Below are 230,686 nucleotides of genomic sequence, written 5' to 3'. Positions count from 1 at the left end.
ATGACGGCATCGGGATGAACGAGGAGACGCTGGCAACAATCCTAACCAAGACGGCCAGCAAGAGAACCGGCGGCTTCGGTATACGGAACATTCAAGAGCGGCTTCAGCTCAACTATGGACCGCTGTACGGTTTGTCTTTTGTAAGCCGGCCGGGTGAAGGGACCTGTGTGCGCATCAGGCTTCCCAAATCCAGTGATAAGTAAGCGTTGACACAGATTTTCGAAGAAGATCGAAACTTTGCCCCGTAGGTGCGTGTTCCCGAACATTTTACAATAAAAGAGGAGGAAGAGAAACCAAACTGAGGGGGCTGCTTATGGGTACCAAGGTGGAACAAATTGCTGTAAAGAAAAAAAAGACAGCCAAAAACCGGTCGCCGCTGCGGGAGCTGCGAAAAAACTGGGTGCTGTATGCGATGTTTTTGCCGATTGCGATTTTCTTTATCATTTTTGCCTACATCCCGATGACAGGCGTGATCATGGCGTTCAAGGAATTCAACTACAGGGACGGCATCTTTATGAGTCCTTGGAACGGCTGGGAGAACTTCGATTATTTCTTTCAGTCCGGCAAAGCCTGGCTGGTAACGAAGAATACGATGATGTACAATCTCGTGTTTCTGGGAGCGTATACATTTTTCTCGATTCTGGCCGCTGTGCTGATCTCGGAGACGTATAACAAATTTTTCAAAAAAGCTGCACAGACGTTTATGTTTCTGCCCTACTTTATCTCATGGGTTACCGTATCCGCATTCGTCTACAATTTTCTGAATTATGAGTTCGGGATTGTCAACGTGTTCCTGCGGAATATCGGGCTTGAGGCGATTGATATTTATTCGAACACCGGATACTGGTATTTGCTGCTGCCGTTCCTCTATATCTGGAAATGGGTCGGCTTCGGGAGTGTCTTGTATCTGGCGGCGATTGTCGGCATTGACCAGGAGATTTACGAAGCGGCGACCATCGACGGTGCAACACGGTTCCAGAAAATCATGAGAATCACCCTGCCCTTGCTCAAGCCGACAGTGGTGGTATTGGTTCTGCTCGGTCTTGGACGGATCATGCGCGGCGAGTTCGATATGTTCTATCAGCTCATCGGCAACAACGGTGCGCTGATGAATGCCACGGATATCATTGATACGCTGGTGTTCCGGTCACTTGTGGGTACGCAGGACTTCGGAATGGCTTCCTCTGTGGGTCTGTACCAATCCGTGCTGACGCTGATCATTATCCTGATCGCCAACTATCTGGTGCGCCGCTATGACAAGGATAATGCGCTGTTCTAATTAAATCGCAAGTAAGGGGTGAATAATCATGGAGAAAAATAAACTCAATTCCGCGCCTGTCTTTCAGGCCTTCTCGTACACGGTTGTCTCGTTGATTGCGCTGGTGTGTCTGTTGCCCTTCATCGTTCTGATTTCCGGTTCCATCTCCGATGAGAGCCAGGTGCTTGCCAAGGGGTATTCCTTTCTGCCGCGCGGCTTCTCGCTTGATGCCTACGCATTTATCTTCCGCAATCCCGGCGATGTGCTCTCCGGCTACCGGGTGTCGCTGATCGTAGCTATTGTCGGGACGATACTGTCACTGCTCATTTCCTCGATGGCTGCCTATGTGATGTACCGCAAGGAAGTGAAGTACCGCAATCAGCTGGCGTTCTTCCTGTTCTTTACGACCCTGTTCAACGGGGGCCTGGCCCCATACTTCATCTGGATTACCAGCTATCTGCATCTGAAAAATACGCTCGCGGTGCTGATTCTGGTCCCAATGTTCAACGTCATGTACGTCCTCATTCTGCGCAGCTTCATTCAAGGCTCCATACCGGAGCCGCTGGTGGAATCCGCCAAAATTGACGGCGCAGGGGACTTCCGCATCTTCTGGCAAATGGTGCTGCCGCTCTGCAAGCCCGCGCTTGCTTCAATCGGTCTATTCACCATTCTGGCTTATTGGAATGACTGGTGGACCCCGATGATGTTCACCGACAAGGACCAATACGTTCCGCTGCAATACCTGCTCTATAAAATGCTGTCCTCGATAAACATGTCGGCGGCGATGGCCCAGCATGTGTCGAGCATCGACACGCCGAAGGAAACGTTCAAGCTGGCCATGACGGTAATTGCCACCGGACCCATCGTCATCCTGTTCCCGTTCCTTCAGCAGTATTTCGTTAAAGGCATCACCATCGGCGCTGTAAAAGGCTGATGACCGGACGGGCCGGTGCTGCTTGGTTATGAATCCTGCAAGCCCGGGGATTTATATAGAATTGCCATCACTTAAGGGGGTATAAGAGTGAGAAAAGCAAAGAAAAATGTCATGTTCATCCTGACGATGCTGTTGTCGCTGACGATGCTGTTATCCGCTTGTTCCGGCAGCAGCAACAAGGCGAACACCGGAGCCGAAAGCACTGCGAATACAGGCAGCAACAGTGCTCAGACAGATTCGGCATCGGATCAGAAAGAGGTTGTGCTGAAGGGCTATCTGCTCGGTGAAGCTCCGAAGGGTATGCCGGAGGTGCTCGCTGCACTCAACGAAAAGCTGAAGAAAGACATCAATGCCACCATCGAGCTGAACTATATCGGCTGGGGCGACGTGCAATCGAAATATCCGCTGGTGCTGGCCTCCGGCGAAGATGTGGACTTTATTTTCTCAGCGGATTGGAACTATTATGTTCAGCAGGCGACCAAAGGTGCTTTCTATGAGCTGAAGCCGGAGGATATCGCGAAATATATGCCGAAGAAATCGGCTGCCATCAATCCGGCTGCCTGGGATGCCGCCAAGATTGAAGGCAAAATCTTCATGATTCCAACGTCTACCCCGGACCGCAAGGTCAGTGTGGCTGTACTGCGCAAGGATATTATGAAAGAAGCGGGTCTCACCGAGGTGAAGCGGTTCTCCGAGCTTGGACCTTATCTGGAAGCGGTGAAGAAAAATCACCCGGATATGATCGGTCTGAACCTGGATTCGCAATTCGACCTTCCGACTCCTTATCAATACCTGCTTCGTGACAAAATTGGTTATCCGGGCGCTCCAATTGATTCCGGCAACCCTATGGCCCAAGGCGTAGCTTATGACTTCGAAGATCCTACGGGCAAGCTCTACAGCATGGTGGAGGAGCCTTACCTGAGCGCACAGAAATATGCTGCCGGCATTATGAAAGACTGGTACGACAAAGGATATGTCAACAAAAACCCGTATTCGAACAAAATCCGCTCCAAGGATAATTTTGTGGAAGGCAAATCTGCGGTGGCGCTTGGCAATACCATTGACGTAGCGTCCATTATGGAAGCTGCTCAAGCCAAAGGCATCGAAACCTATGTGGTATCGTCATTGACCGCTGACGGTAAAGCGCCGCAAAACTCGTGGACCAACAACGGCATTTCCATCGCCGCCAATTCCAAAAATCCAGAGCGCGTAATGCAGGCCTTCGACCTCATTATGGAAGATCCGTCCTATGTCTATCTCACATATTTCGGTCTGGAAGGCAAGAACTATGCTATGACGGCAGACGGTAAAATCGGCTTGCCTGAAGGCGTCACTTCCGAGAACAATACGTATCCTCCGGACGCTGCCGGCTTCTGGTTCGTGAACAAGGACCTGTTCAAGCCAATGCAGAACTGGCCGCAAGCCTATATTGACCATCAGGAGAAGGTGAAGAGTTTCCTGACCGACTTTACGTATAACGGCTTTACCTTTAACTCGGACAAAGTGAAGACACAGATTTCGAACCTGGCGAATGCCTCGACACAGTACGCCAATCCGATCTATATCGGTGCGGTGAAGGATGTCAACAAAGCCTTTGACGATCTGGCCAAAAACTTGAATAGCGCCGGTCTGGACAAGGTGAAGGCAGAGGTACAGGCTCAGGCGGATGTCTATCTGGCCGGCAAGAAAAAATAAGCTCTGTCAATACAGGTTAATAGAGGTTGAAAAAACCGCCAAAGCAACGCTGGATAAGCTGCGCTTTGGCGGTTTTTTATGGACCTAATAGACATTTTTACAATGAATTAGTTGACCTCGTAATTATGGCCATAGTTATTATCCCAATACGTTTGCCCGCCAACTGTATACGAAATCGAATATTTAACATCTGTAGCACCAGGAACATTGAAGCTGTAGCTCCATCTTTCAACACTATTAAAATTATTCAAGGAGCCATTGTAAGTAGCGTAGCCCTCATGAGTCGTTGCCCAATTGTCCGTTGAGTACACTACTTTTACAGTTTTCGTCGGACTCAGGTTTTTAACATAGATGGTTCCGCTGAATTCACCATTGCTCAGAGTGCTATTGGCGTTAAGCACATTTGGATATCCCAAAATAACGGAACTCAGGGGAACTGTACTATTGACTTCATTGTAATAATTCACTCCCCCGTTGTTATCCCAATAGATCTGGTTATTCACTTCGTATTTAATTGCGAATTTTATGGAGCTCAGATTCTTGAGCTCGGAATGATCTGTTGTAGAACCATTTGTGGACACGATAAAATGCCATTTCTCATGGTTTACTTCTGTCGGCCCTACATAACTCGCACTCGTATCATACCAATTTGTGTTATCTGTCGTGTAATGGACAGTGACATTTTTCACCGGTCCCAGATTAGCTACATCAATATTTCCGCTGAATCCGACATATCCGGGTTTATAAATAACACTGACATCCGAGTCAATAAGCTTGACCTCATCACCGCTGGCAAATGCCGATCCCACAAAGGATACACCAAAAATCAGAGTAAACATCATCAATCCGGCAAATAGTTTTTTCATTGCTTTCATTGTACTCTCTCCTCTAATTTTAAATTTTTTCACCTGGGTCCTGAGCCGACAAGGATAAAATTCATACGTTTGCACACTTTTTGTGTTTTCATCCCTCCTTAACTTTGAAACCAAGCTGTAATTTGCGGAATGTTAATAATTTCCTATAAACAGGATAACTTTAACAAAACATTATGTATATAGTAAATAAGTAACATTTATATACATTGATATATGGGATAATTTGTCATAAAAGGTCAAAAAAACAGGAAGGAAGTACAAAAAAGTCCCCTAGAGGCTGCCGACATTCGCCCCTGGGGATTCTATTAATTATGAACCAGTTAAGCAAATCCAGTTAAACGAATGGCTATTCCGGCGCTCCGGCGGGTTTTAAAGCGGGGGCACTAGGATTCATGCATCCGTTTGCGCATCATTCCCGGTGTACAGCCGTAGGCCGCCCGGAAGACGCGGATGAAATAGTTGGTCTCCATGCCCAGATGCAGTGCGATATCCTGAACCGGAGTATTGCCATTCTCCCTCATCATCTGCAGCGCCCGTTCCAGACGCAGATTCTGCAAATATTTGTGCGGCGTAATGCCATACTCCTGAACGAACAGACGCTGGAAATGCTGTACGGAGTAACCTACGGCAGCCGCAAGATTCGAAACCAGCAGCGGTTCGGTAAAATGCTCGTTGATCAGGCCGACTGCCTTCTGCAGCGCCTCGTTGCGCACAGCTTCGAATTCGAGCCGGTTAGCGGAACCGGCTGTCTGAGCCGTGTGGCGCACCAGGAGCAGCAGCCGATAGAGCGTAGCGGACAGCTCCAGCATGGTCCGTTCATCCTGGCGGCTTGCCTGCTGGTTCACCGTATGCCAGATGCTGCCGATCTGCTCCCAGCATTCGTCGAAGTTTTCCGGGTGAAACGGGGCGGAAGGGAGGTAGCCGATGCCTTCCAGCAGGTCATGAGACAGCTCGCCGTGGAAGCCAATGAACCCTACATGCCAAGGATCGTGCGACAGCGGATAATATTCATGCCCTCTGTCCGGCGGATAGGCGAAGGCCATTCCCGGTTCCAGAATCGTTTCATTGCCGGTGACAAGGTCCCGGAACAGGCCTCTGCCGCTGCGGATCAGAAAGACCTGGTATACGGGAAAGCCGCCGGGGCGCACATGATGGTATTGGATATGCCGTCCAACGGAATAAGGGTACAGCGGGTACCTGTTCAGGTCCCGCGGCAGTTCAATCAGAGAGAAAGGAAGAATGATGCTTCACCTCATATTCATTTTGTGCTAGTAAATCGAGAGTATATTCCTACTGCCTGAATCGAATTCTCCTATATGATAAACAGTATAAAGGATGATTCATGAAATGGACAGGGCTAGACCAAAGGTTTCATCAGAGAATAGTCCCATCCGGACATGAACAATATACCGAAAGGATGAATCTGCCAATGAATATGAAATTACCCCCGGTCAGCAGCAAAATTCCAGTGATGCTGCACGGTGCCGATTATAATCCCGAGCAATGGCTCAAATACCCCGAGGTGCTCCGCGAGGATATCCGCATGATGAAGCTGGCGAATGCGAATGTAATGTCCATCGGCATCTTCTCCTGGGTGTCGCTTGAGCCGGAGGAAGGCGTCTTCACCTTCGATTGGCTCGACAGCATCCTGGATACGTTCGCTGAGAATGGCATTTACGCTTTCCTGGCTACTCCAAGCGGCTCGCGCCCGGCCTGGATGTCGGAGAAATATCCCGAGGTGCTGCGTGTAGAACGGAACCGGGTACGCAATCTGCACGGCGTCCGCCACAATCACTGCTATACCTCGCCGGTCTACCGGGAGAAGACAGCCATCATTAACGGCAAGCTGGCTGAACGGTATGCGCATCATCCGGCGGTTATCGGCTGGCATATCTCGAACGAATACGGCGGCGAATGCCACTGCGATCTTTGCCAGGCGAGCTTCCGGGAATGGCTCAAGGTGAAGTACAACAACAGCCTGGATGAGCTGAACCATGCCTGGTGGGCGACCTTCTGGAGCCATACGTACACCTCCTGGGAGCAGGTGGAATCGCCTGCACCGCACGGTGAAACACAGGTTCACGGACTTAATCTGGACTGGCGCCGTTTTGTCAGCGAATCGACGATTGATTTCTGCCAGCATGAAATTGACTCTGTGCGCGATTACAATACAGAGCTGCCTGTAACGACTAATATGCACAATATTGACGGCGTGGATTACCGCAAGCTGGCCAAAATTCTCGATGTCGTCTCCTGGGATGCCTATCCGGATTGGCATTATACCGAAGACAATGACGATGCCCGCCTCGCGGCCTGGACGGCGATGCATCACGATATGTACCGCACCTTCAAGCATAAGCCGTTCCTGCTGATGGAGAGCACGCCTTCGCTCACGAACTGGCAGTCGGTCAGCAAGCTGAAGCGCCCGGGTATGCACAAGCTGTCCTCCCTGCAGGCGATTGCCCACGGCTCGGATTCTGTGCAGTACTTCCAGTGGCGCAAGAGCCGCGGCTCCAGCGAGAAGTTCCACGGCGCTGTAATCGACCACAGCGGCCATGCAGAGACCCGCGTCTTCCGCGACGTTGCGGAAGTCGGCCGGACGCTGGCGGAGCTTCAAGAGGTTGTAGGTACTACTACACCTGTGCAGACAGCAATTATCTATGACTGGGACAACCGCTGGGCGATTAAGGATGCGCAAGGTATCCGCAACTCCGGGCTGAAATACGAAGAAACTGTGGGTCAGCATCACCGTGCTCTGTGGGAGCTGGGCATTCCTGTTGATATCATTGGACCGGAAGAGGATCTGTCAGCCTACAAGCTGGTGATTGCCCCAATGCTGTACCTGATCAGCGAAGAGAATGGCAAACAGATTGAGAAATATGTAGAGCAGGGCGGAACCTTCTTAGGCACCTACTGGTCGGGTGTGGTTGGAGAGACGGACCTGTGCCATCTGGGCGGATTCCCTGGCCCGCTGCGCCGTACGCTTGGCATTTGGGCTGAGGAGACGGAAGGCTTGCACAGCCGCGATCTGAACGGTCTGGTTATGGAAGCCGGCAATGCACTGAACCTTAGCGGCGATTATGATGCCCATGAGATTGCCGAACTGATCCATCTGGAAGGCGCGGAAACGCTAGGCACGTACCGTACGGATTTCTACGCAGGCCAGCCTGCTCTGACGGTGAACCGTCTGGGCGAAGGACGGGCGTACCATCTGGCAACACGCGTGAAGGATGCCGCATTCTACGTGGAGCTGTACGCGGCGATTGCCAAGAAAGCAGGCATCACCCGCACGCTCGATACCGAGCTGCCGGCAGGTGTTACTGCCCAGCTTCGGACGGATGGCGAAAGCGATTATGTATTTGTGCAGAATTTCAGCGGAGTGGAGCAGTCCGTTGTCATGGATGGCAGAAATTATACCGTTCTGGAGTCGGGAGAGGCCGTTCCGGCGGTGCTCACACTTCCGGTTCATGGCCTGGCTATTCTGAAGCGGGCACACTAGAGCAGGATTCATAATACTCAAAAAGGCAGGACCCGGTAGTTCAGGGCTCCTGCCTTTTTGCTATAGCTCTAGCTGAACGCCGCCTCGACTCCAGCAATAACCTGCTGGTAATAGTCCGTATCATGCGGCACAAAATGAGTGATGTCCACCGTTTCGTGAATGGTAATGCGCTCACCGCTGTCGGTTACACGAAAGCCCGATACATCAAGCTGCTCCAGCTCTCCCTGCCAGAATTTGCGGAAGTCGCTGAACTCAGCCAGGACGATTCCGGCAACCTCCTCCCGCTGGAGCCGGAATTGCTCCAGGGTAAACGGGCTGCTGTACAGAAACACATTCGCCCGTTCGTTGTCAATCAGCCCTTCCTTCGTCATGGAGTAGGGGATGATCCCTAGTGGAATCAGCTCATCATAAGAAATACGCAGCCCCAGCTCCTCCTCCACCTCACGGATGCCGTCCATCGCGGTCTCATCCGCCAGCAGATGCCCTGCGGCGGTAATATCGAGCAGGCCGGCATAATCCCGCTTGTCCTTGCTGCGAAGCTGAAGATAGATATAGAGATCATCGCCACGCTGCTGGACGAACCAGCAGTGAAAGGTCTCATGCCAGAGTCCCTTCCGGTGCACTTCAGCGCGCGGGGCGGTGCCCGTCACGTTGCCTTGTGCATCGAATGTAGTGAGAATTTCCTCGTTCATGCTGATCGCTCCTTAATGTCTCATTCTAATAGTCTAACGCTAGAGTAAATATTTTTTGTGCCGGAGCAGATGATGATCGGCCAGTGTCTTCCTGTATTTTAGTGGAGTGATGCCGTACAGCTCCTTGAAGCAGTTGATCAAAGAGCGGCTGTCGGTAAACCCCGCCTTCATAGCGATCTCCAGCAGGGAGAAATCGGTGTAGACCAGCAGTTGATACACGTAGAACAGACGGACGCGAGTCAGATGCTTTTTGAAGGTGGTTCCCATATATTCCTTGAAGGTTCTGGACAGATGCTCCTTGGAGATGCCGTACTCCCGCGATACCGAGTCAAGCGTTAACTGCTCATTATAATGATCGTCAATGTACTGGATGATCGTCTGGCAGCGGTCCCAGTATTTTTGGGATTTGACCGTCAGTGTCGGCTTTTTCTCTACCATGAAGCTGAACATCAGAATATACAGGATTTCGTAGAACATGCTGTTAAGCTTTAGCTGATAGAAGGGCTGGGAGCTCCGCCTTTTGAACAAGGGGTGGATTTCCTTGAATAAGGAAATGAGTTTGGCATAATCGGGCGAGGCGGTGTCTAAGCTATAGGCATATTTTTCAATGTCCGGGTTGGCAGCTTTCAGCAGTTCAAATGGAAAAATGATCGTCAAGGCATCATAGGGCATCTCTTCGTTCACCTGGCAGCTATGCAGCACCCCGCTGTTGATCAGAATCATCTCATCTTCCCTGAAGATAGTTTTGTTGCCATCAACATGGTATATACTCTCACCTTTGAGCATTAAGGTTAGCTCGAGGCTGCGGTGCCAATGCTCTTCGACCGAGGTGATTTCATTTTCAGAATGCAGGTAAATCCAGGCTAGAAACCCATCGGGAACCATAATATTCTCATGCACATAATTCATAGCTCTTCTCCCCTTGAAAAATATCAATTTTCCGCTATAAATCAGCTAAAAAAAGCGAAGAATTATGAATCATATTTTATATAATTAATAATAACAAGTAAAGTATATGTCAATAAACATTACATTTAATTGGATTGAAGGGATCTGAACATGGCAGACACGGATTTTAGGAAGAGGAAAAAATACAGCATGCTTTCGGGCCATCTGCTGTTCCTGGGACCCTCCATACTGATTTTTATCATTGTGGTGATCATTCCCTTTGCAATCAGCCTGATCTATTCCTTCAGTAACTGGAACGGCATTTCCGGGGAGATTCAATTCATCGGCCTGGACAATTTCCGCGATATTTTCTCTGGAAAAGCCAGATTTCTGGACTCGCTCTGGTTCACCCTGCGGATGACCGCGGTCTGCGTGATATTTATCAATCTGCTGGGCCTCGTCCTTGCCGTCGCCTTGACCTCACGCATTCCGCTCCGCAGCCCGCTGCGCGCCGCTTATTATTTGCCGCAGACGATGGGCGGGCTTATTCTCGGATTCATTTGGCAGTTCATCTTCGTGTCGGGTTTGCCGGCGATAGGTGAAAGACTGAATCTGGATTTTCTTGCACAGCAATGGCTCGGGACAGAAAATACGGCTTTCGCAGCTTTGGTCATCGTCAATGTATGGCAGAACGCGGGGTATGTGATGGTCATTATGATTGCCGGCCTGGCCGGAATTTCCTCGGAGCTGATCGAATCCGCCAGGGTGGAGGGCTCGGGTGCGCTTCATACCCTGCTCAGGATCAAGCTGCCCCTATGCATTCCGTATATTACTGTCGCTTTATTCTGGACCTTGTCCAGCGCACTGAAGATGTTCGAAATTAATCTGGCGTTGACCAAGGGCGGACCTTACGGCTCGACCACCTCGATGACACTCAATATCTATACCGATGCTTTTGCCAATAATAAATACGGGCTGGCTACAGCCGAAGCACTGGTGTTCTTCGTCATTATCATGGTGATTACCTCCATTCAGATGTATCTCGGCAAGCGAAAGGAGAATCAGCTCTTATGAAAAAGATCCGCTTGGACGTCCTAGCCGGCTTCATCCTTGCACTTGCCGGGGCGCTCCTCTTTATCGCTCCGCTGTGGATTATGTTCATGAACTCCTTCAAGCCGCTCAGCGATATTCTCGCCGACCCGCTCCGGCTTCCGGCCACCTGGAGCTTGGATAACTACCAGGAAGCCTGGAAGGTGCTGGATATTCCAGGAGTTGTGAGGAATACGGCGATCCTCTCTCTGGGGGCAGTCAGCGGCATTATCCTGCTTGCCACGATGACTGCGTATTGGTCGGAGCGGTATCCTACGCTAACCTCCCGCATCTTCGGCAATCTGATTATGCTGTCGGTGCTCATTCCCTTCGCCACGATCATGCTCCCCCTGGTGAGAGTGATGAAGTTCCTGCACCTCAATAATACCATTGGCGGAGCAGTGTTGGCCTATTGGGGAATTGGCTTCGCCTTTGCTTTCTTTCTAATCCGCAGCGGGGTGAAGACTCTTCCATATGAGCTTGAAGAAGCTGCGCAAATTGACGGCTGCGGCAAGGTATACATCTTTTTCAGAATTGTTTTCCCGCTTCTTGGTCCGACGGTGTTCAGTGTGTTTATCATGGACATGTTCTGGGTCTGGAATGATTTTATGATTCCGCTGGTGCTGCTGAACAATGAGACGCTCAGCACCGTTCAATTGGCAGTTAACCGCTTGTTCGGCATGTACAACAGCCGTTGGGATGTGGCCTTGCCTGCTCTAACCATGAGCATGCTTCCAATAATTATTGTGTTTATTCTGTTCCAAAGAATGATTGTCGGCGGCGTATTGGCGGGTTCTGTGAAAGGTTAAGCTGTAAAAAAATTGCACCAGAGTGAACAGGGAGGAACTGGAATGATGGAGAGAAACCTAAAGGCAAGTACGCTTGTATCAGCAATTGTGGGAATGTCGGTGCTGCTCACAGCATGCGGCGGCGGGGCGAAGGAAGCGAAAGAGAATACAGAGAAAAGCGCTTCTGCAAACAACGTCAAAACGATTCATATTTATCAGATGAAGATTGAGATTGACGAGGCTCTGAAAAAAACCGCTGCTGCTTATACAGCGCTTCATCCTGACGTTCAGTTTGTCATTGATTCCGTCAGCGACAATTACAGCACCGGGCTTAAGACGAAGCAGGCGAGCGGGGAAATGCCCGATATTTTTACAGTGATGGGCAATCAGGATTTGAAGCTGTGGCAGTCCCAGCTGGAGGATTTGTCGGACCAGGCGTGGACCAAGGACATGATTGATCTTGCGAAGCAAGGCATTACCGGTGACGATGGTAAAGTGTACGGATGGCCGGTATCTGTTGAGGGGTACGGGTATGTGTACAATAAGAAGCTTTTTGATCAGGCCGGGATTTCCGAAGTGCCTACCACGCTTACAGCACTCAAGGAAGATGTCGAGAAGCTGAAGTCTGCCGGAATACAGCCGCTGACCGGTGCGTATATGGACTGGTACCAGTCAGGGAACTTCCTTGTCAATATGGGAATTGCCCGCCAGCCGGACCCGCAGGCATTTATTAAAGGTTTGTATGACGGCACATCCACCTTCGTAGGCAATGATATTTTCAAGCAGGTAGCCGAATTCATCAAATATGATTTCAGTCAGGGCAAAAACGGGCTCAGCACTAACTTCAACTCCCAGACCACCGCTCTGTTCGGCGGGCAGGTTGCTATGACTCTCGGCGGTAACTGGCTGCAGCCAAGCATCAGCGCGAACCCGGACCTCAGCATGGGGCTGATGCCGCTGCCTGTCAATGACAACCCGGAAGAGAACGACAAGCTCTATATGGGTGTCACCGGTTACTGGGGGGTCAGCAAGGATTCTGAAGTGAAGCAGGAGGCCAAGGACTTCCTGAACTGGCTCGCCACTACGCCTGAGGGACAGGCACATGTCACCAAGGATATGCAGATGATCCCGGCATTTAGCAGCTTTTCTGCGGATGATGCGGATATTGGAGCGCTGGGAGCGGATCTGTCCAGTTATGTGAAGGCAGGCAAAATCTACGGCTCCTTCAATTCCTATTACCCGGATGGCGTTGCCCAGGCCTTCGGAGAAGCTGTCCAGAAGCTTGTCGGCGGCAAGGTGGATACAGACGGCTTCCTGCAGGAGCTGCAGAATGAGTGGGACCGGCTGGCGAACTAATACGATATTATAGCGGAGATGAGGGTAATCATGGTTAACGATATAGATAAGCTTGTCAGTCAAATGACCTTGCATGAAAAGATTATGTTATGCACCGGAGATAACATGTGGAGGACTAAAGCCTATGAGCATCTGGGCATCCCTTCCATTCTGATGAGCGACGGTTCAAGCGGCGTCCGCTTTCAGAAAAACTCCGATGCGGGCGGAAGCACGTCCTTCTATGAATCCATCAGCGGGAGCTTCGATAGTGCGGAGGCGGTGGCTAATACCCACGAGGCGACCTGCTTTCCATCCAATTCTGCCGTCTCATGCTCATGGAACCCGGAACTGGTCTATGAGATTGGTCAGGCGATTGCCAGGGAATGCCGGCGCCTCGGCATCCATCTGCTGCTGGGCCCGGGCATGAACATCCGCAGGCATCCACTGACTGCCCGGAATTTTGAATATTACTCCGAAGATCCATGTCTGACGGGCGATATGGCAGCAGCGATGGTAAAGGGCGTACAGGATGGCGGGGTAGGGACGTCTCCGAAGCATTTTGCCTGCCATAACTCGGATACGAAAAGAACCCGGGTGAATGTGACCGTAGAGGAAAGAGCGCTGCGGGAGATTTATTTGGCCGGCTTCGAACGCGTGGTCCGCAAAGCGCGTCCAACAACTATAATGAGCGCGTACAATAAGATCAACGGGGTGCAGACCAGCGAGGACCCGGAGCTGCTGAACGGGATTTTGCGCGAAGAGTGGGGATTTGACGGCGCTGTGATCAGCGACTGGGGGGCAGTCAAGGATGCTGCCGCTGCCACACGGGCGGGGCTTGACCTGCAGATGCCCTTGTCCTTAAGCTCATCAGCCTATCTGGAGAAAGCTGTGCAGAAGGGTGAGCTGGACGAGGGGCTGATTGACCTTAGGGTTAAGAATATTCTGCGGTTAATCTTCAAATTGACGGAGGAGTATAAACCGCTCGCGGAAGTGGGTTTCAGGGAGCATCACCAACTTGCCCGCGAGGCAGCGGCGGAGTCCATCGTTCTGCTCAAGAATGAGCAGGGGGTGCTGCCGCTTGCACTGGGTAAGGCCAAGAAGCTCGCGGTCGTCGGCCGGTTGGCTGCCGAGCCTTTGTACCAGGGGACAGGCTGCGCCATCGTTAACGCCAAGGAGGTGGACATTCCTCTGGAGCACATCCGTGAGCTGTGCCCGGAGGGAATGGAGGTGCAGTATGCTCCCGGCTACCATGCGGACGGCAGCACCGATGCGGCATTGCTGGAGGAAGCCGGACTACTTGCCCGCGAGGCGGATGTGGTTCTGGTTTTTGCCGGGGCATTCCTGCCGGAGGAGAGCGACGATTACAACCGGAAGGATATGAATATCGAGCCGGGGCATGAACAGCTAATTACTGCCGTGTGCGCTGCCAATCCGAATACAGTGCTGCTTCTAGCTACCGGTGAATCGGTGGTTATGCCTTGGGCTGATCAGGCGAAGGCTGTGCTTGAGACCTGGTTCGGCGGGGAAGGCATGGGAGAAGCGCTCGCCAAAATTCTCTTCGGCCATGTGAATCCTTCCGGCAAACTGTCCGCGACCATTCCGGAGAAATTGAGCGATACGCCAGCCTTTCTTAGCTTCCCTTGCAATCTGACCGAGCTGCATTACAGCGAAGGAATCTATGTCGGCTACCGTTATTATGACAAGAAAGAGATCGCTCCCCGGTATCCGTTCGGCTACGGGCTCTCCTATACGCAATTTGCGTATAGCAATCTGACGCTGTCCGAACCTGAGGTCCATCTGCCCTCAGTCCTTAAGCTTAGTGTGGACATTACCAACACTGGCGAGGTGTACGGCAAAGAGGTTGTCCAGTTATATCTTGCGCAGCCCGATTCGAAGCAGCCCCGGCCGCCCCAGGAGCTAAAAGGGTTCGCGAAAATAGCCCTGCACCCGGGCGAGACCAAATCTGTGGAATTACTGCTGGAGGCACGGGATTTCGCCTGCTACAATCCCGAATATGGCGTGTGGAGTGCAGAGAGCGGAAGCTATACCATCCGCATTGGAGCTTCCAGCAGGGACATTCGGCTAACGGCTGATGTGCGGGTGAGCAATCCGGCGGAGCCAGCAGCGAGGTTCAGAACCGACAGCGGGTTCCCGGAATTGTTCGAGAATGAGACGGCGAAGCAAATTTTCTATCAATTTATGATCGAGAACGGGCTGGTTGCTCCCGAGCAGGCCGATGACAAGCTGGGAGAGATATTAACGGGCTCATTCTGGGGCATCCTGTCCTTCATGGATATGCACTCGGCGGGCGTGATCACTTATGAGAAGATGAATGACGTAATTAGCCGAATCAATGCCGTACTGGAGGAAGCTGCTCCCGGCAGGCAATAGTGAACTTTTGTTGTATGAAAAAAGGAAGGACCTCATTCCCGGGCGGAGTAGCGGGTTTGAGGTCCTTTTTGTCATAGACTGGGGCTGTCCGGAGCCATTAGGCGGCTGGGACAGCTTTTTGTTGCAGGCCGTAAGGCCGGCTTGCCCCGGAACAACGGCAAAAATGCCGTTGTTGAAGGCCCTGCGGTCGGTTTGCTCGGGAACAACGGCAGAAATGCCGTTGTTGAAGGCGCGCAGGCCGGTTTGCCTCGGAACAACGGCAAAAATGCCGTTGTTAAAGGCCCCGCAGGCCGGATTACCCCTAGCAATTACCCCGCAATGTTAAGATTGCCGGGAGTGGACTTTGTCGCCTTGGACCCAGACCTCCCGGATGTTCTCAGGGCGGCTGAGATACATGATTTTCTGAAAAATATCATGGAGGGGCTCGTCCCCGTAGATGGGCAGCTTCGCAGTCGGGACGGCTGTGTCGATGAGCTGGACGTCCCAGGCATAGCCCTCGGCCAGACGGCCGATCGGCAGGCTCAGGCTCTCGCCGCCGCCCGCTGTGGCCAGGTAGAAGGCCTCGTCAATTGTAATCCGCGACTTGGGTACCCCGCGTTCCTCGGCCGGAAGCTCTATGTTCACGCCGTCCTCCAGCATCCGGGAAGAGATGACGGCTTGCCGGGCGTTGTCGAACAGGCTCGGCGAGAATCCGCCGGAAATGTCAGAGCCAAGGCCGATCTCGACGCCCTTGTCCATCCAGCGGGCAATCGGGATCACGCTGTTCGCGAAGTAGGCATTGGAGATCGGGCAATGGCTAATCGCCGTTCCTGTCTTCGCAAACAGAGCCGCATCCTCTTCGCTGAGGAAATTGCAATGCGCCATGACGGATTTGTCCCCGAGCAGACCGAAGTCATGGAGTGCGAACGCATCGTGCTTGCCGAACCTCTCCTTAACATGTCCGTGAGCCCAATCGCTCTCGCTGCAATGCGACTGAACATGAACATCATGCTTCATGGCAAGCTCGCCCAGTCCCTTGAGCGCCCCGTCGGTGCAGCTTGGAATGAACCGGGGGGTAACAACCGGGTATACTCCTTGCTTGACGGATGGCGCGAGCTGTTTGACGGCGAGAATGAATTCCTCCGTATCCTCCAGTGCCGTACGGGTATCTTCATCCCGGTAAGTGTCCGGGTTCTGATCCGGATCATCCATGACGACCTTGCCGACGAGGCCCCGCTGCCCCTTTTTCGCACAAATCTCAGCCAGCAGCAGACTCGCTTCCTTGTGAATAGTCGCAAAATAAAGCGCCGTGGTCGTTCCGTTCGCAAGCAGTGTGCCGACCATGTCATTGTATATCTCTGCTGCAAAGTCTGTGTCCGCAAACCTGGATTCCAGTGGAAAGGTATAGGTATGCAGCCAATCGTATAACGGGACATCAAGCGCGCCTCCGGCCTGCGCCCATTGCGGCGCATGAACATGGAGGTCAATAAATCCCGGGAGCAAATATTGTCCCGGAGACAGGCGGTTAACGCGATAGGCGGTCAGGATATCGTCATAGCCCTCTTCCCCCGGAGCGGCCACCCGTTCAATGATCCCATCTTCATTAATGCAAAACAGATGATCCTTGAGAATTTGCAGTTCCTTGGGTGTGTGGCTTGTAAAAGCGGTTCCCTGAAACACATGCGCATATGTCTTCAACTCGTATCACCGCACCATTCTTTTTATCCAAATTATAAAAAATCACTAAAGTTAAGTCTATATAGAAGGGCTTTCTGCCGCTGTGGGATAGAGAGTTTTGTGCCCTGCGCTGATTTTCCTTTGTTATTGTTGTAATTAAGCCCATCACTAGTAAGACAGCTCTCGGCATGCATTGCTCGAACTAGTATAATATGGGAGAGGGGTGAGAGGATGCTTGTGGCAATCGAAAGGGAAACCTTCTATTCGTTAAGTGATGAAAGACTCGGGTGGGCTTGCATGGAGCCGACCTTCATGCTGATCCGCGGGAAATCTCCGGCGGTAAAAGCGGCGGCAATCTCAAAGCTGGGCAAGGGACAGACCGCACTTTGCATGTTCCGTATCATGTATGACCATAGCTATAAGTCAGCGGCGGAATATTACGCTTGGATCTCTTATCTGCTGGACCAGCCGGGTTATTGGAGCGGGGTGCTGGAGGGTGTGCGTTTTTTTGCAGACACTGCCATGTTGGAGCTGCTTGAACAGACGCGGGAGAGACTGGATGCCAGAAACCGCAGGCTCCGCTTGGGCTGGGGTGATGCTGGCTTGAAGGATATCGAGGCTGATCAAAAGCTGATGGAGACGGTCAACGGCTTGTACGCGCATTTTCAGCAGATTGCACCGCATAGCCTGAGTCTTATTGCTGATTATATCCGTGCTCACCCGTATGAGTTCGTGGAATTTAGCAGATGAATTGGAGAAAGTGATAAGGAGCAGGAAAGTGAAAAAACAGAGTGATTGGTGTCCAAAGAATAGTTACATCTCACATTGAAAAGGGGGTTATAAATTGACAGCTATTTCTTCGATCCGTATAGCATATGGAGACCACCCCTCACAATTCGGTGTATTGCGTTTGCCCGAGTTGTCTGGCCTTCCTTGTCCTGTAGTTGTTACTATCCATGGGGGGTTTTGGAAATCGGAATATGGACTTGAAGAATTTGACCCACTTGACGAAGATTTGACACGTCGTGGTTACGCCGCTTGGAATATTGAGTACCGCCGAACAGGAGACGATGGAGGAGGTTGGCCAAGGACATTTCATGATGTTATAGATGCGGTAAATCACCTGTCTCAGCTTGAGGATCGCTATCAGCTAGACCTCTCTAGTGTGATAATCCTGGGGCACTCAGCCGGTGGACATTTGGCTCTCTGGTTGGCATCCCAAATTAGCAAAGATCAAACAGACGAGATGGGTAATCCTCTGCTTATACCTATTAAGGGGGTAATATGCTTGGCAGGGATTTCAGATTTGCGGAAAATGTGGGAGATCCATGTCGAAAAGGGGATTAGCAGTCCCGTGGCATCATTTATTGGCGGAACACCTCAAGAAGTATCTGACCGTTATTGCTTGGCTTCACCGATTGAACTGTTGCCCTTGATGAGCGTCGAGCAAATATTGATTCATGGTGAGCTAGACCGCCATGTTCCAGTAGAGATGAGTATTGAGTATCATCTTAGAGCTAACGAAATGGGTAACAAAGTTAGTTTGGTAGTGCTCCCAGAAGTCGAGCATTTTCAAATAATCGATCCGTCGTCATCGGCATGGAATACAGTGACCGATTCACTGGAGACTTTGTTAAGGCACATGAGAATATAGTCGGGCTGCAAAAGAAAAGGCTGCACCATCCTTTGTTGAGGAAGTGCAGCCTATTTGTATGTGTATGCCTAGGAGGAAGCTAGCCGATTATTATCTGGCCATCCATCCGCCGTCTACATTCAGGATGTGACCGTTCAGGTAGTCGGAAGCAGCGGATGCCAGGAACACAGCAGGTCCTTTAACATCTTCGGCAGTTCCCCAGCGTCCTGCTGGAATGCGGTCGAGGATGGAGTCGGAACGGTTCTGATCGGCGCGGATAGGCGCAGTGTTCTCAGTAGCCATGTAACCAGGAGCGATGGCGTTGATGTTCAGACCGGAGCCAGCCCATTCATTGGCAAAAGCTTTGGTCAGACCCGCTACGCCGTGCTTGCTCGCAGTGTATCCAGGTACGTTGATGCCGCCCTGGTAGGAGAGCATGGAGCAGATGTTGATGATTTTGCCGTTTCCTCTTTCCAGGAAGTGGCGGCCGGCGATTTGCGACAGCAGGAACACCGTATTCAGGTTCAGGTTGATAACGTCGAACCAGTCTTTTTCGCTGTGGTCTTTGGCTGGAGTGCGGCGGATCATGCCTGCGCAGTTTACAAGAATATCTACTTTGCCAGTGAAGGCAACCGCTTCGTCGAACATACCTTGCAGCTTGCTGTGATCTCCCAGATCGCCTGCGATGCTCAGTGCTTTTACGCCAAAGGCCTCGGCAGCCGCTACAGTTTCAGTACTTGGATTGAGGGAAGCGGAGATGACGTCTGCGCCTGCTTCAGCAAATGCAAGAGCGATCCCTTGTCCAAGACCTTGGGCAGCGCCCGTTACGATTGCTGTTTTACCTGCCAAACTGAATAAAGATGACATATGATATTCTCTCCTTTTAATTGTTCATTTGAATTCCGCATTCGATATTTACGCCAGCACTCCGGAACTGCTCCACGGTCTCGGACGCAAGCCCGCTGTCAGTCAGCAGCACGTCAACCTCCTGCAGTGAAGCGAACGTGCGCAGCGCGGTGTGCCCGAATTTGTGATGGTCTATTGTGGCGAATACGGTACGGGCGGTGGATACCAGAGCTTGCTTGTATTCAATGAAGTCACCGGTGTAAATTGACAGCCCATGTTCGATATGAACGGCTGTAGCCGACAGAAAAGCTTTCTCTATATTTAGCTTTTGGACATAGGAGACGGCTTCGGGACCGGCCAGCATATTGCGGACACGGTAACCCCCGGGAACGACGAGACGGATGTTGTCTCTCTGAACCAGTTCGCTGATGATGTACACGTCGTTGGTGATGACCGTCAGCGGCATGTTGTCCAGCCTCCGGGCAATTTCGAGCGTGGTGCTGCCGCCGTCCAGCGCAATGATGTCATCCTCTGCGATATGGGCCAGCGCAAGCTGCGCAATCTCCGTTTTTTCATCGGAATATTTAACCAGCGGGTTTTTGGATGGCAAAATACCGAACTGATCGCTTTGTGCCAGCACGGCTCCACCGTGGACACGCATAATAAGTCCCTGCTCCTCCAGCTTGCTTAAGTCCTCGCGGATTGTTTTTCCTGTCACCTGGAGCTTGTCGCTCAGCTCATTCACCGTTACATCCTTCTGGTTGAGTAAAACTTCCATAATCATCTCGTGCCGCCGTATCGGGTTCATCCGCCTGCCTCATCTTTCCGTAGTTGTTTTTGTTCTATTGTAATTCCTTCATACCTACGGGGTCCATATCATCATAGCGTTTGTTGTCTCCGGCCATGCTCCAGATGAAGGTATAGTTGTGCGTACCTACACCGCTGTGGATGGACCAGCTTGGAGAAATGACCGCTTGCTCGTTGTGCATAACGATGTGGCGGGTTTCGGTAGGCTCACCCATCAGGTGGAACACAATGGAATCGTCCGGCAGATCGAAATAGAAGTAGGCTTCCATCCGGCGCGGGTGAGTATGGGAAGGCATTGTATTCCACATGCTGCCCGGCTTGAGCTGGGTCATCCCCATTACTAACTGCGCGCTTTGCACGCCGTTCGTATGGATGAAGCGGTGAATAGTGCGTTCGTTGGAGTTTTCCAGGCCGCCCATTGCGCCGGATTCGGATTCAGCCAACGTAGTCTTCGTAGTAGGGTAGGATTGATGTGCAGGAGCCGAATTCAGGTAGAATTTCGCCGGCTTGGCGCTGTCCGCGCTTTTGAAAACAACATCCTTGGCGCCTTGGCCTACGTACAGACATTCTTTGAAATCTATTTCATATTCTGTTCCGTCAACAACAACCGAGCCTTTGCCTCCAACATTGATAACACCCAGCTCACGGCGTTCCAGGAAGTAAGTGACTCCAAGCTCTTTCAGGTCAGTGGTGAGCACGACGTCTTCTTTTACCGGATTGGCACCACCGACGATCATGCGGTCTTCATGGGTCAGGACAAGCTTCAATTCATCCGGAGCAAAAATGACAGGAATGTGAAACTCCTTGCGCAAACGTGCGGTGTCAAATTGCTTCACTTCATTGGGATGGGATGCGAAACGTCTTTCCATCGAATGTTCAATCTCCTTCGCAAACATATTTTCGTTCGTATAGGTACAATTTAATTCATATTCGTTCATTTTACAAGAGATAATCTTTTTTAGTGCGTTTATTTTAGTTTATTTATTGAAGTTGTACGTTGCCATATGAACCGAAAGCGTGCACAATAGAGGTGAAATGAGGATGAATTACCAGCTTACTGGAATCTGGCAAATGGTGGAGGGTGAACGAAAGTGGGAGAAAGGAAGTCTGCTGTGAGTGCCTATCAGGCTCGCCAAAATGAAATCATCTATTATATAGCTGTTGAAGCGGAACGCCTCCCGCTGCTGGACAGCGGCTTGTGGTTCCACGATGATGTGCGCAATAATTTTTATTATGCTTCCTATCTGTTTGCGGCTGCTGTTGATCCGGCTTTTGAGCTGCCTTTTGAGCGGGAGGCGGCCCGGCGCAAAGCAGAGGCAGTATTGCTGGAAACAGTGCTGCTGCAGAATAGGCAGCCCGGCACCGAATTATACGGCCACTGGCCGCTGGGGCTGAATCCTGTGCCGCGCGAGGCGGCTCCGCACGAGCTGCCGGTGGAGATCATGGGCAGCCTGATGGTCTGGTTCAGCAGGCAGTACGGAAGCAGGCTGAATGCGGGACTTCGGATTGCTTTTCATACTGCGCTCGGGCATATCTACCGCAGTGGCTTCTACCGTAAGCCTGTAGTTAACTATGGGCATCATGAAGCCAAATATACGGCAGCCAAGCTGATCTTCGGCAAGCTCTTCGATGACGCGGAGCTGCTTGCGGACGGGCAGCAAAGCCTGGAGAACACACTTGCGTATATCCGCGAGAAGGGAATGCCGGAGTACGGCAGCCTGCCGTGGTTCTGGCATTGGGTGCAGGCGTTCACCTGTGCCTGGGAGCTGGAGGAGGACAGCGGTCTGAAAGCGACGCTCGCGGAAATGCTGGACTACCTGTGGACCGAACGGGGACAGTGGTATCTTCGAGGGGCTTGGGCCGGAGCGCATTCCCGGGGCTGGCCGCATGATGTTCCGGCTGACGCCAATGTCCTGCACGACTATGTGCAGTTTGGGGATTTCCAGCTTCCGCAAGGCATGCCGCGCACCGAATATGCCGGATTTCTGTTCTATGAAGCCCCTGAACAGGTGCGGACAGCCGCTCTGAACCGGCAATCGCCGGTGGAAGTCACAAGAATTACGCAAAAGGTTGTTCCTGAAGCTCCACAGACTCAGCCTCTGCTTCATACCTATGCATATTTGACTGAGAGTTTTGCGGCAGGCGGCATCTGGGAGCGGGTCGAGGAGTTTGACAATGAACAGCTCCGCTGGGCTTTTTCACTGCCGGTGTCCGCTGAGTATGCTGTGAACCGGCTGTACTTTTTTCACCCCGGTGAAGGCTATCGGGAAGGTGATCCCCGCCACCAGAGCCGGTATATGGAAGTGCTTTACCACAAGAACACGATTCTTGCTTTATTCCCTGTGCCTCAAGGGGAGAAGGATACAATCATCGGTGTGCTGCCCAAAGGGAAATGGATCAAGCAGCCTTCCGCACTGTTCGGCCAGGTGGGCGGCGTTTATTTTGCAGTATACCTGTCGCATTCCTACCAACTGCTCGAACGGGAAGGTTACCTGGAGGTCTCCGTGAAAGGGATGCCGGGTGGCGTCGCAGTAGAGGCGGTCAGTGTCAAAGATGCTGCGGAGCGGGGAATCGTCGGCGGACTTACGGGTTTTGCTGAGGAATGGGCGACGAACGCCCCGTCTTTTGAAGTGGGGGTCGGGTTGAGGATCAACTACCGTACCATTAGAGGAGAACTGTTGGAATTGCTGGTGGGCAATACTTCTACAGAAGCTCATCTGAACGGGAATCCGTTCTCTTTGGAGCATTATTCTGTTAGCGGAAAATAATATTGATTGAACAAAAAAAGTACATCCCCCAGCGGTCATTTCTTTAGATGCCTATGGGGGTTCTTTGTGCCGGCAAGTCTGGACGTGAGGAAAGGGCTTTTGAATGGAAATCTTGGAATGGCTCTCTTATTTGCTATTCGGTCGGTTATCCTTTACAGTCTATCTAACGCGGGTCTGGTGCAGGATGCTGCGGATTGCCGTCATTTTATGAGTCCAGGACAAGGAGGAAATTCAATTGATTGCAACACTGCAGACCGCCCGGAAGGGCGTAACGGCTACATTTGAACGTCATTTTAAGCATCCGGTGGACAAGGTTTGGGCGATGCTGACTGAGAATGCGCTGCTGGCTAAATGGTTTCCCGAGCTGAGCATTCAGGAGTTGTCTGCTGGCGGAGTCATTAAATTTGACATGCAGGACGGGAACTTTATTGAGCTGGAGATTACGGATGTGAAAACGAACTCCATATTGGAATATACCTGGGGCAATGACTTGGTCCGTTTTGAGTTGGATGCTGAGCCGGAGGGCAGCCGTCTGCTGCTGGTTGAGTCGATAATGGAGATTACTGATCATACGGCAAAAGACCTTTCCGGCTGGCACGTGTGCCTGGATGTCATATCCGTACTGCTGGACGGAGAGGAGCTGCAGAACCGCAGGCAGGCATGGGAGCAGCAGTTCGTGGAATATACCCGGCTTGTGGAGGACTTTCGCAAAGCCATGTTATAACATTTGGGAGCATTCATACGTAGTTGTGATAATCCCTGTAATGACTTATTGGATACTAACAGCAATACAATGGCAGATCAACCCCTTACCGTGACCAAAAACGAGAAGGGGTTTTTGATTGCATTTGAATTTGCTCAGCCTGAACGCCCATAGAGGCGTTTTTATTTTGCCCTCTGATTGTGTTTTGCGGTCCGGGGACTACTTACTTATAGGGGGGGATTATGTGGAGCTTACAACGGATGGTATTGATGATGTGCGGTTCGGGCTTAAAGACCAAGCGCACAACAGAATTGATGAAAAAATGAAGGAAAAAGAATAAGGGAGCTGATTTGAATGGAGTGGAGTGCTGTAGCTAATTTTATTAAGCCGGAATTGTTGATTGTGGTGGCTGTGTGCTGGGTGATTGGGTACGTATTGAAGCAGACACCGCGAGTTCCGGACTGGACTATCGTTTATGCTGTTACAGTGGTCGCAATCATCGTTGTATGCATTATGCAGGGCTTTACAGCTGACAGCATCCTGCAGGGCGTCCTGTGCGGAGCTGTAGCGGTCTACGGTAATCAACTGGTGAAACAGGCGATAAAAAAGAGCGGTGATGAATAATGGCGCTCACATTGGAGCAAGTAAAAGCCAAATCCGCAAAACGCCTGGATGGGCTGCAGCCAGTTGTTCGGGCTGCTACCGTGGCGCTGATCGAGCGCTGTTACGCCCGGGGAGTAAATATAGTCATTACCCAGGGATTGCGCACAATCGCCGAGCAGGACGCGCTGTATGCACAGGGCCGTACCAAGCCGGGGGCCAAAGTCACCAATGCCAAAGGTGGTTATAGTTATCACAATTTCGGCCTGGCGATTGATTTCGCACTGCTGTTGCCGGACGGCTCCAGCGTTTCTTGGGATATGAAGCGGGACGGTGACGGCGATAGGGTGGCGGACTGGGTGGAGGTTGTTCAAGAGGCCAAGGCTCTGGGCTTTGGCTGGGGCGGCGATTGGTCCAGTTTTAAGGATTATCCGCACTTGGACATGACGTATGGACTGAGCACGGCCGATCTGCGAGCAGGCCAGCAGCCAACAGCAGATCAGGTACAAGCGGCATATGCCGTTATTAATAAATTTCAAGAGGAGGCGGACGAATTGTCGGTAGAGGATAAAAAACGGATTGAAGACCTGGAGGCCGCAGTTAAAGCGTTGACTAATAGCAGAGATACACTAAAGGATCAGGCGCTGCAGCAGGCCGTGGAGATTAAAGAGTTAAAGACGGCGGTACTAGAACTGACGGACACCACGCCGCCAGCATGGTCCTTGGAGGCTATTCAAGCGCTCCATGATACGCCATCTGTTATTAACGGCACGCCGGTTATTGATACGCCAGACAAAGCCACAAAGACGGAGGCTCGAATATTTACGGTACTGCACCGGTTGGGTCTGACAGCTCGACTGAAAGGAAATAAGTAAAATCCCCAAACGTTTGAGAATATGAGAAGCCCTGCTGGCCGTTGTGGTCTACAGGGCTATTTTTAACTAAGATTGTCTTTCGTATAATCGTGCGGTGTATTGTTCAATTTTAGACATTCTATCTGAAATAGACTCTACATATTGCAATAGAGCGGCGAATGCAAGAGTGAAGATAGCGGACGCCCCGCCAGCAACCCAAAACATCAGCAAATAACCCCATGCAAACTCTTTGTCCTCAAAAGAATACTCAGGTTCCGGTCCGTAAGTATTTCCCGCAACATCCCACCAATAAAGGCTAATACTAGCACAGTATAGGCCACCCATTTTAAAGCTTTAGTCATGTTTTTTCATCCCCTAAATCTGATAATAATTTCAATTTATTCTACCAGATTAAGGGATGGCAATCTATGTATTTTACAAAGAACATTAATATGTAAAGACCAGCCATGCACGGCCAGTTCGTAGCATGTTCCCACGACTCACCCCCAAAAAAATTGGGGAGTTTCCTAAATGCTCGGGAATTCGGTTAAAGCCCTGCCGGCCGTAATGGTCTGCAGGGCTTTCTTTATTTTTAATTATTAATTCTTCGTATATTTTTTTAACATCGTCAATATTTTTTGCTCTATGCGTTCAACAACTTATTAAAATGTGCATAACTTAAATTACGCCCGCTCCTCCAATAGCAGTTGCTGTGAATGCTATGGGTCCAAATAGATTTATAGGCAAGTTGCTATCATTTTGAATTACCAATTCATAGTTGTGGATTCCAAGATAAGGACCATCAACCCACAGAACATTTAATTGAATATCAGTAATTGTAGTAAAACGATAAAAGGATCTATAAATATCGACTCCAGCACGCCGAATTATAACAAAGAATTGACTATTAGCAAGTGCAGTAAGACTAAAACTACCATTTAACTCGACTCTACTGGAGAAAGAGTCAGGATTAGCCGGACTAATATTTACTTGCGCTGTGGCTAGCTCCGCTCCAGCTCCAGGAATGCCCGCAACCGTTAAAACAGTAGCAAACGGGTCTAACGGGATTTTTGCCTGAGAACCATAACTTATAATTGTTGCCATTATCATCACTCCATTTCAAGGTTATATATTATTATTATGTGAATCCGCAATTATAGATTGGACTTAATTCCTGATGATAATATACATTTAAGTTGTACTTTACTTGATCATATAAACCTAGATACTAGCGAGGGAATGATATGACGAATCTGACGCGACTTATTGCGGCTATCCCGGAAAGATTTGAAATTAGAGTATACATAAAATAACCCGCCGGGCTTAATAAGCCTGACGGGTTTGTTTTTGTTTATTGAGCTGTATACTCATTTACTTCAAAGGTTAAGATTTTATCGAACACAACATAGTCCTTGCGTTTGCTGAAGGGGCCTTTGTTATTCGTGTGCTTGTCAATCGCATACATACCAGGGCCTCTACCTGCATCGCGGGAATCATACCAGTTTACGAATGCTTCAATTTCACCGATTGGAAGGTCGTATTCTTTTTCAGTTCCGTTAATCAACGTTACGGTAAGAATAGCCCGATCTCCTGAGGGTTGCTCTGGAGTTGCTGTTGGTTTCGGAGTCGATGTCGATGACGGTGTTGGAGTTGCAGTTGGCACTGGAGTCGTTGTTGGTGTTGCTGTTGGTACCGGTGTAGCGCTTGGAGTTGGCGTAGGTGTTGGTGTCGCTGTAGCAGTCGGTGAAGGAGTTGGCGTTGGCTCGATTGTAGGTTCTGGTGTTGTTATCGGAGCAAAAACGTCAAATTCCTGCACGTTAGATAAAGATTCAAAGGAATACAAGCTAACACGCTTAACACCTGAGATTTTTGGTATCTGAACAATGTTGTCATTGATCGAAATCATTTCATTGTACAAGATTTTATTTCCAGCGCTATATAGATACAGCGAAAATTTAGTCCCATTATTCGCTTTTAAGTAATATCCCGCTATATCTTTTTCCTTTTCAAAATCATACCAGATTGAAGTATTGGGGTAGTTGGTGTTAACTTGGGTATTAAGATTATTATCAGTTAAAAGAGAAGTAATGCTCTGCGCGACATAAGAGCTTGGTCCGAAATAAAGAGATTTTCCATTCAAAAGACCACTAGGATATGCAAAAGCACTTTTAATAGGTAAAGCGGCGAGAATCATCACCAATATTAGCACTGACAGCAGATTTAACTTTATTAATCTCCGCATTTAAAACACTCCTCATTATGTATTATAGATATTCACTTTACAAAAATTAACAAGGGATGTCTAAACATTTATGTCTATATCTGCAATTAAGTGAGTGAACACGACGAAATTATTTTTTTAAGAGGATATTGAATTGTGAGTTCTTATTAGGAATAAAAACGCCCCGTAAACCATATTCGGTTCACGGGGCGAAAGTAATCTATTTTGTAGTGTATTCACTTACTTCAAAGGTGAGGATCTTATCATGTAGTACGTATTCAGTCCTCTTGCTGAATGGTCCCTTGTTGTTGTCGTGTTTGTCTATTCCGTAACGGTCAGATCCAGACGTTGTATCGTACCAATTCAAAAAGGCGTTGATTTCAGACATGGAAAGATCAAATTCTTTCTCCATACCAGCCGAAAGAGTAATGGTAAGTATTGCTCGTTCACCAGAGTGCTGTTCTGAAGTTGGACTAGGTGTAGGGTCAGGAGTAGATGTTGGCGAAGGTTTCGGAATCATATTGGTTGTTGTCCACCAAAAAGGAAAGGTACCACTGCTATATTGAATTGAACTACCAATCCACATCATTACGTTTGTAACATTAGAATTAGCGGGAGTATAAGCACTGACATAAAAAGTACCAGGAGGCAAAGAGTATTTTATATCATACTGACTGGTTGTAGATTCAAGTAAGTTACCTTTTTCGTCATAGAAGCTTAGAATAACTTGATCGCCGTTGCCAACAATCTTGATGTCAGAATAATAGTCTACTTTTGAGAATTGCTTGTAGTAGGTTTTTCCATCAGTAGATCCTTCGGCAACCGTATAACTTATTGATGTTAATATAAATATTGCGATGAATAATAAGATAAATATTAATCTTGATTTTTTGAGCATGATACACAACTCCTCAAAGATAAAGTATGAATGTGATTAAGAATAATCGGACTAGTAATATTTGTCCAAACAAAAATCCCTATATATGTAATTTAGTAATCTAAACATGACGAAATTCTTTTTTATCCCAGTAAGTGAATAAGTTACTTGTTGTATATAGAACATATGTAGTTATAATTCAAATAAATGTTCTTGTTTATGGGGGGATGAATCATGCTTGAGGGTACATATCGGTGTTCGGTTAGTATACATAAAATAACCCGCCGGGCCTATGCCTGACGGGTTATTTTTTTAGGTATTAGGCAAATAATCTGGATTGTTTAAAATCTGATTGACGATAAAAAGCAAGTCGTCATCATTTACGTATTCATCACCGGCTTGCTGTGCGTTGTACTTAACCGGGTCGACATCGGGAGCAAAATACTTGAAGTATCTGGCATCAATCGCGAGATCGACGAGAGTGTACTTTCCCGATTTGTTCACGTCCGTCGCCTCTATAACAATGCTGTCTTCCAAGCAGTTATCCTTATCTAAGTCATATTCATCTTCGGTATCTGCAATTCTTGCCTTAGTGGAATCTACTACCGCCGTGCCTATAGCCTTAGCCTTAAACTTAAGTTTTATAACTACAGTATCTTTGCTAATACCATATTCTTCGCCTTGGCTGGCAACTACAAAGCGAACAGCACCATTTAAGTCGGTTGGCGTGTTATATACTTTATAGCCGGTTACTTCTTCGAATCCAAGGTATTGCAGGTGTTCCTTGTCATATTTTATTTCGAAGTCTTCAGCGTAGATATCCTTCACGTTTTTAAGGGATACATCTGCCGTGAATTCTTTTCCTAAACCAATCTTCTCTGGTGAGATGGCTACATCAAGAGTAGGCTCCAGCACAGGTGTTGGGCTTGGTGTCGGAGTTGGTGTTGGCGTCGGAGTTGGCGTTGCTGTTGGCGTTGCTGTCGGCGTTGCTGTTGGCGTTGGTGTTGATATCGGCCCGGCATATACGTTGAACTCTTTAACGTCCCATGGAGTGGTCGCATCCGCCTTATACAAAACAATGTAAGCAGCGTCGCTAGACTCGAAACCATTAAGTGATTGCAATGAACCATCTTTCACAGTACTTGATGATGCTATCCGTGTTACACCGTCAAGCGCATAAAGTTGTACGTCCACAACGTTGGTTGTCAGTAGGCGGTAACCTGATAGATTAATAGGTCCAGTGAGCTTAAACGCCATATAATGGTATCCCGCATTACTATTATTGTTTTTAGTGTTAACGTTGTTATCCGTAACTCCAGTCGCTGTCATTCCAATATTTCCTGGGTTCGTACCATTGATATAAAATTGCATAACTTTATTATCCAATAGCCCCCCGCTAAAATTTGGCGGTGTAACATCAATAAATTGAGCATCGGTGAAGCTCGCTAGTGGAGTGAAGCCTCCATTAAACAGTTCAACTTTACTGAGAGACGATTTAGCAGCTAATGTTATCTCCATATAGTTAGCAGTAATGGCAACGCTAGTGCTTGCACTTAGAGGCAAAGCATTTCCACTCGGAAACTCAAATACCGGATTTCCACTTGCACTAAAAAGTTTGAAGGTATTAAATCTACCAGACCCACTAATATGCCATTCAGCCGAGGTGTAACTCTTATCAAAATTTATTCTTATTACCTTCGGAGTGTCACCCGACGATATAGCAGCAAAAGACTCCTGCACTGGCAGTGCCAAAAATAGTAAAACAATGATCAATAGTAACTTTTTCATATTACACACCTCACAATAATATTATTTTCTAAATTCATTCAAAAAAATTATGTATCTGATTAGTTAATAGTTTTATTTCCCCTTTCGTTGAATAATTTGTATTCATGTTGCCTGACTATCCTAAGACAATAATTGAAATGCGTCTAAACAAAAATTCTTATATTTGGAATAAATAGAACCAAGTCAAAAAATGTACATAAACATACAATCTTATGAAGATTGATGAGTCAGGCTGTTATCGAAAGAAGGAAGCCCAAAGAATAGTAATAGGCCCACCAAGATCTCGCTGGTGGGCCTATTGTTTTATTCAGTTGCGGAGTAGTCACTTACTTCAAAGGTGAGGATCTTATCATGTATTACGTATTCGGTGCGTTTGCTGAATGGGCCTTTATTGTTGTCATGCTTATTAATCCCATATTTTGCTGTTCCGTTTGCGCTGTCGTACCAATTAAGGAATGCATTAACTTCTGAAATTGGAAGATCATATTCTTTCTCATCACCCGTTGTCAGAGTAACGCTTAGAAATGCACGATCACCCGATGGTATTTCTGGAGTTGGAGTTGATGTAGGTATCGGCGTCGCTGTTGGCGTTGGTGTTGGTTGTGTGGATAAGTATCCATATGCATTAATCTCATAAACTTTTAAATCATTATTAGCTTTACCAAAAAAATATAGGCGACATTGTCAATATCCACAGTTAGCTCTTGTTCAGTTAATATTTCACTACCAATGACACGTTCCCCTATTTTAGAACCTTGATCATTATAGAAAATAGCGGAAAACTTGATTTCCAGTGTTTTCAAATTTCACTTTAAGTTTAGAAATGTAGTTCTCTTCAGATAACTTTATCCAAAATCCTGTAAGGGAATCTTTATAATTTCCAACTTTTTCGAATGTAACCAGATCACCATCTGTTAATTTATAAGTTGTTGTGTTTCCTGTATTAATATCATTTCCAATTGTCAATTAAGTGAGTGAATCCGATGAAATTCTTTTTTATTCCAGTAAGTGAATAAGTTACTTGTTGTACATAGAACGTGTGTAGTTATAATTCAAATAAATGTTCTTGTTTATGGGGGGATGAATCATGCCTGAGGGTGCATATCGGTGTTCGGTTAGTATACATAAAATAACCCGCCGGGCCTATGCCTGACGGGTTATTTTATGTGACTTCCACAGCATGCTATAGATTTTAATCATGATAGCAGTTAGCTATCCAATAAAGACAACGGCATCTTTACGCTGAAATGCAGTGGGTAGTTCTTCCACAAGCGGATCGACATTTTCAAAGAAGTACTCTTTATCTGTATTCTTTAAATTAATGGCTGCCCACTTCTTTAATTGATTTAGCTCCTCAAGAATGATTGGCAATTCCTTTTCAGTTACATTAACACCTGATTCAAAAAGTTCTATCCATCTTAAACCTAAGACTTGAATTCCGGGTATCCAACATTTTCTGAAGAAAGGTAAATAAGCAACTTGAATGTAGAACCGACTTTCAAAGTCATTTTGTGGATTATCAATTTGCACACTAATTGCCATATATTACTTCCCTCCTCCGAAGGTGGCGCTAAATTTATAATCAGGAAATTCCTGTCTAAGATCATTGAGTGCGTTCTCAGTGCCTTGCCTTAATTCTAAAGAATCTGCATCCAGTCTGAAAACAAATTCCCGAAAATTTCTGATAAGTTCAATATCCGGTACTATTTTTAGAAATGCAATTTTTTCATTCCTTTCTATTCATTATGAGAATGAGTATTCCCTGAAGGGAAGCTAGCCCTTACGTAATTATCTTGCGCGGCGGTCAACTCCAAATAAAGTAATAAACTAAAGTGTTCTTTAAGGATCTTACACACTCGCCTTAATAAAAATACAAATATTTACTATACGTGTCCAGACAATAATACCTATATGTGTAATAAATATAACGTATAACATTAAATGCTTTTTATCCCAGTAAGTGAATAAGTTACTTGTTGTATATAGAACGTGGTCATAATACAACAAATGTTCTTATTTTGCGGGAGATCAATTATGCAAATAGCTATTGGTCAAACCGTCGGGATTTTATATCAAGCAAAGAGTGAGGAGATTACTCAGTGAAAGATTGAGGGGTTCGGGATACGTGACGGCTGCATTCGGGCGACCTATCTGAGCACAGACGTGCCACGTGTGTTTTTGACCGCCAATATACTCGCATGGCAACAAGTACGTAAATGAGCCACGGCATGAGCACTGTTAACAACAAGCTTTTATCATCGCCATAGAGGAGCGCACCATGCTTCGCGACTACATTCTCCTGTCGTACATGGTACTAAGGTTGAGAAGAGTCTTGCAGATATAGAGTACTCCACAAATATCCTCAAGCGGTTGCACTCAATGGCTGGGGATGCTGTTCTAACCCGGATCATTCAGTATTAATACCGGCTTCAAAGGGAATTTAAGCAACGCAACATTAAAATTTAACGAGGAACATACTGATTTTTTCGTCTACCAACACATTTATCGGAGTATGAGGAGCGGTTTCCGATGACACATCGGAGGTTGGCGTGCTGCTAAAAGAGCATTCCAGACAGTCAAGATGATGGACTCTATAATCAAGCCCTGCTGGCCATAATGGTCTGCAGGGCTGTTTATCGTTTTTTAGTTGTCTTTTAATTCATTGTAAATTTTTTCGACATCCGTAATGTTCTTCTCCTTGATAAGTCTCAGTGCTTCTTTATATTTGTCTTTGTCGTCACCAGTATAGAGTTCAATTGAATCTTCCAATGTACCCTCGACAAACAGCCCATTTATAGGCTGTATCTGCCGGTTTCCTTCCAGCCATCGTCTGGCTATTATGGATAGCATTAGCGCCGCCTGCGTGTTTTGACCAGTGCAGCACAGGGATAACCTGGAAGGCTATTTTTATCTTCTATATTTTGCGCACATGATTTTTGATAGTGTAAGTTTAGTAAAGTATGAAGCTAAGACCAAAACTGTTAATATCACCAACTAAATAACTTGTTTGATCCTGTGCAAAATGTTAAGCTCATGAGAGTCATGCTCCTGATATACATCAGAGCAACAATATGAAATCACAAAATAATCACTAGGTTAACACATGGAAACATCTTTAACTTAATGGAGGAACAGCGTGGCAAAAGCGAAGGTGGCCAAACGGCCGACAAGAGATGAATTTGTGCTGGAGGAAATTGGCAATCAACTGACAGAAGCCATGCAGGAAGCCTCCGAGATATTATTGACGGTATGGGGCAAAGAAGAGGAGGTGCGGGGGACTATTGTCGGTATGGACCCGCGGACCGGCAAGGTGCATGTAAGCTATAATGAGGAGCTGATCAAAGTTCCTTTTATGGATATTATGGCTATGAATTATCCCAGAGATTGAAGAATGGAAGCCTAGGGCTGCAGGAAAGGTCGATGAGGGATGTCAATCACCAAAACCAATGCGATGCGGATTCTGGATACCCGGAACATCGCCTATGAGGTTCATCAGTACGACAACGAGGACGGCCAGATTCACGGGACGGCGGTAGCGGAGAAGATTAATCTGCCCCCGGAAACGGTCTATAAGACGCTGGTCGCGCACAGCGGTGCGAATCTGTATGTATTTGTAATCCCTGTTGCTGAAGAGCTGGATCTGAAAAAAGCCGCCAAAGCGGCGGGCGAGAAGAAGATCGAGATGCTTCCGGTAAAAGAGCTGCTGAAATGGACGGGCTACGTACGCGGTGGCTGTTCACCGGTAGGGATGAAAAAGCTCTATCCGACCTTTATCGACAGCAGCGCCGTGGAGCTGGCAACGATAGCCGTCAGCGCCGGGAAGATCGGCATGCAGATGGAGCTTCAGCCGAACCAGCTTGCCGGGGCCCTGGACGCCCGGTTCAGTGAATTAATTAAATAGCAGTAGAGCGAGTATACTTTCTGTACTAAAAAAAGCAGTGGCCGATGCAACCGTGCATCCGGCTCACTGCTTTTTTTGCTGCTTCGCTGTCCGCTTAGAAATGGGCCGCGAGCAGGCCCAAATATTCCTTGAGCGCCGTTCCGGTATTGCTCATCGCTCCGGGAGAAGGCGAGAATTTGGCAGGATACAGGGAGCCTCCCCGGCTTGCGGCATAATCTGTAGGATAGGCAAGCGGAGATAGTCCGGCATTCTTGAACAGAACCATAGCGCGCGGCATGTGAAAGCCCGAGGTGACCAGCACGGGCCGGCTGAGCCCTTTAGCCTTCATGAGTGCCGCTGTATTTATGGCATTCTGTTCGGTGTTGAGCGACTGGTTCTCGGCCAGAATGTCGCCCTCCGGTATCCCGAGGGCGATTAGCTGCCGCTTGGCGATATCCGCTTCATTGCCGGAGTCGGCAAACACCTGGCCTCCAGAGAACAGGATTGGCAGTCCAGTCTGGCGGTACAGCCGGACTGCGGTCAGCAGCCGGTTCGCCGCCGAACCGTACAGATTACCTTCCCCGTCCATATCCGGCGTGCCGGAGGAGGCTCCTCCGCCCAGGACAACAATGACATCACCCGCGGGTTTTTTCGGCTGATCATATTGCCGTTCCAGACTGCCGATCAGCAGGTCGCCAATGAGAGGCGTCATGGAGAGGTAGAGCAGCAGGGTAACGCCAAGCAGCACCAGCGCCGGACGGCGGCGGCTCCGCCACAGCCAGACCGTAAGGCCGAGCAGCAGCACGACGAAGAGGCCCGGCGGCAGCACGAAGCTGTAGAGAAATTTTATAACATAGATCATCTGGTTCACCCGCCCTTATGTATAATTGCTGGTTGTATTGTAACATGATCAGGGAAAGACTCCCAAGCAGCAGGGATACTATGAAAGGTATAGTGCTTCATTGCAAGGAAAATTCTAGGCCTGAAAGCCGCAAAAATCTTAAAACTTTGCTGCTTTGGGACGATGAATATAATATAACAAAATATTCCTTTGGAGGGTTGATAGATGAATCTGATAACAGCAGCATTAAATTCCTCTCCTGCATCGCGTTCAGTACAAACGAGAAGCAACGCTATTCCCGGTTCGTACTCAGTTGCTTTTAAAGATACACTCGCTGCTGCCAGCAGATATGAATCCAATGAGGCCAAAGTAATCTCCGAAAAGTACGGGCTTTCTGTTGGAGTCGAGGCTATTGCAAAGAATGAAAACGACATTGTAAGACGTGGAACATCAGGAAATCTGCAGGATGTGGTGATTGCGCCGGATATTTTGCAGCAAATGAAGACTGATCCCGCATTGAAAGAGAAGATATACGGGTATATCAACTATTACACCACTGAGGATCGGCAAGCTTTTGACCAATTGGAGCAAATAGGAGGCGTGAAAATCGTTGGCCGCAGTCTGATTGTCCATGAGGACGGGACCTACACGATCTGGTCTGCAGGTGTAACATCGCCTGAAGAGGTGGGAAAAGGAAAGAAAATAGAAGCGGAGAAGCAAAAAGAAAAAGCACAAAAAGCTCGTCAAGCTGCTGAGGAGCTTCAAGAAGCTGAAGCAGTGAGCTCAAGCTATTCTATGTATCCTTTTCAGAGGATCACTACCGCTCCTATTTACTCTCCAGGAGTTATGTCTGCTCAGGAATGGGGGCAGCAGTACGTTCCGCTTAAAGGGAGAAAGTTCACGGATATGATTTGATTGCTGGGCAGGGTAAAGGCAGTCTGCAGGATCTGAATGAGATCCGGGCGGACTGCCTTTTAATCCCACTTATTCATTAATAGGGAGGGATGGCAGGTGCGGAAGATGCAGGCGCATCAGCAGTACAGTGTTTTTATGGGCATCATTCTGTCCGGCTACAATTTAGCAGACAAGCTCTACGGTGGAGTATACATTGTGCTGATGAGTCTGAAGGGGCTTGATCCTTTTCAGATCAGTGTGATTTTTGCTGTGTCATCCCTGTCACTTGCGGTCTTTGATTACCCTAGCGGCAATCTGTCCGACATTTATGGAAGGAAGCGGATCACTGCCATCGGATTTGTGGCTTGGGGTGTGGGGCTGGGGCTGTTTGCGGCGGCGGGCAGCCTTGTTCTGTTTGTGGTCTCGGCGGTCATGATGTCCCTCGGCATCGCGCTGATTTCTGGTTCTCCGCAGGCGTGGTATATAGATAAGCTTGAGGATCTGGGCATGCCGGATTATAAAAATATAGCCCTGCCCAGGCTGAACGGCTACGTCTCATCTTTCGGAGTGGCTGGCGCATTGCTGGCGGCGCTTTTAAGCGGCTTTCACCTTTATTTCCCGGTGGCTGTTGCCGGAGTGTTTGCAGTGGGCATTGGGGTCTATGTCTGGCTCCGCTTTACCGATAATTACGGGACCCGGAGCGAGAGCAATATTGTCCGTGAGGTCTATGCCACAACGGCCGCTTTCGTCAAAGATTCCAGCATGCGGCGGATTTTGCTCCGCAGTATCTTTACGCATGGGGCGCTGCTTGCTTTTCTGCTCACCTGGCAGGTGTATGGGGTGAACAAGCTGCAGCTTCCGGTCAGCACTTTGGGTGTTCTGCTGGTGCTTTTTATGGCGGTGATCAGTGTGGCGAGCTTTTTTGTAGCTTTTTTGGCGAAAAGACAGGTGCCGGCAGTCAAAATCATTGTCAGCGGAACCGTGGTATCCGCTCTGGGACTGCTGCTTGTAGCCATATTCCCAAATCCAGCGGTGTTCATCGGCGGTCTGATCCTGTTCGAGTTCGGACTCGGCATGGAATTCTCATCGTTCAGCGCCTGGGTGCAGGACTTCATTCCCCGCTCCAAAAGAGCGGCCTTCTCCTCCGGTTTATCAGCCTTGAAATCTCTTGCAGGCGGCGTCATTACCCTGCTGCTGGGGGTTCTGACCGGGAAGCTGGGTTATACCTTCATCTGGTGTCTGGCCGCAGCAAGTCTGCTGTTATCGAATGTGGCACTGGTCTATTTCCTTGCCGGTGCCCGGAAGGACAGCCGCTCTATATAATGAATATCGACTTGAGTTCAAGCAAGCCAGGAGGCCTCCCATGGGATGTCTTCTGGTTTTTTGTGTTAATTGATCCCCCATTACAGCCATTTCATCGCCCAAGCCTCCACGTGACACAGCGCCTCGCCAAGCTCCTGACCTTTGGTTGTCAATGAATATTCGGTCCTTACCGGCCGGTCAGGTATTACCTTGCGATTCAGCAAACCGCACTCTTCAAGCTCCTTCAGCCGTTCATTCAGCACGCGTTTGCTTAGATCGGGAATGAAGGCATGAAGCTCGCTGAACCGCTTCGGACCTTCATTCAGCACGTGGATGATCAGGTTGACCCATTTCTTCCCGATGATTTGATGGACATGCTCCACCTTGGCAAGCAGCTTGAAATCCTGTGACATGCTTGTTCCTCTTCTCACACAGTTATTATTAATATCCCACTAACTATAACACAGTGAAAAGTTCGTGAAAATAAGTACTTTTTGTAATTGTCAAAATGATGTTGACGAATGAATTCTACAGTCGTATGATGTGTGATATAAAGTTTGTGAGTAATAATAAGTAACCTTATAAATAAAAGATAACAACGGGAGGAATGAAAGTGGAATCATCAACATTTGTACTTTTTGGCGCAACGGGGGATTTGGCAAAACGAAAAATCTATCCCGCTCTATATAATTTGTTCGCAGACGGCAAGCTTTCCGGTCCACTCTCGGTCATCGGTCTGGGCAGAAGAGCACTGACGAATGAAGCCTTCCAGGCAGGAGTGCTGGATTCGCTGCACACCTTCTCACGGCGCGCGGTAGAGGACTCGCCGGAGCTGCAGAGCTTTTTGCAGTCTTTTGAATATAGCGTGCTGGATGTTGGACATCCCGAGGATTACCGGAAGCTGCTTGAACATGTGCTCCGCCGTGAAGAGCAGCTCAGTCTGCCGCAGAACCGGATGTTTTATCTATCGGTAGGACCGGAGTTTTTCGGCGAAATTGCCGCTAATATTAATGCAAGCGGACTCGGCGACACGAAGGGCTGGAAACGCCTGGTCATCGAGAAGCCGTTCGGCACGGATCTGCAGTCGGCGCGGGTGTTGAATGACAGCCTGAGCGCTGCTTTTGCAGAAGAGGAAATTTTCCGCATCGACCATTTCCTGGGCAAACCGATGGTGCAGAACCTGGAAGTGCTGAAATATTCCAATCCTGTGCTGAGAGCTTTGTGGCAGAACCGCTATATCGCCAATGTACAGATTACCGCCAGTGAGACGGTTGGTGTTGAGGAACGCGCAGGTTATTACGACAAAGCAGGTGCTTTGCGCGATATGTTCCAGAACCATATGCTTCAACTGGTAATGATGATGGCGATGCAGCTGCCAAAAGGCAGTACGCCGGAGGATGTCCGCAGCAAGAAACGGCATGTCATCCGTTCTGTCCGTCCGCTGCTTACGGAGGAGCTGGCGCAGAATGTGATCCGCGGGCAATATGCCGAAGGTGAAATCAAAGGCCGCCCTGCTGCTGCCTATACTTCCGAGCCGGGGATTAAGCCGTCTTCGCAGAATGAGACCTATATTGCGGCACGCCTCTTTATTGATGATCCGATGTGGGATGAGGTGCCTTTCTATATCCGTACCGGGAAACGCATGAAAGAGAAATCGACACGGATCGTAATTGAGTTCAAGGAACCGTTCAATGACTTGCACAACCTGAACAGACTGAATCTGGACCCGAACCTGCTGGTAATTGAAATTGGTCCCGGCGAAGGCATCTCGCTGCAGCTCAATACAAAAAATCCGCGCCAGCACGGTGAGCTCGCACCGGTCAGCATCAAGCATGATTCGGCAAATCCGGATTTGCCGGAGGCTTACGAGAACCTGATTTACGATGCGCTGCTGGGAGACGCCACTTTTTTTGCCCATTGGGACGAAGTGGAGTTGTCATGGCAGTGGGTTCAGCCTATAATCGAAGCGACAACGGATGGGAAGCTTCCGCTTCATCTCTATCCGGCGGGCTCGAATGGCCCGCAAGCGGCGGATGAGCTGCTTGGAGATGCGCACTGGTGGCTGGATGACCCGGAACCTGATGCACTAAGCGCAGACGATGCCACGGATGAAGCGATGATTCGGCCCGGGGCATAACAGAAGAACTACTAATCACATTCGGAGGGGTTATCAATGAAGGTTGGATTAATCGGACTAGGAAAAATGGGGTATAATCTCGGACAAAATCTGCTGGAGCACGGTCATGAGGTTGTGGCCTTTGACGTGAACAGCGCAGCAGTAGCGGAGCTTGAAGCCAAAGGAGCAGCCGGAGCAGGGAGCCTGACTGAGCTTGCTGCGAAGCTGGATTCTCCGCGAATCGCCTGGATCATGGTTCCGCATACGTTTGTCGATTCTGTCATTGCCGAGCTGACACCGCTGCTGTCCAAGGGCGATATTATTATCGAAGCCGGAAATTCCCACTACAAGGAGTCGATTCGCCGTCATCAGGAGCTTGCGGAGCAGGGCATCTATTTCCTTGACGCCGGTACCTCCGGCGGGATGGAAGGCGCACGCAATGGGGCCTGCTATATGGTCGGCGGCGATGAGGAGGCTTGGGCAATTGCCGAGCCGCTTTTCCGGGATACGTCTGTAAAGGACGGATATTTATATGCCGGCAAATCCGGCAGCGGCCATTTTCTGAAGATGGTCCACAACGGAATTGAGTACGGGATGATGGCTGCCATTGGAGAAGGCTTTGAGGTGCTGGAAAAAAGCGGCTATGATTTTAATTTTGAAGAAGTGGCCCGGGTATGGAACAATGGCTCCGTCATCCGTTCTTGGCTGATGGAGCTGGTTGAACGCGCCTTTTCGAAGGATGCCAAGCTGGATGAAATCAAGGGTATTATGCATTCCTCCGGGGAAGGCAGATGGACGCTGGAGACCGCGTTTGACCTGCAGGCGGCTACGCCGGTTATTGCCATGTCGCTGCTGATGCGCTACCGGTCGCTGGAGACTGACACGTTTACCGGCAAGGTCGTTGCCGCCCTGCGCAATGAATTCGGCGGCCATGCCGTGGAATCGAAGCAGTAAGCAAGATAGCGGCGCCCCAAACAAGAAGACCAGCATTTCCCGGCTTTACGGAGATATGCTGGTTTTTTGGTGTGTCAGGTTCTTTTTTATATAGCGAAATTATCAATTGACAACATTTATGGATGGGTTTAACATATGAATTGCTCATAGTAAATCCCAAAAAAAGGCATAATCGGGTGAGGGAATTTGAATGTCTGAAGCTGATTTTGAGTACCAGGAGAAGATTAGAAAGCTCGCCGTGAAGATCGTGAAGCATTATCGGGGGAAAGGGCCGGAGAATGTGAAGGTGAAGCTGGACAACGAGTCGCAGATCACAATTGAGATCAGGGGCATCCTCTCCAGTCTGTCGGAAATTCTGGTGAAGGAAGGCGCTCTCGATCTCGTCGCAGAATATTGGAAAGTGCTTAAGCCTTATTTGGAACGGGGTTTTATGGAGGAAATGATAGAGACGATAGGCTGCCGGTTTACATATTCCTGGAGGCTGTGCGATCTGTCTCAGGAAGACCGGACCGTTATCATACAACTTAATAAATCGGTTTGATTAGAGAGAAAGAGCTTGGTTTCTTCGCTTTTTAATAAGCCAGTACACGGTGTACCCGAGAGTACGCTTTGTATTGGCTTATTTTTTTGTTTGCATAGATTGTGTGATAAATCACAAGGAGAGGTGCTATCGGATGGAAAACAAAGTATTAACGGTGTGCCCGTATTGCGGAAGCGGGTGCCAGATGTATTTGCTTGTGGAGGATGGGCAGGTCGTAGGCGCAGAGCCTGCAAATGGCAGAACCAATGAGGGGAACCTGTGTCTGAAGGGGCATTATGGATGGGATTTCTTAAATGATCCGCAATTGCTGACCGCACGTCTCCGTAAGCCGATGATCCGCAAAGAGGGGGTTCTGGAAGAGGTATCTTGGGACGAGGCCATTCAGTTCACGGCGGAGAAACTTACGGCAATAAAGGAGAAATATGGCCCGGATGCAATTATGGGAACGGGTTCGGCCCGGGGCCCCGGCAATGAAGCCAATTATGTGATGCAAAAGTTCATGCGGGCGGTCATTGGCACGAACAATATCGACCACTGTGCCAGGGTCTGTCATGGGCCTTCTGTTGCCGGTTTGACCTATTCACTCGGCGATGGGGCGATGTCGAATTCCATTCCTGAAATTGAAGACACCGACCTGCTGCTGATCTTTGGATATAACGCCGCTGTTACCCATCCGATTGTCGCCAGAAGAATTGTAAAAGCGAAGCAGAAGGGGGCGGCGCTGATCGTGGCCGATCCAAGGAAGACCGAATCGGCCAGAATTGCCGATACCTGGCTGCCGCTTAAGGGCGGAACGAACATGGCGCTGGTGAACGCTTTTGGGCATGTGCTTATTGAAGAGGAGCTGTATGACAAGGATTATGTCTCTAAATTTGTGGAGGGCTTCGCCGATTACAAGGCCGGTGTGCAGAAGTATACGCCTGAATATGCAGAGCGGATTACCGGGGTAAAAGCGGCGGAAATCCGCAAGGTCATGCGTCAATACGCCAAGTCTCCCAAGGCGATGATCCTTTACGGTATGGGCGTATGCCAATTCTCCCAGGCGGTGGATGTGGTCAAGGGATTGGCCTCGCTGGCTTTGCTGACCGGTAATTTCGGCAGACCGGGCGTCGGAATCGGTCCCGTGCGCGGCCAGAATAATGTGCAGGGCTCTTGTGACATGGGTGCACTGCCGAATGTCTATCCCGGCTACCAGCCGGTTACGGATGCCAAAGTCCGTAAGAAATTCGAGAAAGCCTGGGGCGTTCAACTGCCGGGCAAGGTTGGATACCGTCTGACAGAGGTGCCTCATCTCATCCTGAAGGAGAATAAGGTGAAGGCTTATTACATCTTTGGTGAAGATCCGGTGCAGAGCGATCCGAATGCCGCCGAGCTGCGGGAAGCGCTGGATAAGCTGGAACTTGTGATTGTGCAGGATATCTTTATGAACAAAACGGCCCTCCATGCCGACGTGATCCTGCCCGCCACTTCCTGGGGCGAGCATGACGGGGTCTATTCCTCGGCTGACCGGGGCTTCCAGCGCATCCGCAAAGCCATTGAGCCGCCGGGTGAGGTGAAGCCGGACTGGCAAATTATCAGCGAGGTATCCACGGCGATGGGGTATCCGATGGCCTACAGGAATTCGGAGGAAATCTGGGATGAGATGCGCAGCCTGGCCCCAAGCTTCACCGGAGCCAGCTACAGCAAGATGGAAGCTCTCGGGGGTGTTCAGTGGCCCTGTCCTTCCGAGGACCATCCAGGAACACCGTATTTGTATAAAGGCAATCAGTTTACTACGCCGAGCGGCAAGGGGCAATTGTTTGCGTGTGAATGGAGGGCCCCGCTGGAGCAGCCGGACGCTGAATATCCGCTGACCCTCTCCACCGTCCGTGAGGTTGGACATTACTCAGTGCGCACGATGACCGGCAACTGCCGGGCGCTCAGCAGCCTGTCCGATGAACCGGGAAACATCCAGATCAGTCTGGAGGATGCCGCAGGGCTTGATATTGAGGACGGTGAGCTGGTCCGTGTCTGTTCGCGCCGGGGGCAAATTGTGGCCAGGGCACAAATAAGCAGCCGGATTAATCAAGGCGCAACCTATATGACCTATCATTTCTGGATTGGAGCCTGCAATGAGCTGACAGCCGACTCTCTTGATCCAGTCTCGAAAACGCCGGAATATAAATACTGCGCGGTCCGGGTCGAAGCAATCCGTGACCAGAAGCGGGCAGAAACGCAGGTCCGCGAGCAGTATGCGGCGCTTCGCAAGGAGATGGGGGTGGTACAGAAATGAACAACGTGCAGCTAGGTTCATTGGTCATTGCCGAGGCGGCCAAATGCATCGGCTGCAAGGCCTGCGAACTGGCCTGCTTCGCGGTGCACAACCGTGACAACGGAGTAGGTGCCGCAGTCGGAACGGTCACGATCCCGGTTCTGCCCAGGCTGTATGTAATCCGCACGGACAGCTTCACGATGCCGGTTCAATGCCGGCAATGTGAGAACGCTCCTTGCGCGGGGGCGTGTCCGGTCCAGGCGATCCGGCAGGAGGATGGGGTGATTAATATTGATACCGGTGCCTGTATCGGCTGCAAGGCCTGTGCACTCGCCTGCCCGTTCGGGGCGATCAGTCTCTACAAGGCTTACAGCGGCGGTGAAGAGCTTCCGCAGGCACGCTTAGAGGAACGGCAGAGTGGAAGGCTGCACCGCAAGACCAGGATTATTGCGTACAAATGTGACCTGTGCAGAAATACCGAATTGGGCGGAAATTCTGGTACCGGTGGATTGGCTGCTGCTGAAGATTCCATAACTCAGACGCTGCGCAGCGGGGACCCGCTTCCCGCCTGTGTCTCGAGCTGTCCGACAGGGGCGCTGGTGCTTGCAAGCCCGGGACCCGGGAAGCATAAACGGAGAAAAGAAGGGTTGATCTGCGATGCCATACAGTGATCCTATTATTAACATTGATGCGGACTTGTGCACGGGCTGCCGGAGATGCGCATCCGTTTGTCCTGTGGATGCTGTCATCGGCGAGCCGGGCAAGCCGCAAACCATTGACGTCCACCGCTGCGTCATCTGCGGCCAGTGTGTGCAGATTTGCACCGCTTATGCCGGGAGCAGCCTGGAGTCTGAAGACTTCCATGCGGCTAAAAGGCAGCAGCGTGGGCAATTGTCCACCGTACGCGAGCCCCTGTTCGCCGCCTACTCCGCCGGTCAAGTGCGGGAGGTCAAACTTGCGCTTGCCGATTCCAGGCTTCATAAGGTGGTGCAGTGCGCTCCGGCCATCCGCGTCTCCCTGGCTGAGGAATTTGGCTTGCCGCTGGGTACGCTGACTCCCGGGAAGATGGCTGCGGCGCTGCGGCGGCTGAATTTCGACCGGATTTATGATACGAATTTTGGCGCCGACGTAACGATTATGGAGGAAGGCTCGGAGCTGATTGGCAGGCTGTTATCCGGTGAACATCTGCCGATGTTCACCTCCTGCTGTCCGGCCTGGGTCAAGCATGCAGAGACAGTGGCGCCGGGGCTGCTTGAACACCTGTCAAGCTGCAAGTCGCCGATGCAAATGGCCGGGGCGCTCATCAAAACCTACGGAGCGAAGCAGGATGGGGTTGATCCGGCGGATATTTACAGTGTGGGGGTTATGCCTTGCACCTGCAAGGAGTTTGAATGCAGCCGGGAAGAAATGGAGGTAGACGGACACCGGGAGGTGGATGTTGTTATCACCACCAGAGAGCTGGCCCACTTAATCAAGGATGCGGGCATTGATTTCGTGAACCTGCCCGATGAGCCGTTTGATTCGCCGCTGGGCAAGTATTCCGGGGCAGGTTCGATCTTTGGTGTCACGGGAGGCGTCATGGAAGCGGCGATCCGCACGGGCTATGAACTGGTTACGCATGAGAAGATCCCGAGCCTGCAGCTCGATTTTGTCAGGGGTGAGGAAGGGATTCGGACGGCTGCGGTGCAGCTTGGCGACCTGGAGCTGAAGGTGGCTGTTGTGGCCGGGCTCCAGTATGTATCCGCCATTCTGAATCAAGTTAAGGCTGGCAGCTGCCCCTATCATTTTATTGAAGTCATGGCTTGTCCTGAAGGCTGCGTCAGCGGGGGCGGTCAACCCAAGCTGCTCCTGGAGAGCCTGCGCAAGGCGGCTTACCAGGCCAGAAAAAGCTCCGTCTATCGTCACGACACCCATCAGCAGGTGCGGAAATCACATGAGAATCCGGCCATTATTAAGCTATACAAGGACTTCCTGGGTGAGCCGCTGGGCCATACCTCCCATCACCTGCTGCACACCGCGTTTCATTCCAGGCAGAAGACTATGACCTTACCAAATGTAAGCGTGAAGGAGGAGTAAAATGAACAGCTTTGTTCTTGCCGATACTGGTCTGTGCATTGGCTGCCATACCTGTGAAGTCGCCTGTGTTACTGCCCATTCCCCCAAAGATATGTTCCTGCAGCAAGCGGACAGCCCGAACTTTTATCCGCGGCTGAGGGTAACGGAGAACAATGTGGTTACTGCCCCGTTGCAGTGCCGTCATTGCGAGGATGCGCCATGCGCGAATGTATGCCCGAACGGTTCAATAATAAATAAGGACAATAGTATTTCTATCAACCAGGATACTTGTATCGGTTGTAAAACCTGCATGCTGGTGTGTCCATATGGAGCCATTGCGATGGTTCCGGCCTACAAAGACGGGGATAAGCAATATCAGGCCGGTCTGCGTTCGAACGCAGGGGGGATCTGGGCGCGCAAGGAGCGGCTGGTTGCCAGTAAATGCGATTTGTGCGAGGAGAGAGAAAGTGGTCCCGAGTGTGTACGGGTTTGTCCTACCCATGCGCTTCAGCTTGTGGCGCCAAGCCAGGTGGCGGAGAGCATCTCTGCCAAGAGGCTCGCCAGTGCGCAGACGCTGCAGCAGTTCGGCGGATTGATCCGTTACTGATCGTAACTTTTTAGGAAGCAAGGTGAATTTTTTGTCCCAGACATTGACTGATTCCTTTGGCCGTTTACACAATTATGTGCGAATTTCGGTCACGGACCGCTGCAATCTTTCCTGCCAATACTGCATGCCTGATAAAATCATTAGAGCGGCTACGCAGTCCCCGCCGCTTACGTTTGACGAAATATCCTCAGTCGTGTCCGTACTTGCTGACATGGGCGTAACCAAGGTGCGGCTTACCGGCGGGGAACCGCTGCTGCGTCCCCGGCTGGAGGAGCTGGTGGCCAGGCTGCATGATATTTCCGGCATTCGCCGCATTGGGCTGACCACCAACGGACTGCTGCTGTCCTCCAAAGCAAGGGCGCTGCGCGAAGCCGGGCTGACTGATGTTAACATCAGTCTGGATTCCCTGCAGGCGGAACGGTTCGCGAGGATCACAGGGGGCGGCGATGTCAGCCGGGTGCTCCACGCCATCGGTGCCAGCCTGGAGGCCGGTGTGGAGTGGGTGAAGGTTAATGTCGTCGTCATGCAGGGGGTAAATGACGATGAGATTGAATCTTTTTTGCAGCTTACGCTAAGATATCCGCTGCAAATCCGTTTTATTGAGTACATGCCGATCGGTAGGAGTATTGAAGGATGGGAAGCCGGATATATGCCGCTTGCCGGAATTCTGGAGCGCTGTGCCAGAGCGGGGTGGGAGGTTGAACCGGTCCTGACAGATCAGGCTGGGACTAAATCCATCTATGCTCCCTATGATGCTGCGGATTCTGGTCCTGCCCGTTATTACCGTATCACCGGAGCGGTGGGGCAATTCGGACTGATTGATCCCGTCAGCAACCATTTCTGCAGGTCCTGCAATCGGCTGCGGATCACAGCGGGCGGACATATCAAGCCATGCCTCTACTGGAATGACGAATGGAATGTTAGGCCGTACATCGGGAAGGATGAGCTGCTTAAGCAATTGTTCCTTCGCTCACTGGAGGGGAAGCCTGTCCGGCATGAGATGGGGCAACGGGGCACGGGCTTCGGGCTTGAACAGACTCTTCTGAGCAGTACAATCCGCCAAATGTCGCAGATTGGCGGGTGAAGGGGGATGCCTGAATATCAAGCAGCCTTCCGCATGGAAAGGGATTCCCTTGGCAGTCTGCCCGTCCCTCTCGATGCTTATTATGGAATTCATACCGCACGGGCGAGGGATAATTTCGCAGCCGGCGGGCGTCCAGCTAACCTGAAGCTGATGTGGGCACTGGTTCTGGTCAAAAAAGCCGCGGCGAAGGTGAACGGACGAAACGGGAGCTTGCCTGAGCAAAAGGTGCAGGCGATTCTTGACGCTTGCGATGATATCCTGAAGGGTCATCTGGACGCTCATTTTGTGGTGGACGCCTATCAGGGCGGAGCGGGAACCAGCAGCAATATGAATGTGAACGAAGTGATTGCGAACCGGGCGATTGAGCGGCTGGGAGGGAGCAAGGGCGATTATAGCATCGTCCATCCGCTCGATGATGTGAACCTCTATCAATCGACGAACGATGTTTATCCGACTGCACTGCGTATCGCTGTAATAAAGCTGCTGCGGCAATTGGCCGGTGAGCTCGCTTCCCTTCAGGAGGCGTTCCAGGCGAAAGAACACCAGTATGCGGATCTGCTGAGACTCGGGCGGACTGAGCTGATGGATGCCTTGCCGATTCTCGCCGGACAATCCTTCGGCGCTTACGCCAAGGCGGTCGCCCGCGACCGCTGGCGGCTGTACAAGGCGGAGGAGCGGCTGCGGGAAATCAATCTTGGCGGTACGGCTGTTGGTACAGGAATGAACGCTCCGCTTGCCTATGTTTATGCTGTAGCCGACGAGCTGCGCGAAATGACCGGTCTCGGACTCAGCCGCAGTGATTTTCCAATGGATGTGACACAGAATATGGATGTATTTGTGGAAGTGTCGGGTCTGCTAAAAGCGGCGGCGGTGAATTTGCTGAAAATATCGGGTGACTTCCGGCTGCTGTCCTCCGGTCCTGCCGGGGGGATTGGCGAATACCTCCTGCCAGCCATGCAGGCCGGTTCCTCCATCATGCCCGGCAAAGTAAATCCTGTGATCGCCGAGATGCTAAGCTCTGTGGCGATGCGGGTCATTGCCAATGATACGCAGGTAACCCTGGCGGCAGCAAGCGGTCAGCTGGAGCTGAACGCATTTACGCCTGTGCTGGCCGAAGCGCTGTTGGAATCCCTTGAGCTGCTGCTGCGTGCGCTCCCGCAGTTTCGGGAACGCTGTGTCAGCGGCCTTACGCTGGATGAAGCCCGGTGCCGGGAGCATGTGGAGCATTCGGGGGTGATGGCTGCGGCTATAATATCCTATCTCGGATATGACACTGCAGCGGAGCTGGCCGGAGCCGCCGCGACTTCAGGGCGTTCACTGAATCAGCTTCTGCTGGAGCGGGGATTCATGACAGAGGAGCAGATTGCCAGAATTCTGCATCCGCTGGAGGTGACCAAGCCGGGCATCCCCGGCCATAGCGGGTGATCCGGCGTTTAACCATAAAGGAGGGTTTCAGTGAGATGGGCTTGAACGATACACCGCGCGGAGAAAGACCGCATATCGCCGTTTTCGGCCGTCGCAATGCCGGAAAGTCGAGTCTGATTAACATTTTTTGCGGACAAGGGGTTTCTATTGTATCCCCTGAAAGCGGCACAACGACGGACCCGGTTTATCAGCCTATGGAGCTGCTGCCGGCAGGTCCCGTTCTGCTGATAGACACCGCCGGACTTGACGACAATGGGGAATTGGGGCAGCAGCGTATCCGTAAAACAATGAATGTGCTGAATAAAACCGATCTGGCACTTTTAATCATTGACGCTGCCGCCGGAGCCGGTGATTTCGAGCAGGGACTGCTGCGGACGATTACAGCGGCAGGGCTTCAAGTGATGATTGTATTAAATAAAATAGATTTAATTGCTGCTGGTCCGCAAGCGCAGAACGACCTTTGCAATGAAACGGCCGCACGGCTGGAATCGGGACCTTCTGTTAAGGTGATGCCTGTCAGCACGGTCAGCGGTTACGGAATGGAAGCCTTGAAGCAAGCCGTGGCTGGAGCACTGGCGAAGGAGGAGGAACGTTTCCGTCTTGTCGGAGATCTGCTGGAGCCGGGGGATGTCGCTGTGCTGGTGGTTCCGATTGACAAGGCCGCCCCCAAGGGCCGGCTGATTCTGCCCCAGCAGCAGACGATCCGCGATATTATGGAGTGTGATGCAGTTGCTGTTGTAACCAAAGAACAAGAGCTAAGGCACACGCTTGAGCAGCTGGCCTGCAAGCCGCGTCTGGTCATTACGGATTCGCAGGTGTTTCTGAAGGTCCAGGCGGACACTCCAAGAGATGTGCCGCTTACGTCATTCTCGATCCTGTTCGCCCGCTATAAAGGCGATCTTCCCCGGCTGGTAAGCGGTGTGCGCTCAATCAGCAGGCTGAGGGATGGGGATCGGGTACTGATTGCCGAGGCCTGCACACATCATAGGCAGTCAGATGATATCGGTTCTGTGAAGATTCCACGCTGGCTGCGGGAGATCACGGGCAGGCAGCTCATTATCGAGCATGCTTCAGGCAGTGAGCTCCCGCCAGAGCTGGAAAGATACTCGCTGATCATTCACTGCGGCGCCTGCATGCTGAACCGCAGGGCCATGCTGCTCAGATTGGAGGAGGCTTGTGCTGCCGGGGTACCGATTGTGAATTACGGTGTGTTTATTGCTTTTGTCCAAGGTGTATTTCCCCGGGCGATTGAAATGTTCCCTTCAGCTATGCTGGCCTGGGAGAATACCATAAAATAACAGTTATCTAGTAACATTTGTAACAGACTTGGAAACTATAAATTGATAAATATAGTATGAAAGCGTTTTTAATAACATCAACTGGGGGAATGTTTGTGAAAAACGTAACAAAATTATTGCTGGTAGCTGGTATTTCATTGGCGGTTGTAGGGATTGGCAATAGCGGGGCACTGAACAATGTGTCTTCGGCAGCTAGTGCGCCGCTCAAGGTAGGACGGGTAGAAGCAGCAGCACATGGCAAGAAATGCTTCACGGTGGCTGTTGCAGTCGTTCAAAATGGAGTGATCGTCGCCGCTTCGCTGGATGATTATCAATTCCTGAGCTCAGATGTGGCAAAGGGAGTTCCGAACTCCGACTCGGATTTCGGCCAGAATTACAAAGATCCGAAGATGGTCCTGGCTTCGAAGAAGGCCAATGCCAAATATTACAGCGAGCACATGAAAGAAGAAGCCAAATCGACGGTTTCTTATGACAAGAACATGGCTGCCATTGAGAAATATGCGACCGGCAAAACGATAAAATCGCTTGAAGCTACGCTTAGCAATAAGAGCAAAGAGCAGATGGTTGACGCTGTCAGCGGGGCCACACTTGTAGATACCCAAGGCTATCTGAAAGCGATTCTGGATGCGGCCAAGGCTGCCAAGTAATTGCCTGCTTCGATAATCCGATAAGATGAAATACGGCCCCTTCACGGCTATGCTGGCTGCGAAGGGGTCTTTATGTGTTATAGGCAGCTCAAAAGCGAAGATCTCTTTCGCCTGCGCGGATACGCTGCAGCTGCTTCCGGGTAGCGTTCCGAACACCTTCCTTGGGGATACGCTCCAGATTGTCCCGGATCGTCTGCTCGCCGATGGCCCGCATCTCCTCGTCAGCATAATCAAGCAGATATTCCTGAAAGGTCATAAGCGAATTCGGCTGGCAGACATTGTGAATCTGGCCCGATTTCGCCAGCTGCATGAAGCGGTCTCCGGTGCGTCCTTCCCTGTAACAAGCGGTGCAGTAGCTGGGGACGTAACCGTCTTTGCACAGGTTTTTGACGATTTCCATAGGAGAGCGGTGATCCCCTACAGTGAACTGCGGCGCTTCTTCTTTGTGTTTGTTGACACTGTATGCACCCACACCGGTGGCGGAACCAGCGCTGATCTGTGAGATGCCGAGCTTGATAATCTGATCACGGAACTCCGAATCTTCACGCGTGGAGAGGATCATTCCCGTGTAGGGAACAGCCATTCTGAGCACGGCGACGATTTTGGCAAAATCATGATCGCTGACAAGATACGGGTAGCTGTCCAGACTTACATTCTCGGCTGCGCGCAAACGGGGGACGGAGATAGTGTGCGGGCCGCAGCCAAAGGCTTGCTCCAGATGCTCAGCATGCTTAAGCATGGCTATCGTTTCGTACTTGTGGTCGTAAAGGCCGTACAGAACGCCGATGCCGACATCGTCAATTCCCGCATTCATGGCCCGGTCCATCGCCGTTGTGTGCCAATCGTAATCATTTTTGGGGCCTTCGGGATGGTAATAACGGTAGCTGGGCCGGTGATACGTCTCCTGAAACAGGATGTAGGTTCCAATGCCGGCCTCGGCCAGCCTCCGGTAATCCTCTTCGGTGGTCGCCGCGATATTGACATTAATCCGCCGGATGCTGCCATTGTCCAGAGTGGTATCGTAGATGGTCTGAATGCAGTCAATAATATAATCAATTGAGCAGTTGCGCGCATCCTCGCCAGCTTCAAGCACGAGCCGTTTATGTCCAAGGGATTGCAGCACTTTGACCTCCTCGGCAATTTCGGCGGAGTTCAGACGGCTGCGCGCAAACTCCGAATTGGAATGCTTGTACCCACAATATACACAATTATTAACACAGTAGTTGCTGACGTAGAGCGGAGCGAAGAGGACGATCCGGTTGCCGTAAATCTGCTCCTTGATTCCTCGCGATACCTGATAGAGCTGCAGCAGCGTGTCCTCATCCTCCACATTTAGAAGGACTGCCGCCTCGCGGGAGCTTAAGCCCTTGCAGTCCTTTGCTTTTTCCAATATGGCAGCTACCGTTGCACTGTCGGCTACCGCCTCTGCGCCATATGCTAAATCTTCTATAATGTCTTCATCTCGAATAAAATCTGCCGGCCGACGTTCATTCACCTTGCTCATTCGTATCCACTTCTTTCTGGATTATCTTTTGGATCAGGGAATCAGATGTTCTTCATGGACGCGGGAGAGATGCCTCAAGCTGTCTCCCCGTCCCATATCGACATAGAAGCCGGCGGACTCGATCCGCTGCTCCAGACAGACTCTGCATTGTGCGGATTCGTCGCCCGTACAGATTTTGTTATTGTACAGCATATATTTGGGCCGGACAGACAGTGGGGAGAGGTTCGGCATCACTACATTCGCACCCGCCTGCAGCGCCAACTCCCGTCCATTCGGGTGCGCGGTGCCCATCGCCGTCGTCGCCGGAATCAAGGCCTGCGGCACCATCAGCCTCGCTAGTGCAATCATGTCCAGCGTGTTCTCAATCGTTCCGGGCGGCTCGTCCTTTAAGGGTGTGGCATTATGCGGCAAAAAAGGGCCGATGCCGATCATGTCAGGCTGCAGCTGCTGCAAATACAACAGATCCTCCGCCAAATCCGCAAAGGTCTGCCCCGGCAGACCGACCATGAAGCCGGCCCCGATCTGGTAGCCAATCCTTTGCAGTGCGCCGAGACGCTCACGGCGGTTCTCATAGCCCATCGTCGGATGGAGCGCCCGGTACAGCTCGGGAGAAGCCGTTTCATGGCGCAGCAAATAACGGTCTGCTCCAGCTTCGAACAGACGTGTATACGTTTCGTCGTCCCGCTCTCCAATGGAGAGTGTCACAGCAGCGTCCGGGAACAACTGCTTAATGGAGGTGATCAGGAGCACCAGCTTTTCCGCAGTGTACCAGTCATCCTCTCCGCTCTGCAGCACAAAGGTGCGGTAGCCCAGCATGTAGCCTTCACGGCAGCATTCCAGTATTTCTTCAGGCAGCAGACGATAGCGGCTAAGGCTTTTGTTGCCGGAACGTAATCCGCAGTACAAGCAGTTTTGCTTGCAAATATTTGAAAATTCAATCAGACCGCGCAAATAGACCCTCGTTCCGTAGGCCTGCAGTCTGCTCTGATGGGCAAGATCACGCAGCCGCCTTCGGAGCTTCCCGTCCAGATGGCTGAGCAGCAGGATCAACTCCTGCTTTTCCAATGAACCGCCAGCCGCTAAATGTTCCAATAGATGATGCGTGTTACATCCCTCCCTCAGCTCTTCGCTTGAAAATATTGTAACAAAAGTTAAATTACAGAACAGTGAGTTTTCTTCTTGAAAATGTAGTGATTATGCGTTCATTTCCAATTTTCACAATCCGTAATCCGCTCAGGATGCGTATATACGTTGCAGGAGTCTTGACGGATGAAACCCACGGCAGTGATGCCCAGTTGCTCAGCCAGTTCAATGGCAAGGCCTGTAGGGGCGGATTTGGACAAAATAATTTCACAGCCGATTTTGGCCGCCTTGAGCAGAATTTCCGAGGAGATGCGGCCGCTGAAAACGATGATTTTATTCCCGGCGTCAATTCCCGCTCTGAGGCAGTGGCCGTATATTTTGTCGAGCGCATTATGGCGTCCAATATCGCTGCGGGCCAGCAGAACACCTTCGGCATCGCACAGTGCGGCACAGTGTACGCCTCCCGTCCGGTGGAACAATTCCGCTCCGTCCAGCACCTCATCCATCAGATGAAAACAATCATCAAAGGACAGCGTGATATGAACCGCGGATTTCACTTTTGCCGTTCGGGCATCGTTGACAAAGACAAAGCCGTGACGGCTCGCCCCGCAGCAGGAAGTGACATACCGTTTGCCGAATAACTGGCGGTGGAGAGGGCTCCAGCGGTCAATAGCCACATGCACAAATCCTTCCTCTTCCTGTGTCCACAGACTCTGAATATCCTGCATTCCGCTGATCATGCCTTCAGAGGCCAGATAGCCCACTACCATATCCTCGATAAATTCCGGCGTACACACCAGTGTGACGAATTCCTCCCCGTTGATTTTGACAGTTACCGGCTGCTCAGTCACAATCGTATCTTCTTCCCGGCTGAGCCGCCCCCGGCGGTAGCGAATAATGCTTTCATGCTGCTCCGAGTGTTGTTCCATCATCATCATCATCATCCTTAATATATAGAATTTTATTATATAAAAATGACTTTAAATGTTAAAAATTTCTATTTACCCTCACTTACTTCACCACTTTTCCAAAAGTCTGTCAATTTTATTTTTCACAACTTGTTGCCGGGATCTGCCGTAATATTCCGTTCACCCTGAGTTCAAACTAATAAGGTAGAATAGGTAGATATAGGATGGGGAAATTTTAGAGGTTGGGGTGAACTGGCATGGCGGTAGTTATGGTGGTGGATGATGAGTCGCATATCCGGGAGCTGGTGCGGCTTTTTCTGGAAGATGAGGGCATGGAGATTATTGAACAGAGCAATGGTGCCGCGGGCTGGGCGTATTTTGAGAGCCATCCTGTGGACCTGTTGATTATTGATATCATGATGCCGGGGATGGACGGGTGGGAGCTGTGCCGTAAGGTGAGGGAGGCGGGAGACAAGCCGGTGCTGATGATTACAGCCAAAGGTGAGCCTGCCGACAAAATCAAAGGCTTTCGCCTGGGTACGGACGATTATCTGGTAAAGCCGTTTGATCCGATGGAAATGGTGCTGCGTGTAAAAGCGCTGCTCAAGCGTTACGGTATTTCAACCTCCCAGCTAATCAAGCTCGGGGCCATTACGCTCGATAAGAAGAGCTATCAGGTCCATTACAGCGACACCGGCCAGTCGGCTGTGCTCCCGCTGAAGGAATTTGAGCTGCTGTGCAAGCTGGCCAGCTACCCGGGACAGATTTTCACCCGTGATATGCTGATCCGTGAAATCTGGGGATATGAATACGATGGGGATGAACGCACCGTAGATACGCATATCAAGCGGCTGCGAGAGCGGTTCCAGAGCTACAGCGAGGATTTTCGTATTGTAACCTTGCGCGGGATGGGCTACCGGCTGGAGGTGCTCCGTGATTAAATCCCTGTATGTCCGTGTGGTGTTTACTTTTTTGGGCGCAGTTATTGTCAGTCTTGTCATCGCCTCGTTGCTGGTCAACCGTATCTTCATTGGAGAGATCAAAGCTGCAGTGCAGGAGAATATGATTGACAGCGGCAAAACCATCATCACAGCTTACCAGGAGGCCAAGGGCGCCAATGTGGACTCCTTGATGAAAGGGATCACCTCGCTGCCGCTGTATTCTGTCCGCATGTATGACAGTGAGGGGAGGGAAATATATTCCAGCGGTGTGGCTCCGGCGAAGCAGAAGGAGAGGGATGCAGAGCAAATAAAGAACGTGCTGCGCGGAGGGGTGTACCGGAGTGGAATAAATGAGAGCCATTTGAGCGTCGGCTTGCCGTTTACCGTTGAAGGTTCACCAAGAGCCTTGTTCATTACGCCTGAGATTTCCAGGATTCTCAGCATGATGAGCGGATTTCTCAAGACCCAGCTTTTGTTCGTTCTCGGTCTGGGGAGTGTGCTTATCCTGATCGCGGCCCGTTATATTGTGCGACCGCTCCAGCTTCTGACCCGGGCGACCCGCAGGATGGCCAAAGGTGATTTCAATGTAAGCCTGCCTACCAAACGGAGCGATGAAATCGGTCAATTAACCCGAAGCTTCAATGTCATGGCCCGTGAGCTGAGCGAGCTTGAGGTGATACGCAAGCAGTTCGTCTCCGATGTCTCCCATGAAATTCAGTCACCGCTGACGTCAATCAAAGGCTTCACCCAGGCTTTGAAGCGTAAGCAACTGGATGAGGCCAGCCGGATGCGGCTGCTGGATATCATCGAGGAGGAGAGTGACCGCCTCTCCCGCCTGAGCGGAGATTTGCTGCAATTGTCACTGCTGGAGTATGAGCATTTTCAACTGGAGCCTGTACAGTTCTCGCTGGATGAGCAGCTCCGAAAGACCGTCATTGCCCTGGAGCCGCAGTGGTCAGCCAAAGGGATCAGCATGGAGCTTAAGCTTGCGCCAGTAGCCATCGTTGCCGATGAAGATAAGCTCAGCCAGGTCTGGAGCAATCTGCTCAGCAACAGCATCAAATTCACCGGGCAAGGCGGTACGGTTGTCATATCGGCAGCCGAGAAGGGGAATGAGGTGCTGGTTAAGGTGACAGATAACGGCATCGGCATGCCTGTGGAGGAGCAGCAGCATATTTTCAAGCCCTTCTATAAGCTCGATAAAGCGCGGGAACGCAAAGCCGGCGGCAGCGGAATCGGACTCTCCATTGTCAAAAAAATCGCTGATTTGCATCATGCCCGGATTGACGTTGACAGCGAGCCGGGAGCGGGAACGACCATTTCTCTGTGGCTGCCTCTAGTTTACGCCAAGCCCGAATTGTAATCCCCAGTACACACTGGGTACAAATTCGGGTTTTATACTGGGGAGCACATAGAGGAGGGAGAAACCTATGAGTTTCCTAAGTAAAATAAGTTTGAAAAATTCTGTGGCGGTCATGATTCTGTTCGTGCTCATCCTGGGCTACGGCGCATTTTCTGCCACGCAAATTAAACAGCAGACCTTTCCCGACGTTGAATTCCCGGCCATATTCATTCAAGCGGTCAGTCCGGGAACCTCAACCGAAGAGATGGAGACGGAGATTACAGGACCGATTGAAGACAGCCTGAAAAGCATCACAGGTTACGATTCATTCACCAGCTCGTCCTCCGAGAATGCTGCAAGCATCTCGATCCAGTTTCCGTTCGGGTCGGATATGGATAAGCAGTCGGCCGATATTGAAACCATGCTGGCTAAGCTGAATCTGCCGGACAATGCGAATGTTACCGTTCACCGGCTATCTGCAGGTGCGGTGCCTATCTATGAGGCGGCAGTCTTCTCCGCAAGCGACGACTCCGCCGCACTGACCCGCAAGCTGCAGGATGAAATCGTGCCGGCAGTGCAGAAGCTGGCAGGTGTCAGCTCCGTTACCTTGAAGGGCGCACCTTCCAATGAACTGCGCATCGTGGTGGACAAGGAGAAGGCCGGCAGACTGGGGATCTCCTTGAGCAGCATTCAAAGCGCCTTGCAGGGCATGAATTATGCGCTCCCGCTGGGATCGGTCAACGAAGACGAGATCACTGTTCCGATTCGTCTTTCCGGTTCGGCGGCAACACTGCAGCAGATCAAGGATTTGCCGCTTAGTCCGGGAGCGGGAGCTGGGGCAGCTTCAGTATTAGGTGGAGCCAGCGCATCCGCAACAGGCTTACCGGGAATTGGTGCATCAGCAGGCGGCGCTGCGAAGAACGCAGGGGCTGCGGCTGCGCAGCAGAATACACCTGCTGCTGTCCAAGCTGTCAAACTTTCGGATCTGGCGACAGTCACTGAGGTGTCCGAGGCTAAAGAGATTACCCGCTTCAACGGTGAGGCGAGCTATGTGCTGTCAGTGGTCAAGAATCAGGATGCCAACACGGCCGATGTGGCCGATGCTGTCCAGAGCCTGCTGGATTCCTACAGTAAGGATGTGGCAATCCATGTGATCACGAACCAGGGTGACGAGATCAAAGAGTCTGTGTCCTCGCTGATTCGTGAAGGTCTGTATGGCGCATTGTTCTGCATCATAATTATTTTCCTGTTCCTGGGCAATGTGCGTGCAACACTTATTTCTATTATTTCTCTGCCGATTTCCATCTTTGCTACGATGGCGGTGATGAACGATCTAGGCTATACACTGAATATCATGACTTTGGGCGGGATTGCCGTCTCCGTCGGGCGGATTGTGGATGACAGTATCGTGATCATTGAGAATATATTCAGATGGCGTCAGGAAAAAGGCAGCACGCTAAAAGGCAAGGAACTGGTCTACAAAGCGACCAAAGAGGTGATCAGCCCGGTATTCTCCTCAACGGTGGCTACGGTGGTTGTGTTTGCGCCATTGGCTTTTGTCAGCGGGATCATCGGCGAGTTTTTCCGTCCGTTCTCCCTGGCTGTTGTAATCTCTATTACAACGAGCCTGCTTGTAGCGGTTATGCTGATTCCTGTGCTGGGAGCTTCATTCTTCAAGAACGTCAAAGAGCATAAGAGAGAGAGCCGTTTAGCGGGATTTTATCGAAAATTCATTGTGTCCGCTCTTAAGCGGAAGTGGCTTGTCTTAAGTCTCTCCATTGTGCTGCTGGCTGGTTCGCTCAGTACTATCCCGCTGCTGGGTGTGGCTTTCCTTCCGGCAGATTCCGTGCCTACTGCGTCCATACAGCTTGGGCTTCCGGTTAGCAGCAGCATGGAGCAGAGCAATAAAGCCAGCATCGAAGCGGAGAAATACATTCAGACACTTGAAGATGTGAAGAATGTTGAGGTTTCTATTGGAGGCTCATCAGGCAATCCGTTTATGTCTATGGGAAGCACCGCTAACCGGGCGACCGTTGCCGTCCAATTCGAAGATGGAACCGATATGAACCAAGTCGTCGATAAAATCAAAGCCGAGTTGCCTAAGCTGGTGTCGGCAAGCGTTGCCGGAACAACTGTGGATGTCAAAGAAGGCCAGCAGCAGGGCCTGCCATCCGGCAACAACATTGATGTAAGCCTGTATTCGAACAATGTAGAGGATCTGTCTAAGGCCTCCAAGCAGGTAGAAGCCCTGATGAAGCAGAACGGCGATCTGAAGGACATCACCAACAATATGAATGAGGTGACTCCGAAATGGGAGCTGACGCTGAACCAGCAGGGAAAAGACGCCAAGGTTAGTCCGTATGCTATTATGCAGGCGGTGACAGAGCAGCTCAAACCGGTGAATGCCGGCACATTCATGCTCGACAATGTAGAACAGTCGGTTGTGTTGTCGTACCGCCAGCAGATCACGTCTCTCAACGAGCTGAAGCAGATTAAGATTATCACTGCGGCAGGAATCAAAAATCTCAGCGATGTGGCAGATGTCACCGTAAAGGAAGCGTTAAGTACGGTGAATCACAGCGACGGTAAGACTTATGCCGAGGTCAGCGGAACGGTCAAAGGAGAAGATACCGCTGCCGTTACTAACACCGTCAAGACAGATATTGCCGCTCTGACTCTTCCAGACAGTGTGGAGCTGAGCTATGGCGGGGGGCTTGAGATGATCACCGAAGGCTTCACCAATCTTGGTGTTGCTATGGCTGCTGCGGTTGGCCTGGTATTCCTGGTGATGAGCATTACTTTCGGTGGCGTGGTCACACCGCTGATTATCCTGTCTTCTCTGGTATTTATTCCGGTTGGGGCGCTGGGCGCCTTGTTAATTACCGGGCAAGCCTTGTCTATGAGCGCAATGATCGGTATGCTGATGCTGGTGGGCATCGTTGTTACCAATGCTGTTGTGCTGCTGGACCGTGTTGAGAAGAACCGCAAGGCCGGACAGCCTGTCCGTGAGGCTGTCGTCGAAGCCAGCTCAACCCGTCTCAGACCAATCCTTATGACTGCGCTCGCCACCATGCTCGCCCTGCTGCCGCTGGCCTTGTCCGGTTCATCCACAAGTCTGATCTCTGGCGGGCTGGCAGTTACAGTAATCGGCGGATTATTCAGCTCTACCCTGTTAACCCTGATTGTCGTGCCGGTCATCTATGAAATGGTCTGGAAAAACCGCAAGACAAAAGAGGTTGAGAATTTCTAAGAAAGGATGCTGAGGCAGGTGCGTATAGCATGATTGCAGAATGGAAAGACCGGATTTACAGCATGCTGCCATTCTCTGCTTCATTAACCGATACGATTATCGGACAAATTCCGTGGCATCAAGTGAATGCGATGGCCGAACTGGGTGCAGGTACGGGCAAGCTGACGAAGCACATTCAGGCCGCCAAACCGGATCATACCCAGGTGCTGCTGTTTGAGAAAAATCCGCTCAGAAGGAGCAAGCTGAGAGCGAGCTACCCCGGGTTCCACCTTTTTCCTGACAGCCTGCGCCTTAAGCTGGCCTTGCACAACAGCAGCATGAAGAAGCTGGATTGCATTGTGAGCGGCCTTCCGTTTGCCGGCTACACCCGGGTGATGCAGGTCCGGCTGATGGAGCAGATTGCAGCTTCGCTCCGGGATGGCGGGATATTTATCGCTTACCGTTATCCACCCCGGCTGACATGGCTGATCCGGCAAGTCTTTCATCTGGAGCATGTCAGATTTGTTCCATTTCATTATCCGCCTTCTTTGGTATATATTTGCCGGAAGAAGGCGGCAGCCCTTGGAACGCAGAAAGGGCTGTTCAGTATCGCTGGGCATTCGCTAGACTTTTAAATCAAGAAATTGAAACAGCGACAGTAAAGGACGAATAAAATCCTAACTGTCGCTGTTTTCATTTAACTATAGCTAAATTCTTCTGAAAGCTACGAAATAAATCTTATAAATTGTAGCTTTCGTATTTGTTTTTAGTTCCGAGTTGCTTAAGAATTTCCAGCTTGTCATTATTTATCTGTTGTTACTGCTCCTTTATCACTTGTTCTATTCCCAACAAAATCAGATTTACGCCAAAATCAAACGCCAGGTCGGTCCCCATCAGCTCGAACAGCCCGTTCGTAAACATCCTCCGGAACAATCCCGCATCCTTATCAGTCATGGAGTCCAAAAGTTGAATCATCTCATCGTCTGGAACTGCTCCCTGGTCCTTAAGGATAGCGGAGACATTGCGCTGATGCTGATAATCGTCCAGAACGAAGAAGAAGACATAGTTCACAAGCGTAGTCACCACTTGCATTTTCTGTGCTTGCTCAAGCGGCGTCGATTCCACGCAGAGCAGCATACGATTCGTGAAGCGGATGATGTCCGGCTCGTGAGGCAGCGTCATCATCATGAGCTGCGTGGAGCAGGGATACCGACTGAGCACAATCCTGACCGTCTTCGCAAACTCTGTCAGTTGCTCTTTCCAGTCCCCCTCAGAGTGAAATTCCTCTAAAATAATTTTCGATACCTGATTGGCCAGACGTTGATAGAGGCTCTGCTTGCTCTTGAAGTACCAGTACAAAGAGGGAGCCTGTATCCCCAGCCGTTCAGCCAATCTTCTCAAACTGAATTTCTCGATGCCCTCCTCACCCAGAAGTACCCACGAGGTTTCCAAAATCTTTTCCTCCGAAATAGAAGGTTGCTGCTTTTTCGTCGTCATCCGCCCCTTTATCTAACAGTGTAAGATTTCGCTTTACACATCTATAGGTGAATGATATCATCTAATACTGTAAGGGACAAACTAACACTGTTAGATTAATCCGAAACTAATGAAGAATTTAGTGATCCGCATGCATATACCGATGTGGTCGTACGGATGCTATAGGCCGATCTCGAGCTAATTCCTCTTAGTTAAGGAGAATTTGAAAGGAGAAAAAACATGGCACTCCAAGACCTACCCGCGTACATCATCAAGATGCGCGCCAAGCCCGGAAACGGCGACAAGCTGTTCGAACTGGCTACAATCGGCATGGAAAAGTCCGGCGCGTCCGACCGGTTCATCATCCTTCGCGAGGACGCCGACCCGGATGTGCTCTGGAACGTTGAGGTATTCCGTTCCATCGAAGCAAAGGAAGGCTACGAAACCAGTGCTCTCGCCGACGAACTCCGTGACGAGATTATTGCACTTCTCGCCGAGCCGCCAATGCGCATCCCTGTTCACCCGTACTCTGCTCTGCCGATCTAGTTTGAACTGCCCACCGGGATGCAGATGATCAGTCTGAAGCTTCTAATAGACAAAGCCCTCCCCACATAAAGGAAGTGAGAGAGGGCTTCGTCTTCATTAGTTTCAAATGGATTTCCTCCACCAAGTCTCGCTTCTGGCATCGTCCGGTTAGCGCTCAATTTATCCCCCCTATTAAACCAGATGTTTTCTTCTCCTTTTCAATACGGATGGTCTACAGCTGCCGATTTGTGGTCTGCCGGACAAGATCAGGGATTCCCTGGCGCTGCACTCTGTTGTACTATATATAAGTAACTCCGGCATATAGAAGAGGTGACAGCCAGCATGATCAGCTTATTGGATATATTGAAGAAAGAAATTGTACCGGCAGAGGGTTGCACAGAACCGATCGCTGTCGCTTACGCCGTTTCCCTGGCGGCAGAGCTCCTTCAGGAAGAGATCACCGCGATCCATCTGCTGCTTAGTGGAAATATTATCAAGAACGCAATGGGGGTAGGTATTCCCGGTACAGGACAGACCGGTCTGCCTATTGCAGCCGCCTTGGGGGCGGTGGTTGGCCGCTCCCACAAGGAGCTGGAAATCTTGTCCGGCCTGTCGCCGGAAGAGATTGAGCAGGCCAATGCGCTGCTTGAACGCAAGCTGCTGGAGGTGGAGCTGAAGGATACAGCGGAGAAGCTGTATATTGAGGCCCGTGTATCCAGCCGAAACCACACAGCCACAGCGATTATAGCCGGTGAACATACCCGCGTGGAGTTCCTGGCCATTGACGGAAAGAGAATTAATCCTCCGAAGGTCAAAGCCGATTGCGCTAAGCCCGGACACTCGGAATCCGATGCCTATGCGTGCTCCGTTGAGGCGATCTTCGAGTTCATTAGTACAACGCCATTCACGGATCTGAGCTTCTTGCTTGAAGGGGCCAGAATGAATAAGGCGATTTCCGATGAGGGATTGCGGGGGGATTATGGCCTGCAGGTGGGCAAAAAAATGAGCCAGCAATCTGCGGTCAATCTGTTCGGCAACAATGTCGCGAATTCAATTATCGCGGCAACAGCCGCAGCCTCCGATGCCCGGATGGATGGGAGCGCAATGCCGGTCATGACGACGGCGGGCAGCGGAAACCAGGGTATTGCCTGCACATTGCCGGTTATTGCGCTGGCAGAGCTGCTGAAGAAAGACGAGGAGACTCTGGCCCGCGCTCTGGCACTAAGCAATCTGGTCACCGTGCACATCAAGCATTATATAGGCCGTTTATCGCCTTTATGCGGCTCCGGCATTGCCGGCGGAGTAGGGGCAAATAGTGGGATGATCTATCTCATGGGCGGCACTCTGGAGCAGATCAAGCATGGCATACAAAATACGATTGCCTCCCTGTCGGGCATGATCTGCGACGGCGCCAAATCAACCTGTGCGCTGAAAATCTCCACCTCCACCAATGCGGCAATTCAGGCGGCTACACTGGCGATGAATAATCTGTCGCCGTCAACCAAAGATGGAGTCATCTTCAATGAGGTTGAAGACACCATCCGCAATATGGAGCGGCTGGTTCAGGAAGGACTGGCTGAGACGGATACCGCTATTCTGAACATCATGCTGTCCAAAGGCGGCATTTTGTAACAGCTTCATTATGAAGAAGACCGTCCGGTTCCCATGATATGGGGATCGGGCGGTCTTTTTTTAGGGGGGCTCATATCTAATCTAATGCACTTTCTACAGTAGATTACCGCTAAATACGCCAAAAAACAGGATCTGTTGCAATTTTTACAGCAGATTTTCCGCAAAAGGCCCATTTGAACCCTGAATCCTCAAAATCTGTTGTAAGAAATACAGCAGAATGTAATTCAACACAGCATTCGGAGCATTCAATTGCAGAGAGTGCACTCATTTTTAAAAATCTACGCTTAATACAATACCTCAATATTCTCTTCGGCGAGCCTTTTCAGCCAGATATCCGCAGGCTTGCGATCTGTGATTAGAACATCGATTCTCCCCAGATCCGTCAGTTTCGTGAAGGCTGTTTTGTCAAATTTGGTATGATCGACAAGCAGTACAACCTTCTCCGCCTGACGCAGCATATACTTTTTCAGCTCGCATTCCGGCTCGTTGGAATCGGTGACTCCCCGCTCCAGATCAATGCCTTTGCAGCTTATAACGGCAGTATCCACATTATAGCGTTGAATGGTATCGTGAGCGACAGGCCCGACCAGGGACAGCGAACGGTGGCGCAGGGAACCGCCGGAGGAAATGATATTCATCCCGGAGTTCGAGAACTCATGCAGAATGTTAATCGAATTCGTAATGACCGTCAGATTGTGCTTGCTCTCCAGCAGCTTCAGAAATTCAAATGAGGTCGAGCTGGGGTCCACCATCAGAGTGTCCCCGTCATTAATAAGATCAAGCGCCTTAAGCGCGATGTTGCGTTTCATATCGGTATTGATAGCGCCCCGGGTCACAAACGGCAGATCCTCGTTAGTATGTCTGTTGAGCATGGCTCCGCCATAGGTGCGGCTCAGGATGCCGTCCTTTTCCAGCTTCTCCAAATCCCTGCGGATCGTTTCCTCGGTTACCTCGAACATCCGGCTTAGATCGGAGACGAGCACCCGTTTGTCCTGGTGTACGAGATCAATAATTTTCTTGCGTCTTTCGGCTGCCAGCATGTTAATCACCTTTCCAGAAGCTATATTGCTTAACTATAGACCTGAATATCTGTGTTTTGCAACAAAATAAACAAAGATAACACCTGTTTTCATTATTATATTCGCAAAACGGACATTAAACAAATAAAAACAACATAATTAATATTTTATTTGTTGACAACAAAGATTTATGGGGATACGATGAGGATGTTAATTCATCCTTGAAAGCGATACCTTTTCGAGAGGCGCCAGAGCCGGCCGGTTGTGATTCCAAAGAGGCCAGCCTGAGGTGCCGCAGCCGGGAATTGCAGCTTCAAGCTTGCAGAGGAGCATTAACATGGCGTTGTCATAACAACAAATTGCCTGGGAGGCTGGTCAATCAATGAGTACTCATGTCTATTATGTACCGTCCATCAACATTATGGGCAAAGGCTGTCTGAAGGATATTGCTCCTTACATTCAGGAACTGAATTTGAAGAAAGCGCTTGTGGTCACAGACAAATTTCTGATCAAGAGCGGAATTGCCGGCAAGCTGCTGGCTGTACTGGATGAGGCGGGCATCCCTTATGTTGTGTATGATGAAGTGAAGCCGAACCCCACCTGTAAAAATGTCCATGACGGCGTGGAATTCCTGAATGCGAATGCATGCGACTATCTGATCTCCATCGGCGGCGGCTCACCGCAGGATACGGCGAAGGCCATCGGCATTATCGCCACAAACGGCGGCCATATCAAGGAATATGAGGGTGTGCACAAATCCAAAAACAAATCTCTGCCGATCATCGCCGTCAATACAACCGCAGGCACCTCGGCTGAAGTAACGATCAACTATGTGATTACAGATGAGGAACGCAAGGTAAAAATGGTAATGGTCGATAAAAACAGCCTGGCAACCATTTCGGTGAATGATCCCGAGCTGATGGTCGATAAACCGGCTGCACTTACCGCAGCTACAGGAATGGATGCGCTGACCCATGCCATCGAAGCCCTGGTGACACCAGGGGCTTATCCGGTAACGGATGCAACGGCGCTCGCTGCGGTGGAGTTGATCTTCGGGAACCTGGCACGGACGGTGAAGAACGGCCATGATATTGAAGCCCGGGAGCAAATGGTCTATGCCATCTTCCTCGGCGGCCTGGCCTTCAACAATGCCGGACTCGGCTACGTGCATGCGATGGCGCATCAGCTTGGCGGGGTATATGATCTGCCGCACGGCGTATGCAATGCGATGCTGCTGCCATATGTGGAAGAAGAGAACGCCAAGCATGTGCCGGAGAAATTCAGAAGCATTGCAAAGGCCATCGGCTTGCAGATCGAAGGCAAGAGCGACAAGGAATGCGCCGATTTTGTCATTGAATCTATCAAGGCGCTGTCCAAGGAAGTTGGTATTCCGTCCAAATTATCCGAGCTTGGCGTGAACGAGGTCGATCTTGACCTGCTCGCGGAGAACTCGATGAAGGACGCTTGTGCGCCTGGCAATCCTTTTATTCCTACTAAGGAAGAGGTTATCGCCTTGTTCCGTAAAATTCTTTAGAACAACCTTAAGCTAAGGAGAACTTCTATGAACAAACATATCGCTGTCGATATCGGCGCCTCCAGCGGGCGGCTTGTAATCGGGACTCTTTCGGACGGGAAGCTTGATCTGGAGGAAATACACCGGTTCAGCAACGGGTTCACCGAGCGTGAAGGCTCGTGCTTCTGGGACATTGATTATTTGTTCGAGCAGATTATCGTTGGCCTTCAGACAGCCAAAGCCCGGGGCATATCCGAATGCACTCTCGGCATCGATACGTGGGCGGTGGATTATGTCCTTCTGGATGCTGACGGGAACCGTATTCAGGAGGTGTACGCCTACCGTGACAGCCGCACAGACGGCGTGATGGAGGAAATGGCGCAATTGATTTCTCCTGCTGCGGTTTATGCCAAGACAGGTATCCAGCAATTAACCTTCAATACTTTATACCAGCTCTATGCCCATGACCGGGAAGAACTGGCCAGAGCGGATCAAATTCTGCTGGTGCCCGATTATCTCTACTATAGATTAAGCGGCCGGAAGATCAACGAGACCACCAACGCCTCGACCACACAGCTATTGAATTTGCAGACAGGCGAGTTCGATGCGGATCTGCTGTCTTTGCTTCATTTGCGCAGGGAGCAGTTCGCAGCGCTGACCGCACCGGGTGAGAGCCTGGGTCCCATCCTTGAATCCCTGGTCAAGCAATATGATCTGCCGCAGTGTGAGCTGATTTGTGCCGCTACGCATGACACAGCCTCTGCAGTTCTTGGTGTTCCGCTGCAGAGCGGCCGTTCGTCGGCTTATATCAGCAGCGGCACCTGGTCATTGCTTGGCGTAGAGCTGAGCCAGCCGGTCAACAACCCGCAGGCGATGGCAGCTAATTACACCAACGAATGGGGCGCCTACGGCACTTACCGGTTCCTGAAAAATATTATGGGACTGTGGCTCATCCAGGAGGTGCGCAGACTGGACGGCGGGCGTCACAGCTTCGCCGAGCTGGCCCGCTTGGCCGGGGAGGCCGAAGGCTTCCGCAGCCTGATTCCGTGTAATGCGCCGCGTTTTCTCAACCCGGAGAACATGATTGATGAAATCCGAGCAGCCTGCGCGGAGAGCGGAGAGCCTGTTCCGCAAAGCCTTGGCGAGCTGGCGCGCTGTATTTTTGATAGCCTGGCCTTATCCTACCGCAGCTATCTCCAGGAGCTTGAAGCACTCACGGGGACAAAGGTGGATGTGCTTCAGATTGTCGGCGGTGGAGCCAACAATGAGCTGCTGTGCCAGTTGGCAGCCGATGTAACCGGCCGAGAGGTGCTGGCCGGACCGACTGAATCGACGGCGCTTGGCAACCTTGCCGTTCAGTTGATTCAATCGGGCCGTGTTGCCGACATCGCTGAGGCGAGAGCGATCATCGGGAACTCATTCCCGATAACCGCCTATACACCGCGTCCCGTTCCGCAGCTTAAGGAACTGCTGGCCCGCTGGGATGCGCTCCATGCCCCGGATACTGCAGGTGGCAGCTTATAGGAACGTTCGGGCGCTGGGGCGAAGGCAGTCTTTAAGGCTATACCGGAACATTGCAATAAGCTTGCAATAGATCTGATCAACAGGTGCGGATGCTGCTGCGAGAATAATGGGATGCGGTGAGGCGCAGAGTGGAATTTGTCCAACTAATTTGCTGAAATCCGCATTGCGGAGGGGGTTAGTGGGATTTTGTCCACCTAAATCAGCACAATTCAGGCTGAGCAGGCTAATCCCGCCCGATTAGTTCTACTTTTTCCCACTAAAGATAGCTTGCGAGGTGGAAAACCTCAATTAGATGTACTTTTTCCACTTCCGTTTAGCTGAGCTGGAGAAATTCAGGAGTTTTGTACGAAGTAAACCAGTGGAGCAGATGCTCACAAAACTAAGCGTATGCTTACGAAGTGAGTTTTGTACGAAGTCTATCAGGGAGCAGATGCTCACAAAACTTTTAGGAGGTTGCAGCATGGATCAGAGCATCATTGACAGCTACAATGCAGCAAAAAAATTATATGCCGCCCACGGCATCAACGTGGATGAAGTGCTTGGCAAGCTGGCAGAGATCAAAATTTCACTGCACTGCTGGCAGGGAGATGACGTCAAAGGGTTTCTTTTCAAGGACAAAGAACTAAGCGGAGGAATCGCTGTAACCGGCAGCTATCCTGGACGCGCCGGAACACCGGAGGAGCTGCGCCAGGACTTGGAGAAGGCGCTCGCGCTGATTCCGGGCAAACACAAGGTTAACCTGCACGCCATCTATGCCGACACGGACGAGAAGGTGGATCTGGATGAGCTGGAGCCGCGTCACTTTGCACGGTGGGTTGAATGGGCGAAGGCAGAGGGGCTGGGCCTCGATTTCAATCCGACCTGCTTCTCCCATCCCAAAGCCGCTGACGGCTTCACCTTGAGCCATGCGGATGAAGAAATCCGCAGCTTCTGGATCAAGCACTGCAAGGCCTCGCGCCGTATTGCCGAGTATTTCGGCCGCGAGCTGGGCCAGCCCTGTGTGACGAATTTCTGGGTGCCGGACGGGTACAAGGATACTCCTGTGGACCGACTGGCGCCGCGCATGCGGCTGAAGGAATCGCTTGATGAAGTGTTCAGCGAGGAGATCAACCCGCAGTACAATATCGACGCCGTGGAGAGCAAGCTGTTCGGGATTGGCTCGGAGAGCTATGTTGTTGGCTCGCATGAGTTCTACATGGGCTATGGACTGACCCGGGGCAAAGCGATTTGCCTGGATGCCGGACATTTCCATCCGACAGAGGTAATCTCGAACAAGCTGTCCTCGATCTTGATGTTCAGCGAGCAGCTGCTCCTGCATGTCAGCAGACCGGTCCGCTGGGACAGCGATCACGTTGTCACGATGGACGATGAGCTGCTGGAGATTGCCCGTGAGCTGGTTCGCGGAGATTTGCTGGGACGTACGAATATCGGCCTGGACTTTTTTGACGGGAGCATCAATCACATCGCCGCTTGGGTCATCGGTACGCGCAATACCATCAAGGCACTGCTGCGCGCTATGCTGGAGCCGGTAGCCGAGCTGAAAGCAATTGAACTTGCGGGAGACTACACTTCACGTCTTGCCCTGGTAGAGGAATTCAAGTCCTATCCGTTCGGCGCGGTCTGGGATTACTACTGTGCTTCGCAGAATACGCCGGTGCGTGAAGAGTGGCTGGCTGAAGTGAAGAGCTATGAGCAGGAAGTGCTGTCTGCAAGATAAGGGCAACCAGGAACGAATACCCATTAAGCGGTGCATATAAAGGAGAGAAAACCTATGAGTACATCTGTCATTGAATCCAAAGGCTACATTGCGGGCGTGGAAGCGCCTTTTATCCAGGAGATGTCTGAGATTACCCATCACATGTGGTCACTCGGGTGGGATGAGATAAACGGCGGCAACATCAGCTATTTGCTGGACGAGGAAGAGGTAGCCAAATACATCAATATCCGTGAGCCTTTGCGGACCATTAACCTCACTTTCCCTGTGCAGGAGCTGGCGGGCAAATACTTTATCGTTACAGGATCGGGCAAATATTTCCGCAACGTGATCAAAGATCCTGAAGCCAACCTGGGTGTGCTGCGTGTCAGCGGCAACGGGGACAGCGTGGAGGTCCTGTGGGGGCTGCGTAATGGAGCGGTGCCAACGAGTGAGCTGGCTTCGCATTTTATGAGCCATATTGAGCGGCTGAAGGTTGATCCGTCGCACCGCATCGTGCTTCACACGCATGCTACGAATGTCATTGCCATGACTTTCACACATGATCTGGATGAACTGAAATTCACCAAAACCCTGTGGGAAATGTGCACCGAATGTCTGGTTGTTTTCCCGGATGGGGTCGGCGTGATCCCTTGGATCGTTCCCGGCAGCAGTGAAATCGGGCGGGCTACCGCTGATAAAATGAAGGATTACCGTGTGGTGGTCTGGCCGCAGCATGGGATATTTGTTACCGGCGCGACGATGGACGCAACCTTCGGACTCGTGGAAACGATTGAAAAAGCAGCGATTGTCTACAATCTGATCGGCGGCAGAGCAATCAAGCAGAAGATTACGGACCAGCAGCTGGCTGATCTGGCTGCGGCTTTCCGCGTAACGCCAAAAGCAGGCATTCTTAATTTAAAATAATCATACCGGCGCAGGCCGGGCTTTCACCGAGTACTAGCCGTCCCGCTTTGGGGCGGCTTTTTCTTTTACTCCAGCTATATAAGCTAAACTAAAGAAAACATAAAAAGGGACGAAGTGACGGAGGGGAAGTTTGGAACTGGAGGAGCGATAGTGTCCGCCTTTATGTTTGGATTTCTACCGCGATAAGCGGTTCCAGTCAAAGAAATCCAAACATAACAGCGGCCGGAAGTCCAAACATTCCCCGCAGTTACGGCCAGACCCAAATATGAGAATCTAAAGTTCAACTTGTATAGCCCCCTCCGATTACCCGAACGGCTATTTTATGCTATAATTTCTACTTGAGCATATGAGCATAACCTAACCGGGCTTGCAAAATCTGCAAAGCTTCATTATAAGGACGTGAAACAATGACAATGGGGAATAACTCACCGGACTTAAAATCCGGCAAGGGTGGTTCGAAGGATTACTCCAAATATTTTGATTTTTCTGATGCCAAGGTCATCAGTGAAGAAGAGGGCAAGACTACGTACCGGATTAAAGGCCGAACCGTTCAGATCAATTCGAATCCGGACTACAAAGAGGGCAAGCGCAGAGGCAAGCAGGACATCGCGGTAATTGATTTCGAGAATGATGAAACGAACCAGATTATGGAAGAGTTCAGAGAAATGAACCGCCACAAGCAGCATTATTACTCGATAGCGACCTACGGCTGTCAAATGAATGAGCATGATACCGAAACGATGAAGGGGCTCCTGGAGCAAATGGGCTACCTGGGCACAGAGGACCGCAATGCAGCGGACATCATTCTGCTGAACACCTGTGCCATTCGTGAGAATGCCGAGGATAAAGTGTTCGGGGAGCTGGGCCATCTCAAAAACCTGAAGCTGGAGAAGCCGGGCCTCTTACTCGGAGTCTGCGGCTGCATGTCCCAGGAGGAGGGCGTGGTCAACCGGATCATGTCCAAGCACGGTTTTGTCGATATGATCTTCGGAACCCACAATATCCACCGGCTGCCGCAGTTGGTTAAGGAAGCATTTTTCAGCAAGGAGCTTGTTGTTGAGGTCTGGTCCAAGGAAGGCGATATTATTGAGAACCTGCCGAAGAAGCGGGAGGGGATGCGCGCCTGGGTCAACATCATGTACGGATGCGATAAATTCTGTACTTATTGCATCGTGCCGTTCACGAGGGGTAAGGAGCGCAGCCGCCGTCCGGAGGATGTAATCGCCGAGATGCGGGAGCTGGCCCGCCAAGGCTTCAAGGAAGTGACGCTGCTGGGGCAGAATGTGAACGCATACGGCAAGGATTTTACGGATATGGACTATACATTCGGGGATTTGATGGACGACATGCGGAAGATCGATATTCCACGTATTCGCTTCATGACTTCGCATCCCCGTGATTTTGACGATAAATTAATAGAAGTGCTCGGCAAAGGCGGCAATCTCACTGAGCATATCCATCTGCCGGTGCAGTCGGGAAGCACAGCCGTTCTTAAGAAAATGAGTCGCAAATACACCCGCGAATCGTATCTAGAGCTTGTCCGCAAGATTAAAGCCAGCGTGCCGGATGCCGTGCTGACCACCGATATCATTGTCGGCTTCCCTGGTGAAACCGAGGAGCAGTTCGAGGATACACTCTCGCTGGTGCGTGAAGTGGGCTACGATATGGCGTATACGTTCATTTATTCTCCGCGTGAAGGGACGCCTGCCGCTTCAATGGAGGATAATGTGCCTCTGGAGGTCAAGAGTGAGCGACTGCAGCGCCTGAATGATCTGATTAAAGAGCAGAGCCGGGTCAGCAATGACCGGATGCTCGGGGAGATCGTCGAGGTTCTCGTAGAAGGAGAGAGCAAGAACAATTCGAATGTGCTCTCCGGCCGTTCCCGCGCCAATAAGCTCGTGCATTTCGAAGGGCCGAAGGAGCTGATCGGCAGCTTTGTGCAGGTAAGAATTACGGATACGAAGACATGGTACATCAAAGGGGACTGCGTGGCGGAAGCCGCTGCTCTACTCTAATGCATAAGGAAAAGGGGAGATGACAATGAGCCAGAATGAACCGCGTGTGAATAAATATGGCATGCAGACCCACAATACCCGTGATTTGATCGTGCGCGAGGATATTATGGGCAAAGCAAAGGAGCTTGCATCACTCATTTCCACCAGCGAAGAGGTGAAGCATTTCCAGCAGGCCGAACAGAAGATACAGAACCACGAACGGGTGCAGAGTCTGATTGCCTCCATCAAGAAGAAGCAGAAGGAAATCGTCGCCTTCGAAAGCTTCAAGAATAAAGAGATGGTCGCCAAAATCGAACGTGAGATTGAAGTGCTGCAGGATGAGATCGACGGAATTCCGCTAGTGAATGAATTTCAGCAGAGCCAGAGCGATATCAACTATCTGCTGCAGCTCGTCATTTCTGTAATCAGAGACACCGTTTCGGAAAAAATCAATGTCGAAGCGGGCACCGAAGCCCCTCCATCGACATGCGGCGATTAATGTAAAGGACTGGGGGGGCGGATGCAAATCCGCCTCTTTCTGGTTCCTTGCGCACCATGCTGGAAGTTCACAGTGTTGATTTTAGAAGAGCAGGTTTGGTACATTAAAAGATACGAACAGCAAATTTATGCTGCGGCAAAGGATGATCTATAGTGAGCGAGAACGGGGAACAAACCTATAACGCAAAAAAGTACCGCACGCCGGATGGGGTTCCGGCCGATATTGTTATGTTTACCTTGACCAAACGCGAACGGAAGACCGTAACCAAAACACTTCCGCTGCGTGAGCTGAAGGTTATGCTGATCAGACGCAAGAAATGGCCTTGTGCGGGCATGTGGGCGCTGCCGGGCGGTTTCTGCCAGGAGGATGAGTCCATCTACGATGCCGCAACCCGCGAGCTGAAGGAAGAAACGGGTGTGGACGGCGGCCATCTGGAATACCTTGGTGTCTACAGCAAGCCTGGCCGCGATCCGCGCGGGTGGATTATCAGCCATGCTTTTTTCGCATTGGTTGAAGAGTGGATGCTGGAGCATAGACAAGCCTCCGATGATGCCGGAGAGGTCGGCCTGTTTACAGTGCAGGAAGCGCTTGAGGAGCTTGAGCTGGCTTTTGACCATCATGATATTATTACCGACGCCTACCTGCGGATTCAGCAGCAAATGCTGCAGACTACGATTGCGCGGCAGTTTCTGCCAAGGCATTTTACGCTCAGTGAGCTGTATCAGGTAATCCAGACGGTTGTGCCGGAATTTAAGGAGCCTAATTTTATCCGGAAAATCACTTCAACCCGCAGCCGTCAGGGTATATTAAAGGAAGTACGGGACGAAGCGGGCAATCCGGTCAGCTCCAACCAGTATTCCCAGCGTCCGGCGCAGCTCTATATGTTCACAGACCATGAGCCTTTATTGTCCATCTATACCTAGATTGGCCCATATACGCTTAGGAGGTAACGCGATGAGAGCATTGATCGTCATTGATTTTACCAATGATTTTGTGGATGGCAGTCTGCCTGTGGGACAGCCCGGTATTGATATTGCGCCGAGAGTCAACGAACTGACGGAAGCTTTTGTGGGGAGCGGCGACTATGTGGTTATGGCAGTGGATCTGCACGAAGAGAATGATCCGCATCATCCCGAGAGCAGGCTGTTTCCGCCGCATAATCTGCGGGATACCCGCGGGCGCGAGCTTTATGGAAGTCTGAAGGATATTTATGAACAGAACCGCGATTCGATCTATTGGATGGACAAAACACGTTACAGCGCCTTCTGCGGTACCGATCTGGAGCTGAAGCTGCGTGAACGGGGGATTACCGAGCTGCACCTCATTGGAGTCTGCACCGATATATGCGTCCTGCATACGGCTGTGGATGCCTATAATAAGGGATTCAGCATTACCATACATGAGGACGCAGTAGCCAGCTTCAACCCTGGCGGACATTCCTGGGCGCTGGGCCATTTCCGGGGCAGTCTCGGAGCGAGCGTAGTTTCGGGCGAATAGCCGGCGGTTATAGTTTCTTCAGAAGCATCAGCGAAGACATTAGGAGATGACGACTTGAGGAGAGAACTTGCTCTACATACCGACAAATATCAGATTAATATGATGTATGCCCACTGGATGAACGGCAGCCATAAGCGCAAGGCTGTATTTGAAGCCTATATCCGCAAGCTTCCGTTCGGCAACGGCTTTGCCGTATTTGCGGGACTTGAGCGTATTGTCCAGTATATCGGCGGGCTGCGCTTTACCGAAGAGGATGTCCGTTACCTGTCGGAGCAGGAAGAGGATTATGCGCCCGCATTTCTGGAGGAGCTGCTGCAGTTCCATTTCCAGGGCAGCATTCATTCAATGAAGGAGGGGGCGCTGGTTTTTCCGGAAGAGCCGCTGATCCGCGTTGAAGGCACCATTATGGAAGCTCAGCTCGTGGAGACCGCCATCCTGAACTTCATGAACTACCAGACCCTGATCGCCACCAAAGCTTCACGGATCAAGCAGGTGGCACCGAAGGACATTCTGCTGGAATTCGGCACACGGCGTGCGCAGGAAGCGGATGCGGCAGTGTGGGGCGCCCGTGCGGCTTATGTGGGCGGTTTTCACGCTACCTCCAATATGCTGGCAGGCAAAATGTTCGGCATTCCCACGAAGGGCACACATGCCCATTCCTGGGTGCAGAGCTTTGCGAGCGAGCAGGAGGCCTTTGATGCCTATGCCAAGGTGATGCCGGACGGCGTTACGCTGCTTGTGGACACCTTCGATACGCTGCGCAGCGGCGTGCCCCATGCGATCAATACCGCCAAGATGCTGGAAGCGATGGGCAAACGGATGAACGCCATCCGGCTGGACAGCGGTGACCTTGCTTACCTGTCCATCCAGGCGCGCAAAATGCTGGACGATGCGGGACTTGAGTATGTTAAGATCGTTGCCTCCAATGATCTCGATGAAAATACGATTATGAACCTGAAATCACAGGGTGCGGCTATTGATACGTGGGGGGTAGGCACACAGCTCATAACCGCTTCGGATCAGCCTTCGCTTGGCGGGGTATATAAGCTTGTAGAGATAGAATCCCCTACTGGAGAAATGGTGCCGACGATCAAGATTTCGTCCAACCCCGAGAAGGTATCAACTCCCGGCAAAAAGGATGTATTCCGCATCATCGGTCCCAAAGGCAAGGCGCTGGCCGACTACATCAGCTTCCCTGGAGAAGAAACGCCACGTAATGGCGCACGCCTGAAGCTGTTCAATCCACTGCATCCGTACATGCAGAAGTATGTGGAGCGGTACGAGGCCCTGTCCATGCTGGAACCGATTTTTGTAAACGGCTTCCAGGTCTACAAGCTGCCTGATCTGGATGATATCCGCCGTTACCACCAGAATCAGCTCGATTTGTTCTGGCCGGAGTATCTGCGCAAGCTGAATCCTGAGGTGTACCGTGTGAATCTCAGTGAGAAGGTATGGAACCGCAAGCAGCAGCTAATCGCTGAGCATATGATGCCCGAAGAGGAATAATCGTTGATCTGAAATATAGCTAATCAGAGGCAAAGGCTGTCCCCAGCATGATTTTTATGCCGAGGGCGGCCTTTTTTTGGCAAAAATTGAGACTTTAAAGTTCTTCAACTTATTGACACTATGAATATGGAATAATATATTAAATATGTTCTCATTTACAATTTCTCTGCGACTGAAGCTTATTTTTTTCGTATGAAAGTTAAAACGCTTTAACTTTCGTGCTCGCAGAGACGTTGTAGATTCTCTGGAGGAGGTGATTGGGTCAGCCTGCATTGCCGATGTTCGAAATGGATTCCATTACCTAGCATTATGCTTCCGAGGCGAGTTTTGCACAAAGCTGATTTTTTTGAAGCCTATGTCTACAAAACTTTGAGGAGTGAATCATTATGAAAAAGCAAGGGAAGCTTGTATTGCAATGGAAGAGTTTCGTATTGTTATGTCTGGCTATCTTCATCCTTCCAGCCGGCTCTGCGTTTGCAGCAGTGAATAAGCCGTTTCCGCAGCATACAACTTATACCAGCGGAACGATCAAGCCGAGCAATGTAACCCAAACCGCAATGGATAATACAGTAAAGACGAAATGGGATGCTTGGAAGACGGCGTATCTCAAACCGGCCGGAACCGGCAAATATTATGTTAAATATAATTCAGCCGGGGAAACGGTGTCTGAAGCGCACGGCTACGGAATGCTGTTCACAGTTCTGATGGCCGGTTACGACAGCAACGCGCAGACGTATTACAACGGTCTTTATAATTACTATACCGCGCACCCAAGTTCTATCGATCCGTATTTGATGTCCTGGAAACAGAACAGCAGCTTTCAGAACATTGAAGGCGAGGATTCCGCGACGGATGGAGATATGGATATCGCCTTCTCGCTGCTCCTTGCCGACAAGCAGTGGGGAAGCAGCGGCACAATCAACTATCTGCAGGCAGCCCAAAATATCATCAATGCGATTATGGATAACGAGATTAATCAGAGCCAGTGGACCATCCGCCTTGGGGATTGGGCGAACAGTGGAGCTTACAATACGGCTACCCGTCCTTCGGACTTCATGCTGAATCATCTGAAAGCCTTCCAGGCGGCAACAGGAGATGCCCGCTGGCAGAATGTGACGGACAAGACCTACACCATTATCAACAGCCTCTATACCGGATATAGCTCCAGCACAGGACTTCTGCCGGATTTTGTTGTGTACTCGGGAGGCGCCTACAAGCCTGCTGCAGCCAATTTTCTTGAGGACGCCAACGACGGAAACTACAACTATAACTCCTGCCGCACCCCTTGGCGGATCACCACCGATTATTTGCTCACAGGCGATAACCGTGCGCTGGCTCAGCTAAATCAGATGAACAGTTGGATCAAAACCAAGGTCAGCAGTACTCCAGGCAACATAAAAGACGGCTACAAACTGAACGGCACGACATTCGGAAGCTATAACAGCGGCGCTTTTTATGCTCCATTTGGTGTAAGTGCAATGACCTCCTCGGCCAACCAGGCCTGGCTGAACTCCGTGTGGAGCCATACGTCAGGCAGTGTGGCAGAAGACTATTACGAAGACAGCATCAAGCTATTCTCTATGATAGTGATGTCCGGCAACTGGTGGACCTACTAAGGTCCGCAATATACGTGTCCCAAGCCCATCCGTGCGGATGGGCTTTTTTGTAAGCTTGTTTTTGGAAATTATGTTTGTTGCTGTATAGCTGTTCATATGGGCGGAATGCGTTTTCTTACCTGTGATATTTATCATGTTTTATGTGACAAATTTAACATCTTAAATTTTTATTTTATTGCTAAATAATAAGGTGACATTTTATCCACGTCTAACTTGGGAAACGCATTATACACATAAAGTTCACATTTCGCTGCTTTTATGGCAGATTTCCTTCTATTATAGTAACGCGGTGCTGTCGCATATAAAGAAATCAATTGAAATCTATAAATAATTGTGATTCCCCAAGTGTGGAAAATGCAAGATTTGTCACTTCCCGACCAGCAAAATCAAGTTACAATCGTTGAAAAAGTCATAAGGATGTTATCTATTCGACACTTAGAAAGGGGTTATGTCGGTGGTACAATTACCAATTGTTAACGAACTTGGATTCTTTGAGATTCGTCTGGAGTCCATTGGAGGCTTGGGGGCGAACCTGGCCGGTAAAATGCTCGCGGAAGCAGGTGTGGTTGGTGCAGGGCTGAATGGTGTCAGCTTCTCGTCTTACGGCTCAGAGAAAAAGGGGTCTGCCGTTAAGGCGCATATCCGTTTCTGCGATTTGGACACGCACATCCGTGATACGTCGCCGGTTGAGCGTCCGCATGTTGTGGGAGTATTCCATGAGGCGCTGGCCAAGACCGTTAACGTTACAAGCGGCATTCATGAGCACAGTACGGTTTTAGTGAACTCGGCCAAGACGCCGGAGGAGCTGAAAGAGCTGCTCAAGATGAAGGCAGGAACCATTGCCGTGATCGACGCGACAAGCATTGCCCTGAAGGAGAAGAACCGGGTTAACATGGCGATGCTGGGCGCGCTGTTCCGGCTCTGTCCATTCCTTGATACCGATATTATGAAGGGCGTTATTGAGAAATCCCTGGGCAAAAAATATCCGCAGGCGGTTCAGTCGGCGATTACAACGTTTGACCGAGGCTATAATGAAGTGAAATTCATGCAATTCGAGCTGGCCGCAGGCGACAGCATGCCTGAATATGTCCGCTCTGACATTGGTCTCTTGGGATATGACACCCAGCCTATGGGCGGCACGATTACCAATCCCGGCGGCACTTTCTTGAAGAACCTGAGCATTTCCCGCTCCGGAATGATTCCGGCGTTCGATATCGAAGCGTGCATTAACTGCGCGCAATGCGATACCGCATGTCCTGATCAGTGTTTTGTATGGGAAGAGCGCCTGGACCGCAAGGGCCGTTCGCAAATGTTCCTGCTGGGCATTGACTATCAATATTGCAAAGGCTGTCTAAAATGTGTAGAGGCATGCCCGACTTCGGCGCTGTCAAGCCAGCGTGAGACGGAAGGCTATGCGGACAGCCACACGGTGCATCACCAATTTGATCTAATCTCACAGCTCTAATATTCGGAAGAAAGGTGGATGAATAATGGCTATTGACTATGAAAAAGAAGTAGGCTCCGCCAAAGTGGAGCAGAAATTCCTATATGAATCCGGCAATGAAATGGCTGCTTATGCCGCCCATCAGATCAATTATCATGTCATGGGTTATTTCCCGATCTCGCCATCGACGGAAGTTGCCCAGTTCCTGGATACTATGAAAGCCAGCGGACAGCATGATATTATGCTGGTTCCTTCCGACGGCGAGCACAGCTCCGCAGGTATCTGTTATGGAGCCTCGACAGCCGGTGGACGCGTATTTAATGCCACAAGCGCACAAGGCTATATGTTTATGCTGGAGCAATTGCCTGTACAAGCAGGTACGCGTATGCCTATGGTCATGAACCTGGTCTGCCGTTCGATCTCAGGGCCTTTGAACATTCATGGTGATCACTCCGATTTGTATTTTGCGCTCAATACCGGCTGGCCAATTCTGATGTGTCGTGATCCGCAGTCTGTTTACGACATGAATCTGATGGCACTTAAGCTGGCAGAACATGCAAAGGTACGTCTTCCGGTTATGGTTGCATCCGACGGTTATTTCACCTCTCACCAGAAGCGCCGTGTACAGACTTTTGTCCATCGTGAGGATGTGCATAAGTTCGTAGGCGAGCAGCCGCCGGTTGGCTTCACAGACACACTGGACCGCAACAATCCGGTTACCGTGGGCCCTTACATGAATGAGCCTGATTATATCAATAACCGCTACCAGCAGTCGGTCGCAATGTATAACGCCGGAGAAGTATTCGAAGAGATCGCCCAGGAATTCGCCGAGCTGACCGGCCGCCACTATCCGATGATTGAGCAGTACCGGATGGAGGATGCCGACGTTGCCGTCTTCCTGATGAACTCTGCTTCCGAGATCATTAAGGATGTTGTTGACCAGCTTCGTCTGCAAGGAGTCAAAGCCGGAGCCATATCTCCGAACATGATCCGTCCATTCCCGCAGAAGCAAATCGCTGAAGCGCTGAAGAATGTCAAAGCCATTACCGTTGGCGACCGCGCTGATTCCGTTGGCGGACACGGCGGTAATATGGTTAATGAGATCAAAGCAGCGCTGTTCACATATGGCAACACTACCACGAAGGTAATCAGCCGTATCTATGGACTTGGCGGCAAGGATTTCTATGCAGAAGACGGTCATCATTTCTTCCAGCTCGCTATGGATGCTGTTGTTGCAGACCGGGTTGAAGTTCCGTTCGATTATTACGGTCACAATCCTGGTGCACCAGAGAATGCGCCGAAGCGTCTGCTGAAGCCGATGAATTTCGAAGCGCTCAAGACCGGCCTGATTACTGTGAAGCAAGACGAAGAGACCGGCAAGCTAAGTGTGAAGGTACCGCCGGTCCGCAGCCTGATGAAGAAACCGAGACGCTTGTCTCCGGGGCATGGCGCATGTCCGGGCTGCGGAATATTCTCCGGTCTGGAGCTTTTCTTCAAAGGGATTGAAGGCGATATAGTTGCGCTCTACCATACCGGCTGTGCGATGGTAACGACTACAGGTTATCCTTATTCGGCGCATAAATCGACGTTCATCCATAACCTTTTCCAGAACGGTGCAGCTACGCTGTCAGGTGTCGTGGAAATGTTCTGGGAGCGCAAACGCCGGGGTGAGCTGGACGGGCTTGGTCTGAAGGAAGACTTCACCTTTGTAATGGTTACTGGTGACGGCGGTATGGATATCGGCATGGGTCCGGCGATCGGTGCTGCGCTGCGCGGCCACAAAATGATTATTGTTGAGTATGATAACGAAGGATACATGAACACTGGTGCACAGCAATCTTATTCCACACCGCTTGGCCACCGTACTTCAACATCCAGCATTGGCAAAACGCAGCAAGGTAAGTTGACCCAGCATAAGGATACTGCGCAAATTATGGCGGCGACCAACATTCCTTATGTGTTCACAGGCTGCGAAGCTTACCCGCAGGATCTGCTGAAGAAAGCGGCCAAAGCACAATGGTATGCCCAGAACGAAGGTCTGGTCTATGGCAAGATTCTGATCGCTTGCCCGCTCAACTGGATGTCTGAGGACAAGGATGGTACGAACATCGTATCGCTGGCCGTAGAATCCTGCTTCTTCCCGCTCTATGAAGTAGAACAGGGAATCACGAATATTACGTACAATCCGGAAGACAAGGACAAACGCGTTGAGGTTTCTGCCTGGCTGAAGACGATGGGCAAAACCCGCCATCTGCTTAAGCCGGAGAACGAGCCGGCTCTGCATGCCTTCGAGAACGAGGTTCAGCGCCGCTGGAGCCGTCTCAAGGCTAAACACGAGCATCCGGATTTGTAGGACTTATAGCATTTTTCGCATTATATGAAGATAAGAGCCTGGCAGAGTACATCTGCCAGGCTCTTTCTATAGGGATGAAAGAGTTGGTTCTTTGGCAGTGCAATTCTGCAGACATTGCCGCGCAAGTTTACCAAAACACTTTTATAAAGTATTATAATAAACGAGGTGAAAGTAAATGAAGAATATCGGCGGCAATGCCCTCGTAATTAAAGAAGTGAATATCAACCTGGTTCGGCGTATTCTGAAGGAACGCAAACAAGCAGCCACCAAAAGGCAAATTGCCGAGGCAACGGGGCTCAGCATTGTCACGGCCGGCACGGTGCTGGAGATTTTGGTTCAGCAGAATGAGGTGCTGGAGGCGGGGCTGGTTTCATCCAGCGGCGGCAGACCGGCCCAGCAGTACATATATAATGATGAGCATGCTTTAGCGTTGATCCTGTTTCCCTTTGAAGAACGGGGCGGGATCAGTATTCGCAGTACGGTGGTTACACTCTTTGGACGCTGTTTGCATGAAGCGAATACGCCGGTGCAGAAGGTGGATTTAACTTGTTTTGAAGAGATTATTGATAAGCTGCTTAAGCAGTATCCCTCTATTCAGGCTATTGGGTTCGGATTGCCCGGTTCCGAAGCCGACGGCAGACTGGTGGTGTCAGACTATGATGCTCTTCGCGGCGTTCCGGTGGCAGAGCATTTCAGGAAGCGGTATCAGAAGCGGATTATCATCGAAAATGATGTCAATGCCGCTGCGGTCGGTTATAACAGTAGAGGGGGAGCAGAAGGAGAAGCATGCGCTGTATATTTATACTTTCCTGACCGTTTTCCGCCTGGGGCCGGGGTTATTATCGACGGCAAGCTCCATAAAGGAGGGAAGGGCTTTGCGGGGGAAGTAACCTTTATTCCTCTGGGCATTCCCTGGGCCAGTGGTGAATGGAAGTCTTCACCAGCCGGTCTGGTGGAGGCGATTTCCAGGCTGACAGTGGCAGTCACCAGTGTGCTGAACCCGGATGCAGTCGTCCTGTACGGAAGCTTCCTGCAGGTGGGGCATCTTAGGGAGATTGCGGAACAATGTGCGGACTTGCTGCCGCCGGGTGCGGTTCCTGAGCTGCTGCTTAGCAGCGATTTTGCCGCTGATTATTTGACAGGCATGATTGTGTTAACCCTGCAGACGCTGGAGCCTGATCTACACTTAACCAAATCTGCGGAATAGATGGGGGATAAATGCAGTGATGAAAATACGATATGAAGAGGTGGCTATATGATCAAGACAGTCGATTGGCAGGATGGAATTTGGACTCATGAACCGGTCTCCACGGAAGTTCAAGACGGGATGTTTGTTATGGAAGCCGTGCAGGGCAGTGATTATTGGGAAAAAACGATGTATGGCTTCCAGCATGACAATGGTCACGCGCTGTTGGCTTCGTGGGAGGATAGTGAGGCGGTGGAAATCAGCTTTTCATTGCAGGGCTTTACCGGGCTGTATGATCAAGCGGGAATCATGCTGTGGCACAGCCCCACGGTGTGGATAAAAGCCGGTATTGAGCTGAATGACGGTGTGCCGCATATTGGCGCCGTTGTGACGGACATGTATTCCGACTGGTCGCTGTCACCTGTGTCTGAATGGGATGGCGAGGTGGTAACAATCCGTGCATCACGTTTGAACGATGCGGTTGTGATCCGTGCCCGGACAGAAAACCATCCTTGGCGCACGATTCGGGTGGCCCGTTTTCCGTATGAGACCGGTAAGCAAGCAGGTCCTTTTATCTGCGCTCCTACCAGAGCAGGGCTGAGGGTGAGCTTCACACGCTGGGTGAAGACGGCTCCCGATACGGACATTCATACAGATCCTCCTGTAGAGTAAATTACCGAGGATAACCGGGGCAATACAAGCTATCAATTTCTGATCAACAGCCAACCGACGCAGAATGTAACAGTGCATGTATTCTCCAGCCGATCGGAGCTGTTGGAACGGGTTGGTACCCGGTAACTTTTTCTGTAGAAGGCGACAGTCCCAAGCCGGTTGGCTTGAGACTGTTTGTTTTGGAGCAGAGCCTGATCTTCGATTTATGCCTTTTCTTTCATTTTCTCCAGCTTTATAACAATGAGAAAGTAAATGGTGATGCAAACAAGGACAATAATGCTGCTCGCAAGCAGCTTGGTGCTTTCCTGAAGACTCGTTTGATGGATTACATATTTCGGTAAAAATAAAAGGATAGGAATAATAATTGATGTCCATGTTTTACTCCAAATTGCGATTCCAACGAACACTAGAGCTGAAAAAACAATTGCAACGATACTCAAGGTAGCCCCAAACTGAATCTTCGGTGTGTCAAAGTATCTATTTAGTAAGATTACAGCAATAAATAAAGCAATGTGAGCAGAACCAACCGTTCCAAAGATGACCCACTCTTTGATTTTTGAGATTTTGTTGCTTGCTACATATTTAAATAAAACGGAGGTAATCAGTATAGAAAACAAGAAGATGAACGGATAGCCAATCATATCCAGTAATGAGTATTCCAATTCTCCACGTATAGCGTCCCCCATTAAAATGTATGAAAATCCGCCTATAACAAGAATCGGTATATATTTTAGCAGGCCCTTAAAATCAAAAGGCATTTCATTTGCCAACTGTGCCATGTATGCTTTAGGCGATTTGCCAATAATATCTTCTACACTTTTCCCATTACGTTCAGCCTCGGATAAATGATCTTGCAATTCTCCGATGATGTCTTCAATTTCTTTTTCGTTTTTGCCGCCGGAGAACAAATACAGCCTTAGATTTTCTAAGAACTCCTGGCTTTCCTTAGATATTGTCATGAGCTTAAACTTCCTCTCCCAATAATTTATTTACGCTGCTTGAGATATCACTCCACCGCTGCTTAAATTGTTCCAGTTCTTCACTTCCTTGTTCTGTTAATGAATAGTATTTTCGCGTTGGGCCACCGGAAGGAAGCTCCTTCTGGCTAGTGATGACAAGCCCTTCTTTTTTCATACGAAGCAATAGTGGATAAATACTTCCTTCGCTCACCATGGTAAATCCATAGGCATATAACTTTTCCATCATTTCATATCCATAAGTTTCACCCTTGGCAATGATGGACAGAAGGCAGCCCTCTAAGATCCCTTTTAGTATTTGACTGTGAGACAATAAATCCCCTCCCTGAGTAAAAACCACACTAACTTGTTATACAATATAGTATCGCAAAAAAATGTGCATTACAACTACTTTGTAATACAAGTTAGTCATAATTTAACATAGAACGCAGTGGAATTCAAGATGTGAAAAAAAAGACTCCGAAATCTAATTTCGAAGTCTTCAGGGAGCGTCTCTTACTCTGCTGGACCCGGGTGTCTAAAATAAAGTCCAATTGCCTTTCATCCGGGCATGCTTTTCAGCACGGTAGAGCAGATAACGTGTGCAGAAGGCAAGCAGGATGCTGCCTGCAAGGAGAGTGAACAGCGACCACCACCAGCCTGGGCCGATGCCGCCATATAAAGCTCCGCGCACCAGGATCAGACTGTAGGTCACGGGAAACAGCGCTGACAGCCCGGTCGCCCAGACCGGGAAGACGGCAGGGGGGATGCGCACACCGCCGAACAGCTCCATCGGAGTCTGAAAAATATAATACAAAAACGAGGACTCCCGGGAAAACAGAGATACCGCGCACAGCAGTGCTCCCCAAATGACCGCCGAGACCATAATCAGCAGCAAAGCCGGGATCAGGGCGGCCCAATTCACAGTTGAGGCGTCGGAGACGAAGACAAAGGTCAGCAGCGAAAAGACGGCAAACATCCAGATTCCATGAAACAGGGAATACAGCGAGCGGCCGTAGAGAAAGGCTATTTTGGATGAAGGTGTCAGAAAAACGGTCTCGACCGTGCCAGCCTTGCGCTCCAGCTCGAACTGCCAGGCAGCTTCAACGACGGTCCAAAAGAGCTGAAACACCAGATAGCCGCTCAGCAAAAACAAGGGAATACGCTCATCGGGAATGATCCGCGAGAGCACGGAGCCTGCCCCGCTGCGGTAAGGCTTCATGGTGAAGTAGGAGGTCAGGAAGCTGAGGGCAGGCCATAGCAGCAGCGAGAAGAATACCACCTTGCCTTTGGAGCGGTTACGGTGCTGCTTGGAGATCTCAGCAAGAGTGGCATGCCATACACCACCGGGACTCATGATGCCCTTCCTTCTGAGAGCCGGATAATGGCATCCTCCAGGTTCGGCTTATCGCAGGTGAAGCCATTAATACTAAGCCCATGTTGAGTGGCCCAGGGAAGCAGCTCTGTAATCAGTCTGTCGGCAGAGGTTGACTGTACGGAAATCCGATAAGACTCGCCTGCTTGGAGCGCGGCATTACCGGCATCACCGTTTATACCGCTAACCAACACATCTGCCCCGTGTCCCAGCCGCGCAAGATGCTCCTCTAGCAGTGGGCGCAGCATTTCACTCCAGCCGCTAACCTCCAGATGGGCAGTCTGCAGACCGGCGACCTGCCGGACTATCGCTTCCGGCTTGTCGCACAGCAGTAACCGGCCGCGGTTCAGCACGTAGACCCGGTCGCATAATTCTTCGACCTCCTGCAGATAATGGCTGGTCAGCAGGATGCCTTTGCCCTGCTCTTTGGCCAGGCTCTGTACGGTGCTGCGAAGCTGTCTGGCAATCGGCGCATCCAGGCCAAGCGTCGGCTCATCCAGAAATAAATAGTGCGGATCGTTGATCAGGCCGCGGGCAATTTGCAGGCGCTGCTTCATTCCTTTGGAATATTGCTCCACTGGCTGGTCTGCCGCTTCGGTGAGTCCCACTTCGCTTAGCAGCCTTGCACTTTCCTTGCGCAGTGCTTCCGCGCCAAGCCCATATAGGCTGCCAAAATACTGCAGATTCTCCCGGCCTGTGAGCCGCCAGTACAGCATGCGTTCGCCCCCGGCGATCATATTGATTTTTTGCTGCACAGCACGCCGGTTGTCCGCCATCGGCATGCCGTCGATCTCAATGCTCCCGGAAGTCGGGTCAAGCAGAGTGGACAGCATGCGGATGGTTGTGGTTTTGCCGGCTCCGTTCAGACCCAGCAGACCCACAATCTCTCCTTTTGCTATGTTAAGCGTGAGAGATTGGACGGCGGTCACGGTTTTGAGCTCTGAACGGAACAATCCAAGCCTGTTTTTGGTTTCGTAAATCTTGGTAACCTCATTCATTTCAATCATAAGCTTTCATTCCTTTCATCTCTAGAACCGCTCAAATAATCTTCGCTCCACAAGCCGCGTGCAGCCTATTCCAACCGCTATGTATATCAGAGACAGCAGCAGGGCAGGGGCAATATCGGGCAGCGAGATTGCTTCCCCTGTTAACAGCGCACCCCGCAGGAGCTGCAGCGAGGAGGTTAGCGGGAATATTTCGCCTGCCGCCTGCAGCCATTCAGGCAAATACTGTCTGGGGAACTGAAAACCGCATAGCAGCGTGGTCACCGCAAATAACGTATTCTGGACAATGTACGTATCTCTTGTGTACAGCATGATGCTCCCCAGCACCAGCGCCATAGCGTAGCAGGAAAGAATGAACAGTAAGCCGCCTATAACTGCTGACAGCAGGTTGGGTGTGGACAGGCGCATTCCGGCAAGCATCCCGAATAGGGTTACGGCGAGCAGCACCATTCCACTGCGGTAAAACTGCTGGAGAGCTGTGCCCAGAAAATATCCGTTCCGGCTGGAGGGAGAGAGCAGCAGAGCTTCCAGCGTGCCTTCCCGCCATTCGGTGATGAGCGCCCGGGATACATTCATCATCATGCTGACGCTGAACACATTCAGCGCACCGCCAATGATGGCATAAGCCAGATAATTGCTGCTTCCGGTATATAAGGCGAATCTGCCATCCAGATCCCCTTGGATCAGATACACGTAGGAGAAATAGGAGACAAGGACCAGATACCCGCCTTCAATAATATGACCAAGGGTAAAAGCCCAGGGAAACGCCCGGAGATTCGCTCTCTGGTTCCTGGCTGCGGTCGCAAAAACAGTTTGCCACACGGCGGACAACTCCTTTTTTTAAAATTCTTTAGCCTTCAGACTTCATTGCTCAAGATACTGCCGCTGTAGAACAATCAGACTGTCAAAGGCCTCCTTCTGGCTGGTGTAGAACAAGTAATTCCCTTTGCGCTCGGCGCTTGTCAGTCCGGCTTCGCTCAGCAGCTTGAGCTGCTTGGATACGGCAGCCTCCGAAATGCCCAGGATTGGGGCGAGCTGCTTCGTGCAGTGCGGGCCTTGCCAGAGCAGCTTGAGAATGCGCAAGCGTGTAGCGTCGCCAAGGGCTTTGAACTGCCGCAGCAGATCCTCCGGTGGAGCCTCGCTGAAGGGTAAGCCAGGAATATCTACGGCGAGCGGCAGCATTAGACTGTCCGCAGTCCAATCAATCAGCAGATGCGGAAAAATGAAGGTAGAGGGAAGCACATACACATGCCGCAAATCTTCATAGGCAAAATAATAGGTTTCCGCCTTCTGCGCAGTAAATTTCCCTTCGGAGGCCCGAAGCCGGGGGTGGAGGGTATTTAGCGCTTTTTCCGCAGAACAGGAGACCTGATCTTGAAATTGTGCGGCAGCGGTGTTGATCCATGGCATCACATAATCCCATTCCTTACGGAAATAATTCTGCTCATACGTCTCCAGGGTAGCGAACAGCTGCTTGCGGATGGAGACCAGATGCTGCAGCAGATACGCACTGGCTTCATCCGGCCCAGAGTCAGGCTGGAACCTTCCTCTCCCATACGCTTGCTGCCATTCCAGTATGGTGCCCAGTGAAACCTTATTTTTCAGTAATAGATGAATGAGTTCGGCATCGGGTAATCCTTTTAGCAGACTGATCCCTTCGGTGCTTGTGAGCGGGTTGCCGCTATGGCCGGGAAGCATGAGTCCTAACCAGTGGTCTGTCAAGCGTCCTAGAGTATATATGTCTTCCAGCAAAGCAGCTGGCATTGCAGCCCTGATCTCTTTGGCCCATTCCAAGCGTTTCGGGTGATGCTCCGGCTGATAGAGGACATGCAGGCTGCACAGCAGCTCATGATAGGGACTGACTACCGTTTTAACGATTCTATGCAATTGTTCGAGTGAGCTCATCTCGTTCCTTTCCGATTAACCATTTGGTTAATCAAAAACCACTTTCGCGAAAAGTGTTCAATAGTATAAATAGAACGTCTCCGGTTGTCAATGAAATCTAATATCCCCACAAGCAATCGCTTACGAAATGAACAAAAAAACAGGGGAAACAAGGAGAATCGCGAGATTGGATGAAGTGGAAAAAGGAAACTTAATTTGCGGATTTCACCGATTTTATGGAGATTAGATGGAAAAAGTAGACTTAATTCTCTCCATTTCTATCCATTCAGTGATTTTAGAAGGAAATAAGTGGAGTTTTTCCCGCTAACCTTCAGGGGAGAGATCACTCATCGGAATGAAGTGGAGAAATTCCAGCTCAATTATTTATTCCTAAGCGATTGCCCTGAATGTTCACAGCAAAAAAAAGACGAAAGCACCAATAGCGCAGCATTCTTCGCATGTTTGGTTCTTTCGCCTTTAACAGTTCTTATGCAGCTCCCGCAGTTTAGGAGCGCTTATAAATCTCGCGCATGACATGCCGCAGCTCGGGAATGATCAGCCGCTCCATAGCGAGCTTGACTGCACCCGTGGAACCGGGCATGGAGAATACTGCCGTGCTGCCGATGGTGCCGGCAATTGCCCGGCTCAAGATCGCTGCGGAGCCGATGTCCTCAGTGAAGCTAAGCAGCCGGAAAATCTCTCCGAAGCCCGGGAGTGTCTTATCCAGCAGGGAGGCCACCGCCTCATACGTGGTATCGCGGGGAGAGATTCCTGTCCCTCCGGTCAGAAGTACAGCTTCAATGCCGGAATGAACGGCGCTTTTATAGATCAGCTCACGGATAGCTTCGTAATCGTCCTTGACGATGGTACTTCCAGTGACCTCATAGCCAGCTTCTTCAAGCATGGTTCTAACCAGCGCGCCTCCGGTATCGGTTTCCGGTGTACGGGTGTCCGAGACTGTAATGATATAACAGGCCACACTTTGCGGGGCTTCGCGCCGGTGTTCTTCTACGGATGACAAGCGGACCAACTCCTTCATCATTGAATATCTCCTTCATGATAGGCGATGGCTGCGGCAAAGACAAGCTTGCCGAAGCCTTGCACCCGCACTGGTACTTGTAGTACACTCGCTACCATAACGGAATTTTGTGCAGGGAGAGATGAAGCATGGAACAGGCTTTGCCGGTTTATATATTGTCAGGATTTCTCGGGAGCGGCAAAACAACATTGCTGCAGCGCCTTTTGGACCACTGGAAAACCCAAGGGCTCAGACCGGCGGTAGTGATGAATGAGCTTGGTGAGGTGAACCTGGACGGTCTGCTGGTCGAGCAGTCGGTACCGATGGCCGAAATGCTCGGCGGCTGCATCTGCTGCTCTATCCGCGGTGATCTCAGCACGGAGCTGGCCACACTGGTTAAGAAGGAGTCACCGGATGTTGTGGTCATTGAGGCGACCGGAGCGGCGAACCCGCTGGAGATTGTTGATGCGGTGACTGAAACCTCGCTGTATCAGCGGATTGAGCTGAAGGGGCTGATCACCGTCGTTGACGCCGCCCACCTTCTGGAGCTGTACCGCTCCCAGCAGGGAGCGACCTACAGACTGATGCAGGAGCAGATCCGCTGCGCGTCGGTATTGATTCTGAACAAGACCGACAGGGTGAGCGCGGAGGAAGCCGAAGAAATCAAGGTGATTCTGCGCAAATGGAACGAATATGCGGAGATTCTGCCTGCGGTGCGCTGTGAGCTTGAACCTTCGGAGCTGCTTGATGGTCTGGGAGGCGTACATACCGAAGCCCGCTCGGAGGCTGAGGCATTCCATGAGGATGATGAACAGGAGGGTACCGGACATTCAGCGCATATAGCACATGATCATGTTATGGCGTATACCCACTATTTCAAGCGTCCGGTGAACAGCGAGAAATTTGAGCAATTTGTCAAGGAGCTGCCGCGGGATATCTACAGGGCTAAAGGAATTGTCACCTTCAGTGACACCTCCAGTCGATTCCTGTTCCAATACGCATACCGGGAAGCGGATTTTATGAAAATCACTCCTCAGGGCGAGGTGCCGGATGTGGCTGTATTTATCGGCGAACACTTTTCATCCCGTGAACTGCGCAGCAGTCTGCTGCGCCTGGAGGGACGGCTCCTGGCCCGCCCAGCGGCGGTCAAAAGAAGCCTGTAGCAAATATCGAATTCCAAGACCAGAATTCCACAGTCCTTATTGCTGCGGAATTCTTTTTTTTGCCTGCTCTAATCAATCTGTCAGGTTTAAAAGGAGATCGGGATCGCTTTGGCGAATTAAATATTAAGGACCAACTTCAGGGGAGGTTACATGAAACCTGAACATAAGAGCACCCCATTAATCGAACTTATCCGGGCAACCAAGCTGTATGCAGGCCGTCCGGTTCTTAGTGAAATTTCTTTGCTTGTTATGCCAGGAACGGCCACGGCCCTTATTGGACGCAATGGCTCCGGCAAAAGTACGCTGCTCTCCATCCTCGCCGGATTAATTGGGCTTTCCTCAGGAACAGCAGTGCGCAGCGGGCGGAGACTTACGGTTGGATATGCCCCTGAAGCTTTTCCGGGGCTGAAATTTTCGGCTGAGCAATATTTACTGAGTATGGGCAGACTTGGCGGCCTGTCACCTGCTGAAGTGGAAATGCGGATGAAGGAATTGCTGCAAGCTTTTCACCTGATGGAGTTTCGCAGCCAATCCATGACAGGCTTTTCCAAAGGGATGCTGCAAAAGGTGAACCTGATTCAAAGCCTGCTGACACGTCCGCAACTGCTTCTGCTGGATGAACCGTTATCAGGCCTTGATCTTCCGGCACAGCATACACTGATCAACCTGCTGCTTGAGCTGAAACGGAACGGGACCACGCTGGTGTTCTCCGTGCATGAGCCGCAGATGGTTGAAGCATTGGCTGACAGCGTACATGTGCTGCAGGCTGGACGGACCGTTAAGACCATTCAAGGCCGCGAGAACCTGCGGATGACTCCGGCAACATACATAGTGTACAAAGGTGTGTCCGATGAAGGGAGTGTGGCCATCTCATGCCTGCCCGGAATAATCTCCATACAGAGCGAGCTTAATCACGCTGCAAAAGAATGTACAGGTGTGACTGTTAGCACATTTGCTTCGGATGAGTGTCTACGCCTTATTCTTGGTGCAGGTGGTTCAGTTGTTTCAGTCGAACCCCGCGGCGGTTCAAGTGTGGGCGGACTCGAGCAATGGATGGACCCCAAGGCCGCAGAGGGGACAACTATTATATGAGATCGCTGACCGCATATATGCTGCGCAGCTATACTGTTTCACAGCGTTACTTTGGTCCGATTGCCTTCATAATTATTGCTGATCTGATCCTATATTCCTACAGACCCAATCCTGTGATGAATAGCTACGCAGCTACGGCTGTTATTCTTTTTATAGGTGCCGCCTGGATGGGAGTAAGCTTTCTGAATCATGAATTGCCTGTGCAGAAGCAGGTTGCCATCGTTCAATTGGGCAGCAAGCGCAAGTATAGTCTCGGGGGCATACTGGTTTTAGGTTTTCTTGTTTTACTGCTGGACCTTTTCATTGTGGGGTATCCAGTGCTGCTGGGCTATTTTGATGAACCGGCAGGAGTGAACCGGATTATGCTGGCTTTTGCAGGACATGCGCTGCTCGGGTGGCTTGGTGCTGCGATTTCCTTGTACCTGCAGGCTTCATGGGTATCCAGGAACAGCTATGCCGCCGGAATATTGCTTGCGGTACTCATTCTCTCCGTCGGCGCGAACAAACTGAGTCTTCTGATTCCGGGTCCGTTTGTTCGTGTGCTGCTGCCGCCGGTTGCCCCCGTCATGAATGCCTTGATGAACGCAGACAAACTGCCCGTTTCAGCTTTGCTCGGTTCATTCGCTCATGCCTTAGCGTACATAGCGGTGCTTGTAGGATTTTATCTATATCAATCTGGCCGAAAGGATGTTAACAAAAGCTTTTAGAGAGGAACATAAAAAATAAATATATCAGTTGAACTAAAGAATATACAAAAAGGTCAGAAGTAACGGAGGGGAAGTTTGGATACTTACGGAGCGGAAGCGACCGCCTGAGAGCTTTCCGTAGGAAAGCTGGCCGTATGATTAGGCTGTCTGCGGATTTCCACCGCGAACAGCGGTATACAATCAAGAAATCTGCAGGCGGGCAGCGGCCGGAAGTCCAAACATTCGCCGCAGTTACGACCAGACCCCTATATGAAAATCTATAGTTCAACTTATATAGATATAGGAACGGGAGGAAAGATGAAGGATACACACATACCGGAGAGTGAACAATCCAAAGAGCTATTTGCTTATTTCGGACTGGCAGTTTACTATTGTCAGGCTTTGGAGCAGCAATTGACCAACCTGCTGCTTCTTACGAAGCTGTCTCAGGGAGAAACGCCAACGGAAGCGGATCTTGCGGAACTGTATCAGCGCAAGCTTAGCAATTCACTCGGCCAGCTCATCAAAGAAATCCAGCATCATTTTCCCTTTTCGGAAGAGGAAACCAACCAACTGCAGGCGGTATGGAAGCAGCGTAACCATATTGTCCACGACTATTTTAAGGAGCGAATTCAGGAGACCTTCACGCCGGCCGGCAGAGCGCAGATGATCCGTGAGCTGAAGCGTTTCAAGAACAAAGCCCGAAGACTTGAGGTCAAGCTGCAGGGCTATTGTACCGAGATGTACAGTAAGTTGGGACTTGAAGAAGAAAAGCTGATGTAAAAAATGCGCTATTGCCTCTATCCTGGGGGTATCATTTTCAATAGTCAAAAAGGCAAAACCGGAGTTCATCCGGCGTTGCCTTTTTTTCTGTGTGTATTACAAAATTCTCGACAGTTTACGGTACTCGCGAGGCGGGATACCTTCAAGGCGGCGGAAGATGCGGCTGAAATAGTGGATGTCAGGATATCCTGCCGCTTCGCCAACCTGCTCGATAGACAACTCAGTTTCTCGCAGCAGCCGTCTGGCTTCCCGGTGTCGGATGGTCTGAACGAATTCACCCGGCGGCTTGCCGGCAATTTGCCTGAACAGCTTGGCAGTATGGTCGATGCTCATATGCAGCTTCTCAGAGATGCTCTTGTTGGTCCATAAGGCCCCGGGCGATGCTTCGATTAGGCTGATGATCTCGGCGATTTTAATGCTGTGCTCCGAGTGAGATGAGGTCAGGGCTAAGGCGGGAGAACGCAGAAGGTAAGCCAGAATATTCAGCAGCAAAGCTCTGCAGACCATCTCATAGCCCGTCAGACGCATCGTAAATTCGTCCACCAACTGCTCCATCAATTGTATACATGGCAGAGGCGGTGTATAGATCGGACTCATGGATAAAGGCGTCATACTCTCAGCACAGGCTTCCATAGCAAACTTGGTGCTCTGAACCGCCGATTCATTGACTACCATATCCGCATCAGTCTGAATATCCAATTCACCGAAGTAATCAAAATGGATACCCAGGAAGCGGGTAAAGGGTGCCGCGAGCGCCTCGTTCTGGTGTAACACACCTGAAGGAAGCAGGATAAGCTGCCCTGCCTCCAGTATATGCCGCTGCCCAAGCATGGTCGTGGCTGCCGCGCCTTGGCATACATAGAGCAGCTCGAAATCGTATAGTCTGCGTTCCGGGAGCGCGCCGGGAGGTAACTGCTGAAACTGCGCATAATGGACACAGGGGGCCCACTCCTTGAAAGTCGCGGTTCTCCGTTGTGGGTAGCTTGTCGCTGGTTTGTCCAAATGGCTTCCTCCTGTTCTGAAATACGTAAAAGGAATTGAACGGAATTGTCCAACTAATCACTTGTTTTACTAAATAAAATCAATCTGAGATTCCTTATGATATATGTATTATCATATCAAATTCTTAACGACTCAGCAGAACGGAATTAGCTAAAAATTAACTAGCGATCAAAGGAGGGACCTGTAGGTGAAGAAAGGGGTTAATATCTGGTCATTCAAGGAAGGCACTTCAATTGCTGAAAGTATCCGTCTTGCCAAGCAGGCGGGGTTTGAGGGAATAGAATTGTCCATGAACGAGACAGGAGAGCTGGGACTGACAACGACGGATCAGGAAATCCGCAGCATTCGGGAGCAACTGCAGGAGGCTGAACTGGAAATTGCCGGGCTGGCGACGGGGCTGTATTGGGCCTACTCTATGACTAGCGGTGATCTGTCCATCCGCACCAAAGCGGTGGATATATGCAAGAGGCAGTTGGAGCTTGCGGCAGCCCTCGGTGTTGATACTATTCTGGTTATTCCTGGCGCGGTAGGCGTGGATTTCATTCCGGGTGGTGAGATTACAGATTATGAGTATGCCTACGACCGGGCGCTGGAGTCCATCGGACAGCTTGTGCCTTATGCGGAAAGCGCCGGGGTATCCATTGGGATTGAAAATGTGTGGAACAAATTTCTGCTGTCTCCGCTGGAAATGCGCACTTTCATTGATGAACACGCTTCAGAGTATGTCGGTTCCTACTTTGATGTCGGGAATGCGCTGCATAGCGGCTACCCGGAGCAATGGATTCGCATTCTCGGGCACCGGATCAAGAAGGTGCATTTCAAGGATTACCGCCGTCAGGCCGGGGGACTGCATGGCTTCGTCGATCTGCTGGCGGGTGATGTGAACTATCCGGCGGTAATCTCAGCGCTTGAGGTTATCGGCTACAGCAATTATGTTACTGCAGAGATGATACCGCCTTACACCCATCATGCCGAGCAAATTATTTTCAATACCTCCAAAGCGATGGATGCGATACTTGGACGTACCCGGCAATAACCAGTGATACAAATTGAAGGATGATCTAGGAGGCTAATCTTATGTTGAAGGTTGGACTTATTGGCTTTGGCTTTATGGGCAGAATGCATTTCGACAACTATGTCCGTCTTGCAGAGGAAGGTGCGCCGATTCAGCTTGTGGCCATCAGTGATTTATTGATAGAAGAGCTGAAAAACAGATCGGCTTCAGGCAATATCGCCACCAGTCAGGAGATATACGATCTGTCGCCTTACCGCCTCTACGAGAATATCTCGGATATGCTGGAGCATGAAAAGCTGGACATTGTTGACATCACCTTGCCTACCTACCTGCATGCGGATTTGGCCTGCACTCTTTTGGAAAAAGGGATACATGTCTTATGCGAAAAGCCTGTCGCCGGGAATTCCGCAGACGGATGGCGGATGGCGGAGACTGCCAAAAGAAACAAGAAGACGCTGATGATTGGCCAATGCCTGCGCTTCTGGCCTGCTTATGAATATTTGAAAGCCTGCGTTGAAGATGAACGGTATGGAGCCGTGACCGGAGGTTATTTCTTCCGCGGCTCCGCAGCACCCAAGGGCTGGTTCCTGGACGGCAGCCTAAGCGGGGGCTGTATTCTGGATATGCATATCCATGATACTGATATGGTTCACTGGCTCTTCGGCAGACCGGACAAGGTCTCGACTCTTGCCCGCAATGTCATTCCCGGAAGTGGCTATGATACAGTCTCCACCCATTATATTTATTCTGACGGCAAAGTCCTGAATGCCCAGGCGGATTGGACACTTGAGGGGGACTATGGATTCTCTATGACCTATCGCGTGAATTTCGAACGTGGTAACCTGGTCTTCGAGAACGGTCAACTAAAGGTTAATCCGAATGCTGCGCCGGGCTTCAACGCAGAATTGTCTGATGATATGGGCTACTATCGGCAGATTAAGTACTTTATTGAAGCCATTCATCAGCAGCAGCCGGTATCCGTGTGTTTGCCTGAGAGTGCGGTAGGCACACTAGAGATTATTGAAGCAGAGCTTCGTTCCGCTGATGCCGGAGGCATACTCATAGATTTGTAAGCGGACTTACCACTGGAGGCTGGCGTCTAGCGCTTGTAGACCGTTGTCTTCTGCAACACCGGGAGCAAACCGGATAGCATCCGCGCGTGTACATTTACCTAGCGAACATAAGGCTGCTGTAAGCGCGGGGATCATCTCCGCGCTTAAGCCTGTGTCCGGCTCCCACCACCAGCGTTCAATATTCAGCACCCCGTTCTTTTTATCCATTACCGGCTCAAACCGCGCAATAAAACGGTCCCCGTAGAGCAGCGGCAGCACATAATAGCCGTATTCCCGTTCAGCTACAGGCTTGTATACCTCCCAGCGGTACGTAAACCCGAATAATTGCCGGATCAGCTCCCGGTCCCAGAGCAGGTTGTCGAGGGGAGCGAGTGCGGCGGCAAAATCTGTTCCAGAGCTGTTATCGTCCGCTTCAGATGCAGACTCTCTAAGTAATACCGCTTCCAGCTCTGGAGCGTCTGAAGTGCGCATATATAGCGGAAGCTTTAGGCCTTCCACGCGTACTTCACGGATGCTGTCGTTAAGTAACAGACGTTCTATGGCGGCTGTCCGCTCCTTGCTCTTCAGGCCGGCAATGCCCAGCCAGCCGTCGCCGGATTTGTTCCACTGCAGGCCGATGCTGCCGATCCGCCGCAGCACATACCAGTCGTGATGCTGCTGCTCGGTCACGTTAGGGTCCTCAGCCTGCAGCAGCTTATCGGGCAGCAGCTTCGCTGTGAAGTCATAGTAGCGGCGTGTATGTACCCGGTGATGCACGCAGAGCTCACCCCAGAAATACATGCTCTCCATAGCGGCACGCGACAATCTTGCAGGCGCCCAGGCCCAGTCGATTTTGTCTTTGCTCTCCAGATCGAGAGAGGAGAGCGGGCCGCGCGTTGTCAGCTCTTCACGGACATGAGACACCATCCCCATCAATCCCTCATTCTTATGATAGCGCTCAGCCGCCATTGCTCTGCGCCGCTGAAAGTAAGGCCAATCCTCCGTGCAATAGATGGACATATTCTTGTCCCAGCCGTCGATCAGCAGCCTGTCTTTGTACAGCAGCTCTGTGGCAAGCTCCGGGGTGAAGCCCGGAATCCGCGCCTGAAGCACCAGCTCATGATTATGTCCGGCGATACTGAGCGGATCATACTGGATGCAGCCCACATGACGAATGAAATCAAAAATGCTTCCCTTTCCGCCTGGCGCACCGCCTGAGACCAGCCGCTGGTGCTGCAGCAAAAAAAGCCGTGCCTGCCGCTTGCTGAGTGTATACGTAACCAAATGCTTCACCCCGATCCATGTATTATCTTCCATTATACGGAACAAACGTTCCCTACACAAGCATGTAAAAGCCCCTGATGAAATTTAATATCATCAGGGGCTGATTTGGTAAGTCTTATGCTTGATTAATTGAAGGCTGCAAAGCTGCTGCCGACAGTTGAACCGGGTCTGCCTGCGGAAGCTCCGAACCGCCGCCAGCTCCAGCACCGAGCTGTAGCTGATACATGCGGAAGTACCGTCCGCCGAGTGCCATCAGTTCGTCATGGCTGCCTCGCTCGACAATTTCGCCGTGATGCAGCACCAGAATCTGGTCTGCGCTGCGGATCGTTGACAGACGGTGCGCGATAATAAAGGTGGTGCGGCCTTTCTTGAGCACCTCCAGCGCGTTCTGAATAATACTCTCCGTTTCGGTATCAATATTGGAGGTAGCTTCATCCAGAATCAGAATCGCCGGATCGAAGGACAACGCTCTGGCAAATGATATCAGCTGGCGCTGGCCTGCCGACAGCGTGCTGCCTTTCTCGATAACCGGCTCATCAAAACCTTGAGGCAGATGGGACAGCAATTTATCTGCGCCGACCTCGCGCAGCGCCCGCTCAACACGTTCGCGTGAGATCCGTTCGTCTTCCAGACTTACGTTGGAGGCAATGGTACCGGTGAAGAGGTATGGGTCCTGCAGCACAATACCCATATGGCTGCGCAGCCATTGCTTCGGTATTCCTGTAACCTCCTGGCCGTCAATCGTAATGGAGCCGCGCTGCGGATCATAGAAACGGAACAGAAGATTGATGATCGAGCTTTTCCCGGAGCCGGTATGGCCGACGAGAGCAACGGTCTCGCCCGGATGTGCCTCGAAGGAGATGTTCCGCAGGACGAAGTCTTTTTTATAAGCAAAAGAGACATCCTTGAACACAACATTCCCTTTGTAACGCGGCATGGTTCCATCTGTGACCGGCTCGCCCGGTTCGTCCATCAGCGTAAATACGCGTCCTGCAGAAACCATGGAGCTGTCGAGGTTCGCGAGCTGGTTGACCATCCCTGTAATCGGCTGGAACATCCGTCCCAGCACATCGACGAAGGCATACAGCACACCGAGTGACACGAAGGTTGAGCCATCCAGACTGCCAAAGCCGAAGTACCACAGCACGAGCACAAAGGAGAGGCTGCGCAGCGCATTTACCAGATTGTGCGAGGTAAAGGCGTTCAGGTTCAGCATTTTATTCTGATACTTCAAATAATCGTCGTTAAGCTTCTCGAATTCCTCCGTACTCTGCTTCTGGCGGCGGAAAATACGGATGATAGACATCCCTTGAATGGATTCATTGATAATGGCATTGATCTCACTAAGCCGCGAGCGGATGATCGTATTGTATTTGGTCGCGATTTTGCGATACAGCACGATCCAGAGCACAACAATCGGTATGATGAACAAGCTGACCAGACCAAGCCGGAAGTCCAGCAGGAACAGGGCGACATAGACACCGATAATATTGATAATCCCTGTGCTGAAGTTGGATAATACGGCGATGAACAGGTCCTTGACCGCTTCGGTATCATTCGTAACCCGGGAAACCACCTTGCCCGCAGGCAAATTGTCGAAAAAGTGGACCGGCAGCCGCTGGATATGCGCATACACATCTGTTCGCAGCTTGCGGATTACCTGATTGGCCGAGGATTGCAGCCAGTAGGTTTTACCGAATTCGGCAAAGATAGAGATGACAAGGAACAGTCCATACAAGCCCACAAGCTCATAAATTCCCGGCAATTCTGGTTTGTAAAAGGAAAAAAGATCATTTGCCGACAGCTTTACAGCGGGGTAGACGGCTTCTTGGTCTCCGCGCTGGATATGCAGCGCTCCGTCACGGTAGGTCCGCTTGCCTTCGGGCTGCGCTACCGGCTCATTGATGAAATAGAAGCTCTTACCCGCCTGCAGCAGGCGAATCTCCTGGCCTTTGGCCTCATCCGGTGCAAAGCGGTCACCGCGTTTGTAAAAGGTATTGTTATATTCAGCTGCATCCTCGGACGAGGAAGTCTGAAAGTATGGCTTCTCGATAGCCAGCATATGATTGTCGATCATGTTCTTGGCGATAAATGGTCCCGCGAGCTCGGCAGCCACTCCAATGCTAAGCAGCAAAAGGGCTGCGATGAACGTTTTTTTGGCAGTTAAAGCATACTGCAGCAGGCGTTTGCCTGTACTCTGTGTCACAGTGACACCTCCTAAAGGGTATTCCGAATGTTAATTCCGGGGAGCATGGCGCAGCTAAGCTGCTGATTAATCATTAGTCAGGTTATTCTCCACCTGCTGGCGGTCGAACTGCTCACGGTACCAGCCGTTCATCTCCAGCAGCTCCTGATGGGTGCCGCGTTCAGTGATACGCCCATTGTCCAGCACGACGATCAGATCGGCATGCTCGATGGCGGAAAGACGGTGGGTGGAGATTAATGTGGTTTTGCCTGCGCGTTCCTCACGGATATTCTCTATAATTTTGGCTTCGGTCCGGGCATCCACGGCGGACAGCGCATCATCCAGAATCAGAATATCGGGATTAGCGATAAAGGCTCTGGAGATGGATACACGCTGCTTCTGTCCTCCGGAGAGGGAGACGCCGCGCTCACCGACCAGTGTGTCCAGACCATCGGACAAAGTGCCAAGATCATTCTGGAAGGCAGCAGCCGTGATAGCCTCCATGATCTTCTCGTCGCTGGCTTGATAGTGTCCGAACTGGATGTTCTCGCGCACGGATTTGGAGAACAGGATCTGCTCCTGCGGCACATAGCCCACCCAACTGTGCAACTGATCGAGCGCGATCTGTTCAATCGCCACATCGGAGATCAGAATATCACCTTGACCGGTTGGATATTCATGGAGCAACTGCTTCAGCAGTGTTGATTTACCGCTGCCGGTACGGCCGACCACACCCAGCGTCTGCCCCTGGGACAATTTGAAGCTGACACCGCTCAGGTTGTCAATCGTCGAGGTCGGATACCGGAAGGTAACATCCTTCAGTTCAATGCTGGTCGGATAGGTTACCGGGGTCGGATGCGGAACATCCTCCACATCGGGCTTGCAATTCAGCGTTTCGTCAATACGCTCCAGAGAAGCGCCGCCACGCTGCATGATGTTGATCAGCTCGCCGATGGCGAACATCGGCCAGACAATCATCCCGAGATACATATTGAAGGAGACCAGGTCCCCTAGTGTAATCTGATTGCGGAATACAAGATAGATACCGTAGGTGAGCGCGATAATGTAGCTTAGCCCTACGCACAGCCGGATCGTTGGCTCGAAAAAGGAATCGACCTTGGCAACGGCCATATTTTTGCGGTATACATCATCAGTAATGTCCGCAAACCGTTTCTCGTCATGCCGTTCCTGCACATAGGCGCGGATGACGCGGATACCGGACACTGATTCCAGCACCTGGTCGTTCATATCCCCGAAGGCGTCCTGTGCCAGACTGTAACGGTCATGAATTGCTTTACCGTAGAAAATCATCGCGATAGCGATCAGAGGCAGCGGTAATACGGCGGCAAGCGTCAGCTTCCAACTGACCAGAAAGCCCATAGCCATCAGCACTACCGTGAGATAAAAGGTTGAATCCGTAAGTGTGAGCATCCCGAAACCTACGGTTGCCGAGACGGCCCGGATGTCATTGGTGGCCCGGGCCATCAGGTCGCCGGTACGGTTGCGCTCGAAGAACGAAGGCGTCATCGTCATCAGACGGCTCATGAAGCGGGAACGAAGGAGGCGTTCCACGAGGTTAGAGCCTCCGAACAGCTTGTGCATCCATATGTAAGTGACCCAATAGATGATCAGCAGCATGAACACAATCATGCCGATGTACATAAGCAGTGAAGATGTGGTTATTGAACCGTTGACGATGTCATCAATGGCATTGCCAAGCAGGCGGGGAGGCAGCAGCTCAAGCACACCTGCAGCGATTAGCAGAATTAGGCCAATCGCATAACGCTTTTTTTCGCGGCGGAAAAACCAGCCGAGATTGCGAAGAACGGAGAACAAGGGGAATCCCTTCCTTTCATGTTGTAATGGTTGTCGGCTTCTTGCAGAGAATTACTGACTTGCCTCATCAATGTTAGTGGGAAGTTCTAGGCGGCAAACAAAAAGGCATACCATCCGATAACGGACGATATGCCTGTAATTTACAGCAGCTATCATGTCAACGGTGCTAATTGCAGCACAGTGACATGGAAGAGACTTGCACGATCTGATATCAAACGGTACGCGTAACACGCATGATTCTCAGGAGGGTTCCACTACTAGGGCTGCTTCGGTATTCAGTTGTGACTTCTTGCCGACAATAGTTAGGAAATACATAGGTACAATTTTAAACACCGAGCTCACCCCTTTCATTAATTTTGGTAATAACTTGAAACGCTTCGTTATGTGTTTGAGTTTATCACCCGGCTTCAAGAATTGTCAAATGTAATTTTGAATAACCTGCAAATAAGTTGTATGATATATTATGTATTTGCAATTTAAAATATCATCATATGTTCACCAGGATCAAGAAAAACGGGAGGTGCTTAGAAAGATGAATATGCTGATTAGCCCGGATGCCGCCGCCTGGTTCAAGCGGGAGCTTAGTTTGCAGCAAGGGGATTATATTCGCTTATTTCCCCGTTACAGCTCGGGCGGAGGACTGCATCCCGGTTTTTCGCTGGGAATCGCAACCGAGCCGCCGGGCCGTCCTGCTGTGCAGGCTGAGCAGGGGGGCATTGTTTTTTATATGGAAGAGCAGGATTTATGGTATATGGAAGGGTACAGCCTGTCCATTGTGTATTCCAAAGATGAGGATGATATCGAATATACGTATGAACCGCAGCCGGTAACCGGCGGTGTGAAGGAGTGATCCAGCCGCAAGGCGGATCAGCACATACTTAGCACAAAAGCCCTCGCCATTAGTTTGGCAGGGCTTTTTATGTTGGTTGGTTAGCTGGAACAGGACCATGTATGGATGCTGAAGCATTAGTGCGAGCTGCGGAAGGTTTCTTCCTCCATAGCAAATTCAAAATCGTCAATATCATACACCTGAACAGGTACACCGCCTTCGATGATACGCTGGATCAGCTCGAACTGGTCGGTTAGAATCGGTACTTTCTCCCGCTGTGAAGCGAGCAGCAGCTCTGTCTCAATCGGGTCGAAGGTTTCTCCATATGTGGCATTATCAACGCTGTTGATAATCGTGACCTGTGCCTGGCTGCCGAGCAGAATCCCGGAGCTTTTGGCCCAAGGGACGTTCAGGCAGCGGTTGATCTTCTTGGAATTCAGCGGTTCCTCGAAATAGGCAATCAATTCGCGGATTTTGAGCTTCACATGCTGGTCGTCCTCTGCATGGCTCATCAGAGGCTCGTCGCTGTCCCGCAGTTCGTATAATTCCATCACGGTGGTATAAGGCACAATATATTCTACAGGGCTTCTCGGAACAAGAAGCTGGCCGTAAATCGCCATCATGACGGCTTCTGTCACAAATTGTCTGGACATCATTATCCTCCTGAAGTTCGGGTACTGCTATCGTACTTATGGGTTTAAAAATATAAAAACACTGTGGAGCGTAAATGTCAACTGTACCCAGTCAAAGCGGAAATATTGATTTATATTTATAGATACACTATACTGTAACTATAACACTAAACTGTAACTTAAATCCGATGGAATTTATTAATCATAACAGGAGGTGAACCGGATGAACATCTATACCGGCAAACAACTGGCTGAACTTCTCCAGCAGGAGGATGCGGACATGAATTTGAGGACTATACGGTATTATACGCAAATTGGACTGCTGCCGCCGCTGGAGCTGGCGGGTAACAAGCGTGTGTATACAGATCGGCATCTGGAGTATTTGCGGGCTATTCAGACCTTGTCCAGAAGCGGGGAGAGCCTGGCGAATATTCAGACCAAGCTGTCGGGGTTATCCGACGAAGAAGTCGCTAACATTGGCGGACGCCTGCGGTTCTATCAGCCAGAGCATATTCTGCAGAATGAGACGCTGGTGGTGAGCGAAGACATCATGCTGACGGTGAGTCCGCGAATCTCGGCTGAATTGAGATCAGAGATGATTGAGACCATAGGCCGGCTGCTGAGAGGAGAGAACAAGCTATGAGCGGTGTTGGATTCGTGACTGAAGCGCGCTTCGCCAAATCCTTCTTGGAGAACGAAGAAGGGATCAATCATTTGTGGATAAGAATCGGGCCAATCAACGATGTGGAGCGTGCTTCAGTCCGGCTGCAGCTTCCACAAGGGGTCTACTGGGACGGAAATGCCGGTGATTGCTTCACCGATACTGAAGGCCAAATTATCCTCGACCAGCCACAGTATTCGAATGAGCTGCTGCTGGAAATCTATACGGTTCAGCCGATAGGCTGCGGAGAGACGGAACTCGGCATTATCGTGTCCTGCAGGATGAAGAGCGGAGAGGATCGGGAGAGTGTGCGGATTGTTCCTTTGAAAATTGTGGACGCAGATTCGGCGGAAGCGGAGCAGGCAATTATTGATGAGGAAGTCGTCAGCAAAGTGAAAGAACAGCGGCACAGATTCAAGGCGCAGCATCCTGCGGATCACAGAGACAGTGGTATGCTCGACTGTACGCCCGGCAAGCTGATACGTTATGATCCCTGCTACCGTTCGGAGCTGGAGAAGCAGTATAGGGTTGAGGGGACGGGAAACTAGATTCCTGAGTTATATGCTGCAAAAAAAGGCTGCAATAACGCTCGAATCCAAGCGCTTTTGCAGCCATTATTTAGCGGAGCTGTACCTTATCCTCTTCCGATCAGCAGCGACAGGATGCCGGCTGCGATGAGCGGCCCCACCGGAACGCCCTTAAAGAAAGCTACGCCCAGCACTGTGCCGATCAAGAGGCCGGCGACGATGGTTGGATTGCCGCCGATCAACACTGCTCCCCGCCCGCCAAGGTAAGCGACAAGCATACCGATGCCGATAGCGGTCAGCGACTTCCAGTGCAGGAAGGACTGCCAGATGATTGGCAGCGATATTTTACCGCTGGCCAGAGGTGACATTACCCCGATGGTCAGAATGATAATGCCGACCGTCAGCCCGTACTTTTCCAGCCAGGGAAAAGCCTGCTGCACCCCAAGCACCCGCAGCAGCAGCAGAACAATGACGGCAATCGTTACCGGTGAATTTTTGCTGATAATCCCCAGAGCGGCAAAACCAAGCAGCAGCAAAGAGGTAACATCCATGATGGCGACACACTCCTTTTTCTCTATACTCTTGTATTTCAGGACAGACGTTTCGCAGTGATATGGTCGGCAATCAGCTTGCCGTGTCCCCGGCCGGTTTCGATGAATACCTCATTGGCATTGCGTCCGGAGGCGATAACGCCGGCTACATAAAGCCCGGGAACATTGCTCTCCATCGTCGATGGGTTGAAGGATGGTTTATCCAGATCATCGTTCATCTGCACTCCGGCTGAGGAGAGCAGGGTTCTGCTTGGACGGAAGCCGGTCAACGCCAGCACAAAATCATTATCAAGCTCAGAGACCTCGCCGCTTTGGTTAGTGACAATTACGGACCCCAGTGTGATTTCCGTTACCCGCGATTCTACGTGCAGTGTAATTTTTTCCTTCTGGACCATGCTCTCAAAGATCGGACGGACCCAGGGCTTGATGTTCTCCGAGATGCTGGCCCCCCGGTATACCATATCCACTTTGGCACCGACCCGAATCAGCTCAAGCGCGGCATCCACAGCGGAATTGCTCCCGCCGATTACAGTAACCTTCATACCGGTGTAGGGATGGGCTTCCCCGAAGTAATGTGTTACCTTTGGCAGCTCCTCCCCTGAAATCCCAATCAGATTGGGCTGATCAAAGTAGCCTGTAGAGATGATCACGTTGGCGGCTGTGCGGATCTGGGCTTCGCCGCGTTTGTTCCGGGTATGTACGGCAAAGCTTCCATCCTCCTGAGGCTGAACAGACAAGGCTTCCTCGTATGCCGCGATCTCAAGGTTATGCTGCTCGGCGGCGCGGCGGTAATAGACAAGCGCTTCATGGCGGTACGGTTTGTCATTGGGTGAAGTAAAGGGGACATTCCCGATTTCGAGCAGCGCGGTTGTACTGAAAAACTGCATATTGTTCGGATACAAATAGATCGAGTGGACAATGAAATTTTTCTCGATGATTAGACTGGATAACCCCTGGCGCTGGCATTCTATGGCTGCCGATAGTCCGCAGGGACCCGCCCCGATGATGATGACGTCTTTCATACAGCTTGCAACCTCCTGAAATAATCTGCATTCTCTCTAAAGCGTACCCTAAATTTTAAATTTGCGCCATTCATCCGGGGAATCTGAGCCAATCCTATTGCCCGTATTCATTGAATGGTTTATAATTAGATATATATCTAAACATATTGAGAAGCCGTAAATTCCGTTTGATCATGTATAGGAGAGTGACCCCGGTGCAGCTTGAGAAAATTGTCAATTACCATAAAGCTTTGTCCGATCCGACGCGCATGCGTATTCTGCTGCTGTTATCCAAAGGAGAGATGCACGGACAGGCCTTGGCCGAGAAACTGAATCTGTCGCAGCCCACTGTAACGCATCATGCCGCCAAATTGCGCGAAGCCGCGCTGATCAAAGAGCGGAGAGACAAGAATACGGTCTATTTTACGCTTAATCCAGAGTTTATCGAGGCCTCTTCGGAGGCATCACTGAAATTTATTTTTGCCAAGGGGGCAGAGAATATGGAACAAGAATCGCCTGAACACAGTCTGAAGGAGTCGGTGCTGCGGAACTTTTTCGCTAAAGACGGCCGGCTGCGGCAAATCCCCGCACAATACAAGAAGAAGCTGATCGCGCTGGAATATATGGTGGAGAAGCTCGAACCGGGTCTCGTGTACACGGAAAAAGAGATCAACGAATTTATTAAGCAGTTTCATGAAGACTTTGCCACCATCCGCCGCGAATTCATTATGCATCAATTCATGTACCGGCAGAATGATAAATATGAGCTGAATCCGCCGGAGATATGGACGCACTGGGAAAATGTCAAATAATAGTCTTAAAAATGGGAATTTTCTGTGACGAATGGAAGGCAAGCTGATTAAATGTCTGAATAACGAATAAAATGGAATTGTAAGCGTTATCTGACATATACTTCGAAAGGAGACTTTCAGTATGATATTCAAGCGCGCCAAAAAAAATACGTCACCCGCTGCTCCCACCGTTACCTTGCCGCAGATCAAGCAGGCTGTAAGGCAATTTGAAGAAGATATGCCCGCACCCATCAACCGCACGGCTCTGATTTTGGAGGATAAAAGCATAGATCTGAGCCGGCTGAAACGTTATTTAGGCGGTGTACCGAAGCAGAAGTTCTACATGTCCCGTGAAACGTTTGAAATATTCGAGGAAGCTGACAAGCTGGTCCCTTTTTATCTGGATATCGTTCAATCGGCTGTAGACAATTACATCCAAGATACGGGCAAGCTCCCGCTGGTTGAGGATGCCTGGCTGCCAGAGGTGCATTACCGGCTGCTGGCCAGCGAGCGGTACCTGAAGGAAACACCGCCTTTTCCCCTGTACATCACAGAGGAGGAAATGATGCTGACACATCGGGCGGATCATTTTGAGTAAGAAAGTATATGTTTCACACTGAACGTTATCCTTATATTTCCCGCTGAAACGGGTACCGTCCTTTTAAGGACAGTGTAGCCGTTTCTACTTGTTGTCCGGCTGGCCCTTTTCTTAATGCAACCCCTCATAGTACAATGAATTTCTGATGAATTACGGAACGAAAACCAGTGTATGAGGGGAACTTGGAATGAGAAACGTACAAGCTTTGCTGTTTGATCTGGACAACACGCTAATGGACCGCGACCATACCTTCCGCAGCTTCTGCATGAAATTTGCCGCGGATTTCTTCGGGCACTTGGGGCCGGCTGAGACTCAGCATCTGGTCGAGGATATCATTGTCAGGGATGCGGACGGATACCGCGACAAGGATGGTTTTTTCGCTGAGCTGAGCGAGGTGCTGCCTTGGAAGACAGCGGTCTCTCCGGCGGATATCCGGGCATATTATGACGAAACCTACAACGGGCACGGAGCGCTCATGAAGCATGCCGAGGACATACTGGGCTATTGCCGGGAACGCGGCTACCTGCTCGGGCTTGTGACCAACGGCAAGACGGAGATTCAATATGGCAAAATCGACCTGCTGAAGCTGCGCGGCTACTTCAACACTATTGTTATTTCCGGGGAAGTGGGCATCAGCAAGCCTGATCCGGAGATCTACCGCCTTGCGCTTGAGCGCCTCGGTACAACCGCAGAGGAGACGCTGTTTATCGGCGATCATCCGGTGAACGATATTTGGGGAGCGGCCAAAGCAGGGATGGAAACCATCTGGCTGGAACGCAAGCACTCATGGGATGAGAGTCTGGACGCACACCCGTGGAAAACGATCCATGAGCTGGACGAGCTGAAGGGTATTTTATAACCGGTTTCTAATTTCTGGTTGACATTCTGCTGCAGCTCCGTTTATCATTACAGCATATTAGTTCGGAAGGAGACGATGTTAATGGCAGTTTATACGGTTATTTCGTTATCTGTAATTACTGATCATGATACGTGTCTTCCGGGAACAGCGGCTGTAGAGTAAGAATGAATGCAGCTTAGCGGGTAAGCTCTATGATGCCTTTTAGAGCCGCCGGGAACCGTATCGGTTCCGGCGGCTTTTTTGCGTGAACAGGACACTTGTAATTTCAGCGTTAGCTTTTGCTGTGTCTGTATCGCGCACGGAAAACCCGGTCTCTCCGGCTAGGAGAGATTGTGCTATTCCGTATATGTTTTTACAGAGCTTGTCCTTTTTGCTCATTGGCAGAGGAGAGGCTCTGTGAGAATCGCCGCCGGAACGAATCGTTCCGGCGGCTTTTTGTGTTCCCGGAAATACGTGTAATGGAAGAATGGAACGGCAGGAACTGAGAAGACAACTTTCAGGAGGATCTAAATGACAATTGAACAATATGGCTGGAATGAAGAATGGCAACACAAATGGAATGAACAGCTCCAGAATGAGAAAGGCAGGGAGCTTGTGCCCGGCAGAATTGTCGGCGACTTTGGCAGCAAATACCGCGTGATGGCGGAGACGGGAGAGACTTGGGGAGAGCTGGCAGGCAAGCTCCGGCATACCATGTCCGATTCCGGTGAATATCCGGCGATTGGAGACTGGGTTGTGCTGGCGATGCAGGATGGCGGTGAGCACGCCGTCATTCACGGTGTGCTGCCCCGGCACAGCGTGATCTCGCGGAAAGTAGCCGGGAATACATGGGATGAGCAGATCGTTGCCTCCAATGTGGATACCCTATTCCTGGTAAGTGCCTTGAACGATGATTTTAATGTCCGGCGGATGGAGAGATACCTGATCATGGCGTGGAACAGCGGGGCGAACCCGGTAATTCTGCTGACCAAAGCGGATTTATGCTCCGATGCTGAGGCCAAAATCTCCGAGATGGAACGGGTAGCTCCAGGGGTTGCCATACACGCAGTCAGCGCACTGCTTGGCGACGGGAGGGAAGAGCTGCTGCCTTACATTGGCTACGGACAGACGGTGGCTCTGACCGGCTCCTCAGGCTGCGGCAAATCGACGATGGTCAACTGGCTCAGCGGACAGAACCTCCAGCTTACCCAGGATGTTAGAGAAGGGGACAGCCGGGGACGGCATACAACCACGCACCGGGAGCTGTTCGTTCTGCCGGACGGCGGCATTATTGTGGATACTCCCGGAATGCGTGAGCTACAGCTGTGGGAAGACGAGGGCGGTCTCGACCTGGCCTTCGGCGATATCAGCAGTCTTGCAGCCGAATGCCGGTTCAGCGACTGCAGCCATGTGCGCGAGGAAGGCTGCGCTGTTTTGGAGGCGGTAGCCGCCGGAGTGCTGGATGAGAAGCGGCTGCTGAATTACCGTAAAACCCAGAAGGAGCTGCTGTACCAGAGCAGCAAAGAGGAGAAGCAGAAGCGTAAAACTGCGTCTTCTGCAACGAAGGCAGGAGGCTCCCGTACCAGGGATACAAGCTGGCGCAGAGAACTGGAAGAATATTGACAGTGAACTATATAAATTGAACTAAAGAAAATATAAAAGGGCCGAAGTGACGGAGGGGAAGTTTGGAACTGGAGGAGCGGTAGCGACCGCCTTTGTCTGCGGATTTCCACCGCGAAGAGCGGTAACAATCAAGAAATCTGCAGACAACAGCGGCCGGAAGTCCAAACATTCCCCGCAGTTACGACCAGACCCCAATGATGAAAATCTATAGTTCAATTTATATAGCATGAAATTATAAAGAGGGTCTCCAGACAGCCTGTAAATGGCTGTAGGAGACCCTCTTTACTGTCTGGCAGCGGCTTCCGGGAGAGGCCGCTGCCTATATATAAATAAAAGTCTGGATAATGCTTGATAACAGATGTCTCAGTAAAAGTGCGGATATCTAAATAAATTACCGGACTTTTAACACGGGTTGTGTTTTAGAACGATGCTGCTGTAGTTTTTGCCAGTTGCAAGCCATTGGCAATGATTTCAGCAGATTGCTGCGGGTTCGCATTGTGGCCTTCGATGATTACCTGCTCAACATTCTTGAAGCCCCAGAAGTTCAGCATGCCGGCAACAAAGTTAACCGCCATTTCAATACTTGCAGCCGGACCTTCGGAATAAACGCCGCCTCTGGCGTTCAGGATAACTGCTTTTTTGTCAGTTACCAGACCAACTGGGCCTTCAGCAGTGTATTTAAAGGTAATACCAGCCTGGCTCAAGTAGTCAATGTAAGTATGCAGTACTGCTGGAACAGTCAAGTTCCACAGCGGGAAACCAAAGACTACCTTGTCAGCAGCCAGGAATTGATCCACATATTTTTTAACAGTTGCAGCACCGGCAGCTTCTTCAGGAGTAGCTTCGTAGCCTTGAGCTGCTTTGTACATACCAGTAATCAGTGTGTTGTCATAGTAAGGAAGCTGTTCAGCGAACAGGTCCAATTCGGTAACTGTGTCCTGAGGATGGGATGCCTTGTAGCTTGCCAAAAATTCATTGTACAGCTGAACACTTACAGCTTGTTCTGCTGGACGGTTATTTGCTTTGATAAAAAGGACATTAGACATTATAAATTCTCCTTAGGTGTATAATATTTATTAACTATAAATAATATAGCATTAGCTTTTTTGTTTGTAAATATCCTTTGCTTAAATTTTTTGATGTACGGGTGGTGCTTACAAAAAAACTATCCCTCTAGTAGAGGGATAGCGCCAATGAATCATTTTCACTGTAACTGTGCAATATAGCTTCAGAGCCTTTAATTTCGATACTAATCAGAGAATTCAGACATTTTTGCAGAGCGCTTTTGCCTTTTTGAATTTTGAGCTCCAGCGTGCTGTTAAGCAATCGAAGTACTTTTTGGGTAGGCTGTTTATTTTCTGTAGTGATGTACACAGGTACTGTCTTGTTCTGAAATGTAATGAGCATTCTCATTTAACAATCACCTCGCTACAAGTCTTTCATGGTATTGATCTTACCTCTTGTTTCTTAATTTTACCTTAAAATTAGCTTATGATAACATAAAGATTACAAGTTTTATAGCTTGAAGCCTCTTTCCGGGAAGGAAACATTGATGTGAACAATAAAGATGAGGGATATTTAGCGCATTTTCTGTTTCCTGAAATATCAGGAGATAAGAAAATAAGAGATGTGCTGAAAAGAGCTGCCCCAGAACGGATATGCCGGGTAAAGTTTAATGAGGGGAAGTACGTTCAGGATATATGCCTTCAAGTGCACAGGGATAGACTTCAAATTACCAGCATAAAAGAAGCGGACACCTTCAGCATTAAGCTAAAGGAGCCCGATGAGATTCGGCGTGCCTGTTATTATTTGCTGAATTGCTCCTTTGATCTTACAGACACCGACCTTTCGGACGCTCCTGCTTTACTAATGTCGAAACGAAAATATGAGGAGCTGAAGAATAAAGCCGGCACTTATACTTTGTTTTTTTTGTCTCAATGCCTGACTGCCGAAACAGGGGATCAGGAGTACTCCGCAAAGCTGGCTAAGGTGATGAAGAGCCGTATTGCAGAGGGAGAGCTGAAGCTATGCTCACGCCATGAGGGAGTGTGGAAGCTGCAGCAGGTTTCTTTTATGGAAGATGCCACTGGCGGCTGGCTGGTGCGTGTCAGCTGCGAGGCATCAGAAGATTGGATCATTGCCGTACCGCTGACAAGGGCGCATCTATGCTCCATCTTTTACAATTGGGTAATGCTTACAGTGAAATAGGGAGGAGTGTGAGTCGTTCGTAGGCCACAACTCCTTCGTTGCCGGAGCATAGTAACGGACTGCCAGGCTCTCAGGTGGTTTGACCGGCAGCGGCTTCATCCGCCGTCCAGCGCATAGGCTCCCAGGTGCCTTCATCCGGCCTGGTGCCAAGCATCCCAATCTTCTCTCCATAATAAAATACAAGGATTTCCGGGCAGGGTCAGCAGCATGGACGCGCCCATTTTGGCATGCTCCGGCTTGTTCTGCAACTGCCCCCAAGACTTCCCCTGCAAGATTCCCTATTGCCCAAATCATCCTTCGTAGAAGTTACGCAGTATAGAGCGTAGATCTTGTGCAAACGTTGCACATCATGTCAATTAACCTTTCTGTAGGCATTCGCATATGCTTTTAGCAAGGGCGAAAGACCCGGAAGAAAGGAGAATGAAGGATGAAGTCCAGGAAAAAAATATCATTGTCGCTCATGATCTTCACCCTGTGTGTTTCGGTGCTCGCCGGCTGCGGCGGAGATTCGGCGGCGGTAAAGGTGAAAGTTGGTGAAGTTACCCGTTCTGTCTTTTACGCGCCCGAATATGTGGCACTTACGCAGAATTTCTTCAAGGATGAGGGGCTGGATGTGGAGCTGCAGACGATTCCGGGCGGCGATAAAACAATGACGGCACTGCTCTCAGGAGCGATTGATGTGGCGCTTGTCGGCTCGGAAACTTCCATTTATGTCTACCAGCAGGGGACGGATGATCCGGTTATTAATTTTGCCCAGCTAACGCAGCGGGACGGCACGTTCCTGTTCGCCCGAAAAGCCGATGCCAATTTTAATTGGGACAAATTGAAGGGGAGCACCTTCCTCGGCCAAAGAAAAGGCGGGATGCCGCAAATGGCCGGTGCGTTCACTCTCCTGCAAAAGGGCATTGACACGGAAAAGGACCTTACCTTGATTCAAAATATCGACTTTGCCAATATCGCCGGAGCCTTTGCCTCTGGAACAGGCGATTATGTGCAGCTCTTTGAACCGACAGCCTCCATCTTTGAACGTGAGGGACGCGGCCAGGTGGTTGCTTCTTTCGGTGTAGAGAGCGGCTATCTGCCTTATACAGTCTTTATGTCGAAGGATAGCTACATTAGTAAAAACGGCGATACCGTGCAGAAATTCACCAATGCGATCCAGCGGGCGCAGCTTTGGGTAAAGGAGCACAGCCCGGAGGAGATTGCTGATGCGATTCTTCCATATTTTGATAAGACGGACCGGGAAATCGTAGTCTCTTCGGTTAAGCGATATAAGGAGCAGGATACGTATGCAGTGAACCCGGTTGTGGACTATAAAGAGTGGAACAATCTTCTGGATGTCATTGAGAACGCTGGTGAACTGAAGGAACGTATTCCCGAAGGGAAGATTGTCAACAACAGCTTTGCCGAAAAAGCCGAAGCCAGCGTAAAGTGAGTGACGAATGCTTACGAAGCGAGTTTTGCCGGAGTAGTTCACGGAAGTCTATGCTAACAAAACTAGGCGGATGCTTACGAAGCGAGTTTTATTGCGAAGAATCTCAATGATGTTATGCTCCATAAAACTTAAGTGAATGCTTACGAAGTGAGTTTTGCCGAAGTAGTTCACGGAAGTCTATGCTAACAAAACTAGGCGGATGCTTACGAAGCGAGTTTTATTGCGAAGAATCTCAATGATGTTATGCTCCATAAAACTTTTAGGAGGGGCGATATGCTTCCCATTGTGCAGTTAAAGGAAGTGACGCATGCCTATCTGGGGGACCGCGAGGCGTCGCTTGCCATTGAGAGCTTCAGTCTAAACGTTGAAAAGGGCGAGTTCGTCAGCCTGGTTGGACCCAGCGGCTGCGGCAAAACTACGCTCCTGTCGATCATTGCCGGACTGCTGCGGCCCTCGCGCGGTGAAGTGCTTGTGAGCGGACGCACAATTGAAGGCCCCTCTCCAGAGGTGGGGTACATGCTGCAGCAGGATTATCTTTTTCCCTGGCGGACGATATTGGATAATGCGCTGCTGGGACTTGAGCTGACCGGCAGTCTGAACGAAATCTCAAGGAAGAAGACTCTAAAGCTGCTGGAGGAGATGGGGCTTGCGGGCAAGGAGCAGGCCTTACCGTCCCAGTTGTCGGGCGGCATGCGCCAGCGGGTGGCACTGGTGCGGACGCTTGCTACGAATCCGGGGCTGCTGCTGCTGGATGAGCCTTTTTCCGCTCTGGATTACCAGATCAAGCTACAGCTTGAGGATCTGGTATCGGAGACTTTGCGCAGCCGCGGGACTACGGCGATTCTTGTCACCCATGATTTGTCCGAGGCGATAGCGGTCAGCAGCCGGGTGATCCTGCTGCAGCGGAATCCGGGGAAGATCCGCAAAATTTTTACAGTTCCCGAAGCGATTCGCCGCACGCCCCCATTGTATGCACGTGACTTGCCGGGGTTCGCAGAGCTTTTTCATGAAGTATGGAAGGAAATGGAGCTGGCAGGGAGGGAAGGCTTATGAAATCCGTCGAGCAAATTGAGTTGGCAGCCTCCCGTGCGTTATGGCTGGAAGAGAAGCACGGAGAATACCGGAAGAAAAAGCGGCGCTGGCGAAGCAGGGTTAATGCTGTACGCGGCAGTCTGCTGGTGCTGTTCTTTGTTCTGTGGGAAGCAGGAGCCAGGCTGGGCTGGCTGGATGAGCTGCTGTTCAGCTATCCGACGAAGGTCTTCCGCCAGATTTGGGGAGACATGGTCAGCGGAAGTCTGTGGCCGCATCTGGGCATGACGGTCGGTGAGACGGTGGTCGGATTTGTGCTTGGTACATTGCTTGGTACGCTGCTGGCCGTCATTATTTGGTGGTCGCCTTTTTTATCTGCGGTGCTTGATCCCTATATGGTCGTATTTAACAGTATGCCGAAGGTGGCATTGGGCCCGATTTTTATCGTGATGTTCGGCGCGGGTTTTACGGCGATTGTTGTCACAACATTGTCCATTACCGTTATCATTACAACGCTTGTAGTTTATAACAGCTTCTGCAGTGTAGACCCCAATCTTGTGAAAGTGGTCAGGTCCTTTGGAGCCTCGCGGGTACAGGAATTCAGCAAGGTGATTCTGCCGGCTTCTTTTCCGGCCATTGTCTCCACACTGAAAGTGAATGTTGGCATGTCCTGGGTAGGTGTTATTGTGGGTGAGTTTTTGGCCGCAAAAACCGGGCTGGGATATTTGATTATTTATGGCTTCCAGGTGTTCAATTTCACACTAGTCATGTCCAGCCTGTTAATTATTGCTGCTGTGGCTACTGGCATGTATCAACTGGTGGTGTATGTGGAGAAGCTGCTTTTGTCGAGAAGATGAGAATGATGTCATATTGTGCAGCCCTGCAAAATCTTGTACCATGACTATAGCTTCATCTGAACAAAACAGTCATTATGTTTTTAACCTGCTATTTCACGCGAAAACGATTTACAAAGCTTGCAAGGAGAGGTATTTACATGGGATTTCGGGTTATCAAAACAGCGGCCGCGACGCTGCTGTCCATCCTGCTGGCAGCCGCTGTGGGCATTCCCAACGCGCAAAGTGCCGGGCTGCTGGCGATTCTGGGTGTGGAAACCACCCGCAAAAGGAGTCTCCGCACGATTACGGCGCGTTTTCTCGCATCGCTTGTGGGACTCTTTTTCGGCTGTATTCTGTTCTTTACCCTCGGCTTCCATTATTGGGTGCTGGGTCTGTATGTGCTGATCGGATTTCCCATGATCGTAAAATCAGGCTATAAGGAGGGCATTGTCACCAGCTCGGTTATCGTCTTCCGTGTGTTTGGACAAGCTGAGCTGTCCGTGCATGTTCTGCTGCAGCAGATTGAGCTGCTGCTGATCGGACTCGGGTCGGCCGGACTAGTCAATCTGATCTATATGCCGCAGACGGGCGGGGTTATTGCGGCAATCCGCAAAGAGGTAGACGGCTATTTTTCCGTTATTTTTACGCAAATGGCGGTTACTCTGCGTGATCCGGGGTATTTATGGGACGGCAAAGAGCTGATTGGTGCAAACCAGGCGGTGCAGCGTGGCCTAACGGCGGCTTCAAGGGAAATGGAGAATCATGTCATTCACCCGGATGAAGCCTGGAATGTCTACTTCTATATGCGCAAGGAGCAACTGGAGTCGATCCAGAATATGATGCAGCTTCTCTCGCAGGTCTACCGCCAATTGCCGCACGGTGACATGGTCGCGGACCTGTTCGATCAGCTTAGCAACGATGTGCTGGCCGAAGAATATACAGGCCGGACGGAGAAGCTGCTGGACGGGCTTGAGCAGGAATTCCAGGGAATGGAGCTGCCGGAAACCCGTGAGGAATTCGAGGTCCGTTCCGCGATTTTGCAGCTATGCCGCGAGCTCTCGCTGTATCTGAATATCGCCAAAAGGTATAAAATGCCGGTCGATAGTAAGCCGGTGAAACGGTCCTTGACGACAAAAGGAAATTCATAAGCAGGGTTGTAAATAAGGAGCAGGTATTAACATTTAAGTGAGAAATCACGATATGATATGTATGAACAAAAAGTGAACGGTTTATTAATGCTGTGTTCATTTTATGTTCAGGTACGCAGGTGTACTCTGTATTATCATTATAAATGGAAGGGCCATATCCCAATTACAGCAGCTAATTCACAAGCTGTGAATTCTGCACTGGCAGGTGAAATCAGTGAACAACGGCAATGAACAATATATTGGCAAACAGCTCGCAGACAACCTCTTCAATCGCAGCGGTGTATTTGTGCTGCCGGCAATGACGCTACTGAACTCGGAGCATGTCCGGTTAATCACCCAGCACCGGATTATTCTGGAGCCTCATGACGTGATACAGCTTGACAGTGCAGCCTTCTATCAGCTCGCCGTAGATGAATGTACAGAGGCGATGGAGCATATTTTCGAAGAGTTCCGTTATACCAAGAGCAAACGGCTGCCGATGCTTGAGCTAAGAAATGAAGTAATCCCCTTCATCCAGCAGGTAAGCGAAAAGAACGATTTCTATGGAATCCTGGCTGCGCTGCAGACAAAAGATGATTATACATACAGACATAATGTCGCGGTGGGGATATTGTCAACACTTCTCGGCAAGTGGCTCAAGATGAAGCCGGAGGAGCTCAGCATGCTGACCACTGCCGCAACGCTGCACGACATCGGGAAGATTATGATTCCAGCGGAAATCCTGACGAAGCCGGGTCCGCTGGATACTGAAGAGTTTGAGGTAATGAAGAAGCATACCACCCTTGGCTATGAGATGATCAGGGACACGGTAGGCACAACCCACATGCAAGCGCTCGTTGCACTGCAGCATCACGAAAGACTGGACGGCAGCGGATATCCGTTCGGCGTACTGGGACACCGGATTACCGATTTCAGTAAAATCGTTGCCGTCGCGGATATTTTTCATGCGATGACCTCGGACCGTTATTACCGTTCGGCCGCACCGCTCTATGAGGTGCTTACGCAGATGGAGGAAAATGTCTACGGCAAGCTTGATCCATATATTTGCAGGGTCTTTATCAATAAGCTAATGCAGTCGATGATAGGCAACGATGTGGTGCTGACGGACGGCAGGGTCGGGAAAATCATCATGATTCTGGCCCACGATCCGCTTCATCCGCTGGTGAATATCGGCGAGGATTTCATTGATCTCAGCAAGCATAGAAAGCTGGGAATTGTGCGGGTGCTTCCGCAATAACTTAACACTTCAGGCCCCTGCAGATTCTGCGGGGGCTTTTTGGCGCATATCATATTTTACTACTGAATCTAATGCTAAGGCTCTTGGAGGGCTTACCCAAATTTATTTCTACTCTAACAATCAACAAATGCCCAGAACGTGCATACACTTGATAGTGAATGATTGTATGGAGGAGGTTCAAAGATGTCATTAAGCCATAAACGTCAGACAAGGGAGATCATTACGAAGGCAATTTGCGGCAAAGGTCGTAAGTTCTCTACAGCAACCCATACCGTGACTCCGCCACACCATCCGACGAGTATTCTGGGGGCTTGGATTATCAACCACCAGTATGAAGCGGTTGCCGCCGGGAACGGAATCGAAGTAATTGGTACTTATGATGTAAACATCTGGTACTCGTACGACAAAAACAAGCAGACCGAGGTAGCCAAGGAAACGGTCTCCTATGTGGAGCTTATTCCGCTGTCGTATCTGGACCCGAGACACCGTGCTTCCACGGTTGAGGTCTCTGCGGAGGCAACGCAGGAGCCTAATTGCGTGGAAGCAGGCGTATCACCGGGCGGCGGCAGTGTGACACTCCGCGTAGAACGGGAATTCGAGGCGGAATTGGTGGCTGAGACCAAAGTCCGTGTGTATGTCACTGATCAAAGCGATGATCCGGAAGACAAGGATTTTGATTTTGACGGTGAAAGCTTCGATTACGATGATCTCGACCCCGACGCCCTGGATGATGAGCTGTAAGGAAGGGATGCACCGCCGCCGGCTGAATATCGGGTGGGTTATAGTCCATTATATGTAGTTGTGGCGGCGGTGAGAGGGCGAATGCCCTCCTTTTTTATTTTTTTTGAAAAATGGGCGCGGGGAAGCTGAAATGGTAAGGGTAACGGCAGAATGGGGATTATCAGGGCAGAGGTTATATAAGATGAATTAAATAGCTGCAGAGAGCGCGGCAGTCGGCTTGCCATGCTCCAGCCGGGAGGAGGCGGGTTAATGAATGAGGGGTATGAGACATATAGAGAGCTATCATTTAAGCAGCGGGAGAATAGATTGCGCCGAAGCGGACTGGAAGCTTCATTGACTCCGGCTGGTAAAGGTGCAAATGAGATTGCTACATATGGAAGTAATCCGGCTACGGGTAATTATAGACAATGCTATCGCATTCGTGTTCTCGGGCTTTCTGTGCTTGAGATTCTGCCGCTGGGAACAGGAGCGGCCATGCAAGCCGCGGCTTTAACAGCCCGCAGCGGCCCAAGCGAAAGCAGGGGGCGTGCAAGGGCTGGGGTACAGAACGGCTTAAGGGGAAGTGTAAGGGAGGCTGTGGAGGGGACGGAGAGAGTTGGGGATGTCGGTGAGCGGCGGGGGATGACGGGGATTAAAGTTCGCGGAGGAGCCGGGGTGGAGAACAGTTCCAGGGTAAGCGAAGGGGAGCAAGCGGAGGAAGGGACGGAGAGAGTTGTGTACTCTGGCGAGGGCCGAGTGGCGGCGGGGATTACAGCTCGCGATAGAGCCGGGGTGGAGAGCAGTCCCAGGGTAAGCGTAGGGGGAGAAGTGGAGGAGGGGACGGCGAGAGCCGGGAATGCTGGTGAGTGGCGTGGGGTGACGGGGATTAAAGCTCGCGGAGGAGCTGGGGGAGAGGACAGTCCTGGGGAAAGCGTAGGGGGAGAAGTGGAGGAGGGGACGGCGAGAGCCGGGAATGCCGGTGAGTGGCGCGGGATGACGGGGATTAAAGCTTGCGGAGGAACCGGGGGAGAGGACAGTCCTTGGGAAAGCGTAGGGGGAGAAGTGGAGGAGGGGACGGCGAGAGTTGGGTATGCTGGTGAGCGGCGTGGGGTGATGGGGATTAAAGCTCGCGGAGGAGCCGGGGTGGAGAATAGTTCCAGGGTAAGCGTAGGGGGAGAAGTGGAGGAGGGGACGACGGCGAGAGTTGGGTATGTTGGTGAGCGGCGTGGTACGGCAAAGATTATGCAAGGTATAGCTGTTCGTGCGCTGTACAGCCTGGGCCTGGACAGCGGTGATGTATTGCTCAAGGCGATGGGGGAGCGGCGCTACATTGTGGCGGCGGTCACTCCGCTGCGGGCAGCGGCTGGACAACCGCTGCCCGCGCCTTACCAGGCGGCTGCGCTGGCGCTAGGCCGCGCCCTTGCATTGGAGCAGCCCGGCCGACCCGGGCTGCTTATGGGCATGGACCCGGAGTTCCTCCTGCTCCGGGAGTCCACGGGCCGCGTCGTGCCGGCGTCGCGGTACCTGCCCCTGGACGGCGTCGCCGGCTGCGACGCCGGACCTCCGGGAACGCGCGGCGCGTTCCCGGTCGCCGAGCTGCGCCCTGCGCCGCGCGGAGAACCGCGCGCGCTGCTGGCGCAGCTAATGTCCGCCGCACGCACGGCGGACCGGCTCATTGCCGACCGCTCGCTGAGCTGGCGGGCGGGAGGCATGCCGCTGCGGGGCTGGGCCCTCGGCGGCCACCTGCACTTCAGCGGCGTGACGCTGACGGCGCCGCTGTTGCGCGCGCTCGACAACTATCTCGCGCTGCCGCTGCTGCTGCTGGAGGACGCCAGGGCCTCGGCCCGGCGTCCGAGATACGGGGTGCTCGGCGATTTCCGTATTCAGCCGCATGGCGGCTTTGAATACCGGACCTTGCCGAGCTTCCTGGTGTCCCCGGTCATCGCGAAAGGGGCGGTCTTCCTGGCTCACCTGATTGTGAGCCGTTATGAAGACCTGACCCTGCGTCCGCTCGACCGGGAAGACCTGCACGCCGCCTACTACAGCGGCGACAAGCCCCCGCTGCGCGCCGCGTTCCTGCCGCTGGCGGCACAGCTTCGTGCGCTGCCCGGCTATGCGCAGGCCGCGCGCTACATAGAGCCGCTGCTTCGCGGCATTGCCGCGGGACAGACCTGGGATGAATCCCGCGACATCCGGGAGCTGTGGTGCAGCGATAATCATCCATGATTGACTTGGCTGCACAGTAAGCTTTTTTTGACTCAGGCTTAACTTTGTACAACATGGAATCACTACGCCTCCAGCGTCAATACTACGTCTAAAGGCTGCCTATTCAAGCCGCGCGCTTACGAAACTAAAAGTAGGAAAATAAGGAGAAGTATTAGGTTGAGGAAGCAATCATAAATAACAGTTAAAATACCGTTATTGGCCCGTGGCTGTTGGGGTGCGCAGAAATAATGGCAAAACTGAGTTATTGGAGCTGAGGCGGTTGGGGGTGTACAAATAACAGCAAAAATGCCGTTGCTGGGGCCGTGGCAGTAGGATTAGGCAGAAATAGCAGCAATAATGCAGTTGTTGGGGCCATGGCGGTCGGGCTGGGCAGAAATAACAGCAAAAACGCCGTTGTTAGGCCCGTAGCGGTCGGGCTGGGCAAAAATAACAGCAAAAATGCCGTTGTTAGGCCCGTGGCGGCGGGGTTCGGCAGAAATAACAGCAAAAACGCCGTTCTTGAAGCCCTGACATTCAGCCCGCACCAAAAGCCGCCCTGCACGATTGCTGCAGGCAGCATCGTATCAGGCGGCTTAACTTTTCACTATGTAACTCCTAAGTTCCATATTACAAATAATACATCGACCAGAAACCGATATCCTTAAAGCCGAGCTTTTTGTAAATCATAGCTGCCTTGGGATTGTCATAGAAAAGGCATAATGATCTGCCTTCCGCAAGCAAATCGGCGCATAGCCGGGTTACGACGTGTTTGGCCAAGCCTTTACCCCTGTAATCCGGATGCGTGGCTACAGCGACGACCATCGCTGACATCGAATTTTCCGCAGTGGTGGATGCCGTAACGATCACTTTGCCGTCCTGCTCCATGAAATAGGTTCGGCCGGTGCCGCTGTCCAGCGTCTTCAGCAGACTTTTCCGCGAATCATTCCGGCTGCTTAGAAATTCTTCGATTTGATCTGTAAGCGAACAAATAGCGTCCACATCGTGTATCGTTGCCTTTTTAATAATCCCCGAAGAAGCTGCCGCTGTGCGGATTTCCTCATTTATCTCCGTGAGCTCGGCGAACAGCAATTGTTTTTCCGTCCTGAAGCTCAGTTGTTCAGTTAATGCCCGCACCACCTGTGCCGAGCCGGAGATCATCTCGCTTTTCCCGCCTGCCCGGATCAGTTCAGCAAACCCTGCCGCATCATAGGGACCATCGGCATACGGCAAATAGCTTCCATAGAAGCGCAGAAGAACTGCTTTAAGCTGCCCGTCCGCATCATCCAGTTCACCCCACAGCTCCATAAAATCCTGCTCAAATCCAAAATTTTCGATATCCCCGATAATGAACAAATTGATAGCCGGGTCCTTTCGCAGCAGCGCCATCAGCGGCTCTCTGTCTGCCTCGCTCAGTTTACGAATCATTGTTGCTGCCTCCCTAAGTATCTCTAGTATCAAATAATGTCTGCTTTTTATTTTACAGCATATGGAATGAAAAGCACGTCTTTCTTTCAGCCTGCGGATTTCCTCCGTTGATATGTTCCCTGCATTTACCTGCACCCGAGCCCGCAATGATTCCCATCGCATTTATCCGGGATTGATGCTCTTCAAAATTTTCTGAGGACTCACGGGGTGACTTTGACTTGCAAATTTCTGTTATAATAGAGGACAGTATGAAGCAGGTATGGAGGTAAAAGATGGCAAATTATACGCCGATGATACAGCAATATTTAAAAGTAAAGGAAGGAGCAAAGGACGCTTTCCTTTTCTTCCGCTTGGGCGATTTTTACGAAATGTTCTTCGAGGATGCAATTCTGGCCTCCAAGGAGCTTGAGATTACATTAACAGGCCGCGAGGGCGGAGTGGAGGAGCGCATTCCGATGTGCGGTGTGCCTTACCATGCTGCCGAAGGGTACATACAGCGCCTGATCGAAAAAGGTTATAAAGTCGCGATCTGCGAACAGCTCGATGATCCGGCAGTCACCAAGGGCATGGTCCGGCGCGATATTGTTCGCGTGGTCACTCCGGGTACAGTTATGGACGGCAAGATCATCAGTGATAAAAACAACAACTACCTCGTTTGCGTGACTGAGGAAGACGGGATGATGGCACTGGCTGCTTGTGATTTGACCACGGGTGAGCTGTATGTAACCTCTGTTCTTTCAGGCGCTGAGTGGCTTCGGGATGAGATTGGCATTTACGAGCCGGCTGAGATTATCGGGGATGCGGCGCTTTTGGACATGCTGCAGGCAGAGGCATCGCTTCTGGCGAAGCCTGTAGTCTATACTCCTTGGGAAAAAAGTGAAGAAGAGCTGGCCCGCCGTCAGTTTGGCGAAGCGGCCTGGGTGCGGCTGGAGAAGGAACGCGGGCACTGCCTTGCGCTGCTGATTTCTTATTTGAACGAGACCCAGCGCCGTTCCCTGGGACAGCTCAGCCAGATTTCCCCATACGAGCCTGGCAACTATATGATTCTCGATCCGTTTACCCGCCGGAATCTGGAGCTGACCGAGACTGTGCGTGAGCGTTCCAAAAAAGGCTCGCTGCTCTGGCTGCTCGACCGCACCGAAACCTCGATGGGCGGGCGGCTCCTGCGGCGCCGAATCGACAAACCGCTGCTTCAGCGTGCGCCGATTGAGCGGCGGCTAGAGGCTGTTGATTATTTGTACAACCAGTTCATCGTACGCGAGGATCTGCGCGGGGCGCTGAAGGAGATTTACGATCTGGAACGGCTGGTCGGGCGTATTGCCTATGGCAGTGCCAACGGACGTGACATGAATGCGTTGAAGCTGTCGCTTGCCCAGATTCCGGCGCTGAAGGAAATGTGTCTGACTTCTGGCTCAGCTACGCTGCGGGAGATTGGGGCCAGCATGGATGATTGCGCGGAGCTGCGCGAGGATATCGACCATGCAATTGTTGAGGATGCGCCTGTGTCCGTGCGTGACGGCGGAATTATCCGTGCGGGCTATCACGAGCGTCTGGATGAGCTGCGTGAGGCCAGCAGCAGCGGCAAACGCTGGATTGCGGAGCTGGAAGCGAAGGAACGGCAGGCAACAGGCATTAAGTCGCTGAAGATCGGCTACAACAAAATCTTCGGCTATTATATTGAAATTACCCGCTCCAATTTGTCAGCTCTGCCGGAAGGAAGATATGAACGCAAGCAGACGCTGGCGAACGCTGAGCGCTTTGTTACACCGGAGCTGAAGGAGAAGGAAGCTCTGATCCTTGAAGCCCAGGATAAAATGACCGATCTGGAATACAGCTTATTTATTCAACTGCGCGACCGGATCAGTGCGCAAATTCCCCGCCTGCAGGCGCTGGCCGAGAAGGTGGCGGAAGTTGATGTGTACCAGTGCCTCGCGGCTGTCAGCGCTGAGCACCGTTTCGTGAAGCCGAAGCTCTCCGAAGGCTACGATTTGCGGCTGGAGGGAGGACGTCATCCGGTAGTGGAGGCGGTGCTGAAGGATGCGGCGTTCATTGCGAACGGCAGCACACTCAGCAAGGATGAAGGCAATATCCTGCTGATTACCGGCCCGAACATGGCGGGTAAGAGCACCTATATGCGCCAGGTTGCCCTGATTTGTATTCTGGCCCAGATCGGCTGCTTCGTCCCTGCGGGGAGCGCGGAGGTTCCGCTGATTGACCGGATCTTTACGCGGATCGGAGCGGCGGATGATCTTATCGGCGGACAGAGCACGTTCATGGTGGAAATGGCCGATATCCAGGTCATGACCGAAAAAGCAACAGCGCGCAGTCTGATCATCATCGACGAACTGGGCCGGGGGACTTCAACAAGTGAAGGGATGGCTATCGCCCAAGCCGTGATCGAATACGTGCATGATACCATTGCCTGCAAAGCCCTGGTCTCGACGCATTTTCATGAGCTGGCTCATTTGGAGCAAAGTCTCACTGGACTGCGCAATTATTCGATGGCTGTTCAAGAAAGCGGCGACAAAGTAAATTTCCTGCGCAAGCTGGTGCCGGGAGCGGCGGACAGCAGCTACGGGATTTACTGCGCGAGGCTTGCGGGTCTGCCTGAAGGCATCATTGACCGTGCGTATGGATTGCTCCAGAGTATTGAGCAGGCGGCCGCTCCGAAGGCTGCAGCACTTAACTACGGCACTGGTTATGATAGTCCTGCAGAGTCAGTGATCAAAGAAAACCCGGCATTGCCGCTTCAGCCTCAGTTGGGGCTGGGTGAGCAGTCCACAGGCAGCTCAACACCAGGCAGTCACACGATGACTGCAGCATCTGTAAGCAATATAGGGGTATCCTCCGCCGGCAGTTTGCCACAGGTTTCCGTCTTTGAGACGGCTGCGCCCGCAGCATCGGCTGTTGCCGAAGCGGCTGCCTCTCTTGATTCTTCTTCAGTGGAAGAGGACAATGAGGTTGTACAGCTCTCGATCTTTGGCGAGGAAGAGCCGCGCAAAAACCGTAAAGGCGCGCTTGCAGCACCGGCGGCAAAAGAGAATCCGCTTGTTAAAGAGCTGATCTCCGCCGTTCAAGGCGCTGACCTGATGAACATGACTCCGCTGCAGGCGATGGGCTTGCTCAACGAGCTGAAGCTGAAGGCCAAGGAGCTTTAGGAGCTTCTGACTAACTTTTGAAAAAGCGAGTCTTTGGATTACGGAGGTTCATTTAAGCTCTAGCTGTATTTCATACAACTAAAAAGTCCTATTTTCGCGCTAAATTCCATTTATCTGCATTCTGTGCAACTAAACTGACAGACATGCTGTAAAAGAAGACTTTTCGCTGTTTTTAGCTGTACAGTATGCAATTATCACTAATAACAAGGGTTTACGTCCCTTTTTAACTGCAGCAAGTACAGTAATCGGGTACGCATTCAATAATGCAACAGATCTATAACAGCTTAATTACGAGGTGAAATGAACATGGCCAAAATTCATGTGCTGGACGAGCATATTGCCAACCAGATTGCCGCAGGGGAAGTAGTGGAGCGGCCCGCTTCCGTCGTGAAGGAGCTTGTGGAGAATGCTATCGACGCCGGGAGCACCCGCATTGAAGTATCGGTGGAGGAGGGGGGGCTCCAGAGCATCCGGGTCAAGGACAACGGCTCCGGGATTGATCCCGAGGATTGTGAGACGGCTTTTTACCGCCATGCTACCAGCAAGCTGACGAATGGGCGTGATTTATTTCAAATTACGAGCCTTGGTTTCCGGGGAGAGGCTTTGCCCAGTATTGCCGCCGTCTCCAAAGTGTCGCTCCTTACCGCTAATAATGATGACGGCAAAGGCAGAGGCCTTGATATTGAGGGCGGTAAGCTGATAAGGAATGAAGATGAGCCTTCCGGCAAGGGAAGTGATCTTGCGGTACGGGAATTATTTTACAACACACCGGCAAGGCTGAAATATATGAAAAGCATTCAGACTGAGCTGGGGCATATCTCAGATGCGATGTACCGGATGGCGCTGGCGCATCCGTCAATCTCCTTTACGCTCCATCATAACGGCAATCAGCTGCTGCATTCACTCGGCAACGGTGATCTGCTGCAGGTTATTGCTGCCGTTTATGGAACCTCAGCGGCCAAGGCAATGCTGCCAATAACTGCAGAGGACCCGGATTACCGGATATCCGGTTACGTCAGCCGGCCGGAGTGGACCCGCTCGAACCGTAATGCAATCACTACGATTGTAGGCGGGCGCTACATCCGCAGCAACGGGCTGAACGCGGCTATCATGCGCGCCTACCACACGCTGCTGCCGATTAACCGCTACCCGCTGCTGGTGCTGCAGCTTGATATGCATCCGTCGCTGGTCGATGTCAATGTGCATCCGGCGAAGCTGGAGGTCCGCTTCAGCAAGGAGGCTGAGCTGTATGCTTTTGTAGAGCAGGAAATCCGCAAGGTTCTGCTTGGGCAAAGCCTGATTCCCCGTCCAGGCAAAGAAATGATCGGTGGCAAGGGTAGCAACTCTTTTATACAGGAGCAGTTTGCATTTCCAAAAGGAGCGGTTCCACCGCCTCCTCAGGAGGGGTCTGACTCTTGGAACGGCCGGGAATCCGCTGCTCTCCGCAGCGGAATGGCACCTGCATCCGGCAGCGGCCTCCCGCTTGCCGGAGACCCTGGCATGGAGCAGCCCCGTTCAGAAGGACCGCGCAGCGGCCTGCCGGTACAGCCATCCAGTGGCCGGCAGAGCGGTAGCGATGCGCCGCTCTTTGCAGGAGGTGCCGGGCAGTATGCCAATAACGCCAGTGCGGTTTCACCGCCTGGAACTATCCAAGCGCGGGAAACAGCTGCGACCTATGGCGGGAGCGCTCCGCAAGCAGGCTGGCGCCCGCAGGACAGCAGCGCTGGCAGCACCCGGGAAGGCTATACCGCTAGCAGCTACCGCCCGCCCGCTTCCTTCAACGCTGCGCGGGGCCAGATGCCGTCTACGGAGGAGCTGTATGCGCCTCCCGGCAGTGAAGAGGCGGCCCTTCCGCAATTCCCGGAGCTGAATTATATCGGTCAGCATCACGGTACTTATATCATCGCCCAGAATGATAGCGGACTGTATCTCATTGATCAGCATGCTGCGCATGAACGGATTAATTACGAATATTATTATGAGAAATTCGGACGTCCCGAGGATGCTTCCCAGGAGCTGCTCCTGCCGATTACCCTGGAGTTTACCCCTTCGGAGAGCCGTCAGCTTAGCGAACGGCTGCATTGGTTCCAGCAGGCGGGTGTGTATCTTGAGCACTTTGGCGGCCAGACCTTTCTGGTCCGTTCCCTGCCTTACTGGTTCCCGGAAGGGGATGAAAAGGCGGTCATCGAGGAGATGGCGGAATGGGTGCTGAGCGAGCGGTCGATTGACCTGGCGAAGCTGCGCGAGAAATCTTCGATTCTCTGCTCCTGTAAGGCTTCCATCAAGGCCAATCAGAAGCTGACCGAACATGAAGTGGAGTCGCTCCTGTCCAGGCTGGCCGCGTGCCGTCAGCCGTACACCTGCCCTCACGGACGGCCGATTGTAGTTTCTTTCTCCGCTTATGATCTGGAGAAGCTGTTCAAACGCGTCATGTAATAGCAACACCGTAAATTTGAAGTGGGCAAGATCGGAGGCAACATGATTATAACAACGGGTTTTGACCCGATACCGGAAATTGTACTGCGGGCCCGGAGCCTTGCAGAGCGAACCGGCACTAAATACGCGCCTAGAGGCAGATTTTCCATGACCAAGCTGTTGGAGCAATATGGAGACGGAGAGATTCTGGTGGTGCTGCAAGAGGCAGTACGGTTGATTACACCAGACATGCCGCCGATGGAGTTCCATCCCAGCATGGGCTTTGTCCGGGCTAAAAGGCTTATCCGGGGCGAGCTTGACCCTATGCTTGAGGCTGCCGGAATGGTGCCAGGTGACAGCGTGCTGGATTGCACGGCAGGCCTCGGCAGCGATTCAATGCTGTTTGCCATGCATGGGGGCGAGAATTCAACGGTCACTGCACTGGAAAGCTCTTTGCCGCTGTATGCGCTCCTCCTTGAAGGAATGAGCCATTATATCTCAGGACAAGAGAAGGTGAACGAGGCGCTGCGCCGTGTGCGCGTTGTACACAGTGATCATCTGGTCTACTTGCGGGCTCAGCCGGACAAGAGTGTGGACATCGTCTATTTTGACCCTATGTTCCGTGTGCCGCTGACGGATTCATCAGCGATTTCCCCGCTGCGCCATTTCGCCAATGCGGCGGCTTTGTCGCCGGAGAGTGTTGCGGAGGCAGCCAGAGTAGCGCGCAAAACTGTTCTTTTAAAAGAAAAAGCCTTGAGCGGAGAATTCTCCCGGCTTGGCTTCTCCGAACTGCTGCGGGGCAGCGCCAAAATATCGTACGGGGTGATATTCATTGACAACTGAGACTAAACGCAGGGTTCTGGTGCTGCTTGGCCCGACTGCGGTCGGCAAAACCAGGCTTAGCCTTGAGCTGGCACAGGCATACAATGCCGAGATTATCTCCGGGGATTCGATGCAGGTCTACCGGGGCATGGATATCGGCACAGCCAAGATAACGCCTGCGGAAATGCAGGGTATACCCCATCATCTGATTGATATCCATGATCCGCAGGAGTCCTATTCGGCTGCTGAATTTCAGGAGCAGGGCGTCAAGCTGATTGAAGAGATCAGCGTGAGAGGAAAGCTTCCATTTATCGTAGGCGGGACTGGCCTGTATATTGAGTCGCTGTGCTATGGCTTCCGCTTCTCGGAAGCGGTGGCGGATGAAGCTTTCCGCAGTGAGATGGATGCATATGCGGAGACACATGGGGCAGAGGCGCTGCATGCCCGGCTGGCTGCAGTAGATCCGGCAAGCGCAGCCAGACTGCACCCCAATGACCGCCGCAGAATCATCCGGGCGCTGGAGATACAGCATCAGACCAAGGTCACGCTTTCCGAGTCGCACGAAGGGCAAAAAAAGGAATCTCCTTACGAGCTGTGCCTCATAGGTTTGACAATGGACCGGAAAATACTATATAAACGTATTGAAGACCGAATTGATCAGATGCTGGCGGACGGACTCGTCGCCGAGGTGGAAGGACTGCTGCAACGCGGCTACAGCAGAAGCCTTGTGTCCATGCAGGGACTGGGCTACAAGGAAATTGCCGCCTACCTCGCGGGCGAAATGACGCTGGACGAGGCTGTGACTCTTTTAAAGCGCGATACCCGCCGATTCGCCAAGAGACAGTTGTCATGGTTTCGCCACATGAAGGATATTCAGTGGATCGACGTCAACGAGAGCCAAAACTTTTCAGAGAATTTTGCCAAAATCCGTGCTATAATAGCAGGAAAGTTTCTCTCCGGTCTTGAATATACTTCTGAACAATCTAATTGAACCATTGGGGGTACGTCATATGAACAAGTCCATTAACATCCAAGATACGTTCTTGAACCAGTTGCGTAAAGAAAATATCCCTGCCACAGTATATCTGACCAACGGCTTTCAAATCCGTGGAATCATCAAAGCCTTCGATAACTTCACGATTGTCATTGACAGCGACGGCCGCCAGCAAATGGTGTACAAGCATGCAATTTCCACGTTTACACCGCAGCGCAGCGTATCGCTCATGCAGGACAGCGGAAGCGAAGAATAAGTTTTTACAGTCTTAGAGCGAAACCTTTTTGTTTATAAATCGTTTGAATAGAGAGTGCGAGAGAGCAACCTGTGAGGGTTGTTCTTTTCATTCGTGCACTCAACTACAGGATTTTTCCGAGAGGGAGTCAGGAGGTACCATGTCCAGAGACGAAATATCCAGGACGAATCGTAATAGAAACAGTAGTTCAAATGTATCCAGTTCCAGTTCCAGTTCAAAGGGTAAACCGCCGAAGAAAAAGAAAAGTTTTCTAACGAAAAAGCGTGTGCTGTGGACATTGTTTTTTGCTACGGCGCTGGCAATTTTTTGCGCGCTGGGCGGTTATCTGTTCATCATGGTGAACGGTCAGAAGCTGCTGGATGCGAACATTGACAAGCTAACGGTAAACGAGACTACGAAGATTTATGACCGGAATGCGAATTTGATCGGGGAGCTGGCGCTGGAGAAAAGCGAGCCGGTGGAGTATGAGGCGATTCCCAAGCTGCTTGTTGACGCCTTTGTTGCCACCGAGGATAGACGGTTCTTCGAACACAGCGGTGTGGATCTTTGGTCAATCGGCCGTGCGGCGGTGAAGGATATCGCGGCGCGCAGCATGGTTGAGGGCGGGAGTACGATCACTCAGCAGCTCGCGAAGAATATATTCCTGACCCGGGATAAGACTTTTTTCCGTAAGGCCACAGAGGTTTCAATCGCAGTGGCGCTGGAGAACAAGTACACCAAAGAAGATATCATTACCAAGTATCTCAACCGCATCAACTTCGGCGGCACGATTTACGGCATCAAGGCGGCATCCATCCGTTACTTTGGAGTAAGCAATCTGAATGATCTAAAGGTTTGGCAGATTGCCACGCTGGCGGCTATGCCTAAGGGACCTTCCCGTTACAATCCGCTGCGCAATCCTGAGCTGTCCAAGGAACGGCGTGGTGTGGTGCTCCAGCTGATGTATGAGCAAGGGTACATTACCAAGGATCAGATGGACGAAGCCAAGGTGGTTGACTACAACTATAAACCGCCGGAAAGCAAACAGCGTTACCAGGCATTCATTGATTATGCTGTCGGTGAGGCTGAAGAAAAGTTCGGATTGTCCGAGGATGATCTCAATATCGGCGGGTACAAAATCTACACGACCATGGACAAACATGCCCAGGAAACGGTGGAAGATGCATTTGCGGACAGCTCCAACTTTGAGAAAAGCGTCGATGATCAGCTGGTGCAAGGCTCGATGACGATCATCAATCAGGAGAACGGCAGCATTGTAGCGCTTCTTGGCGGACGTAATTATGAGAAAAAAGGCTACAGCCGTGTAGACGGCAGCCGCCGCTCGCCAGGCTCCTCATTTAAGCCGCTGGTTGCTTATGCGCCTGCGCTGGAGTCGGGCAAGTTCACAAGCAGCTCGCTGCTCAGCAATGAAAAGCAGTGCTTCGGCAAATATTGCCCGAACAATCTGCACGGTTATTCGAAGACGATCAGCATGGGCGATGCCCTGACAAAGTCGGAGAATATACCAGCCGTGTGGCTGCTGAACGAAATCGGTGTGAATACCGGCTTCCAGTTCGCCAAGAATCTGGGGATTAACCTCAAGGATGAGGACAAAAACCTCTCGCTTGCGCTCGGAGGCATGAGCGAAGGTACGAACACGCTGGAGATGGCGCAGGCCTACAGTGCCTTTGCCAACGGCGGTGAGCTGCGGGAAGCCTATTCAATTAAATCAATTACCAACAGCGACGGCGACACCGTCTACAAGGCCAATACAACCCCGAAACGGGTTATGACCGAGAACACGGCTTACCAAATGACAGAAATGATGCAGAAGGTTGTACAAGACGGTACAGGTAAAAAAGCGAAAATCGATCGTCCTGTAGCCGGTAAGACGGGTACTACACAAAGCGGGTACGAAGGCATCAGCTCTAACCGGGATGTATGGTTTGTCGGATACACGCCTGAGTGGACCGCTGCGGTCTGGATGGGGTATGACAAGCCAAGCAGAACCCATTTGCTCAAGAACAGCAGTCCGCTTGCGGCGGCGTTCTGGGGCAAGGTGATGGAGGAAGCGCTGAAGGGTGTTCCGTCCAAGGCCTTCCCGCAGCCGGAGGGAATAAGCCAGCCGTCTCCATCACCTACTGCGGACACAGTACAGCCTGTTAGTGGGCTGAATGCAGCTTATGATCCATCGACAATGACAGTCAACCTAAGCTGGGCGGCTGTGCCGACCGCAGGTGTTGAATACAGAATCTACCGCAAAGAAACGTCCGAGTCTAAATTCAGTCCGGTGCTTAACACGACTTCGACCAGTGTTGGCGATATCAGCGCAATGCCTGGACTGAACTACGAATACTATGTGACGGCTTACTATCCTGATCTGGATGTCGAAAGCGAACCTTCAGCTACGGTTACCGTCGAAGTCCAAGACGAGCAGCCGACATCGGAACCGACGATTGATCCGAATCTTCCGACAGATTCAACCGGAAACGGCGGGGATAACGGTCAAGGGAACGGCAACGGTAACGGAAATCCTGGTGACAACAACGGCAACGGGAATGGTCAAGGGAACGGTGGCAATAACGGTAATGGCAATGGTAATGGCAACCAGGGAGGCAATAGTGGCGGCGGTCCGGTAAATACACCGGAAGCTACGCCACCACCGCCTTCAGATACACCCGTAACTACGGATGTTCCGGCTGTGACCACTGGCGCAGGCGGCACAGAGAACGGCGGGGCCGCCAGCGCAGATCCGGCTGCCGGCATGGCAGATCAAGGCAATGCACCTCAATAGATTTAAAGATAATGAAATCTTCAACCTCCGTCAGCCAGGCAGTCTCCCCCAATAGGGAGATTGCCTGGCTGATTTTTTTGTTGCCAGGTTTGAACTCCCTTTGTCGCATTTTGTAAGGGATGTTTTGAGTGTGTCTCCTAAATGTGTTAAGCTGAAGACACCATTTCTTGAGAGGGTCATTCATATGAAACGTAAATTCGGAGACCGGGCCAACTGGCGCCGGATTACGCGCCGCCATTTTGCTTGCCGCTATGTGGAAAGCCGGGAATTCAGCGGATATATTACACTTTATACGATTTATGGGCTGAAGGAACCACTGTGGAAGAGCTATGGCAGGCATACATACCGCATTGCGGACAAAGGATATTCGTGGCTGCAATATTTTCCTAAAGACAGCCATTACATTGTGACGGCTATGTTCGACGAACGGCAGAATATCGTACAATGGTACATTGACACCTGCAAGGTCCAGGGAGTTACAGATCAGGGGGTTCCGTGGTTTGACGACTTGTATCTGGATGTTGTGGTGCTGTGGAACGGAGAGGTGTTTTTGCTGGATGAGGACGAGCTGGAGGAAGCGCTGGAACGTGGGGATATTACGGACAGTGACTACAATTTGGCCTGGGCAACAGCCAACAATATTTTACGCAGCATAGACGCTCATGCCTTTCCTTACTTCGCCCTCTCGCTTAAGCATCGCGCCGAATTGTTCCATCATGGAGAATTCAGGAGGAAATAGAATGGAATGGTATGTCTATCAAAGGGGTTCATCCCCGATTCGCAAAATGTCCCGAAAAAGACGTTTCCGCTTCAAACGAAAACTATGGATTGCTCTAATCGTCTGTGTTGTAGCGGGACTGGTGTGGTCCGGGATTGCTCTGAATAATATCAACAGCGCAGCTACAACCACGCCGATGATGAAAGCGGATGCGGGTATTGTTCTAGGCATGTCAATGTGGGGCGACGAGCCTAGTCCTGGATTGAAGGAAAGGCTTGATTACGGACTGAAGCTCTACAAGGAAGGGATTTTCACCCGTTTTATTGTTTCAGGCGGTCTGGATCATGCGGACTACAAATACACCGAAGCTGAAGGCATGAAGAATTATCTGGTCGGACAGGGTGTGCCGGAGAATGCAATCCTTCTCGAGAACAAATCTACCAGCACCTATGAGAATCTCCTGTTCAGCCAGCGGATCATGCGTTCCGAAGGGTTGTCCACAGCGGTCATTATTACTCATACCTTTCATGGACGGCGGGCGCTGGAAATTGCCGAGAAGCTGGACTATGCCCAGCCTGAGCTCGGGCTGACCGACTCACAGGTGATGTCCATGTTCAAGTACAAAACCCGCGAGATTCTGGCCTATACGAAATGGAAGCTGCAGGAGCTTTCTCTGTAAGCTATTCTCAAAAAGAAAGCAAGTTCCTGAAACTGCTAATAACACCTCATGCTTCGGAATAGACTTGAAATATAATATAGTTAAAGTCAGTCCTGGACAATGGGGTGAACAAGGTGAACGGACGCGTAGCGGCGGCAAGCGGGCGGGAGGAAGGCAGACCGTCACGACAAATTAATATTGTGCTGCGGAATCAAGAAGCGCCGGCAGTAAATAATGCAGCTGCAGACAGCCTGGTTCAGGCTATACCTTCCAAGAATCACGGATATAGCGGACTGTTCCAGGAGATTAGCAAGGAACTTGACGCACTCGTGGGATTGGAGAATATCAAGGAGCTTGTCTTTGAGATATATGCTCTGCTGCAGGTTGCCCAGATGCGTAGCGAAGCAGGACTTGCCTGTGGCAGCCAGGCCTATCATATGGTGTTCAAAGGCAACCCCGGCACTGGCAAAACAACAGTGGCCAGGATTGTTGCGAAGCTCTTCCAGCGGATGGGTGTACTCAGCAAAGGCCATTTAATCGAAGTGGAGAGAGCTGATCTTGTTGGAGAATATATCGGCCATACCGCCCAAAAGACACGGGATTTAGTGAAAAAGGCGCTCGGCGGCATTCTTTTTATTGATGAGGCCTACAGTCTTGCCCGCGGCGGAGACAAGGATTTCGGTAAAGAAGCGATAGATACGCTGGTAAAATCAATGGAGGATCATCGCAGTCAATTCGTGCTAATTCTGGCCGGATACTCCAGCGAGATTGATTATTTTCTTATGAGCAATCCGGGTCTGCCCTCGCGGTTTCCGATCCAGGTAGAGTTTCCGGACTATACGATTGACCAGTTGCTGCAAATTGCCGAGCTGATGGCCAAGGAGCGCGATTATATTTTGATGCCGCAGGCCATACTCAAACTAAAGCAGCATTTGCTGATGGAGAAGACGGAAAGTCTGCATGCCTTTAGCAATGCGCGTTATGTGCGCAACTCCATTGAGAAAGCCCTGCGTTCCCAAGCTGTGCGCCTCCTGAATCAATACGAGAGCACGAGCCCCGGCAAGCAGGAGCTAATGACCCTGCGCACCGAAGATTTTAAGCTGTAGACAGCAAACTGTTCACAACGGAAGGTATACCTCTTCAGGTATATAGATAAGGAGTATGTAATTAATGGCAACCACGACACATGATACAGAAACAGAAGTACAGGACCGGGCGATCTTAGTCAGTCTGGTCACGGACAAAATCAAACGCTCTGGCATTGACCCCGAGCTTTCGCTGCAGGAATTGGTTCAGCTGGCGGAGACCGCAGGGGTTGAGGTGCTGGAGGTTATGCGCCAGAACAAGGAGACCCCCGACTCCAAGTGGTTCATTGGTAAAGGCAAGGTAGAAGAGCTGCGGATGGCCGCTGACGGCCTTGGGGCGAATACGGCTATCTTTGACCAGGAGCTGTCCGGGGCACAGGTACGCAATCTTGAGGAGACTCTGGACCTGAAGATTATTGACCGTACCCAGCTAATTCTGGATATTTTTGCAGGGCGCGCCAAAACGCGCGAGGGCATTATCCAGGTCGAGCTGGCACAGCTCTCCTATTTGCTGCCGCGTTTGTCCGGGCACGGGAAGAATCTGTCCAGACTGGGCGGCGGCATCGGCACTAGAGGCCCGGGGGAAAGTAAGCTGGAAACGGACCGCCGGCATATCCGCGACCGGATTGCCGAGCTGAAGCGCCAGCTTGATGAGGTCGTCAAGACGCGTGAACTGCATCGTGAACGCCGCAGAAAGAGCGGGGCCGTGCAGGTGGCGCTGGTCGGGTATACGAATGCCGGCAAATCCACGCTGCTTAAACAGCTTACGAATGCCGATGTTTATATTGAAAACCAGTTATTCGCGACACTTGACCCGACCTCGCGTGTGCTGCAGCTTCCCGGAGGGAAGGAAGTAGTGCTTACCGATACGGTTGGCTTCATCCAGAACCTGCCGCATGATCTGGTGGCATCCTTCCGGGCTACACTGGAGGAGGTCAATGAAGCCAATCTGGTGCTGCATGTGGTCGATGCTTCCTCGCCGATGCGGGAAGAGCAAATGGAAGTGGTGCAGTCCATCCTGCAGGATCTTGGCGCGGCGGGGAAACCGCAAATTGTATTGTTCAACAAAAGCGATGCCTGCCGGCTTGACCAGTTGGAAATGCTGCCTGCTGGACCAGGGCATCTGAAGGTCAGCGCATTTAACCCTGAGGACCTGACCCGGATCACAGAGATCATCGCTGATGAGCTGGCTGGAGACACGTTGACTTTTCGGATTCCCGGGGACCGCGGGGACTTGTCTTCGCTACTCTATCGGGTGGGTGAAGTGCTTGAACAGCATTTTGACGAGAACGATGTTCTGTACAACGTCCGCCTGAATAAAGAGGATTACGGGAAATGGAGCTATAAGCTCGCTGAGTTTGTGGAGCAGGAATAGACCTAACCCAGAGAATGCGACGCAGCTCTGACTTTTCATGGCAAGTAAATGTAATGTAAGGAGAGAACTAGGGGAATGGCAGTTTTTGCAGAGGATATTTTACAGGCGGCAGAGGCCGCAGAGCAGGAAATTGAAGATGCGGTGAAGTCGCTTGACCGGATAGTCGATCATAATCAGTGGAAGGTAATTGAGGCTTTTCAGCGGCAGCAGGTGAGCGATTTTCATTTTGCCGGATCTACAGGGTATGCTTATAACGACCGGGGCCGTGAGGTGCTGGATCTTGTCTATGCGGAGGTGTTCGGGGCGGAAGCCGCGCTGGTACGCCCGCATTTCGCCTCCGGCACACATACGATATCCACAGCACTCTTTGGCGTGCTGCGTCCCGGAGATGAGCTGCTGTACATCACAGGCCGTCCTTACGATACGCTGCATAAGGTAGTCGGCAAACCGGGAGACGGCACCGGCTCCCTGGCTGATTTCGGAATCGGTTATCGCGAAACGGCATTAACGGCTGAAGGGAAAATTGATTGGGCAGAGGTAGCGCTGGCTATTAATGACAATACCAAGGTGATCGGGATTCAGCGGTCCCGGGGGTATGACTGGCGTTCCTCCTTTACCGTTGAAGAAATCGGCGAAATGGTGGCAAAGGTTAAAGAGCTGAAACCGGATGTAATCGTATTCGTAGATAATTGCTATGGCGAATTTACAGAAAAGCTTGAGCCGCCTCAGGTGGGAGCGGATCTTGTTGCCGGGTCGCTGATTAAGAATCCGGGCGGCGGAATCGCCGAGACGGGCGGTTATATTTGCGGCCGCCGCGATCTTGTGGAGCTTGCGGCCTACCGGCTGACAGCACCGGGGATTGGCGGCGAAGTGGGAGCCATGCTGGGGACAACGAGAGGGCTATATCAGGGGCTGTTCATGGCACCGCATACAGTGGGACAGGCAGTGAAGGGCAGCATCTTTGCTGCTGCTGTGTTCCAGCGCTGCGGGTTTACGACCAAGCCTGCCTGGAATGAGCCGCGTACGGATCTGATCCAGGCGGTGGCTTTTGACGGACCGGAGCATCTGATCGCCTTTGTACAGGGCATTCAGCGTGCCGCCGCCGTCGACAGTCATGTCGTTCCCGAGCCGTGGGATATGCCAGGTTATGAGCATCCTGTCATTATGGCGGCAGGTACATTCATCCAGGGTGGCAGCTTGGAGTTATCTGCGGATGCGCCGATCCGGGCGCCGTATATCGGCTATATGCAAGGCGGATTAACGTATTCTCACGTAAAATATGGAGTTTTGATGGCTTTACAAAGTATGAGAGATCGCAGACTATTGTAAAGTAAACTTACATACCATTGACACGCCAAATTAAGAAATGTACAATGAGATGAGAAAAAGATCATTGGAAGGTTGGATGAGTCATGGGTGATGAAATCCGCAGAAATATGGCATTATTCCCTATAGGAATCGTAATGAAGCTAACTGATTTATCTGCAAGACAAATTCGTTATTATGAGCAGCACAGCCTGATTGTGCCCGCGCGCACATCTGGCAACCAGCGTTTGTTCTCATTCAATGATGTAGAACGTCTATTGGAGATCAAGGCATTGATAGAGAAGGGGGTTAATATTGCCGGCATCAAGCAGGTGATGAACCCTGTTTCGAAGGAATCTGAAGAAGCTACGGTCATTACCCCTGATACAGAGGTAAGACGTAGAGAATTGTCTGACTCACAGCTTCACCGTTTACTGAAGCAGGAGCTGGTTTCCGGTAAAAGACCGGGACAAGTGTCTCTCATTCAAGGCGAGCTATCCCGGTTTTTTAATAAATAATACACAGAGACTTGAAAGGGAGAGGGTAAAGTGAGCTTTTCAAAAGATGATATCCTGCGTGTAGCCAAGGAAGAAAACGTCCGTTTTATTCGTCTGCAATTTACCGATCTGCTTGGCACGATCAAAAACGTGGAAATTCCCGTTAGTCAGCTCGAAAAAGCGCTCGACAACAAGATGATGTTTGACGGCTCTTCTATCGAAGGTTATGTTCGAATCGAAGAATCCGACATGTACCTCTACCCTGATCTTAGCACATGGGTTATTTTCCCTTGGGTTACGGACAGCAAGGTCGCACGCCTGATTTGTGACGTGTACATGCCTGACGGAACGCCTTTTGCCGGCGACCCTCGCGGTATTCTCAAACGTTGTCTGGAGGAAGCCGAAGAAATGGGCTTTACCGCAATGAACGTTGGACCTGAGCCGGAATTCTTCCTGTTCAGAACCGATGAGAAGGGTAATCCAACTACTGAGCTGAACGACCAAGGCGGATATTTTGATTTGGCGCCAATGGATCTTGGGGAGAACTGCCGCCGCGAGATCGTTTTGACTCTTGAAAAAATGGGCTTCGAAATTGAAGCATCGCACCACGAAGTCGCTTCCGGCCAGCATGAGATTGACTTTAAATATGCTGACGCCATCAAGGCGGCTGACCAAATCCAGACCTTTAAGCTTGTCGTGAAGACGGTTGCCCGCCAGCACGGCCTGCATGCAACCTTTATGCCTAAGCCTCTCTTTGGCATGAACGGTTCCGGGATGCACGCACACCAATCCTTGTTCAAAGGCAGTGAGAATGTCTTCTACGATGAAAGCGACACTCTTGGCCTGAGCAAAACTGCACGTTACTATATGGCCGGCATTCTGAAGCATGCACGTGCTTTTGCGGCGATTACGAACCCGACAGTGAACTCCTACAAACGTCTGGTGCCTGGTTACGAAGCGCCTTGTTATGTAGCTTGGTCTGCCAGCAACCGCAGCCCAATGATCCGTATTCCGGCATCGAGAGGGCTCAGTACACGCATTGAGGTCCGCAACCCGGACCCGGCAGCTAACCCGTACCTTGCACTTGCTGTAATGTTGAAGGCAGGTCTTGACGGCATCAAACGTCAGCTTGATCTTCCGGCTCCAATCGACCGCAACATCTATGTGATGTCTGAGGAAGAACGGATCGAAGAAGGCATTCCAAGCTTGCCGTCTGATCTGAAGGAAGCGCTGAATGAAATGATCCGCAGCCATGTTATCACCGAAGCTCTCGGCGAGCATGCGCTGGCTCACTTCTACGAACTGAAAGAAATCGAGTGGGATATTTATCGGACTCAAGTACATGAATGGGAAAGAGATCAATACATGACTCTTTACTAGGATGAAGCAGCCCTTGACGCTCTAAGCGTTGAGGGTTTTTCTTGTGTGGATTTCGTTGAGGAAATAATTAACGGCCCCGCGTACGGGACCGTCTGCTGTGGATCAGGAATTTGTGTATTTTAAAAATTCATGAGGGACTTCGGTTTCGCCAAGAATGGCTTCAACAGCTTTCCAAGCCTCTTGGAATTGGTTCCCGCTGTAATTCGTTCTATTGCTTGTCGGACTTGAGAGAGACATATCAAAAACTATAAATTCACCTTCCTCCTCAATCACTCTAAAGCTTACAGTGCGGTCTTTTTTCTGAATTCGTACTTCTTCCACTGTGCATCCTCCTCTTTATCTCTTAGGGAACAACTAACTTAGTCTTATCAAATCCTGAACGGAAAGGCAAGTTCATCCATTAAAATCTAGTTCCTGTTAATTATTGCATAGCCAAATCTGACGTAATGTGACACAATGGAAGAAAATACGAAAGGAGCTATCTGGTATGGAACAAGCTAATTCGACGCTGATTCTTGATTTGCTGGATGTTCATAATATCCGGGTGAATGTTGAAGACAAGCAAATGACTTTTGTCGAGGCTGTAGAGACTGAGGCGAGATCGCAAGGGGTTGAAGTGTCCGGAGCGCACAAAGTTGTTTTACCCGAAAACCATGGTTATTTGAAAGAAAACATCGAAACAGCTTTGAAGCATATAGAAGAGAAGTAAAGTGAAGGTCCACAGATCGTGGGGCTTTTTTCTTTGCGTTTAATGGACCTTATATAGAGGGGCATGACCTTGCCGGAAGGGCTTCAACGCGGGCGGGGTCTTTTTTGCGATTTTACGCCAAAGATTGCGTTTACATATTGTTCCAAGCCGCTGTATACTATTTTTACAGAGTGGCTATAAGCTGACAATTAAGTACGAACCACATATAAGGAGGTAGCTTTTTGAAATCAACATATAAAGTCCTTTCCAGCGATGCGGATTTGTTTGCTGCAGCTCTCGCCCAGGTAAAGGTATACGTGGTCCAATTAATGGAGGGCAAGCCGCATGTGATTGCAGACTATGCCGGTCCTGTGCAGAGATGGACTCCTGATGATGTATTGGTGGCCGGAATGTGCTACAGCCGTGAGGGGTTTGAATTTAGGGTAAGACTACCCCAGAAGTAATTATACGGAAGGTGAAGAGAGTGGAAGATGGACTACGGCAGCGTTTAGGATTGCCACAGCAGCAGGAAGCAAGCGGATCACCATTGAACGAGACTCTGATTACGGATACGGACGGCATAACTGTGCTGAACGTTTCCAGAGAGGATGTGGAACAAGGCCGACTGGAGCGGTATCTTCGGGAGTTCAAGAAATATGAGAAGAAAAGGCTTCGCGGCAAAGTTTCGCTGATCTGGGGCGGCTATGCGCAGGACCCTAGAGAGATTTATCAGATCCGGGAGATTACGAATTGGATAGATCGTCTTTTGAAGAATATCCCTCATCTGTTTTACTTTTTGAGCCGGGAGAATTACAGCATGCGCATTGCTTTCTTTTGTTTATCGGAAGTGGTGGGCCGGGCGGGGCTGGAAGTATCTATTACGAAGGAGCAGGGCCGGCGTTTGATCGAAAAGGTTGCCAAGAGCGCAGTAGTTTACTCCAGAAAGCTTAAAGAGCCGGCGGAAGCGCAGTTTGCTCTTGCTGAGGGGATTTTGGAGGAGCTGGGGTACGATCAGACACTCGAATAGCTCATAGAAATGCCTCCGGAAAAAGCTTTGCAGGAGCGCGGTGGTTTTTCCTGGAGGCCCAGATTAAGATGGCGTATTGTAATTATACGAAATTGAAGGCAGCGATTTGGTCAGCATACACGATAAGCTGCTTATATTCAATCTCAGTCCCGTAGCTGGAGAAAGGTCTTACAACCACATTATCCAGTACTACAAAGTTATAATTATAGTTCTTCTCAGGGTGCTCTGCGCCCAAGTAGGAAATGTACTCATCCACGATGACGTCATCCATTAATGATTTCAGGTTAAATACATCCTCATCTTGTCTGCTGTTATAGCCGGCTACATTTCCTTGAATGCTGCCAAAGCTGGTGAGGATGTTTACTCTGCGTTCCCCATGATCGTTGTTCAGCAGGAGATTGGAGAGCTTCCCCAAAGCATCCACCTTAAAATCAATATGGGTTCTAATCTTTGAATTATTCAAACCAGGCACTTCCTTTCGAGAATTAATCTTCCAATGTACAAGATTCGACATATAGCCGCAAAATTCCTGTATGAATGTGAAAAAAACTGCTTGAACATGTAGAACACCAACGCCGGGCTGTTGAGCATCGCCTGACGCTGGTGTTCTTTGTGCAAATATAAGAAAGTATAAGTTTCACACTTTACTTTATCCTTATATTTCTCGCTGAAACGGATACCTTCCTTTTATGGACGGCGTAGCCGTTTCTACTTGTGGTTCAAGCTTATTCGCGTATGGTGACCCGGGTTCCGATAGGCACAATTGCCGCCAGGGAGAGAACGTCCTCGTTGTGCATGCGGATACAGCCGTGGGAGACCATTTTGCCGATAGAGGAGGGATCATTGGTTCCATGAATGCCGTAGTGCGGTTTGGAGAGGCCCATCCAGAAGGCACCGAAAGGTCCGCCGGGATTGGGCTGTTTGTTGATGATTGTGTATTCACCTGCCGGAGTAACGGTCAGCATTTTGCCAATGCCGACGGGGAATCCTCTGATCATGGTGTTGCCATCCAGCAGATACAGCATCCGCTGCGACAAATCAACGATAATACGGTAATTGGGCATTGTTATCAGCTCTCCTTTGCTATCAGGATATGTGTGGAGTGAGATGATGTTCATAAAGGAAAAGACTGCTCTGCTTGGCAGCAGAACAGTCTTCGAAGGGGATTGGAGATATCAATGGATGTCGCGGAAAAGTCCAATGACTCTACCCAAAATGGTAACGCGGTTAAGGCGTAGCGGTTCATAAGCCGGGTTCTCCGGCTGCAGGCGGATATGATCACGTTCTTTGTAAAAGGTCTTGACTGTTGCTTCGTCTTCTTCGGTCATAGCGACAACGATATCACCGTTATCTGCTGTTTGCTGCTGGCGGACGATAACATAATCGCCGTTCATGATGCCAGCGTCAACCATACTGTCACCGAGTACTGAAAGCATAAAAACTTTGTTGTCGCCTACATAATGGCTAGGCAGTGGAAAGTAATCCTCAATATTCTCTGTAGCTGTGATCGGCACCCCGGCGGTAACCTTGCCCACTACTGGAATACGGGTAACCGTCTGGACGAATTGGTGAACATTCTCGGAGTCCTCCTGGCCGAGTAGTTCAATCGCACGTGGTTTTGTAGGGTCTCGGCGGATAAGGCCTTTCTTCTCAAGGCGGTCCAGATGGCCGTGTACGGTGGAGCTGGAGGCCAGTCCAACCGCTTCACCGATTTCCCGGACGGACGGCGGATAACCCTTGCTGCGGACTTCGTTACGTATAAATTCCAGGATCGCCAGCTGACGACTCGAAATCTTTGACATCGGAATCAACCCCATATACTATGTTTGGGAAAATTATAACATAGAACCTCCGTTCGTACAAACATAAGTTCTAAAAAATATGGAAATAACCGCACCAAAAATAAAGGGAACAATTGTTCGAAAAGGGTATTGTGCAAAACACATGTTCGTGCTATATTATTTTCGAAAGTAAGAACAAGTGTTTGGAGGTCGGTAAATATGTTAAAGTACAGCACATACCGCAGCATCTACGACGAGGTTCGCGAAGTTCATACAGCGGATAACCATTCTGCTTCTATTCATAGACTCGATATTAAGGAGCTTATCCTAGCATTGTTTACAGCATGCAAAGGGTTATTCCGCCAAGACAATTTTGTGAAGCTGGCTTTGGTTCTTCTTTTAGTTGTTTCCGGGTTTACCGTAGTCGGAAATGTTTTTGCGGGATCGGTGTCATTATTGAAGCAGGAGAAACGGGTGGTTGTCGAACCCGGGGACACTCTTTGGAGCATTGCATTGAAGAACAAGCCTGCTGATATGAAAACTGCCGTATATATAGAAGGAATCAAACGGACAAGCGGGTTGGATAACAGCAGCATCAAGGCTGGTGACGTGCTTACATTACCGGTTTATTAACTGAAATTCACACCTCATAATTCCATGCAGAGAGCTTTCAGGGAGCAGACCTTGACAAGCTCTTTTTCTCATGGCACAGTTAGAATGAATTTAAAGGGGAGGGGAACACATTGAATATTGATCAATTGGTCGCACGCATTAACGAATTGGCACGCAAGCAGAAGAGTGACGGCCTGAATGAAGAAGAGCTGGCGGAAAGAGCCAAGCTCCGTGAGATCTATCTGGGTAACATCCGCAACAACTTCCGTGCTCAGCTTGATAACATTGAAGTTGTCGATAATTAAGAGCATGAACAAGGCTACATGGCATCTATAGACTGTGCCTGTTCCTTTTCATAGATATTACAGGATGACTAGGGGGAACTTACATGGCCCGTTCTTGGGAAAGAATGGTTCAACGCAACACACAGCAGCTTAACAAGCAGCGCAAGAAGCAGGGGAAAGAGTCCATTTATGCTTCAACCAGCTCTGCCGCTGCAAAGAGCAGTGATATTTTTAAAGGCCGCAACATTGTGTTTCCTGTAGTTTTGATGCTGCTTGGGATGATGTTCTGGGTAGTTGGCTCAATAGACGAAGCCAGGGGGAGCGGTATACTGGCCAACTGGCTGGGAGTTGTGCTGTATTTCTTGCTGGCGGCACTGCTGTTCTTCCGGCGCCCTTATTTAAAGGTTGAACGCGCTAGGCTCTCCACAATCAAATTCAACCGTGAACGCTGGCTGCCGGCAGCGGATATTGAGAAGATCATCGTGACCCGCAGCGCAGTCTCCATTAAATATAAGGGTAAACGTACACAATGGGTGTTCTCCAAGCTGCTCAACCGTTATGACATTCAGGCTATGGGAGAACGTCTGGAGCAATTTGCCAAGCAGAATCATGTAGAAATCGTTAACGAGTAGAAAGATATACCAGCATAGGGAGAGGGAGAAAACAATGCCGATTTCCGCCGTACTCTTTGACCTTGACGACACATTACTCTGGGATGAACGGAGCGTTGAGGAAGCTTTCCGCACTGCCGCTGAAGCGGCGGGGGACTCCGTTAATCCGCAGGAGCTGGAGGCCGCTGTGCGCCGGGAAGCGAGAAGCCTTTACGAGTCGTATGACACATTCCCGTTCACCAAGCTGATCGGGATCAATCCTTTTGAAGCGCTGTGGGGGAATTTTACTGCCGGAGAGCAGCCGGAATTCCGCCGGATGGAGCAGCTTGCTCCCGTCTACCGCAAGGAATCGTGGCGCCGCGGCTTGGCCGCGCTTGGCATTGACGATGAAGCGCTGGCGGAAACGCTGGCTGCCCGGTTTGCCGCTGAACGCCGCAGCCGGCCGTACATGTATGAAGAAACGCTGCAGGTGCTGGATAAGCTACGCGGTAAGGTTAAGCTGCTGCTGCTCACGAATGGCTGTCCGGCGCTGCAGCAGGAGAAGCTGGACGGTGTGCCTGAGCTGATTCCTTATTTTGACCACATTGTTATTTCGGGCAGCTTCGGCAAAGGGAAACCGGACAAGAGCATCTTCATGCACGCGCTGGACCTGCTGGAAATCTCCCCTGAGCAAGGGGTGATGGTCGGCGACAAGCTGACAACGGATATTCTTGGCGGGCTTGGCGCTGGCCTGACCACCGTCTGGATTAACCGGAACGGCAAAGAACCGGACCCGGAAATTCATCCGGATTACCAGATAGGCCATCTTGCGGAGCTTCTTCCGCTGGTAGAATCTCTATAGTGAATCTTTGATTAAGCCGGGTATCCTCATGCGGGATGCCGGCTTTTTTTTCGTCCAAAATCATTATGAATAAGTGAATTGTTCGGAGTGAAGTGCCTTGTATATGACCAAACTCATGATAACAGATAAAAATGTGAGTTTTATTTCCGGAAATACGAATATTATGTGTATAATGAGCAAAGAAGCATCACGCAAGATGTCAGTATCATTATGAAACCTACCACTTAACCGGGGGGACTCCAAATGATCAACCATAAAAAGCTGGCGGCATTTTTGTTGATTGTCATTACAGTAGCGGTAGCAGGCTGTTCAGGAAATTCGGGAGCAGAGGGGGAGATGAATGCTGCGGCAAATATATCTATGGAGCCTATCAAAGTAGAGCTGAGCTGGACTCCGCAGCAGGTCTCCGCTAACCAGATGGTAACATTCGAGGCTGTGGTGACACAGGCTGGCAAGCCTGTAGATGATGCGAAAGAGGTTATCTTTGAAATCATAAATAAGCAAGACAAAAGCCGGAAATATGAGTTCACAGGCGAATCATCGGGAAATGGGAAATACAAGGCTGAAGGAACTATTGAAGAAGAAGGGGAGTTTACTGTAACCTCCCATGTAACCGCGAGAACGCAGCACTCTATGCCGAGCAAAGAGCTTTTGGTGGAGCCGTAATCATTATTTTTTAGAGACTGAGGCTGCTGCCGGCAATTACGTATAATGCAGAGAGGAAAGGAAGGCTTTTCGAATTCCTGTTATTCTGCTAAACTTACTCTAATGTTTTTCTGGGGGGATAGAAAGTGGCTAAATTCACACTTGCTGATAGCTTACAGCAGCGCATACTGATTCTTGATGGAGCAATGGGCACAATGATTCAACAGGTGCCGCTTACCGGGGAAGATTTTGGCGGAGAAGAGCTGGAAGGTTGTAATGAAATGCTGGTGCTTACGCGGCCAGAGGTGATACAGAACATTCATGAGAAATATCTTGAAGCCGGCGCCGATTTGATCGAGACCAATACCTTTGGGGCAACCTCTGTGGTGCTTGCTGAATATGACATTCCGCAGCGGGCGCGCGAGATAAATCTTGCAGCCGCCAGGCTTGCCAGAAATGCTGTGGAGAAATATGATACGCCGGAACATCCGCGCTACGTAATCGGAGCTATGGGACCAACCACGAAGACGCTCTCAGTCACTGGCGGCGTTACGTTCCAGGAGCTGGTAGAGAGCTATGAGGAGCAGGCGGTCGCGCTGATTGACGGCAAGGTGGATGCGCTGCTGCTCGAAACATCCCAGGATACGCTGAACGTAAAGGCTGGAAGCATCGGCATCCGCAATGCCTTTGAACAGACCGGTGTTACGCTCCCTGTGATGATCTCGGGGACGATTGAGCCTATGGGTACTACACTGGCTGGTCAGAACATTGAAGCCTTCTATATCTCGCTGGAGCATTTGAAGCCGATTTCCGTCGGCCTGAACTGTGCGACCGGACCGGAGTTTATGCGGGATCATATCCGGTCGCTGTCGGCAATTGCTTCGGCGGCGGTGAGCTGCTATCCGAATGCCGGACTGCCGGACGAGAACGGGAATTATCACGAGTCGCCGGATTCGCTTGCCCGCAAGCTTGCGGGTTTTGCCGAGAAGGGGTGGCTGAACATCGCCGGAGGCTGCTGCGGAACGACACCGGATCACATCCGGGCGATGGCAGAGACGCTGTCTGCCTATCCGCCGCGTGTACTGGAAGGCCAGCATCCACCCGCACTGTCGGGGATAGAGCCTGTGTATATTGAGAACGACAACCGCCCTTATATGGTGGGTGAACGTACGAATGTGCTCGGCTCACGGAAATTCAAGCGACTGATTGTTGAAGGCAAATATGAAGAAGCTTCTGAAATCGCCCGCGCCCAGGTGAAAAGTGGTGCACAGGTTATCGACGTCTGCGTGCAGGACCCTGACCGTGATGAAAGCGAAGATATGAAGCAATTCCTGGAGCTTGTGGTAAAAAAGGTCAAAGTCCCGTTGATGATTGATACCACCGATCCCCAGGTTATTGATCTGGCGCTTCAGTACTGCCAGGGCAAAGCGATAATTAACTCCATTAACCTTGAAGATGGTGAAGAAAAGTTCGAACGGGTCACTCCGTTGATTCATAAATACGGTGCAGCGATTGTTGTGGGCACTATTGACGAGTCTGGGCAGGCGATCCAAGCTTCGGACAAGCTGGAGGTGGCCAAACGCTCCTACGACCTGCTGGTGAATAAATACGGACTGGCTCCGGAGGATTTGATTTTTGACACGCTTGTATTCCCGGTAGGTACGGGAGATGAGCAGTATATCGGCTCCGCCAAAGAGACAATTGAAGGCATCCGTCTGATCAAAGAGGCCCTTCCGGGCGTGCATACCATTCTGGGGATAAGCAACGTGTCGTTCGGTCTGCCGGAGGCGGGACGCGAGGTGCTGAACTCGGTGTTCCTCTATGAATGCACCAAAGCCGGACTGGATTATGCCATTGTGAATACGGAGAAGGTGGAGCGCTATGCTTCCATTCCAGAAGAGGAACGGAAGCTTGCCGAGCAACTGATCTACAATACGAATGATGATACTTTATCCGCCTTTGTTGCTGCTTTTCGCGGTAAAAAGGTAGAGAAGAAAGAGAAAATCTCCAACCTGTCGCTGGAGGAGCGTCTGGCTTCTTATGTGGTTGAGGGGACAAAGGAAGGCTTGATCCCCGATCTGGATGAAGCTCTGACAAAATCTGGTCCGCTGGAGATTATCAATGGCCCGCTGATGGCAGGGATGTCCGAGGTTGGCAGGCTGTTCAACAACAATGAGCTAATCGTCGCTGAAGTGCTGCAAAGCGCTGAAGTGATGAAGGCGTCTGTAGGGCATCTGGAGCAGTTCATGCAGAAGGATGAAACCTCGGTGAAAGGTAAAATTATGCTGGCCACCGTTAAAGGCGATGTGCATGATATCGGTAAAAACCTTGTGGAGATTATTCTCTCCAACAATGGATATGAGATTGTTAATCTGGGTATAAAGGTACCACCGGAGAATATCATCGAAGCGTTCCGGAGGGAGAAGGCCGATGCGATCGGGCTGTCCGGTCTGCTTGTGAAATCGGCTCAGCAAATGGTGCTGACCGCTCAGGACCTCCGCAATGCGGGGATTGATGTTCCGATCCTGGTGGGCGGCGCCGCACTGACACGCAAATTTACCAAGACGCGTATCCGGCCTGAATATGATGGACTTGTGTTATATGCCAAGGATGCGATGGATGGCCTGGACATCGCGAATCGGCTGATGAATCCGGAAGAGCGGGCCAAAATCGAGGAAGAAGTGCGCCTCGAAGCGGAGACGGCTGTAGCAGTAGCTCCACAGCAGGACATGCCGGTATTGACCCGGGCGGTCCGTTCCAAAATTTCAGCAGATGCGCCGGTCTTTACGCCGCCGGATCTGGAACGCCATGTAATGCGCAACTACCCGCTTGGGCATATTATTCCTTATGTGAATATGCAGATGCTGCTGGGCCACCACCTGGGCCTTCGCGGTTCGGTTGAAGCCCAGCTTGCTGCCGGCGATCCGCGCACTGTGGAGCTGAAGGATACGGTGGATGATATTCTGCATCAGGCAATGCTGAACGGGACGATTACGCCGCATGCCATGTATCAGTTTTTCCCGGCTCAATCGCAGGGGAATGACATTCTGATATATAACCCGCAGGATACGTCCCAAATTCTGCACACCTTCACCTTTCCGCGTCAGAATGTCGAGCCTTATCTTTGCCTGTCTGACTTCCTGAAGCCGGTGGACAGCGGGATTATGGATTATGTGGGCTTCCTGGTGGTTACTGCCGGTCATGGGGTCCGTGAGCTGTCGGCAGAGCTGAAGGAGAAGGGGGATTATCTCCGTTCCCATGCTCTTCAGGCGGTGGCGCTGGAGGTAGCAGAAGGGCTTGCGGAGCGCGTCCACCATATGATGCGGGATACTTGGGGTTTCCCTGACCCGGCGGATATGACCATGAAGCAAAGACACGGTGCCCGCTACCAGGGGATTCGCGTATCCTTCGGCTATCCGGCTTGCCCGGATCTGGAGGATCAAGGACCGCTCATCAAGCTGCTCTCTCCGGAGGACATCGGCGTGCATCTTACCGAAGGCTTTATGATGGAGCCTGAAGCCTCAGTGTCGGCGATGGTCTTCGCCCATCCTGAAGCGCAGTATTTCAATGTGGAGAAGCAGTAATTGCCATAACATACACTCGTCTGCTCGGGATTATCCTTCATAACAGCGGAACCTCCCGTAACCGGGAGGTTTTTTGCTGAACCGCTTTTTACCGAAAGATGATTTTTTGTCTCAAAAAGGGTAGAATTCACTGCATGGGATTCTGACATGATCAGTTGCTGTTTGGAAAGAAGGAAGAAGGGAGGATTTCGATGGAAATATATTTTTTGGGCACGAATGCCGGGGTGCCGACGCTGCAGCGGAATGTAACTTCCGTTGTGCTCAGACTGCTTGAGGAACGGCGCAGCTTCTGGATGTTCGATTGCGGAGAAGGCACGCAGCACCAGGTACTCCGTTCTCCGCTGCGGCTTGGTAAGCTGGAAAAGCTGTTCATCACACATCTTCACGGTGATCATCTGTTTGGCTTGCCGGGTCTAATCTCCAGCCGTGCCTATCAGGGCGGTACCGCTCCGCTGACCGTCTATGGCCCGCCGGGCCTGAAAGCATACCTGGACATCTCATTGTCGGTAAGCCAGTCCCGCATTCCCTACAAGCTGGAGGTTGTTGAACATAACGGCGGACTTGTATTCGAGGATGACGGCTTTAAGGTTGAAGCAGGACTGCTGGAGCACCGGATTGACAGCTATGGCTACCGTATCACGGAGAAAGACAGCCCGGGCAACCTGAATACAGAGCTTCTGCTCAGCTACGGACTCAAACCGGGACCGCTTTACGGCAAGCTGAAAAAAGGTGAAGATATAACGACAGAGGGTGGAGTTCTTATCCGGGCAGCCGAGGTACTGAATGCGCCAAAGCGTGGCCGCATTATAACCGTTCTCGGCGACACTAGACCTTGTCCGGGTGTCTTGCCGCTTGCGCAGGACGCGGATTTGATCATCCATGAGGCGACGTTTGCCCATGATCTGGCGGACATGGCCTTTCAGTATCATCATAGCACAGCCCGTCAGGCGGCTGAACTGGCGCTCGCAGCAGGAGGACAGGAATTGCTGCTGACTCACTTCAGCTCCCGATACACCTCTCAGGAAGAGCTTATTCCGCTCCTTGAGGAGGCGCAAACCATATTCCCGAAAACTATGCTGGCCGAGGAATTTTGTGCCTTTCCGGTGCACCGGAGAACCTCTGCCAATATCCCGGGAAATGCCTTGGGGAAATGAATTATTTTCCGGGAAAGCGCAGGAACTGACAGTACTGTGCCAAAAAGAACCTGCAATGGCGGCGCTTCGCTAGCATTCGACGGAGTATGTTGAATTTTGGATGGTGTACACCATTAATTATTAATACTATTAATTATATTTATGAGAGAGTTGAGGTCGCCATGAATGATGTCGGAGGATTATTGATAGATCTGGATGGAACCTTGTATCACGGAGGGCGGATGATTCCCGGAGCCGACCACCTTATAGCCGCATTGCGCCGTGCTAAGCTTCCCTTCCTATTCGTTACGAACAACTCGTCACGGACTCCGGCAGGTGTCGCGGCACATCTGCGCGGGATGGGCATTGAAGCAAAGGCGGAGGAGGTCTGCACTTCTTCTATGGCGGCGGCCCGCTATATCGCCGAGGAATCGCCCGGTGCAACAGTGGCAATACTTGGAGAAGAGGGATTGATCCAGGCTTGCAGCGAAGCGGGCTTGACGCTGGTATCTGAAGCCCCGCAATACGTTGTGCAGGGGATTGACCGGTCTTTTACATATGAATCGCTGGCCCGGGCTTCACGCTGGATTCGTGAGGGCGCAAAGTTCGTGCTGACGAATCCCGATCTGATGCTGCCCTCCGATGACGGGGTGATGCCGGGAGCGGGCACACTCGGAGCCGCCATTGAAGCGGCAAGCGGGCGAGCGCCTGTGGTGATCGGTAAACCGGAATCCCACCTGATTACCTACGCCACAGCTCTGCTCGGCATCAAGCCAGGTGCAGCGGTTGTGGTAGGAGACAACATGCGTACGGATATTTCGGCGGGAGCACGGGCAGGCTGCCGGACGATTCTGGTGCTGACCGGACTGACGACACAGGACAATTTGGAGCATTACCAGAGAATTACCGGTGTCACCCCTGATGAAATTTGTGCTGATTTAGCTGAACTTATGGGGACGCTCGGTGTATAATGTCAAGGATGTGCTTTTACCTACATACGAAGGGACGATGTAATTATGCCGGAACTGCCGGAAATGGAGAATTACAGGAAGCTGCTCAGCCAGCATATCATAAATGTTCCAATTACAGGTGTAACCGTAAATCGTGAGAAGACGATCAACCTGGCGGCGGACGAGTTCACGAAGACCCTGATCGGCGCACGTATTGTATTTGTGGAGCGGCGGGCGAAGCATATTCTGTTCCATCTTCACGATGGCCGCAGACTGCTGCTGCATTTGATGCTGGGGGGATTGCTGTTCTACGGTGCCGAGGAAGAGCGGCCGGAGCGTACTACACAGGTAGAGCTGGCTTTTGGCGATCATATCCTCTACTTCATGGGGCTGCGGCTGGGCTATCTGCATTTGCTGTCAGTGAAGGAGAGCGAGGCGGCGATGGGCAAGCTGGGTCCTGAGCTGCTGGACCGGCGGATGAATGCAGAACGTTTTGCCGGGCTGCTGAAAAGTCGGCGGGGTTCGCTGAAAAGCCTGCTGGTGAACCAGCAGGTGATGGCTGGAATCGGCAATTGCTATGCTGACGAAATCGCTTTTGACGCCAGACTTCTGCCAACGGTACTGGTACAGAATCTCACGCCTGAAGCGGTAACCCGGCTGTACGACAGTGTCCGCAAGGTGCTGACCGAGGCGACCGAAATCGGCGGCTATATGGAAATGCCTTTTATGACTGGCGATACCGTTACCGGCACTTATAACGACCATTGCAAGGTCTACGACCGTGAAGGCGAGCCTTGTCTGCGCGGCGGGGGAACGATTGTCAAAACAGAGCTGGCCGGACGCAAAGTGTTTTATTGCCCGGATTGCCAGCATGCCGAGTAGCCCCAAAATCGGGGCGCATGTCAGCACTCGCGGCGGATTTGGGCAAGCAGCCCGGTTCGCCTGGGAGAGCGGTGCGGCATGCTTTCAATATTTTCCGAAGAACCCGCGGAGCTTGCGGCTGAAGGCGCTGGACAGACGTGATGCGGAGAGCTGTGCTGGCTTTTGCCGGGACAAGGGAATGGTGTCCATTGCTCACACTCCTTACCCCACGAATATGGCGGCAGGCACAGGCGGAGCGGCATCAAGAGCGGTTATGGTGGCTTCTTTGCGAAATGATCTTGAGCTTGCCGAGGCTTGCGGTTCGCTGGGCATTGTGGTTCATTTTGGACATTTTGACGGTATAGAGCTGTTACAGGGTTATCGAAATATTATACAATGTATGAATGATACGCTAGAGAGCTGGCAAGGACAGGCCAAGCTGCTGATTGAGAATCAGGCGGGCAATCACGGAAGTGAGGGCATGGCTCTGGAGGAACTGGTCAAGGTGCGCGAGCTAAGCCGGTTTCCTGAGAAGATTGGGTTTTGTTTAGACACCTGCCATGCCTTTGCCGCCGGAATCTGGAATCCGCAGCATACGGACGAATTTGTGCGGCGAGGAGCCCTGCTGGGCTACTGGGAGCAGCTCGCTGCTGTACATCTGAATGATTCGCAGTATGCTTTTGGATCGCGCCGTGACAGGCATGCTTCCATAGGGAAAGGACTTATCGGTGAGGCGGGGCTGAAGAGTCTGCTGCTCACGGAACCTTTTCGTAATGCGGCCATTGTCATGGAAACCGGGAAGGGGCTGGATGGCAGCCACCGGGAAGAGATTGCCCTTGTACGGAAATGGTATGAAGCGGAGGAACGGGCGTGATCAACGTTTTTATGGACGATTACAGAAAACAGCCTAAGGGATTCGTGCTGGCACGGACTACCGAAGAATGCCTGCTGCTGCTGCGCGAGTGCGAGGTTCGTATTTTGTCGCTGGATTATGACATGGGTCCTGGGGATTTCAGCGGTGGTGAGGTTGCAAGGCGGATCGTGCTGGAGGGGCTGTTCCCCCGGGAAATTTATCTGCATACGTCCAGTCACCAGGGCCGGAAGGAAATGTACGAAACCTTGTATCCCGCTATTTCGGATGCTGATCTGCTGCATAACGGGCCGCTGGACCCTGGCAGGCTGGCAGAGATTGCGGAGAGGGCGGAGCACTGATGAAGGAAATGAATCAAGCGGAGCTGCTGGAGAGGCTGGAGCAGAAGGGAGAGCCCTTGGTTGTGTTCTTCTATACTCCGCTATGCGGTACTTGTAAAGCTGCTAGGCGCATGCTAGAGGTGGCGGAGCACCTGCTGCCGGAGAATCTCCTGATTGCTGCGGGAAATGTGAACATGCTGCCTGAGCTTGTGATGGCGTACCGGATTTCCAGCGTGCCTGCACTACTTGTGGCATCCGCAGACCGCAGATCAGCTCCGGCAATCTATTATTCGATGGGCTCTGTGGAACGGGTACTGGACTACATAAGGAGTGTGATCTCATAATGATTTCTTTACAACATCTTAGCCTGCGCAGGGAGAATAGCCTGATCCTGGATGATGTGTCGCTCGAAATGAAGCAAGGCGAAAACTGGGTGATCCTCGGACGCAACGGCTCGGGCAAAACAACGCTGCTGGAAATGATGACCGGCTATTTGTTTCCAAGTAAAGGTTCGGTTGAAGTGCTGGGTTATAAATATGGTGAGTGTGATTTGCGCGAGGTGCGCAAGGAGATCGGCTATATCGGCCCCTCGCTGATGGAAAAGCTGTCGCTGAACGATCCTGTATGGGAGGTTGTAGCCACAGGGGCTTATGCGTATCTTCGCTTCTACCAGCAAATTCCCCGCACTGTACAAGAGCAGGCTCTCCGGCTGCTGGAGGATATGAATCTCGGTGAGATGGCCAATCACCCTTTTGGAACTTTGTCGCAGGGAGAGCGCAAAAAAGCCATGCTCGCCCGCTGCCTGATGGCTGAGCCGAAGCTGCTGATCCTAGACGAGCCTTGTGCCGGACTTGATCTGTATGAACGCGAGAAAATGCTTGCGGAAATCGACAAGCTGAAGCAGCGTGATGTATCCGTGGTGTACGTTACGCATCATGTGGAGGAAATTGTACCGCTCTTTACGCATGTGGCGCTGATCCGTGGCGGCAAGCTGGCCGGCTCCGGACTCAAAGAAGAAGTATTGACTAAGGAAATGATCTTGGCCACTTACGATATTCCTGCTGATATTGAATGGGATAGCGGTCGTCCCTGGATTAAAATAAGACCTGGAGGCAAAGCCATTTGAGCAATTTCATGGAAACAACCGTAGAGCAGACCACTGCTCCGGAAGCAAAAATACATTCAAGATATATCTGCACCGCCAATCACGGGTTCGCGCCGTATGCCCAGGAAGAGCTGCGCCGCCTTTTCGGGGCGGTGAAGAGTACGCTCTTGCTGCCGGGAGAGATCTTCCTGGCTACGCTGGAGGCTGAGCCGGAGGAGGTGTCGCGCGTTCTTGCGGGCCATCTGCCGATCTTTCTGCGGCATATTCAGCCGGTGCAGTTCCAGGATCAGGGTGACATGTCCGCGCTGGAAAGGCTGTCCGTCTATTTGAGCCGCCGCACTGAACTTGCGGGTGAGAAGGTGTCGCTGCATGTCCGCAAGGGCAGCAGCTCCTTCTGGCCCGACAGCCCGGGCGAGCTGCGGGAATGGCTGCAGAGGCGGCTAGAGGCGCTTGGAGCCGAATTCACCGTACAAGAGCCTGCCTGGGTGATTTCGGTCTATGCCGATGGCGATGCGCTCTATGCCGGTGTCTCCCGTCCCGAGGATAACCTGTCGAGCTGGAACGGCGGGATGATCCGGTTCCGCAAGGAGGACGGGCAGATTTCGCGGGCCAAGTTCAAGTTGATGGAAGCGGAGAAGGAATTCTCGATTCCGTTCCACAGCTTCCGGAATGCGGTGGACATCGGCGCATCCCCGGGCGGCTGGACTTCATTCCTGCTGGAACGCGGCCTCAAGGTGACTGCCGTTGATCCGGCGCTCATGCATGAGTCGCTGCGCAATAATCCGAAGCTGAAGATTCTGCGCAAAAATGCCGGGGAAGTCAAATTCCGGGACAATGAGTTTGATCTGCTGGTCTGTGATATGAGCTGGAGTCCCAAGCTGATGGCCAAGCTGGTCACCGGACTGCTGCACAGTCTGTCACCTGGCGGAACAGCCATCGTCACTGTAAAGCTGATGCACAAGAAGCCGATGGCAGTGATTAAGGAGATTATCGCCATGTTCGAGGGCGAGCGGATGCAGGTTCAGCGGGCAAAGCAGCTGTTCCATAACCGCGATGAAATAACACTTTATATGATTAAATATTAACTTAGAGGGAAAGCATCCCGTTGCTACGCTGGCGGCTATACGCCGTTTTAAGCGTGGATAACGGTGGCTTTCCCTCTTTTTTTGTGCTGACTTAAGGTGAAGAAATGGAGGAGACATAATGATTTTTGAATCAAAGCTTAGAGCCGGAGAGCTGCTTGGCGGCAGATACAGAATTGTCAGAGCTATAGGGACAGGTGGCATGAGTCGGGTGTTTCTGGCTGAAGATATGCGTCTTCAGGGCAAACACTGGGCAGTGAAGGAGAGTGTAAGTCCAGAAAGGGCTTATGGTGACATTGAGGCGGAAGCGGAGCTGCTAATCTCGCTGAGCCACCCGTTGCTGCCGCGAGTTGCCGATTTTTTTCCTCCCGATCAGGAGGGCTACTGTTATCTGGTGATGGATTATATTGAAGGTGTGACGCTGGGCCAATATATTTCGGCAAACCCGGGGCCGCTGCCGGTGAAAAGCATTCTCCGGTATGCCGGGCAGCTGCTGGAAGTGCTGCAATATTTGCACGGGCATCATCCGCCGATTGTTCACCGCGATATGAAGCCGGGAAATATTATGCTAACCGGGCGCGATGAGCTGCTGCTGATCGACTTCGGCATCGCACGCAAATTCAGAAGCGGAGCCGGTGAGGACACCGAGAAGCTGGGGACGGTTGGTTTTGCCGCCCCGGAGCAATACGGCGGGGGCCAAAGCCATCCGGTTTCGGATCTGTACGGATTAGGCGCACTTCTGCTCTATATGGCTTCCGGCGGACAACATAGCCGCTGGCAGCCGGGAATGGAGGATAAGCTGCGTTCCCTACTGCCGGACGCCTTAATTCCAGTAATACGGCGTCTGCTGCGCCAGCATCCCGAAGACAGGTACCAAAGCGCTGAAGAGGTATTGCTGGCTTTGGAGCCCATTGAAGCTGCAGTGGAGCATGCTCAGGAGAGAAGCGGTCTGAGCAGTCAGACAGTCATGGTCCGGCAAGGCAACGCAACCACAGCTGTAGCTCTGCTTGGCGTAGCTTCCGGACTGGGCACAACCCATACCTCTCTGGCTGTAAGCAGTTATCTTGCACGAAATGGGCCTACGGCTTGGGTGGACGCCAGTCCTGATATGGCGGTCTACGACCGGATTTGCAATCTGCTCGAAGCGCCAAAGGCAGCCGGGGTTGCCGGTAATTCACAAGCTCCATTAATATGGAGAGGGGTTCATTATTGGAGAAAAGCTCCAGAGGGCAATATCACAGAACTGCTGAATCGTGAGTACTCGTACGTGGTTCTCGATCTGGGGACAGTGGGGAATCCCGGTGCGCTGCAGGAATTCGCAGCCAGTGAAATCCCGCTCCTCATAGCTTCGGGCGCAGACTGGCGGCTGGAGGAAACGCTGCACTGGCTCGCTCGAAACGGGATGGCGCCGCAGCCAGGCTGGCGGATTTGTCTGCCGCTTGCCAGCCAAGCGGCGGCAGATCTGCTGGGCGCTGCCCTGGGCAGCAAGCAGGTTCACGCTCTGCCGTATCAGCAGGATCCTTTTCAGCAGAAGGGCAAGCTGATTGATACGCTTGACAAGCTATTGAAAGAACAGCTACCGGGACGGAAATATACAAAGCGTGGCGGGATTTTTCTGAAAAAATCATAAAATCAATTCCCTATTCCAGCAGGACGCTTACTTATGCTAAAATAAGTCGTTGTATGTTTGGTTCGGTATAATATAAGCAGAAGTCGGGGAAGAGCAGTGAAATGCTGCTATTCTCCGGCTTTTAACTATACGGGGGGTTCTGGAATGAGCCATAACGAAAAAGATAAAGGCGATTCTGCGCAGGAGCATGGACGGGACGGGCGCTACTCGCGCCAGGTGAGGTTCAGTCCTTTCGGGGCGGAGGGGCAGGCGGGACTTGCCCGCTCAACCGTACTTGTCGTCGGTGTAGGCGCGCTTGGTACGGGGATTGCCGAGACCTTGGCCCGCTGCGGTGTGGGCAGGATTATTCTGGCTGACCGTGATTATGTGGAATGGAGCAATCTGCAGCGCCAGCAGCTCTATACCGAGGAGGACGCCCGCCAGCGTACGCCCAAAGCTGCCGCCGCCAAGGTACGGCTTGAGCAGATTAACTCGGAGATCATGATAGAGGCACATGTTCTGGATGTACGCGCTGAAGAGCTGGAGAATCTGCTCACGGGTGTAGATCTGATTATGGATGGGACCGATAATTTTGATACCCGGCTAATCATCAACGATATGGCTCAGAAGCATGGCATCCCCTGGATTTATGGGGCTTGTGTCGGAAGCTACGGGATTACATACACAATTCTCCCGGGAGAGACCCCGTGCCTGAACTGTCTGCTAGGGGCTGTTCCACTTGGCGGGGATACCTGCGACACAGCGGGGATTCTACCGCAGGCTGTGCAACTGGTTACAGCTAACGGTACCGCTGAGGCGCTGAAGCTGCTGGGCGGACGCCGCGGACAGCTTCGGAGTAAGCTTCTGTCGTTCGATGTGTGGCGCAACGAGCATCAGGAGATTGGTGTAAAAGCCGCCAAGAAGACTGATTGCCCTTCCTGCGGGAGCCATCCGATCTATCCTTACCTGACAGCGGCGAACACAGAACGCAGTGATGTGCTGTGCGGCAGAGATACCGTACAGATCCGGCCGGCGAATCGCCGGAAGCTGAACCTGCAGGAGACGGCCAGCCGCCTCTCCAGACTGGCCGCCGGTAAGGTGGAAAGCAACCCGTACTTGGTTTCCTTCACGGAGGAACCATACCGGATGGTTATCTTTGCCGACGGGCGGGCTTTGATTCATGGAACAAATGATATTGCCGCCGCCCGCAGCTTTTACCACCGGTATTTCGGATAGCCGCTTCACATTAATTGAGCAAAGAGACCATTCCCCGGGAATGGTCTCTTTGCTTTGCGGGAACTCTATAAATGATCTGCAGCGGTGCTGCCGTTGCAAGGCTGAATTCATGCGGGGGATACATTGTGAATGAGAGAATTATCTGGTTTGCGGCCGGGCATTCCCCTGATGCCAATGAAACTGCAGAAGCGGGTAAGCGGAGAAATGAAGAGCGCTTGACTCTGGAACATGCGCTGCAAGAGCTGGGACTGCAAACGACAATGAGCGAAGATCTGGGGGATCTTCGCTCATTGCTGTCCAGTCTGGACCCTGCATTGCTGCTTACAGAACTGCACCATGCTGCAGAATGGGAAGGGTGGGGGGGAATTACCGACCTGAGAGAGCAGGGGAGAATTCTGCCGGTGATGGTGATTTCCGGCGGAGAGTACGGTGAAGAGGCTGTAGCGGCATTTGAAGCGGGTGGCAATGAGTACATGGTGAAGCCGGTACATATCGGTGAGTTCAAATGCAGAGTCGAGAATTTATTAAAACTTACAGGCCGCCGCCACGACCATTCAGCGCTGCTTAGAATAGATGGTCTGATTCTCGATCCCAGCCGCCGGCTGGTCAGCCGGGATGGAGCAGAACTGAAAATGACCCCCAAAGAGTTCGATCTGCTCTATTATCTGGCTCAAAATCTGGGGGTGATTTGTCCCCGTGACGAAATTCTAAAGCAGGTCTGGGGATATCATTTCCAAGCCGACACCAATGTGGTCGATGTGTATATCAGACATATCCGCTTGAAAGTGGACAAAGGCCATAAGAACAAATTGATTCATACAGTACGCGGTACCGGATATGTACTGCGGGCACCGGAATACGGCGCCGCACAATGATAATCACAATATGATCATCTACAACTCTTTACTATATTCCAATTACGATAAAAGAGCTGCTACAGTACCCGGCGTGCTTTCAGGAATGTTTTCGTCCAGTGGTTTGAGTTCACGTCGGAAATCGTTACACCCGGAGCACCGTAGGTGTGAAGCATTTTACCGTTACCCATGTAGACAGCTACGTGGGTTACATTATGGCCGTTTGCTCTGCTACCGCTGGAGAAAAACAACAAATCGCCTACCCGCAGGTTCGCTTTGGATACAGGTGTGCCTACTGTGGATTGCGCCGCAGAGGTGCGGGGCAGGTTGATTCCGTATTTGCCGAAAATGTATTTAGTGAAGGACGAGCAGTCAAAGGTTCTGGTTGAAGTAGTTGGAGCGCCGAACTCATAACGAACGCCCATGAATTTACTGCCTAAGTTGACAATGTTCTGTCCGGTAGAAGATGTTACAGACGCGGCAGCAGCGGGTGCTGTTCCGGCGCTGGTTGCCATCAGAGTGCTCAGGCCAATCGTGGTGCACATACCTACGACTATAGCTTGCTTAAACCATTGATGTTTTTTCATGTTGTAATACCTCCTAGGTTTTGTTGTTGAAAGTTTCTAGTGTCTTGCTCTGTTCGTAGTATAGCAGGTTATTCATGTCCTAAATTCTGGAGCAGGTGCCGCAAACCCAAGCCGGGCATGTGTTGGAAGCGTTTTATTAAAAGTTCATTAAAAGTTACAAAAAATTAATATTTACACCTCTCCAGCACTGAAAAAAGCCGGCAATCCCTTGAGTGGCAGGGGTTTACCGGCTTTCAATGTTTGAAGACAAAAGTTACAACGATGTTTCTAAATTACATATGTACTTAGTCCTTGCTTTGAATAATTAGCAGCAGACCGCTCTCAATGGTGACGGTTCCGGAAGCTGCAGTCAGGACATTGCTTACGCCAAGAGATTGTCCCAGCTTCAAGGTGGCGCGAGTCAGCGGATATTGGAAGCCTTCAAGCGTGATGCCAGTTACCTCGGGTGTCAACGGCAGAAGAGAGACATAGGTATATCCCAGATCTTGAACAACCGCCTGTGAACCAGTCAAGGTTATGTAATTATTTGAATCGACAACGGAACAGAGCACCTGGCGCTGCGCCGCTCTTGTCATCATCTGAATGCTAGCCAGTGTGTGGTCAAAACGCGTTCCGGTTACGCCAAACAGCAGTATAGATTCAGGCTGCGTGTCGAGAGCAAGATCAAAAGCCATTTCACTATCAGTCAAATCCTTGTCTACCGGATCAACGGCGATCGTTTTTTTGCTGCCTGCTTCGATTTGCTGGAAGTCCTCCTGGCTGACCGAATCGAAATCGCCTACAGCAAGATCAGGTGTAATTCCGTGAGAAACTAGAAATAAAGCTCCCTTATCAGCACCGATGATATAATCCTCTTCATCTAATAGAGACAAATATTCTGCGGACAGCTCGCCTCCGGCAAATATAACAACCCGTTTGGATGGCATGGTCCCCCTCCTTATATAGCTTAATTGTCACTCATCCTGACCAAGTATAATGCAGATCGAAAGGTTGTACAAATGCTGCGGTCCGCGATAAAATGAAGGTAGAAAAAATTGTATTGGAGGGTGAGAGGAATTATAAAGGTACTGTTTGTATGTCTGGGTAATATTTGCCGCTCACCGATGGCCGAGGCTGTTCTCCGCCATAAAATCATGGAGCGGAAGCTGTCAGCGCAAATTTCAGTTGACTCTGCGGGTACCGGTGACTGGCATATCGGCAAAGGGCCGCATGAAGGGACCCGGACTATTCTGGACCAGCACGGCATCAGCTATGAGAACATGAAGGCCCGGCTTGTGAAGAGCGGTGATTTTGAAGAATTTGATTATATTATCTGCATGGATAAGTCCAATGGCGACAATGTCCGCAAGATCCCTGGCGGAGAGAAGGCGAAGCTGCTGTTCTTCATGGATTTATTGCCGGAGGAGGAGCTGCGGGAAGTGCCGGACCCTTATTTTACAGGAAATTTCGAACAGGTCTATGAACTTGTTAATGCTGGCTGTGATGTACTGCTGGGGCAGATCATCAAGGACAAGCTATAGCTGATGACTGCGATGAAGCTCCGCTGACTTTGGTTGCCGTCCTTATTAATAAGGACGGGCACCGTGGTGCCCATCCTGAAATGAAAGCGTAAACACGCTGAAGAGATACATATGTTCTTGAGATGTTCATCATTTTTTTCGTTCAAAGCGGGGTTATTTGTTTAAAAAATAGAGTAGTGATTCCGGCAGCTCCTTTTGCCAGAATCCCCAGAGATGGCGTCCGTCTTTTTCACGATAGGATACGGTCGCCCCGCGTGACTCCAGCAGTGCCTTGGTTTCCCGGTTCATCTGTACAAAATCGTATACGCCGGTATCCGTTTTATAGTTGGTTTCCTGAAGCCCAACCACCATGTTGATATCCAGCCAGGAGAGATCCTCCTCCAGTGCCAGAATCTCGCGGGTCTGCGGGTAATACGCGCCGGAAAGGCTCAGAACACGGCTGAACAGGCCCGGATACGCCAGTGCGAGATGCAGCGATACACTGCCGCCCAGCGAATCGCCTGCGATGATGCGTTCATCCGGCGTCCGGCGGACCGGATAATTATGTTCAATGTAGGGAATAATCTCTTCGGCAAAGCAAGACAGGTACTCTTTGAACCTGCTGCCAAAAGGGGCATACTCCTGCGTACGAACGGCAACATTGACTTCGACCCCGACGATGATGAACGGTTCGATATCCTGTTCCAGAATCAGTTGACCGGCAAGGGTGGCGATGCGGCCGAAGTTGAAGAATTCCTCTCCATCCTGGCAGTAGACTACCGGGTAGCTGAGAACCTCGTTATAACCGGGAGGCAGATAGATTCGCAGCTTGCGCTCCTCCTGAAGATGCTCGCTCCACACGGTTTGCTTCAAAATTGTACGTTTCAGAAAAACAGGCTCACTCATGGCTGAATTCTCACCTTTCTTGTCGAAATTTTGCATTAGTCGTAGTGTTGCGTTAAAATTATCCACGCGGTAAATGTGTCAAATATCATTTACTTGCCAATTAAAAATTTCTCTGTTACAGAATTTTTGATGACCTGTTATACATACAAAGTTTATGGAAACATAAATTTTATGCGTATTTCTTTGACGAAACAGATAAAACAGGTGTATAATAATTCTATAACAGAGGCCACTGATATTCAAATTTTTTTATTGAGGTGAAAATGATGACTAAAGTTCCTTACGAAGTGTATACAGAGGATGTGGAGGCCCTTTCGGTACTTTCCCCTGACGGAGAAGTTATCAATAAGGATAAGATGCCTGCACTTACCGACGATCAACTGAAAGAAATCATGTACCGTATGGTATTTACCCGGACCTGGGATGACCGGGCCGTCAATCTGGGCCGTCAAGGCCGCCTTGGTTTCTACGCACCGGTATCCGGTCAGGAAGCTACAATGGTAGGCAGTGAATTCGCCCTCCAGAAAGAAGATTTCGTATGCCCGGGCTACCGTGATATTCCTCAGCTTGTATGGCATGGACTTCCATTATACCAGGCTTTCCTATATTCGCGTGGACATCAACATGGCGGACAGATTCCTGAGGGTGTAAATGTATTGATGCCTCAGATCATCATCGGCGCTCAAATCCTGCATGCTACAGGTATTGCAATGGGCTTCAAGCTGAAGAAGCAGCCAAATGTCGCAATTACCTATACAGGTGACGGCGGTTCTTCTGAAGGTGACTTCTACGAAGGCCTGAACTATGCCGGACGCTTCAAACTGCCGGTAATCTTCTTCGTACAGAATAACGGCTATGCCATTACAACTCCGTTCGCGAAACAAACGGCATCCAAATCCATCGCCCATAAAGCGGTTGCTGCGGGTATTCCCGGCATCAAGGTTGACGGCATGGACGTCTTCGCGGTAATTTCCGCCGTGCAGGAAGCTGCCGAGCGTGCCCGCAAAGGCGAAGGAGCTACGCTGATTGAAGCTGTTACTTACCGTTTCCGTCCGCATTCCCTTTCCGACGACGCCAGCAAATACCGTTCCAAAGAAGAAGAAGGACAATGGAACGAGAAGGACCCGATTGCCCGTCTTGCCAAGTATTTGGAGAAGAAGGGGCTGTGGACCGAAGAAGATACAGTGCGCGTAAAAGAAGAAGCGAAAGCGACTGTAAACGAGCAGGTTAAAAAAGCGGAGCAAACCGAAAAAATGACCGTTCCCGGCTTGATCGACAGCATGTTCGAGGTAACACCGAAACATCTGGAAGAGCAAAAAGCCGATTTTGAATAAGGGGGATATCAGGCAATGGCACAAATGAATATGAAAGAAGCAATCCGTGACGCAATGCGCGTTGAACTGAATCGTGACCCTAACGTTCTGATCTTCGGAGAAGACGTAGGTAATGTAGGCGGCGTCTTCCGTGTAACTGAAGGGCTGCAAAAGGAATTTGGCGAAGAGCGTGTATTTGATACACCACTCGCTGAATCCGCAATCGGTGGTCTGGCTTTTGGTCTCGGGGTACAAGGCTTCCGTCCAATCGCTGAAATCCAGTTCGTCGGCTTCATCTTTGAAGCACTGGATCAAATCGTAGTTCAGGCAGCACGCCTCCGCTGGCGTTCCGGGGGCAGATACAATGCTCCTGTAGTTTTCCGCACACCATTTGGCGGCGGCGTAAAAGCGGCCGAGCTTCATACAGATTCCCTGGAAGGCCTGATTGCCCAAAGCCCGGGGATCAAGGTTGTAATTCCTTCCAACCCATACGATGCCAAGGGACTTCTGATCGCGTCTATCCGTGATAATGACCCTGTGTTCTTCATGGAGCACTTGAACCTCTATCATGCATTCCGTGATGAAGTGCCGGAAGGCGAATACACCGTTGAGCTGGGTAAAGCAAATGTTGTCCGCGAAGGTTCGGATGTAACAATTATTGCTTACGGTCTGATGGTACATACTGCTACCAAAGCGGCCGATCAGCTTGAGAAGGAAGGCATTAAGGCTGAAATTATTGATCTGCGTACGGTTAGCCCGATTGACATTGATACAATTGTAGCTTCTGTGAAGAAGACCAACCGTGCAATTGTAGTCCAAGAAGCGCAGAAGAGCTCCGGCGTTGCTGCTGAGGTTATTGCACAAATCAATGAAAAAGCTATTCTCCATCTTGAAGCGCCTGTACTTCGTGTAGCAGGTCCGGACACCATCTATCCATTCGCGCAAATCGAGGATACTTGGATTCCTACACCGGCACGTGTCATTGCAGCCGTGAAGAAAGTTCTGGAATTCTAATTATGCAGTATCTTGCCGTCCTTAAATAAGGGCGGCGCCCGTTTCTGCAAATGAAAGTGATGCTTTCGAAGTAAGTTTGCGAGAGTTGCAAGAAGTTATGCTCCATACAACTAAGCGTCTGCTTCGAAGCAAGTTTTGTACGAAGATAATTCATTGTAGTATCGCTAACAAAACTTTTAGGAGGTTATTAAGGTGGCAAAATTTGAGTACCGGTTCCCTGAGCTGGGCGAAGGTTTGCATGAAGGCGAAATTATCAAAATGCACATCAAAGCCGGCGATAAAGTAACCGATGACGATATCGTAATGGAAGTCCAGAATGACAAGGCGGTAGTAGAGGTTCCTTGTCCAGTCAACGGCACAGTGCTTGAGGTCTTCACCAAAGACGGTCAAGTGTGCCGCGTAGGCGAAGTTGTGGCAATCATTGATGCAGAAGGCGATGTGCCTGAACAAGAAGGCGGCCATGCTGAAGCACAGGCAACTCAAGAAGTGGATGCAGCAAAGGGCGGAGCGGATACAACTTCTTCTCCTGCAGCAAGCGGCTCTGCTAACTTTGAATACAAGTTCCCTGAACTGGGCGAAGGTCTCCATGAAGGTGAAATTATCAAAATGCATATCAAAGTCGGCGACAAAATTACCGATGATGATATCATCATGGAAGTTCAGAATGATAAGGCTGTCGTGGAAGTTCCTTCTCCAGTCAACGGCACAGTGCTTGAAGTATTCGCCAAAGACGGACAGGTATGCCGCGTGGGTGAAGTTGTGGCAATCATTGCTGCTGAAGGCGATGTTCCTCAGCAGGAAGGCGGCCATGCTGAAGCTCCGGCTACTGGGGCGGCAGCACCGGCAGCAAGCGCAGCTCCAGCAGCGGTTCCGGCTCCTAACCGCGAAGTATTGGCTACGCCAAGCGTCCGCAAGTCCGCCCGTGAACAAGGCGTTGATCTCGCATTGGTCAACGGCAGCGGCAAGAACGGCAAAATCACCCATGAAGATGTTGCAGCCTTCCTGAAGGGCGGCTCTGCAGCGCCTGCGGCAGCTCCAGCAGCAGCGGCACCTGCGGCAGCAGCTCCGGCAGCGGAAGCTCCAAAAGCCAAGGCCCCAGCAGCAGCGGCTGCAGCTTCCGGTAATGTGAGTCTGGAAGAAGAACGCGTACCGTTCAAGGGTATCCGCAAAGCCATTGCCAACGCTATGGTTAAATCGGCATACACTGCGCCTCACGTTACCATCATGGACGAAGTGGATGTTACCGAATTGGTGGCCTTCCGTGCCCGTATGAAACCAGTTGCCGAGAAGAAAGGCGTGAAGGTAACGTACCTTCCGTTCATCGTCAAAGCACTTGTTGCAGCTTCCCGTCAATTCCCTGCGCTTAATGCTACAATTGATGAAGAAGCTAATGAAATTGTGTACAAGAAATACTACAACATCGGTATTGCTACAGATACAGACAATGGTCTGATCGTTCCTGTCATTAAGGATGCTGACCGTAAGAGCATCTGGATGATTGCAAGTGCAATTACTGATTTGGCGCTGCGCGGCCGTGACGGCAAGTTGGCACCTAACGAAATGAAAGGCAGCACCATCTCGATCACCAACATCGGTTCCGCCGGCGGTATGTTCTTCACTCCGATCATCAACTTCCCTGAAGTGGCGATCCTGGGTACTGGACGCATCACCGAGAAACCTGTTGTTAAGAATGGTGAAATCGTAGCTGCTCCGGTAATGGCTCTCTCCTTGAGCTTTGACCACCGCATTATTGACGGCGCAACAGCACAGAACTTTATGAACTATATCAAGACCCTGCTTGCAAATCCTGATATGTTAGTTATGGAGGTGTAATAAATGGTAGTCGGAGACGCTTCAATTGAAATCGACACATTGGTAATTGGTGCAGGTCCCGGCGGGTATGTGGCGGCAATTCGTGCCGCCCAGCTCGGCCAGAAAGTCCTGATCGTGGATAAATCGGAACTCGGCGGCGTATGCTTGAACCGCGGCTGTATTCCTTCTAAAGCTCTGATCTCTGCAGCACATCAGTATGAAGCTGCACAACACGGCGAAGTTTTCGGTGTTACCGCTGAAAATGTCAAGGTGGACTGGGCTAAAACCCAGGAGTTCAAAAACGGCGTTGTTAAAAGAATGACAACCGGCGTAACCAGCCTGATGAAAGGCAACAAAATTGAAGTGTTCAGCGGTGAGGCTATGTTCATCAACGCTAATGAAGCCCGCTTGTTCAACGAACACGAATCTCCACGCTATAAGTTCAATAACTGCATCATCGCAACAGGCTCGCGCCCGATTGAACTGAAGCCTTTCCCATTCGGCGGACGCATTCTGTCTTCGACCGAAGCGCTTGATCTGCCGGAAATTCCGAAGAGCCTGATCGTTATCGGCGGCGGCTACATCGGTGCAGAGCTTGGTCAAATGTATTCCAAGTTCGGAACTAAGGTAACGATCATCGAAGGAATGGATACAGTTCTGCCAGGCTTCGATAAGGATATGACCCGTCTGGTTGCCAAGAACATGGCGAAGACCGGCATCGAGATCGTAACCAATGCCAAAGCTGAAAGTGCAGTTCAGAACGACAAGGAAGTTACCGTGAAATATTCTGTGGGCGGCGAGTCCAAGGAAATTACTGCGGATTACCTGCTTGTTACCGTTGGCCGTCGTCCGAACACGGACGGTGAGCTGGGTCTGGATCTGATCGGTATTGAGCTGGATGAACGCGGACTGATCAAGGTTGACCACCAGGGCCGCACCAACATCCCTAACATTTATGCTATCGGCGATATCGTGCCTGGCCTGGCTCTGGCGCACAAAGCTTCGTATGAAGGTAAAATCGCGGCTGAAGCCATCTCCGGACACAAGTCCGTAGTTGACTACAAAGTGATTCCGGCAGTTGTATTCACTGATCCTGAATGCTCCAGCGTTGGTCTTACCGAGAAAGAAGCTAAAGACAAGGGCTATAAAGTAAAAGCCGGCAAATTCCCGTTCGCAGGCAATGGCCGTGCGGTATCCTTGAACGCTCCAGACGGCTTCATCAAGATTGTGGCTAACAGCGAGAACAATCTCGTTCTAGGTGCACAAATCGTCGGTCTGGAAGCTTCCAACCTGATTGCTGAGCTGGGTCTGGCGATTGAAATGGGTGCTACACTCGAAGACATCGCATTGACCATCCATGCACACCCAACCCTTGGCGAAATTGTCATGGAAGCGGCTGAGCTTGTGGAAGGCCACCCGATTCACGTTATGAAATAATAGATTAACGGCTTGCGCAGCAGGCTATTCATAAGGATGCCTTCAGAAGCCTTAAGGTGGCTGATGGGGCATCCTTTTTTTTTACATGCCGCCAAAGTTGATACCCCAATGTGTTAATATTTAGAAAAGGGGGCGAACCTATGAATACCATGTCATACGCCAAAGCTGTACAATATGCTAAATACCGCTTGCCATATTCGGCTGAGGCTGTCAGTTTCGTGATTGAGCGGGCGGGTGTGAGCGAGGGTGCAGTTGCGGATATTGGAGCAGGAACAGGACTGCTGACGCAGCATTTTACCGGTCAGGTAGCGCGTGTATATGCAGTAGAGCCTGAAGATGAAATGCGGAGGCTAATGAAGGAAATTATTGGCGGGCAGCAATTCAGCATAGAATACATAGCGGGAACGGCTGAGAACACTCATTTACCTGATCAGTCGGTGGACCTGATTGTGGCGGCAACAGCTATCACCGGTTTCAACCGGAAGCGGCTCTTAAGGAGTTCGGGAGAATCCTGAAACCAGGGGGCTGGCTGGCGGTCTTTTCTTATTATGATGAGTTCAACTTCCTTAAGGACAATATGAATGTGGGCAGGAATATACAACAATATACAGCAAGGTTAAGTGAGACCAGACATACGAAGCCGCTGCAATATTTTTACGGGAGCTCGGAGCCGGTGAGACACTTATTCCCGCAGGAGCTTCAAGAGAGCTGGGAGGAGTATTGGGGTGCGGCAGCCTCCGGCATGGAAGCCCCCGGCGAGCAAGAGGAATGGTTCAAGGACTTCCGTCAGGCGCATCAGGAGCGTTTTGCGGGACTTCAGACAGAAGGGCAGATTACGGTGAAATACAGCACGGAAGTGTGGCTGGGGCAGCCGGAGTATCTCCTAAACTCTCAAGAATAGGAAAATTCGCGCTGCGGGAAGGATCGGAGGATGCTGGAAATTGCATTTTCTGCGCTTTAACAAGTTACAAGGGCGGTCAGCTCATGGTAAACTGATATAAGAAAAAAAGAGGAGAGGGGTGTGGCGCTGCTTGCGTAATTATTTGGATTTACTACAGGATATATTAGACCATGGCACAGCCAAGAGCGACCGGACTGGAACAGGTACAATATCCGTTTTTGGACGTCAGCTCAGGTTCGATCTGGCGGAAGGGTTTCCGCTGGTGACCACCAAGCGTATTCATTTGAAATCGGTCGTACACGAACTCCTCTGGTTTTTGAAGGGTGAGACTAACATTTCCTATTTGAAGGAGAATGGAGTCTCTATCTGGGATGAATGGGCCGACGAGAATGGAGAGCTTGGACCGGTATACGGTTCACAATGGCGGGCCTGGGAAAGTGCGGATGGACGCCATATCGACCAGATTGCCGCGGTGATTGATTCGATCAAGAATAACCCGGACTCGCGCCGTCATATCGTTAGTGCGTGGAATGTGGGGGAAATTGAGCAGATGAAGCTGCCGCCTTGCCATTTTGTATTTCAGTTCTACGTAGCGGACGGCAAGCTCTCCTGCATGCTGACGATGCGTTCTGTAGATACCTTCCTTGGACTGCCGTTCAATATAGCGAGCTATGCGCTGCTGACGCATATGGTTGCCCAGCAGACCGGGCTTGAGGTCGGGGAATTCATCTGGTCCGGCGGCGATGTGCACATTTATGCAAACCATCTGGAGCAGGTGGCTACGCAGCTGGAGAGACAGCCATATGCGCTTCCGAAGCTAGTGATCCGCAGACAGCCGGAGAGTATTTTTGACTATACCTTCGAAGATTTCGAGTTCGCCGATTATGTTCATCATCCGTCCATCAAAGCTCCAGTGGCTATCTAAATTCTTGCTGACGGTAAGCTATTAATATGTGGAATGAGGGATTCAGGATGAGCATTAGCATGATTTGGGCCATGGCCGCAAATAATGTGATCGGCAAGAATAACGATATGCCCTGGCATTTGCCGCGGGATTTTGCCTACTTCAAGGCAGAGACACTCGGGAAGAGAATGCTAATGGGACGCAAAACCTGGGAGTCGCTTGGCGGCAAGCCTTTAAAAGGGAGAACGAGCATTGTCCTGACACGCGATCACAGCTTTGCTCCTGAGGGAGCTACAGTCGTGCATTCTCTGGAGGAAGCAGTGGCTGAGGGACGCAAAGAGGATGAGCTGATGATCATTGGCGGTGCGGAAATTTACAAGCTGATGCTTCCCTTTGCCGATAAGCTGCTGGTCACCCGGATTGAAGAGGAGATTGCAGGGGAGACGAGGTTCCCTGAGGTCGACTGGAGCGAGTGGAGAGAAATCACCAGCACCCAGGGCATCCGGGATGAAAAGAATCCGTATGATTACCGATATTACGTCTATGAACGTTCGGTTTAAGGAAAAAGCGTTTTCTCTGACACAACATGTGAAATAGTACAAATAATCAGCAAATTAGTCCATTACAGTGCAAAAGTGTTGGATGCTACTATAATTATTAAAATTACAAATGCTCAAGGTTTAAGTATTATAGAATGTGCAGGTACTGCATTGCGCTGAAAATCATATGGATGCCGCAATATGCTACAATGTACTATACATCAACACGAAGAGATCGGATGGGGGAATCGTAAATATGTCTACACCTACTGGATTTATGGAGTATAAGCGCCAGCTCCCAGGTGATCGTGATCCTGAGCAGCGCGTTAAGGACTGGGAAGAGTTCCATCATCATTTAACCGAGGACGAGCTTCGGACACAGGGTGCGCGCTGTATGGACTGCGGTACTCCTTACTGCCATACCGGCATTGATATGAGCGGCGGCACTTCGGGTTGTCCGGTGCACAATCTCATACCTGAATGGAACAATCTGGTGTATCGGGGACTATGGAAGGAAGCGCTGGAACGGCTGCATAAGACGAATAATTTTCCAGAGTTCACCGGGAGCATCTGTCCTGCACCTTGCGAAGGCTCCTGTACTGTCGGACTGATCGGGCAGCCGGTTACCATCAAGACGATTGAGCTGGCGATTATTGATAAGGGCTTTGAGGAAGGCTGGGTTGTGCCGAATCCTCCAGAGAAGCGCACAGGTAAAAAGGTTGCCATCGTCGGCTCAGGACCGTCTGGTCTCGCCGCAGCGGCACAGCTTAACAAAGCTGGACATACCGTAACAGTCTTCGAGCGCAGCGACCGTATCGGCGGCCTGCTGACCTATGGCATTCCGACCATGAAGCTCGACAAGCGTGTGGTTCAGCGCCGTGTGGATCTGCTCGCTGCCGAGGGTGTAAACTTTGTAGTCAACACAGAGATTGGCAAGGATATTCCCACCCAGCAGCTAGTTGACGAATATGATGCGGTTGTTCTGTGCGGCGGTGCAACGAAGGCTCGCCGATTCAATGTAGAAGGCAGCGAGCTGAATGGCGTTATGTATGCAATGGATTATTTAAACGGAACGATCAAGAGCTACCTGAATTCCAATCTGGAAGATGGAAACTATGTTTCTGCGGCAGGCAAGGATGTTATCGTGCTTGGCGGCGGCGATACCGGCTCTGACTGTGTAGCTACCGCACTGCGTCATGGCTGCAGCAGCATCACCCAGTTCGGCACACATGAGAAGGCGCCGCTTACGCGTGATCCAATCGCGAACCCTTGGCCGCAATTCCCGAATGTCTACACTCTGGATTATGCGCAGCAGGAAGCCAAAGCGGTATTCGGTGATGATCCGCGTGAATTCTCCATCATGACTACCAAATTCGTAGGTGATGAGGAAGGCAACCTGAAGGAGCTGCACACGGTGCAAATCCGCCGTATTGTGGATGAAACCGGACGCAAGATTTATGAGCCTATTCCGGGAACAGAGGCCGTATATCCCGCTCAGCTCGCGCTGATCGCCATTGGCTTCGATGGACCGGAGCAGGAGATCATTGAGGAGCTTAAGCTGGAGACGGACCGCCGCAGCAATGTGAAGGCCCGTTATGGCAAGTTCAACACAAATGTAGATAAAGTATTCGCGGCCGGCGATATGCGCCGTGGTCAGAGCCTTGTGGTCTGGGCGATCAACGAAGGACGCGAAGCTGCACGTGAAGTAGATAAATATTTGATGGGCTCGACAGTTCTGGCATAAGCCGGGCAGTCACAGCAAAAAAGCCGTCTCACCCGCGTATTGCAGGTGAGACGGCTTTTTAATGTTGGTTCAGAGGAACAGGGAGGGAGAGGCGTGAGCCTACTCCTCCAGCTTGAAGCGTTCGATTTTGTGCTGCAGGTCTGAGGCCATTTTGGACAGCTCGGTAGCGGAAGCTGAGATTTCCTCCATGGAGGCAAGCTGCTGCTCAGTAGCCGCTGTGACGTTCTGGAAAGCGTCAGAAGTTGAACGTGAAATATTGGAAATCTCTTGTACGGAGGCGGCGACTTCTTCCGCACCGGCCGACATTTCTTGAGTGATGGCAGAGATGTCATGAATCTGGCCGTTGATTTTGGCGGTGGATTGTTCAATGTTCGAGAAGGCCTCTTTGGCTTCCAGCGTCACTTGCATACCCAGCTCCACATCGGCAGATACCTTATCATGGATAGCTTCAAAAGTACGGTCAATTAATTCTGTCATCTGCACAATCGTGTCTTGAATGTTACCGGCGGTTGTCTTGGATTGATCGGCCAGCTTGCGCACCTCTGTGGCAACAACTGCGAACCCGCGGCCATGCTCTCCGGCACGGGCAGCTTCAATACCTGCGTTCAGCGAGAGCAGATTGGTCTGTACCGCGATATTGGAAATGGCGCTGCTCATGGCCGATACTTGACTGTTCAACCCGTTAAGCTGGCTAATCAGCTCGGAGGAATGAAGGGTAGATTGCCGGATAGCCTCCATCTGGCGGCTCATCTCTTCAATTTTATGGCTTCCCGCCTGTACATCGGTTTCTGTATCAGTTGAGGAATCGACGATAGAAGCGGCGGCTTCGGCAATTCTTTGAATCCCTGAGGACATTTCCTCCATCGACCGTGAGGTTTCGGCCATTGCTGCAGTTTGAGCCTCGGCTCCTGCCGAAGAATCCTGCACAAGTTCAGCTACATAGCTCGTAGCTCTGGAATTTTCCTCGGTAGTGGCGGTCAGCTGCTGGCTTGACGAGGCAAGCATACCGGAGGTATCCGAAATATCTACGACGATATTGCGAAGCGACTCTACCATCAGGTTATAGTTCTGGGCAAGCTGGCCGATTTCATCTTTACGGTCAATCTTGATCTGCTCGTTCAGATAACCTTCGCTGACACGGCGGGCGGAACGGTTCAGGCTGACTATTGGCTTTGTGATCGCCCGGATGATAAAGTACATCAGGATCAAGGCGACAACCAGCGCTATTCCCAGAATCATGAGGCCATTATAGAGAATCGGCAATGAAGCCTCAGAGAACTCTTTTGTAGAAAGTACGCCGATAATTTTAAAACCAGTGATCTTATCCGTCATGTAATATCCCCGCATCTGCAGGCCTGTATCTGGACTGGTGTAGGATACTGTGCCGCTGTCGTCCTTAAGCAGATTGGCTACATCGGCTGCTACATCTTCTCCGGCTTTTCTAACCGGATGGGAGACGAATTTATTATTGCCATCGACTATGAAAATATAGCCGTCTTTGCCAAGCTTGATCTTGTTAACCATTTCGCCCATATGCTTAAGGCTGAGGCTGCTGCTGACGGCCCCTTTGCCATCCTTGAGTGTTTCGGAGATATACAGGTTATAATTGCCTGTTGTAGCGGATGTGAACGGGTTAATAACCGTAATCTTGCCCGTATTTTTCACAGCAGCCTTATACCAGTCTCTGGTACGCGGGTCATAATCCTGGCTGCCGCCATTTGGAGACTTCATCCAGGCGCCATTATTGTTGCCGAGAATAAGGATCTCAAGCTCCGGGTGCTCCTTCATGAATAAATCCATCAGTGCGCGGGATTCCGGTTTTTGGGCATCAATGTCACTGGAGGTGAACTGCTGGCTGAGCTGCTGCACGTTTCGCATGGCGGCTTCAACGGTTTCATTGATGGTGCCATGCAGCAATTCCACACTTGATCGGGTTGACTCCTGCATTTTGAGCTCCAGTTGCTTACTGGAATTGGAATACGAGAAGTAGCTGACAAGGAGGATCGGGATAACCAGCATGATTGTGAACAACAGCATCATTCTTTTCTGCAATGACTTGGACGAGGCTTTTTGGATTAGTCGTTTGATAGTGTTCATGGTAGCTCCCCCTTGGACTGGTAGAAATGATCTATGAATAACTCTATTGATATATTCGGTTTAGCGGCAGGATAATTTCATACCTATGTCGACTTATGTAAAATAATTAGTTATGCATTACCAATGCAGCGTCATCTTTTCAGGGACTTGACATGATTTGGAATATCGTATAGATTAAAAACAATCTCGATATTGAACAGCGTTGACCAAGGATCTATGCTTCTATGATCGTTAGAACAGAGAGGGGATTCACCGGCTGAAAGGTCCCTCATAGAGCGAGTGAAGCATACCCTGCCTTGGTAGCTGCAGCATGAACAATGCTGCCGGACTCGACCGTTATCCGTCTTGAGGACCGCCAAGCTTTAAGCAGGCGGTTGAACTAGGGTGGTATCACGACACATTCGTCCCTGACGGATGTGTCTTTTTGTGTTTGTCTTTAGAGACTGAAGAAGCACTTCATACAGACAAGAGAGGATGAATATTTATGCGCCAAAGCAAACTGTTAGGGAATACTCTCCGGGAAGCTCCTGCAGAGGCTGAAACGATTAATCACCAGTTGCTGCTGCGTGCCGGATATATCCGGCAGCTCGCGGCTGGAATCTATACTTATCTGCCGCTCGGCCGCCGTGTCCTGCGCAAAATAGAAAATATCGTACGTGAGGAAATGGATGCCGCCGGAGCACAGGAAATGCTGATGCCTTCCATGCAGCCTGCGGAGCTGTGGAAAGAGTCTGAGAGATATGATGTCTACGGCAAGGAGCTGATGAAGCTTGAGGACCGCCACGCACGTGAATTTGTGCTCGGACCCACGCATGAGGAGGTGGTGACGGCACTGGTGCGGGGAGAGATCAGCTCGTACCGGAAGCTGCCAGTCACCGTATACCAAATTCAGACCAAGTTCCGCGACGAACGCCGTCCGCGTTCCGGGCTGCTGCGGGGCAGGGAGTTTCTGATGAAGGATGCTTATTCGTTCGACACCGGCTGGGAAGGGCTGGACGAGAACTATGTGCGGATGTATAAGGCGTATCAGAGAATTTTCGAGCGCTGCGGGCTGGCTTACAGGGCAGTTCAAGCGGATGCCGGAGCGATAGGCGGTGAAGGTGAGACGCATGAATTCATGGCTCTGTCGGGCATTGGCGAGGATACAATCGCCGTTTGTTCTGCCTGTGACTATGCCGCCAATCTGGAACAGGCCGAGGTTCGTGCCAGAGAGGGCGTAGCCCGGATGGATTTTGGCAATCAGCCTGCCGCCGAGAAGTTCCACACACATGGCATCCGCACCATTGATCAATTGGAGCAGGAATTGCAAATTCCTCCAGAGCAAGTGATCAAGACTTTGATCTACGAAGGCGGCGGCAGAACCTTTGCCGTATTGGTCCGGGGGGATCACGAAGTCAACGAGATCAAGGTGCGGAATTACATCGGAGCAAGCGAGATTGCTCTGGCCGATTTTCATTCTGTGCAGGCTGCAGCAGGTGTGGAGAGCGGTTTTGTCGGACCGGTTGGACTCTCCCTGACCCTCTTGGTTGACGCAGCGGTCGCAGCAATGACAGAGGGGATTGCCGGAGCCGGGGAGCGGGACTATCACCTGGGGAATGTGGTGCCAGGCCGGGATTTCAGTCTGGAGCACGTGGGCGATTTCCGCACAGCCTCCGAAGGCGAGACCTGTCCGCATTGCGGCGAGGGCGATCTTCATTTTGAGCAGGGGATCGAGATCGGCCATGTCTTTAAGCTGGGGACGAAATACAGCGAGAAGCTCGGAGCGGCATTTCTGGACTCAGCGGGCACAAGCAAACCAATGATTATGGGCTGCTATGGAATTGGAATTTCGCGGATGCTTGCGGCGGTAGCTGAACAGCATCACGATGAGCAGGGAATCATCTGGCCAATGGCACTGGCTCCATATAGGGTTCATATCCTGCTCATGTCTGTCAAAAATGAAGCCCAGGCGGCGGTAGCTGAAGCCCTGTATGAACAGCTCACCCGGCTCGGCATTGAGACCCTGCTGGATGACAGGGATGAACGGGCAGGTGTGAAGTTCAAGGATTCTCTGCTGATCGGCATACCGGTAACCCTTGTTGTTGGCAAGGATGCGGCAGAGCAAAAAGTGGAGTACCTGGACCGAAAATTGAATACTAAAGAGGTCATTGATATCACTGAAGCCGTATCACGGATTACTGCGGGGCGGAGTTAATGAAGTAATTGACTACGTTTCATTTTCAGACCCTTATAGAATCAGTCTCTATAAGGGTTATTGTTCTAAACTGAGGATTATTTCTTACGTTGCTTATGTACAATTATGATAACCTCACTAGCTATGACTATGATCATAATTGCTATCCATGTAGCACTAGACAAATTAACACCTCCATTAGCAAATTATAACATTCCAGCAGATTAGGGCATGTGCCATAGCTCACGGATTCTGATCCATGGGAAACAGGGAGAGTCATTGTCATCGTTGAAAAGAATGGAGCGAAGGTTGGTGATGCCGTGATTATCAACGGAGCTGCCTATGCTTCTGTACGTGCGGTCGCCGAAGCAAAAGAAACCCTTACTACAGCCTCTTCCGTTGGCAGCAACAGCCGGTATTAATCATGGTTGAGAACTGAGAAAAGGAAAATCCCAGAGACTCTATTGAGCCCTGGGATTTCTAATAAACGTCAACGATTAGAACGGAAAATCATCAATAATAAGGTGATAAGTGCCGGATTTAGATTTGGCTTTAGCATACACATGATATCCACCACTTGGGATACCCCTCACAGTTTTCATTTCTCCAGGCGCTACTTCTGTTGTGCTATAAATTTTCCCCTTAGAGTCTTCGATGTAAAAATAAACATTTCCATAATTGCCAGAGACGTTTTGAAAATTTACATTAGCGGTTAGCCAGTTGTTTGGCTCCCAAGCTACTTCTAAATATGATGAGGTTGATAGTGGGTACTCGCCATTAAACCCCATCATAGGTGTGACAACGGATGAATCAGATGATACCTTGTTAACATCTTCGGCAAAAACCGAACCACTTATTCCAAACAACATTGAAGCAACCATAAGAGAACTTAAAAGTTTTTTCACAAAACTACCCCCTCTATATGTGAAATATGTAACTTACTTCCTTATTATAGATTCCATAATATAGAATGTCAATGATAGAAAAGGAATTAAAATACAAATATATTCCATTTGGTAGATTGAAAGGCGAGGGGTTGTAAGTCAAGGTCTTGTGATTGGACTTAAAGCTGGTTCTGCTGGAGTAATGGCTGATTTACCTAATGGAGATACAATTACTTACTTTATCACTGTGAAATAATTTGTAACAGAATAAAAATGGAGAGAAATCTCCTGTTAAGCCTGAACGACTGAACTCCTTAAGGGGCTTAGCCGTTCAGGCTTTTTGGGTTGAGCTGAATAAATGAAAATAATCCTGTAATTGGAAAAGGAACCCGCGAAGTATTATGAGCGTAAGTTTTTCTGGAAAACATTCGACCTCATATTTAATCGCCACTTTCCCAGAGGCACTCGCTTTACAATCCTCTTTCTTCACCGTTTTCTATTTGCGAATCAACTTAAATCACAAAAAAATCACTATTTCTCTTTTCAAATAGTTGTATCCATAAGAAGAGCAATTTGCTGTTCCATTTATACTGATTTATAGCAGGTAATGCGTTAAACATAATGGTATAATAGACTACTGGACGTATTTTGGAAGAACGAGGCTAAGGAGCGATACTTTTTGAAGACACTCATTATTGCGGAGAAACCGGACATGGGGCGGAATATCGCCGCCGCAATAGAACCGAAGGCCAAAAATTACCGGTCCTATCTGGAAGGCGAGCAGTACATCATTACCTGGGCCATCGGGCATCTCATCGGCCTGGCGGAACCGGAAGCGTATGATTCGAAGTACAAGAAATGGAATATTAACGATTTGCCGATTATTCCCGAGCAGTTCAAGCTCGTGCCGAATGCCCGCACGCTTGATCAGCTCAAGGTGATTGGAGATCTGGCGAAGCGCAGCGATCTGCTGGTCAATTCCTGTGATGCCGGGCGCGAAGGGCAGCATATCTTTTCGCTGATTCAGCGGCATTTGCAGCTCAGCCAGCCGGTGAAGCGGCTGTGGATATCCGATTTGACTCCGGAGACGATCCGCAAAGGCTTCCAGGAGCTGAAGGATGGAGCGGAATACGAGAATCTGACCAAAGCCGCCAGAGCCCGCAGTGAGGCCGATTGGCTGATCGGGATGAACGGCTCGCGCGCTTTTACCACTAAGCATAATGTGCTGCTGTCAGTGGGCCGGGTGCAGACCCCGGTGCTTGCGCTGATCTATGACCGGCAGAAGACGATTGAGGCGTTCTCCTCCCTGAAGTTTTTTGAAGTGGAGGGGCATTTTGCCCAGAATGATATGAGCTACAAAGGCTTGTGGCAGGGAGAGCGGATGACTGACGGAGCCAAGGCTGAGGCACTCGCAGCCAAGGTCAAGGGCAAGCCGGCACGGGTTGCCTCCTATGAGGTTAAGGAAACGAAAGAGTATCCGGGCAAGCTGTATGATCTTACACTGCTGCAGCGGGAAGCGAATGGAAAGCATGCTTTTTCCGCCAAAAAAACACTCGACATCGCCCAGGCACTCTACGAGAAGCATAAGGTGATTTCGTATCCGCGTACGAACTCGAACTATGTAACCGAGCAGAATGTACCGGAAATGCATAAGACACTTTCTGCACTGCAGGGAACATCGTATGACGAATGGGTCAAGGGTGCGAACCGGAGCCTGGTCCATAAGGGCAACAAATTCATTTGCAACCCGGCGAAGGTGGAGGATCACCATGCTATTCTGCCAACGAACCGCAAGGCAACAGGACTGAGTGCCGATGAGGCCAAGCTGTACGATCTGATTGTCCGCCGGTTCCTCTCGCAATTCTATCCGGCTGCTGAGTATAAGGTCCATACCGTGATTACCGAGGTCGAAGGGGAAAACTTCAAAACTACGGTCAAGGAGCTGCTGAGCCTGGGCTGGAAGGTGATCTATGGTGATCAGAAGAAAGACAAGACCAAGTCCTCCAAAGGCAAGGGCAAAGAGGATGAAGAGGAAGAGGAGATTGAGGTTAGCGAGCCTTTCTCGATAGATCCGAATGCCGGGGTGCTCTGCAGCGATGCCATCGTCAAGGAGAAGGATACCCAACCGCCAAAGCACTACACCGAAGGGACCCTGCTGAAGGCGATGGAAAGCGCGGGGAAGCAGATTGAGGATGAGGAGCTGCGCGATGCAATGAAAGACTCTGGGCTGGGTACACCGGCGACCCGGGCGGCAACGATTGAGCGGCTTAAGAATGTCGGCTATGTAGAAATGCAGGGTAAAAAGATCGCTATCACCCAAAAGGGCCGGACAGCGATTGAGCTGATCCGCGGCGCGGGTATTGAGCTGCTGACCTCGCCGGAAATGACCGGACAATGGGAGCGGCGGCTGAACGAGATTGCCAGAGGGACGGCAGCGGATGGACAATTCATGGAGAACGTAAAAAGGTTCGCCTCTATGATTGTAGACAAGGTCCGGGTGCAGTCCCGGGCGGATAAAACCTCCTTCGAAGGGGAGACTCCTTCGCTGAACAGCGGCGGCAAAAGCCGCAGCGCCACAGGCGCGCGTAAACCGGCCGCACCGAAAAAGCGCGGCGGCGAATCCGGCACCGGGACTGCCGCACAATCTTCCAGGACCCGGCAGGGGTCTGCGGATGGAGCAGCGGAAGGCGGGCCGAAGGTGATCGGACAATGCCCGCGTCCGGGCTGCGGCGGCATGATCTTTATGGGCCGGAAAGGCTACGGCTGCTCTCATTACAAGGAAGGCTGCAAGTTCGTGATCTGGAAGGAAACTCACGGCCGGAATCTGACCGATGCCCAGGTGAAGGCGCTGATTGAGAAGGGCCGGACCGGCAAGCTGAAGCTTACCGGCGAGGATGGCTCCCCGCTGGAGGGCAAGCTAGTGCTTAGCAATATGGATACAGGACAGTTGACCATCGAGTGAATACGACCAAAAGCGAATGTTCATTACACGCAAGACTGCTGTAGCTCCAGGAAGATCCCAGCAGACCCCGGCAACAAAAGAGGATGCGTCCCGGCCTTCATGATTCCCGGCCGGGGCGCATCCTCTTTATTTTACAATGACTATGCCGAATCCTTATCCTTACTGTCCATCCTTCAGGCCAGCTTCAATAGCGGCAGTCAAACCCTCGTAGGAGGAGTCCGGCAGCAGAACGCCATTAACCATAAACTTCGGCGTGCCGTTCACTCCATAGGAGCCGGCAATTTTAAAGTCTTCCTTCACATCGAACATATAAGTATGGTTCTTGAGATCCTGCTCGAACTGGTCGTAGTCGATGCCTTCGATATTGTTTTTCACGAAATTAAGGATAAACTTCTGAGTTGCCCAAATCTTGCTTTCATCACCCTGATTAGCGTACAGCTTATGAACGTATTCCCAGAATTTCTCGTTGCTCTGCTTGTAAATGGCTTCACCTGCACTGGCAGCGAGATAAGAATCCCGGTCGATAAAGGCGAAGTTCATGAAGTAGAACTGCACTTTGCCTGTGTCCACGTAGTCTTTAATGAATGTGTCCAGGTAGGTCTCGGTCCACTTTTTGCAGGCGGGGCATTTAAAATCGGCGAACTCGATGACCTTCACCTTAGCGTTCTCACTGCCCAGATGCGGCTGCTTCTCATATTTCAGTCCGTCGACAACAATCTTACCCTTCACATCCGTATAGTTCGGGAGATTGTCGAGTTCATCGGCGTCACTGTCTTTGTTCTGTGTTGTTATAAAGACAATAACTCCAATCAGCAGAACAACAACGACCCCGAGCAGCATCGGTACTAGGCGTTTGTTGTTCGTGCTGTTTCTGCGGCTTGCTTTCTTGTTCATTGCTAACCTCCTGCATGATATGAAAATACTCAAATAGTATAATCATACCGCCGCAGGCTGCATATGCCATTTGTAACACGAACCCAAAGGAAGCTTTAGCCGTGGTTCTTGCGCAGGGCGGCGGAACGGATAACCGGCGGAACCTCGATGATCGAGGAGATGGTCAGCACGGACTGCTGCATTTCACGCTGGAGCTCAATGAGATTGTAGAGCCATTCATTTTGCTGCTTCAGATAAATGCTGTTGATACCTGCGGTCAGGGCCGGGAGCACATCCGTACGCAGGGAATTTCCGATCATCCAGGTTTTTTTGCGGTCAAAGCTGTGTGTGCGCAGGATATCCTCCAGTGATTCCACATTTTTGTGCTGGCGGATGTAGATCCGGTCATCGAAATAAGCATCTAGCTTCATCTGCTCGATTTTACGCTGCTGAATGGTGTCGTCTCCTCCGGTGTAGAGGTATAACGCGTGCCCGTCCTGCTTCAGGGTATCGAGTGTTTCCACCATACCCGGATATGCTTCAATCTCCTGGTCGTAAACGCTGAGTCCGAGCTTCATCAACTGCTGCTCCTGATGAGGGTCTGCCGGATGATTGTATTTGTCACAAAAGAAACGGTAGGTTGCGATCAGAGACTTCGGAAAATTTTCGCTGGAGAGGCCGCTTGTGCTCACAGTTGCCACATCAATTTCTATCTGCTTGCTGCGGAATTCAGCGGTTGTCGGACCATATTCACCAAACCACTGTGACATTAGCTCAAAATATTGCCCCAAAATGAGGTCAAAATATTTATTGCAATGCACCAGGGTATCGTCAAGATCGAAAATGACTTGCTGTGTTAAATATTTCAATGTACTCACTCCTAAAAGTTTTGTAAACAGATACTTCCATGCAGCAGCTTTATACAAAAATTTGCTTTGGAAGCATATGCTGTATCTATCTCTGTATTTGTAAAGCTATTATATACGAATGTAGGATTCAAGAAACATCTGAAGCTCCGAGGCCCCGTCCGGTCTGATACTGTAGCGCTCGGTGCCTTCCCCGCGCAGATGTACGCGCAGCAGCCCGGCAACCCGGAGGCTTAGCAGGTGATGCATCAGCATTTCTCTGGACTGATTAAGCTCCGATTGCATCTCCCAGAGTGTCTTGGGCTCGTGGGCAATAAAGCGCAGCATGCGCAGCCGTGTCGGATCGGAGAGCGCTTTGGTTAGCCGCAGCAGCACAGTAGGCGGTTCATCTTCGCTGTCCAACGGCACATCCACAGGGTATTGCACGAGCATCATCGTCTTATAGAAGCAATAGGTGTTGATGGGCCGGTTGTGAACGGTGGGCAGGAGGACAATGGTCTGCAGATCCGGCACGTCCTCAATCACAATTCCACCCGAGGCATATTCGATAAGCGGCACCATGTCCATTTTACTCTCAAGCATTTTTTTCTCCGAAGCGTCCTCGATCAGCAGCGGCAGAATCTTCTGCTCCTCATGGCGGAAATACTCTGCATACCACAGACGCAGCAGCGGAGTATAGTTATATTTGATCCGGGCGCATTCCTCAATCGTGAATTGGTGAAAAAAAGGTTTGGTGCGCTCGAAGCAATCCTCAAGCCCGGAGGACTCCAGCTTATCCAGGAATTGTGTCACCTTGGAAGCCGTTCCCCTGCTGTACGCCCAGGCATAGAGCACATCATAGTCCTCGAAAGGCCATTCAGCAGCCTGCCGGAAGGCGGAAATCTGCTGCGGGGCAAGGCGGGAATCGACATCGCGTATCCAGTCAGGGCCGATATCCAGATTGGAAATCCATTTTCTAGTTACATATAACATAAAACTGTCCAGCAGTTCGTATACCGGAGAAACGTCAATTTCTAATTTATAGTTCATGAACCTTGCACCCCCAGAAAATCGGTCACTTCTATATATTATCTCTTGTTTAGAAGAGGGTTGTCCACTATAATGTTCGGTGTTTGCCGGGGGAAGCGGCAGTTCCATAACCACAGGATTACATAGGAGGATTTATCCGTGTCACACAGTCAGACCCTATCTGTAAGCAAGAGCAGCAAATTGAACTACATCATACTTATTACCGTCATTATTGCGGCGGGGCTCAGCCAAGGCCTGCTGCTTCCCGTGCTGTCCATTCTGCTGGAGCAAAAAGGAGTCTCCTCTTCGCTCAACGGCCTGAATGCCGCTGCGCTGTATGTGGGCTCGTTCGCCATGACACTGGTCGCAGAACGGGTTCTCGGTGCGATCGGCTTCAAAAAGCTGATTGCGGCGGGGATCAGCCTTGTGCTGGTGTCGCTCATTTTATTTCCGCTGCTGCCTGGAGCCAAGTCCTGGTTTCTGCTGCGCCTCTTGGTAGGAGTGGGAGACGCGGCCATCAATTATGCCGCCCAGCTCTGGGTGCTGCTGATGACACCTGCTGCGCACCGGGGGCGTAATCTGTCTCTTTACGGCATGTCCTACGGACTGGGCTTCAGCCTGGGTCCGCTTGGCATCAGTCTGCTGCACTTCGGCCAGGCGGCGCCTTTTACGGCCATTGCCCTGCTGTTTCTCTTCATCCTGATCCTGGTATTGCTCAAGCTGCCGGACTCCCATCCGGATAAAGTAGAGCATGGAGAGGGGCAGGCCCGCCGCTTTGCAAGAAGCTACAGATTTGCGTGGTATGCGCTGATACCGGCTTTATTATACGGATATATGGAAGCAAGCCTGAACAGCAACTTCCCCGTGTACGGACTGCGTATCGGCTTCAGCGCCAATCAGATTGCGGCATTGCTGCCGTTCGTAGGCATTGGCGGACTGATTCTGCAACTGCCGCTGGGAATGTGGAGCGACCGCTACGGGCGAAAAAGAATCCTGATCTGTTCCGGTGCAGGCGGCGGCCTGGCTTTCGCGCTGCTGCTGCTGGCTGGGGACAGTTTCCTGCTGACAATGATTCTCCTGACGGTGGCGGGCGGGCTTGTCGGCTCCTTTTTTTCGCTGGGTCTAAGCTTTGCAGCGGATATTCTTCCGCGCAATCTGCTCCCGGCCGCAAATGTGGTCTCGTCTTTCCACTATAGCTTAGGCAGCATTATTGGCCCGGGAATCGGCGGTCTGCTGCTGCAATTCGGCTGGGGCGGCGGTGTATTTGCCCTCCTTGGCGCTTTATATATTTTATTCGGATTGACAGGGTTATTATTCTCGCCACGGAAGCCGATTTGAGGTAAAATAAGAACGAGTGCTCGCATGGAATTTGATCCCGCTTTCAGAGTACACTAGAGAGTAGAGATGAAGACAGGGAGAGGCTGAACTATGATCACAGTTGAACACTTGGCCAAAGCAGTCGGGGAAGGGAAAACCCCGGTGCTGCAGGATATTGGCTTTCAATTAGAAGAAGGTGAGCTGGTAGTGCTGCTGGGAGCCAGCGGAAGCGGCAAATCAACGCTGCTGCGCTGCCTGGCCCTCAAGGAGAAATGGGATAGAGGCAACTTTAGAGTGGATGGAACCGACATCATGAAGAGCTCTTTTGCCGGCAAACGCAAGATCCGCCGCGAATGGGCCTATCTGGAACAGAATGCAGAGCTGAATCCGAACCGCACCGCGCTGAAGAATGTGTTGATCGGCCAGTCCTCGCAGACTCCGCTGTGGCGGATGGTAACCGGGATGGTGCGGTCGGATGATTACATGGGGGCGATGGACGAACTGGATCTGCTCGGTCTGCTCGACAAAGCCAAGATGAAGACCAGCCAGCTTAGCGGCGGTGAGCGTCAGCGGGTGGCGATCGCCCGCGCATTGGTGCACGGAGCCAAGGTTATTCTGGCGGATGAGCCTGTAACCGGCCTTGACCCGAAAACTGCGGAGAGCGTGCTGGAAACGCTGCGCAAGCTGTGTAAGGAAACGGGACTGACGGTGTTGACCGTGATCCCGCTTGAGCTGGCGGAACGGTATGCGACCCGGCTCTGGGTGCTGGAAGACGGCAGAATCAAATATGACGTGAAGGGCCGGCGCCTGACCTCTCAGGAGCGGGCACATTTGTAGAATTTGTTAAGATCTGAACCACGGAACAAAGGAAGAGGGATGAAGTTGAATATACGGATTCTGAAGCGTCTGGCGGCGGTATCCTTGTCACTGTCCGTGCTGTCGGGCTGCACCTTCATCAGCGATCCTGTTTCGCGGATGAAGGCGCCGCAGCTCTCCGCCGACAAGGCTTCACTAATGACCGCGATCAACTCGCTGAAGCCGGCCGCTTCTACGCTGATCCGTCCGGCCAATGACGATGACAGCTCTATTTTTACTGTGGATCTGGACAAGGATGGAATAATGGAGACGCTAGTCTTCTATTTGACGAAGAATGAAACGGTGCAGATCCACGGGATGATACTGGCGAAGCAGGATGATGCCTGGGTCAAGAAGCTTGTTTTTGACGGCAACGGGACAGAGCTGGATTCTGTGGATATCAAGGATGTGACAGGCGACGGCAAGCTGGACATCATTGTCGGCTATTCGCGGGGCGAAGAAAAAGGCATGGTGGTCTACCGCTATTCGGGCGGAGCGCTGGAGGAATTGTTCACTCAGCCATATACGAAATATATCGTGGACGACATGAATGAGGATGGAACTCCAGACATTACCGTTATAAATTTCAAACGCAATGAATTTGCCACAATTACAACCTATCAGTACAGCGACGGGTTCAAGGTTCTGGATGAACTCGATGATCTGGACCCTTACTTTTATAATTATTACAATATTGTCTCAGGAAAAGTGGCCGAGAATAAAGAAGGTATAGTCCTGGATGCTGCGGTGGATTCCCGGTCGGCTTATACAACAGTGGTTGTAATGGAGAATAACAAGCTGCGTGTGGTAATTCCGGGAGATGCCCGTACCTTCAAGGAAAGAAAAATTGTCAGCGAAGACATTGATGGCGACGGCATTATCGAGATTGGGCTGCTGGAGCCGCCGAAGGGCTGGGAATATTTTGATCCGCAGACGATCCCATATTTCAACTCCTATTATAAGTGGGACGGCAAGAATGGATTGACTTTCTCATCCCAGCAGTATCGCGATCCGTCGGACCGGTTTATTATTAATTTCTCGCCCGAATGGTATGAGAAGGTTACAGTGGACACCAAGTCCGTTCTGGATAAATCCCTGAAGTTCATCATGGCCGATACCGGAGAGACGGTTGCCGAGGTATCCTTCTTCTCCCAGGCTGAATGGGACCGCGTGAAAAATTCCAGGTGGGAGATGCTTGGAACCGATATGGACAAAATAATCGGCTACCGCGGAGAACTGGAACAAAGCACAAGCGGGGGAGATCATAACAAAATCACCTCGCCAATTGAAAGGAAGGGAATCAATGAGTAAAGTACTGATCCTGGAGGACGAGGAGTCCATCCGGAGTTTTATTGTAATCAATCTCAAGCGCAACGGATTTGAGGTGCTTGAGGCGGCAGATGGAAATGAAGCGCTGCACAAGCTGACGACGATCCAGGATATTGATATCGCGTTGCTTGACGTGATGGTTCCGGGGATTGATGGTTTTGAGGTATGCCGGCGGATCAGAGAGACCAATGAACGGCTCGGCATTATTTTTCTGACCGCTAAGGTCCAGGAGCAGGATAAGGTGTACGCCCTCTCTGTAGGCGCGGATGACCACGTCAGCAAGCCGTTCAGCCCCACTGAGCTGATTGCCCGCATCCAGTCATTGCTGCGCCGGGTCAATGTGCACCGCGAGCAGTCCGCGAAGGTGTCTTTTCAATCCGGTCCGTTTACGCTTGATCTGATTTCCAAGCAATTCAAACGCAGCGGAGAGGCCATTGAGCTGACGCCAACCGAATTTTCGCTGGTGCAATTTTTCCTTGAGAAGGAGAACACTCCGCTCAGCCGTGATTCGCTTCTGGATCATGTCTGGGGCAAGGAGTATATGGGGGACCCCAAAATTGTAGATGTGAACATCCGCCGTTTGCGCCAGAAAATTGAGAATAATCCTTCAGAGCCTGAATATCTGCAGACGGTATGGGGCCACGGATATAAGTGGAAAGGCCAAGGACAATGATCAAGAAGGGGATGCGCAGACAGATTGTACTGCACTATATTTTTGTCGTATTTGTAGCGCTTCTCCTTGTAGAGGTTATATTCCTCCTGGCGATCCGGACGTATTATTACGACAGTGTCTACAGTAAAATTACGACGCATATCGGCACGGCGGAGGATTTCCTGAAATATGAGATTTCAGGCGAGCGATCGCCTAATCAGCTTCAAAAGCTGCTCGATTTCTTCGAAATGGAGTACACTGAGCTGCAGGTGCTGACGCCGGACGGCAATATGCTTATCAGCTCCACCGGGTTCCAGCCGGACCGCACCATCACCACAAGCGATGTTCCTGAGGCGGTAGGCGGAAGTGTCGGCCGGTGGGTCGGCCGGCAGGCAGGAACAAATGAGAGTGTCATGGCTGTATCCAAGCTTATGCATATCAACGGACGGGAGACGTACGTGATCAGATATGTTACTTCTATGGAGCGAATTGACAGTGACCTGCTGAACCTGACGCTGGTATCCATCGGCATCGGTGGGGCGGTTATGGCTATAGTTGTCCTGTTCAGCTTCGGCCTGGCCAACTCCATCGTGAAGCCGCTTAACAATATTACTGCCGTCTCCGCTCAGATGGCCAAGGGAAGATTCAACACGCGCATAAAAGGCGATTACAAATATGAAATCGGTGATTTGGCGTCCACATTGAACTATATGGCGGATGAAATCATCCGCAGCAATCAGATCAAGGATGATTTTATCTCCTCCATCTCACATGAGCTGCGGACTCCGCTGACCAGTATAAAGGGCTGGAGTGAAACGCTGATCTCCGGCGGCTATGATCCTGAAGAGACCAAGCTTGGCATGAGCATCATTTCCAAGGAGAGCGACCGTCTGATCGGGCTGGTGGAAGAGATTCTTGACTTCTCCAAGCTGCAGCAGAATGAAATGAAGCTCTCGATGGGCCGTGTAGATGTCAAGGTGCTGCTGCAGGAGACGATCCTGAACATATGGGCCAAGGCAGAGAAGAAACGGATTCATCTGCTGCTCGAATGCGAGGAGACCATCTTTATCACGGCAGATGCTAACCGTTTGAAGCAGGTGTTCCTCAATTTGGTGGATAACGCCGTCAAGTTCTCTCCCGAGGATTCCAGCATTGTCCTGTCGGCGCACAAGTTACCGGGCAGTGAAATGGCTGTAGCAGTGCGGGACAGCGGGATTGGCATCAGCGAAGCGCATCTCGCCAGAGTGCGCGACCGGTTCTTCCAGGTCGATTCGCTGAATGGCGGTACAGGACTGGGGCTTGCCATTTCACAGCAGATTGTAGAGCTCCATGGCGGCAAGCTGGAGATGGACAGCGAGCTTGGCAAGGGCACACAGGTTACTGTGATTTTGCCTATGACCGATGAACCTGCTCCAGAGTCTCCGCAGGCTGGAACACAGTTGTAAGCCAGTGGATCATAAGAACAAATAAAGGGATGTGACAACCGTCGAAAGGACGGCTGTCGCATCCCTTTATTAAGGATCAACAGACTTCACGCCTTCAAGAATTCAGGAAGGCAGCCCCTCGGCACGCAGACGGCCGGTCTTCTCATAGACCTCCTGCAGAAGGCGGGTCGGCTGGGTCCGAATGACGGGCTTTGCGGCTATGATCTCCTGAGGACCCACAACGACGATATTCTCCCCGCTGCCCTTGACTACTGCACCATCCTTAATCACAGCCCCTTCGCCGATAATGGCATTCTCAATCAGCACTCCCCGGCCGATATGCACGCCCGGCATTATCACACTGTCCTTGATCAGGCTCAGCTTGCCGACCTCAACACCGCCGAAGACTACCGAGCGCTGCAGGCTGCCTTCCAGCAGGCAGGATTCATTCACAAGGCTATCCGCAATGGGAAGCTGAACACGCGGCTTGTGAATGGCGGGCTTCGTGCGGCGGACCCGGCTGTACATCGGCCAGCGGGAATTATCCAGCTTGAAGCCATTGTCCTCCTGCAGAAGATCCATATGGGCCTCCCACAGGCTGTCAACCGTACCCACGTCGCGCCAGTAACCCTTGAAGCGATAGGCAAACAAGGCATCATTTCCACCCAGCATCGCTGGAATAACGTCCTTGCCAAAGTCATGGCTGGATGCAGGATCAGCAGCATCGCGCTCCAGATGCGCCTTCAGATAACTCCATTCGAACAGGTAAATGCCCATGGAAGCCAGATTGCTCTTGGGAACCTGCGGTTTTTCGACAAACTCGGAAATCTGAAGCTCCTGGTTCACGTTCATCACACCGAAGCGGCTGGCTTCTTCCCAAGGCACCTCCATCACCGAAATCGTTGCTTTTGCGTTCTTGCTGATATGATGGTCTAGCATTTTACGGTAATTCATGTGATAAATGTGATCCGCCGAAAGAATCAGTACATGCTCCGGGTTATGGCTGTCGATGTAGGCAATATTTTTATAAATGGCATCGGCTGTCCCCGAGTAATTGTCTCTGCCTTCTACGCCGGAAGGAAGCAGCTTTACGCCTTTATCCGTACGGGTGTGAAGCCCCCAGGGTTCGCCCTCGCCGATATGCTGGTGCAGGGAGTCTGCTTCGTATTGCGTCAGCACCCCTATGGTATCAATATCGGAATTCACACAGTTGCTTAGTGGAAAATCAATGATTCTATACTGTCCTCCAAAGGGAACAGCAGGTTTCGCCATAGTGGTGGTCAAAGGGGCCAGTCTGCGGCCCTCCCCGCCTGCCAGGAGCATCGCGATGCATTCTTTTTTACTCATTTGTTATCACTCCCATTTTTTTGTCAATGCTTGTAATGTTCACTCGCACCAACCGCTTGAACGCATAGGTGAATTATATTGCTGTGCTGATGTAAAAATTACATTAATAATTTTCTTTATTCTGTAATTCCGTTTTCAGCCTGGAAGTCATTTTCAAATAGCGCAGATTCGGGTAATGTAGTAGGTGCATCCTATATAAAAAGGTGGTGATGATTTGGCCGATATTCCAAAAGCAGACAACCTCCCGTCATCTGAGGATATTTACCTTTTTCATGAGGGCACGAATTATCGCAGCTATACGATGCTTGGCGCGCACATTGCCGCTGAAGAAGGAATACCGGGTGTCCGCTTTACCGTGTGGGCTCCTCACGCGACATATGTAGGACTGGCTGGTAATCATAACGGCTGGGATGGAACTGAGAACGTGGACTCGTTATATAAGATACCCGATTCAGGATTTTGGAGTCGTTTTTTCCCGGGTATGGAAGCGGGAACTTTTTACAAATACAGGATTGTGGGCCCAAAGGGGGCAAGCTTTCTCAAAGCAGACCCATACGCATTCAAGGCAGAGGTGCGTCCGGCCACAGCTTCCGTCGTAGCAGACCTGGGGGGCTACACCTGGGGAGATGCTGCTTGGCGTCGGCGTAGCAAGGCTCCTTATCATGCTCCGATGAATATTTATGAAATGCATTTTGGCACATGGCGGCAGAAAGAAAATGGGGAATATTACACCTACCGGGAGATGAGCGGACTCTTAATCCCTTATTTGCTGGAGATGAGTTATACCCATGTAGAATTTATGCCGCTGGCTGAACATCCGTATGATTTGTCCTGGGGATATCAGGGCACGGGTTATTTCGCGGCGACCAGCCGGTACGGTGAACCGCAGGAGCTCATGTATTTGATCGACCAGCTTCATCAGGCGGGAATCGGCGTTCTGCTGGACTGGGTCCCGGCCCATTTTGCCAAAGACGCCCATGGATTAAGAATGTTCGACGGCACACCGCTGTATGAATACTCCGATCCGCTTCTGGCGGAGAGACCGGGCTGGGGCACGCTTTCCTTTGATTTCAGCAAGCCGGAAATTTCCTCGTTTCTGATCTCCAATGCGCTGTTCTGGTTCGAGCTGTATCATATTGACGGTATGCGCGTGGATGCGGTGACCAGTATGCTGAGGCTGGACTTCGAGAAGCAGGCTCATCAGCATACAAGAAATGAGAACGGCGGTTTGGAAAATCTGGAGGCCATCCGGTTCATTCAGCAGCTCAACAAGGCCGTCTTCCACTACTATCCAAAAGCCTTGATGATGGCGGAGGAATCCAGCGCCTGGCCTGGGGTTACAGCACCTGTGCATGAGGGAGGCCTGGGTTTTAGCTACAAATGGAACATGGGCTGGATGAACGATACACTGGGTTACATAGAACATCATTTCGAGGCCAGGCCCTATCATCATAATTTGCTGACCTTCCCGATCTGTTATGCATATAGCGAGAATTACACGCTGCCTTTGTCACATGACGAGGTGGTGCATGGCAAGAAATCTTTGCTGGACAAAATGCCTGGCTCCTACGAGCAGAAATTTGCCGGGCTCAGGCAGCTCCTGGGCTACCAGATCAGCCATCCCGGCAAAAAGCTGCTGTTCATGGGCGGCGAATTTGGCCAGTTCATCGAATGGAAGGATCAGGACCAGCTCGACTGGCTGCTGCTGGATTATGAGAGCCACCGTCAAATGCTGGCTTACACCGCCGCACTTAATAAGCTCTACTTGACGGAGCGGGCGCTGTGGGAGCTGGATCATGAGATGGCAGGCTATCAATGGATTGATGCCGATGACAGCGGCCAAAGCGTGATATCCTGCATCCGCAGAGGCAAGAAACCCGTGGATACGCTGGTGATTATGATCAATTTTCAGCCGGTGGAGCGACGGTTGTACCGTATCGGAGTGCCGCGTCCGGGGACATATGAAGAGATATTCAGCTCGGAGAATACCGAATTCGGCGGCTCCGGTCTGCACAATACGCCAATGAAGAGCGTCAAAAAGGCATGGCATAACCAGCCGAACAGCATTGAACTGACCGTTCCGCCGCTTAGCTTCCTAGTGCTGAAGAAATCAGGGCGCAAGGCGGTTAAATAAGCTTGGCAGACAATCCGTACTACTTAAGGGGGATTTCGAAATATGAAGGTATTATTTGCCGCAGCCGAAGCCGATCCGTTCATCAAAACAGGCGGTTTGGCCGATGTCATTGGAGCTTTGCCCAAAGCGCTGAAGGGCGCGGGAGTGGACGTACGGGTGATCTTGCCAAAATACCGCGGGATACCGGAGAAATTCTCCTCACAAATGGAGCATGTGGCTGTGCTCGATGTGCCGGTCGGCTGGCGTAATCAATATTGCGGAATCAAACGGATTGTCCATGATGGCATACCGGTCTATTTTATCGACAATGAATATTACTTCGGGCGGGACGGAATATACGGTTACATGGACGATGGGGAACGTTTTGCCTTCTTCAACCGTGCGGTGCTGGAATGCCTGCCGGCGATTGATTTCCAGCCTGATGTGCTGCACTGCCATGACTGGCATGCTGCGGTTATTCCTCTGCTGCTGCAGGGCCACTACCGTCACAACCCGTTTTACAGCGGAATGCGTACTGTGTTCACTATTCACAATTTGCTGTATCAGGGAGTGTTCCCTTATTCGGTACTGGGTGAGCTGCTGGGTCTTAGCGACAACTACTTCCTCGCAGTGGAGTATTACGGCAACGTGAACTTTATGAAAGGCGGCATTGTATATAGTGATCATGTGACGACGGTTAGCCCCACCTATTCTCAAGAAATCCGCACTGCGTATTACGGTTACGGCCTGGACGGACTGCTGTCATCGCGGGCGGATCACCTGAGCGGAATTGTCAACGGCATCGACACCAAGAGCTATAATCCGGCCAGCGACCAACAAATCTTCACCCGCTACCGCTCCAATCTGGACAAAAAAAAGGAAAACAAGACCGCGCTTCAGCAGGAGCTGGGTTTGCCCGTAGCCCCTGATATTCCGCTGGTGGGAATGGTAACCCGGCTGGTGGATTCCAAAGGACTGGATCTCCTGACCCGCGTGCTCGATGAGCTGCTCTATTATGATGATATCCAGTTTGTGCTGCTGGGAACGGGGGATGAGTCTTATGAGCGGTGGTTCCGTGAAGCGGCATGGCGTTATCCGGCCAAGCTGTCTTCACAGATTCGATTCAACGATGCGCTTTCCCGCAAAATATACGCCGCCAGCGATCTGTTCCTGATGCCCTCCAAATTCGAGCCCTGCGGGATCAGCCAGCTTATTGCCTTGCGTTATGGCAGCATTCCGGTTGTACGGGAGACTGGCGGGCTGAATGATACCGTACATGCTTATAATGAGGAGACCGGCGAAGGCAACGGGTTCACCTTCAAGGATTACAACGCCCACGACATGATGTACACGCTCCGCCGGGCCGTTTCCTTTTACCGCCAGCCCGAGCATTGGAAGAAGGTAACCAAAAACGCTTTTGCCGGTGACTATAGCTGGAGTGTATCCGCTCAGCAGTACATTGACATCTACAACCACATCATCGGATAATGCTGAAATAAAGTGCATCCGCTAAAATAAAAGAGACTCTCTTCTGGCCATCATCCCTGACCTTGGAGCGTCTCTTTTTCTGTTCCTTGTGTGTGCCTAACTTAACTTCCGGCTCAGAATCCGGTAACCGTAAGGGTCGAGTGAAATATGCATCATCCCATGCACTGGAGCTACAGAATCGCCGGTGAGCGCATCCTGCCAATCATCGGTTTCCATCGGATGGCTAAGGGTACGGGGCTGCGGGGAGTTATTCATCCACACGGTAAAATGAAGCCTGTCATCCGAACGTTCATACACGATGCACGGGTCATTCGGATAAGCCTGCAGGATGCGGAAGCGGCCTTCACGCAGTGCCTTGTTTGTTTTGCGCAGAGCGATCATCATTCGGTAAAAGTCGTACAGCTCGCGGTCCTGCTTACTTTTATCCCACTCCATACATTTGCGGCAGTCGGGATCTTCATAACCGGTAAGGCCGATTTCATCGCCATAATAGATACAAGGGGTACCCATAAAGGTGAACAAAAAGACGACCGCCAGCTTCAGACGCCGCTTGTCTTCGCCCACCACCGTCAGCAGACGCGGCGTATCGTGGCTGCCGAGCAGATTAAAGACGACTTCGTTCGTCTGCTGCGGGTAGCGCATCAGCAGGCTGCCGATCCGGTGACCGAAGGTAATCGCATCCATGCCGCCGCCAAAGAATTCAAGCACCGTACCGGAGAACGGGTAATTCATCACGGAATCGAACTGGTCCCCTAGCAGCCAGGTAAGCGAATCGCTCCACACCTCGCCAACGATATAAGCCTCCGGGTTGGCGGCTTTCACCACTTTGCGGAAATCGCGCCAGAAATGGTGATCCACCTCATTGGCTACGTCCAGCCGCCAGCCGTCCACCTTTATTTCCTTAATCCAGTATTCAGCAACTCCCAGCAAATAGGCTTTCACCTCGTGATTGGCAGTGTTGAACTTCGGCATATTGCCAAAAAAACCGAAAGTGTCATACGTAGGAATACCGTCGACAATTTCGGCCGGGAAGGCGTTGATGTGGAACCAGTCTCTGTATACGGAATATTCCCCCTTCTCCAGCACATCCTGAAAAGGCGGGAACCTGTCGCTGCAATGATTAAATACGGCATCAAGCATGACGCGGATACCTCTTCTGTGGCACTCTTCGACAACGGTTTTGAGCAGAGCATTATCCCCGAAATGAGGATCGACTCTTTTATAGTCCACAATATCGTATTTATGGTTGGAAGGGGAGACGAACAGGGGGGTAAAGTATATGGCGCTAATCCCCAGCTCCTGCAGATCGCCCAGGTGGTCCAGCACGCCTTGCAGGTCTCCGCCAAAAAAATTATCCAGCTTCGGAGTCCCGCCCCATTCTTCTGTTCCCTCAGGATCAATGGACGGATCACCCTTGGCGAAGCGCTCGGTCATAATCTGATAAAATACGGCATCCTTGGCCCAGTTCGGAACCTGAAACAGGTCGATTTGGTGTATGTAAGGAAATTCGTAGAAGTGGTTGGGCGGGGGAGGACACTCAGAACGGATGCCGTTGTCGAGCATATACACGTTTTCTTGGCCTTTGCTGACGCGGATAGTGTAGCTGAGGCGTTTATATCTGGGGCGCACTGCGGCTTCCCAATAGTCAAACATGTCGTCCGAGGCGGCTTTTTCCATTTTTATGTCAAAGGAGGTATGGGCCCAGTTGTACTTGTCACCGGTAAGCGCTACTACACAATCCACATCATCTCTTTTGGTGCGGACACGCAAATGTATAGTTTTTGCATCGTAAGCATAAGCCCATTTATCCCGCGGCACATGGTACATTGCTTCCACAAGCATGTAGACACCTCCTAAAAGTTTTGTGAGCTAATGCCACTTGATTCGCTTCTTACAAAACTCCTTCGTAAGCATACGCTTAAGTTTTGTGAGTGAGCCATAGTTATTACCACCAAGCAGGGTCGCATGAATCAACTCCGGTTATTCCGGGAGTAATTGGAGATAGTACTCAGTATATGCGGTTTCCATATTATTAACAGACTTTGTCACAAATTTGTCTTTGCATATTCATACGCGCTGATTTATAATAAATCGGTCAATGAGACTACAACTTAGAGAACTTAGCAGAATTGAGAAAGAATAGGGGAGAATCTACAGATGAACAAATGGGGTAAACTTTCATTAGGGATGCTGCTTGTAGCAGGCCTTATGACCGGCTGCGGCAACAATAACAAAGAAAATACTACAGCCGAAGGCAGCGGAGCGAATACAAATACCGCAGCGGCAGCCAAGACGCTTACACTGGGAACCAGCGCGGATTTCCCTCCGTATGAGTTCCACAAGGTTGTGGACGGTAAGGATACCGTAGTAGGCTTCGATATCGAAATTGCCAAGAATATTGCGGCGGACATGGGCGCTGAGCTGGTGATCAAGGATATGCCCTTTAAGTCCCTGCTGAATGAGCTGTCGAGCGGCAGAGTAGACATGGTAATCTCGGGTCTGAGCCCTACACCGGAACGGGAAAAGGCCGTAGGATTATCCAACATCTACTACAAAGCGGAACAAGCCGTAGTTGTGCGTGAAGCGGACAAGGATAAATTCGCAACTATGGATTCCCTGAAGGGAGCTAAGATCGGGATTCAGACCGGTTCGATTCAGGAGGATATCGCTAAAGGCATCGAAGGCGCACAGTTAACCTCACTGGCGAAAATTTCCGAGATCGTTATGCAGCTTCAATCCAACCGTGTGGATGCTTCCATTATGGAAGGACCCGTAGCGAAGGCATTCGTTACAAAGGTTAAGGGACTGGCGATTACAGCTGCCAAACCTGAAGTGGAAGACGACGGCTATGTCGTTGGTGTCAAGAAGGGCAACACGGAATTGCTCGACCAGGTCAACAAGACTTTGGACCGTCTGAATACAGAAGGGAAGATTGACCAATTTGTAACGGCAGCAAGCGAGCTGGCAGAGAGCGAATAAGGTCAGCGGGATTTTCCGGCTAAAGCAAATAAAATGCTGGCCTGCAGCTTGATGTTTACATTACAGAAAATGGCGGTGATCCGCTGTTTTCTATTTTTTTGGAGACAGGAGGTAATGCCAACAATGAATATATTCGATATGATCATGAATTACCGCGGTTTTTTTCTTTCCGGTCTAAAATATACCCTGCTGCTGGCAGTGCTCGGTGTGGTATTTGGGTTTGCACTCGGGATTGTAGTTTCCCTGCTGCGGATGTCCAAATGGCGGATTCTGCGTTTTATCGCAACGGCCTGGGTAGAATTCCTGCGCGGCACACCGATGCTTGTGCAGCTGTTCATCATCCATTACGGCTTGCCGGAGCTTGGTCTTGAGTTCACACCGATCCAATCAGGCGCCATCACGCTGACCATTAACAGCTCGGCTTACCTGGCAGAGATTTTCCGCGCCGGTATTCAAAATGTGGACCGTGGCCAGGTAGAGGCAGCGCGTTCACTGGGGATGAGGCAGGGAATGACAATGCGCTATATCGTACTGCCGCAGGCGCTCAAGAATGTGCTTCCGGCCATTGGGAACGAGTTCATCACCATCATTAAGGAGTCGTCGATTGTATCTATGATAGGTGTCATGGACCTTATGTTTCAGGCCGGCAGCGTCAGCACGATTACCTACCAGGGTCTGAATCCATATATCATTATTGCACTTATGTATTTTGTTTTGACATTTACGTTGTCCAAGGCACTTGGCATCCTGGAAAGGAGGCTCAATACAGATGATCGCCGTTAAAAACCTGCAAAAGCATTTTGGCAAGCTGGAAATTCTCAAAGGTATTGATCTGCAGATTCACAAAGGTGAAGTTGTGGTTGTTATCGGCCCCAGCGGTTCGGGCAAAAGCACCTTTTTGCGCTGCCTGAATCTGCTGGAGCAGCCAACGGGCGGGGAGATTACCTTTGAAGGCCAGTCCATTACAGACAAGAAGCATGATATTAACGTGACCCGGGAGAAAATGGGCATGGTCTTCCAGCAGTTCAACCTGTTCCCGCACAAAACCGTGCTTCAGAACATCATGCTTGCCCCGCTGAAGGTGAAAAAGCAGAAGCCGGAGGAAGCGGAAAAAATCGCGCTGGAGCTGCTGCGCACCGTCGGCCTGGAAGATAAGCGGGATGCCTATCCGGTTCAGCTCTCCGGCGGGCAGAAGCAGCGCATTGCCATCGCCCGCGCACTTGCCATGCAGCCGCATGTGATGCTTTTTGACGAGCCAACCTCGGCGCTTGATCCCGAAATGGTCGGAGAGGTGCTGGAGGTTATGAAGAAGCTGGCTGAAGAGGGCATGACAATGGTCATTGTAACGCATGAAATGGGCTTCGCCCGTGAGGTGGGCGACCGCATCCTCTTCATGGACGGCGGAGTAATTGTGGAAGAAGGCACTCCGGCGGAAGTATTCGGCAATCCGAAGCATGCGCGCACCAAAGATTTCTTAAGCAAAGTTCTATAAATATGCACAAAACGGTCCTGAAAACTTTTTCAGCGGCCGTTTTGCTTTTTGCTGAGGGTAAATGGGTGATATAGTATATAGATGGCCAATCAACTTGAAAAGGAGTACATACAGATGAGAGATGACCTATGCCGGATTGGCATCATTGATATTGGTTCCAACTCCATTCGCCTTGTGATCTATGATACGACGCTGGAAGGAGGCTATAAAATTATCAAGGAGTGCAAATACTCCGCTCGTCTGAGTGAGAAGATCACAAGGGACGGGAGGCTGGAGCGGAAGGACATGGATACCATCGTGCCCGTTTTGCGCCAGTTCAAGGAGATATGCAGCGCCTTTGAAGTTGATAAAATCCGCGCCGGAGCCACAGCGGCCATCCGCAACGCGGCAAATTCCTCCGAGATTATCTCCTATCTCTCGGAGGCATCGGAGATTAACATTGAAGTCATCAGCGGCCATCAGGAGGCTTACTTTGGCTTCTTGGGTGTAATCAATGCCTTTGATGTTCAGGACGGCTTTGTTATCGACATCGGCGGCGGCAGCACGGAGGTTACCCTGTTCCGGGGACGGCGTTACCAGAACAGCATTTCCTTCCCTTTTGGCGCGGTGAATACGAATCTTATGTTCAGTCAGCACGGGAATTGGAACGGCGATCAGGTGCGCAAGCTTCAGGCTTATGTCACCGGAAGGCTGGTGGAGCATGATTGGCTGAACAGCGGCCAAGGGCTGCCCCTCTACGGGCTTGGCGGAACCCTTCGTTCCCTTGGCAAGCTGGACCAGAAGAGCCGGAATTATTCGCTGCCCAATTCACACGGGTATACGTTGTCCAGCGAAATCATCGGCCATTTCATGGAGACGCTGCCTCTCATTCCGTATGAGAAACGCAAGGATTTGGACGGGCTGTCCAAGAGCCGGGGGGATATCATTGTCTCGGGTCTGATTATTTTTCATACGGTATATCAGTATATCGGCGCCAGTCAGGCATTGATCAGCGGGGAAGGCCTTAGGGAAGGCATGCTGCATGATCTTCTTAAGCCGGAGCAGCCTGTGCGCGAGAGTGCGCTGGAGTTCAGCCTGAACACCATCGTCCGCTTTGACATCCATTCCTCCAAACGGCATTTGGACCATATTTACAAGCTGGCCCTCAGCCTGTTTGACGCTTTTGAGGACGGGACCGACCGGACGGAACAGAAAATGCTGATTTATGTCGCGGTCATGCTGCACCGCACAGGCTCTAATATTAACTACTACCAATCCAAGCGGCATACACGATACTGGCTGATGAATTCACCGATTCGCGGGCTTACGCACCGGCAGTTGATCCTTAGCGCCCTGATCGCCTCATACAGCACAAAAAGCCGGAAGCAGAAATTGTCCCTGACACATAAGGACATTTTGCTGGCTTCCGACGAAGAGTGGATTCATAAGCTTGGAACTCTGGTTCAACTATGCATTGCTCTGGACAGCACCGAGATTGGCATTGTGAGCGGGCTACAAGCCCGCCTGCACGGCAATACCCTTGATCTTGCCCTGCAGGGCGCAGGCGAGCTTCTCATTGGGCTGGAGGACATTGAGACTGCCCTCAAAGCCTTCAGGAATGTTTGGGCGGTGAAGGTAAAGCTCGGGTTCCCTTCCAGCGTGTAACATCCATAGCGGCGAACTGGCTCCGGAACGGGGCCTTTTTGTCGTCCGCACGCTCGTAATATCCGTTGGGCTGCAGGAAGCTCGATTTGACATTGTCACTAAGCGTAATGTCCAGAATCTTGACAATTTGCTTGCGGATTTCCTTGTCCTTCACCGGGCACATCAGCTCAATTCGCCGGGTCAGGTTGCGTGTCATCCAGTCCGCGCTTGACAAGTAGACCTCTGGATTACCGCCGTTCTCAAAATAATAGATCCGCGAATGCTCCAGGAAGCGGTCCACAATGCTGCGGACGGTGATGCGCTCGCTGAGGCCTTCAATACCGGGCCGCAGGCAGCAGACTCCGCGGACAATCAGATCAATGGAGACACCGGCTTGGGCCGCGCTGTACAGATAATCTATAACCTCCTGGTTGGAGAGCGAGTTCATCTTGGCGATAATCCGGGCCGGGCGGCCTGCTGCCGCATGCTCGGCTTCGCGCGCGATGAGCTTTTCCAAGGAGAGGCTCATGTTGGTTGGCGCCACAATGAAGGAATTCCAGTCATAGCTCGCGGAATAGCCTGTCATCTGGTTGAACAGCTCCGAAGCATCCAGCCCGATCTCGTTGTTTGCCGTGAATAGGCTGAGGTCGGTGTAGGCCTTGGCGGTGCTGTCATTGTAGTTGCCTGTGCCCACATGCACATAGCGGCGCAGATCCGGGCCTTCCTGGCGGACAATCAGCGTAATCTTGGCATGGGTTTTGAGGCCAACCAGGCCATAGACCACATGGCAGCCGGCCTGCTCCAGCTTGCGGGCCCAGGCGATATTGCGCTCCTCGTCGAATCTTGCCTTAAGCTCGACGACAACGGTGACCTGTTTGCCGGATTCTGCGGCATGGGCCAGTGCGGCAATCAGCGGAGAATTGCCGCTGACCCGGTACAGCGTCATTTTGATTGCTCTAACCTGTTCATCTTCAGAAGCCTGAGTAATGAAGTCGGTCATCGCATCAAAGGATTCATAGGGATGGTAGACCAGCACATCGCGTTCGCGCAGCACCTCGAAGAAATCCTCGTTCTCATCGAATTCTACCGGATAGAGCGGCTCAATCGGTACTTCATGCAGATAGCTGAAGCCCTTGAGGCTGCCGGCGAAGCCGCGCAGAAACCCGAGATCGAGCGGTCCGTCAATTTCGAAGACGGAATCCTCAAGCTCAAACTCGGCTTGAAGCTGCTCAAGCGCATACGGGTGAATCCCCTTCTGCACCTCCAGACGGGCGGGAACACCGCGCCGGCGTTTACGCAGCTCCTTTTCAATCTCCTCAAGCAGATCCTCCGCGCCTTCCTCGTCAATTGTAAGGTCAGAATTGCGCGTTAACCGGAACTCGCTGACGGCCACGGGTTCATAACCGCTGAACAAGGTTTGTATATGATGGCGGATCACGTCTTCAATAAAGACAAATTGCCGTTTCTTGCTGTTGGAGCGGTGGGGGAGCGGGATGCATCTCGGCAGATTGGAAGGAATCTGCAGAATTGCGAAATAGGGCTCTTCCTCCTTGCTGTTCTTGCGCGTCAGCACAACCGCGAGATAGATGAATTGGCTGTGCACAAGCGGAAACGGCCGGCTCTGGTCAACAGCCATAGGAGTCAGAACGGGAAAAATAATATCACGGTAATACTGCTCAATGGAAAGCTCCTGTGCCTGGGTCAGGTCCTCGTAATCCACGAAGACAATTCCCTCCTTATGCAGATGCCTTGAAATATCCCGGAACGTCCGGTACTGGTCGGTAATAATTTTGCTGACCCGCTTGATCAGACGCTTGTACAGCCCGGATGGGGTATAGCCTGTGAAATCCTTTTTTGTATAGCCTGCACGGATCTGATCCTGAATTCCGGCCACGCGGACGCTGATGAATTCATCCAGATTGCTCGACACAATCGCCAGGAACTTGGCCCGCTCCATAAGCGGATTATCCGGGTCCTGCGCCTCCTGCAATACACGGCGGTTGAATTCGATCCAGCTTAAATCCCGGTTAAGATAAGCGGTAGATGGACTGCTGTAGTTGTTTTTTTTCTCTTCTTCATTCACGTTCGCGGACCCTCCAAGTGCTTCAATATCTTTGTCGTATTCTATCATTTTACTATCTGCTACAGAGGGAAATGTTAAATCTGTGTAAAATATTCGCGAAATTATTCCTGAAAAGCTGAAAAGCACGGATTTTTGCTGATTTTATTAAAATTATGTAAAAATACTTACTCTAATAATGCTTCAAAACTCTAATATTATCAAATTGGTAACAATTACTTGCGCATTGGTTACAAAATTGTGATATATTCAATCCTGTTAGTTAACAAATATCTGCATTTTGGACGCAAGGCACAACAAGGTACATAAGTCCGGAGTTGCAATGAAGCAGAACTGCATGTCAAGTTTGCTCTGCTATTCACGAAGGAGGCAATTTATGAAGATCAGATTTAGAAAGATTACAGCCTTGGCTGCAGCCCTCGGAGTCAGCGCACTGCTGCACACAGCTCCCGCTCAGGCCGACAGCGTACATATCGCGGGAGAAACTACAACCTATTATACCCTATCTAATCATTATGGCATAAGTGTTGATAAACTTATGAACGCCAATCCGAATGTTGCAGCCTTGAATATCTACCCTGGTCTCAGGCTCACCATCCCAGGGATTACAAAAGCCAAGACCGTTGCCGCTGAGCCGTCTGCCAAAGCCTTTTCAGAGGCGTCAATTTTGAGTGTAGAGCCTAAGTCCAATACCGTTCAAGCATGGGGCAAGGAATTCAACTATGGCAAAGTGATGCAAATGAAGGCTACCGCCTATTCCTCAGCGATCAGTGAGAATGGCATCTGGGGAGCTGTTGATTATTTCGGCAATCCGCTGAAACTTGGAACGATTGCGGTCGATCCAAGTATAGTCCCGCTTGGCACTAAAGTGCTCGTAACCGGCTATTCCCATCCGGGTCTGCCCAAGCAGGCGTTTTTGGCTACCGCTATGGATACAGGCAGCGCGATCAAAGGCAACCGCATTGATATCTTTATTCCCGGCAGCCAAAGCTTTGTATCGGATTTTGGATTTCAATATGTACAGTTATACTTTATTGAATAGTATAATCGGGCAAGAGCTATAAACTCAAAAGGAAACGAAGAATGCCGCAAGGGCAGGACTCGTTTCCTTTTTTGATTAACAACAGTCTACTTTTCTTTATTCACCTGAAGCATCTGGGGGACGGTTACAAAGGTGTAGCCCCTATTGCGCATGATGCTGATCACTTCCGGCAGTGCCTGAATGGTTCCGCGTAAATTGCTACCCCGGCCGCCGCCGCCGTGCTGGAGAATGATTGACCCTTTGCCCGCATGGGATACGATATTGTTTCTGACCTGGGACCTTGAGAGCCCTCTCCAGTCAAGGGAATCCACATTCCAGTTCACCAGCTTATAGCCGTGGGCCTTCGCCCATTGCAGCTGCTGCTCGTTGATGTCTCCATAGGGTGGCCGGATGAGCCGCGGTTTATATCCCGCCAGAGCATCAATTATATTTTCCGTACGGATAATTTGCGACCGGAATTCATTTACGCTGATCTTCCCGAACTGAGGATGGTTGTAGGAATGGTTCCCCACGGCATGACCTTCCCTGATGATCCGCTTCACGAGATCGGGATGCTTCGCCGCACGGCTGCCGACTATGAAAAAGGTTGCTTTTACATGATGCTTGCGCAGAACGTTTAGCACCTGTGGTGTAAACCTCGGATCAGGTACATCATCGAACGTAAGCGCAATATGTTTGCGGCGGGGCCCTTGTGTTTTGATCGTTTCAGGGTATTTGCGGATCAGTTGGCTGAGGGTCAAGCCTTTGACCCGTTCCCGTTTTTGTGGTCCCGCCAACGCGGAAGAGGAGCCTGCCGGGAGAACCTGATCCTTCCCGGACTTTCCATCCGGGGCATTGATGTTGCTTAGCTGAGGGAGGGAGGGCGAGTCCGCCGGAATCGCGGCAGCCAGCTCCGCTTCAGATGCCGGACTGAGCAGGAATAATAACACGATTGCCAGAATGGGCAGTTTTCGGCTTAGCTTCAGACCATTCACATGCAGCGCCTCCTTTTTTGTGATCCTGCAATCCGTTATTGTCTTATCTTGTTATCTCCAATAAAAGCCGGATTTATGCTGTAATTCCAAGAGCTCTGATTAAGATTTATCGAGGCGGAAAATACGTGTATACTGAATGAAACGGGAGATTTCCCCGGCCACAATTTGCAAATCGCGGGAAGGAAGGAACAATCAATGCCGGATTTATTTGCACCCTATGAGTTAAAGGGCCTGACCTTAAAAAATCGTGTGGTTATGCCCCCTATGTGCCAATATGCTGTAGAACAGCAGGATGGCACGCCAAATGATTGGCATTTTGTGCATTATGTCAGCCGCGCTGTCGGCGGCACAGGCTTCATTATTGTTGAAATGACCGGGATCCATCCGGATGGACGGATTACGAACAAGGATACCGGGATCTGGGGAGACCACCAGATTGAAGCTTACCGCAGGCTTACAGAAGCCGTTCATGCCGGGGGAGCGAAAATCGCAATTCAACTGGGCCATGCCGGAAGGAAAGCTCTGGATGCGGAGCCTCCGGTTGCTCCCTCCGCAATCCCGTTTGATGCCAAATCCAAAACTCCGCGGGCGCTCAGCAAGGCTGAGATCGCTGAACTGATCGAGGCTTACCGCGAAGGCGCCCGCCGTGCTGTTGAAGCCGGCTTTGATACAGTGGAGATTCATGGAGCGCATGGCTACCTGATTCACCAGTTTCATTCGCCGCTGACCAATGTCAGAGATGATGAATACGGCAGCGACCCGGGTTTGTTCGGAGAACAGGTTGTGCAAGCCGTCAGGGAAGTGCTGCCGGCTGAAATGCCGCTGTTGATGAGAGTATCCGCCAAGGAATATGTAGAAGGGGGCTATGATGAGGACTATGCACTGGGCTTTTGCCGCCGCTACAAGGCTGCCGGAGTTGACATGTTCCATGTATCCTCAGGCGGTGAGGGTCCTATTGGTTCGAACGGCGGTCCTAACGCAGGTCCTGCTTATCAGGTCGATCTTGCTGAGCACATCCGCAGCGGCCTGCAAATTCCGGTAATTGCTGTAGGACGCCTCGAATCCTATGAGGACGCACAGTCTATTGTCTCCGAGGAGAGGGCAGAGCTGGTAGCAGTGGGCAGAGGAATGCTCAGTGATCCTTACTGGGCGCTGCATGCAGAGGAAGCGCTTGGCGGTGTGGAGAAGACCAGTGTGCCTGAGGCGTACGAACGCGGAGTTTGGAAGAAAAAATGAACCCTGAGAATGTGAACTATGTCACAGATTTTAAGCCCCTTCTAAGGCATGGTTAATAAGATAAAATTTGAAGGAGCTTGATAACGTGGCGACGGTGATTAGTAACGAGCGGCTGACAGATGGAGTGTATCACCTTCGGGTTGAAGGGGATTACGGCGGGACAATGGGGCAATTCTACATGCTGCGGGCATGGGGAGCCTATCCATTGCTGTCCAGACCGCTTAGCATACATCAAGTAAATGACAATGGTGTCGAATTTCTTTATCATGTGGTTGGTGAAGGTACTGAGATTCTGGCAAAGCTTACGCCAGGGGCTACGCTTGAGCTTGAAGGCCCGTTCGGTAACGGATTTCCTGCTGTGGAAGGAAAGGTAGCCTTGGTAGGTGGAGGGATCGGCATTGCTCCACTGTATTACTGTGCGCAGGAGCTTCCGCAAAGCGACATTTACCTGGGCTTCAGCCGTGAACCCTTCCGTGTTGAGGCATTCCGTCCTCTGGCTGCCGAATTGACGGTGAACGTCGGCGGTCTGGTGCTGGACAGTGTTGATTTCACCAGCTATGATCATATTTTCGTCTGCGGTCCGCAGCCGATGCTGAAGGCTGCACAGCAAAAAAGCATAGCCGCTGAAACTGCCGGCAAGAGACCTAATGTGTATTTGTCGCTTGAGAACCGCATGGCATGCGGAATCGGCGCTTGTCTCGTCTGCAGCGTCTCCTGTCGTGACGGACAGCGTAAGGCTTGTGCGGACGGTCCGGTATTTCTGGCGGAAGAGGTGATCTTCCATGATTAATATGACAGCAAATATTGCAGGTGTTCATTTCAAGAACCCGATCGTTATGGCTTCAGGAACCTTCGGCTTCGGCCGGGAATATGGCAAGCTGTATGATGTGTCGCTCCTCGGGGGCATCTCCGGCAAGGGGCTTACACTTAACGCCAAGGCGGGAAATCCCGGAATCCGCGTCTATGAGACGGCCTCCGGCATGCTGAACAGCGTGGGCCTTGAGAATCCGGGGGTCGAAGCGTTTCTGGCCAAGGAGCTTCCTTTTTGGGAGACTCTGGATACCGCGCGTATTGTAAATCTCGGCGGCAACACGCTGCCGGATTATGTGCTCGGCGCCGAGCTGATCCAGCGTGATGCCGATGCCCGCAGCGCTGCCGGTAAGCCTGCTGTAGATATGATTGAGCTGAATATTTCCTGCCCCAATGTCAAAGAAGGCGGCATCGCCTTTGGAGTCAAGACTCCGGCGGCGCAGGAGGTTGTACGTGCGGTAAGAGCTGCTACCCGTCTGCCGCTGGCTGTGAAGCTGTCCCCGAACGCCGAGGACATCGCTGGAATGGCCGAGATGTGCCAGGAGGAAGGGGCAGACGCCGTCTCACTGATCAATACGATCTCCGGGATGAAGATAGATGTCCGCCGCCGCCGCAGTGTGTTCAATAATTTGTATGCCGGATTGTCCGGTCCTGCGATCAAGCCGGTAGCGCTGCGTATGGTGCATCAGGTGGCACAACGGGTATCCATTCCGGTAATCGGCATGGGCGGAATCACTTCAGCTACAGATATCATTGAATTCATTATGGCCGGGGCAACGGTCATTCAGGTGGGAACCTATAACTTCATGAATCTGCGGGCAGGCAGTACGCTAGTAGAGGAATTGCAGCAGTTCATGATCGAGGAGAATATTTCATCGCTGGACGAAATCCGCGGCATCATATAACACAATCCAATTAATTCCTCCGCCTGAGATGTCTTTATCTATCGAAGGTTCATATCATGGGAAAGGGGAGATTCCGCTTGACTGCATCAGAATTTCATCCTGACGATATCGAGCTGACTGCTGTGGAGGTTGGCCGTGATCTGCTGCTGCTCATTACCGGTGGCGTCCGACATATTGGCGCTACCAGCACGGCATATGTAGAAGATGGCGTAGCCAAGGTATCCACTTCGGCAGTCCCCCATCACAAGGAGCACACGATCAGCGAATCCGCTGCGCTCAAAGCGGCTGCTGTACTGAACAGAACAGTTACGGTAGTTATGGGCATTCACTATGACAATTTGAGCAAAGAGAGCATAGCGCAGGTTGTGGAAACCGTGAACCGAAAAATAGATCAATATTTATCTTGGTAAAATTTGAAACGTTAATGAATCTTCCTGCGTAATAGATAACAAATAAGCATTTAACTTAATTTTGGAGGAATGAACCATGTCTATATTTAAAAGATTGCGTGATTTGACGATGTCCAATGTGAATGCGATTATTGATAAAGCAGAAGATCCTGTAAAAATGACGGATCAATACATTCGGGACATGACTGAGGATCTGGAGGATGCCGAAAAAGCGGTAGCCGCCCAGATCGCCATTGAGAAGAAATTCAAGCAGCTCTACGAAGAACAGGAAGCGCTGGTGAACAAACGCAATCAGCAGGCACACACTGCTGCCCAAGCCGGCAATGTGGACCTGGCGCGCCGCGCACTGGAAGAGAAGAAAGCCGCTGAAGCCAAGCTTGCAGAATACAAAACCAGCTTCGATCAGAATAAGGCATCGGCAGACAACCTGCGCGACAAGCTTGAAGAAATGCGCAAACAGCTTACAGAAATGAAGAATAAACGTGAAACTTTGGTTGCGCGCTATAATGCAGCCAAGGCGCAAACGGAAATCAACAAAGCGATGAGCGGATTCAGCTCCGATTCAGCTTCTGCGGGTCTCAAGCGTATGGAAGAGAAGATGCTGCAGGCTGAAGCTCAGGCTGAAGCCAGCAACGAGATGAGCGCCGGCAACAGATCGCTGGATGACGAATTCGAGAAGCTGGGCAAGGATCAGGCTGTGGAAGATGAGCTGGCCGCGCTGATGAAGCAATACGACAAACAATAACATATTGGCATAAGCCGGAAGCAAGGCTAATGTTCACAGGCGAAGGAGAGAAAGAGCGGTTTCTCCTTCGCCTTCTCTATGCTGCCCGGGGAGGGCAGGCAAACTGACAATCGGGGGCTAAAAGCAATGGATTTCCATACTCTGGTGTCTATGGTGGTATGGACGGTGTGCGGCGCAGTGCTGCTGTTTGTGCTGATGTTCGTGGATTCGCTGTTTACCCGTTACAACGATTTAGAGGAGCTCAAGGCAGGCAATATGGCGGTTACTACTAGGTTCGTGCTGAAGCTTTTGGCACAAGGCTGCATCTTATCGTCCTCCATTGCCTCTTCGAACAGTTTGGGAGATGCTATTGTAATCTCCATAGTCTCCTTTATTCTTTTATTCTCTCTGGAAAAAACAGTCGAACTGCTGCTGAGCCGCTGGGGCAAGCTCGATCTTGACTATGGCACCCAATTGGGCAAAATAGGCTACGGGCTGCTGGCAGGCTCGCTGCATTTGACCGGGGCCTTGATTATCGCCGCATTCATTCAAGGATAATGCTTTATGCTTAACAATAAAGCCAAAACTTTTAAAAGGAATGATGGAGTTTGAGTATATGGAAGCGTATTGGCAATATATTCTCGAAGCCGGAAGCCCCGGCTGCACCTAAAAGCATGCTGAACCTGTCTCCGGGCGACATTTGTGAGGTTTCGCTGGTTACCTACGAGGTAACGGGCCGGACTCAGACCAGCGGACGCAATGCTGTGGTGCTGACCTTACGTGACGGCAGCCGTATTGCCTATCTGCATATCGAAGAGCGGGAGCAGCTGCAATATGGGCTGTATCAGCCGATTGACGGGCGCTTGGATAATCCCGCCGAGGTCCCGGCAACTCTGGAGCTGGATGATTACACATACTACTTGGAGGAAGAATACGAGGGATACTCCGAAGTTAAGGGTCAGACTCCTTATATGAACGGCGGACAGCAGCATGTCTGGCAGTACCAGTCCGATGATTCCCGGCTGCTGCGGGTGGAGTGGCAGAACGGCCGGTTTATGCTGTACGAAGGCGAAAAAGTCATCCCGGGTGATGTAAGGGTGATCCGGGCGAATTAAGAAAGGTGCTTACCGAAACGGCTGTATTGTCCATGTATAGGACGAAACGGCCGTTTTTTTTATTGCATGAATTGAGAACGTGTGTTCCTTGTGCTAAGATGAGTACATTATGGCAAAAGGGAGTGAATTTAAGGTGGAAATAGAGAAGAAACCACTTGTGGAATTTTTGCTGAAGGCTAAAAATGCGACGTATGCGGCTCAAGGAGACGAGGCTTCGGTTCCGCCATTGCTTGAAGGATACCGCCAATTGGAATACGGGGACGGAGATTATTTCTACCGGGATTTATATCTGGGCATGGCCTATTTTGCCGGACAGGAAACGATATATTTCCGTGGACAGGCCATCTGGTCAATGACATACGGCGGTGGAACAATTAAGGAACTAAGCCTTGATGAAGTTAAGGATACATATGCTTTTTTGAGACAAGCGATGTGCCGGGTAGCGGAGGATCGTCCATACAGGGGCCCGCACAGCTTCAGTGAAGGAGAGTATCAGTATTTTGACGTAAACGAAGGGGATTTAGAGCGGTTTTCCGGGAAAGAGAGAATCTTGCGGCAGGGGACAGAGATATATTCGCTGCAATATTGCGGTGGATTTATCTGCTGAATGGTATAAAATAGTGCTGTATGAATAGCGGAAATAATTGACGTGTACTCTATAACGAGAATACGAGACAGAAGAGGTTGGTTGACATATGAACAGTAAAGAAGAAGCAATGGATTCTAAATTTCGCCGAAAAGCACTCCAGGTTGAAGAAGCCCAGTCACGGGTTATTAAGTATGCGCAGCTGATGGACATAGAAGAGATACCGCTTAATGATAGCAACGGACGTTATTTGGCCGAGCCTGTGTATGCGCCTCATCCATTTCCGGCATTTAACCGTTCGGGAATGGACGGTTATGCGCTCATCGCGGCAGATACAGAGAAAATCGGGGAGGATGGTCCAATCTGGCTGGACGTCGTAGACGACGTCCCATGCGGAGCAGTGCCTGGTGTCGATATCCGGAGCGGAACGGCTGCGCGGATTATGACCGGAGCTCAGGTGCCGGCGGGTGCGGATACCGTTGTTATGATTGAAGCGACGGAGAGCAGGGAAGCAGGGGGCATAACCCAAGTGGGAATCCGCAAAGCGCAACAGGCCGGGCGAAATATTACTCCGATCGGTTTTGAACTGAAGGAAGGGGTACTTGTGCTGCCGGCCGGAAAGATCATAACGGCGGGGGATATTGCTGTTCTGGCCGCCTTTGGCATGCCTGTTGTAAAAGTGCGGCGCAGACCTAGAGTGGGGATATTTGCAACCGGGACCGAGCTGCTGGAGGTGCATGAACCGCTTGCTCCCGGCAAAATCCGTAACAGCAACTCTCCCATGCTGGAAGCGCTGGTACGGGAGAGCGGCGCAGAGCCGGTTATGCTTGGTGCAATCGTTGACGATATCGAGCTGGCGCGGAGCAAGGTGCAGCTGGCGCTGGAGAGCTATGATCTGGTGATTACCACCGGCGGTGTGTCCGTTGGGGATTATGATATTATGGGGGATCTGGTCCGTGAGAACAGCGGGGACATGCTGTTCAACAAAGTAACAATGCGCCCGGGAAGCGTGACAACTGCAGCTGTACGCAGCGGCAAGCTTCTGCTGGCCTTGTCAGGTAATCCCGGAGCCTGTTTTGTCGGATTTCACTTGTTCGCCCGGCCCGTTATCGGGAGAATGCAGGGAGCCGAGAAGCCATTCCTGCCGGAATGGACGGCGGTGCTTGGAGCGGATTATTCCAAAGTGAACAACTATACCCGGTTTGTCCGTTCCCGGCTGGAGATTCAAGGGGGGCAAATATACGCTTATCCGGCCGCCATTGATGAATCCTCAGTAATGGTTACGATCAAGGACAGCGACTGTCTGGTAATCGTTCCGCCGGAAGAACGGGGCTTGACGGCAGGGACCCTTGTGAAGGTGCTTAAGCTGCCCGGTGACATTCGCGGCTGAGCAGACGGAACTGGATCAAGTGAAAGGTGGAGAAGCCGGGAATGAGGCGGCGGAGGCAAGAGCCTATAAAGAGTAGTTTGAAGAAATTAAGCAGTGGAGACGGCAGGATCAGCATTGATAGAGGCCGCGTAACATCGAGCAGCGGGAGTAGTAGAAGCAGATCGGTCCACCGTAATGCCCGTAGCAGCCTCACTCGATCTTCGATGCAAGCCGCGAATTCTACGGCAGGCATGGCTTACCAACCCGGGAGTCTGCGGGCAATAGGAGGCAATACTGCTTCGCCCGCCGTGTGCCAGATTGTCGGCTACAAGAACAGCGGCAAAACTACGCTGATCTGCGAGCTGATTCCGCTTTTGCGGAGTAAGGGCTGTACGGTTGCTGTGATCAAGCATGACGGCCATGATTTTGACATGGACCATGAGGGAACGGATACCTGGAAGCAGCGGCAGGCCGGAGCTTCGGCGGTGGCTATTACAAGCAGTACGCGTACAGCAAAGATTGAAGAACGCGCCAGCAGCCTGGCCGAGCTGATTGCCGCTTTTGCAGATTACGATTATGTGCTGGTGGAAGGCTTCAAGCAGGAGCAGTATCCCAAAATCGGGCTGATCCGCCGTGAAGAGGATGTCTCGCTACTGAGCGAAGTGAGCAATTTGTCAGCGGTTGCGCTCTGGAGCACGGCAGCGGATGCCGTCTCGCTCCCGCAGACGCAGGGCATTAACCAATTCAGCATTAACGACAGCGCGGGAATTGCCGAATTTTTGTGGCAGCAACGTTTTTATTTTCAAAATTTCAACATATGAAAAATTCACAATAGAAAATCCAAAATGCTACCCCAACCTCGAGCAGTACGTCTCCTAAAAACTTAGTCACAAGGAACAGCGGCCCCATTCTCCCATTGAAGGAGAAAGGGCCGCTGTTCTGCTATCCTGGCATGTATGCTGGAAGCAAGCCAATAATTGCGAAAGCAAATTCACAAGCCGGTCCAGTGCGCAGGGCGTGACAATGCGGCTGGAAGCTTGGTTGAGGCATCGCCCTTCGCCGCATTGAGCTGCGATTGGGTCAGAAAGAGAGTGTCTGTAAGGTCGGCGCCGCAAAGATTTGTGTCGCGGAAATCAGCTCCGATGAGATCCGCTCCCCTCAGGTCAGCCCCGCTGAGATCTGCCGCAATCAGATAGGCGCCGCGCAGGCTGACACAGCGTAAATCGGCTTTTTTGAGCTTGGCTCCGATCAGATCTGCTCCCCGCCCATAGTTCTTAGGGCGTTTGGGAGCATTCTTGAGCTGACGCCGCGCAGCATCGCGCGCAAGCTCGCTAGTCCGAAGAAGCAGCTCATTGATCTCTGCCCGGTGTGACGGCACATCCACCTGCAGCAGCGCTTCGGGCGGCAGCAGGGTCAGCCGTTCGGTCTCCTCTAGTGCCGAGCGGAGCTGGCTGTGAATCGTTGCCGCAGACTGAAGGGATAGAGCTTCGGTCAAATATCTTAGCAGCTCATGGAGATGGCGCATAACCGGGAAGACCTCGAACATTTGTGAAGCGGTATGCGGAGCCTGCCGCCAGTCGCGCCCGCCGAAGGTGACATGAGAGACCTTGGGACCGGCCCCGAAGCATTCGTATACGGTACAGCCCCGGAACCCTTTGGACCTTAGCTCCGTGTGGATACCGCAGCGGAAATCTGACCGCAGATTAGGACAAGGCTGTCCGGCATTTTTATGAATGGCAAAATCCGATGAAGCGGCAAATGGCAGTGCGGCGCAGCAGAGGCCGAAGCAGCCCTCACAGTTCGACTGCAGATCGGTATGGCTAAGACTCGGTGAAGCAGATAGAAATTCATGTTGATGAGACATTTGAGGCAATGGACTCCTTCCTTGATGGGGAATTCAGCTCTCCAGACGCCGCTCAATCGCTTCGGACATCGTTTTGTCCGTAAGGTGGGCGTAGACCTCGGTCGTTTCCGTTGAGGCGTGTCCGAGCTGTTCCTTCGTTTTATAGATATCATTTTGCAGATAATAATCCGTGGCAAAAGAATGGCGCAGCTTATGTACAGTCAGATAAGGCTTGCCGAACCGTTTGGCGTATTTGATGATCATTTCCTGGATCGCCCGTTTGGTCATCCGTTTACCTTCCTGAGTGCCGTTCGGCAGCGCGATGAACAGAGCTTTTTCCCGTTTGGGCGTCTTGTAGCGGGACTGCCGCAGACTAAGATAGAGCGAGAGGTCATCCTTGGCCTGTTCGCGGAAATAGACCGGGGTTTTGAAAGTTTCATCGTTATTGCCTTTGCGGTAGACATACAGCAGCTTATTGTTCACATCCAGATCATCCACGTTCAGATTGACGACTTCAGAGACGCGGAGGCCGGAATTGAGAATGAGGCTGGCAATACAGGCGTCGCGTTCACGGTTGAGCTGAAAGGAATAAAGGGCCTGCTTGTTGGCTTCAACATCGCGCCCATATCCTTCATAAATGTAGCCTATGAACTCCAGCAGCTCGTCTTCCTCCAGAATTTTACCTTTGAGCTTGGCGGCCGTGTCCTTCGGCTTGTGAATGCGTTTGATCTCCACCTTGGCCATGACATTGCGCTTCAGTAAAGGATAAAAGTTCTCGTCCTCGGCAATTTGACTTAAATAGTGGAAAAGAGAACGGAGTGCGGAAAGCTTGCGGGATACGGTGACTCTGGAATTCGTGCCCTCGGCACGGGTAGTCAAATGCAGGCGGTATCCGACAATACTGTCCATATGCAGCGTCTCCAGATCAAGCAAGGTTATTTCAGAAAGACTTGCAGCTTGAGAGAGCCCCTCTGCCCGCAGCCAGCCAAAGAACGATTCATAATCGCGGATGTACTCCAGCAGAGTAGAAGGTGACAGATCTGGACGTTTATAGTCAATGAACTGCTGTACAAACCAGGGCATATTCAGCACTCTTTGATCGAGATGTATGCGGTCGTTAATTTTTTGAATGCTCAATGTGTTGTTCACCTGCCTTTTGGATTGCTGTTTGCTTGCGGAGTTGTCTTTCCATTTTAGCATGTTTCATGAAGTTTGGCCGGATTTCGCTGTACTTCAGGGGCTTGCCTTGCTCCTGTGGTGACAAAGATATAGAATGTGTAATAAAAAGTGAATCACAGAGGTGACTTATGGAACTTGGAATTGAGCTGGTTCCCAAAGAGCAGCGCCATACCATCAGCAGGCTGATGCAGTTTTATTTATATGACTTTACCCGTTATCTGGAGCTTGAGGTGGACCGTGATGGCGCATTTCCGTCCTATCCCGGTCTTGAGGCTTACTGGAACAGCGGTACCAATAAATTTGCTTATCTATTTACCGTGGACGATAATATCGCCGGATTTGCGCTGGTGGACCGTCTGCTGCACAGTTCGGAGGGGCAGTTCTACATGACAGAGTTTTTTGTGATGCAAAAGTACCGCCGCAGCGGAGTAGGCACTTGGGCCGCACACCGGCTGTTCGATATGTTTCCCGGCGACTGGAAGGTGTCGCAGATCCGAGCCAATACACCTGCACGCACTTTCTGGCATCGGGTGATTGGCGATTACACAGGCGGGGCGTTCCAGGAACGCTTCAATCCAAAGCAGGGGAATCCCAGTCAATATTTCAGCACATTAAATATTAATAGAATTAATAAATAAAAAGACCTATCAGAAGCGGAACGGACAAGACAGAATCCTGCATAAAAAAGAAAACCGTTGTTACCGGGCGCAACTTGTAGGGATTTCCAGCGTCTGTTAATTGAGGTGATTCTACGTGCTAAGCATCCAAAAAATTGTCTGGATCGGTTGTCTATCCGCACTAGCAGTGCTTGTTTCAGGCTGCAGTAATGGTGCAGATTCCAAGAAAGCAGACGCTTCAGTCCGTCCGGCAACAGAAGCTGTTGTCACTTCATCGGCTGCAGAAACTCCAGCTTCAACTCCAGCGACAGTTAAGGCGACTCTACGCCCTTCCGCACAATCGGTATCGTTGTTTGCAGGCGGAGTACCTGAATACGACGGGTCAGGACGGGCGTATTTGAACGGAGGAACGGAGCTGCAGGCGAAATATTCTGCGGATCAACACCTACCGCTGGCGATGTTTATGCCGGAGCAGATGATTCGGTTTGAGCAGAATGGCAGAACCGCCTGGGGGACTGCGGATAAGCAAAACTGGATTGTTTTTGAACCGATAAGCAAAGAGAATTCAGCCAATACAAAAGTGGATAAGACAGATTCAGACGGGAGCAAAGCCGCATTGCTTCAGTACAAGGAATATCAGGGCAGCTACACAGAGAACGATGGCAGGGTGGATGTGTTCCTTTTTAGAGCAAAAGGACAAGAGTACTACGCGCAAATCCGGACCATTGCTGAGCAGAGGGAAAAGCTATTGCCGCTGTTTGTCGATATGCTGAGAGAAGTCCAATACATGAAGAAGCAACCGCCGCTGGTTGCCGGAGTCTTTGTTCAGGAGCCGGATGTAGGAAAGGACAAAGAGAACAAGCAGATGCTCCAGGAGGTAATGAATTGTCTGGAAGCCATTGCTAGTCAGGATAAGCAGAAATTTATGGACACAATGTACTCGCCGGAAGCGGGGGAATACTTAGGGTTTTTCCTTGATCATTCGATCACGTACCGTTTCAATGGGATCACTTATGCCGGAATTCCTGCTGAAGGCACGCAGCGGGCGAATTTTAACGTGGTGTATCAATCTATGACTGACGAGGGTTATCTGGCGGATAGGAGCAATACAATCTCTTTGCTGCGCAATAAGCAGGGGGAATGGAAGGTCGCCAATATTGATTAAGACGACAACTTCTATGAAACCAATAGTACAATTACTGCATTTTGGTTATCATCAGGCGATGAGCTGCATTTTTCCTGTAGCAATTTTTGGAACTTTGGCTCTTTCCAGCTTAATCGAGCTGCCATACATTTACCGTTATGATGCCATTCTTGTTATCCTGCTTGCAGTTCAGTACCTCATGTACCGCAGTGGATTAGAGACACTCGATGAAATTAAAGTAATCTGTATATTTCACTTTATTGGTCTGCTGCTGGAAATGTATAAGGTCAGAATGGGATCATGGTCATACCCTGAGCCCGGGCTTACGAAGTTATTTGGTGTGCCGCTCTATAGCGGATTTATGTATGCAAGTGTCGCAAGCTTTATGTGCCAGATATGGCGTAGACTGAAGATGGATATGACCGGCTGGCCGGGGCTAACTTCTGCCGGATTACTGGGAGGAGCCATTTATCTGAACTTTTTCACACATCATTTCATTCCTGATTTTCGTTGGTTGCTAACGGGGCTTGTGCTCATCGTCTTTTGGAGAACATGGATCATATACCGGGTACGGACCACTACTTATCGAATGCCCTTGACGCTGGCTTTTTTCATAGTAGGTTTCTTCATCTGGTTAGCCGAGAATATAGCTACATTTTTTAGTGCCTGGAAATATCCCAACCAGTACCAAGCCTGGCATTTGGTCAGCTTCAGCAAGATCAGCTCATGGTTCCTGCTGGTAATCATTAGCGTAATTATTGTTGCCCAGCTAAAACATGTAAAAGCTAGCCGGAAAACGTAAGACTCTTGTTTGAGCTGAGATTGGCAAGCGGGCAGGCAGGATAATGCTAACTTAAAGAGTAGAAAAAGGATAGCCTCATAGAGAGTGACATAAATATTATTATGTTAACTAACTACAGAATAACGAAATAAGAAAGACGGCGAGTACTAATAAAAGCCTGGGCAACCCCGATTTAAGGGTGGGGAGCCCCAGGTTTTGTTTCGTTTTCAGCGTCTGCAGCCAGCGGGGTTACCCAAACTTTGAATAATAGCCCGTTACTAATAAAGTCGTAATCCGCATGCACATGAAAACTGGGCGGAGAAATCGTATTCCTCCGTATCAGCTCGTATAGCAAAACATGAGCCAGCAACCAGTTCGTTGTCTTATAACCGGTATAAAGGTGGCCTATTTCATTGTAAGGACCGCTTGTTACCCATTCGAATGCTTCGTGAAAACTGTCAACGCTCATGCTTTCCGTATGCCAGACTATATTTTCTGTTTCCTTCGTGTTTGTCGATAGCTTAAAATCCGATGTGAGTGAATCAGATTTACGTATAATTTCTACAAATGCCGCCGCTTTTTCGTTATCATGCTCTTGCATATCGATCCACTCCCAACCCTTTATTTACCTTATTATAGCAAAAAAACTTTGTGCCAGTGCCAGAACGAGTGCAAAGAAGAAGTGAAGAGCAAAATAGCGGGAAAATCGCCCTCTATTCTGAGCAAGAATAGATGTTCCAGGGATATAGAGGGAAATCGTCCCCCTATATTTAGCCGATAGTCATTCCAGCGGGTAGAGTGGCGATTATACAGGGGGGAATTCCCTTTAACTCATGGATAATGGAGATTTCATAAGAATTAGCAGGTCGTTTTCAGCTTATTTTAGTGAAATGAAGAGGTATATGTTAACATAATATTAAATATGTAACCTATACTCGAATTTACTCTATGAAGTTATAGAAAAAATCTACACACTATTCTTTTTATTTCAACATATGAAAAATTCACAACAGAAAACCTAAAACTATCAACCTCCCCTACAACCACACAACTACTCCATCCTTTATTCGATCCTTTGACACTAAAACCCCGAAAAAGGATGGGGGTCCGCGGCTCGCAAACAGACTATGCATGATCAAGTTAATCTTCGGGTAATCTCAAAAGCAGCCTCTGCGGCAATCGCCGCATGCTCCAGCGAGATAATGGATTCCCCGCCGCTTTGGAAGGTTTGGAGCGCGTAGCGGAGGCTTTTTTCATAAGGGTTGAGCTTGTCCAGAACAATCTCTTGTTTGCCGGAAGCTCCGTATTCATACAGCGTGGCCTCTATACTGCCGTCCGCATAATCGCTCTCCTCAAACACCAGCTTGGCCTGCTCAAAATAAGCTTCATAGCCGACTGTGAACGGGTACGCTCGGGGCATTTGTGAAGAGACAATGATCTCAGCAGATACATCCGATGTGTCAAAACCGGCAAGAACCAGCGCTTGACCGTCTTTTCCGCCGCTAGTTCCCCAGACTGCAGACAGTGGGGGATTACCCAGCAGCCAGGTCACAAAATCCAAATCGTGAATCATGAGATTCGCAGCGATTTTACTAAGGCCGAGGTCGCCCCACAGCGGCGCGGTTTCTCTTTTGAGGGATACACGGAGAAGCTTGCCGTATTGCCCGCTATGTACCGCATCGTACAAGTAGGAATAAGCATGATCTAATTTGATGAATTGGTTGACAAATATACGTTTTCCGCAGGTTTCCTCCGCTTGCCGCATAGCCTGGGCATCCTCAGTGTTCAGACAAACCGGAGTTTCGCAAAACACATTTTTCCCGGCCTTAAGCGCCTCAACCGCGTATTTGCTGTGTAGGGTGGAAGGCAGACAGATGTCGATCAGATCCAGCGAGCTGTCCGATATCACCTCATCTATGGACTTGGAGATCTCGACTCCCAAATCCTCCTTCAGCTTCTGCAGCTTGGCTTCATTTCGGCCAAAAACAACAATCCGGTTGACCTCCTCCATAGATGCAAATAGGCTTGCATGATAAGCTCCAAAGCCTGTTCCCAATATGCCAATATTCATTTACAGCAGCTCCTCTCTCTGATACATTCATCATACATAGGAATTGTTGACAACTGAGTGGCGAGAATTGTAAAGCCCTCAGCAGATGTTTTTCAAAAATAGTAATGACTACTTATTATAGAATTGAGGACTTTTCATGAGGCTGCACCGCTTGATTGCTATACTGTTACTGATTGAATCCCGGGGAAGAATTAAGGCGAGCGAGCTGGCAGAGGCGCTTGAAACCTCGGTGCGTTCCATTTACAGGGACATTGATGTGCTGGCGGAATCCGGCATTCCTATGGTGACAACTCCCGGGCCTAAGGGCGGAATCTCTTTGATGGAGGGCTATACCCTGAATCTCCAGAAGTTGCACGGTGAAGAGGTAATTAACCTGTATTTGACGGGGATGGGCATCCCTTTTGGCGGTCAAACCGAATCGGGACTGAAGCTGAAGAATGCTCTGCTCAAGCTGGAAAAGACCTTGCCCGCAGCCTATCAGGAGGATATCCGCAAGGCCAAAACCCGGTTCTATTACGATGATACGCCTTGGTGGAATGAACGTGCCGAGCAGCCCTTTCTGGAGGAGCTTCGCTCTGCGGTCTGGAGATGCCGTGCAATTCAGATTAAATACCGCAAGGTGAGCGGGGATCTGACCACCCGTATTCTTCATCCCTATGGGCTGATTGTGAAGCAAGGGGACTGGTATCTGGCAGCATATTGCGAGGCGGCGGAAGAACTGCGTACTTTTAAGTGCGAGCGGATTATCTCGGTCCTGCCTACGGATGGAGCCTATGAGATCCCTGCAGATTTCTCGCTGGAGGAATATTGGCTGGAGGGGAGCGAGGCGTTCAAGCAAAGCTGCAGGAAAGTGGAGTTCTATGCTGCAGTTGTACGGACGGCGAAAGGCCGGCAGGAATCCGTGAGCAAGCTTGAGATTATCGAAAAAAAGGAAACGGATGAGTATATCGACTGGACGCTGAACTTGTACAGCTACGAATCAGCCTGCGGGCAGGCGATGAAGCTGCTGGATGTGGCAGAAATTCTGCATCCCCCAGAGCTTAGAGAGTATATCAAGGGGCGGCTTGTGCATCTGCAGGGGGTTTATTTGTGAAGAAATGTTCTAATTCGAATAATTCTCCATCATTTTATTTAAATAATTTCGAAAGTCTTGGACATATGCTTTAGGCTCTACGATTATTAGATTTGTGCCGAAGCTTGCTAAAAATTGAAATCCGATACTGTTATGAGGGACACAAAATGTTGCTAATAAAAATTCAGAACTATAGTTTTCAATACTCTTTCGGCCGTATCTTTCAATGAATTGATCTTTTATGCTAGGCGAAATCAATGCCTTAATAGCGGCTAGCTGCGGTTGAAAACTTGCTTCGCGGTCTTGTTCTAATAAATATTCTCTAGGGTTAAATGTTTTTTCATCCATATTAAGGTTATCGATACGAGATAATTTAAACGTTCTATATCTCTGGCGATGTAAACAGAATCCCTTCAGATACCAGCTCGTTTCGCTAAAATGAAGCTGATATGGCTCAACAATTCTATTCGTCTTGGTGCCATTTTTATCTATATAATCAAATGATATTAGCCTTCTCTTTAATATTGATTCTTGATACAGCTTCAAGGTTTGACTAATTTCAGACCGGCCCTCCCAATCATAAAATGAGAATTGAATTGAACTTTTCAGAGATAATGGGCTAACCATCGCTTCAATTTTTTTAATAGTCATTTCAACTTCTTCGCTAATTAGAATTTGTTCCATTCCGTTCAATGCAGTTAATATATTCTCTAAGTCGGAGCTGCTTAAAAGACGTTTATCAACCTTATATTCATCCATAATACCGTAGCCGCCATTAACACCATTGATAGAATAGATCGGGATGTTTGATAAACTGAGTGTTTCCATATCGCGAAGAATAGTTCTTTTGGAAACATTAAATAATTGTGCTAATTCTGTTGATGAAACGACATTTTTTTTCAGCAATATCATTATTATAGAAATAAGTCTCTCAACTTTGTCCATATTTCCTCCTCCTTTTACTCTACTTTATTCTAAGAACGGTGACATACAGCCGTCACCTTTTGTAGATTATACTACATTTATCACAAGAAGGAGGTATTGCTTTATGTCAGCTATTGCATATTTAAACTTTGATGGGATTGCAGAACAAGTGATTGAATTTTATTCAGAGGCTTTAAATGCAATTGAAGTAAAAAAAGCTAAATTCAAGGATTTTCCACAAGATCCAAACTACCCACTGCCAGAAAATGAGTTGAATATGATCATGGAATCTTCAATAGAATTCGCAGGCGGGAAAATAATGATGTCGGATATTTTGCCTGCAATGAAGATGATAACAGGTGAGTTGGTGAAAGGAAATAATGTACTGATTAGTCTAGTCATTGATGATAAACAAAAACTGGAAGAATACTATAATAATTTATCTGTTGGTGGCAATGTTATGATGCCGTTATCCAATACTCCTTGGTCTTCATGCTTTGGAATGCTGGTAGATAAGTTTGGGGTCTGCTGGAAATTTAATAGTGACGCAGATAAGTTTCTTGAAAAAGTTATTGCAGGTAATTATGGAAATTGAAAATCTGATTCCAGCAAAATCGAGAGAAGATCTGAGGAACTGGCTACAGGAAAACAGCAAGACCAAAAAGTCTTGCTGGGTCTTGGTTAGTTTGTCGCCTACCCCTAATATGTTATTATATTTGGACGTAGTCGAGGAAGCATTGTGCTTTGGATGGATTGATGGAATCAAAAAGAAAATTTCCGAAACGGAGCTGGCTCAGAGGCTGTCACCTAGAAGTAAAAAAAGTTCATGGACTGAATTAAATAAAGAGCGTGTCCGCCGCCTTGAAAGGTTGGGGTTAATGAGAGACGAAGGAAGAATGGTTCTTCCTGATATGGATTACAATTCCTTTAGAATAAGTGAAGATATAGAGCGAAGGCTAAAGGAGGAAAACCAAGTATACAACAATTTCATGTCATTTCCAGATCTTTATAAAAGAGTTCGGATCAACACGATACAAAGCAATATGAATCAGCCAGAATTGTATAGGAGCAGATTAGACAAATTCATAACAAACACTAGAGAAAACAAAATATACGGTCAATGGAATGATAACGGACGTCTATTCCCGTAAAACTCGAGACGCTCAATTTCGGCAGAACACTTACCAAGCATATGAATTTGATCCATACTCAACTGGCTAAAGCCACCAATAAAAAGAGCCGCATCTTAACACGGCTCTAATCTTCTTATTGCCCGCCTGTATTTGAAGCCCAGACAGGATACCAGCCTCTATTCAAGTCCGTAGTGTTGTACAGAACTAAATTTCCGTCATCTTGAACGATGAGAAGGTCGCCACGGAGGTTTGCCGGTACATTATTTGGTCCGTACCACGCATTAGCCCATGCATTATTGTCTGACGTCCAATACGGAGTATTATTAGAATCCATTAGCTTAAGTCTTCCGTTATATTGATCAATTCTGAGCTGTGATATTCTAAGATCGCGGGTATTGGTGTGCCATAACATAGTGCGTTTGCGGTTGTTCCATAGCTGAATATCTCCAGAAGTGGTAAAATTCAGGGAATACGTAATGTTGTTTGATACTAGCGGATTCGAATTCATAATAAATGATTCGTATATCGTGAGACGTTCTCCGTATGCAAATGTTCGAGGGGCGACAGGGAGCAGGAGCATAAAAGCCGCAAAGAAAAGTAAAGTAATCTTTTTCATAATAACCTCTTTTCTGGATTATTTTTGTAACTACTCTTCAAATATATCATATAATTTTTAATAAATGTATAAAAATCTCATATTACAATTTGTGAATGGAAGACTGGCAAAAAATAGCCCTAATAGAATAAGACCCGCTTTAGCGCTTTGGCTAAGACGGGTCTTGTTTGGTGTATTGTATATTAGATCCCGCGTGAGCTAAGCGCTCTGTGAAGTAATTGCTGCTTCTGCGGATTCTCGCAGCTTAAGTCTTTTGTGTGCAGTAATGAGGAACGGCAACCCAATTGCAGTCGTAAGTGCGAGCGGCACGAATACGGCCGGGCCATTGCTGGCGCCGAACTGATCGAGCAGCACACCGCCGAGGATCGGAGCCATGACGTTGCCAAGGTTATTGAAGCCAATTGTGCCGAAATAAGTGCCTTTCCATTCAGGCTTGGCAATCCGGTCGATCAGCATATCCATCATCGTGAAGAGCAGCACTTCGCCAATCGTAAACAGCACAACACTGAACATCAGCAGGGCCACCCCACCATTTAACCCGAACAGCAGCATGCTAAGTGCTACACAAATATTCCCCAGAATCAAAGGAACAAGCGGCGGGAATTTGCTGGCCGTACGGACAATCGGGTACTGGACAACGAGCACTGTGACTGCGTTAAGCGACAGCATGTAGGAAAAAATCTGCCCGCCGTTCGAGAAGTGAGGGTTCACCGCCAAATATTGCGCCAGCGTGGAGCTGAAGTGCCCGTAGCCCAGCACACAGAAGATTGTTCCCAGCAGCACCGGGAGAAACACGCGGTCGCGTCCGGTTGTCGCCAGAGCTTCACGCAACTGCGGAGCGTGGGCTTTCGAACGAACAGGCAGGTTGGCACGGTGAGCGGAGAACTGCATAAATAGCACTACTCCGTAAGCAACGTACACGATTCCCGCAATCAGGAACGGAAAGGTTGACTTGGCTGAACCAAGCTGCAGGCCGATGATAGGACCGAACACTACACCCAGATTCACCGCCGCATAACGCAGATTAAACACGAGCAGCTTATGGTCAGGCGGTGTTATATCTGAGAGCAGCGCACGCGAGGTTGGTTCGAATACAGCACGGCATAGGCCGTTCAGTGTATTGACCAGGAAGAATACCCAAAGATGCTGGGCTGACGAGAAGCCGAAGAAGACACAGGCCCAGCCGAACACGGAGACCAGCATAACAATTTTGCGGCCAAAGATATCGGATATGTATCCGCCGTAGAAGCTGATGAGCACACCGGCCAAAGAGCTGACAGCTACAGTTAGACCAGTCTGGGAATGTGATGCGCCAAGGACTTGTGTCAAGTAAATGGATAAAAAAGGAATGCTCATTGAGGTCACTAAACGCCCGAACATCGTACCGATAATGATGGTCCAGGCCAATGGATGGATTTGCCGCAGAGTCTGTTTCATGTGATTGTGGTTCTCCTAATCTTCCTGCTGAATTTTGAGACTGCTTGTGTAAGCTGCTATGAAATAAAAAACGGCTTGTGTATAATTGTAATGATAAAAGGGGGAAATAAAAGTGTAAGAATTATTCGATGTATTTCACCTTTAAAAAGGAGCACCGGCAATGGATACCAACACCGCACATTTTATAGATTTGGCAAGAGCGATTAATAATCCTTTTAGAATCCAGGAGCCTATTCCCGTTACGATAGACAGCTTATCTGCGGCTCTGTGTTGTACTCCCCGTAATGTGAAATTTATTTTGCGCAGGCTTGAAGAGGGAGCGTATATACAGTGGAAGCCAGGGCGGGGAAGAGGGCATACTTCTGAATTGACCTTTTTGCGGGGAATTGATGAGGCTCTTGAAGCTAGTTTTCAGGAGCTGATGGGAAAAGGCAAGATTAAGGAAGCCATTGACCTGATTCGTGTCACAGAGGCCAATGAGACGTTAAAGGAACGGCTGCTCAGCTCGCTGAATATCCAAATGGGCTTTCATACTGAAGCGGAAACCGCCTCGGGACAGGATGTTCTGCGCATGATGCGTGGACGCCGTCTGGAGAAGCTGGACCCGGCTTTTATTTTTACAGCTTTTGAAGCTTATTTGCTGGGGCAAATCTGCAGCACGCTGGTTACCTATGATGCCTCAACCGATTCTTTTCTTCCGGGGCTGGCTCACACGTGGGAATGCAGCGAGGATCACACAATGTGGGTTTTCTATTTGCGCAAAAGCGTGCGGTTCCATCACGGCAGAGTGATGACTTCCCGGGATGTAAAGGAAACCCTCCAGCGCTTATTTGATCTGAACAGTCCGGCCATCCGGAGTTATGAGGATATTGAGCAGATATGCGTAGAGGGAGAGCACTGCATCCGTTTCCATCTGCGCCGTCCGAATCTGTTCTTCCTGCATTTGTTCAGCTGCATATATATGAGTATTCTGCCTTATGATGTGGATATCCGTACGGAACTGATCGGGACGGGTCCCTACCGTATCAGTGATTTGAGTGAAGATGTGCTGGTGCTCAGCGCATTTGACCAATACTACGGGATCCGTCCGCACCTGGACCGCGTGGATATTTGGGTTGTGCCGGACTATGGCTCGAATGAGCGTCACTACGAGCTGCCGGGCGCAGACCGGATGAAGCTCCCTTCGGATCGCTGCGGGACGAACAGCATTGACTATCCGGCTTGGGGATGCAAGTACATGCTGGTTAATTTCCGTAAAAAAGGGGTGCATCATCAGCCTGCTTTTCGGCAAGCGCTGCGAATCCTGTACAATCAAGTAGCGCTTGTAAGGGAACTAGGCGGCAACCGTATTACACCAGCAGACAGCTTTCTGCCTTGGAAGAGCAGTCTCAGGGATTGGAAGGAGCCTTCTTTGAAAATGGCGCGTGAGCTGCTGGCCAGCAGTGGTTATCAAGGAGAGAGCATCATTCTTGCATACACGGTAGTTAAAGACCTGGAAGAAGCAGGTTGGCTTAAACGGCGCGGAGCAGAGATAGGGCTGAATATTGAGCTGCAGACTTACATCCAATCACACGAAGATGACTCCATCAGCTCAGCCGATCTGATCATGGCGGAGGAAATACTGGAGGATGATTGGCAATGGGGATTGATTAATTATTTTAAGAATGAAGCCAATTATTTGCATGCCTATCTGGAGCCTGAGCAAAGTGCTATGCTGGACCGGGAACTGGAGGACTTTGCACAATTACCCGGAGAGGGCCGGGCTGAGCTGCTGGATAAAGTGGAGGGCATCATCCGGGATCAATGCTGGCTGCTGTTTGGCTGTCATGTTAACAAGAGGGCTCAGCTCAATCAAAGCCTGCTCGGTCTGCATGCCGGCTCATTTGGTTTCCTGGATATCTCCAAGCTGTGGATCAAGCCGGCGCACTGAGAAGTATGCAGATTCTATCAAGTCTGCTATACTCTCAAAAGAGACTATATCGAATCCATTCGAATGGTACTCTAAGAAGAATGAATTTTATAGCTGCATATGTAAGCCACGGAGGTGAACTCGCCAGAATTTTGCTCTGATCCGTAAGGACCGAGACAAAAGAACGGTCAAAACTTGACTCTTTTTTTGCTTATCGGACCTTTTTAGATGAGATGCTAAGAGGTCTTTTTGTTTTACCAAAAATAAGGTTAAGAGAGGTGGAGTCCAATCATGGCAACTCCAATGAAACATGGTATGATGCGTTTTCTGATCGTGGGAGCAGGAGCCATCGGAGGTTATTTCGGCGGACGGCTGGTTCAAAAAGGGGAAAATGTCACTTTTCTAGTCCGGGATTCCAGACAGGCTCAGTTAGCGGCAAAGGGGCTGTCCATTCGCAGCGTGCATGGAGATTATCAGACACCGGTTCAAACTATTACATACGGTGAGAAAACAGATCCGTTCGATTGCATAATCCTGGCGGTCAAAGCCTACCATTTGCCCCAACTGCTGATTGACCTTGCCCCTTATGTCGGTGAACAGACCGTAATTCTTCCTTTACTTAATGGATACAACCATTTCGAGCTTCTGAAGATGAGATTTGGTCAGGAAAAAGTACTGGGCGGTCTTTGCTACATTGAAACTACACTGGACCCCGAAGGAGTAATCATTCACACCAGCCCGTTCCACAGTATTGTGTTCGGAGAGTGGACAGGCGGGGAGTCAGAGCGCTCGCGGGTACTGTACAGCCATCTGAGCAATGCAGGGTTCACAGTCACGCTAACCCAGAATATCCAGCAGGAAGTGTGGCAGAAATATATATTTATAGCCAGCTTAAGCGGAATTACTACATTAATGGATAGCCCGATTGGACCTATTCTGGCCGTCCCGCAATCGCGTGCGATATATAGCCGGCTTGTGAATGAGATCGTTACCCTTGCCCGCAGTGCCGGAATGCCGGTAGGCCTGGACATGGAAGCGGCTACGTTGCAGCGGGTTCTGTCTGCGCCACCAAGCATGACTTCCTCTATGCATCGGGACTTGTCGAAACAGCTGCCAGTGGAGGCGGACCATTTGCATGGTTCACTCCTTGCCCTGGATACTGAGGGAAAGGGGACTTATCCTATTCTTGAAGCGGTGTACGCCCGGTTAAAAGTATATGAAAGCCGTTAATACGAAAAAAAGGGAGTGCTGCGATTGCGGCATTCCCTTTTTTGCGCCAATTGGTCCCAGGATGATCCTTGTCAGCCCGCTTGCTTGCCATCGCATTTTTTACAGACGGTGAGCTTTTCGCCAGAGGGCCCTTTACCGAAATACAAAAGCTTGATTCGTGTGCTGCCGCAGATCGGACAAGTTCCTCTGCTACGGGACGGAGTACGCCATAGTGCTTTGCCGCGCTTGTTTTTAGACATGCTGATCCCACCTTCGCCCTTGATACGCTATCTTATGCACAGGTAGAAGGCAGGATTCCTCGGGGAATCCTTCGCTGCCAGAGATTAGGGATAGATCATACGTTAATGGATAGAATATGATTTACATTCGCGGAAAAGGGACGTTTATTCCAAGGAATAGATGGAAAGGAAAAATAAATGTTTGTACGCGCTGATGATAAAATCACAACAAGCCAGGCATCTCTATTCTTGACGAATTCGGTACTGGGGGTGGGAATTCTCACTTTGCCCAGAAATGTGGTGGAATCCGTCAAGACACCGGACGCATGGATGTCTGTAGTGCTCGGTGGGATTATTGTAATGTTGATTATTGTGATCATGGTGAAATTGAGCCAACAATTTCCTGGCAAGACAATCTATCAATACTCCAAACAGATCGTAGGAGGGTACCTGGGAGGATTTTTATCCTTGTTTTTAATTTTATACTTTCTACTCAGTGCCGGATTTCAGAATCGCGTATTGGGAGAAATTGCGATGTTCTTCCTACTCGAAGGAACACCCATTTGGGCAATCATCATTCCTTTTATCTGGATTGGGGCATATTTGGTGTTTGGAGGAATCAATTCCATCGCCAGGACATATCAAATTGTTTTCCCGATAAGCCTCTTTATCTTGATGTTATGTTATGTCTTAAGTATCAGAATATTTGACATTAACCATCTGCGTCCTGTACTGAGTGAAGGTCTCATGCCTGTAATTAGGGGACTGAAATCCACTATACTCGTCTTTACGGGGTGTGAAGTGGTGATGGTTATCACAGCCTTCATGCAGCATCCGGAGAATGCGGTCAAAGCCATGTTAACGGGAATTTCCATACCTATGACCTTATACATCCTCACTGTGGTTATGGTTGTTGGAGGCCTGTCTATAGATTCTGTGATCACGAGTACCTGGCCTACTATTGATTTAGTGCGCAGCTTTGAGATCTCCGGATTCTTTTTTGAACGTTTCGAGTTTCCTCTACTGGTGATCTGGATGATGCAGATGTTTTGTATCTTTAGCAGTTTTTTCTTTAATGCTGCTTTGGGGATCTCGCAGGTGTTCAAGATTAAACTTGTCCCTGTGATCTTCGGGCTGATGCCGGTGATTTTCATCACGGCCTTGATTCCCATACGAATCAATGATGTATTTGCCGTTGGGGATATTATTGGAAGAATGGGAATCCTATTGTTTTTTCTGCTGCCGGTGCTGCTTTCAGTGGTTCTGATCATTAGAAAGAAGGGATTGAAGCAGGAGGTGTAAATGTTAACCTCTCTCTTTAAAAAGACAACTGAAAAGGCCTAAAAAAAACAGCGTATAACATAAATTATACGCTGTTTTCGTTCTAATGGATTTTTATAAGTGAAATTGGGTAATTGGACAGCTTGAAATGAGGCTATTTTGGGCGATTCCAGATGTTGTACCGTCTATTCGGGCAGCTCATGGTATAATGAATCAAAAATAGGCGGGGTGGAATTTCGGTGACGCATGGTAACATCAAAAAAAGTTGGAGAGCGGAGAAGTTATCGCAGCTTGGCTCTTCTATTTTCGCTGAAGTGGCAGAATGGAGAGCGGAAGCCCACGGTTCGGGCTTAACGGTTATAGATTTGGGAATTGGAAGTCCCGACGGTGCGCCAAGACCTGAAATTCGTGCGGCGTTAAGCTCGGCTGTACTGCGCGAAGATTGTTATTCGTATCCGTCCTCCAAAGGAAGCCTGGCTTTCCGTAAGCAAGCGGCTGCCTGGATGGACAAGCGGTTTGGAGTCAAGGTGGATGCGGAGGAAGAGGTATTGGCCTTGATGGGGTCCCAGGACGGACTTGCCCATCTGGCGCTCGCGGTTTGCAATCCCGGAGATATCGCCATCGTACCGGACCCTGGTTATCCGATCTACTCCGGCTCGCTGGCGATTGCAGGGGTACAGCCGTGGTATATTCCTTTGCTGCAGGAAAATGATTTTATACCTGATCTGGATCAAGTGCCGGATCAGGTATGGAAGGATGCGGTGTTCATTCTATTGAACTTTCCGGGGAATCCGATTTCCACGGCGGTGGATGCGGCGTTCTTCGAGAAGCTGGTGGCCTTGGCCCGCAAATGGAATGTGCTGATTATCCACGATCTGGCCTATTCTGAAATGGGCTTCGACGGGTACAAGCCACTGAGCATCCTGGAGGTTCCGGGTGCGATAGAGACGGCTGTGGAATTTCATTCCTTCTCCAAAAGCTTTAACATGGCCGGCTGCCGCATCGGCTTCCTGACCGGCAACCGCGAAGCCTTGGGAGCGCTGCGTGAGCTGAAGGGCAATATGGACTTTGGTGTGTTCGAGCCGATTCAGGAGGCTGCGGTACTTGCCTTAGAACTGGCGATGACAGATATGGAGAACGGTGGGGTCGCGCCTCTATATCAACGCCGCCGTGACCTATTCGTGGCGGAGCTTGCCCGCGAAGGGTGGAGCGTGCCGGAGCCGAAGGCGACGATGTTCATCTGGGCCGCGCTGCCGCAGCAGTGGACCCTTACTCGGGATGGCGGCGGATCGCGCGCCTTTGCCCGTGATTTGCTGTTGAAGACCGGGGTAGCCGTAATACCGGGGGATGCCTTTGGAGAGCAGGGCGAAGGCTTCGTCCGCATAGCTCTGGTACAGAGCGAGGAGCGGCTGCTGGAAGCCGCACGGAGAATCGGGGAGTATTTGCGGGGGCTGTAAGCCCCGGAAATACTCCCCGATTTATTTTCATACAGCGATAAAGGCTGCGTTATCTAAGCTCCTTCGGCAGCTTGACGGCAATCAGTTTCTTCTCAGTAGGTATAAGCACGATTCCGTCTACTACAGAGATGTTTCCGTATTCTTGGGCGGACGTTTTTAGCGTGCCAACCAGCGCACCGGTGTATGCGTTCATAATCGAGAAAATTCCGTTCTCATGACCGGCGTAGACGGCTTTGCCTATTTTTTGCAGATGAATGACCGGACTTGCGAAGTGCTGGAATTCAACGGATGTGTTGTCTGTGAGATTAACGCTTCTAATCTGCTGATCTTTTTCGAAGAACACTCTGCCATCTACAGGTCCTTCCAGCCAGCTCCCATAGGCATCGTAGCTCGTGTAATTCTGTTCTTCGGCCTGTTGTCCCAGGGTAAACCGGGTTAGGACCAGTCCTGGCTGCTCCATATTCTCGTCTACCGAATATACATAAGAGCCCTGGATGATCGTGAGGGAATTGTAAATGCCGGAGACATCCTCAAGCGGCTGGTAATGGTTTCGGGAAGTGACCTTTCCTGTGCCGGGATCTACACTGGTGAGCGTCATTAAATACCCGGATGCAGAAGCTTTACCTTTAGCAGCATTATTTTCGCGCAACAAAATCTGCCCATTCCTGTAGCCGACATAGGTGTACAGTCCCTCGACTCGCCAGCGCTGCTTGCCTGAAGCGGGGTCTATCCCGAAGAACTGGGACCGGATGTTATCTACTGTGCTGGATACGAGCAATGTATTTTTGTAAGTGCCGATCAGGCTGCCTGCATACATGGGGAGGGTCTGATTTGCCCATATTCTTGCTCCTGTAACCGGGTTGTAAGCCGCTATCCCGCCGCTCTCATTGGCAAAATACACAATTCCATTAATCATCTTCGCCTGTGCCCCGACTTCTATGGGAGCTTTTGCCGCTTTGACCTTCCAGAGCAGCTTGCCGCTGTCGGCAGCGACTTTTACCAGCTCTCCTTGGTTCGTAATGAAGAATACAGAGTTGTTCGTGATGAACTGCGGGTAGCCCCCCTCCTTATAAGTCCATTTGTTGCGCCCAGTGGCAATATCGGCTGCATTCAGACCGTTATGGTCCGTATAAAAGACCCGCCCCTGTAAGGTTTGCTGCTCCATCGAATATAGTCCCTGGGCATTTTGGTATATTTTCCATATTGGTGTTAGTTTGGACGAATTAATCACAGTTTCACTACTGCTAGCCGTTGCTGCGGTTGCATATGCATCTTCAGATGCGGGAAAGGCAGCTCCAGTGGTGAGGAGAGAGGCCAAGAGAAGAGTGGTTGCAAGGGTTGCAGATTTTGTCAATAGATTCAGCTCCTTGAAAAATGTCTCTATTGGTTAGACTGGCTCAAGAGAGAAAAGTTTCACATTAAGGAAGAAAAAAACAATAGAGTATACATAAATAATATTATGTTAACTAATTGATTTGATGTAGAATATTTCGAGTGATATAAGTCTAACAAATCATATGAGTAAGTTAAAAAGCAGGCGGAAGCTCCCTTGTTTCCAAGGTCGTTGCCGCCTGCTGTGAACTAAGAATAGCGCATTTTACAGCGCTTTGCGACTAACTTCCTGTGCTTCGCCAGGTGCAGGCTCAAGCAGAGGATTGTTGCGGCTTCGTCTCGCGTAGACGATCAGGAAGAAGAGGGCGGTGATCAGCAGCGGATAGCCGATAGCCCAGCCGGTAAAAGGAAATACAGCAGCAGTGGCTGCAAAGGAGATCCAACTTATCGTAACGCCTAGCCGGTGACCCTTCAGGAGCCGGATTCCCGCCGCGCAGCCCCCGATATAGGTCAGAATGAAGGTGGCATTGGGGAACTGAATCAGTGTTGTAATGGAGAGCAGGCCGCTGCCATACAGAAATAGTACGGCTGCAAAACATAACAGCAGGAAGCCGATGGCTCCGGTCGGAGTCTGAAAGCGGCTGGATAAGCGGCCCATCCACCTTGGAGCATAACCCTGCCGGGATAGAGCATAGGCTACGCGTGATGCAGCTCCGGTG

General features: G+C 50.7%; 213 protein-coding genes (2 of these 213 cut by a window edge). 148 read left to right on the top strand and 65 right to left on the bottom strand.

The window, feature by feature from the left end; genetic code table 11:
- The 4 genes from AC0LWN_RS04470 to AC0LWN_RS04455 form a co-directional block, all read left to right on the top strand.
- Positions 1 to 203 carry the 3' portion of a cache domain-containing sensor histidine kinase gene (locus AC0LWN_RS04470; protein WP_474663389.1) on the top strand. Its footprint begins 1,588 nt before the window's first position, so the window shows 203 of its 1,791 coding nt (coding positions 1,589-1,791); its start codon lies off the left edge, out of view; its stop codon occupies positions 201 to 203.
- A 110-nt stretch (positions 204 to 313) separates the two neighbouring features.
- Positions 314 to 1,279: an ABC transporter permease gene (locus AC0LWN_RS04465; RefSeq protein ID WP_458962557.1), complete on the top strand. Its 966-nt coding sequence runs from the start codon at positions 314 to 316 to the stop codon at positions 1,277 to 1,279.
- Positions 1,280 to 1,307: 28 nt separating this feature from the next.
- Positions 1,308 to 2,192, top strand: a complete 885-nt coding sequence (locus AC0LWN_RS04460) for a carbohydrate ABC transporter permease (RefSeq protein WP_474663388.1) — start codon at positions 1,308 to 1,310, stop codon at positions 2,190 to 2,192.
- A gap of 87 nt (positions 2,193 to 2,279) precedes the next feature.
- Complete coding sequence (locus AC0LWN_RS04455; RefSeq protein WP_474663387.1) at positions 2,280 to 3,887, top strand: DUF3502 domain-containing protein; 1,608 nt, start codon at positions 2,280 to 2,282, stop codon at positions 3,885 to 3,887.
- A 107-nt stretch (positions 3,888 to 3,994) separates the two neighbouring features.
- Here AC0LWN_RS04455 and AC0LWN_RS04450 read toward each other — a convergent pair whose 3' ends face one another.
- The gene (locus tag AC0LWN_RS04450; protein WP_474663386.1) at positions 3,995 to 4,762 is read right to left on the bottom strand and encodes a hypothetical protein; all 768 of its coding nucleotides are present in this window, start codon (positions 4,760 to 4,762) and stop codon (positions 3,995 to 3,997) included.
- A 383-nt stretch (positions 4,763 to 5,145) separates the two neighbouring features.
- Positions 5,146 to 5,952, bottom strand: a complete 807-nt coding sequence (locus AC0LWN_RS04445; protein ID WP_474663585.1) for a helix-turn-helix domain-containing protein — start codon at positions 5,950 to 5,952, stop codon at positions 5,146 to 5,148.
- Between the two features lie 239 nt (positions 5,953 to 6,191).
- Between AC0LWN_RS04445 and AC0LWN_RS04440 the strand changes: the two genes are divergently transcribed.
- On the top strand, positions 6,192 to 8,261 hold the full coding sequence (locus AC0LWN_RS04440) for a beta-galactosidase (protein ID WP_474663385.1): 2,070 nt from the start codon (positions 6,192 to 6,194) through the stop codon (positions 8,259 to 8,261).
- 68 nt (positions 8,262 to 8,329) lie between these two features.
- Here the strand turns inward: AC0LWN_RS04440 and AC0LWN_RS04435 are convergent, their stop codons facing one another.
- Both AC0LWN_RS04435 and AC0LWN_RS04430 read right to left on the bottom strand, forming a co-directional pair.
- Complete coding sequence (locus tag AC0LWN_RS04435) at positions 8,330 to 8,953, bottom strand: NUDIX hydrolase (RefSeq protein ID WP_474663384.1); 624 nt, start codon at positions 8,951 to 8,953, stop codon at positions 8,330 to 8,332.
- A gap of 39 nt (positions 8,954 to 8,992) precedes the next feature.
- A complete protein-coding gene (locus AC0LWN_RS04430) occupies positions 8,993 to 9,862 on the bottom strand; it encodes an AraC family transcriptional regulator (protein ID WP_474663383.1) in 870 nt (289 codons plus the stop codon).
- A gap of 189 nt (positions 9,863 to 10,051) precedes the next feature.
- Here AC0LWN_RS04430 and AC0LWN_RS04425 point away from each other — a divergent pair, with 189 nt between their 5' ends.
- Genes AC0LWN_RS04425 through AC0LWN_RS04410 form a run of 4 tightly spaced genes read left to right on the top strand, consistent with a single transcriptional unit; the run spans position 10,052 to position 15,444 of the window.
- Positions 10,052 to 10,915: a carbohydrate ABC transporter permease gene (locus tag AC0LWN_RS04425; RefSeq protein WP_474663382.1), complete on the top strand. Its 864-nt coding sequence runs from the start codon at positions 10,052 to 10,054 to the stop codon at positions 10,913 to 10,915.
- Complete coding sequence (locus AC0LWN_RS04420; protein WP_474663381.1) at positions 10,912 to 11,739, top strand: carbohydrate ABC transporter permease; 828 nt, start codon at positions 10,912 to 10,914, stop codon at positions 11,737 to 11,739. The genes AC0LWN_RS04425 and AC0LWN_RS04420 overlap by 4 nt, the downstream gene beginning before the upstream one ends.
- Positions 11,740 to 11,781: 42 nt before the next feature.
- Positions 11,782 to 13,074, top strand: a complete 1,293-nt coding sequence (locus AC0LWN_RS04415) for an ABC transporter substrate-binding protein (protein WP_474663380.1) — start codon at positions 11,782 to 11,784, stop codon at positions 13,072 to 13,074.
- A gap of 30 nt (positions 13,075 to 13,104) precedes the next feature.
- Positions 13,105 to 15,444: a glycoside hydrolase family 3 C-terminal domain-containing protein gene (locus tag AC0LWN_RS04410; RefSeq protein ID WP_474663379.1), complete on the top strand. Its 2,340-nt coding sequence runs from the start codon at positions 13,105 to 13,107 to the stop codon at positions 15,442 to 15,444.
- A 321-nt stretch (positions 15,445 to 15,765) separates the two neighbouring features.
- On the opposite strand, the gene guaD is transcribed toward AC0LWN_RS04410, so the two are convergent.
- The gene (guaD, locus tag AC0LWN_RS04405; RefSeq protein WP_474663378.1) at positions 15,766 to 17,121 is read right to left on the bottom strand and encodes a guanine deaminase; all 1,356 of its coding nucleotides are present in this window, start codon (positions 17,119 to 17,121) and stop codon (positions 15,766 to 15,768) included.
- 216 nt (positions 17,122 to 17,337) lie between these two features.
- Between guaD and AC0LWN_RS04400 the strand changes: the two genes are divergently transcribed.
- Both AC0LWN_RS04400 and AC0LWN_RS04395 read left to right on the top strand, forming a co-directional pair.
- Positions 17,338 to 17,850, top strand: a complete 513-nt coding sequence (locus AC0LWN_RS04400) for a hypothetical protein (RefSeq protein WP_474663377.1) — start codon at positions 17,338 to 17,340, stop codon at positions 17,848 to 17,850.
- Between the two features lie 94 nt (positions 17,851 to 17,944).
- A complete protein-coding gene (locus AC0LWN_RS04395; protein WP_474663376.1) occupies positions 17,945 to 18,754 on the top strand; it encodes an alpha/beta hydrolase family protein in 810 nt (269 codons plus the stop codon).
- A 90-nt stretch (positions 18,755 to 18,844) separates the two neighbouring features.
- Here AC0LWN_RS04395 and kduD read toward each other — a convergent pair whose 3' ends face one another.
- Genes kduD through kduI form a run of 3 tightly spaced genes read right to left on the bottom strand, consistent with a single transcriptional unit; the run spans position 18,845 to position 21,255 of the window.
- Complete coding sequence (kduD, locus tag AC0LWN_RS04390; RefSeq protein WP_474663375.1) at positions 18,845 to 19,600, bottom strand: 2-dehydro-3-deoxy-D-gluconate 5-dehydrogenase KduD; 756 nt, start codon at positions 19,598 to 19,600, stop codon at positions 18,845 to 18,847.
- 16 nt (positions 19,601 to 19,616) lie between these two features.
- Entirely contained in the window at positions 19,617 to 20,387 is a 771-nt protein-coding gene (locus tag AC0LWN_RS04385; protein WP_474663374.1) for a DeoR/GlpR family DNA-binding transcription regulator, read from the bottom strand.
- Between the two features lie 34 nt (positions 20,388 to 20,421).
- A complete protein-coding gene (gene kduI / locus AC0LWN_RS04380; RefSeq protein WP_474663373.1) occupies positions 20,422 to 21,255 on the bottom strand; it encodes a 5-dehydro-4-deoxy-D-glucuronate isomerase in 834 nt (277 codons plus the stop codon).
- Positions 21,256 to 21,477: 222 nt separating this feature from the next.
- On the opposite strand from kduI, the gene AC0LWN_RS04375 reads away from it, so the two are divergent.
- The 4 genes from AC0LWN_RS04375 (at position 21,478) to AC0LWN_RS04360 (ending at position 25,332) form a co-directional block, all read left to right on the top strand.
- On the top strand, positions 21,478 to 23,154 hold the full coding sequence (locus AC0LWN_RS04375; protein ID WP_474663372.1) for a hypothetical protein: 1,677 nt from the start codon (positions 21,478 to 21,480) through the stop codon (positions 23,152 to 23,154).
- Positions 23,155 to 23,389: 235 nt separating this feature from the next.
- Positions 23,390 to 23,878 (top strand): SRPBCC family protein, encoded by a 489-nt coding sequence (locus tag AC0LWN_RS04370; protein WP_474663371.1) that lies wholly within the window; start codon positions 23,390 to 23,392, stop codon positions 23,876 to 23,878.
- 333 nt (positions 23,879 to 24,211) lie between these two features.
- Positions 24,212 to 24,481, top strand: coding sequence for a phage holin family protein (locus AC0LWN_RS04365; RefSeq protein WP_458962545.1), 270 nt, complete (start codon positions 24,212 to 24,214; stop codon positions 24,479 to 24,481).
- The gene (locus tag AC0LWN_RS04360; protein ID WP_474663370.1) at positions 24,481 to 25,332 is read left to right on the top strand and encodes a M15 family metallopeptidase; all 852 of its coding nucleotides are present in this window, start codon (positions 24,481 to 24,483) and stop codon (positions 25,330 to 25,332) included. Before AC0LWN_RS04365 ends, AC0LWN_RS04360 begins: the two co-directional genes overlap by 1 nt.
- Positions 25,333 to 25,989: 657 nt before the next feature.
- Here the strand turns inward: AC0LWN_RS04360 and AC0LWN_RS04355 are convergent.
- The 6 genes from AC0LWN_RS04355 to AC0LWN_RS04330 all read right to left on the bottom strand — a co-directional run bounded on the left by AC0LWN_RS04355 (position 25,990) and on the right by AC0LWN_RS04330 (position 33,047).
- A complete protein-coding gene (locus tag AC0LWN_RS04355; RefSeq protein ID WP_474663369.1) occupies positions 25,990 to 26,415 on the bottom strand; it encodes a hypothetical protein in 426 nt (141 codons plus the stop codon).
- A gap of 247 nt (positions 26,416 to 26,662) precedes the next feature.
- Positions 26,663 to 27,553 (bottom strand): SPRY domain-containing protein, encoded by an 891-nt coding sequence (locus AC0LWN_RS04350; protein ID WP_474663368.1) that lies wholly within the window; start codon positions 27,551 to 27,553, stop codon positions 26,663 to 26,665.
- 199 nt (positions 27,554 to 27,752) lie between these two features.
- The gene (locus tag AC0LWN_RS04345; protein WP_474663367.1) at positions 27,753 to 28,430 is read right to left on the bottom strand and encodes a hypothetical protein; all 678 of its coding nucleotides are present in this window, start codon (positions 28,428 to 28,430) and stop codon (positions 27,753 to 27,755) included.
- 291 nt (positions 28,431 to 28,721) lie between these two features.
- On the bottom strand, positions 28,722 to 30,197 hold the full coding sequence (locus tag AC0LWN_RS04340) for a cohesin domain-containing protein (protein ID WP_474663366.1): 1,476 nt from the start codon (positions 30,195 to 30,197) through the stop codon (positions 28,722 to 28,724).
- Between the two features lie 1,212 nt (positions 30,198 to 31,409).
- Positions 31,410 to 31,739, bottom strand: coding sequence for a hypothetical protein (locus AC0LWN_RS04335; RefSeq protein WP_474663365.1), 330 nt, complete (start codon positions 31,737 to 31,739; stop codon positions 31,410 to 31,412).
- 1,101 nt (positions 31,740 to 32,840) lie between these two features.
- Positions 32,841 to 33,047 carry a hypothetical protein gene (locus AC0LWN_RS04330; RefSeq protein WP_474663364.1) on the bottom strand — a complete coding sequence of 69 codons (207 nt, stop codon included), beginning with the start codon at positions 33,045 to 33,047 and terminating at the stop codon, positions 32,841 to 32,843.
- A gap of 286 nt (positions 33,048 to 33,333) precedes the next feature.
- Here AC0LWN_RS04330 and AC0LWN_RS04325 point away from each other — a divergent pair, with 286 nt between their 5' ends.
- Positions 33,334 to 33,585 (top strand): YolD-like family protein, encoded by a 252-nt coding sequence (locus AC0LWN_RS04325; protein ID WP_474663363.1) that lies wholly within the window; start codon positions 33,334 to 33,336, stop codon positions 33,583 to 33,585.
- A gap of 39 nt (positions 33,586 to 33,624) precedes the next feature.
- Positions 33,625 to 34,098: a Cys-tRNA(Pro) deacylase gene (gene ybaK, locus AC0LWN_RS04320; RefSeq protein ID WP_474663362.1), complete on the top strand. Its 474-nt coding sequence runs from the start codon at positions 33,625 to 33,627 to the stop codon at positions 34,096 to 34,098.
- A 94-nt stretch (positions 34,099 to 34,192) separates the two neighbouring features.
- Here ybaK and AC0LWN_RS04315 read toward each other — a convergent pair whose 3' ends face one another.
- Positions 34,193 to 34,939: a YdcF family protein gene (locus tag AC0LWN_RS04315; RefSeq protein WP_474663361.1), complete on the bottom strand. Its 747-nt coding sequence runs from the start codon at positions 34,937 to 34,939 to the stop codon at positions 34,193 to 34,195.
- A 204-nt stretch (positions 34,940 to 35,143) separates the two neighbouring features.
- Here AC0LWN_RS04315 and AC0LWN_RS04310 point away from each other — a divergent pair, with 204 nt between their 5' ends.
- Together AC0LWN_RS04310 and AC0LWN_RS04305 are read left to right on the top strand one after the other, a co-directional pair.
- On the top strand, positions 35,144 to 35,833 hold the full coding sequence (locus tag AC0LWN_RS04310) for a DUF6033 family protein (protein ID WP_474663360.1): 690 nt from the start codon (positions 35,144 to 35,146) through the stop codon (positions 35,831 to 35,833).
- 105 nt (positions 35,834 to 35,938) lie between these two features.
- Positions 35,939 to 37,135 (top strand): MFS transporter, encoded by a 1,197-nt coding sequence (locus AC0LWN_RS04305; RefSeq protein WP_474663584.1) that lies wholly within the window; start codon positions 35,939 to 35,941, stop codon positions 37,133 to 37,135.
- A gap of 80 nt (positions 37,136 to 37,215) precedes the next feature.
- Here the strand turns inward: AC0LWN_RS04305 and AC0LWN_RS04300 are convergent, their stop codons facing one another.
- Positions 37,216 to 37,527, bottom strand: a complete 312-nt coding sequence (locus AC0LWN_RS04300) for a winged helix-turn-helix transcriptional regulator (RefSeq protein ID WP_474663359.1) — start codon at positions 37,525 to 37,527, stop codon at positions 37,216 to 37,218.
- A gap of 200 nt (positions 37,528 to 37,727) precedes the next feature.
- Between AC0LWN_RS04300 and zwf the strand changes: the two genes are divergently transcribed.
- The 11 genes from zwf (at position 37,728) to AC0LWN_RS04245 (ending at position 50,092) form a co-directional block, all read left to right on the top strand.
- Positions 37,728 to 39,251, top strand: a complete 1,524-nt coding sequence (gene zwf, locus AC0LWN_RS04295) for a glucose-6-phosphate dehydrogenase (RefSeq protein WP_474663358.1) — start codon at positions 37,728 to 37,730, stop codon at positions 39,249 to 39,251.
- A 36-nt stretch (positions 39,252 to 39,287) separates the two neighbouring features.
- On the top strand, positions 39,288 to 40,184 hold the full coding sequence (gnd, locus tag AC0LWN_RS04290) for a phosphogluconate dehydrogenase (NAD(+)-dependent, decarboxylating) (RefSeq protein WP_474663357.1): 897 nt from the start codon (positions 39,288 to 39,290) through the stop codon (positions 40,182 to 40,184).
- A gap of 190 nt (positions 40,185 to 40,374) precedes the next feature.
- Positions 40,375 to 40,725 (top strand): Na-translocating system protein MpsC family protein, encoded by a 351-nt coding sequence (locus AC0LWN_RS04285; protein ID WP_474663356.1) that lies wholly within the window; start codon positions 40,375 to 40,377, stop codon positions 40,723 to 40,725.
- A gap of 133 nt (positions 40,726 to 40,858) precedes the next feature.
- Complete coding sequence (fdhF, locus tag AC0LWN_RS04280; RefSeq protein WP_474663355.1) at positions 40,859 to 42,997, top strand: formate dehydrogenase subunit alpha; 2,139 nt, start codon at positions 40,859 to 40,861, stop codon at positions 42,995 to 42,997.
- Positions 42,994 to 43,647, top strand: a complete 654-nt coding sequence (locus tag AC0LWN_RS04275; RefSeq protein ID WP_474663354.1) for a 4Fe-4S dicluster domain-containing protein — start codon at positions 42,994 to 42,996, stop codon at positions 43,645 to 43,647. The genes fdhF and AC0LWN_RS04275 overlap by 4 nt, the downstream gene beginning before the upstream one ends.
- On the top strand, positions 43,634 to 45,052 hold the full coding sequence (locus tag AC0LWN_RS04270) for a [FeFe] hydrogenase, group A (protein ID WP_474663353.1): 1,419 nt from the start codon (positions 43,634 to 43,636) through the stop codon (positions 45,050 to 45,052). The genes AC0LWN_RS04275 and AC0LWN_RS04270 overlap by 14 nt, the downstream gene beginning before the upstream one ends.
- Before the next feature lies 1 nt (position 45,053).
- A complete protein-coding gene (locus tag AC0LWN_RS04265; RefSeq protein WP_474663352.1) occupies positions 45,054 to 45,638 on the top strand; it encodes a 4Fe-4S dicluster domain-containing protein in 585 nt (194 codons plus the stop codon).
- 31 nt (positions 45,639 to 45,669) lie between these two features.
- Positions 45,670 to 46,722, top strand: coding sequence for a GTP 3',8-cyclase MoaA (gene moaA, locus AC0LWN_RS04260; RefSeq protein WP_474663583.1), 1,053 nt, complete (start codon positions 45,670 to 45,672; stop codon positions 46,720 to 46,722).
- Positions 46,723 to 46,728: 6 nt separating this feature from the next.
- Positions 46,729 to 48,147 (top strand): aspartate ammonia-lyase, encoded by a 1,419-nt coding sequence (locus AC0LWN_RS04255; protein ID WP_474663351.1) that lies wholly within the window; start codon positions 46,729 to 46,731, stop codon positions 48,145 to 48,147.
- A 35-nt stretch (positions 48,148 to 48,182) separates the two neighbouring features.
- Positions 48,183 to 49,445: a [FeFe] hydrogenase H-cluster maturation GTPase HydF gene (hydF, locus tag AC0LWN_RS04250; protein ID WP_474663350.1), complete on the top strand. Its 1,263-nt coding sequence runs from the start codon at positions 48,183 to 48,185 to the stop codon at positions 49,443 to 49,445.
- Between the two features lie 95 nt (positions 49,446 to 49,540).
- Positions 49,541 to 50,092, top strand: a complete 552-nt coding sequence (locus AC0LWN_RS04245; protein ID WP_474663349.1) for a hypothetical protein — start codon at positions 49,541 to 49,543, stop codon at positions 50,090 to 50,092.
- Between the two features lie 88 nt (positions 50,093 to 50,180).
- Here the strand turns inward: AC0LWN_RS04245 and hydG are convergent, their stop codons facing one another.
- The 3 genes from hydG to fdhD all read right to left on the bottom strand — a co-directional run bounded on the left by hydG (position 50,181) and on the right by fdhD (position 53,608).
- Entirely contained in the window at positions 50,181 to 51,596 is a 1,416-nt protein-coding gene (gene hydG, locus AC0LWN_RS04240; protein WP_474663348.1) for a [FeFe] hydrogenase H-cluster radical SAM maturase HydG, read from the bottom strand.
- 33 nt (positions 51,597 to 51,629) lie between these two features.
- Positions 51,630 to 52,688 (bottom strand): [FeFe] hydrogenase H-cluster radical SAM maturase HydE, encoded by a 1,059-nt coding sequence (gene hydE / locus AC0LWN_RS04235; protein ID WP_474663347.1) that lies wholly within the window; start codon positions 52,686 to 52,688, stop codon positions 51,630 to 51,632.
- 110 nt (positions 52,689 to 52,798) lie between these two features.
- Positions 52,799 to 53,608: a formate dehydrogenase accessory sulfurtransferase FdhD gene (gene fdhD, locus AC0LWN_RS04230; protein ID WP_474663582.1), complete on the bottom strand. Its 810-nt coding sequence runs from the start codon at positions 53,606 to 53,608 to the stop codon at positions 52,799 to 52,801.
- 236 nt (positions 53,609 to 53,844) lie between these two features.
- Here fdhD and AC0LWN_RS04225 point away from each other — a divergent pair, with 236 nt between their 5' ends.
- The 4 genes from AC0LWN_RS04225 to AC0LWN_RS04210 all read left to right on the top strand — a co-directional run bounded on the left by AC0LWN_RS04225 (position 53,845) and on the right by AC0LWN_RS04210 (position 59,734).
- A complete protein-coding gene (locus AC0LWN_RS04225) occupies positions 53,845 to 54,528 on the top strand; it encodes a response regulator transcription factor (RefSeq protein ID WP_474663346.1) in 684 nt (227 codons plus the stop codon).
- On the top strand, positions 54,521 to 55,891 hold the full coding sequence (locus AC0LWN_RS04220; protein WP_474663345.1) for a sensor histidine kinase: 1,371 nt from the start codon (positions 54,521 to 54,523) through the stop codon (positions 55,889 to 55,891). The genes AC0LWN_RS04225 and AC0LWN_RS04220 overlap by 8 nt, the downstream gene beginning before the upstream one ends.
- 67 nt (positions 55,892 to 55,958) lie before the next feature.
- Positions 55,959 to 59,120: an efflux RND transporter permease subunit gene (locus AC0LWN_RS04215; protein ID WP_474663344.1), complete on the top strand. Its 3,162-nt coding sequence runs from the start codon at positions 55,959 to 55,961 to the stop codon at positions 59,118 to 59,120.
- 29 nt (positions 59,121 to 59,149) lie between these two features.
- Positions 59,150 to 59,734: a class I SAM-dependent methyltransferase gene (locus AC0LWN_RS04210; protein WP_474663343.1), complete on the top strand. Its 585-nt coding sequence runs from the start codon at positions 59,150 to 59,152 to the stop codon at positions 59,732 to 59,734.
- Positions 59,735 to 59,915: 181 nt separating this feature from the next.
- Here the strand turns inward: AC0LWN_RS04210 and AC0LWN_RS04205 are convergent, their stop codons facing one another.
- Positions 59,916 to 60,596 (bottom strand): TetR family transcriptional regulator, encoded by a 681-nt coding sequence (locus AC0LWN_RS04205; RefSeq protein ID WP_474663342.1) that lies wholly within the window; start codon positions 60,594 to 60,596, stop codon positions 59,916 to 59,918.
- Between the two features lie 219 nt (positions 60,597 to 60,815).
- Here AC0LWN_RS04205 and AC0LWN_RS04200 point away from each other — a divergent pair, with 219 nt between their 5' ends.
- Together AC0LWN_RS04200 and AC0LWN_RS04195 are read left to right on the top strand one after the other, a co-directional pair.
- Positions 60,816 to 61,121, top strand: coding sequence for a putative quinol monooxygenase (locus AC0LWN_RS04200; protein ID WP_474663341.1), 306 nt, complete (start codon positions 60,816 to 60,818; stop codon positions 61,119 to 61,121).
- Between the two features lie 321 nt (positions 61,122 to 61,442).
- Positions 61,443 to 62,732 carry an L-cysteine desulfidase family protein gene (locus AC0LWN_RS04195; protein WP_474663340.1) on the top strand — a complete coding sequence of 430 codons (1,290 nt, stop codon included), beginning with the start codon at positions 61,443 to 61,445 and terminating at the stop codon, positions 62,730 to 62,732.
- Positions 62,733 to 63,016: 284 nt separating this feature from the next.
- Here the strand turns inward: AC0LWN_RS04195 and AC0LWN_RS04190 are convergent, their stop codons facing one another.
- Entirely contained in the window at positions 63,017 to 63,772 is a 756-nt protein-coding gene (locus AC0LWN_RS04190; protein WP_474663339.1) for a DeoR/GlpR family DNA-binding transcription regulator, read from the bottom strand.
- Positions 63,773 to 64,133: 361 nt separating this feature from the next.
- Between AC0LWN_RS04190 and AC0LWN_RS04185 the strand changes: the two genes are divergently transcribed.
- The 14 genes from AC0LWN_RS04185 to AC0LWN_RS04120 all read left to right on the top strand — a co-directional run bounded on the left by AC0LWN_RS04185 (position 64,134) and on the right by AC0LWN_RS04120 (position 82,175).
- On the top strand, positions 64,134 to 65,285 hold the full coding sequence (locus AC0LWN_RS04185; protein ID WP_474663338.1) for an iron-containing alcohol dehydrogenase: 1,152 nt from the start codon (positions 64,134 to 64,136) through the stop codon (positions 65,283 to 65,285).
- Between the two features lie 27 nt (positions 65,286 to 65,312).
- Complete coding sequence (gene rhaB / locus AC0LWN_RS04180) at positions 65,313 to 66,788, top strand: rhamnulokinase (RefSeq protein WP_474663337.1); 1,476 nt, start codon at positions 65,313 to 65,315, stop codon at positions 66,786 to 66,788.
- Positions 66,789 to 67,248: 460 nt separating this feature from the next.
- Positions 67,249 to 68,505, top strand: a complete 1,257-nt coding sequence (gene rhaA / locus AC0LWN_RS04175) for an L-rhamnose isomerase (protein ID WP_474663336.1) — start codon at positions 67,249 to 67,251, stop codon at positions 68,503 to 68,505.
- A 54-nt stretch (positions 68,506 to 68,559) separates the two neighbouring features.
- The gene (gene rhaD, locus AC0LWN_RS04170) at positions 68,560 to 69,408 is read left to right on the top strand and encodes a rhamnulose-1-phosphate aldolase (protein WP_474663335.1); all 849 of its coding nucleotides are present in this window, start codon (positions 68,560 to 68,562) and stop codon (positions 69,406 to 69,408) included.
- Positions 69,409 to 69,815: 407 nt separating this feature from the next.
- Entirely contained in the window at positions 69,816 to 71,423 is a 1,608-nt protein-coding gene (gene miaB, locus AC0LWN_RS04165) for a tRNA (N6-isopentenyl adenosine(37)-C2)-methylthiotransferase MiaB (protein WP_474663334.1), read from the top strand.
- A gap of 25 nt (positions 71,424 to 71,448) precedes the next feature.
- Positions 71,449 to 71,901 (top strand): YlbF/YmcA family competence regulator, encoded by a 453-nt coding sequence (locus AC0LWN_RS04160; RefSeq protein ID WP_474663333.1) that lies wholly within the window; start codon positions 71,449 to 71,451, stop codon positions 71,899 to 71,901.
- 152 nt (positions 71,902 to 72,053) lie between these two features.
- Positions 72,054 to 72,824, top strand: a complete 771-nt coding sequence (locus tag AC0LWN_RS04155; RefSeq protein ID WP_474663332.1) for an NUDIX domain-containing protein — start codon at positions 72,054 to 72,056, stop codon at positions 72,822 to 72,824.
- A gap of 31 nt (positions 72,825 to 72,855) precedes the next feature.
- Entirely contained in the window at positions 72,856 to 73,398 is a 543-nt protein-coding gene (locus AC0LWN_RS04150; protein WP_474663331.1) for a cysteine hydrolase family protein, read from the top strand.
- 54 nt (positions 73,399 to 73,452) lie between these two features.
- Positions 73,453 to 74,904: a nicotinate phosphoribosyltransferase gene (locus AC0LWN_RS04145; protein WP_474663330.1), complete on the top strand. Its 1,452-nt coding sequence runs from the start codon at positions 73,453 to 73,455 to the stop codon at positions 74,902 to 74,904.
- A 386-nt stretch (positions 74,905 to 75,290) separates the two neighbouring features.
- Positions 75,291 to 76,520: a family 8 glycosyl hydrolase gene (locus AC0LWN_RS04140; RefSeq protein WP_474663329.1), complete on the top strand. Its 1,230-nt coding sequence runs from the start codon at positions 75,291 to 75,293 to the stop codon at positions 76,518 to 76,520.
- Between the two features lie 454 nt (positions 76,521 to 76,974).
- The gene (locus tag AC0LWN_RS04135) at positions 76,975 to 77,985 is read left to right on the top strand and encodes a 2-oxoacid:acceptor oxidoreductase family protein (protein WP_474663328.1); all 1,011 of its coding nucleotides are present in this window, start codon (positions 76,975 to 76,977) and stop codon (positions 77,983 to 77,985) included.
- Positions 77,986 to 78,010: 25 nt separating this feature from the next.
- Entirely contained in the window at positions 78,011 to 80,317 is a 2,307-nt protein-coding gene (locus tag AC0LWN_RS04130; protein WP_474663327.1) for a thiamine pyrophosphate-dependent enzyme, read from the top strand.
- A 175-nt stretch (positions 80,318 to 80,492) separates the two neighbouring features.
- Positions 80,493 to 81,524, top strand: coding sequence for an ROK family transcriptional regulator (locus tag AC0LWN_RS04125; protein WP_474663326.1), 1,032 nt, complete (start codon positions 80,493 to 80,495; stop codon positions 81,522 to 81,524).
- A gap of 48 nt (positions 81,525 to 81,572) precedes the next feature.
- Positions 81,573 to 82,175 carry a DUF1349 domain-containing protein gene (locus AC0LWN_RS04120; protein ID WP_474663325.1) on the top strand — a complete coding sequence of 201 codons (603 nt, stop codon included), beginning with the start codon at positions 81,573 to 81,575 and terminating at the stop codon, positions 82,173 to 82,175.
- Between the two features lie 203 nt (positions 82,176 to 82,378).
- On the opposite strand, the gene AC0LWN_RS04115 is transcribed toward AC0LWN_RS04120, so the two are convergent.
- The 7 genes from AC0LWN_RS04115 to AC0LWN_RS04085 form a co-directional block, all read right to left on the bottom strand.
- Positions 82,379 to 83,134, bottom strand: a complete 756-nt coding sequence (locus tag AC0LWN_RS04115; RefSeq protein WP_474663324.1) for an HAAS domain-containing protein — start codon at positions 83,132 to 83,134, stop codon at positions 82,379 to 82,381.
- 4 nt (positions 83,135 to 83,138) lie between these two features.
- Positions 83,139 to 83,465: a PadR family transcriptional regulator gene (locus AC0LWN_RS04110; protein ID WP_474663323.1), complete on the bottom strand. Its 327-nt coding sequence runs from the start codon at positions 83,463 to 83,465 to the stop codon at positions 83,139 to 83,141.
- A gap of 204 nt (positions 83,466 to 83,669) precedes the next feature.
- A complete protein-coding gene (locus AC0LWN_RS04105) occupies positions 83,670 to 84,488 on the bottom strand; it encodes an ABC transporter permease (protein WP_474663322.1) in 819 nt (272 codons plus the stop codon).
- A complete protein-coding gene (locus AC0LWN_RS04100; RefSeq protein WP_474663321.1) occupies positions 84,485 to 85,513 on the bottom strand; it encodes an ABC transporter ATP-binding protein in 1,029 nt (342 codons plus the stop codon). Before AC0LWN_RS04100 ends, AC0LWN_RS04105 begins: the two co-directional genes overlap by 4 nt.
- A 21-nt stretch (positions 85,514 to 85,534) precedes the next feature.
- Positions 85,535 to 86,332: an ABC transporter permease gene (locus AC0LWN_RS04095; RefSeq protein WP_474663320.1), complete on the bottom strand. Its 798-nt coding sequence runs from the start codon at positions 86,330 to 86,332 to the stop codon at positions 85,535 to 85,537.
- 42 nt (positions 86,333 to 86,374) lie between these two features.
- Entirely contained in the window at positions 86,375 to 87,415 is a 1,041-nt protein-coding gene (locus AC0LWN_RS04090) for an ArsR/SmtB family transcription factor (RefSeq protein WP_474663319.1), read from the bottom strand.
- Between the two features lie 484 nt (positions 87,416 to 87,899).
- Positions 87,900 to 88,433 (bottom strand): MogA/MoaB family molybdenum cofactor biosynthesis protein, encoded by a 534-nt coding sequence (locus tag AC0LWN_RS04085; protein WP_474663581.1) that lies wholly within the window; start codon positions 88,431 to 88,433, stop codon positions 87,900 to 87,902.
- Positions 88,434 to 88,561: 128 nt separating this feature from the next.
- Here AC0LWN_RS04085 and AC0LWN_RS04080 point away from each other — a divergent pair, with 128 nt between their 5' ends.
- From AC0LWN_RS04080 to AC0LWN_RS04065, 4 genes are all read left to right on the top strand, one after another.
- Positions 88,562 to 89,575 (top strand): CobW family GTP-binding protein, encoded by a 1,014-nt coding sequence (locus AC0LWN_RS04080; RefSeq protein WP_474663318.1) that lies wholly within the window; start codon positions 88,562 to 88,564, stop codon positions 89,573 to 89,575.
- 150 nt (positions 89,576 to 89,725) lie between these two features.
- On the top strand, positions 89,726 to 90,667 hold the full coding sequence (locus AC0LWN_RS04075) for an ATP-binding cassette domain-containing protein (RefSeq protein ID WP_474663317.1): 942 nt from the start codon (positions 89,726 to 89,728) through the stop codon (positions 90,665 to 90,667).
- Positions 90,625 to 91,374 (top strand): hypothetical protein, encoded by a 750-nt coding sequence (locus AC0LWN_RS04070; protein WP_474663316.1) that lies wholly within the window; start codon positions 90,625 to 90,627, stop codon positions 91,372 to 91,374. The genes AC0LWN_RS04075 and AC0LWN_RS04070 overlap by 43 nt, the downstream gene beginning before the upstream one ends.
- 297 nt (positions 91,375 to 91,671) lie before the next feature.
- A complete protein-coding gene (locus AC0LWN_RS04065; protein ID WP_019910630.1) occupies positions 91,672 to 92,136 on the top strand; it encodes a hypothetical protein in 465 nt (154 codons plus the stop codon).
- Positions 92,137 to 92,232: 96 nt separating this feature from the next.
- Here AC0LWN_RS04065 and AC0LWN_RS04060 read toward each other — a convergent pair whose 3' ends face one another.
- Positions 92,233 to 93,138: a helix-turn-helix domain-containing protein gene (locus AC0LWN_RS04060; protein ID WP_474663315.1), complete on the bottom strand. Its 906-nt coding sequence runs from the start codon at positions 93,136 to 93,138 to the stop codon at positions 92,233 to 92,235.
- Between the two features lie 187 nt (positions 93,139 to 93,325).
- Here AC0LWN_RS04060 and AC0LWN_RS04055 point away from each other — a divergent pair, with 187 nt between their 5' ends.
- Positions 93,326 to 94,174 (top strand): sugar phosphate isomerase/epimerase family protein, encoded by an 849-nt coding sequence (locus AC0LWN_RS04055; protein WP_474663314.1) that lies wholly within the window; start codon positions 93,326 to 93,328, stop codon positions 94,172 to 94,174.
- A gap of 41 nt (positions 94,175 to 94,215) precedes the next feature.
- Entirely contained in the window at positions 94,216 to 95,226 is a 1,011-nt protein-coding gene (locus tag AC0LWN_RS04050; RefSeq protein WP_474663313.1) for a Gfo/Idh/MocA family protein, read from the top strand.
- A 6-nt stretch (positions 95,227 to 95,232) separates the two neighbouring features.
- Here AC0LWN_RS04050 and AC0LWN_RS04045 read toward each other — a convergent pair whose 3' ends face one another.
- The 3 genes from AC0LWN_RS04045 to AC0LWN_RS04035 form a co-directional block, all read right to left on the bottom strand.
- Positions 95,233 to 96,522, bottom strand: coding sequence for a winged helix-turn-helix domain-containing protein (locus AC0LWN_RS04045; RefSeq protein ID WP_474663312.1), 1,290 nt, complete (start codon positions 96,520 to 96,522; stop codon positions 95,233 to 95,235).
- An 82-nt stretch (positions 96,523 to 96,604) separates the two neighbouring features.
- On the bottom strand, positions 96,605 to 98,695 hold the full coding sequence (locus AC0LWN_RS04040; protein ID WP_474663311.1) for an ABC transporter ATP-binding protein: 2,091 nt from the start codon (positions 98,693 to 98,695) through the stop codon (positions 96,605 to 96,607).
- Between the two features lie 66 nt (positions 98,696 to 98,761).
- Positions 98,762 to 100,510, bottom strand: coding sequence for an ABC transporter ATP-binding protein (locus tag AC0LWN_RS04035; RefSeq protein WP_474663310.1), 1,749 nt, complete (start codon positions 100,508 to 100,510; stop codon positions 98,762 to 98,764).
- Between the two features lie 532 nt (positions 100,511 to 101,042).
- On the opposite strand from AC0LWN_RS04035, the gene AC0LWN_RS04030 reads away from it, so the two are divergent.
- Complete coding sequence (locus tag AC0LWN_RS04030) at positions 101,043 to 101,360, top strand: HesB/YadR/YfhF family protein (RefSeq protein WP_474663309.1); 318 nt, start codon at positions 101,043 to 101,045, stop codon at positions 101,358 to 101,360.
- 116 nt (positions 101,361 to 101,476) lie between these two features.
- Here the strand turns inward: AC0LWN_RS04030 and AC0LWN_RS04025 are convergent, their stop codons facing one another.
- Positions 101,477 to 101,992 (bottom strand): hypothetical protein, encoded by a 516-nt coding sequence (locus AC0LWN_RS04025; protein WP_019910642.1) that lies wholly within the window; start codon positions 101,990 to 101,992, stop codon positions 101,477 to 101,479.
- A 202-nt stretch (positions 101,993 to 102,194) separates the two neighbouring features.
- On the opposite strand from AC0LWN_RS04025, the gene AC0LWN_RS04020 reads away from it, so the two are divergent.
- Both AC0LWN_RS04020 and AC0LWN_RS04015 read left to right on the top strand, forming a co-directional pair.
- Positions 102,195 to 102,614, top strand: coding sequence for a MerR family transcriptional regulator (locus AC0LWN_RS04020; protein ID WP_474663308.1), 420 nt, complete (start codon positions 102,195 to 102,197; stop codon positions 102,612 to 102,614).
- Positions 102,611 to 103,180, top strand: coding sequence for a hypothetical protein (locus AC0LWN_RS04015; protein ID WP_474663307.1), 570 nt, complete (start codon positions 102,611 to 102,613; stop codon positions 103,178 to 103,180). The genes AC0LWN_RS04020 and AC0LWN_RS04015 overlap by 4 nt, the downstream gene beginning before the upstream one ends.
- An 86-nt stretch (positions 103,181 to 103,266) precedes the next feature.
- Here AC0LWN_RS04015 and AC0LWN_RS04010 read toward each other — a convergent pair whose 3' ends face one another.
- Together AC0LWN_RS04010 and AC0LWN_RS04005 are read right to left on the bottom strand one after the other, a co-directional pair.
- Positions 103,267 to 103,710, bottom strand: coding sequence for a DUF441 domain-containing protein (locus AC0LWN_RS04010; RefSeq protein WP_474663306.1), 444 nt, complete (start codon positions 103,708 to 103,710; stop codon positions 103,267 to 103,269).
- Between the two features lie 38 nt (positions 103,711 to 103,748).
- Positions 103,749 to 104,732 (bottom strand): YpdA family putative bacillithiol disulfide reductase, encoded by a 984-nt coding sequence (locus AC0LWN_RS04005; protein ID WP_474663305.1) that lies wholly within the window; start codon positions 104,730 to 104,732, stop codon positions 103,749 to 103,751.
- A 194-nt stretch (positions 104,733 to 104,926) separates the two neighbouring features.
- On the opposite strand from AC0LWN_RS04005, the gene AC0LWN_RS04000 reads away from it, so the two are divergent.
- From AC0LWN_RS04000 to rsgA, 4 genes are all read left to right on the top strand, one after another.
- On the top strand, positions 104,927 to 105,523 hold the full coding sequence (locus AC0LWN_RS04000) for a DUF2087 domain-containing protein (protein WP_474663304.1): 597 nt from the start codon (positions 104,927 to 104,929) through the stop codon (positions 105,521 to 105,523).
- A gap of 121 nt (positions 105,524 to 105,644) precedes the next feature.
- Positions 105,645 to 106,100, top strand: coding sequence for a DUF3939 domain-containing protein (locus AC0LWN_RS03995; RefSeq protein WP_474663303.1), 456 nt, complete (start codon positions 105,645 to 105,647; stop codon positions 106,098 to 106,100).
- Between the two features lie 187 nt (positions 106,101 to 106,287).
- Positions 106,288 to 106,959, top strand: coding sequence for an HAD family hydrolase (locus AC0LWN_RS03990; RefSeq protein WP_474663302.1), 672 nt, complete (start codon positions 106,288 to 106,290; stop codon positions 106,957 to 106,959).
- A 510-nt stretch (positions 106,960 to 107,469) separates the two neighbouring features.
- Positions 107,470 to 108,561 carry a ribosome small subunit-dependent GTPase A gene (rsgA, locus tag AC0LWN_RS03985; protein WP_474663301.1) on the top strand — a complete coding sequence of 364 codons (1,092 nt, stop codon included), beginning with the start codon at positions 107,470 to 107,472 and terminating at the stop codon, positions 108,559 to 108,561.
- 419 nt (positions 108,562 to 108,980) lie between these two features.
- On the opposite strand, the gene AC0LWN_RS03980 is transcribed toward rsgA, so the two are convergent.
- A complete protein-coding gene (locus AC0LWN_RS03980; protein WP_474663300.1) occupies positions 108,981 to 109,607 on the bottom strand; it encodes an FMN-dependent NADH-azoreductase in 627 nt (208 codons plus the stop codon).
- Between the two features lie 127 nt (positions 109,608 to 109,734).
- Positions 109,735 to 109,974 (bottom strand): hypothetical protein, encoded by a 240-nt coding sequence (locus AC0LWN_RS03975; RefSeq protein ID WP_019910652.1) that lies wholly within the window; start codon positions 109,972 to 109,974, stop codon positions 109,735 to 109,737.
- Between the two features lie 297 nt (positions 109,975 to 110,271).
- Here AC0LWN_RS03975 and AC0LWN_RS03970 point away from each other — a divergent pair, with 297 nt between their 5' ends.
- From AC0LWN_RS03970 to AC0LWN_RS03935, 8 genes are all read left to right on the top strand, one after another.
- A complete protein-coding gene (locus tag AC0LWN_RS03970) occupies positions 110,272 to 110,769 on the top strand; it encodes a hypothetical protein (RefSeq protein WP_474663299.1) in 498 nt (165 codons plus the stop codon).
- Between the two features lie 427 nt (positions 110,770 to 111,196).
- Positions 111,197 to 112,204 (top strand): ABC transporter substrate-binding protein, encoded by a 1,008-nt coding sequence (locus tag AC0LWN_RS03965; RefSeq protein WP_474663298.1) that lies wholly within the window; start codon positions 111,197 to 111,199, stop codon positions 112,202 to 112,204.
- Between the two features lie 273 nt (positions 112,205 to 112,477).
- Positions 112,478 to 113,257, top strand: a complete 780-nt coding sequence (locus AC0LWN_RS03960; RefSeq protein ID WP_474663297.1) for an ABC transporter ATP-binding protein — start codon at positions 112,478 to 112,480, stop codon at positions 113,255 to 113,257.
- Positions 113,254 to 114,090: an ABC transporter permease gene (locus AC0LWN_RS03955; RefSeq protein WP_458962461.1), complete on the top strand. Its 837-nt coding sequence runs from the start codon at positions 113,254 to 113,256 to the stop codon at positions 114,088 to 114,090. The genes AC0LWN_RS03960 and AC0LWN_RS03955 overlap by 4 nt, the downstream gene beginning before the upstream one ends.
- A 137-nt stretch (positions 114,091 to 114,227) precedes the next feature.
- Positions 114,228 to 115,217 carry an aromatic acid exporter family protein gene (locus AC0LWN_RS03950; protein WP_474663296.1) on the top strand — a complete coding sequence of 330 codons (990 nt, stop codon included), beginning with the start codon at positions 114,228 to 114,230 and terminating at the stop codon, positions 115,215 to 115,217.
- 214 nt (positions 115,218 to 115,431) lie between these two features.
- Positions 115,432 to 116,454: an HD-GYP domain-containing protein gene (locus AC0LWN_RS03945; protein WP_019910663.1), complete on the top strand. Its 1,023-nt coding sequence runs from the start codon at positions 115,432 to 115,434 to the stop codon at positions 116,452 to 116,454.
- Between the two features lie 183 nt (positions 116,455 to 116,637).
- Complete coding sequence (locus AC0LWN_RS03940) at positions 116,638 to 117,195, top strand: outer spore coat protein CotE (RefSeq protein ID WP_458962458.1); 558 nt, start codon at positions 116,638 to 116,640, stop codon at positions 117,193 to 117,195.
- A gap of 249 nt (positions 117,196 to 117,444) precedes the next feature.
- Complete coding sequence (locus tag AC0LWN_RS03935; protein WP_474663295.1) at positions 117,445 to 119,400, top strand: putative amidoligase domain-containing protein; 1,956 nt, start codon at positions 117,445 to 117,447, stop codon at positions 119,398 to 119,400.
- 314 nt (positions 119,401 to 119,714) lie between these two features.
- Here the strand turns inward: AC0LWN_RS03935 and AC0LWN_RS03930 are convergent, their stop codons facing one another.
- Both AC0LWN_RS03930 and AC0LWN_RS03925 read right to left on the bottom strand, forming a co-directional pair.
- Positions 119,715 to 119,927: a hypothetical protein gene (locus tag AC0LWN_RS03930; RefSeq protein ID WP_474663294.1), complete on the bottom strand. Its 213-nt coding sequence runs from the start codon at positions 119,925 to 119,927 to the stop codon at positions 119,715 to 119,717.
- 79 nt (positions 119,928 to 120,006) lie between these two features.
- A complete protein-coding gene (locus AC0LWN_RS03925; protein WP_474663293.1) occupies positions 120,007 to 120,804 on the bottom strand; it encodes a GNAT family N-acetyltransferase in 798 nt (265 codons plus the stop codon).
- Between the two features lie 272 nt (positions 120,805 to 121,076).
- Here AC0LWN_RS03925 and mutS point away from each other — a divergent pair, with 272 nt between their 5' ends.
- The 13 genes from mutS (at position 121,077) to glnA (ending at position 138,240) form a co-directional block, all read left to right on the top strand.
- On the top strand, positions 121,077 to 123,962 hold the full coding sequence (gene mutS / locus AC0LWN_RS03920) for a DNA mismatch repair protein MutS (protein WP_474663292.1): 2,886 nt from the start codon (positions 121,077 to 121,079) through the stop codon (positions 123,960 to 123,962).
- Positions 123,963 to 124,268: 306 nt separating this feature from the next.
- Entirely contained in the window at positions 124,269 to 126,398 is a 2,130-nt protein-coding gene (gene mutL, locus AC0LWN_RS03915; protein ID WP_474663291.1) for a DNA mismatch repair endonuclease MutL, read from the top strand.
- A 42-nt stretch (positions 126,399 to 126,440) separates the two neighbouring features.
- The gene (locus AC0LWN_RS03910; RefSeq protein ID WP_474663290.1) at positions 126,441 to 127,220 is read left to right on the top strand and encodes a class I SAM-dependent methyltransferase; all 780 of its coding nucleotides are present in this window, start codon (positions 126,441 to 126,443) and stop codon (positions 127,218 to 127,220) included.
- Positions 127,210 to 128,190 carry a tRNA (adenosine(37)-N6)-dimethylallyltransferase MiaA gene (gene miaA, locus AC0LWN_RS03905; RefSeq protein WP_474663289.1) on the top strand — a complete coding sequence of 327 codons (981 nt, stop codon included), beginning with the start codon at positions 127,210 to 127,212 and terminating at the stop codon, positions 128,188 to 128,190. Before AC0LWN_RS03910 ends, miaA begins: the two co-directional genes overlap by 11 nt.
- 19 nt (positions 128,191 to 128,209) lie before the next feature.
- On the top strand, positions 128,210 to 128,449 hold the full coding sequence (hfq, locus tag AC0LWN_RS03900; RefSeq protein WP_019910673.1) for an RNA chaperone Hfq: 240 nt from the start codon (positions 128,210 to 128,212) through the stop codon (positions 128,447 to 128,449).
- Positions 128,450 to 128,588: 139 nt separating this feature from the next.
- Positions 128,589 to 131,222: a transglycosylase domain-containing protein gene (locus AC0LWN_RS03895; protein ID WP_474663288.1), complete on the top strand. Its 2,634-nt coding sequence runs from the start codon at positions 128,589 to 128,591 to the stop codon at positions 131,220 to 131,222.
- A gap of 184 nt (positions 131,223 to 131,406) precedes the next feature.
- Positions 131,407 to 131,961: a ribonuclease FAU-1 family protein gene (locus tag AC0LWN_RS03890; RefSeq protein WP_458962449.1), complete on the top strand. Its 555-nt coding sequence runs from the start codon at positions 131,407 to 131,409 to the stop codon at positions 131,959 to 131,961.
- Between the two features lies 1 nt (position 131,962).
- On the top strand, positions 131,963 to 132,619 hold the full coding sequence (locus AC0LWN_RS03885) for a YdcF family protein (RefSeq protein WP_474663287.1): 657 nt from the start codon (positions 131,963 to 131,965) through the stop codon (positions 132,617 to 132,619).
- Positions 132,620 to 132,732: 113 nt separating this feature from the next.
- Complete coding sequence (locus AC0LWN_RS03880; RefSeq protein WP_458962447.1) at positions 132,733 to 133,704, top strand: AAA family ATPase; 972 nt, start codon at positions 132,733 to 132,735, stop codon at positions 133,702 to 133,704.
- 64 nt (positions 133,705 to 133,768) lie between these two features.
- A complete protein-coding gene (gene hflX / locus AC0LWN_RS03875; RefSeq protein WP_474663286.1) occupies positions 133,769 to 135,058 on the top strand; it encodes a GTPase HflX in 1,290 nt (429 codons plus the stop codon).
- 75 nt (positions 135,059 to 135,133) lie between these two features.
- Complete coding sequence (locus tag AC0LWN_RS03870) at positions 135,134 to 136,387, top strand: methionine gamma-lyase family protein (RefSeq protein ID WP_474663285.1); 1,254 nt, start codon at positions 135,134 to 135,136, stop codon at positions 136,385 to 136,387.
- 83 nt (positions 136,388 to 136,470) lie between these two features.
- The gene (locus AC0LWN_RS03865) at positions 136,471 to 136,881 is read left to right on the top strand and encodes a MerR family transcriptional regulator (protein ID WP_019910684.1); all 411 of its coding nucleotides are present in this window, start codon (positions 136,471 to 136,473) and stop codon (positions 136,879 to 136,881) included.
- Between the two features lie 30 nt (positions 136,882 to 136,911).
- Positions 136,912 to 138,240 carry a type I glutamate--ammonia ligase gene (glnA, locus tag AC0LWN_RS03860; RefSeq protein ID WP_458962444.1) on the top strand — a complete coding sequence of 443 codons (1,329 nt, stop codon included), beginning with the start codon at positions 136,912 to 136,914 and terminating at the stop codon, positions 138,238 to 138,240.
- 102 nt (positions 138,241 to 138,342) lie between these two features.
- Here glnA and AC0LWN_RS03855 read toward each other — a convergent pair whose 3' ends face one another.
- Positions 138,343 to 138,561 carry a hypothetical protein gene (locus AC0LWN_RS03855; RefSeq protein WP_458962443.1) on the bottom strand — a complete coding sequence of 73 codons (219 nt, stop codon included), beginning with the start codon at positions 138,559 to 138,561 and terminating at the stop codon, positions 138,343 to 138,345.
- A gap of 166 nt (positions 138,562 to 138,727) precedes the next feature.
- Between AC0LWN_RS03855 and AC0LWN_RS03850 the strand changes: the two genes are divergently transcribed.
- From AC0LWN_RS03850 to AC0LWN_RS03840, 3 genes are all read left to right on the top strand, one after another.
- Positions 138,728 to 138,949, top strand: a complete 222-nt coding sequence (locus tag AC0LWN_RS03850; protein ID WP_474663284.1) for a hypothetical protein — start codon at positions 138,728 to 138,730, stop codon at positions 138,947 to 138,949.
- Positions 138,950 to 139,170: 221 nt separating this feature from the next.
- Positions 139,171 to 139,392 carry a hypothetical protein gene (locus AC0LWN_RS03845; RefSeq protein WP_474663283.1) on the top strand — a complete coding sequence of 74 codons (222 nt, stop codon included), beginning with the start codon at positions 139,171 to 139,173 and terminating at the stop codon, positions 139,390 to 139,392.
- Positions 139,393 to 139,412: 20 nt separating this feature from the next.
- Complete coding sequence (locus tag AC0LWN_RS03840; RefSeq protein ID WP_474663282.1) at positions 139,413 to 139,955, top strand: hypothetical protein; 543 nt, start codon at positions 139,413 to 139,415, stop codon at positions 139,953 to 139,955.
- A gap of 82 nt (positions 139,956 to 140,037) precedes the next feature.
- Here AC0LWN_RS03840 and AC0LWN_RS03835 read toward each other — a convergent pair whose 3' ends face one another.
- The 3 genes from AC0LWN_RS03835 to lexA all read right to left on the bottom strand — a co-directional run bounded on the left by AC0LWN_RS03835 (position 140,038) and on the right by lexA (position 141,757).
- On the bottom strand, positions 140,038 to 140,418 hold the full coding sequence (locus tag AC0LWN_RS03835; protein WP_474663281.1) for a hypothetical protein: 381 nt from the start codon (positions 140,416 to 140,418) through the stop codon (positions 140,038 to 140,040).
- A gap of 262 nt (positions 140,419 to 140,680) precedes the next feature.
- Positions 140,681 to 141,019 (bottom strand): L,D-transpeptidase, encoded by a 339-nt coding sequence (locus AC0LWN_RS03830; protein ID WP_474663280.1) that lies wholly within the window; start codon positions 141,017 to 141,019, stop codon positions 140,681 to 140,683.
- Between the two features lie 111 nt (positions 141,020 to 141,130).
- A complete protein-coding gene (gene lexA / locus AC0LWN_RS03825) occupies positions 141,131 to 141,757 on the bottom strand; it encodes a transcriptional repressor LexA (protein ID WP_028530732.1) in 627 nt (208 codons plus the stop codon).
- 198 nt (positions 141,758 to 141,955) lie between these two features.
- Here lexA and AC0LWN_RS03820 point away from each other — a divergent pair, with 198 nt between their 5' ends.
- The 17 genes from AC0LWN_RS03820 to AC0LWN_RS03740 all read left to right on the top strand — a co-directional run bounded on the left by AC0LWN_RS03820 (position 141,956) and on the right by AC0LWN_RS03740 (position 158,355).
- Positions 141,956 to 142,369 carry a LysM peptidoglycan-binding domain-containing protein gene (locus tag AC0LWN_RS03820; RefSeq protein ID WP_474663279.1) on the top strand — a complete coding sequence of 138 codons (414 nt, stop codon included), beginning with the start codon at positions 141,956 to 141,958 and terminating at the stop codon, positions 142,367 to 142,369.
- A 110-nt stretch (positions 142,370 to 142,479) separates the two neighbouring features.
- Positions 142,480 to 142,653, top strand: coding sequence for a DUF896 domain-containing protein (locus AC0LWN_RS03815; RefSeq protein WP_458962434.1), 174 nt, complete (start codon positions 142,480 to 142,482; stop codon positions 142,651 to 142,653).
- Positions 142,654 to 142,736: 83 nt separating this feature from the next.
- On the top strand, positions 142,737 to 143,264 hold the full coding sequence (locus tag AC0LWN_RS03810) for a hypothetical protein (protein WP_474663278.1): 528 nt from the start codon (positions 142,737 to 142,739) through the stop codon (positions 143,262 to 143,264).
- 34 nt (positions 143,265 to 143,298) lie between these two features.
- Positions 143,299 to 144,084 (top strand): HAD family hydrolase, encoded by a 786-nt coding sequence (locus tag AC0LWN_RS03805; RefSeq protein WP_474663277.1) that lies wholly within the window; start codon positions 143,299 to 143,301, stop codon positions 144,082 to 144,084.
- A gap of 243 nt (positions 144,085 to 144,327) precedes the next feature.
- Positions 144,328 to 144,750 (top strand): FixH family protein, encoded by a 423-nt coding sequence (locus AC0LWN_RS03800; protein ID WP_474663276.1) that lies wholly within the window; start codon positions 144,328 to 144,330, stop codon positions 144,748 to 144,750.
- Positions 144,751 to 144,935: 185 nt separating this feature from the next.
- Positions 144,936 to 148,313 carry a methionine synthase gene (gene metH, locus AC0LWN_RS03795; protein WP_474663580.1) on the top strand — a complete coding sequence of 1,126 codons (3,378 nt, stop codon included), beginning with the start codon at positions 144,936 to 144,938 and terminating at the stop codon, positions 148,311 to 148,313.
- A 191-nt stretch (positions 148,314 to 148,504) separates the two neighbouring features.
- On the top strand, positions 148,505 to 149,467 hold the full coding sequence (gene rnz, locus AC0LWN_RS03790) for a ribonuclease Z (protein WP_474663275.1): 963 nt from the start codon (positions 148,505 to 148,507) through the stop codon (positions 149,465 to 149,467).
- Between the two features lie 161 nt (positions 149,468 to 149,628).
- Positions 149,629 to 150,417: an HAD-IIA family hydrolase gene (locus AC0LWN_RS03785; protein ID WP_474663274.1), complete on the top strand. Its 789-nt coding sequence runs from the start codon at positions 149,629 to 149,631 to the stop codon at positions 150,415 to 150,417.
- A gap of 45 nt (positions 150,418 to 150,462) precedes the next feature.
- Positions 150,463 to 151,278, top strand: coding sequence for an Fpg/Nei family DNA glycosylase (locus tag AC0LWN_RS03780; protein ID WP_474663273.1), 816 nt, complete (start codon positions 150,463 to 150,465; stop codon positions 151,276 to 151,278).
- The gene (locus AC0LWN_RS03775; protein ID WP_474663579.1) at positions 151,268 to 152,131 is read left to right on the top strand and encodes a deoxyribonuclease IV; all 864 of its coding nucleotides are present in this window, start codon (positions 151,268 to 151,270) and stop codon (positions 152,129 to 152,131) included. Before AC0LWN_RS03780 ends, AC0LWN_RS03775 begins: the two co-directional genes overlap by 11 nt.
- Positions 152,128 to 152,469: a cyclic-phosphate processing receiver domain-containing protein gene (locus AC0LWN_RS03770; RefSeq protein WP_474663272.1), complete on the top strand. Its 342-nt coding sequence runs from the start codon at positions 152,128 to 152,130 to the stop codon at positions 152,467 to 152,469. The genes AC0LWN_RS03775 and AC0LWN_RS03770 overlap by 4 nt, the downstream gene beginning before the upstream one ends.
- Positions 152,469 to 152,792 carry a thioredoxin family protein gene (locus AC0LWN_RS03765; protein ID WP_458962426.1) on the top strand — a complete coding sequence of 108 codons (324 nt, stop codon included), beginning with the start codon at positions 152,469 to 152,471 and terminating at the stop codon, positions 152,790 to 152,792. Before AC0LWN_RS03770 ends, AC0LWN_RS03765 begins: the two co-directional genes overlap by 1 nt.
- The gene (locus AC0LWN_RS03760; protein ID WP_474663271.1) at positions 152,792 to 153,574 is read left to right on the top strand and encodes an ABC transporter ATP-binding protein; all 783 of its coding nucleotides are present in this window, start codon (positions 152,792 to 152,794) and stop codon (positions 153,572 to 153,574) included. The genes AC0LWN_RS03765 and AC0LWN_RS03760 overlap by 1 nt, the downstream gene beginning before the upstream one ends.
- An 8-nt stretch (positions 153,575 to 153,582) precedes the next feature.
- Entirely contained in the window at positions 153,583 to 154,638 is a 1,056-nt protein-coding gene (locus AC0LWN_RS03755; protein WP_474663578.1) for an SAM-dependent methyltransferase, read from the top strand.
- Positions 154,639 to 154,756: 118 nt separating this feature from the next.
- Entirely contained in the window at positions 154,757 to 156,265 is a 1,509-nt protein-coding gene (locus tag AC0LWN_RS03750; protein WP_474663270.1) for a serine/threonine-protein kinase, read from the top strand.
- A gap of 144 nt (positions 156,266 to 156,409) precedes the next feature.
- Positions 156,410 to 157,480 carry a ThiF family adenylyltransferase gene (locus AC0LWN_RS03745; protein WP_474663269.1) on the top strand — a complete coding sequence of 357 codons (1,071 nt, stop codon included), beginning with the start codon at positions 156,410 to 156,412 and terminating at the stop codon, positions 157,478 to 157,480.
- A 125-nt stretch (positions 157,481 to 157,605) separates the two neighbouring features.
- A complete protein-coding gene (locus AC0LWN_RS03740) occupies positions 157,606 to 158,355 on the top strand; it encodes a winged helix-turn-helix domain-containing protein (protein WP_474663268.1) in 750 nt (249 codons plus the stop codon).
- 59 nt (positions 158,356 to 158,414) lie between these two features.
- Here the strand turns inward: AC0LWN_RS03740 and AC0LWN_RS03735 are convergent, their stop codons facing one another.
- The gene (locus AC0LWN_RS03735; protein ID WP_474663267.1) at positions 158,415 to 158,921 is read right to left on the bottom strand and encodes a C40 family peptidase; all 507 of its coding nucleotides are present in this window, start codon (positions 158,919 to 158,921) and stop codon (positions 158,415 to 158,417) included.
- 284 nt (positions 158,922 to 159,205) lie between these two features.
- Complete coding sequence (locus AC0LWN_RS03730) at positions 159,206 to 159,847, bottom strand: thiamine diphosphokinase (protein WP_474663266.1); 642 nt, start codon at positions 159,845 to 159,847, stop codon at positions 159,206 to 159,208.
- Between the two features lie 129 nt (positions 159,848 to 159,976).
- Between AC0LWN_RS03730 and AC0LWN_RS03725 the strand changes: the two genes are divergently transcribed.
- A complete protein-coding gene (locus AC0LWN_RS03725) occupies positions 159,977 to 160,441 on the top strand; it encodes a low molecular weight protein-tyrosine-phosphatase (protein WP_474663577.1) in 465 nt (154 codons plus the stop codon).
- Between the two features lie 153 nt (positions 160,442 to 160,594).
- Here AC0LWN_RS03725 and AC0LWN_RS03720 read toward each other — a convergent pair whose 3' ends face one another.
- A complete protein-coding gene (locus tag AC0LWN_RS03720; RefSeq protein ID WP_474663265.1) occupies positions 160,595 to 161,326 on the bottom strand; it encodes an alpha/beta hydrolase in 732 nt (243 codons plus the stop codon).
- Positions 161,327 to 161,592: 266 nt separating this feature from the next.
- On the opposite strand from AC0LWN_RS03720, the gene pdhA reads away from it, so the two are divergent.
- The 9 genes from pdhA (at position 161,593) to AC0LWN_RS03675 (ending at position 170,990) form a co-directional block, all read left to right on the top strand.
- Positions 161,593 to 162,660 carry a pyruvate dehydrogenase (acetyl-transferring) E1 component subunit alpha gene (gene pdhA, locus AC0LWN_RS03715; RefSeq protein WP_474663576.1) on the top strand — a complete coding sequence of 356 codons (1,068 nt, stop codon included), beginning with the start codon at positions 161,593 to 161,595 and terminating at the stop codon, positions 162,658 to 162,660.
- A gap of 15 nt (positions 162,661 to 162,675) precedes the next feature.
- The gene (locus AC0LWN_RS03710; RefSeq protein ID WP_458962418.1) at positions 162,676 to 163,653 is read left to right on the top strand and encodes an alpha-ketoacid dehydrogenase subunit beta; all 978 of its coding nucleotides are present in this window, start codon (positions 162,676 to 162,678) and stop codon (positions 163,651 to 163,653) included.
- A gap of 192 nt (positions 163,654 to 163,845) precedes the next feature.
- Complete coding sequence (locus AC0LWN_RS03705) at positions 163,846 to 165,486, top strand: 2-oxo acid dehydrogenase subunit E2 (protein WP_474663264.1); 1,641 nt, start codon at positions 163,846 to 163,848, stop codon at positions 165,484 to 165,486.
- A 3-nt stretch (positions 165,487 to 165,489) separates the two neighbouring features.
- Complete coding sequence (gene lpdA, locus AC0LWN_RS03700; protein ID WP_474663263.1) at positions 165,490 to 166,902, top strand: dihydrolipoyl dehydrogenase; 1,413 nt, start codon at positions 165,490 to 165,492, stop codon at positions 166,900 to 166,902.
- A 140-nt stretch (positions 166,903 to 167,042) separates the two neighbouring features.
- Positions 167,043 to 167,417, top strand: coding sequence for a class I SAM-dependent methyltransferase (locus AC0LWN_RS03695; protein ID WP_474663262.1), 375 nt, complete (start codon positions 167,043 to 167,045; stop codon positions 167,415 to 167,417).
- A 158-nt stretch (positions 167,418 to 167,575) separates the two neighbouring features.
- Positions 167,576 to 167,803: a hypothetical protein gene (locus AC0LWN_RS03690; protein ID WP_474663261.1), complete on the top strand. Its 228-nt coding sequence runs from the start codon at positions 167,576 to 167,578 to the stop codon at positions 167,801 to 167,803.
- A gap of 130 nt (positions 167,804 to 167,933) precedes the next feature.
- Entirely contained in the window at positions 167,934 to 168,728 is a 795-nt protein-coding gene (gene thyA / locus AC0LWN_RS03685) for a thymidylate synthase (RefSeq protein ID WP_474663260.1), read from the top strand.
- A 47-nt stretch (positions 168,729 to 168,775) separates the two neighbouring features.
- Complete coding sequence (locus AC0LWN_RS03680; protein ID WP_474663259.1) at positions 168,776 to 169,267, top strand: dihydrofolate reductase; 492 nt, start codon at positions 168,776 to 168,778, stop codon at positions 169,265 to 169,267.
- 235 nt (positions 169,268 to 169,502) lie between these two features.
- A complete protein-coding gene (locus AC0LWN_RS03675; RefSeq protein ID WP_474663258.1) occupies positions 169,503 to 170,990 on the top strand; it encodes a glutamate synthase subunit beta in 1,488 nt (495 codons plus the stop codon).
- A gap of 99 nt (positions 170,991 to 171,089) precedes the next feature.
- Here AC0LWN_RS03675 and AC0LWN_RS03670 read toward each other — a convergent pair whose 3' ends face one another.
- Positions 171,090 to 173,087, bottom strand: a complete 1,998-nt coding sequence (locus AC0LWN_RS03670; RefSeq protein WP_474663257.1) for a methyl-accepting chemotaxis protein — start codon at positions 173,085 to 173,087, stop codon at positions 171,090 to 171,092.
- Positions 173,088 to 173,571: 484 nt separating this feature from the next.
- Between AC0LWN_RS03670 and AC0LWN_RS03665 the strand changes: the two genes are divergently transcribed.
- On the top strand, positions 173,572 to 175,281 hold the full coding sequence (locus AC0LWN_RS03665; RefSeq protein ID WP_474663256.1) for a proline--tRNA ligase: 1,710 nt from the start codon (positions 173,572 to 173,574) through the stop codon (positions 175,279 to 175,281).
- Between the two features lie 476 nt (positions 175,282 to 175,757).
- Here the strand turns inward: AC0LWN_RS03665 and AC0LWN_RS03660 are convergent, their stop codons facing one another.
- A complete protein-coding gene (locus AC0LWN_RS03660) occupies positions 175,758 to 176,165 on the bottom strand; it encodes a hypothetical protein (protein WP_474663255.1) in 408 nt (135 codons plus the stop codon).
- Between the two features lie 658 nt (positions 176,166 to 176,823).
- Here AC0LWN_RS03660 and AC0LWN_RS03655 point away from each other — a divergent pair.
- Positions 176,824 to 179,106 (top strand): type IA DNA topoisomerase, encoded by a 2,283-nt coding sequence (locus tag AC0LWN_RS03655; RefSeq protein WP_474663254.1) that lies wholly within the window; start codon positions 176,824 to 176,826, stop codon positions 179,104 to 179,106.
- A gap of 159 nt (positions 179,107 to 179,265) precedes the next feature.
- On the opposite strand, the gene AC0LWN_RS03650 is transcribed toward AC0LWN_RS03655, so the two are convergent.
- The 3 genes from AC0LWN_RS03650 to AC0LWN_RS03640 form a co-directional block, all read right to left on the bottom strand.
- On the bottom strand, positions 179,266 to 180,000 hold the full coding sequence (locus AC0LWN_RS03650; protein ID WP_474663253.1) for a DsbA family protein: 735 nt from the start codon (positions 179,998 to 180,000) through the stop codon (positions 179,266 to 179,268).
- Positions 180,001 to 180,095: 95 nt separating this feature from the next.
- Positions 180,096 to 180,848 (bottom strand): HAD family hydrolase, encoded by a 753-nt coding sequence (locus tag AC0LWN_RS03645; protein ID WP_474663252.1) that lies wholly within the window; start codon positions 180,846 to 180,848, stop codon positions 180,096 to 180,098.
- Positions 180,849 to 180,956: 108 nt separating this feature from the next.
- The gene (locus AC0LWN_RS03640) at positions 180,957 to 181,874 is read right to left on the bottom strand and encodes an ArsR/SmtB family transcription factor (RefSeq protein ID WP_474663251.1); all 918 of its coding nucleotides are present in this window, start codon (positions 181,872 to 181,874) and stop codon (positions 180,957 to 180,959) included.
- A 138-nt stretch (positions 181,875 to 182,012) separates the two neighbouring features.
- Between AC0LWN_RS03640 and AC0LWN_RS03635 the strand changes: the two genes are divergently transcribed.
- From AC0LWN_RS03635 to AC0LWN_RS03615, 5 genes are all read left to right on the top strand, one after another.
- Positions 182,013 to 183,191 (top strand): MFS transporter, encoded by a 1,179-nt coding sequence (locus AC0LWN_RS03635; protein WP_474663250.1) that lies wholly within the window; start codon positions 182,013 to 182,015, stop codon positions 183,189 to 183,191.
- Positions 183,192 to 183,281: 90 nt separating this feature from the next.
- On the top strand, positions 183,282 to 184,007 hold the full coding sequence (locus AC0LWN_RS03630; protein WP_458962404.1) for a phosphonate ABC transporter ATP-binding protein: 726 nt from the start codon (positions 183,282 to 183,284) through the stop codon (positions 184,005 to 184,007).
- A gap of 39 nt (positions 184,008 to 184,046) precedes the next feature.
- Positions 184,047 to 185,336 carry a hypothetical protein gene (locus AC0LWN_RS03625; RefSeq protein WP_474663249.1) on the top strand — a complete coding sequence of 430 codons (1,290 nt, stop codon included), beginning with the start codon at positions 184,047 to 184,049 and terminating at the stop codon, positions 185,334 to 185,336.
- Positions 185,329 to 186,027 (top strand): response regulator transcription factor, encoded by a 699-nt coding sequence (locus tag AC0LWN_RS03620; protein WP_019910749.1) that lies wholly within the window; start codon positions 185,329 to 185,331, stop codon positions 186,025 to 186,027. The genes AC0LWN_RS03625 and AC0LWN_RS03620 overlap by 8 nt, the downstream gene beginning before the upstream one ends.
- Positions 186,024 to 187,451 carry a sensor histidine kinase gene (locus AC0LWN_RS03615; protein ID WP_474663248.1) on the top strand — a complete coding sequence of 476 codons (1,428 nt, stop codon included), beginning with the start codon at positions 186,024 to 186,026 and terminating at the stop codon, positions 187,449 to 187,451. The genes AC0LWN_RS03620 and AC0LWN_RS03615 overlap by 4 nt, the downstream gene beginning before the upstream one ends.
- 102 nt (positions 187,452 to 187,553) lie before the next feature.
- Here AC0LWN_RS03615 and AC0LWN_RS03610 read toward each other — a convergent pair whose 3' ends face one another.
- Positions 187,554 to 188,777 carry a glucose-1-phosphate adenylyltransferase gene (locus AC0LWN_RS03610; protein WP_474663247.1) on the bottom strand — a complete coding sequence of 408 codons (1,224 nt, stop codon included), beginning with the start codon at positions 188,775 to 188,777 and terminating at the stop codon, positions 187,554 to 187,556.
- A gap of 214 nt (positions 188,778 to 188,991) precedes the next feature.
- Between AC0LWN_RS03610 and glgB the strand changes: the two genes are divergently transcribed.
- Together glgB and glgA are read left to right on the top strand one after the other, a co-directional pair.
- Positions 188,992 to 190,911 (top strand): 1,4-alpha-glucan branching protein GlgB, encoded by a 1,920-nt coding sequence (gene glgB, locus AC0LWN_RS03605; protein WP_474663246.1) that lies wholly within the window; start codon positions 188,992 to 188,994, stop codon positions 190,909 to 190,911.
- Between the two features lie 42 nt (positions 190,912 to 190,953).
- Positions 190,954 to 192,378 carry a glycogen synthase GlgA gene (gene glgA / locus AC0LWN_RS03600; protein WP_474663245.1) on the top strand — a complete coding sequence of 475 codons (1,425 nt, stop codon included), beginning with the start codon at positions 190,954 to 190,956 and terminating at the stop codon, positions 192,376 to 192,378.
- Between the two features lie 96 nt (positions 192,379 to 192,474).
- Here glgA and AC0LWN_RS03595 read toward each other — a convergent pair whose 3' ends face one another.
- Positions 192,475 to 194,220 (bottom strand): alpha-glycosidase, encoded by a 1,746-nt coding sequence (locus tag AC0LWN_RS03595; RefSeq protein ID WP_474663244.1) that lies wholly within the window; start codon positions 194,218 to 194,220, stop codon positions 192,475 to 192,477.
- A gap of 315 nt (positions 194,221 to 194,535) precedes the next feature.
- Here AC0LWN_RS03595 and AC0LWN_RS03590 point away from each other — a divergent pair, with 315 nt between their 5' ends.
- The 4 genes from AC0LWN_RS03590 (at position 194,536) to AC0LWN_RS03575 (ending at position 198,493) form a co-directional block, all read left to right on the top strand.
- The gene (locus AC0LWN_RS03590; RefSeq protein WP_474663243.1) at positions 194,536 to 195,357 is read left to right on the top strand and encodes a transporter substrate-binding domain-containing protein; all 822 of its coding nucleotides are present in this window, start codon (positions 194,536 to 194,538) and stop codon (positions 195,355 to 195,357) included.
- A gap of 123 nt (positions 195,358 to 195,480) precedes the next feature.
- Positions 195,481 to 196,140, top strand: coding sequence for an amino acid ABC transporter permease (locus AC0LWN_RS03585; protein WP_458962395.1), 660 nt, complete (start codon positions 195,481 to 195,483; stop codon positions 196,138 to 196,140).
- The gene (locus tag AC0LWN_RS03580) at positions 196,127 to 196,849 is read left to right on the top strand and encodes an amino acid ABC transporter ATP-binding protein (protein ID WP_474663242.1); all 723 of its coding nucleotides are present in this window, start codon (positions 196,127 to 196,129) and stop codon (positions 196,847 to 196,849) included. The genes AC0LWN_RS03585 and AC0LWN_RS03580 overlap by 14 nt, the downstream gene beginning before the upstream one ends.
- Positions 196,850 to 196,963: 114 nt before the next feature.
- Positions 196,964 to 198,493, top strand: a complete 1,530-nt coding sequence (locus AC0LWN_RS03575; protein ID WP_474663241.1) for a Ppx/GppA phosphatase family protein — start codon at positions 196,964 to 196,966, stop codon at positions 198,491 to 198,493.
- Here AC0LWN_RS03575 and ppk1 read toward each other — a convergent pair.
- Positions 198,441 to 200,603, bottom strand: coding sequence for a polyphosphate kinase 1 (gene ppk1, locus AC0LWN_RS03570; RefSeq protein ID WP_458962392.1), 2,163 nt, complete (start codon positions 200,601 to 200,603; stop codon positions 198,441 to 198,443). The genes AC0LWN_RS03575 and ppk1 overlap by 53 nt on opposite strands.
- Before the next feature lie 325 nt (positions 200,604 to 200,928).
- Between ppk1 and AC0LWN_RS03565 the strand changes: the two genes are divergently transcribed.
- Positions 200,929 to 201,594: a 3D domain-containing protein gene (locus AC0LWN_RS03565; RefSeq protein ID WP_474663240.1), complete on the top strand. Its 666-nt coding sequence runs from the start codon at positions 200,929 to 200,931 to the stop codon at positions 201,592 to 201,594.
- An 86-nt stretch (positions 201,595 to 201,680) separates the two neighbouring features.
- Here the strand turns inward: AC0LWN_RS03565 and AC0LWN_RS03560 are convergent, their stop codons facing one another.
- Entirely contained in the window at positions 201,681 to 202,568 is an 888-nt protein-coding gene (locus AC0LWN_RS03560; protein WP_474663239.1) for a polysaccharide deacetylase family protein, read from the bottom strand.
- Positions 202,569 to 202,763: 195 nt separating this feature from the next.
- On the opposite strand from AC0LWN_RS03560, the gene AC0LWN_RS03555 reads away from it, so the two are divergent.
- The 10 genes from AC0LWN_RS03555 to mobB all read left to right on the top strand — a co-directional run bounded on the left by AC0LWN_RS03555 (position 202,764) and on the right by mobB (position 210,544).
- Positions 202,764 to 203,804 (top strand): NADH:flavin oxidoreductase/NADH oxidase, encoded by a 1,041-nt coding sequence (locus AC0LWN_RS03555; protein ID WP_474663238.1) that lies wholly within the window; start codon positions 202,764 to 202,766, stop codon positions 203,802 to 203,804.
- Positions 203,805 to 203,889: 85 nt separating this feature from the next.
- Positions 203,890 to 204,594, top strand: coding sequence for a dihydroorotate dehydrogenase electron transfer subunit (locus tag AC0LWN_RS03550; protein ID WP_474663237.1), 705 nt, complete (start codon positions 203,890 to 203,892; stop codon positions 204,592 to 204,594).
- On the top strand, positions 204,587 to 205,519 hold the full coding sequence (locus tag AC0LWN_RS03545) for a dihydroorotate dehydrogenase (protein ID WP_474663236.1): 933 nt from the start codon (positions 204,587 to 204,589) through the stop codon (positions 205,517 to 205,519). The genes AC0LWN_RS03550 and AC0LWN_RS03545 overlap by 8 nt, the downstream gene beginning before the upstream one ends.
- A 77-nt stretch (positions 205,520 to 205,596) precedes the next feature.
- Positions 205,597 to 205,929 (top strand): prenylated flavin chaperone LpdD, encoded by a 333-nt coding sequence (gene lpdD / locus AC0LWN_RS03540; protein ID WP_474663235.1) that lies wholly within the window; start codon positions 205,597 to 205,599, stop codon positions 205,927 to 205,929.
- A 76-nt stretch (positions 205,930 to 206,005) separates the two neighbouring features.
- Positions 206,006 to 206,674 carry a PspA/IM30 family protein gene (locus AC0LWN_RS03535; RefSeq protein WP_474663234.1) on the top strand — a complete coding sequence of 223 codons (669 nt, stop codon included), beginning with the start codon at positions 206,006 to 206,008 and terminating at the stop codon, positions 206,672 to 206,674.
- A gap of 126 nt (positions 206,675 to 206,800) precedes the next feature.
- Positions 206,801 to 207,211: a DUF350 domain-containing protein gene (locus AC0LWN_RS03530; RefSeq protein ID WP_458962384.1), complete on the top strand. Its 411-nt coding sequence runs from the start codon at positions 206,801 to 206,803 to the stop codon at positions 207,209 to 207,211.
- Between the two features lie 50 nt (positions 207,212 to 207,261).
- On the top strand, positions 207,262 to 207,768 hold the full coding sequence (locus AC0LWN_RS03525) for a DUF4178 domain-containing protein (protein ID WP_458962383.1): 507 nt from the start codon (positions 207,262 to 207,264) through the stop codon (positions 207,766 to 207,768).
- Between the two features lie 109 nt (positions 207,769 to 207,877).
- A complete protein-coding gene (locus tag AC0LWN_RS03520) occupies positions 207,878 to 208,375 on the top strand; it encodes a DUF5680 domain-containing protein (protein ID WP_474663233.1) in 498 nt (165 codons plus the stop codon).
- An 88-nt stretch (positions 208,376 to 208,463) separates the two neighbouring features.
- The gene (locus AC0LWN_RS03515; RefSeq protein ID WP_474663232.1) at positions 208,464 to 209,744 is read left to right on the top strand and encodes a molybdopterin molybdotransferase MoeA; all 1,281 of its coding nucleotides are present in this window, start codon (positions 208,464 to 208,466) and stop codon (positions 209,742 to 209,744) included.
- A 230-nt stretch (positions 209,745 to 209,974) separates the two neighbouring features.
- On the top strand, positions 209,975 to 210,544 hold the full coding sequence (gene mobB, locus AC0LWN_RS03510; protein ID WP_474663231.1) for a molybdopterin-guanine dinucleotide biosynthesis protein B: 570 nt from the start codon (positions 209,975 to 209,977) through the stop codon (positions 210,542 to 210,544).
- A 170-nt stretch (positions 210,545 to 210,714) separates the two neighbouring features.
- Here the strand turns inward: mobB and AC0LWN_RS03505 are convergent, their stop codons facing one another.
- Both AC0LWN_RS03505 and xerS read right to left on the bottom strand, forming a co-directional pair.
- Positions 210,715 to 211,587 (bottom strand): pentapeptide repeat-containing protein, encoded by an 873-nt coding sequence (locus AC0LWN_RS03505; protein ID WP_474663230.1) that lies wholly within the window; start codon positions 211,585 to 211,587, stop codon positions 210,715 to 210,717.
- Positions 211,588 to 211,620: 33 nt separating this feature from the next.
- The gene (xerS, locus tag AC0LWN_RS03500) at positions 211,621 to 212,703 is read right to left on the bottom strand and encodes a tyrosine recombinase XerS (protein WP_474663229.1); all 1,083 of its coding nucleotides are present in this window, start codon (positions 212,701 to 212,703) and stop codon (positions 211,621 to 211,623) included.
- Between the two features lie 170 nt (positions 212,704 to 212,873).
- Between xerS and AC0LWN_RS03495 the strand changes: the two genes are divergently transcribed.
- The 3 genes from AC0LWN_RS03495 (at position 212,874) to AC0LWN_RS03485 (ending at position 215,308) form a co-directional block, all read left to right on the top strand.
- Positions 212,874 to 213,383 carry a GNAT family N-acetyltransferase gene (locus tag AC0LWN_RS03495; RefSeq protein WP_474663228.1) on the top strand — a complete coding sequence of 170 codons (510 nt, stop codon included), beginning with the start codon at positions 212,874 to 212,876 and terminating at the stop codon, positions 213,381 to 213,383.
- Positions 213,384 to 213,498: 115 nt separating this feature from the next.
- Positions 213,499 to 214,527 (top strand): hypothetical protein, encoded by a 1,029-nt coding sequence (locus AC0LWN_RS03490; RefSeq protein WP_474663227.1) that lies wholly within the window; start codon positions 213,499 to 213,501, stop codon positions 214,525 to 214,527.
- A gap of 13 nt (positions 214,528 to 214,540) precedes the next feature.
- On the top strand, positions 214,541 to 215,308 hold the full coding sequence (locus AC0LWN_RS03485) for a DUF817 domain-containing protein (protein WP_474663575.1): 768 nt from the start codon (positions 214,541 to 214,543) through the stop codon (positions 215,306 to 215,308).
- Between the two features lie 172 nt (positions 215,309 to 215,480).
- On the opposite strand, the gene AC0LWN_RS03480 is transcribed toward AC0LWN_RS03485, so the two are convergent.
- On the bottom strand, positions 215,481 to 215,888 hold the full coding sequence (locus AC0LWN_RS03480; RefSeq protein WP_474663226.1) for a hypothetical protein: 408 nt from the start codon (positions 215,886 to 215,888) through the stop codon (positions 215,481 to 215,483).
- A gap of 534 nt (positions 215,889 to 216,422) precedes the next feature.
- On the bottom strand, positions 216,423 to 217,358 hold the full coding sequence (locus AC0LWN_RS03475) for a Gfo/Idh/MocA family protein (RefSeq protein ID WP_474663225.1): 936 nt from the start codon (positions 217,356 to 217,358) through the stop codon (positions 216,423 to 216,425).
- Between the two features lie 151 nt (positions 217,359 to 217,509).
- Between AC0LWN_RS03475 and AC0LWN_RS03470 the strand changes: the two genes are divergently transcribed.
- Complete coding sequence (locus tag AC0LWN_RS03470) at positions 217,510 to 218,451, top strand: helix-turn-helix transcriptional regulator (protein ID WP_474663224.1); 942 nt, start codon at positions 217,510 to 217,512, stop codon at positions 218,449 to 218,451.
- A gap of 9 nt (positions 218,452 to 218,460) precedes the next feature.
- On the opposite strand, the gene AC0LWN_RS03465 is transcribed toward AC0LWN_RS03470, so the two are convergent.
- On the bottom strand, positions 218,461 to 219,375 hold the full coding sequence (locus AC0LWN_RS03465; protein ID WP_474663223.1) for a helix-turn-helix transcriptional regulator: 915 nt from the start codon (positions 219,373 to 219,375) through the stop codon (positions 218,461 to 218,463).
- Positions 219,376 to 219,478: 103 nt separating this feature from the next.
- On the opposite strand from AC0LWN_RS03465, the gene AC0LWN_RS03460 reads away from it, so the two are divergent.
- Both AC0LWN_RS03460 and AC0LWN_RS03455 read left to right on the top strand, forming a co-directional pair.
- Complete coding sequence (locus AC0LWN_RS03460) at positions 219,479 to 219,949, top strand: VOC family protein (RefSeq protein ID WP_474663222.1); 471 nt, start codon at positions 219,479 to 219,481, stop codon at positions 219,947 to 219,949.
- On the top strand, positions 219,939 to 220,505 hold the full coding sequence (locus AC0LWN_RS03455; RefSeq protein ID WP_474663221.1) for a YdeI/OmpD-associated family protein: 567 nt from the start codon (positions 219,939 to 219,941) through the stop codon (positions 220,503 to 220,505). The genes AC0LWN_RS03460 and AC0LWN_RS03455 overlap by 11 nt, the downstream gene beginning before the upstream one ends.
- Before the next feature lie 115 nt (positions 220,506 to 220,620).
- Here AC0LWN_RS03455 and AC0LWN_RS03450 read toward each other — a convergent pair whose 3' ends face one another.
- Positions 220,621 to 221,103, bottom strand: a complete 483-nt coding sequence (locus AC0LWN_RS03450) for a hypothetical protein (protein WP_474663220.1) — start codon at positions 221,101 to 221,103, stop codon at positions 220,621 to 220,623.
- Between the two features lie 198 nt (positions 221,104 to 221,301).
- On the bottom strand, positions 221,302 to 222,540 hold the full coding sequence (locus tag AC0LWN_RS03445) for an MDR family MFS transporter (RefSeq protein ID WP_474663219.1): 1,239 nt from the start codon (positions 222,538 to 222,540) through the stop codon (positions 221,302 to 221,304).
- Between the two features lie 160 nt (positions 222,541 to 222,700).
- Between AC0LWN_RS03445 and AC0LWN_RS03440 the strand changes: the two genes are divergently transcribed.
- Positions 222,701 to 224,470: an ABC transporter substrate-binding protein gene (locus AC0LWN_RS03440; protein WP_474663218.1), complete on the top strand. Its 1,770-nt coding sequence runs from the start codon at positions 222,701 to 222,703 to the stop codon at positions 224,468 to 224,470.
- Between the two features lie 270 nt (positions 224,471 to 224,740).
- Complete coding sequence (locus AC0LWN_RS03435; RefSeq protein ID WP_474663217.1) at positions 224,741 to 225,679, top strand: ketopantoate reductase family protein; 939 nt, start codon at positions 224,741 to 224,743, stop codon at positions 225,677 to 225,679.
- Between the two features lie 71 nt (positions 225,680 to 225,750).
- Here the strand turns inward: AC0LWN_RS03435 and AC0LWN_RS32820 are convergent, their stop codons facing one another.
- On the bottom strand, positions 225,751 to 225,918 hold the full coding sequence (locus tag AC0LWN_RS32820; protein WP_488656662.1) for a hypothetical protein: 168 nt from the start codon (positions 225,916 to 225,918) through the stop codon (positions 225,751 to 225,753).
- A 177-nt stretch (positions 225,919 to 226,095) separates the two neighbouring features.
- Here AC0LWN_RS32820 and AC0LWN_RS03430 point away from each other — a divergent pair, with 177 nt between their 5' ends.
- Positions 226,096 to 227,199, top strand: coding sequence for a GerAB/ArcD/ProY family transporter (locus tag AC0LWN_RS03430; protein WP_474663216.1), 1,104 nt, complete (start codon positions 226,096 to 226,098; stop codon positions 227,197 to 227,199).
- A 218-nt stretch (positions 227,200 to 227,417) separates the two neighbouring features.
- Positions 227,418 to 228,635: an aminotransferase class I/II-fold pyridoxal phosphate-dependent enzyme gene (locus AC0LWN_RS03425; protein ID WP_474663215.1), complete on the top strand. Its 1,218-nt coding sequence runs from the start codon at positions 227,418 to 227,420 to the stop codon at positions 228,633 to 228,635.
- A 49-nt stretch (positions 228,636 to 228,684) separates the two neighbouring features.
- On the opposite strand, the gene AC0LWN_RS03420 is transcribed toward AC0LWN_RS03425, so the two are convergent.
- Entirely contained in the window at positions 228,685 to 229,989 is a 1,305-nt protein-coding gene (locus tag AC0LWN_RS03420; protein ID WP_474663214.1) for an outer membrane protein assembly factor BamB family protein, read from the bottom strand.
- A gap of 243 nt (positions 229,990 to 230,232) precedes the next feature.
- Positions 230,233 to 230,686 carry the 3' portion of an APC family permease gene (locus tag AC0LWN_RS03415; RefSeq protein WP_474663213.1) on the bottom strand. It continues 863 nt past the right edge of the window, so the window shows 454 of its 1,317 coding nt (coding positions 864-1,317); its start codon lies off the right edge, out of view — the gene reads right to left on this strand; it ends in the stop codon at positions 230,233 to 230,235.

It is taken from the genome of Paenibacillus sp. sgz302115 (genome assembly GCF_056120445.1).
The sequence above is the reverse complement of the archived record's forward strand: the minus strand, read 5'-3'. Positions and strand labels throughout refer to the sequence as shown.

Coding starts and splice junctions, on each gene's coding strand:
- AC0LWN_RS04465 (WP_458962557.1), top strand. CDS start 314: ATGGGTACCAAGGTGGAACAAATTGCTGTAAAGAAAAAAAAGACAGCC.
- AC0LWN_RS04460 (WP_474663388.1), top strand. CDS start 1,308: ATGGAGAAAAATAAACTCAATTCCGCGCCTGTCTTTCAGGCCTTCTCG.
- AC0LWN_RS04450 (WP_474663386.1), bottom strand. CDS start 4,762: ATGAAAGCAATGAAAAAACTATTTGCCGGATTGATGATGTTTACTCTG.
- AC0LWN_RS04440 (WP_474663385.1), top strand. CDS start 6,192: ATGAATATGAAATTACCCCCGGTCAGCAGCAAAATTCCAGTGATGCTG.
- AC0LWN_RS04435 (WP_474663384.1), bottom strand. CDS start 8,953: ATGAACGAGGAAATTCTCACTACATTCGATGCACAAGGCAACGTGACG.
- AC0LWN_RS04430 (WP_474663383.1), bottom strand. CDS start 9,862: ATGAATTATGTGCATGAGAATATTATGGTTCCCGATGGGTTTCTAGCC.
- AC0LWN_RS04425 (WP_474663382.1), top strand. CDS start 10,052: ATGCTTTCGGGCCATCTGCTGTTCCTGGGACCCTCCATACTGATTTTT.
- AC0LWN_RS04420 (WP_474663381.1), top strand. CDS start 10,912: ATGAAAAAGATCCGCTTGGACGTCCTAGCCGGCTTCATCCTTGCACTT.
- AC0LWN_RS04415 (WP_474663380.1), top strand. CDS start 11,782: ATGATGGAGAGAAACCTAAAGGCAAGTACGCTTGTATCAGCAATTGTG.
- AC0LWN_RS04410 (WP_474663379.1), top strand. CDS start 13,105: ATGGTTAACGATATAGATAAGCTTGTCAGTCAAATGACCTTGCATGAA.
- kduD (WP_474663375.1), bottom strand. CDS start 19,600: ATGTCATCTTTATTCAGTTTGGCAGGTAAAACAGCAATCGTAACGGGC.
- AC0LWN_RS04385 (WP_474663374.1), bottom strand. CDS start 20,387: ATGAACCCGATACGGCGGCACGAGATGATTATGGAAGTTTTACTCAAC.
- kduI (WP_474663373.1), bottom strand. CDS start 21,255: ATGGAAAGACGTTTCGCATCCCATCCCAATGAAGTGAAGCAATTTGAC.
- AC0LWN_RS04365 (WP_458962545.1), top strand. CDS start 24,212: ATGGAGTGGAGTGCTGTAGCTAATTTTATTAAGCCGGAATTGTTGATT.
- AC0LWN_RS04360 (WP_474663370.1), top strand. CDS start 24,481: ATGGCGCTCACATTGGAGCAAGTAAAAGCCAAATCCGCAAAACGCCTG.
- AC0LWN_RS04355 (WP_474663369.1), bottom strand. CDS start 26,415: ATGGCAACAATTATAAGTTATGGTTCTCAGGCAAAAATCCCGTTAGAC.
- AC0LWN_RS04350 (WP_474663368.1), bottom strand. CDS start 27,553: ATGCGGAGATTAATAAAGTTAAATCTGCTGTCAGTGCTAATATTGGTG.
- AC0LWN_RS04345 (WP_474663367.1), bottom strand. CDS start 28,430: ATGCTCAAAAAATCAAGATTAATATTTATCTTATTATTCATCGCAATA.
- AC0LWN_RS04340 (WP_474663366.1), bottom strand. CDS start 30,197: ATGAAAAAGTTACTATTGATCATTGTTTTACTATTTTTGGCACTGCCA.
- AC0LWN_RS04335 (WP_474663365.1), bottom strand. CDS start 31,739: ATGGCAATTAGTGTGCAAATTGATAATCCACAAAATGACTTTGAAAGT.
- AC0LWN_RS04330 (WP_474663364.1), bottom strand. CDS start 33,047: ATGCTATCCATAATAGCCAGACGATGGCTGGAAGGAAACCGGCAGATA.
- ybaK (WP_474663362.1), top strand. CDS start 33,625: ATGTCAATCACCAAAACCAATGCGATGCGGATTCTGGATACCCGGAAC.
- AC0LWN_RS04315 (WP_474663361.1), bottom strand. CDS start 34,939: ATGATCTATGTTATAAAATTTCTCTACAGCTTCGTGCTGCCGCCGGGC.
- AC0LWN_RS04310 (WP_474663360.1), top strand. CDS start 35,144: ATGAATCTGATAACAGCAGCATTAAATTCCTCTCCTGCATCGCGTTCA.
- AC0LWN_RS04305 (WP_474663584.1), top strand. CDS start 35,939: ATGCAGGCGCATCAGCAGTACAGTGTTTTTATGGGCATCATTCTGTCC.
- AC0LWN_RS04300 (WP_474663359.1), bottom strand. CDS start 37,527: ATGTCACAGGATTTCAAGCTGCTTGCCAAGGTGGAGCATGTCCATCAA.
- gnd (WP_474663357.1), top strand. CDS start 39,288: ATGAAGGTTGGATTAATCGGACTAGGAAAAATGGGGTATAATCTCGGA.
- AC0LWN_RS04285 (WP_474663356.1), top strand. CDS start 40,375: ATGTCTGAAGCTGATTTTGAGTACCAGGAGAAGATTAGAAAGCTCGCC.
- fdhF (WP_474663355.1), top strand. CDS start 40,859: ATGGAAAACAAAGTATTAACGGTGTGCCCGTATTGCGGAAGCGGGTGC.
- AC0LWN_RS04275 (WP_474663354.1), top strand. CDS start 42,994: ATGAACAACGTGCAGCTAGGTTCATTGGTCATTGCCGAGGCGGCCAAA.
- AC0LWN_RS04270 (WP_474663353.1), top strand. CDS start 43,634: ATGCCATACAGTGATCCTATTATTAACATTGATGCGGACTTGTGCACG.
- AC0LWN_RS04265 (WP_474663352.1), top strand. CDS start 45,054: ATGAACAGCTTTGTTCTTGCCGATACTGGTCTGTGCATTGGCTGCCAT.
- AC0LWN_RS04255 (WP_474663351.1), top strand. CDS start 46,729: ATGCCTGAATATCAAGCAGCCTTCCGCATGGAAAGGGATTCCCTTGGC.
- hydF (WP_474663350.1), top strand. CDS start 48,183: ATGGGCTTGAACGATACACCGCGCGGAGAAAGACCGCATATCGCCGTT.
- hydG (WP_474663348.1), bottom strand. CDS start 51,596: ATGAGCAAGGTGAATGAACGTCGGCCGGCAGATTTTATTCGAGATGAA.
- fdhD (WP_474663582.1), bottom strand. CDS start 53,608: ATGGAACAACACTCGGAGCAGCATGAAAGCATTATTCGCTACCGCCGG.
- AC0LWN_RS04225 (WP_474663346.1), top strand. CDS start 53,845: ATGGCGGTAGTTATGGTGGTGGATGATGAGTCGCATATCCGGGAGCTG.
- AC0LWN_RS04215 (WP_474663344.1), top strand. CDS start 55,959: ATGAGTTTCCTAAGTAAAATAAGTTTGAAAAATTCTGTGGCGGTCATG.
- AC0LWN_RS04210 (WP_474663343.1), top strand. CDS start 59,150: ATGATTGCAGAATGGAAAGACCGGATTTACAGCATGCTGCCATTCTCT.
- AC0LWN_RS04205 (WP_474663342.1), bottom strand. CDS start 60,596: ATGACGACGAAAAAGCAGCAACCTTCTATTTCGGAGGAAAAGATTTTG.
- AC0LWN_RS04200 (WP_474663341.1), top strand. CDS start 60,816: ATGGCACTCCAAGACCTACCCGCGTACATCATCAAGATGCGCGCCAAG.
- AC0LWN_RS04195 (WP_474663340.1), top strand. CDS start 61,443: ATGATCAGCTTATTGGATATATTGAAGAAAGAAATTGTACCGGCAGAG.
- AC0LWN_RS04190 (WP_474663339.1), bottom strand. CDS start 63,772: ATGCTGGCAGCCGAAAGACGCAAGAAAATTATTGATCTCGTACACCAG.
- AC0LWN_RS04185 (WP_474663338.1), top strand. CDS start 64,134: ATGAGTACTCATGTCTATTATGTACCGTCCATCAACATTATGGGCAAA.
- rhaB (WP_474663337.1), top strand. CDS start 65,313: ATGAACAAACATATCGCTGTCGATATCGGCGCCTCCAGCGGGCGGCTT.
- rhaA (WP_474663336.1), top strand. CDS start 67,249: ATGGATCAGAGCATCATTGACAGCTACAATGCAGCAAAAAAATTATAT.
- rhaD (WP_474663335.1), top strand. CDS start 68,560: ATGAGTACATCTGTCATTGAATCCAAAGGCTACATTGCGGGCGTGGAA.
- miaB (WP_474663334.1), top strand. CDS start 69,816: ATGACAATGGGGAATAACTCACCGGACTTAAAATCCGGCAAGGGTGGT.
- AC0LWN_RS04160 (WP_474663333.1), top strand. CDS start 71,449: ATGAGCCAGAATGAACCGCGTGTGAATAAATATGGCATGCAGACCCAC.
- AC0LWN_RS04150 (WP_474663331.1), top strand. CDS start 72,856: ATGAGAGCATTGATCGTCATTGATTTTACCAATGATTTTGTGGATGGC.
- AC0LWN_RS04140 (WP_474663329.1), top strand. CDS start 75,291: ATGAAAAAGCAAGGGAAGCTTGTATTGCAATGGAAGAGTTTCGTATTG.
- AC0LWN_RS04130 (WP_474663327.1), top strand. CDS start 78,011: ATGGCTATTGACTATGAAAAAGAAGTAGGCTCCGCCAAAGTGGAGCAG.
- AC0LWN_RS04125 (WP_474663326.1), top strand. CDS start 80,493: ATGAAGAATATCGGCGGCAATGCCCTCGTAATTAAAGAAGTGAATATC.
- AC0LWN_RS04120 (WP_474663325.1), top strand. CDS start 81,573: ATGATCAAGACAGTCGATTGGCAGGATGGAATTTGGACTCATGAACCG.
- AC0LWN_RS04115 (WP_474663324.1), bottom strand. CDS start 83,134: ATGACAATATCTAAGGAAAGCCAGGAGTTCTTAGAAAATCTAAGGCTG.
- AC0LWN_RS04105 (WP_474663322.1), bottom strand. CDS start 84,488: ATGAGTCCCGGTGGTGTATGGCATGCCACTCTTGCTGAGATCTCCAAG.
- AC0LWN_RS04100 (WP_474663321.1), bottom strand. CDS start 85,513: ATGATTGAAATGAATGAGGTTACCAAGATTTACGAAACCAAAAACAGG.
- AC0LWN_RS04090 (WP_474663319.1), bottom strand. CDS start 87,415: ATGAGCTCACTCGAACAATTGCATAGAATCGTTAAAACGGTAGTCAGT.
- AC0LWN_RS04085 (WP_474663581.1), bottom strand. CDS start 88,433: ATGAAGGAGTTGGTCCGCTTGTCATCCGTAGAAGAACACCGGCGCGAA.
- AC0LWN_RS04080 (WP_474663318.1), top strand. CDS start 88,562: ATGGAACAGGCTTTGCCGGTTTATATATTGTCAGGATTTCTCGGGAGC.
- AC0LWN_RS04075 (WP_474663317.1), top strand. CDS start 89,726: ATGAAACCTGAACATAAGAGCACCCCATTAATCGAACTTATCCGGGCA.
- AC0LWN_RS04070 (WP_474663316.1), top strand. CDS start 90,625: ATGGATGGACCCCAAGGCCGCAGAGGGGACAACTATTATATGAGATCG.
- AC0LWN_RS04065 (WP_019910630.1), top strand. CDS start 91,672: ATGAAGGATACACACATACCGGAGAGTGAACAATCCAAAGAGCTATTT.
- AC0LWN_RS04050 (WP_474663313.1), top strand. CDS start 94,216: ATGTTGAAGGTTGGACTTATTGGCTTTGGCTTTATGGGCAGAATGCAT.
- AC0LWN_RS04045 (WP_474663312.1), bottom strand. CDS start 96,522: ATGGAAGATAATACATGGATCGGGGTGAAGCATTTGGTTACGTATACA.
- AC0LWN_RS04030 (WP_474663309.1), top strand. CDS start 101,043: ATGAATATGCTGATTAGCCCGGATGCCGCCGCCTGGTTCAAGCGGGAG.
- AC0LWN_RS04025 (WP_019910642.1), bottom strand. CDS start 101,992: ATGTCCAGACAATTTGTGACAGAAGCCGTCATGATGGCGATTTACGGC.
- AC0LWN_RS04020 (WP_474663308.1), top strand. CDS start 102,195: ATGAACATCTATACCGGCAAACAACTGGCTGAACTTCTCCAGCAGGAG.
- AC0LWN_RS04015 (WP_474663307.1), top strand. CDS start 102,611: ATGAGCGGTGTTGGATTCGTGACTGAAGCGCGCTTCGCCAAATCCTTC.
- AC0LWN_RS04010 (WP_474663306.1), bottom strand. CDS start 103,710: ATGGATGTTACCTCTTTGCTGCTGCTTGGTTTTGCCGCTCTGGGGATT.
- AC0LWN_RS04005 (WP_474663305.1), bottom strand. CDS start 104,732: ATGAAAGACGTCATCATCATCGGGGCGGGTCCCTGCGGACTATCGGCA.
- AC0LWN_RS03995 (WP_474663303.1), top strand. CDS start 105,645: ATGATATTCAAGCGCGCCAAAAAAAATACGTCACCCGCTGCTCCCACC.
- AC0LWN_RS03990 (WP_474663302.1), top strand. CDS start 106,288: ATGAGAAACGTACAAGCTTTGCTGTTTGATCTGGACAACACGCTAATG.
- rsgA (WP_474663301.1), top strand. CDS start 107,470: ATGACAATTGAACAATATGGCTGGAATGAAGAATGGCAACACAAATGG.
- AC0LWN_RS03980 (WP_474663300.1), bottom strand. CDS start 109,607: ATGTCTAATGTCCTTTTTATCAAAGCAAATAACCGTCCAGCAGAACAA.
- AC0LWN_RS03975 (WP_019910652.1), bottom strand. CDS start 109,974: ATGAGAATGCTCATTACATTTCAGAACAAGACAGTACCTGTGTACATC.
- AC0LWN_RS03965 (WP_474663298.1), top strand. CDS start 111,197: ATGAAGTCCAGGAAAAAAATATCATTGTCGCTCATGATCTTCACCCTG.
- AC0LWN_RS03960 (WP_474663297.1), top strand. CDS start 112,478: ATGCTTCCCATTGTGCAGTTAAAGGAAGTGACGCATGCCTATCTGGGG.
- AC0LWN_RS03955 (WP_458962461.1), top strand. CDS start 113,254: ATGAAATCCGTCGAGCAAATTGAGTTGGCAGCCTCCCGTGCGTTATGG.
- AC0LWN_RS03950 (WP_474663296.1), top strand. CDS start 114,228: ATGGGATTTCGGGTTATCAAAACAGCGGCCGCGACGCTGCTGTCCATC.
- AC0LWN_RS03940 (WP_458962458.1), top strand. CDS start 116,638: ATGTCATTAAGCCATAAACGTCAGACAAGGGAGATCATTACGAAGGCA.
- AC0LWN_RS03935 (WP_474663295.1), top strand. CDS start 117,445: ATGAATGAGGGGTATGAGACATATAGAGAGCTATCATTTAAGCAGCGG.
- AC0LWN_RS03925 (WP_474663293.1), bottom strand. CDS start 120,804: ATGATTCGTAAACTGAGCGAGGCAGACAGAGAGCCGCTGATGGCGCTG.
- mutS (WP_474663292.1), top strand. CDS start 121,077: ATGGCAAATTATACGCCGATGATACAGCAATATTTAAAAGTAAAGGAA.
- mutL (WP_474663291.1), top strand. CDS start 124,269: ATGGCCAAAATTCATGTGCTGGACGAGCATATTGCCAACCAGATTGCC.
- AC0LWN_RS03910 (WP_474663290.1), top strand. CDS start 126,441: ATGATTATAACAACGGGTTTTGACCCGATACCGGAAATTGTACTGCGG.
- hfq (WP_019910673.1), top strand. CDS start 128,210: ATGAACAAGTCCATTAACATCCAAGATACGTTCTTGAACCAGTTGCGT.
- AC0LWN_RS03895 (WP_474663288.1), top strand. CDS start 128,589: ATGTCCAGAGACGAAATATCCAGGACGAATCGTAATAGAAACAGTAGT.
- AC0LWN_RS03890 (WP_458962449.1), top strand. CDS start 131,407: ATGAAACGTAAATTCGGAGACCGGGCCAACTGGCGCCGGATTACGCGC.
- AC0LWN_RS03885 (WP_474663287.1), top strand. CDS start 131,963: ATGGAATGGTATGTCTATCAAAGGGGTTCATCCCCGATTCGCAAAATG.
- hflX (WP_474663286.1), top strand. CDS start 133,769: ATGGCAACCACGACACATGATACAGAAACAGAAGTACAGGACCGGGCG.
- AC0LWN_RS03870 (WP_474663285.1), top strand. CDS start 135,134: ATGGCAGTTTTTGCAGAGGATATTTTACAGGCGGCAGAGGCCGCAGAG.
- AC0LWN_RS03865 (WP_019910684.1), top strand. CDS start 136,471: ATGGGTGATGAAATCCGCAGAAATATGGCATTATTCCCTATAGGAATC.
- AC0LWN_RS03850 (WP_474663284.1), top strand. CDS start 138,728: ATGGAACAAGCTAATTCGACGCTGATTCTTGATTTGCTGGATGTTCAT.
- AC0LWN_RS03830 (WP_474663280.1), bottom strand. CDS start 141,019: ATGCCCAATTACCGTATTATCGTTGATTTGTCGCAGCGGATGCTGTAT.
- lexA (WP_028530732.1), bottom strand. CDS start 141,757: ATGTCAAAGATTTCGAGTCGTCAGCTGGCGATCCTGGAATTTATACGT.
- AC0LWN_RS03820 (WP_474663279.1), top strand. CDS start 141,956: ATGTTAAAGTACAGCACATACCGCAGCATCTACGACGAGGTTCGCGAA.
- AC0LWN_RS03810 (WP_474663278.1), top strand. CDS start 142,737: ATGGCCCGTTCTTGGGAAAGAATGGTTCAACGCAACACACAGCAGCTT.
- AC0LWN_RS03805 (WP_474663277.1), top strand. CDS start 143,299: ATGCCGATTTCCGCCGTACTCTTTGACCTTGACGACACATTACTCTGG.
- AC0LWN_RS03800 (WP_474663276.1), top strand. CDS start 144,328: ATGATCAACCATAAAAAGCTGGCGGCATTTTTGTTGATTGTCATTACA.
- metH (WP_474663580.1), top strand. CDS start 144,936: ATGGGCACAATGATTCAACAGGTGCCGCTTACCGGGGAAGATTTTGGC.
- rnz (WP_474663275.1), top strand. CDS start 148,505: ATGGAAATATATTTTTTGGGCACGAATGCCGGGGTGCCGACGCTGCAG.
- AC0LWN_RS03785 (WP_474663274.1), top strand. CDS start 149,629: ATGAATGATGTCGGAGGATTATTGATAGATCTGGATGGAACCTTGTAT.
- AC0LWN_RS03780 (WP_474663273.1), top strand. CDS start 150,463: ATGCCGGAACTGCCGGAAATGGAGAATTACAGGAAGCTGCTCAGCCAG.
- AC0LWN_RS03775 (WP_474663579.1), top strand. CDS start 151,268: ATGCCGAGTAGCCCCAAAATCGGGGCGCATGTCAGCACTCGCGGCGGA.
- AC0LWN_RS03765 (WP_458962426.1), top strand. CDS start 152,469: ATGAAGGAAATGAATCAAGCGGAGCTGCTGGAGAGGCTGGAGCAGAAG.
- AC0LWN_RS03760 (WP_474663271.1), top strand. CDS start 152,792: ATGATTTCTTTACAACATCTTAGCCTGCGCAGGGAGAATAGCCTGATC.
- AC0LWN_RS03755 (WP_474663578.1), top strand. CDS start 153,583: ATGGAAACAACCGTAGAGCAGACCACTGCTCCGGAAGCAAAAATACAT.
- AC0LWN_RS03750 (WP_474663270.1), top strand. CDS start 154,757: ATGATTTTTGAATCAAAGCTTAGAGCCGGAGAGCTGCTTGGCGGCAGA.
- AC0LWN_RS03745 (WP_474663269.1), top strand. CDS start 156,410: ATGAGCCATAACGAAAAAGATAAAGGCGATTCTGCGCAGGAGCATGGA.
- AC0LWN_RS03735 (WP_474663267.1), bottom strand. CDS start 158,921: ATGAAAAAACATCAATGGTTTAAGCAAGCTATAGTCGTAGGTATGTGC.
- AC0LWN_RS03730 (WP_474663266.1), bottom strand. CDS start 159,847: ATGCCATCCAAACGGGTTGTTATATTTGCCGGAGGCGAGCTGTCCGCA.
- AC0LWN_RS03720 (WP_474663265.1), bottom strand. CDS start 161,326: ATGAGTGAGCCTGTTTTTCTGAAACGTACAATTTTGAAGCAAACCGTG.
- pdhA (WP_474663576.1), top strand. CDS start 161,593: ATGACTAAAGTTCCTTACGAAGTGTATACAGAGGATGTGGAGGCCCTT.
- AC0LWN_RS03710 (WP_458962418.1), top strand. CDS start 162,676: ATGGCACAAATGAATATGAAAGAAGCAATCCGTGACGCAATGCGCGTT.
- lpdA (WP_474663263.1), top strand. CDS start 165,490: ATGGTAGTCGGAGACGCTTCAATTGAAATCGACACATTGGTAATTGGT.
- AC0LWN_RS03695 (WP_474663262.1), top strand. CDS start 167,043: ATGAATACCATGTCATACGCCAAAGCTGTACAATATGCTAAATACCGC.
- AC0LWN_RS03680 (WP_474663259.1), top strand. CDS start 168,776: ATGAGCATTAGCATGATTTGGGCCATGGCCGCAAATAATGTGATCGGC.
- AC0LWN_RS03675 (WP_474663258.1), top strand. CDS start 169,503: ATGTCTACACCTACTGGATTTATGGAGTATAAGCGCCAGCTCCCAGGT.
- AC0LWN_RS03670 (WP_474663257.1), bottom strand. CDS start 173,087: ATGAACACTATCAAACGACTAATCCAAAAAGCCTCGTCCAAGTCATTG.
- AC0LWN_RS03665 (WP_474663256.1), top strand. CDS start 173,572: ATGCGCCAAAGCAAACTGTTAGGGAATACTCTCCGGGAAGCTCCTGCA.
- AC0LWN_RS03650 (WP_474663253.1), bottom strand. CDS start 180,000: ATGAACAAGAAAGCAAGCCGCAGAAACAGCACGAACAACAAACGCCTA.
- AC0LWN_RS03640 (WP_474663251.1), bottom strand. CDS start 181,874: ATGAACTATAAATTAGAAATTGACGTTTCTCCGGTATACGAACTGCTG.
- AC0LWN_RS03630 (WP_458962404.1), top strand. CDS start 183,282: ATGATCACAGTTGAACACTTGGCCAAAGCAGTCGGGGAAGGGAAAACC.
- AC0LWN_RS03625 (WP_474663249.1), top strand. CDS start 184,047: ATGAAGTTGAATATACGGATTCTGAAGCGTCTGGCGGCGGTATCCTTG.
- AC0LWN_RS03620 (WP_019910749.1), top strand. CDS start 185,329: ATGAGTAAAGTACTGATCCTGGAGGACGAGGAGTCCATCCGGAGTTTT.
- AC0LWN_RS03615 (WP_474663248.1), top strand. CDS start 186,024: ATGATCAAGAAGGGGATGCGCAGACAGATTGTACTGCACTATATTTTT.
- AC0LWN_RS03610 (WP_474663247.1), bottom strand. CDS start 188,777: ATGAGTAAAAAAGAATGCATCGCGATGCTCCTGGCAGGCGGGGAGGGC.
- glgA (WP_474663245.1), top strand. CDS start 190,954: ATGAAGGTATTATTTGCCGCAGCCGAAGCCGATCCGTTCATCAAAACA.
- AC0LWN_RS03595 (WP_474663244.1), bottom strand. CDS start 194,220: ATGCTTGTGGAAGCAATGTACCATGTGCCGCGGGATAAATGGGCTTAT.
- AC0LWN_RS03590 (WP_474663243.1), top strand. CDS start 194,536: ATGAACAAATGGGGTAAACTTTCATTAGGGATGCTGCTTGTAGCAGGC.
- AC0LWN_RS03585 (WP_458962395.1), top strand. CDS start 195,481: ATGAATATATTCGATATGATCATGAATTACCGCGGTTTTTTTCTTTCC.
- AC0LWN_RS03580 (WP_474663242.1), top strand. CDS start 196,127: ATGATCGCCGTTAAAAACCTGCAAAAGCATTTTGGCAAGCTGGAAATT.
- AC0LWN_RS03575 (WP_474663241.1), top strand. CDS start 196,964: ATGAGAGATGACCTATGCCGGATTGGCATCATTGATATTGGTTCCAAC.
- ppk1 (WP_458962392.1), bottom strand. CDS start 200,603: ATGATAGAATACGACAAAGATATTGAAGCACTTGGAGGGTCCGCGAAC.
- AC0LWN_RS03565 (WP_474663240.1), top strand. CDS start 200,929: ATGAAGATCAGATTTAGAAAGATTACAGCCTTGGCTGCAGCCCTCGGA.
- AC0LWN_RS03555 (WP_474663238.1), top strand. CDS start 202,764: ATGCCGGATTTATTTGCACCCTATGAGTTAAAGGGCCTGACCTTAAAA.
- AC0LWN_RS03545 (WP_474663236.1), top strand. CDS start 204,587: ATGATTAATATGACAGCAAATATTGCAGGTGTTCATTTCAAGAACCCG.
- AC0LWN_RS03535 (WP_474663234.1), top strand. CDS start 206,006: ATGTCTATATTTAAAAGATTGCGTGATTTGACGATGTCCAATGTGAAT.
- AC0LWN_RS03530 (WP_458962384.1), top strand. CDS start 206,801: ATGGATTTCCATACTCTGGTGTCTATGGTGGTATGGACGGTGTGCGGC.
- AC0LWN_RS03520 (WP_474663233.1), top strand. CDS start 207,878: ATGGCAAAAGGGAGTGAATTTAAGGTGGAAATAGAGAAGAAACCACTT.
- AC0LWN_RS03515 (WP_474663232.1), top strand. CDS start 208,464: ATGAACAGTAAAGAAGAAGCAATGGATTCTAAATTTCGCCGAAAAGCA.
- mobB (WP_474663231.1), top strand. CDS start 209,975: ATGGCTTACCAACCCGGGAGTCTGCGGGCAATAGGAGGCAATACTGCT.
- AC0LWN_RS03505 (WP_474663230.1), bottom strand. CDS start 211,587: ATGTCTCATCAACATGAATTTCTATCTGCTTCACCGAGTCTTAGCCAT.
- AC0LWN_RS03495 (WP_474663228.1), top strand. CDS start 212,874: ATGGAACTTGGAATTGAGCTGGTTCCCAAAGAGCAGCGCCATACCATC.
- AC0LWN_RS03485 (WP_474663575.1), top strand. CDS start 214,541: ATGAAACCAATAGTACAATTACTGCATTTTGGTTATCATCAGGCGATG.
- AC0LWN_RS03480 (WP_474663226.1), bottom strand. CDS start 215,888: ATGCAAGAGCATGATAACGAAAAAGCGGCGGCATTTGTAGAAATTATA.
- AC0LWN_RS03475 (WP_474663225.1), bottom strand. CDS start 217,358: ATGAATATTGGCATATTGGGAACAGGCTTTGGAGCTTATCATGCAAGC.
- AC0LWN_RS03465 (WP_474663223.1), bottom strand. CDS start 219,375: ATGGACAAAGTTGAGAGACTTATTTCTATAATAATGATATTGCTGAAA.
- AC0LWN_RS03460 (WP_474663222.1), top strand. CDS start 219,479: ATGTCAGCTATTGCATATTTAAACTTTGATGGGATTGCAGAACAAGTG.
- AC0LWN_RS03455 (WP_474663221.1), top strand. CDS start 219,939: ATGGAAATTGAAAATCTGATTCCAGCAAAATCGAGAGAAGATCTGAGG.
- AC0LWN_RS03450 (WP_474663220.1), bottom strand. CDS start 221,103: ATGAAAAAGATTACTTTACTTTTCTTTGCGGCTTTTATGCTCCTGCTC.
- AC0LWN_RS03445 (WP_474663219.1), bottom strand. CDS start 222,540: ATGAAACAGACTCTGCGGCAAATCCATCCATTGGCCTGGACCATCATT.
- AC0LWN_RS03440 (WP_474663218.1), top strand. CDS start 222,701: ATGGATACCAACACCGCACATTTTATAGATTTGGCAAGAGCGATTAAT.
- AC0LWN_RS03435 (WP_474663217.1), top strand. CDS start 224,741: ATGGCAACTCCAATGAAACATGGTATGATGCGTTTTCTGATCGTGGGA.
- AC0LWN_RS32820 (WP_488656662.1), bottom strand. CDS start 225,918: ATGTCTAAAAACAAGCGCGGCAAAGCACTATGGCGTACTCCGTCCCGT.
- AC0LWN_RS03430 (WP_474663216.1), top strand. CDS start 226,096: ATGTTTGTACGCGCTGATGATAAAATCACAACAAGCCAGGCATCTCTA.